206 protein-coding genes and 3 tRNA genes (2 of these 209 only partly in view) are annotated in these 230686 nt (G+C 50.2%); 119 read left to right on the top strand and 90 right to left on the bottom strand.

From position 1 onward, the window contains the following. From CRO74_RS07015 to CRO74_RS06960, 12 genes are all read right to left on the bottom strand, one after another. On the bottom strand, positions 1 to 2007 hold the 5' portion of the coding sequence (locus tag CRO74_RS07015) for a hypothetical protein (protein ID WP_097125266.1). It extends 345 nt beyond the left edge of the window; only the first 2007 of its 2352 coding nucleotides appear in the window; it begins with the start codon at positions 2005 to 2007; the stop codon falls past the left edge of the window. 68 nt (positions 2008 to 2075) lie between these two features. Next, positions 2076 to 5009: a hypothetical protein gene (locus CRO74_RS31245; RefSeq protein ID WP_097125265.1), complete on the bottom strand. Its 2934-nt coding sequence runs from the start codon at positions 5007 to 5009 to the stop codon at positions 2076 to 2078. Between the two features lie 88 nt (positions 5010 to 5097). After that, positions 5098 to 5325, bottom strand: coding sequence for a hypothetical protein (locus tag CRO74_RS07005; protein WP_097125264.1), 228 nt, complete (start codon positions 5323 to 5325; stop codon positions 5098 to 5100). Continuing rightward, positions 5307 to 6203 (bottom strand): hypothetical protein, encoded by an 897-nt coding sequence (locus CRO74_RS07000; RefSeq protein ID WP_097125263.1) that lies wholly within the window; start codon positions 6201 to 6203, stop codon positions 5307 to 5309. Before CRO74_RS07000 ends, CRO74_RS07005 begins: the two co-directional genes overlap by 19 nt. Beyond that, complete coding sequence (locus CRO74_RS06995; RefSeq protein WP_097125262.1) at positions 6203 to 8230, bottom strand: hypothetical protein; 2028 nt, start codon at positions 8228 to 8230, stop codon at positions 6203 to 6205. The genes CRO74_RS07000 and CRO74_RS06995 overlap by 1 nt, the downstream gene beginning before the upstream one ends. Positions 8231 to 8233: 3 nt before the next feature. Beyond that, positions 8234 to 8587, bottom strand: coding sequence for a DUF1573 domain-containing protein (locus CRO74_RS06990; protein ID WP_097125261.1), 354 nt, complete (start codon positions 8585 to 8587; stop codon positions 8234 to 8236). A gap of 2 nt (positions 8588 to 8589) precedes the next feature. After that, positions 8590 to 8934 carry a hypothetical protein gene (locus CRO74_RS06985; protein ID WP_097125260.1) on the bottom strand — a complete coding sequence of 115 codons (345 nt, stop codon included), beginning with the start codon at positions 8932 to 8934 and terminating at the stop codon, positions 8590 to 8592. A 9-nt stretch (positions 8935 to 8943) separates the two neighbouring features. Further along, positions 8944 to 10203, bottom strand: a complete 1260-nt coding sequence (locus tag CRO74_RS06980) for a hypothetical protein (RefSeq protein ID WP_097125259.1) — start codon at positions 10201 to 10203, stop codon at positions 8944 to 8946. Between the two features lie 12 nt (positions 10204 to 10215). Continuing rightward, a complete protein-coding gene (locus CRO74_RS06975; protein WP_097125258.1) occupies positions 10216 to 10830 on the bottom strand; it encodes a hypothetical protein in 615 nt (204 codons plus the stop codon). A gap of 5 nt (positions 10831 to 10835) precedes the next feature. Next, entirely contained in the window at positions 10836 to 11864 is a 1029-nt protein-coding gene (locus tag CRO74_RS06970; protein ID WP_097125257.1) for a hypothetical protein, read from the bottom strand. Positions 11865 to 11959: 95 nt separating this feature from the next. Further along, positions 11960 to 13516, bottom strand: a complete 1557-nt coding sequence (locus tag CRO74_RS06965) for a hypothetical protein (RefSeq protein WP_144035881.1) — start codon at positions 13514 to 13516, stop codon at positions 11960 to 11962. 21 nt (positions 13517 to 13537) lie between these two features. Continuing rightward, positions 13538 to 14464: a hypothetical protein gene (locus tag CRO74_RS06960; protein WP_097125255.1), complete on the bottom strand. Its 927-nt coding sequence runs from the start codon at positions 14462 to 14464 to the stop codon at positions 13538 to 13540. A gap of 123 nt (positions 14465 to 14587) precedes the next feature. On the opposite strand from CRO74_RS06960, the gene CRO74_RS06955 reads away from it, so the two are divergent. The 9 genes from CRO74_RS06955 to CRO74_RS06925 all read left to right on the top strand — a co-directional run bounded on the left by CRO74_RS06955 (position 14588) and on the right by CRO74_RS06925 (position 19390). Further along, complete coding sequence (locus tag CRO74_RS06955; RefSeq protein ID WP_097125254.1) at positions 14588 to 15133, top strand: hypothetical protein; 546 nt, start codon at positions 14588 to 14590, stop codon at positions 15131 to 15133. A gap of 67 nt (positions 15134 to 15200) precedes the next feature. Continuing rightward, the gene (locus tag CRO74_RS06950; RefSeq protein WP_097125253.1) at positions 15201 to 15383 is read left to right on the top strand and encodes a hypothetical protein; all 183 of its coding nucleotides are present in this window, start codon (positions 15201 to 15203) and stop codon (positions 15381 to 15383) included. Between the two features lie 9 nt (positions 15384 to 15392). Beyond that, positions 15393 to 15863, top strand: a complete 471-nt coding sequence (locus CRO74_RS06945) for a hypothetical protein (RefSeq protein ID WP_097125252.1) — start codon at positions 15393 to 15395, stop codon at positions 15861 to 15863. A gap of 131 nt (positions 15864 to 15994) precedes the next feature. Beyond that, positions 15995 to 16252 (top strand): hypothetical protein, encoded by a 258-nt coding sequence (locus tag CRO74_RS06940; protein WP_097125251.1) that lies wholly within the window; start codon positions 15995 to 15997, stop codon positions 16250 to 16252. Between the two features lie 13 nt (positions 16253 to 16265). Beyond that, positions 16266 to 16394 (top strand): hypothetical protein, encoded by a 129-nt coding sequence (locus CRO74_RS32200; RefSeq protein WP_262508206.1) that lies wholly within the window; start codon positions 16266 to 16268, stop codon positions 16392 to 16394. A gap of 31 nt (positions 16395 to 16425) precedes the next feature. After that, positions 16426 to 16499, top strand: a tRNA-Phe gene (locus tag CRO74_RS06935). Between the two features lie 190 nt (positions 16500 to 16689). Next, positions 16690 to 16777 (top strand) — tRNA-Ser (locus tag CRO74_RS31495). Between the two features lie 613 nt (positions 16778 to 17390). Further along, entirely contained in the window at positions 17391 to 18254 is an 864-nt protein-coding gene (locus CRO74_RS06930) for a hypothetical protein (RefSeq protein WP_097125250.1), read from the top strand. Between the two features lie 323 nt (positions 18255 to 18577). Next, on the top strand, positions 18578 to 19390 hold the full coding sequence (locus tag CRO74_RS06925) for a hypothetical protein (RefSeq protein WP_097125249.1): 813 nt from the start codon (positions 18578 to 18580) through the stop codon (positions 19388 to 19390). Between the two features lie 358 nt (positions 19391 to 19748). On the opposite strand, the gene CRO74_RS06920 is transcribed toward CRO74_RS06925, so the two are convergent. Beyond that, on the bottom strand, positions 19749 to 19928 hold the full coding sequence (locus CRO74_RS06920; protein ID WP_097125248.1) for a hypothetical protein: 180 nt from the start codon (positions 19926 to 19928) through the stop codon (positions 19749 to 19751). Positions 19929 to 20484: 556 nt separating this feature from the next. Here CRO74_RS06920 and CRO74_RS06915 point away from each other — a divergent pair. The 5 genes from CRO74_RS06915 to CRO74_RS06890 all read left to right on the top strand — a co-directional run bounded on the left by CRO74_RS06915 (position 20485) and on the right by CRO74_RS06890 (position 24170). Further along, entirely contained in the window at positions 20485 to 20961 is a 477-nt protein-coding gene (locus CRO74_RS06915; protein ID WP_097125247.1) for a hypothetical protein, read from the top strand. A 163-nt stretch (positions 20962 to 21124) separates the two neighbouring features. Further along, on the top strand, positions 21125 to 21568 hold the full coding sequence (locus tag CRO74_RS06910; protein ID WP_097125246.1) for a Panacea domain-containing protein: 444 nt from the start codon (positions 21125 to 21127) through the stop codon (positions 21566 to 21568). A gap of 8 nt (positions 21569 to 21576) precedes the next feature. Next, positions 21577 to 21981 carry a hypothetical protein gene (locus CRO74_RS06905; RefSeq protein ID WP_097125245.1) on the top strand — a complete coding sequence of 135 codons (405 nt, stop codon included), beginning with the start codon at positions 21577 to 21579 and terminating at the stop codon, positions 21979 to 21981. A 645-nt stretch (positions 21982 to 22626) separates the two neighbouring features. Beyond that, the gene (locus CRO74_RS06895; RefSeq protein WP_097125243.1) at positions 22627 to 23058 is read left to right on the top strand and encodes a hypothetical protein; all 432 of its coding nucleotides are present in this window, start codon (positions 22627 to 22629) and stop codon (positions 23056 to 23058) included. Further along, positions 23055 to 24170 (top strand): hypothetical protein, encoded by a 1116-nt coding sequence (locus tag CRO74_RS06890; protein ID WP_097125242.1) that lies wholly within the window; start codon positions 23055 to 23057, stop codon positions 24168 to 24170. Before CRO74_RS06895 ends, CRO74_RS06890 begins: the two co-directional genes overlap by 4 nt. Positions 24171 to 24603: 433 nt before the next feature. Here CRO74_RS06890 and CRO74_RS31490 read toward each other — a convergent pair whose 3' ends face one another. Next, positions 24604 to 24774, bottom strand: coding sequence for a hypothetical protein (locus CRO74_RS31490; RefSeq protein ID WP_179830137.1), 171 nt, complete (start codon positions 24772 to 24774; stop codon positions 24604 to 24606). Positions 24775 to 25301: 527 nt separating this feature from the next. On the opposite strand from CRO74_RS31490, the gene CRO74_RS06885 reads away from it, so the two are divergent. The 4 genes from CRO74_RS06885 (at position 25302) to CRO74_RS06870 (ending at position 29316) form a co-directional block, all read left to right on the top strand. Then, entirely contained in the window at positions 25302 to 26579 is a 1278-nt protein-coding gene (locus tag CRO74_RS06885; RefSeq protein WP_097125241.1) for a hypothetical protein, read from the top strand. A 137-nt stretch (positions 26580 to 26716) separates the two neighbouring features. Continuing rightward, on the top strand, positions 26717 to 27334 hold the full coding sequence (locus tag CRO74_RS06880; protein ID WP_097125240.1) for a hypothetical protein: 618 nt from the start codon (positions 26717 to 26719) through the stop codon (positions 27332 to 27334). 437 nt (positions 27335 to 27771) lie between these two features. Then, positions 27772 to 28347, top strand: coding sequence for a hypothetical protein (locus tag CRO74_RS06875; RefSeq protein WP_097125239.1), 576 nt, complete (start codon positions 27772 to 27774; stop codon positions 28345 to 28347). Positions 28348 to 28821: 474 nt separating this feature from the next. Further along, entirely contained in the window at positions 28822 to 29316 is a 495-nt protein-coding gene (locus tag CRO74_RS06870) for a hypothetical protein (RefSeq protein WP_097125238.1), read from the top strand. Between the two features lie 478 nt (positions 29317 to 29794). Here the strand turns inward: CRO74_RS06870 and CRO74_RS31485 are convergent, their stop codons facing one another. The 16 genes from CRO74_RS31485 to CRO74_RS06795 all read right to left on the bottom strand — a co-directional run bounded on the left by CRO74_RS31485 (position 29795) and on the right by CRO74_RS06795 (position 62695). Next, positions 29795 to 30097: a GIY-YIG nuclease family protein gene (locus CRO74_RS31485; protein ID WP_097125237.1), complete on the bottom strand. Its 303-nt coding sequence runs from the start codon at positions 30095 to 30097 to the stop codon at positions 29795 to 29797. Between the two features lie 203 nt (positions 30098 to 30300). Further along, on the bottom strand, positions 30301 to 30756 hold the full coding sequence (locus tag CRO74_RS31235; protein ID WP_144035880.1) for a DUF723 domain-containing protein: 456 nt from the start codon (positions 30754 to 30756) through the stop codon (positions 30301 to 30303). 47 nt (positions 30757 to 30803) lie between these two features. After that, positions 30804 to 46295 (bottom strand): helicase-like domain-containing protein, encoded by a 15492-nt coding sequence (locus CRO74_RS06860; protein WP_097125236.1) that lies wholly within the window; start codon positions 46293 to 46295, stop codon positions 30804 to 30806. Between the two features lie 71 nt (positions 46296 to 46366). Further along, complete coding sequence (locus tag CRO74_RS06855; RefSeq protein ID WP_097125235.1) at positions 46367 to 47014, bottom strand: hypothetical protein; 648 nt, start codon at positions 47012 to 47014, stop codon at positions 46367 to 46369. Positions 47015 to 47095: 81 nt separating this feature from the next. Continuing rightward, on the bottom strand, positions 47096 to 48685 hold the full coding sequence (locus CRO74_RS06850) for a hypothetical protein (RefSeq protein WP_097125234.1): 1590 nt from the start codon (positions 48683 to 48685) through the stop codon (positions 47096 to 47098). 140 nt (positions 48686 to 48825) lie between these two features. Continuing rightward, on the bottom strand, positions 48826 to 49290 hold the full coding sequence (locus tag CRO74_RS06845; protein ID WP_097125233.1) for an RES family NAD+ phosphorylase: 465 nt from the start codon (positions 49288 to 49290) through the stop codon (positions 48826 to 48828). Positions 49291 to 49311: 21 nt separating this feature from the next. Continuing rightward, on the bottom strand, positions 49312 to 50277 hold the full coding sequence (gene parS / locus CRO74_RS06840) for an Xre family toxin-antitoxin system antitoxin (RefSeq protein WP_097125232.1): 966 nt from the start codon (positions 50275 to 50277) through the stop codon (positions 49312 to 49314). Positions 50278 to 50340: 63 nt separating this feature from the next. Further along, positions 50341 to 52644 carry a hypothetical protein gene (locus CRO74_RS06835; protein WP_097125231.1) on the bottom strand — a complete coding sequence of 768 codons (2304 nt, stop codon included), beginning with the start codon at positions 52642 to 52644 and terminating at the stop codon, positions 50341 to 50343. A gap of 4 nt (positions 52645 to 52648) precedes the next feature. Next, positions 52649 to 56602, bottom strand: a complete 3954-nt coding sequence (locus CRO74_RS06830; protein ID WP_097125230.1) for a hypothetical protein — start codon at positions 56600 to 56602, stop codon at positions 52649 to 52651. Beyond that, positions 56602 to 57183 carry a hypothetical protein gene (locus CRO74_RS06825; protein ID WP_097125229.1) on the bottom strand — a complete coding sequence of 194 codons (582 nt, stop codon included), beginning with the start codon at positions 57181 to 57183 and terminating at the stop codon, positions 56602 to 56604. Before CRO74_RS06825 ends, CRO74_RS06830 begins: the two co-directional genes overlap by 1 nt. Beyond that, on the bottom strand, positions 57180 to 57827 hold the full coding sequence (locus tag CRO74_RS06820; RefSeq protein ID WP_097125228.1) for a hypothetical protein: 648 nt from the start codon (positions 57825 to 57827) through the stop codon (positions 57180 to 57182). The genes CRO74_RS06825 and CRO74_RS06820 overlap by 4 nt, the downstream gene beginning before the upstream one ends. Then, on the bottom strand, positions 57824 to 58156 hold the full coding sequence (locus tag CRO74_RS06815; RefSeq protein ID WP_097125227.1) for a hypothetical protein: 333 nt from the start codon (positions 58154 to 58156) through the stop codon (positions 57824 to 57826). Before CRO74_RS06815 ends, CRO74_RS06820 begins: the two co-directional genes overlap by 4 nt. Before the next feature lie 13 nt (positions 58157 to 58169). Further along, the gene (locus tag CRO74_RS06810) at positions 58170 to 58709 is read right to left on the bottom strand and encodes a hypothetical protein (protein WP_097125226.1); all 540 of its coding nucleotides are present in this window, start codon (positions 58707 to 58709) and stop codon (positions 58170 to 58172) included. 63 nt (positions 58710 to 58772) lie between these two features. After that, the gene (locus CRO74_RS06805) at positions 58773 to 59399 is read right to left on the bottom strand and encodes a hypothetical protein (RefSeq protein ID WP_144035879.1); all 627 of its coding nucleotides are present in this window, start codon (positions 59397 to 59399) and stop codon (positions 58773 to 58775) included. A gap of 15 nt (positions 59400 to 59414) precedes the next feature. Beyond that, the gene (locus tag CRO74_RS06800; RefSeq protein WP_097125224.1) at positions 59415 to 61925 is read right to left on the bottom strand and encodes a hypothetical protein; all 2511 of its coding nucleotides are present in this window, start codon (positions 61923 to 61925) and stop codon (positions 59415 to 59417) included. 488 nt (positions 61926 to 62413) lie between these two features. Further along, positions 62414 to 62695, bottom strand: coding sequence for a hypothetical protein (locus CRO74_RS06795; RefSeq protein WP_097125223.1), 282 nt, complete (start codon positions 62693 to 62695; stop codon positions 62414 to 62416). Positions 62696 to 63773: 1078 nt separating this feature from the next. Here CRO74_RS06795 and CRO74_RS31480 point away from each other — a divergent pair. From CRO74_RS31480 to CRO74_RS06660, 27 genes are all read left to right on the top strand, one after another. Then, positions 63774 to 63938: a hypothetical protein gene (locus tag CRO74_RS31480; protein WP_179830136.1), complete on the top strand. Its 165-nt coding sequence runs from the start codon at positions 63774 to 63776 to the stop codon at positions 63936 to 63938. Next, on the top strand, positions 63935 to 64126 hold the full coding sequence (locus CRO74_RS06785; protein WP_097125221.1) for a hypothetical protein: 192 nt from the start codon (positions 63935 to 63937) through the stop codon (positions 64124 to 64126). Before CRO74_RS31480 ends, CRO74_RS06785 begins: the two co-directional genes overlap by 4 nt. Positions 64127 to 64172: 46 nt before the next feature. Next, entirely contained in the window at positions 64173 to 64508 is a 336-nt protein-coding gene (locus CRO74_RS06780; RefSeq protein ID WP_097125220.1) for a hypothetical protein, read from the top strand. A 71-nt stretch (positions 64509 to 64579) separates the two neighbouring features. Further along, the gene (locus CRO74_RS06775; RefSeq protein ID WP_179830135.1) at positions 64580 to 65785 is read left to right on the top strand and encodes a hypothetical protein; all 1206 of its coding nucleotides are present in this window, start codon (positions 64580 to 64582) and stop codon (positions 65783 to 65785) included. A 70-nt stretch (positions 65786 to 65855) separates the two neighbouring features. After that, positions 65856 to 66410: a hypothetical protein gene (locus CRO74_RS06770; protein ID WP_097125218.1), complete on the top strand. Its 555-nt coding sequence runs from the start codon at positions 65856 to 65858 to the stop codon at positions 66408 to 66410. A 49-nt stretch (positions 66411 to 66459) separates the two neighbouring features. Next, a complete protein-coding gene (locus tag CRO74_RS06765) occupies positions 66460 to 66666 on the top strand; it encodes a hypothetical protein (RefSeq protein ID WP_097125217.1) in 207 nt (68 codons plus the stop codon). Positions 66667 to 66671: 5 nt separating this feature from the next. Further along, positions 66672 to 66935, top strand: coding sequence for a hypothetical protein (locus CRO74_RS06760; protein WP_097125216.1), 264 nt, complete (start codon positions 66672 to 66674; stop codon positions 66933 to 66935). An 11-nt stretch (positions 66936 to 66946) separates the two neighbouring features. Beyond that, positions 66947 to 67186, top strand: a complete 240-nt coding sequence (locus CRO74_RS06755) for a hypothetical protein (protein ID WP_097125215.1) — start codon at positions 66947 to 66949, stop codon at positions 67184 to 67186. 158 nt (positions 67187 to 67344) lie between these two features. Beyond that, complete coding sequence (locus CRO74_RS06750; protein ID WP_097125214.1) at positions 67345 to 67956, top strand: hypothetical protein; 612 nt, start codon at positions 67345 to 67347, stop codon at positions 67954 to 67956. 87 nt (positions 67957 to 68043) lie between these two features. Further along, complete coding sequence (locus CRO74_RS06745; RefSeq protein WP_097125213.1) at positions 68044 to 68250, top strand: hypothetical protein; 207 nt, start codon at positions 68044 to 68046, stop codon at positions 68248 to 68250. Position 68251: 1 nt separating this feature from the next. Further along, positions 68252 to 68461 carry a hypothetical protein gene (locus CRO74_RS06740; protein ID WP_097125212.1) on the top strand — a complete coding sequence of 70 codons (210 nt, stop codon included), beginning with the start codon at positions 68252 to 68254 and terminating at the stop codon, positions 68459 to 68461. Between the two features lies 1 nt (position 68462). Then, entirely contained in the window at positions 68463 to 68810 is a 348-nt protein-coding gene (locus tag CRO74_RS06735) for a hypothetical protein (RefSeq protein ID WP_097125211.1), read from the top strand. Next, on the top strand, positions 68810 to 69097 hold the full coding sequence (locus CRO74_RS06730; protein ID WP_097125210.1) for a hypothetical protein: 288 nt from the start codon (positions 68810 to 68812) through the stop codon (positions 69095 to 69097). Before CRO74_RS06735 ends, CRO74_RS06730 begins: the two co-directional genes overlap by 1 nt. An 81-nt stretch (positions 69098 to 69178) precedes the next feature. Then, positions 69179 to 69715, top strand: a complete 537-nt coding sequence (locus tag CRO74_RS06725; RefSeq protein ID WP_097125209.1) for a PRTRC system protein E — start codon at positions 69179 to 69181, stop codon at positions 69713 to 69715. Positions 69716 to 69759: 44 nt separating this feature from the next. Then, positions 69760 to 69978 carry a PRTRC system protein C gene (locus CRO74_RS06720; RefSeq protein ID WP_097125208.1) on the top strand — a complete coding sequence of 73 codons (219 nt, stop codon included), beginning with the start codon at positions 69760 to 69762 and terminating at the stop codon, positions 69976 to 69978. A 1-nt stretch (position 69979) separates the two neighbouring features. After that, positions 69980 to 70159: a hypothetical protein gene (locus tag CRO74_RS06715; protein ID WP_097125207.1), complete on the top strand. Its 180-nt coding sequence runs from the start codon at positions 69980 to 69982 to the stop codon at positions 70157 to 70159. Between the two features lie 86 nt (positions 70160 to 70245). Beyond that, positions 70246 to 71163: a hypothetical protein gene (locus CRO74_RS06710; RefSeq protein WP_144035878.1), complete on the top strand. Its 918-nt coding sequence runs from the start codon at positions 70246 to 70248 to the stop codon at positions 71161 to 71163. Then, the gene (locus CRO74_RS06705; RefSeq protein ID WP_097125205.1) at positions 71132 to 71899 is read left to right on the top strand and encodes a PRTRC system protein B; all 768 of its coding nucleotides are present in this window, start codon (positions 71132 to 71134) and stop codon (positions 71897 to 71899) included. The genes CRO74_RS06710 and CRO74_RS06705 overlap by 32 nt, the downstream gene beginning before the upstream one ends. Next, the gene (locus tag CRO74_RS06700) at positions 71896 to 72693 is read left to right on the top strand and encodes a PRTRC system ThiF family protein (protein ID WP_097125204.1); all 798 of its coding nucleotides are present in this window, start codon (positions 71896 to 71898) and stop codon (positions 72691 to 72693) included. Before CRO74_RS06705 ends, CRO74_RS06700 begins: the two co-directional genes overlap by 4 nt. Further along, the gene (locus tag CRO74_RS06695; RefSeq protein WP_097125203.1) at positions 72693 to 72908 is read left to right on the top strand and encodes a hypothetical protein; all 216 of its coding nucleotides are present in this window, start codon (positions 72693 to 72695) and stop codon (positions 72906 to 72908) included. Before CRO74_RS06700 ends, CRO74_RS06695 begins: the two co-directional genes overlap by 1 nt. 68 nt (positions 72909 to 72976) lie before the next feature. Further along, a complete protein-coding gene (locus CRO74_RS06690) occupies positions 72977 to 73159 on the top strand; it encodes a hypothetical protein (protein WP_097125202.1) in 183 nt (60 codons plus the stop codon). Next, entirely contained in the window at positions 73156 to 73497 is a 342-nt protein-coding gene (locus tag CRO74_RS06685; protein ID WP_097125201.1) for a hypothetical protein, read from the top strand. The genes CRO74_RS06690 and CRO74_RS06685 overlap by 4 nt, the downstream gene beginning before the upstream one ends. A 19-nt stretch (positions 73498 to 73516) precedes the next feature. Further along, positions 73517 to 73759, top strand: coding sequence for a hypothetical protein (locus CRO74_RS06680; protein WP_097125200.1), 243 nt, complete (start codon positions 73517 to 73519; stop codon positions 73757 to 73759). 59 nt (positions 73760 to 73818) lie between these two features. After that, complete coding sequence (locus CRO74_RS06675) at positions 73819 to 74286, top strand: hypothetical protein (protein WP_097125199.1); 468 nt, start codon at positions 73819 to 73821, stop codon at positions 74284 to 74286. Positions 74287 to 74337: 51 nt separating this feature from the next. Beyond that, positions 74338 to 74520 carry a hypothetical protein gene (locus CRO74_RS06670; protein WP_097125198.1) on the top strand — a complete coding sequence of 61 codons (183 nt, stop codon included), beginning with the start codon at positions 74338 to 74340 and terminating at the stop codon, positions 74518 to 74520. A 2-nt stretch (positions 74521 to 74522) separates the two neighbouring features. Next, positions 74523 to 75065 carry a hypothetical protein gene (locus CRO74_RS06665; protein WP_097125197.1) on the top strand — a complete coding sequence of 181 codons (543 nt, stop codon included), beginning with the start codon at positions 74523 to 74525 and terminating at the stop codon, positions 75063 to 75065. A gap of 11 nt (positions 75066 to 75076) precedes the next feature. Continuing rightward, on the top strand, positions 75077 to 75520 hold the full coding sequence (locus CRO74_RS06660) for a hypothetical protein (protein WP_144035877.1): 444 nt from the start codon (positions 75077 to 75079) through the stop codon (positions 75518 to 75520). A gap of 174 nt (positions 75521 to 75694) precedes the next feature. On the opposite strand, the gene CRO74_RS06655 is transcribed toward CRO74_RS06660, so the two are convergent. From CRO74_RS06655 to miaE, 3 genes are all read right to left on the bottom strand, one after another. Next, the gene (locus CRO74_RS06655; RefSeq protein WP_097125195.1) at positions 75695 to 77050 is read right to left on the bottom strand and encodes a tyrosine-type recombinase/integrase; all 1356 of its coding nucleotides are present in this window, start codon (positions 77048 to 77050) and stop codon (positions 75695 to 75697) included. 316 nt (positions 77051 to 77366) lie between these two features. Next, positions 77367 to 80480, bottom strand: coding sequence for a PD-(D/E)XK nuclease family protein (locus CRO74_RS06650; protein ID WP_097125194.1), 3114 nt, complete (start codon positions 80478 to 80480; stop codon positions 77367 to 77369). 88 nt (positions 80481 to 80568) lie between these two features. Then, the gene (miaE, locus tag CRO74_RS06645; protein ID WP_097125193.1) at positions 80569 to 81165 is read right to left on the bottom strand and encodes a MiaE family protein; all 597 of its coding nucleotides are present in this window, start codon (positions 81163 to 81165) and stop codon (positions 80569 to 80571) included. 71 nt (positions 81166 to 81236) lie between these two features. Between miaE and msrA the strand changes: the two genes are divergently transcribed. From msrA to CRO74_RS06610, 7 genes are all read left to right on the top strand, one after another. Further along, a complete protein-coding gene (gene msrA, locus CRO74_RS06640) occupies positions 81237 to 81914 on the top strand; it encodes a peptide-methionine (S)-S-oxide reductase MsrA (RefSeq protein ID WP_097125192.1) in 678 nt (225 codons plus the stop codon). Between the two features lie 247 nt (positions 81915 to 82161). Further along, positions 82162 to 82869, top strand: a complete 708-nt coding sequence (locus CRO74_RS06635) for a hypothetical protein (RefSeq protein ID WP_097125191.1) — start codon at positions 82162 to 82164, stop codon at positions 82867 to 82869. Positions 82870 to 82984: 115 nt separating this feature from the next. After that, entirely contained in the window at positions 82985 to 83998 is a 1014-nt protein-coding gene (locus tag CRO74_RS06630; RefSeq protein ID WP_097125190.1) for a hypothetical protein, read from the top strand. A 99-nt stretch (positions 83999 to 84097) separates the two neighbouring features. Then, positions 84098 to 85144 (top strand): acetate and sugar kinases/Hsc70/actin family protein, encoded by a 1047-nt coding sequence (locus CRO74_RS06625; protein ID WP_097125189.1) that lies wholly within the window; start codon positions 84098 to 84100, stop codon positions 85142 to 85144. Positions 85145 to 85294: 150 nt separating this feature from the next. Further along, a complete protein-coding gene (locus CRO74_RS06620) occupies positions 85295 to 85798 on the top strand; it encodes a hypothetical protein (RefSeq protein ID WP_097125188.1) in 504 nt (167 codons plus the stop codon). An 89-nt stretch (positions 85799 to 85887) separates the two neighbouring features. Beyond that, a complete protein-coding gene (locus tag CRO74_RS06615; protein ID WP_097125187.1) occupies positions 85888 to 86580 on the top strand; it encodes a hypothetical protein in 693 nt (230 codons plus the stop codon). Further along, on the top strand, positions 86567 to 88207 hold the full coding sequence (locus CRO74_RS06610; protein ID WP_245877773.1) for a S8 family serine peptidase: 1641 nt from the start codon (positions 86567 to 86569) through the stop codon (positions 88205 to 88207). The genes CRO74_RS06615 and CRO74_RS06610 overlap by 14 nt, the downstream gene beginning before the upstream one ends. Positions 88208 to 88231: 24 nt before the next feature. On the opposite strand, the gene CRO74_RS06605 is transcribed toward CRO74_RS06610, so the two are convergent. From CRO74_RS06605 to CRO74_RS06590, 4 genes are all read right to left on the bottom strand, one after another. Next, on the bottom strand, positions 88232 to 89137 hold the full coding sequence (locus CRO74_RS06605) for a carbon-nitrogen hydrolase family protein (RefSeq protein ID WP_097125185.1): 906 nt from the start codon (positions 89135 to 89137) through the stop codon (positions 88232 to 88234). Positions 89138 to 89222: 85 nt separating this feature from the next. Further along, the gene (locus tag CRO74_RS06600; protein WP_097125184.1) at positions 89223 to 89597 is read right to left on the bottom strand and encodes a DUF983 domain-containing protein; all 375 of its coding nucleotides are present in this window, start codon (positions 89595 to 89597) and stop codon (positions 89223 to 89225) included. A gap of 266 nt (positions 89598 to 89863) precedes the next feature. Beyond that, complete coding sequence (locus tag CRO74_RS06595; RefSeq protein ID WP_097125183.1) at positions 89864 to 90274, bottom strand: hypothetical protein; 411 nt, start codon at positions 90272 to 90274, stop codon at positions 89864 to 89866. An 83-nt stretch (positions 90275 to 90357) separates the two neighbouring features. Then, positions 90358 to 90894 (bottom strand): NUDIX hydrolase, encoded by a 537-nt coding sequence (locus CRO74_RS06590; RefSeq protein WP_097125182.1) that lies wholly within the window; start codon positions 90892 to 90894, stop codon positions 90358 to 90360. Between the two features lie 65 nt (positions 90895 to 90959). Here CRO74_RS06590 and CRO74_RS06585 point away from each other — a divergent pair, with 65 nt between their 5' ends. From CRO74_RS06585 to CRO74_RS06575, 3 genes are all read left to right on the top strand, one after another. Next, entirely contained in the window at positions 90960 to 91862 is a 903-nt protein-coding gene (locus CRO74_RS06585; protein ID WP_097125181.1) for a DUF2911 domain-containing protein, read from the top strand. Between the two features lie 189 nt (positions 91863 to 92051). Next, the gene (locus CRO74_RS06580; protein ID WP_245877772.1) at positions 92052 to 93014 is read left to right on the top strand and encodes a Brp/Blh family beta-carotene 15,15'-dioxygenase; all 963 of its coding nucleotides are present in this window, start codon (positions 92052 to 92054) and stop codon (positions 93012 to 93014) included. Positions 93015 to 93222: 208 nt separating this feature from the next. Next, positions 93223 to 93975: a bacteriorhodopsin-like gene (locus CRO74_RS06575; RefSeq protein ID WP_097125180.1), complete on the top strand. Its 753-nt coding sequence runs from the start codon at positions 93223 to 93225 to the stop codon at positions 93973 to 93975. A gap of 75 nt (positions 93976 to 94050) precedes the next feature. On the opposite strand, the gene CRO74_RS06570 is transcribed toward CRO74_RS06575, so the two are convergent. The 6 genes from CRO74_RS06570 to CRO74_RS06550 all read right to left on the bottom strand — a co-directional run bounded on the left by CRO74_RS06570 (position 94051) and on the right by CRO74_RS06550 (position 101262). After that, positions 94051 to 96027, bottom strand: coding sequence for a cellulose binding domain-containing protein (locus CRO74_RS06570; protein WP_097125179.1), 1977 nt, complete (start codon positions 96025 to 96027; stop codon positions 94051 to 94053). A gap of 320 nt (positions 96028 to 96347) precedes the next feature. Next, on the bottom strand, positions 96348 to 97211 hold the full coding sequence (locus CRO74_RS06565) for a M23 family metallopeptidase (protein ID WP_097125178.1): 864 nt from the start codon (positions 97209 to 97211) through the stop codon (positions 96348 to 96350). A gap of 73 nt (positions 97212 to 97284) precedes the next feature. Next, on the bottom strand, positions 97285 to 98991 hold the full coding sequence (locus tag CRO74_RS06560; protein WP_097125177.1) for a sodium:solute symporter family protein: 1707 nt from the start codon (positions 98989 to 98991) through the stop codon (positions 97285 to 97287). After that, positions 98988 to 99113 (bottom strand): hypothetical protein, encoded by a 126-nt coding sequence (locus tag CRO74_RS32195; protein WP_262508205.1) that lies wholly within the window; start codon positions 99111 to 99113, stop codon positions 98988 to 98990. Before CRO74_RS32195 ends, CRO74_RS06560 begins: the two co-directional genes overlap by 4 nt. Before the next feature lie 79 nt (positions 99114 to 99192). After that, complete coding sequence (locus CRO74_RS06555) at positions 99193 to 100098, bottom strand: hypothetical protein (RefSeq protein ID WP_097125176.1); 906 nt, start codon at positions 100096 to 100098, stop codon at positions 99193 to 99195. Between the two features lie 9 nt (positions 100099 to 100107). Then, positions 100108 to 101262: a hypothetical protein gene (locus tag CRO74_RS06550; RefSeq protein WP_097125175.1), complete on the bottom strand. Its 1155-nt coding sequence runs from the start codon at positions 101260 to 101262 to the stop codon at positions 100108 to 100110. Positions 101263 to 101306: 44 nt separating this feature from the next. Between CRO74_RS06550 and CRO74_RS06545 the strand changes: the two genes are divergently transcribed. Then, complete coding sequence (locus CRO74_RS06545; RefSeq protein WP_097125174.1) at positions 101307 to 102518, top strand: aspartate aminotransferase family protein; 1212 nt, start codon at positions 101307 to 101309, stop codon at positions 102516 to 102518. A 204-nt stretch (positions 102519 to 102722) separates the two neighbouring features. Here the strand turns inward: CRO74_RS06545 and CRO74_RS06540 are convergent, their stop codons facing one another. Beyond that, positions 102723 to 104309 (bottom strand): acyl-CoA carboxylase subunit beta, encoded by a 1587-nt coding sequence (locus CRO74_RS06540; RefSeq protein ID WP_097125173.1) that lies wholly within the window; start codon positions 104307 to 104309, stop codon positions 102723 to 102725. A gap of 91 nt (positions 104310 to 104400) precedes the next feature. On the opposite strand from CRO74_RS06540, the gene CRO74_RS06535 reads away from it, so the two are divergent. From CRO74_RS06535 to CRO74_RS06520, 4 genes are all read left to right on the top strand, one after another. After that, positions 104401 to 105114, top strand: coding sequence for a hypothetical protein (locus CRO74_RS06535; RefSeq protein ID WP_097125172.1), 714 nt, complete (start codon positions 104401 to 104403; stop codon positions 105112 to 105114). Positions 105115 to 105126: 12 nt separating this feature from the next. Beyond that, positions 105127 to 105834 (top strand): hypothetical protein, encoded by a 708-nt coding sequence (locus tag CRO74_RS06530; RefSeq protein WP_097125171.1) that lies wholly within the window; start codon positions 105127 to 105129, stop codon positions 105832 to 105834. Between the two features lie 55 nt (positions 105835 to 105889). Then, positions 105890 to 106954: a type IX secretion system protein PorQ gene (porQ, locus tag CRO74_RS06525; protein WP_097125170.1), complete on the top strand. Its 1065-nt coding sequence runs from the start codon at positions 105890 to 105892 to the stop codon at positions 106952 to 106954. Between the two features lie 242 nt (positions 106955 to 107196). Continuing rightward, complete coding sequence (locus CRO74_RS06520) at positions 107197 to 107712, top strand: hypothetical protein (RefSeq protein ID WP_097125169.1); 516 nt, start codon at positions 107197 to 107199, stop codon at positions 107710 to 107712. A 13-nt stretch (positions 107713 to 107725) separates the two neighbouring features. On the opposite strand, the gene gndA is transcribed toward CRO74_RS06520, so the two are convergent. Both gndA and CRO74_RS06510 read right to left on the bottom strand, forming a co-directional pair. Next, entirely contained in the window at positions 107726 to 109174 is a 1449-nt protein-coding gene (gndA, locus tag CRO74_RS06515) for an NADP-dependent phosphogluconate dehydrogenase (protein WP_097125168.1), read from the bottom strand. Between the two features lie 119 nt (positions 109175 to 109293). Next, entirely contained in the window at positions 109294 to 110559 is a 1266-nt protein-coding gene (locus CRO74_RS06510) for a cation:proton antiporter (RefSeq protein ID WP_097125167.1), read from the bottom strand. Positions 110560 to 111036: 477 nt separating this feature from the next. Here CRO74_RS06510 and hslU point away from each other — a divergent pair, with 477 nt between their 5' ends. Continuing rightward, entirely contained in the window at positions 111037 to 112422 is a 1386-nt protein-coding gene (hslU, locus tag CRO74_RS06505) for an ATP-dependent protease ATPase subunit HslU (RefSeq protein WP_097125166.1), read from the top strand. 118 nt (positions 112423 to 112540) lie between these two features. On the opposite strand, the gene CRO74_RS06500 is transcribed toward hslU, so the two are convergent. From CRO74_RS06500 to CRO74_RS06490, 3 genes are all read right to left on the bottom strand, one after another. After that, complete coding sequence (locus tag CRO74_RS06500) at positions 112541 to 112936, bottom strand: hypothetical protein (protein WP_097125165.1); 396 nt, start codon at positions 112934 to 112936, stop codon at positions 112541 to 112543. Continuing rightward, positions 112936 to 114195 carry an MFS transporter gene (locus CRO74_RS06495; protein WP_097126041.1) on the bottom strand — a complete coding sequence of 420 codons (1260 nt, stop codon included), beginning with the start codon at positions 114193 to 114195 and terminating at the stop codon, positions 112936 to 112938. Before CRO74_RS06495 ends, CRO74_RS06500 begins: the two co-directional genes overlap by 1 nt. Positions 114196 to 114281: 86 nt before the next feature. Continuing rightward, positions 114282 to 114779, bottom strand: a complete 498-nt coding sequence (locus CRO74_RS06490; protein ID WP_245877771.1) for a YybH family protein — start codon at positions 114777 to 114779, stop codon at positions 114282 to 114284. 152 nt (positions 114780 to 114931) lie between these two features. Here CRO74_RS06490 and mltG point away from each other — a divergent pair, with 152 nt between their 5' ends. The 6 genes from mltG (at position 114932) to CRO74_RS06460 (ending at position 120512) form a co-directional block, all read left to right on the top strand. Beyond that, positions 114932 to 115969 (top strand): endolytic transglycosylase MltG, encoded by a 1038-nt coding sequence (gene mltG / locus CRO74_RS06485; RefSeq protein WP_097126039.1) that lies wholly within the window; start codon positions 114932 to 114934, stop codon positions 115967 to 115969. 4 nt (positions 115970 to 115973) lie between these two features. After that, complete coding sequence (locus CRO74_RS06480; RefSeq protein ID WP_097125164.1) at positions 115974 to 116387, top strand: acyl-CoA thioesterase; 414 nt, start codon at positions 115974 to 115976, stop codon at positions 116385 to 116387. Between the two features lie 36 nt (positions 116388 to 116423). Further along, complete coding sequence (locus CRO74_RS06475) at positions 116424 to 117380, top strand: YihY/virulence factor BrkB family protein (RefSeq protein WP_097125163.1); 957 nt, start codon at positions 116424 to 116426, stop codon at positions 117378 to 117380. Between the two features lie 301 nt (positions 117381 to 117681). After that, positions 117682 to 118677: a glycosyltransferase family 2 protein gene (locus CRO74_RS06470; protein ID WP_097125162.1), complete on the top strand. Its 996-nt coding sequence runs from the start codon at positions 117682 to 117684 to the stop codon at positions 118675 to 118677. A 73-nt stretch (positions 118678 to 118750) separates the two neighbouring features. Then, positions 118751 to 119371: an L-threonylcarbamoyladenylate synthase gene (locus CRO74_RS06465; protein WP_097125161.1), complete on the top strand. Its 621-nt coding sequence runs from the start codon at positions 118751 to 118753 to the stop codon at positions 119369 to 119371. 103 nt (positions 119372 to 119474) lie between these two features. Next, positions 119475 to 120512 (top strand): hypothetical protein, encoded by a 1038-nt coding sequence (locus CRO74_RS06460; protein WP_097125160.1) that lies wholly within the window; start codon positions 119475 to 119477, stop codon positions 120510 to 120512. Between the two features lie 323 nt (positions 120513 to 120835). Here the strand turns inward: CRO74_RS06460 and tig are convergent, their stop codons facing one another. Together tig and CRO74_RS06450 are read right to left on the bottom strand one after the other, a co-directional pair. After that, entirely contained in the window at positions 120836 to 122182 is a 1347-nt protein-coding gene (tig, locus tag CRO74_RS06455; RefSeq protein ID WP_097125159.1) for a trigger factor, read from the bottom strand. Between the two features lie 111 nt (positions 122183 to 122293). Then, positions 122294 to 122375: transfer RNA gene (locus CRO74_RS06450), tRNA-Leu, on the bottom strand. 220 nt (positions 122376 to 122595) lie between these two features. Between CRO74_RS06450 and CRO74_RS06445 the strand changes: the two genes are divergently transcribed. From CRO74_RS06445 to CRO74_RS06405, 9 genes are all read left to right on the top strand, one after another. Beyond that, positions 122596 to 124872, top strand: coding sequence for a RelA/SpoT family protein (locus CRO74_RS06445; protein WP_097125158.1), 2277 nt, complete (start codon positions 122596 to 122598; stop codon positions 124870 to 124872). An 83-nt stretch (positions 124873 to 124955) separates the two neighbouring features. After that, complete coding sequence (locus tag CRO74_RS06440; protein WP_097126038.1) at positions 124956 to 125480, top strand: Fur family transcriptional regulator; 525 nt, start codon at positions 124956 to 124958, stop codon at positions 125478 to 125480. A 78-nt stretch (positions 125481 to 125558) separates the two neighbouring features. Further along, positions 125559 to 125789 (top strand): hypothetical protein, encoded by a 231-nt coding sequence (locus CRO74_RS06435; protein WP_097125157.1) that lies wholly within the window; start codon positions 125559 to 125561, stop codon positions 125787 to 125789. Further along, complete coding sequence (locus CRO74_RS06430; RefSeq protein ID WP_097125156.1) at positions 125776 to 126174, top strand: HNH endonuclease; 399 nt, start codon at positions 125776 to 125778, stop codon at positions 126172 to 126174. Before CRO74_RS06435 ends, CRO74_RS06430 begins: the two co-directional genes overlap by 14 nt. Positions 126175 to 126186: 12 nt before the next feature. Next, the gene (locus CRO74_RS06425) at positions 126187 to 127473 is read left to right on the top strand and encodes an adenylosuccinate synthase (protein WP_097125155.1); all 1287 of its coding nucleotides are present in this window, start codon (positions 126187 to 126189) and stop codon (positions 127471 to 127473) included. Positions 127474 to 127577: 104 nt separating this feature from the next. Next, positions 127578 to 128297 (top strand): hypothetical protein, encoded by a 720-nt coding sequence (locus tag CRO74_RS06420; protein WP_097125154.1) that lies wholly within the window; start codon positions 127578 to 127580, stop codon positions 128295 to 128297. A 63-nt stretch (positions 128298 to 128360) separates the two neighbouring features. Then, complete coding sequence (locus tag CRO74_RS06415) at positions 128361 to 129437, top strand: hypothetical protein (protein WP_097125153.1); 1077 nt, start codon at positions 128361 to 128363, stop codon at positions 129435 to 129437. Positions 129438 to 129469: 32 nt separating this feature from the next. Beyond that, entirely contained in the window at positions 129470 to 130825 is a 1356-nt protein-coding gene (locus CRO74_RS06410) for a hypothetical protein (RefSeq protein WP_097125152.1), read from the top strand. 109 nt (positions 130826 to 130934) lie between these two features. Beyond that, on the top strand, positions 130935 to 131852 hold the full coding sequence (locus CRO74_RS06405) for a PhzF family protein (protein ID WP_179830134.1): 918 nt from the start codon (positions 130935 to 130937) through the stop codon (positions 131850 to 131852). Between the two features lie 18 nt (positions 131853 to 131870). Here the strand turns inward: CRO74_RS06405 and chrA are convergent, their stop codons facing one another. From chrA to CRO74_RS06380, 5 genes are all read right to left on the bottom strand, one after another. Next, the gene (chrA, locus tag CRO74_RS06400; protein ID WP_097125150.1) at positions 131871 to 133073 is read right to left on the bottom strand and encodes a chromate efflux transporter; all 1203 of its coding nucleotides are present in this window, start codon (positions 133071 to 133073) and stop codon (positions 131871 to 131873) included. A 94-nt stretch (positions 133074 to 133167) separates the two neighbouring features. Further along, positions 133168 to 134124 (bottom strand): isopenicillin N synthase family dioxygenase, encoded by a 957-nt coding sequence (locus tag CRO74_RS06395; protein ID WP_097125149.1) that lies wholly within the window; start codon positions 134122 to 134124, stop codon positions 133168 to 133170. A gap of 151 nt (positions 134125 to 134275) precedes the next feature. After that, on the bottom strand, positions 134276 to 134971 hold the full coding sequence (locus CRO74_RS06390) for a superoxide dismutase (RefSeq protein ID WP_097125148.1): 696 nt from the start codon (positions 134969 to 134971) through the stop codon (positions 134276 to 134278). A gap of 189 nt (positions 134972 to 135160) precedes the next feature. After that, complete coding sequence (recR, locus tag CRO74_RS06385; RefSeq protein ID WP_097125147.1) at positions 135161 to 135772, bottom strand: recombination mediator RecR; 612 nt, start codon at positions 135770 to 135772, stop codon at positions 135161 to 135163. Positions 135773 to 135864: 92 nt separating this feature from the next. After that, positions 135865 to 136143, bottom strand: a complete 279-nt coding sequence (locus CRO74_RS06380) for an ATP-dependent Clp protease adaptor ClpS (protein WP_012926198.1) — start codon at positions 136141 to 136143, stop codon at positions 135865 to 135867. Between the two features lie 113 nt (positions 136144 to 136256). Here CRO74_RS06380 and CRO74_RS06375 point away from each other — a divergent pair, with 113 nt between their 5' ends. The 3 genes from CRO74_RS06375 to CRO74_RS06365 are packed head-to-tail and all read left to right on the top strand — an operon-like array spanning position 136257 to position 140270. Next, positions 136257 to 137720, top strand: coding sequence for a sodium:solute symporter (locus CRO74_RS06375; RefSeq protein ID WP_097125146.1), 1464 nt, complete (start codon positions 136257 to 136259; stop codon positions 137718 to 137720). A gap of 43 nt (positions 137721 to 137763) precedes the next feature. After that, entirely contained in the window at positions 137764 to 139722 is a 1959-nt protein-coding gene (locus CRO74_RS06370) for a TlpA disulfide reductase family protein (RefSeq protein ID WP_097125145.1), read from the top strand. A 47-nt stretch (positions 139723 to 139769) separates the two neighbouring features. Beyond that, positions 139770 to 140270, top strand: a complete 501-nt coding sequence (locus tag CRO74_RS06365) for a GNAT family N-acetyltransferase (RefSeq protein WP_097125144.1) — start codon at positions 139770 to 139772, stop codon at positions 140268 to 140270. Between the two features lie 10 nt (positions 140271 to 140280). On the opposite strand, the gene CRO74_RS06360 is transcribed toward CRO74_RS06365, so the two are convergent. The 5 genes from CRO74_RS06360 to CRO74_RS06340 all read right to left on the bottom strand — a co-directional run bounded on the left by CRO74_RS06360 (position 140281) and on the right by CRO74_RS06340 (position 144446). Beyond that, positions 140281 to 140949: an START domain-containing protein gene (locus CRO74_RS06360; RefSeq protein WP_097125143.1), complete on the bottom strand. Its 669-nt coding sequence runs from the start codon at positions 140947 to 140949 to the stop codon at positions 140281 to 140283. 89 nt (positions 140950 to 141038) lie between these two features. Next, on the bottom strand, positions 141039 to 142079 hold the full coding sequence (locus CRO74_RS06355) for an MBL fold metallo-hydrolase (RefSeq protein ID WP_179830133.1): 1041 nt from the start codon (positions 142077 to 142079) through the stop codon (positions 141039 to 141041). 34 nt (positions 142080 to 142113) lie between these two features. After that, positions 142114 to 142605: a methylated-DNA--[protein]-cysteine S-methyltransferase gene (locus CRO74_RS06350; protein ID WP_097125142.1), complete on the bottom strand. Its 492-nt coding sequence runs from the start codon at positions 142603 to 142605 to the stop codon at positions 142114 to 142116. Further along, positions 142606 to 143103, bottom strand: a complete 498-nt coding sequence (locus CRO74_RS06345; protein WP_097125141.1) for an RDD family protein — start codon at positions 143101 to 143103, stop codon at positions 142606 to 142608. Between the two features lie 113 nt (positions 143104 to 143216). Beyond that, positions 143217 to 144446 carry a PQQ-dependent sugar dehydrogenase gene (locus CRO74_RS06340; protein WP_394341880.1) on the bottom strand — a complete coding sequence of 410 codons (1230 nt, stop codon included), beginning with the start codon at positions 144444 to 144446 and terminating at the stop codon, positions 143217 to 143219. A gap of 208 nt (positions 144447 to 144654) precedes the next feature. On the opposite strand from CRO74_RS06340, the gene epsC reads away from it, so the two are divergent. From epsC to CRO74_RS06325, 3 genes are all read left to right on the top strand, one after another. Then, complete coding sequence (epsC, locus tag CRO74_RS06335; protein WP_097125139.1) at positions 144655 to 145500, top strand: serine O-acetyltransferase EpsC; 846 nt, start codon at positions 144655 to 144657, stop codon at positions 145498 to 145500. 9 nt (positions 145501 to 145509) lie between these two features. Next, positions 145510 to 146418, top strand: coding sequence for a cysteine synthase A (gene cysK, locus CRO74_RS06330; RefSeq protein ID WP_097125138.1), 909 nt, complete (start codon positions 145510 to 145512; stop codon positions 146416 to 146418). A gap of 120 nt (positions 146419 to 146538) precedes the next feature. Then, positions 146539 to 147408 carry a YitT family protein gene (locus tag CRO74_RS06325; protein WP_097125137.1) on the top strand — a complete coding sequence of 290 codons (870 nt, stop codon included), beginning with the start codon at positions 146539 to 146541 and terminating at the stop codon, positions 147406 to 147408. Positions 147409 to 147444: 36 nt separating this feature from the next. On the opposite strand, the gene CRO74_RS06320 is transcribed toward CRO74_RS06325, so the two are convergent. The 4 genes from CRO74_RS06320 to CRO74_RS06305 form a co-directional block, all read right to left on the bottom strand. Continuing rightward, positions 147445 to 148308: an SDR family oxidoreductase gene (locus CRO74_RS06320; protein WP_097125136.1), complete on the bottom strand. Its 864-nt coding sequence runs from the start codon at positions 148306 to 148308 to the stop codon at positions 147445 to 147447. A 95-nt stretch (positions 148309 to 148403) separates the two neighbouring features. After that, complete coding sequence (locus CRO74_RS06315) at positions 148404 to 148997, bottom strand: TetR/AcrR family transcriptional regulator (RefSeq protein WP_097125135.1); 594 nt, start codon at positions 148995 to 148997, stop codon at positions 148404 to 148406. A 203-nt stretch (positions 148998 to 149200) separates the two neighbouring features. After that, the gene (locus tag CRO74_RS06310) at positions 149201 to 149968 is read right to left on the bottom strand and encodes an SAM-dependent methyltransferase (RefSeq protein ID WP_097125134.1); all 768 of its coding nucleotides are present in this window, start codon (positions 149966 to 149968) and stop codon (positions 149201 to 149203) included. Between the two features lie 100 nt (positions 149969 to 150068). Further along, positions 150069 to 150533 (bottom strand): redoxin domain-containing protein, encoded by a 465-nt coding sequence (locus tag CRO74_RS06305; protein ID WP_097125133.1) that lies wholly within the window; start codon positions 150531 to 150533, stop codon positions 150069 to 150071. 276 nt (positions 150534 to 150809) lie between these two features. Between CRO74_RS06305 and CRO74_RS06300 the strand changes: the two genes are divergently transcribed. Further along, a complete protein-coding gene (locus CRO74_RS06300; protein WP_097125132.1) occupies positions 150810 to 151730 on the top strand; it encodes an ROK family protein in 921 nt (306 codons plus the stop codon). 130 nt (positions 151731 to 151860) lie between these two features. Here CRO74_RS06300 and CRO74_RS06295 read toward each other — a convergent pair whose 3' ends face one another. Beyond that, positions 151861 to 154512: a TonB-dependent receptor gene (locus tag CRO74_RS06295; protein WP_179830132.1), complete on the bottom strand. Its 2652-nt coding sequence runs from the start codon at positions 154510 to 154512 to the stop codon at positions 151861 to 151863. A 157-nt stretch (positions 154513 to 154669) separates the two neighbouring features. After that, positions 154670 to 155413: an SOS response-associated peptidase gene (locus CRO74_RS06290; protein WP_097125131.1), complete on the bottom strand. Its 744-nt coding sequence runs from the start codon at positions 155411 to 155413 to the stop codon at positions 154670 to 154672. Between the two features lie 171 nt (positions 155414 to 155584). On the opposite strand from CRO74_RS06290, the gene CRO74_RS06285 reads away from it, so the two are divergent. Next, on the top strand, positions 155585 to 156223 hold the full coding sequence (locus CRO74_RS06285) for a PNPOx family protein (RefSeq protein ID WP_097125130.1): 639 nt from the start codon (positions 155585 to 155587) through the stop codon (positions 156221 to 156223). Positions 156224 to 156231: 8 nt separating this feature from the next. On the opposite strand, the gene CRO74_RS06280 is transcribed toward CRO74_RS06285, so the two are convergent. Continuing rightward, positions 156232 to 156771, bottom strand: a complete 540-nt coding sequence (locus tag CRO74_RS06280; protein WP_097125129.1) for a DUF1349 domain-containing protein — start codon at positions 156769 to 156771, stop codon at positions 156232 to 156234. A 111-nt stretch (positions 156772 to 156882) separates the two neighbouring features. Here CRO74_RS06280 and CRO74_RS06275 point away from each other — a divergent pair, with 111 nt between their 5' ends. Both CRO74_RS06275 and CRO74_RS06270 read left to right on the top strand, forming a co-directional pair. Continuing rightward, positions 156883 to 157383, top strand: coding sequence for a DUF4385 domain-containing protein (locus CRO74_RS06275; RefSeq protein WP_097125128.1), 501 nt, complete (start codon positions 156883 to 156885; stop codon positions 157381 to 157383). A 56-nt stretch (positions 157384 to 157439) separates the two neighbouring features. Next, positions 157440 to 158318 (top strand): bifunctional 5,10-methylenetetrahydrofolate dehydrogenase/5,10-methenyltetrahydrofolate cyclohydrolase, encoded by an 879-nt coding sequence (locus CRO74_RS06270; RefSeq protein ID WP_097126035.1) that lies wholly within the window; start codon positions 157440 to 157442, stop codon positions 158316 to 158318. A 328-nt stretch (positions 158319 to 158646) separates the two neighbouring features. On the opposite strand, the gene CRO74_RS06265 is transcribed toward CRO74_RS06270, so the two are convergent. The 4 genes from CRO74_RS06265 to CRO74_RS06250 form a co-directional block, all read right to left on the bottom strand. After that, the gene (locus CRO74_RS06265) at positions 158647 to 159804 is read right to left on the bottom strand and encodes an acyltransferase family protein (RefSeq protein WP_097125127.1); all 1158 of its coding nucleotides are present in this window, start codon (positions 159802 to 159804) and stop codon (positions 158647 to 158649) included. A gap of 654 nt (positions 159805 to 160458) precedes the next feature. Continuing rightward, positions 160459 to 161514 (bottom strand): PepSY-associated TM helix domain-containing protein, encoded by a 1056-nt coding sequence (locus CRO74_RS06260; RefSeq protein WP_097125126.1) that lies wholly within the window; start codon positions 161512 to 161514, stop codon positions 160459 to 160461. 60 nt (positions 161515 to 161574) lie between these two features. Then, complete coding sequence (locus CRO74_RS06255) at positions 161575 to 164811, bottom strand: WD40/YVTN/BNR-like repeat-containing protein (RefSeq protein WP_097125125.1); 3237 nt, start codon at positions 164809 to 164811, stop codon at positions 161575 to 161577. A gap of 81 nt (positions 164812 to 164892) precedes the next feature. Next, positions 164893 to 167307 (bottom strand): TonB-dependent receptor plug domain-containing protein, encoded by a 2415-nt coding sequence (locus tag CRO74_RS06250; RefSeq protein ID WP_097125124.1) that lies wholly within the window; start codon positions 167305 to 167307, stop codon positions 164893 to 164895. A 334-nt stretch (positions 167308 to 167641) separates the two neighbouring features. Between CRO74_RS06250 and CRO74_RS06245 the strand changes: the two genes are divergently transcribed. The 15 genes from CRO74_RS06245 (at position 167642) to CRO74_RS06175 (ending at position 191781) form a co-directional block, all read left to right on the top strand. Next, a complete protein-coding gene (locus tag CRO74_RS06245) occupies positions 167642 to 170707 on the top strand; it encodes a VPS10 domain-containing protein (RefSeq protein WP_097125123.1) in 3066 nt (1021 codons plus the stop codon). A gap of 168 nt (positions 170708 to 170875) precedes the next feature. Next, positions 170876 to 174067 (top strand): WD40/YVTN/BNR-like repeat-containing protein, encoded by a 3192-nt coding sequence (locus tag CRO74_RS06240; protein WP_097125122.1) that lies wholly within the window; start codon positions 170876 to 170878, stop codon positions 174065 to 174067. A 119-nt stretch (positions 174068 to 174186) separates the two neighbouring features. Continuing rightward, on the top strand, positions 174187 to 174726 hold the full coding sequence (locus CRO74_RS06235; protein ID WP_097125121.1) for a hypothetical protein: 540 nt from the start codon (positions 174187 to 174189) through the stop codon (positions 174724 to 174726). 156 nt (positions 174727 to 174882) lie between these two features. After that, positions 174883 to 177225: a TonB-dependent receptor gene (locus CRO74_RS06230; protein ID WP_097125120.1), complete on the top strand. Its 2343-nt coding sequence runs from the start codon at positions 174883 to 174885 to the stop codon at positions 177223 to 177225. Between the two features lie 179 nt (positions 177226 to 177404). Further along, positions 177405 to 178274: a heme/hemin ABC transporter substrate-binding protein gene (locus CRO74_RS06225; protein WP_097125119.1), complete on the top strand. Its 870-nt coding sequence runs from the start codon at positions 177405 to 177407 to the stop codon at positions 178272 to 178274. Positions 178275 to 178363: 89 nt separating this feature from the next. Beyond that, positions 178364 to 179431 carry a FecCD family ABC transporter permease gene (locus CRO74_RS06220; protein WP_097125118.1) on the top strand — a complete coding sequence of 356 codons (1068 nt, stop codon included), beginning with the start codon at positions 178364 to 178366 and terminating at the stop codon, positions 179429 to 179431. Continuing rightward, positions 179424 to 180203: a heme ABC transporter ATP-binding protein gene (locus CRO74_RS06215; protein ID WP_097125117.1), complete on the top strand. Its 780-nt coding sequence runs from the start codon at positions 179424 to 179426 to the stop codon at positions 180201 to 180203. Before CRO74_RS06220 ends, CRO74_RS06215 begins: the two co-directional genes overlap by 8 nt. Positions 180204 to 180269: 66 nt before the next feature. Then, complete coding sequence (locus tag CRO74_RS06210; protein WP_097125116.1) at positions 180270 to 183518, top strand: WD40/YVTN/BNR-like repeat-containing protein; 3249 nt, start codon at positions 180270 to 180272, stop codon at positions 183516 to 183518. Positions 183519 to 183721: 203 nt separating this feature from the next. Continuing rightward, positions 183722 to 184264: a DUF3237 domain-containing protein gene (locus CRO74_RS06205; RefSeq protein WP_097125115.1), complete on the top strand. Its 543-nt coding sequence runs from the start codon at positions 183722 to 183724 to the stop codon at positions 184262 to 184264. Between the two features lie 24 nt (positions 184265 to 184288). Further along, complete coding sequence (locus tag CRO74_RS06200; protein WP_097125114.1) at positions 184289 to 185065, top strand: crotonase/enoyl-CoA hydratase family protein; 777 nt, start codon at positions 184289 to 184291, stop codon at positions 185063 to 185065. A gap of 94 nt (positions 185066 to 185159) precedes the next feature. Further along, the gene (locus CRO74_RS06195) at positions 185160 to 186965 is read left to right on the top strand and encodes a feruloyl-CoA synthase (protein WP_097125113.1); all 1806 of its coding nucleotides are present in this window, start codon (positions 185160 to 185162) and stop codon (positions 186963 to 186965) included. 112 nt (positions 186966 to 187077) lie between these two features. Then, positions 187078 to 188187 carry a 5-methyltetrahydropteroyltriglutamate--homocysteine S-methyltransferase gene (locus CRO74_RS06190; RefSeq protein WP_097125112.1) on the top strand — a complete coding sequence of 370 codons (1110 nt, stop codon included), beginning with the start codon at positions 187078 to 187080 and terminating at the stop codon, positions 188185 to 188187. A gap of 154 nt (positions 188188 to 188341) precedes the next feature. Beyond that, the gene (locus tag CRO74_RS06185; RefSeq protein WP_097125111.1) at positions 188342 to 189469 is read left to right on the top strand and encodes an alpha/beta hydrolase family protein; all 1128 of its coding nucleotides are present in this window, start codon (positions 188342 to 188344) and stop codon (positions 189467 to 189469) included. Between the two features lie 83 nt (positions 189470 to 189552). Beyond that, positions 189553 to 190422 (top strand): amidohydrolase family protein, encoded by an 870-nt coding sequence (locus CRO74_RS06180; protein WP_179830131.1) that lies wholly within the window; start codon positions 189553 to 189555, stop codon positions 190420 to 190422. 60 nt (positions 190423 to 190482) lie between these two features. Beyond that, entirely contained in the window at positions 190483 to 191781 is a 1299-nt protein-coding gene (locus tag CRO74_RS06175) for an MFS transporter (protein ID WP_097125110.1), read from the top strand. Between the two features lie 30 nt (positions 191782 to 191811). Here the strand turns inward: CRO74_RS06175 and CRO74_RS06170 are convergent, their stop codons facing one another. Continuing rightward, a complete protein-coding gene (locus tag CRO74_RS06170; RefSeq protein WP_097125109.1) occupies positions 191812 to 192183 on the bottom strand; it encodes a type II toxin-antitoxin system VapC family toxin in 372 nt (123 codons plus the stop codon). Next, positions 192170 to 192349, bottom strand: coding sequence for a hypothetical protein (locus CRO74_RS06165; RefSeq protein WP_097125108.1), 180 nt, complete (start codon positions 192347 to 192349; stop codon positions 192170 to 192172). Before CRO74_RS06165 ends, CRO74_RS06170 begins: the two co-directional genes overlap by 14 nt. Before the next feature lie 58 nt (positions 192350 to 192407). Here CRO74_RS06165 and CRO74_RS06160 point away from each other — a divergent pair, with 58 nt between their 5' ends. The 4 genes from CRO74_RS06160 to CRO74_RS31805 are packed head-to-tail and all read left to right on the top strand — an operon-like array spanning position 192408 to position 195246. Further along, complete coding sequence (locus tag CRO74_RS06160; protein ID WP_097125107.1) at positions 192408 to 193892, top strand: acyl-CoA synthetase; 1485 nt, start codon at positions 192408 to 192410, stop codon at positions 193890 to 193892. A gap of 11 nt (positions 193893 to 193903) precedes the next feature. Further along, on the top strand, positions 193904 to 194299 hold the full coding sequence (madL, locus tag CRO74_RS06155; RefSeq protein WP_097125106.1) for a malonate transporter subunit MadL: 396 nt from the start codon (positions 193904 to 193906) through the stop codon (positions 194297 to 194299). Next, positions 194274 to 195032, top strand: coding sequence for a malonate transporter subunit MadM (gene madM / locus CRO74_RS06150; RefSeq protein ID WP_097125105.1), 759 nt, complete (start codon positions 194274 to 194276; stop codon positions 195030 to 195032). The genes madL and madM overlap by 26 nt, the downstream gene beginning before the upstream one ends. Before the next feature lie 22 nt (positions 195033 to 195054). Further along, positions 195055 to 195246, top strand: a complete 192-nt coding sequence (locus CRO74_RS31805; RefSeq protein ID WP_218840204.1) for a hypothetical protein — start codon at positions 195055 to 195057, stop codon at positions 195244 to 195246. Between the two features lie 9 nt (positions 195247 to 195255). Here CRO74_RS31805 and CRO74_RS06145 read toward each other — a convergent pair whose 3' ends face one another. Next, positions 195256 to 196137 carry a helix-turn-helix domain-containing protein gene (locus CRO74_RS06145; RefSeq protein WP_097125104.1) on the bottom strand — a complete coding sequence of 294 codons (882 nt, stop codon included), beginning with the start codon at positions 196135 to 196137 and terminating at the stop codon, positions 195256 to 195258. A 143-nt stretch (positions 196138 to 196280) separates the two neighbouring features. On the opposite strand from CRO74_RS06145, the gene pcaH reads away from it, so the two are divergent. The 11 genes from pcaH (at position 196281) to CRO74_RS06090 (ending at position 210690) form a co-directional block, all read left to right on the top strand. Beyond that, a complete protein-coding gene (gene pcaH, locus CRO74_RS06140) occupies positions 196281 to 196988 on the top strand; it encodes a protocatechuate 3,4-dioxygenase subunit beta (protein WP_097125103.1) in 708 nt (235 codons plus the stop codon). Positions 196989 to 196999: 11 nt separating this feature from the next. Further along, positions 197000 to 197521 (top strand): protocatechuate 3,4-dioxygenase subunit alpha, encoded by a 522-nt coding sequence (pcaG, locus tag CRO74_RS06135; protein WP_097125102.1) that lies wholly within the window; start codon positions 197000 to 197002, stop codon positions 197519 to 197521. Between the two features lie 15 nt (positions 197522 to 197536). Continuing rightward, entirely contained in the window at positions 197537 to 198859 is a 1323-nt protein-coding gene (pcaB, locus tag CRO74_RS06130) for a 3-carboxy-cis,cis-muconate cycloisomerase (protein ID WP_097125101.1), read from the top strand. Positions 198860 to 199092: 233 nt separating this feature from the next. Further along, the gene (gene pcaDC / locus CRO74_RS06125; RefSeq protein ID WP_097125100.1) at positions 199093 to 200214 is read left to right on the top strand and encodes a bifunctional 3-oxoadipate enol-lactonase/4-carboxymuconolactone decarboxylase PcaDC; all 1122 of its coding nucleotides are present in this window, start codon (positions 199093 to 199095) and stop codon (positions 200212 to 200214) included. Continuing rightward, on the top strand, positions 200211 to 201428 hold the full coding sequence (locus tag CRO74_RS06120; protein ID WP_097125099.1) for a 4-hydroxybenzoate 3-monooxygenase: 1218 nt from the start codon (positions 200211 to 200213) through the stop codon (positions 201426 to 201428). Before pcaDC ends, CRO74_RS06120 begins: the two co-directional genes overlap by 4 nt. After that, entirely contained in the window at positions 201425 to 202768 is a 1344-nt protein-coding gene (locus CRO74_RS06115; protein WP_097125098.1) for a 3-oxoacid CoA-transferase, read from the top strand. Before CRO74_RS06120 ends, CRO74_RS06115 begins: the two co-directional genes overlap by 4 nt. Before the next feature lie 116 nt (positions 202769 to 202884). Next, positions 202885 to 204093, top strand: coding sequence for a 3-oxoadipyl-CoA thiolase (gene pcaF / locus CRO74_RS06110; RefSeq protein WP_097125097.1), 1209 nt, complete (start codon positions 202885 to 202887; stop codon positions 204091 to 204093). Positions 204094 to 204120: 27 nt separating this feature from the next. Further along, a complete protein-coding gene (locus tag CRO74_RS06105; protein WP_097125096.1) occupies positions 204121 to 205074 on the top strand; it encodes an alpha/beta hydrolase in 954 nt (317 codons plus the stop codon). A gap of 65 nt (positions 205075 to 205139) precedes the next feature. Further along, complete coding sequence (locus CRO74_RS06100) at positions 205140 to 206027, top strand: alpha/beta hydrolase (protein ID WP_097125095.1); 888 nt, start codon at positions 205140 to 205142, stop codon at positions 206025 to 206027. A gap of 8 nt (positions 206028 to 206035) precedes the next feature. Then, positions 206036 to 207592, top strand: a complete 1557-nt coding sequence (locus CRO74_RS06095) for a carboxylesterase/lipase family protein (RefSeq protein WP_097125094.1) — start codon at positions 206036 to 206038, stop codon at positions 207590 to 207592. A 143-nt stretch (positions 207593 to 207735) separates the two neighbouring features. Further along, the gene (locus tag CRO74_RS06090) at positions 207736 to 210690 is read left to right on the top strand and encodes a glycosyltransferase family 117 protein (protein ID WP_097125093.1); all 2955 of its coding nucleotides are present in this window, start codon (positions 207736 to 207738) and stop codon (positions 210688 to 210690) included. 357 nt (positions 210691 to 211047) lie between these two features. On the opposite strand, the gene CRO74_RS06085 is transcribed toward CRO74_RS06090, so the two are convergent. The 8 genes from CRO74_RS06085 to CRO74_RS06050 all read right to left on the bottom strand — a co-directional run bounded on the left by CRO74_RS06085 (position 211048) and on the right by CRO74_RS06050 (position 220434). Further along, positions 211048 to 211983 carry a phosphatase PAP2 family protein gene (locus tag CRO74_RS06085; protein WP_097125092.1) on the bottom strand — a complete coding sequence of 312 codons (936 nt, stop codon included), beginning with the start codon at positions 211981 to 211983 and terminating at the stop codon, positions 211048 to 211050. Positions 211984 to 212012: 29 nt separating this feature from the next. Beyond that, a complete protein-coding gene (locus CRO74_RS06080; protein ID WP_097125091.1) occupies positions 212013 to 213299 on the bottom strand; it encodes a DUF4833 domain-containing protein in 1287 nt (428 codons plus the stop codon). A gap of 12 nt (positions 213300 to 213311) precedes the next feature. Continuing rightward, complete coding sequence (locus CRO74_RS06075) at positions 213312 to 215879, bottom strand: DUF5686 and carboxypeptidase-like regulatory domain-containing protein (protein WP_097125090.1); 2568 nt, start codon at positions 215877 to 215879, stop codon at positions 213312 to 213314. Continuing rightward, positions 215876 to 216253 (bottom strand): GtrA family protein, encoded by a 378-nt coding sequence (locus tag CRO74_RS06070; protein WP_097125089.1) that lies wholly within the window; start codon positions 216251 to 216253, stop codon positions 215876 to 215878. Before CRO74_RS06070 ends, CRO74_RS06075 begins: the two co-directional genes overlap by 4 nt. 4 nt (positions 216254 to 216257) lie before the next feature. Continuing rightward, positions 216258 to 216764: a phosphatidylglycerophosphatase A family protein gene (locus CRO74_RS06065; RefSeq protein WP_097125088.1), complete on the bottom strand. Its 507-nt coding sequence runs from the start codon at positions 216762 to 216764 to the stop codon at positions 216258 to 216260. 3 nt (positions 216765 to 216767) lie between these two features. After that, the gene (locus CRO74_RS06060) at positions 216768 to 218093 is read right to left on the bottom strand and encodes an inositol-3-phosphate synthase (protein WP_097126033.1); all 1326 of its coding nucleotides are present in this window, start codon (positions 218091 to 218093) and stop codon (positions 216768 to 216770) included. A 459-nt stretch (positions 218094 to 218552) separates the two neighbouring features. Further along, positions 218553 to 219719: a molecular chaperone DnaJ gene (gene dnaJ / locus CRO74_RS06055; protein WP_097125087.1), complete on the bottom strand. Its 1167-nt coding sequence runs from the start codon at positions 219717 to 219719 to the stop codon at positions 218553 to 218555. Positions 219720 to 219813: 94 nt separating this feature from the next. Continuing rightward, complete coding sequence (locus tag CRO74_RS06050) at positions 219814 to 220434, bottom strand: nucleotide exchange factor GrpE (protein WP_097125086.1); 621 nt, start codon at positions 220432 to 220434, stop codon at positions 219814 to 219816. A gap of 228 nt (positions 220435 to 220662) precedes the next feature. On the opposite strand from CRO74_RS06050, the gene queG reads away from it, so the two are divergent. Beyond that, positions 220663 to 221589: a tRNA epoxyqueuosine(34) reductase QueG gene (gene queG, locus CRO74_RS06045; RefSeq protein WP_097125085.1), complete on the top strand. Its 927-nt coding sequence runs from the start codon at positions 220663 to 220665 to the stop codon at positions 221587 to 221589. 62 nt (positions 221590 to 221651) lie between these two features. Here the strand turns inward: queG and kynU are convergent, their stop codons facing one another. Beyond that, on the bottom strand, positions 221652 to 222914 hold the full coding sequence (gene kynU, locus CRO74_RS06040; protein WP_097125084.1) for a kynureninase: 1263 nt from the start codon (positions 222912 to 222914) through the stop codon (positions 221652 to 221654). Positions 222915 to 223079: 165 nt separating this feature from the next. On the opposite strand from kynU, the gene CRO74_RS06035 reads away from it, so the two are divergent. After that, entirely contained in the window at positions 223080 to 224216 is a 1137-nt protein-coding gene (locus tag CRO74_RS06035; RefSeq protein ID WP_097125083.1) for an alpha/beta hydrolase, read from the top strand. Between the two features lie 153 nt (positions 224217 to 224369). Then, positions 224370 to 224750 carry a hypothetical protein gene (locus CRO74_RS06030; protein WP_097125082.1) on the top strand — a complete coding sequence of 127 codons (381 nt, stop codon included), beginning with the start codon at positions 224370 to 224372 and terminating at the stop codon, positions 224748 to 224750. Between the two features lie 69 nt (positions 224751 to 224819). Here the strand turns inward: CRO74_RS06030 and CRO74_RS06025 are convergent, their stop codons facing one another. From CRO74_RS06025 to CRO74_RS06000, 6 genes are all read right to left on the bottom strand, one after another. Further along, positions 224820 to 225185: a heavy-metal-associated domain-containing protein gene (locus tag CRO74_RS06025; RefSeq protein ID WP_097125081.1), complete on the bottom strand. Its 366-nt coding sequence runs from the start codon at positions 225183 to 225185 to the stop codon at positions 224820 to 224822. Positions 225186 to 225250: 65 nt separating this feature from the next. Beyond that, complete coding sequence (locus tag CRO74_RS06020) at positions 225251 to 226714, bottom strand: hypothetical protein (protein ID WP_097125080.1); 1464 nt, start codon at positions 226712 to 226714, stop codon at positions 225251 to 225253. Positions 226715 to 226733: 19 nt separating this feature from the next. Beyond that, complete coding sequence (locus CRO74_RS06015) at positions 226734 to 227777, bottom strand: exo-alpha-sialidase (protein ID WP_245877770.1); 1044 nt, start codon at positions 227775 to 227777, stop codon at positions 226734 to 226736. A gap of 75 nt (positions 227778 to 227852) precedes the next feature. Beyond that, a complete protein-coding gene (locus CRO74_RS06010; protein ID WP_097125079.1) occupies positions 227853 to 228209 on the bottom strand; it encodes a four-helix bundle copper-binding protein in 357 nt (118 codons plus the stop codon). Positions 228210 to 228360: 151 nt separating this feature from the next. Then, on the bottom strand, positions 228361 to 228927 hold the full coding sequence (locus CRO74_RS06005) for an AraC family transcriptional regulator (protein ID WP_097125078.1): 567 nt from the start codon (positions 228925 to 228927) through the stop codon (positions 228361 to 228363). After that, positions 228927 to 230686, bottom strand: partial view of a TonB-dependent receptor gene (locus CRO74_RS06000; RefSeq protein ID WP_097125077.1) — the 3' portion only. 559 nt of this gene lie beyond the right edge of the window; only the last 1760 of its 2319 coding nucleotides appear in the window; its start codon lies off the right edge, out of view — the gene reads right to left on this strand; it ends in the stop codon at positions 228927 to 228929. The genes CRO74_RS06005 and CRO74_RS06000 overlap by 1 nt, the downstream gene beginning before the upstream one ends.

Raw genomic sequence — 230686 nt, 5'->3', positions numbered from 1 at the left:
CATCAAACCCGTACCCGGATCACGCTGCAACCGCGAATCTTCATTCCACCAGCTGTTATTCGACTGGGAGAAATCAAAATCGAACTCCTGACTGATGGCAGGCAGGGTTGCCAGTCGGTTTTGCGCGAAATTATAGCCCCCCAGAATGATATACCCGTAATCGATATACCTACCCGGAATATCAAAGTTTCTCTTGGGCCCAGCGTTAATGTAGCCAGAGGCCGTATCCATCCACTGACCTTGTTCAGCGTGTTTCTGCCACGAACGATGAATCGCATTCTGAGGTGTATAGAGGGTGACACCCTTCGAACGGTCCTGTGTATACGAACCCGACCAGCACCCATCGGTAAAGTAATCCCGGCCTTGTTGGCCCATCGGCGTACCCGCCCGAAGATCGAGTTCCTGCCCGTTGAGTTTGGACCGGTGCAAGTTCAGATCACCGATGTTATACAGGCAGGGAAGCTCCTGGGAGATCGCCTGCCAGGTACGCTGTTCAGGAACCCGGCTGCCGCGATCCTCCACGTTGCTTCGGCAGCGGAAACCAATGGTTTGATCGGGCATGAACCAGTATTCGAAATCGACCGGAATATGACCGGGTTCGTAGGGGAAATTCCAGATCAGACCGCGAACCCGGGCGCAGAAGACCACTCCGCGTTCCGGATCGTTGACGATGGCCGACTTTTCGACCGGCGAAACGCCATAGTAGGGAGCCGTCGAGCCGCCCTGTACCGGGTTGGCACCGGTTCCCATTTCGCCCCGGCCACCAATGACATACGGCGCGGCAAAGGCAACCGGCGAGCTATAGGCACTAAATTGCCACTGGCACCCTTTATCCGAAAAGCGCGCTCCGCTGGGTCCGGTCTGTTCATCATTACAGAGGTTGAGGCCATCGGATTTGAGCGACACCCACGTTGGGCAGGCTCCGACCGATCGCTTGAACTTCATCAGCATCTGGCCATTCTCAATCTGCTTCTCGTCAGCTCCCGACCAGCCCTGATCGGAATAGATCAGAAAGCCTTCTGCATCTTTCAGCGTAACGGTAGGAATCCCCGTAGTGGTTGCTGTTGGGCTAGCCGTCTGGGTTGGCGTTGGGTTCGACAAACCAGCACTGGTAAACGCCTGGTTGCTGGCATTACTGGGCGTGAACATAAACGTATCCGGCGAACCGCCATCCTTGCGAACCTTAACCCGCAGCGGAACCCCCGGCGTAACCCCATACAGTGACCAGTCATAGGAATAAGTCGGATTGCCCGAAGGGCCATTGGCCAAAAACGTGTTGGTCGGAATTGAACCGGGCGTGGGGCTATCGTTATTCGATAATACCAGGCTTTGGTCCACCCCTTCAAAACTCAGTTCGTAGGCACCGGAACCCGAACCCAGAATCTGTAATTGACCGCCGTTTTGTCCGGATTTGTAGGAATAAATCGAATTGAAACCGTTGGTACTGGTAAACAAGGCTGTCGTTTGCGTTGGTGTTGACGAAGCCGATTTTGTGAACAACTTTTTCCCCGTTACCGTCGAGGGCGTAAAGGCTACCGTAACGAGCTTGTTGCCGCTGCTGTCTTTAAGGGTAATGAACAACCGTTCACTGGGAACACCAGAGTTCGATACACCCTCCTTTGGCCCGAAAGCCCAGTTGGCATTCAGTTCCGAACCGGCCACACTATACGGGCCAAAGGGATAATCCACACCCATATTCAAAGTTGGGTTCTGGGCGTTGGCCAGTTGGTAGGTATTACCCGATACGGTTTCAATCCGTAAGGTGGTACCATCGGGTACATACCCCTTGAAGAGAATCGTTCGGGCACTTACATTACAGTCTACTTCCAGACTCATGTTTGCCGGTCCGGGAATACCGGACAGCTTCGTGGTTGAGGGGTTGGCCATCAGCCGGGAAGCGGCCTGTTCTTTGGTTTCGGAAACCGGCCCGTCAATGATCACATTCGAGGGGTCCGTTTCAGATACCCCACTTACCGTATTGAGTGTAAAATAACGTCTAGGCGCCATCTATGATTGAAATTATGATACTATGTTTTTTCAGAAATCGTACTCGCCTACGCCTTACGGGGTATTCCCTATGGATAATTGATTGGAACAAACTCAGCGATACCCGTTGTCAGATCGAGCGTCATCACTCCGATCTTTTTCTTGGCTCCCGCCGTGATGGTAAACTGACTGGCCAGCGATACCGAGCCGTTGCGCGAACCCGACTGATCCGATGAATAGTGCCAGTAGCCCCCCACCGATTGACCCATACTGGCGTAGCCATAATAGGACGGACGACAGGGATTCGAGGAATCCGGACATGTCGAGGACAGACCCGCCGACGCGTGGTGACTGTAGTTGACCCGGTTGACCGTATACGTACTGGTTTGAAGCGGATCGACCTGAACATCGAAGCTCAGACGACTCACCGAAGAGAAATCCGTACGGAGTTTCTTGACGTTGAAGCCGAAGCTGTAGTTGCCGATGACCGCCGGAGCGACCGGCGCGACATGTCCGAAGGTCGCCACCGCATACGCCGTCTCAACGCTGCTACCGCCCAGAAAACAACGGGCCGTATCGGCAACGGCAGCCCACTCAACGCCCGTAATCGACAGCCCCGGCGTGGTCAGTACTACCGAACATTCAGCTGCCCCCTGCGAGGTGCCCCCCACCGTACCGTTCAGGGTCACGATGTTAAGCGCAGCCGACCCCACCTGATCTGCCGGGATGACCGAACTGGTTGGACTCGTTGTTGGGCTAGTGGTTGGCGTGGGCTCCACGTAGAGCGTGTTATCGGTCATCGTTACGGTCTTGGTACCCCGCAGTCCGTCGAATTCTGCCACAAAATCAATCAGCGTTACCGGAATGGCATTCAGCGAACCGGCAGACACGCTCAGCTTACCCCCGGCCGTATCAATCACCCAGCCAGGCGTAGATCCCCCCCCCGGCAAGCGGGAATTGGTAACGCCCCAGCTTGACTGCGCCGTCGCATCCACGGTCGTACCGTCTAATTGATGCAGAATGGCCTGATATTGGGTCTGCGAAGGATCAGTTACCGATGAAGCCCCGATCACTTCCAGATACCGCTCAAAGGTAGGTGTCGGACTACTCGTAGGCGTTGTGGTTGGCGTGGGAACGGGGAAGGCTTCCAGGTCAACGGGTTCACCAACCGGAAAGTAGCCCGACGAACCCGGCGTCAAATCAACATCAATCGGCTCGCCAACCGGTTTGTAGCCCGTTGGTGTCGGTGTTGTGGTATCAGTCGGTGTTCCCGTCGTCGTTGGCGTTGAGGTTGATGTTTCAGTCGGTGTCGGCGTCGTGGTTTGGGTTGGCGTTGGCTCCGGACAGGGACACGTTAGGTTAGCGGTTCCCGGCTTGGGAACAACGATTTGCATTTCACTGAGCGAAGGCACCGAAACCGCTACACGGCCTGAGCCTTTCGCCGTCTGAACCGTCAGGTCATAAATGCCCGGTGGCACATCCTCGAAGAGCAATTCATTTTCTGGACCGCTCGTATCGCCCCGCCTGGCACCCGCCGTCGCACAATCCCCCTGAGGAGTCAGCGTTGCCGTGGTTGGTTCATCCGATTTCAGCTTTAGCATAAAGGCGGCAACCCCGGATATACCAGGTTTATGCTGGCTGATGGCAAGCTGAATTTTCGCTAAAACCGGATCAGCCAGCGCAAACAGTTTAAAGGAATAGAACGCTTCTCCCAGTGAGTTGTAGGCCCTCAGCTTGAGATTGAGCGTACCCACCGTAATTTCATTGAGAAACAGGGTCGCATAGAGTTCCGATGCGGGATCAGTCGCGACGGTATTATAGTTCTGCAAGCCCGGTTTATGCAGCCCCAGATAACCCGTATAATCCTCCCCTGTCGTTTCGTTATAGAGCGCATAGCGCAGCCCGCCACCCGAGAAGGTATTGGCCGGGATGACGAAGTTGCGGAACTGATTGGGTCCGCCGAAGATGGTAATATCACCAAAGCCGCAGACCAGCGCGGGTTTCTTCTCACTGGTCGGCGTAGCCGTGGGTGTTGCTGAACCGAAATCGTAACTAATCACGCAATTGGTTCGGAACAGCGACCGCACATCTAGCCGCACCGGCAAAGACATATCCGCATTTGTCCAGAACAATTGACCCGCCTGCCCGCCCGTAAAGGAAAGGGTGCGCTCTTCCGAAAAGACAACGGCATTGGTATCGGTACGCACCAGCTCAAAGATTACCGGACCAACGGCCGAAGAAGCAAACTCCCACAGCAGCCCCACACCCTCCGCGATAGGCTTCATAAACCCGGCACTCAGCCCATACATATGGCATCCCGTACCGCTATCACTACCCGTTCCAGTTCCAGTTCCAGTCCCGGTTCCGGTAGCTGTCGCTGTAGCCGTAGCCGTTCCGCCGTTGGGTTCGAGGGAACCGGAATTGAACAGCACGCAGCCCGCATCAAGAACAAAACCCTGGGCAAGCAGAGCATTTGTCTCAACAACTGAATCAACACGGCCTGACCATCCGGTGGGAGCCAGATAGCACGCCCCGCTGGAGAGTTTAATAATCGAAATCTGACCCTGATAGCGAATCGCAATGACGGTGACGCCACTAAGCTGGGTTCCACTACCCGGCACACTCACAAACGTCAGACAACCCGGCGTTCGCACGTAGATTATCGAGGAGACCGCGCGGGGAACCGTTAGGACCGGACTGGGTTGCCACAGCTTATTATCCAGGCTGTATTCAACGGCCTGCGTAGCTCCCAGTACCCCGACAGTCACTTGCCGGGATTCAGCACTAACAACAACCTGACTGATCAGATAGCCCGACAGCGAACAGCCGCCCGTCGGATTCTCGCTCTGCGTTGCCGTCGAATGGCCCGTAGTCCCGCTTCCGCAAAAGGGATTATTACCGGACTGCTCAACAATGTCTTTGATCATATCCAGCACGTTGCCGGTCGACAAACCCAGCGGATTTAGCGGGTCGTTGGCAAATTGGTTAGTACCACCAATACCGGCCGGGTGGGTCGTGTGCACACAGCAAGGGCCGCAAGGCTGAACCACGGGCGCAGGGCACGCCGGGACGGGTGCAGGTTCTGTAGCGATCGGGGGCGGACAGGAACAGTTACACATTGGCGAATAGTTTCAAGTAGATAGTTGCTTTCTGAATGCCTTCCGGCGACCAGTAGGCAGCCGCCTTCCGGATCAGATTCAGCCGTTGAAGCCGAAGCTCAATGGCATCCGTTGTTTTGCCCTGACGCATGGCCTGGCCGTAAGCCGTCAGTTGATCGCCTTCAATCCGACCGATCACCTCCTGGAAATCACCATACGCATTTAAGGCAGTCGTTTCCATGTCTTGAGTTCAGCTTGCACGCGTTTGAGAATAATCGTAGCCGTGGGTACGTCCAAGGGCACACCGCCCGCCAGAATCGGTTTACCCGCATCTTCCAGCCGGTCGAGCAACTGACCCAGCAGAGATAGTTTGCATTCGTTGTAGCTGCCCCACTTCCATTCTTTGGGATATTGATGCGGCTGACAGCCATCGACCTGTTCATTCAGCCATTGCAGCACCAGATCAGACCACTGCTGCCGTTCAGCACCTACCAAAAAGAGTTGCTGGATATATTCCCCCAGCACCACCATAATGGTTCGCTGAGTGGCTTCATCCGTCAGCTTCTCGACCAGTGCCGTTCCGCAAGTAATCTCTTTGCCGCTTATCAATAATTTCCAGTGCGTAAACAGGTCGACCGAATCCAGACAGGACCACTGCCAGGCACCATTTACCACTGAGCCGTAGGCCGTAATATCTTCCCAGACACCTTCCTTTTTGACCCACACCAGCGCACCGGCGGGTAGATCAGCGGGAAGCCGAACCAGGTAGTTACTCCGCAGCCGCAGTACGGTCTGAGTGGACACTGCCTGAATCCGCACTTCCAGCAAGCCAGACCGGAACGCCAGCTTGTTATTGATAAAATCAGCCGCACCCAGAGCCGCCATCAGCTCACCCGCCGTTTTGCGGTAGATGCCCGTAGCGATCGGTCCGGTCAAACTCGCATCGACTTCCCAGCTGTAGCCCGCCTGTTCGGGATAGCCCAGATACACCCGGTATTTGCTCACCGACGAACGCGCCGGATTGCTACCGCCCCAGGCCGAAGCCGGGGTTTTGTCCCAGATCCGCAGGGTTCCCGGCGTGAGTAATTCAAGCGCAATTTGTAAGTCGACAGTTGCCATCAGGCGTATTGAGTTCGTGGGTAGTTCAGCCGCGTACTTGTCGACGGTTGAGGTCCCAGTTTGATAATTTTCCGTTCAGCCCCGCGCAGATCAGCCCCCGGCCGGTTATCGCCCCCACTGGCTACCAGAGCCGGTTTCGGGGTCTCCACAGGCCGCACACCCAGCACCACGCGCTGAGAAGGCATCCCCTTATCGGCCATGTCAGTCTCACCGTTTTTCAGCGTTACCTCCCTCTCTTTTGTCGCATCGAGAAGATATAGAATCAGGTGGAAGGCCGAACCGATATCCGTGTTTTCCTTCGTACCCCAGACCGAAAGCGCGTGCAGGATTTCCAGACTGGTAATGTTCTGGAACCGCCCATCCCGGAAGAACATATTGCCCAGGTAGGTCAATTCGGTTTTTACCTTGCCCTTCACCGACAAACCCGGATTGCCGCCCACGTAATAGAGTCTCCGCAGTTCACCCGCCTGCCGCAGATATTTTACGAAACCGTCATGGTTGTATTCGTACAGACACTGGTTGACATCGTAGTATTTGAGGCCTTTTAAAAACTCTTCGTAGATATCATCCATTTCCGGCGTCTGATGCAGAAACACCGCCACCGGCATATCACTTTTGATGTTATGGGAGGTCGGCTGCCGGTAGATCACCATACAGTTGCGCGAATCCCGCGCCCGCAGTTTCTCTTCGTCAGCCCCTTTATAGGTATCATCGACGGCCGCGATATGCAGGTTCTTATACCGGGCATTGGGCAGGCCTTCGAGGTTAATGAGCCATTTGCCGTTGGGGTCTTCGTAAAACTTGATGCGTCCCGTCCGGCGGTTATTGGTATAATCCTTTTCGTAATCGAGCCGCCCCCGACGCCAGAGCGTATCAAAGCCGTTGGCTTTCAGAAAGGCGACCTGCTGGTTAATGCGGGCCGCATCATAGGCAAAGGATTCGTTCGGCGTAAAGCATTCCTGATCAGTCAGCGGATTTTCAATCAGGTATTGCTGGTACGACTGGGGGTCTCCTTCCCTGGATTTACGCGTGGCCAGAATATGCTGCATGGCCGCTGCCTGGTCGGAGATACCCGTTTTCAGATCATAGAAACCAGACAACACCATCGACTTGGACGTAAAGTGCCGCGTCGCGTTGTAAGCCTGGTAATTGAAATAGATGTCTTTGTAGTTGGTGGATTTGTTTATGATGACGTTGGAGGTACCGCCAATGAGGAACATTCCCCATTTGTAGCTACCCATTTCCAGACAGTCAAGGTTTTCGTTGTAAAAGTTCTTCAGACTGTCACCCTTCCACTTACCCGCTTCAATGGCAATAATCAGGTTTAACCGCTGCCCTTTGAATACCCCGGCCTTATCGGCGATGATCTTGAACTGAACGTTGTTGTGTTCTTTGATAATCTTGGGGTTCTTCTTGTCCTTGTAGCCGACCGTGAAGGTGTCTTTGTTGTTATACAACGGCTCCAGCAGCTGACCTTTCCAGGTCCGGAACATCGGATGCAGTTTGGCCCAGCTTTCCTGAAACCACAACCGCTCGATGCCAATTACCTCATCGTCCGAATAGCCCATGCCGATGGCGCGGTCAGGCCGGAAGATGAACGTCCACATGGCAACGCCCAGCAGAGTAATCTGCGTCCAGCCAATCGAACGGCATTTCGCTTCAATGTGATTTTTGGCCGGTATTGCCTTCCCGTTAGCCAGCGAGCGGGATGTATTTCGCCACAGATAGCCGAAAATCGTTTCGTCATTATCCCGGTACCACGGCTGCCGCCATTCCGCAATGTTCAGCTTTTCATCCTGAACCGGAATCTGCATGAAGTTGAGGTAGAAGTACTGATAGCCGTTGAGGTAATGACCATCGGGAGCCCACCAGCCGTAGCGGCAACGCTTAATTTGTTCCTTCCACCAGATCCACGCCTTATCGCCCCGCTGCAGCGGCATATCGGGCAGTCGCGACATAAGCGCAACAGGCCGGTACAAATCCTGTACCGACACGCTGGCTTGTGTCTCTAATGGAATATCGATCATAAATTAGGCCTCAGAATCGGGCACGACTTCGGCGGGTTGTGCAGGCTGGGGTTCGTAGACGCGGGCCGTGATAAAGAGGGTATCAAACGTATCATCGGCGTAGACCACCGTGACGTACTTATTGGCCAGGTATTCCGTTTTACCCGAAGCCTTGACCCCTTCGGGCAGATACCCCGCCGAGAATGTTATTTTGATGTCCGTTTGATCGGGCTTTACCCGGCCGTCAATGACCGCGCAGCCGCAGGATGAATCGACCCGCGAAATGGCTTTGCCACCTTCGGCACGTTTGAAGACGGCTTCGGCCGTTTCGGTGACGGCAACGTCACCCAGGGGGTAGGTTGTAGGGCTGAATTCCATAATCAGCGTTGGTTGAGTTTATACCGGTACCACTGGGTCCGGTTCATCATGTTGGGATAACAGGGCGATTGTCCCACACAGCGGGGGTATTGCTTCCTGCCCGCCCCGCAGGCTTTATCGGCCATAAACAGTTCGGGCGTTCGACACCCGCAGCACCGGCATTCACCGGCGTAATAGCAGTCCTGAGCCGCCACTTTTCTGAACTCGTACTGGCGACGGATGTGCCAGCGCAGGAGCCAGCGTAAAGCCGACCGTCTGTAAATCCAATACCGGAAGATGCCTTGCCAGTAATAGAAGGCATCTTCCGGCTGGGCGTAAAGATGGGCAATAGCCTGTCTAACGGTCATGACTAAACGTTAAATCGGAGCCCCCGGCGAGGGCGGACAGTCACCACAGGCCGTACCCGCCGGACAAGCCGACACGGTATAGGGTGCGGGCACCTGATTACCGCCTTTGGTCAGCACATCGTTTGGTTTGGCCGAGCTAGGCACTGGCAGGCCGTCTGAGCCGGTATAGATTTCGTAGTAGGATTTACCGCCGATGTAGCCCACCATGAACGCGGTCTTGATATCGGGGTAGTCGGCTTTAATGGCAGCAAAGGCCGCACCATCCCCCGAATCTGCCCGAACCAGCGTGTAGGGAAACAATACGTTATCAGCGCAGGTATCGTCGATCATCCTGGAGATGTAAGGAGCCGCCCCGTTGCCCGATCCGGGTCCTTTCAGAAGGGCTTTGAGCTTGGCAAAAGCCGCATCCCCGTTGCTGTTCTGCTCAAAGAGCACCGTCACCGTTACCGGTACCTTCGTCGTCGTGTTCGTATCGCTGGCCAGATCCGAGGTCGCAATACCGGACATCGTTGTATTGACGTCGATAGTGATAAACAACTCGATCACGTTCAGCGTAGCATCCACACCCGAGAAGATCAACGGCGCATTCGGTGCCGTGTTGAACCAGTCCTGAACCAACGAACGGGTATAAGTCCGTTTGTTGGACGGAATAATCACGCGCGGCCGGGAAAGTCCTTCGTGCTGTTCAACCTGGAAGTAATCGCCCGGATTTTTGATTTCGATATCAACGGCATAGCGGTTGGCACCCTCTACGCTTTCGATAACCTGATAAGCCGTACCCAGATGGGCGTAGTTGGCGTTGAACTGACGCGCCAGCGATTCGGTAACCTGACAGTCGGTTTCCAGCGTCGAACAGCGCTTGAAGAGATTCAGCGGTAATTCCTCATCGAACTCATACGCCTGGGCGCAGGTTTCGACCGGCTTTAGCTCCAGGGCGATCACGTTGGTCATGTACTCCCCACATGACGAGCTACGGGCCACGTTGAAGCGGATACGCTGTTTGAGCTCAGTCGTGGCACACCGCAACTTGACACCAGCGCCACCGGGCTTGATGCTGTCAAAATCAATTTTGTAGTCGCCTGCTCCGAAACCGTTGAAGGCAATACCCTGATTGGGCACATTGGCAATCCCGCCTTTGAAGACCAGGTTGCTGGCCTCAATCAGGGGTAGGTCAGCCGTCGTACCGGGGAAATACACGACGATATCAGCGTTGGGGCGGCAATCGCCGGGTTGACGATAGCCGATAAAGGAAGAACTCTGTTTGGACATCCTGAGAAAAAATTAAGTTGGTTGTTCGGCGGTCGGAATAACCCGGCTCGCCAGTAGCTGATAGCGGTTGTATCGCTCGTCAATCAGGTCTTTTTCCGCAATCACGCGCCGAAGGATGGCCAGTTGATCAACCTCCGTTTCCATCGGCTCGTTATTGGCCGTCATATCCAGTTCGCGCGGAAAGGTCAGATATACCACCCGCACGGAGAGGGGAACCGAGTCAGCCAGAATTTCCAGATACACATCGTTTTCTTCGGTGTATTTGGGCTCATCGTCGGTAGCCCGCCGAAAGGGGTCCTGTTGAGCCGTTCCCAGTTCATCCGAATCAATCGGACTCACCGGCATATCCGTCCGTTCATGGGGGAAATCAGCCCGTACCGCCCGGATAGCCAGACAGGGCGGACTGATATTTTTATAGAGAATGAGCTTTCCCGCCCCGGTATAGCTTCGCTTGAAAGGCTGCATAGCCCGGTTAACGCGCTCGCTTTTGGGTTCACGTGTGAGCTGAAGCAGCCAGTCGATGGCACAGACCCAATACAACCGAGCAAACCTCGCGGGCTTCAAGTGCGCCTGAGCCGCCGTATCGGCCAGCGTCTGGTACGTCCGGTATAGTTCCTGAGCTCTCACGCGATTTAATTCAGGGAAGCGTACTCTTTAAATTGCTTTTCCAGTTCGGGTTGTCCTTTCAGTAGCCCGATCAGTTCGGCGCGGCTGGCTACGTCGACGTTGAAATCATGACCCGTGATATGACCATCGGCGTGCTCATCCAAAAGACCGCCGTTGAGCAGGGTTTCTATCAGGGTTTCCAGTTCAACCTGCCGTTTGTCGGCATCCCCCGACTGATCGACCGAACCGTCCGCATTGACCGGAATCAGTTCGGATTTTTCGCCCACCTGATTAACCAGTTCAAGCAATTCGTCGGAGGCCTCTACGGTCCAGCTCAATTCCGGGGCTTTATCCTCAACCTTGACCGATACGGCATTCTGAATAAAGTTTTTGTAGGCCGCATCATTGTCGATGAAGTAGCGCGCTTTGGCCAGCGATTCGGCAAATACCGATCCGTCGGCGCGCTTGTAAAACTCCCCATCCTTGATGATCACACCCCGTTCGCAGGCCAGGGCGATAAGGGCTTCGGTTTCGAAGTATTCCCCCTCAAAAACCCATTTGGTTGTCCCGAATTTATCGGGTTCGGTTTTGGCCTTCTCCCAGAGTGCCCGGAAAAGTACCTGAGTCGTCAGGCCGCTTGCCGTCCCGATCACCAGACGATATACTTTAGCCAGCCAGTTGCCGTCTGCTTCGTGGTCCATCAGGATGTCCAACAGCTTTTTCAGGCGACGGGCCGCTTTCATTTCGTTTTCAGCGTCCTCCTGGGGATCAATCAGCTTGATTTGGCTAGCCAGATCAGGGTGCATCTTGATATCCGCTTTGAGCGTATTCCAGTTGCGCTTGTGAATCGGGTTGCTCAGATCAAACGTGCGTTGACCCTCAATCATGAACGACTCGGGAACCCCGGCGTCGTTGAGGTATTTAAAAAAGACGGGTTCCCCCGCAATGACTTCTTTCCAGCCATCCAGACCCAACACCGGACTGCCGGTTGTGTCGTAGCCAATCTTAAGGGGATTATCAGAAAGCAGGGTAGCGATTACTTCGGTTGATTGCATTTTGGTAACAGAGAAAATTCAGTATCAGAGTCAGCCAAAAAAGGGAGGGATAAAAAAAGGGTCAGGCATGGCTTGAGCCCTGACCCTTTTTTTGGTTAGAATAATTCCAGACGTGCTACGTTGCGCACATCCATGTAGGGTACCAGTTGCATCAATACGTGCATCTCCCGGCCATCGACCGGCGAATCGAGCCGGTAGCGATCATTGGATACGCTGTTTTTGATGAACTGATCCTGCATGTTCAGCAACTGATCGGCCGTAAAGCCTTTGTCGCCGGTGATGCCGTTCATATAGCCGAAGGTGAAGGCCCGTGAGAACCCGTTACCTTCCTTGAAGTAGATGTGCGCGGGTTTCTTCATCACCCCGTTCGCCCCCTTCACCGCACCAGGAATCAGGTAGATGTGGTTCGAGCGTTTACGGTACGATACCCCGCCGAAGCTGGTTTTGTCGAACGAACCCCAACGGTCCATTGCCCGGCCAATGTCGTAGATGATGATACGGCCGTGTGAGGTAATGTACTGGTCAGCTTCGAAGCCGATCTTCAGCACGTCACCGCCCGTCACCTGCTGCCAGATGTTGACGCCGTATTTTTTGAGACCCCCTTGCAGAATCACTTTACGCAACCATTCCAGACCCGCACCTTCCGCCATGGCGTAAACGGTGTTTTTCTTGCCCAGCTTGTTGTAAAGGAATTGGAGGATGTAATCGAGTTTCTGAACGCCTTCGTCCAACGACGCGTATTTCGAATGCCGCCACTTCCATGGACACTGATCGAGCATCCAGTACATACCCGCGAAGTAAGGGCGTTCGTGCCAGCGACCGTTGGCCGATTGGTTGGCAATCTTACGCGTCCGTGGGTCAAAGTTAGGCGTGTTGTACATCAGGGCATTATCCACTGACTTGAGGATACGACGCATTACTTTAACCGGCAGGTCGGTACGGACCGGATCGGTCGACGAACCGTCCATCGCTTTGGTTACGGCGAACTGATACACCTCGTCGGAGAGGTACCCTCCCGTTTCGGTATACCCGTAGCGGATGATGTTCGACATATTGTAGAACGTCGTCCGTTTGGTCAGATCATCGACAAGGGTGTTGGAGTTCATCGACCCCTGCCCTTTCGAGTTACCGTAGCCAACGTGCAGAATATCATTCACCCGCAGAAACGCACCTGATACGTAGGTACCGGGAATGCCGATGTACTGCAAGGTGAAGTCCGTACCGTTGGTACCCGGACGACGCGCTTCCACGCGGAACAGCGTTTCTTCATCGCGGCCCATCAGCGTTTCGTCACCGTCAGCGATAGCGCGGTCGAGCGATACATCAAAGTTCACACCGGCATACAGACGATCGGGAACCCGGCTGATGTCTAGAATACGGGCGTGTTCCTGGAAATCGCTTTCTTCCAGAATTTTAATAAACTCGGCTCCGATACCGTGGGTAACAGGCTCGAACATTTCGTCGAGAGCCCCACCCTGACCCCCTAACACCTTCGAGAAGAAGAAGTAGGGACTCATCGGGTTTTCGGCATGGACAATCTGCGTATAAATCTCTTTGTCGTAAAAGAGATCGTTACGCGCTTCCATATCACCGACTAAGCGACGTTGCTTACGGGTAACCTCAGTCACTTTCAGCGGATGTACTGGTGGCATGTGCTAAACTAGTTTTAAACGTTAGGAGAGTTGGGAAGCCAGCCGACGATTCGCCCCGTACTCCTGACCACGCAGATCCGCCAGCCGAATAAATTCAGCCAGTCGGGTTTGATCAGAAATCAGTGAGAGCAGGAACATCTTATGGGCAGCTTCTTGCGATGTTTTACTGCTATCGAGCCAGGCATCAACGCGGCCTGATCGAATGTCTTCCTTCATATCGGCTACCGTCGTTTCAGGCAGTTCAATACCGAAGGGCTTAAAATTGGTCGCCGTCGTATCGAGCACCTGGTAAAAGTTGCTCAGCCCGCTTACGGCATCATCGGCGTGCTGACTGGCAGCGGTTTCAATCTGGGTCAGCTGACGAGTCGCCTGTTGTTTTTCCTGACTGGCCCGTTCCTTGCCCGCCTGAGTCAGCTGGCCATTCTCATCGAGATACAGTTGCATCTCCTGATCGTAGACCGCCGTGGACCGAATGCCATTGCGTTGCAGTTCGCCTTTGACGGCCTGCTGAACCAGTTCTACTTCCGATAGGCTACCGCTGACAATTTCCCGCAAAACGGGTACTTCGGGCTTTGCCGCCAGAAATTCCTCGTAGCTGTCACGCTTGACAACGGCCGCTTCAAAACTGTCCCGGTTAATTTCCGTTTCCGCTTCGGGAGCCGCCCCGAAGGTTTCCTGCCAGCGTTGGCCCCAGTCGATGGATTCCCGCGACGCAGGAGCCGCATCAGGAGCGGGCATGTGGGTAGAGAGGTATTCCGGAACGGCAGGCAGCGCCGGGGGCGCGGGTGTCGAAATGCCGGTCGGTGTCTGGGCCGCAATCTTTTCCATAGCCGACTTATCATCGGGATTCATGGCAAACGAGCCGTCAGACGTCACGTCTAATTTGATCGAGGACTGGCTTAATCCTGCATCCTCATTCAATTGAGCTTCGTCAAAACCTGGAATCATTTTGGGAGAGGTTCATTTTTCCCCAAAAGTGAAGGACGCATGCTTAATTATTCATATGAAATAATAGCAATTACATATGGAAGATTATATATTTGAATTGCCAGAATCAAAATCAATTTCTGAATGACTCCTACTGAGCTTGCAATCGAGCAGCTACAAGGACAACTACGCCTAATCGAAGCCAATTTTGCCCGACTTGAACACAGTCATCAGCAGCTACAGGATGCTGTTGAGCAGTATCATTTACGTCAGCACTTTGCCCGAATCGGTGAGCACACCTTGTTCGAAGCCATCGCCAACGCCATCGTCAGCGAATACGGCATTACCCAAAACCAGTTGATCGGCCGGGGCGATAAGCGCCGGGCAGGCCGAAGGCCGCTGGAACAGATCAAACGGGAACACCTCATCGACGATGCCCGCATCTGGTTTGTTGCCCTTGTGCGCCAGCTAACGCCCCTGATTACCTACGCCCAGATGAACACCTCCTACACTTGGGTCCAAACCCGTCACTTCCGGGAAGCGGGAAACTTCATTGAAGAGATTTACGACAACCAAAACCACGCCTGTGCTGCGCAATGGCGTCATTTACTGAAAACTGTCATTCAGCAAGCCGCGCGGATGAATGTGAATTTCGACATCGTTTCTGAGGAACTTGACCTTGCCGCATGAGAATTATCAACTTCATTATTCGACAGTATCCCGATGGACAGGTTATTTTCTCTGAAAATGGGGCTATGTGAAACACGTAGAGGATGCCCGTGCGCTGGCTAACTATACCGGCTGGGGCGACTACTCCATTACCGTCGAGGAGGATGACGAACTCTACGATCCGATACTGCATGCGCCCAGCGAGTTAAACCCCAGCCCCGATAGACCCCACACGGTCTACATGATGGGTTACCCGATTCAATTAAATTAACGTATATAAATGAACGTACAGGAGAATAACCGGCTGAAAGCCGTCATGAAAATGCTGGATTTGGCCGACGAGCAGGGCGAATCCGCCGAGTTCAACGAGCAGCTTCAACTGGCTGCCAATCTGAGCGGGTTCCGGGATTCGCTCAATCACTTCGATACCGGCATACGCCCCGATCGGATTCAGGGCTATAAAGTCGCCCCAAAGGTGCCCTACCCCAACGACGGCTCGAACCTGAATTTGCCAGCCACCCCGCCTAAAACCTCCCTCAACGTGGGTCAGAAGGTTGTCTGTAATCAGGGAGACAAAGAAACCGGTACCGAAAAGATTCTCTTTGCCGAGTTCCTTGAACTTAAAAACAAGATTGTCACGGTAAAGGACCGGCGCGGCAAAAAACGATATCTGTTCAATTCTGACCGATATGAATGGGTTATCCGGCCTATCCCGGCGCTTCCAGACCTACCCGATAGTTTCGACGCCTGAGCCGCACCTTACAGGGCTCCTCAAGAAATAGCAAACTATACATATATACTATTTACTATTTATTCTTTTTCATTATCTTAGCGGTCTCTCTTGACAAGAGACTAACGATTCCGTATTTAACCGTAACTTTTATGTCCACCTCGCCAGTAGGTATTGTAACCCGTTTTGAAGTCGATAGCGTGCTGTCGACCAAAAGCGGTTCAGAAATTTTACAGTTCTCTGCCGTTACCCCCAGTGCGACCAAACCTGAAAACAGGGTGTTTTCCAATTTCACGCCCCAGGGACAGATCGCCCTGACCATTACCAACCCCGACGCGTTTGGCCTGTTTGAACCCGGCGACGAGTACAGGGTAACGTTTGAGAAAGTTTCATCCCGGGCTCAGGCCTGAATTTAGTACGCGTATGCTCGACTTACTTTTCCTTGTGACTATGCTGGCAGTAGACTGGCTTACCCTTCACCTCCGACCAGCAGCCGATAACTCCGTTTCCAGTGATGTATTCAACGAACTCAATACAAGGCTCAACGGATGACGTATAAAAGTGCCCGTAAACTACTAAAAAAGCGGAGGTAGCTCAGGTGGCAGAGTGACGGATTGAAAGGTTCGTAGGTCGGTGGTTCGAGTCCATCCCTCCGCTCTAAGTTGATTGTGGGAGAGTTTGCGTTGGTGGCGCTGTTAGTGTGGCCCCTACGTAAGAGAAATGAAATCGCCAAACTAACTGGTGTGCCAAATGCTATCCGGTCAGCTTAAAAAGTCAAATGCAGGGGCTCTACTACCCAGGCCCCAAAAGAGATACTCAGCGATAGTTTGACTTAAATAAACTATATAGAGTGGTTGGTAAGTGGCTGAAACCAACACCCTACTGAGGTGTCAGGCTTAATTGTCTCGCGAGTTAAAATCCCGCCCTCTCTGCCAGGTCGCTAAACGGGGACAACCCGTTGAGGGTGTGTGAACATTGGATTGTCTATTTAGTACTGGTTGGCCTCACAGAATACCTCCTGCTTAAAAAAGAAAGCTGATTCGATTTAAATTGCTTTCTCCAAACTGCATTCGCCCGGTCTATACGAGCCGCTCCCAGTTTGGCAAACTCTAGCAGGAAGCATAAGGGTAACCTATTATACATATATCTGAATCAATTATCCGGATCAATTTGGCATTAATTGGACAATAGCTAAAAAGACAATTATCCTTTAACCTATATTTAAGCTATGCCATCCACCCAGAATACGGGAAAAATACCCTACCAATCCTTTTCTGGCCGTATTAAATTTACAAGTTGAAAAGTGAGTGTCTTAGCGAGAAGATTCATGTTCCTGAACTAAGTTCAGGTTTTCCAATCCAGATTTCAGAACGATATCTCTATAACATAATATACTAATTTTTTGGGGGTTATTTTGAGACTTTAATCATAATGAAACTCTCCTTTAATCTAACACTAGATTATACAAATCAGTACACTTTAGATAAAGAGAACATTTTGGCAGTTAAACTTCATTAATTCAATATTTTCCCAAATAAATCTTTACTAATGGATAAATTTCTCTTATATATCTTGGCTTTATTAATAATAGCATTGGGTTGTTCTCCTTCCAAACTGCTCTCAAAAACAACTTCACTGGGGGACCCGCAAAACGCCCAAACATTTGGGTATCAGCCTTTAGATCCATTACCTGTTAATCCACGTTTTTTCGACCGAAAGTTAGACTCAGCATATTATTATGGTGGTGTTATTCAGATCCCAAATAATCGTTTGATGGGGTCACTACCCGACGAAACTATGAGATTAGCGATTGGGCAAGCAGATGGAAAAGGAAATGCTAGCTTCGGACCAGCAAAAATTGGGTATGCTGGAAATAGTTATGTGGTTGTAATAGACTACATCAAGTTTGACACCAAGTCTTTTCCGGTAATGATAAAGGTAGATTCTTTAAATAACATCAAAGATTTTATCCCTTACACTTTGATAAATAATCCTGATGGAAGTTCAAATGGCTTTAATCCCGATGGAGTGATACCTGTTTATGTAGGTGTTGGTCTAAGATTCTCGGCTACTATAAAAGTGAACGAAGGCAGTGTTGATTTGGGTAACCTATTTGCATTAGGTATTGCAGCAGAAGCTAAACAAATTACAGGGACATTAATAGTTCAAACACTTGGAATTAGTGGGAAAGATATCTCAAGTCTGATTCCAATACCAAGCCAGCTAAACACAACCACAATTCAAAATGCAATAATGGCTATTGCAACAATCAAAGCTAAAATTTACGATGATAGTACCCAACTAAATCCTAGAATTGTAGGATTTTACAATAATTTGGGAGGTGGACAGACTACCGTTAATAAGTTTATTTCAAGCGTATTATCTAAGAATGTAGACCATATCATTAGATAGTAGTCTTAAACTAATTGAATTTTTTCACTTCGCTTGGGTACGATACCAAAGGCAAGATGGACGTTTCAAAGGTGAATTTTCAGCACAACAATAGGACTGTATTGAGTTTGTAATTGGTTTAATATCCAAGCATCTAGCTTTTCCCTCCAACAACATTCAGGTTTGTTGGGCGAGAGTGTATGAATTGGCTTAATTTCTGGTTCATACGAATAAGTTGTGCTTCTTGACAGACAGGCCTTTGCCCGTGAGTATGTCTGGTGTGATCCAACTAGTAATTTAAAACTTAGATTTAATCAAGGCAATTGAATATAAACTCTATAAAAATGAATACTAAGCGAATAAGCCTGTTAGCTAAACTTAATTATTCAGAAACTCTAATTAACACTGTTGCAGGAGCAGGGTTTGCACTTATAGTTATTTCAATAGTTCCAAACATAGAAATTGCATCCGTAAAATTGGGTGGAAATTTCGAAAATAGCTGGATCTTATCATTATTAGGTATAGTTTTATCTCTTCTAGCTTTCCCTTTTTTTAAAGAAAAAACTGAAGAAACGCTTATTCAAGTTTTTTCTGAAAGTAGACTAATTCAACAAGAATTCAAGAACATCTATTCAAGTATAGACAGAGAGGCTATTTTTTGGGCTGGCAATTTTTACATTTCGGTCAAAGAGCACAAAAATATCCTTTTAGATAAGCTCAGGAACGGCGCTAACATAAAGTACTTAATTTTTAATCCGGACAGTTTCAGACGAGATATTGTTTTAGAAGATTTCAATGATACAACCAGAGAATTTCTGATTGATTGCGAAACAACAATAAAGGCGTTAAAAGAATTAAAAGAGGAATGGAACATGATTAAATCGTCAAAAAACGCGATTACAAGTGGAAGCTTAGAAATAAGGCTATACAATTATATACCTAGAGTCAGGGCCTATATTATCGACCCTAATGATGTTAAAAAATATAGTTATTTTGTTCATTTCCTTTACAAGCATAACAGTTCTGACCTACCAGCTTTTAAAATCAAGAACAGCAACAGTGAAGTCATTAAAAAATATATGCACTCATTCAGTTCAATTTGGGAATGCAATACAACAGTTCCAATTGATTCATATACGCTTAAATTAATTCGATAACACTTACTGACTAGTTATATTCTCTCCACTTGGGCGAGTTATCGAGGAATAGTTGTTCGTCCATGAATGCAGATTTGTAGTCAAACGAGGGTGAGATCACAAAGGCATGTTCGGTAAATTAAATTTCTCATTATTAGTCAGTCAACACGTACGTTAAGTAGAATTTGCAAATTGTCTGCTAACATGCGCATAAAATACATTGTTGTCAACTATTCAGTATCTCAGAGACAATAGAAGAGCCTATGTCCTTCTTTGGAAACCTAGTGAAAATAAAGTTTTACTCTACTGTTTACTATCTCACTTTATGAGTTTGGGCTGCAAGCCAAGTACGACCTTTAATGGACATACTCACCTATAATTAACCATTGTCCTCCAAATCTTTTTTATCGCCAGTAATCCATTCACGCATTAATTTAACCACGCTCACCGGGGTTCCCGTTGCTTTACTGGCAATATCCGTCACGTCGTAAATAACCGAGTCCAGCGCTTTGTCCCGTTTGGCATCATCTTCAGCCGTAAGGTATTTACCCTTCTTCAAGTAGATCCCTTCTGATTAAAAATTTACTCATAATCAACCGCTTATAACTACAATCTTGTGTCATTGACTATTGAAATTTATACTATATTTTGACCACCCAAGTAATCTTATAGAATATTAAAGCCTTTTCTACCGATAAATAAATTAGAATTTACTTAGAATGACTTTAACGATCAAGTGCATGTAAGTTTGGACAAAAATGGCTAGCGTTGCATGCATTCTCTTATAGATTAATGACAGATTAAACAGTACTATTTAAAACAACGCTAAATATAAATCAGCTTTTATACAGTAGTTGGACATTTTGCGTAATTGCATACAATATCTTGTTGGGTGAAGTCCCAACATGCTACGCGATGCAAGTCTATGACCCAGCTACGTTTTGCAGGGCACTACTCCATCTGCCACGTTGGCGTTAAGCGGTGTTGAGTCACTCTATGTGCTACGTGTCCGGTTGCTCTATGTCTCTTAGGGAATAGAGTTACTTATCAGGATTGGCACGGGCGAGTAGAGCTGTGTTACAACAAATGAGTATTTCCGCCAAAATTATACTTGCATGACCCTATCAGAGCAGATTGATGAAATCTTATTATATGTTTCCCAGGGAAACTATATAGGCATAAGTAATGATACGCCCGATTTGTACAGAAGGGCAGTCAGCAAGATGAAGGCCATTGGTCTTATAGTCCCACGCGGCAATACATATGATTTAACAGATAAGGGCTATGAAGCTATCGAATCTGGTAGTTTCGAAAAATGGAAAGATTTAATAGCCAAGCGAGAGTCTGAATCAAAAATCCCAATGGTGAAGATTGATAACTCTATTTTTGGCAACCATAATTCTGGAAACAACATAGGTCAAGACTTTGAGGTCTTACCCCAAATCCAACCCGAAACTAGTCCCAGCCAAAACGAGAAACCAATTGCTACGCACGAAGTGAAGATGTCCACGGCTCAATTTATTTTTTGGTTATTCAGTGCCCTAATTGGCGGCATTGGTATAGGCTTTACTATATCCAAGCTACTATCCTAGTAGTATTGCACATTTTTGAACAAAATCAAACAGAAATAATCATTAAGACATAATTGGCACTAATATTGTTTAAATATATTATACTCTACTTGTGTTATATATAGTAGAATATTTCGTATATTAACCTTACCTTTGCGTCCCTAATAATTAATCGACATTCAATATGGCAACTGCAAGAGATGTAGCTGAGTATATTTTAAGGCTGGCAGATACAGAGGTTGGCGATAACGATGTCACCAATCTTAAACTTCAAAAGTTAGTCTATTATGTTCAGGGATTCCACTTAGCATTACACGACGATGCTATTTTCCCGGATGGAATAGCACCTTGGACATATGGACCAGTAGTGCCTGAACTTTACCACACCTACAAAGAAAATGCTGGCTTACCTATATCGCCAACACCTGATTATGAATTTTCTGTTGCTTTTACTGAGGAGCAAGAGAGTTTAATTAAAGAAGTCTTTAATGTTTATGGTCAATTTTCTGCTTGGAAGCTTCGGGATATGACCCACCAAGAGTCACCTTGGCGAGATGCGAATGAAAATGGAAAAGCAGATATAAGCCAAGAGTCAATGAGGATATTCTTTAAACAACACATCAACTAGTAAAGCTGATGGGAATCAAACGACCTCCTGTTACTGAGGGTCCAAATGTAAAGATTACCATAGATTCGTTAAGCTCTGAGATAAAACACCCTATTTTCTGTTTTCGCTATTTAACGAAGGGGTATGATTTAGACGAATGTGACAAAGATGAAATAGTTGCATTTACTAAGCAGCTTCACAAGTTGAGTCAATTAACTTGGGATGATATTAGAGGGTCCGGCAGACATGCAATGGGCACCGAAAAAATTAACAGGGGATCGGTAAAAGGGAAAATACACCAAGTAGTAACAGATGATGTGAAATTTTTTTTGGCTTGGCGATTTTTAGGAAAAAAACCCTTTCTGGGCTATAAAAAGGGTATTGTGTTCCATATCCTTTGGATAGATAACAAATTCAGTCTTTACAATCATTAAAGCCCCTTCGCTCGGAGGGGCTTTTTTTATTCCCTAAACACATCCCCAATACCTTCTCATAAATATCCATGTTACGTTCGTACCCTTCTTTCGTCATAGGGGTAAATAGATAAGGGGGTAGCTGTTCAAGCTCACATGCCAGCTTGGTGCGGGCGGAAGGGTTTTGTGTATTAGTCATAGTCTTTGTCTTTTTTAGAGTAAATCCGATAGCCAGCGGGGCGAGTATGCGGAGTAATTGCACCCAACGCCTTGAAGTGTGAAAACTACGGAACAGCTTGTGTATGTTCAGTTGGTTTATGCCCCGTAGCATCAACACTTCAAGGCGTTGGGTGCATAGCAACAAGCAGTGCTTGCGGGGCGGATTATGGCGACAGGTTGCAGGCCGCATAGGCTAAGTCTTTGCCCGTTCGGCGGGTTGTGGCTGACAAGTTAAACCGCCCTAGTTGGGCAGGTTTTCATTTGCGGGGCAGCTCCATGCGACAGGGTAAACGCCCCATAGAATACGGGGAAAACACCCTATTCACGATTCGTATGTATCAATAACTTTGTATGATTTTAAAAACTACTCCCAAAGCATTACTAATTGCGAGTATCAGAAAAACTTCATATTAAAAATCTCTGTTTTTTCAATAAAAAAACATAATTATGAAAAGAGTATACGACACAGGTTTAGTCGACAACAACCAGTTATCGACGGCTGTAAACGTGATTACTGCTGGGGCGGCCTATTCCGCAGTTTATCTGCTTAGAAGCGGTGGCCAATTCAACTTAATTGACGAATCTACTAGCCAACGTAATAACCCTAATCCAGAAAAACCTGCTAATGGTGATATTCTCACTCTTCCTATTGGGTTGGCTTCCAAAGTGCGAAAAAGCTATATTGTTGTTAGAACATTGATTAATATGTCTCATTTAGACGATGACCTTCGAAAAAGAGAGGTCGAATTAATTCGTATAGATTATAGTTTCTCTGGTGGTTTTTCGGATAATCAGGTTTATAATTTTGATAATGATGATATAACTGTTTCTCCAGATTATAAAATGGTTTCTATTACTAAACCAGTAGAAATGATATGAAAAGCTTCATAACTCTGATTATCTTCTTTTGTGTTAATCTATGTTTTGCACAAGATAAGGACAGTTTGACCCTTAAAGATTTAGAAATTCCAAATTCTCCTGGCTTTATTTTACTCGACCAAGCTCCAACAAGTATAGAGCGACCTAACTCTGTCAAAGCATTTACAGTTGGTGCGTTTAACTCTTTTGGTGAAAGCAACGGTTTTCCCAAGAATTATGCCATTGAAATTACACCATTTTGGTTTTTTAAGCACGGTAAAAATATGAGCGCATTAAAATATATAGGTATTCAAAATGGAAAATTGACAACCGCTCTAAAAACGGTATCATTATCGGTAGCCTACGTGAACAAGGATGATACCCTTACAAATAAACCTATTAATAATATTGCGTTTGGCGCTAGAACTAATTTATTGAAATTATATACTTCAAAGCAACGTAAAGACATATACGACGCTTATTTTAGAACTGTCAATCACCTGAAATATGTAGACTCTACTTTAAATGCGGAAGGCGCTACAGTTGCACTTAAAGTAATTAAGCCTGATGAATACAAAGCAATAGAAACACGGGTTTTAAATCTAATAGCTAAGAAAGATTCCGTTTCATCAATAAAAAAAGCTGTTAATCTTAGGCCACTAATAGCTTTAGATTTTGCTATAGCCTATAATACAGTTTTTTTTAACAATGATTTTTCTACAAATCGTTTTGGTCGTTTCGGCACTTGGTTGACTTTAAACTACTCCCAGAGTTTAGATAAAGAAGATAATGAAAAAAATAATTATTTGAACTTGTATGTGGTTGGTCGTTATCTCTCAGATGGGACCAAAAAGAACAATCAGGATAAGTATGAAATTCAAAATTTCTTTGATATTGGCGGCAAGTTCGAATTTGAGTTTAAAAAATTATCATTTGGCTATGAGTATATTTCGAGAGCAAATAAAGAAATAAAAACTCATCGCTCAACAGGACTCATTAAGTATAAAGTACAAGACAACTTGTATATAACAGGAGCATTTGGTAAAAACTTTGGAAGTACAAATAACTTAGTATCACTGTTAGGAGTAAATTGGGGATTTAGTACTGGAAATGAAAAGCTTAGCAAGAAGTAAATTTTTGTGTGAGAAAAACCCACCGCTACATGTCCTAGCAAGGAGGCTGATGCTTCTCATTCAGTCAAGTTCAATACTTGCGAAAGAACTTCCAGTGAAAAGCCGCCTAATTCGACAAGTCAGAAGTTGGCAGGCTTGTCATAAATATGGAAGGTACATAGTTGTGCGCTCCGCGTGGGAAGGTTTCCGCTGACAAGAAGCCCGTCCCGCAAGAAGGTTGCAGCCCAACCACCACCGCGTTCTGGCGAACCAACCCCCGAAAGCTGTATGTTTTTTTCTATTGATTATCAGTCCATTAAAAACACACAACACATCCAAACAGGTGTGTAAGGGGTCCTATTAAGTTAGCCTATAATATAAAAGGTACATTGCTGGCTAACTTAATAGGACAAAGCTTCATCAAAGCACAAACTTTTTAGACGAATCACTAATCTTAGTCTTCCAGGTCATCTTTATCGGTTGTAATCCACTCTCGTACAAGTTTAACCACGCTCGCCGGAGTTCCCGTTGCTTTACTGGTAAAGTCTGTTACGTCGTAAATAACCGAGTCCAACGCTTTGTCCCGTTTGGCATCATCTTCAGCCGTAAGGTATTTACCCTTCATCAACTAGATCCCTTCTGATTGAAAATTTACTCATAATCAACCGCTTATAACTACAATCTTGTGTCATTGACTATTGAAATTTATACTATATTTTGACCATCCAAGTAATCTTATAGAATATTAAAGCCTTTTCTACCGATAAATAAATTAGAATTTACTTAGAATGACTTTAACGATCAAGTGCATGTAAGTTTGGACAAAAATGGTTAGCGTTGCATGCATTCTCTTATAGATTAATGACAGATTAAACAGTACTATTTAAAACAACGCTAAATGTTAACCAGCTTTTATACAGTAGTTTGATATTTAGCGTAATTGCATACAATAACTTGTTGGGTGGCCCGTCCATCAAGTGCTTGCAGGGTGGGTTTCGTGCGACAATTTGACCGCCCCACGTGGTCAGGTTTGGGTTTCCATTTCAGCGTTTCGGTCGACAGGTCGCAGCGGTCAGGTTTATTGCTCGTTGGGCGGGTTCCGGCTGATAGAGTAAACGCCCCGGTTAGGCAGGTATAAAAAGTTAGTTTTTTATGTTAGAGCAAGAAGTAATTTATCAAGAAATCCTAATACGGGATTTTATTTTAGCTCATCCTGACTATTACGTACCTCTGCTGTCAATTATAAGGAAAAACTGCCCAATAAGATTAGTATTCTTAATAAATGATGACGATTCAATCATCTCCATTTACAAACAATTGAAGCAAGGATACAATGGAAAAACTATACGTTATCACAATGAGGATATAGCCCAAGAAAAAGAACTATGCAGATATAAGGATGGGAAATATGTAGACTACTTCGATGTCAAAAATTTAGAAATCGCTAAACAGGTACTTGATTTAATTTCTTATCATAGTGATAAAATTACTTGCCTTTGTGAATGGACTTCATTATCGCAATTTTCTGCTTTTCAGATTATTTACCCAGATTTAGAGAGATTTGTATATTGGGATAATCAAAATTTACTATACTTAGTTGATCATATTATGCCACATTCGGTAAATGATTATTCTGGAGAATTTGATCATATATTTAAGGGGCCTTATGGTGGCCCCGAACCCTATAAGAAACCAATAGGAACTCAATATCCATTAAGAAACCACTTCAGAGGCCTATACGATAGCTTACGGCATATGTTTGAGGAATTGAGCAGTAATAGAGAAGCATATTTTGATTCTTATTATGCCTGCCACTCACTTCCTGTAACGTCTTGCAAATCAATAAGTTTGGAAGATTTAATAAGTTTTGAAGATAAACTTGAAGAGTTATGTTTATTTAATTATCGGCAAAGTGGCTCTAGAGGAAGAGATGGTGAGTTTTACACAGATATTCGTAATTTTTACAGTGACTTATATCATAACCGTAACTTCAGTATAACGGATGAAATACATGAATACTTGAAATTAAAAAAGGCTATTTGTTTTAGGATTTATGATTCAAATGCAAGTTATAGTGATTTTGATCTTGAACGCAAGAAGATTTATGATTTGGCCAATGCAGAGTTGAAAACACAGTACGGCTTAGATCGTGAAGATGATATAGTACCTTTTATATGCCCTCCTATCAGACTCCCTAAAGAGTTATTGTCAAAATATGAAACAAGAGTATCATTTCCAGATAATTTTCGTCTTTCATCTGAGTATACACTCAAAAATATTGACGAGTTCGTGAGTGTAAAGAAATCATCACTATTAAGGCCATTTATAAAACAAATATTAGATGAGAACTTTATCAAAAATTTGTTATTAAAATTAGATAGACGGGGATTTTCACACGAAAAATGGTTCGTTGAACTTGCAAACACATAAGAAAATGCATAAATCTACTAGTATAGATTTATTGTAAAATTAAAGGAGGATAATAGATTAACACGCTTGTATGATAAGGCATTGATTTATGTACTTGTGATACCTAATGATGTCAATAAGTTTGCTACATAGAAATAATGAATAAGAATTCAAAACAGTATAATTACTCTTATTGGCTAGTTGGTGCAGCTGTAATAGCTATACTGATACCAATAATTGCAGTAATAATCTATAGGTTTCAGTTTGGTACTCACAAATCCGAAAAAACTGAGGTTTGGGGACAATTTGGTGATTTCTTGAATGTATTTATTTCGATAGCTAATCTTGTAATTTTTGGCGTATTAACTTTTGTCATTCATAAATCAGAACGCCATAGAGATACCGAAAAAGATATTTTAGAGTCCGCTAAAACACGTCCAATACTGATATTCAAAGATATAGGAGGTAAATGGATTTGCAAAAACGTTGGAGAAGGAACTGCAATAAATGCAATGATTGCCTATAAAGGAGGCACTTCTGTTAATTGGGAAAACCCGGTTAAAGTGTATTCCCTTATGTCAGGTGAGCCATTTGAAATTGATTGGCGAATTAGTGTTTATCAATGGAGAGCAAAATATTATGATGTGCATGGAAACGTTTATACGTCCACTTGCACGAGTGATGAAACCCTATTTGAATTTGACATCAATGGGCTGTATGAAGTAGAGGGCGAAGCTTTACGATTAGAAGATGTCAAAGGGAAAAGCTACGATTAGTCGCTTTGCATAGGGCAGCTTTCCGCCGATAGGATGCACGTCCCGAGGGAAAGCGGGGCAGCCTAACCAAACGAGGGTGTAAAGGTATAAGTGGCTTTAGTTCAGTATATTTGCTTGCCCACCATCAGCCCTCGCGGGCGTTGAGTGTTCGTCTAAAATGTGCTTCCAAGGCATCGCTCCGGCGACAGGTTGCAGGCCGCAGAAGTCAGGTCTTATCTTACATTTTCGGGTTCCTGTCGACAAGTCGAACGCCTCGGTTAGGCAGGTTTACGTTTGCCGGGCAGCGTCCTTACGACAAAGCGAATGCCCCGATAGGCAGGCTTGAAAAATACAGCAATACAAAATACGAAGTGCATATTTTATATTGAAAATGCGTCAATCGGCGAGTTACCTGCCATACCAACAGACTACAACAATTAACAATTAAATAAAATAAAATGAGAACAAAAACAATCATCAAAAAAACGTTTGCGGTACTTGCTTTCATCTTGACAAGCACGATTTATGTTTCAGCACAAGACTACTCTGTAAAACCTTTATCGGACTTTTTACAGCCTTACAAGGACAAACATAGAATAATTTTAAAAGCAATAGAAGATAGGACTGACTTGACAATTTCTCAAAAATTAGTCCTTTATGAAAGTGAAATGAGTAAGTTGAAAGAAGAGTTTAGGTCAGGACGAAAAGCAGAATATCAATCTAAAACTGTTGAATTATCCGTTGAAAATAGCTGTACAAGCGGCAGTAGTGGTGGAGTAAAAAAGTGCGGTTATAAATACGTATACGCACCAAACGGTAATATGTATACACGAACTGATTGGATTAGAGTTGAAGGGACAGATAAAGGGACGACAGTTGCCGCAGACGGCTCATCAGCAGGACTTAATATGACAGTTGCAGGTAAAGGTAGAAACGCAGGAACGCTATACGCTGTATTTCGCTACAAACCTGAGATTATTTCAACATTGGTTGACAAAGAAACAGTTGATTTATTTAATGAAATAATTAAATAGAGAAACGCTGCGACAAAAGGAAGTACGGCAGGTAACAAGGTATTGGCAAAAGCACGGCAGACGGAAGTATTTGAACATTTGTACTTCTATCAACATTCGTGCTTAATTTCGGCTGACGGAGTTCTAATACTCTGCTTTCGCCAATACACAAACCGTTGAGGGTGCAAAAAAGTGCAAAGTGCGTCGTTAAGCTCCGTGCGGGCAGTTTGTCGGACGACAGGCAGCAGGCCACGAGGTTAGCGTTTCAGCCCAACGACTGCAGGTGTATAAAGGCTCCTACGTCGCCATTAACCCCTGCAGTCGTTGGGTGCAGTCTATGCCTTTCCGTGGCCAGCTTCCGTGTGACAAAGGGCACTTGAGCGTATTTCAAATCTGGTCGGTTGTCGGGTTGTGGGCGACAGATGGTACGCCTGAGTAAGTTAAGCTAAGTAAAAAAGGGCGGTCGCGTCTGACAAACCGTATTTGATAAAATTTATGAATAGCATCTTGTGGGATGAATTGTATGATGTTAAAAAACACACTGTTTATCTAATCAAATACCTCGCATTCCTCAAGTCAATCAAGAAGTACTTTGAAATTACTACTATCCTTTTGACCTCCTCTGGTTTTATCGTCTGGTTGTCAGACAAAGGGGCTGTTTGGACAGGCGTCAGTGCAGGATTAGCCACTTTTGTCAAATTGTTAGAATTGCTTCAGGACAAATTCATTGCCAACGACGAGTACATGGAAGACGTAGCAGAGCTACGAGATAAATGGTGTGATTACCTTGATTTACTTGAATCGCTTTGGATTGATTATCGGATAAGTATCACCCAAAAAGAAGCATCTGAGCGATTCAAGCAGATTAAAGAAAGGAAAAAGGAAATTGAAAAGAGCGACTCCAGAATCAAAATCTGGATTATCTTCTCGGTAAACCGAAAAGCTGACAAAGAAACCAGTGCTTATATGCAACGTTATCTCCAACAATAAACCAATTAATGCTATGCCAGACCAAGATAGACCAAGACCCATGCAAAGACCAGAAACTCGACCTGATCCGGGCACGAACAAAGAGAAAGCATCTGTTCCCCCTGTTAAGGACAAACTTCCACCACCACCTCCCCCAAATCGGGAGTAATGACGGGTGCTTTGGGAGGTGGTAGTTTGTTTTTAATGGGAGGTAAAAAGAACTCTCCGAACTCCACCTCCCGTGCGACAGGAAGCACGTCCTGCAGGAGGCTTTGCAGCCCAACCACCACCGTGTTCTGGCGAACAAACCCCCGACAAGCTGTATGTTTTTACTCGTTATCATTCCATTAAAAACTTACAGCACATCCTGATGAGTGTGTAAAGGCACAGGAAGCCAAATATGACAAGCGCGAACTTCGTTCATGTCTTGAACTCAAAGAATACGTTTGTAAGTGCAATTAAAACACGATACCCAAAACGATACAGAAATAGAAATCCCTTATTTGTTAGTAACCACTATTAATGCCTCCATAAATACACTAATACTGTCAAATTTATAGCATTCCGTTCTACCAGTAAAATCTTTTGTCGTCAAGTAAGCAAAGTCCTTTAATCGACGAGCTAATGCTTTTTCCAGATCATAAATATATTCGGCATTATATGATTCGATAAAATGCATAAGCTCAAACTCATAGCCTATTTTCTTTAACCGGAATCGACGTTTTATCGCAAGGTAAGTAATCCCAATTTTATAAAAATATTCCCCATTTGCAACACAATGGATTAGATAAAGTCTAGCCATTCTCTCATTTTGAATGCCTACCCATTCAGAACGGCTATATACTTTATTTTTAACTGAGCAGCTTCTTTAGCACACCTCTGACATCCCCTACCCTCATTTAAATGACGGGACAGCCGAATACTAAATTTCCCGTGATTTGGGCAAACAACCTCAATAGCATCTTTGGATTTATAAATAGCTGAAAGGTCTATTAAATATTTATATTAGGAGCCAAACTTAGCGGTAAGTCTTCTCATCCAGCCACTATCCGTTATCGAATTTTTATCATACAGGCATGCAGTGCAACCACTGCCTTTGAGCAAATGATAAATTGTTTTACTGGATTGTCCATGTTTAGAGCAACGAACGAGAACACTGGAATCATAGTCAGTAAATATGCTTTCCGAAAAATCTAAATCCGGATGCATTTTCCGACAACGCTCTTTAATAACTACTGCCGTCCTTACTTTCTTTTCAGCGCTATTTTTCTCAAATGCACAGATTGGGCATCCATGTTTACGCTGATGATTGTTGGGCGTCTGCTCAAACAGGCCATGAGTTGAACAGCCTATCTTAATCTTTGTTACCCAATCAACGTATTCTACCTGAGAGTAATCATACTTATTGCCATGAACAAGCCTTGATTTATCAATAAATTCTGCGCGGGTTAATCGTCTCATCCAATAACAAAAATACAAAAAACGGCCCTGAAATCAGGGCCGTTTAATCATTCATTATCTTCTAAATCATCGGCATCAGTCGTGATCCACTCCCTAACAAGTTTGGTTACACTAGCAGGTGTGCCACTCGCTTTGGTCATAAAGTCAGTTGTATCATAAATAACAGAGTCCAGTGCCTTATCGCGTCTTTGCTCATCTTCTTCCATTAAATATTTACCCATCCCGCTTAGTATATCTAAACCCGTCTGTAGATTTTCAGCGGCCGTAATTTGAAGTAGAGGGTCCGTACCTGGTCTGTCATCCATCTGGCTCAGGTAATATTCAACCGCTTGTTGACCAAGGCCCGGAACCGTTCCGGCAATGTTACGCACGAAGTCAAACCCAATCCGGCGTTTGGTTTCCTCCCATGATTTGGGTTCATCGCCCGACAAAATCGCCATCAGTGCCGCCGAACCCGCCGAGATACCCGCTACCCAGGCCGCGTTGAAGACCACCGCCCAGCCGAAGGTTTTTGCCATCTGCACCAGCGCGGCTTTAGCCTCCGACGACCCCTCACCCGTTTTGACGTAGCGGTTCAGCGACTGCAATACGGTGTTTAACAACTTCTGCTGCTGGCCCGAATACAGCCCCAGAATCTTGGCCACGAAATCCGTTGAGGTTTGCATCGGCGTTTGTTCGGCCAGATTCGACATCTGGTTGGTGGCATACAGCGTCCGTTCGGTCAGATCAGCAACCCGGTCCCAGTACTGGTCACTCCCTTCGGCCAGGCCTTCGCTATTCGCCTGTAATTTAGCCGCCGTATAGTAGGCCAGAATTACAGCCCGGTCAGCCCGCTTCATGGCCGCCAGCCCGTATTCGGTATTCCACTCGTCGAATTGCCGCAAGGCCTTTTGGCCGTTGGTCAGCGTCCGGCTGTTGAGTCCCAAATCACTCCACTCCACATCGCCGGTAAACAATGTCTGGGAGTGCGTCATCCGGTCGAGGATGGTAGCGAAACGCTGTATCTGCCGGGATTTGGTCAGCTCATCGGTCATGCCTACCCCAAATATTTCTTCCATCAACGGCCGCTCCTGCGTATCCATCCCAGAAAGACTGCCCCGGTAGCCATGCTCCATTCCGTTGATAACGGTAGAGGGAGCTTCCCAGTCCCGATAGGCACCGGCCGTCAGTTGCGTCAGTACGCCACACGCTTCACCCGAGTGCAAAAATTCGTCTGCAATGATACCCTGACCAAGAGCCGCAGCGTAGGTACCCGTTTGTTTCAGCGGCAAACCCACGTTGAGCGAGAAGACCGACTGCGTATACCGACGCATCGACGATTCAAGCCAGTGGACGAAGCCCCGTTGCTCATAAGCCTCAGCCCGTTTCTTGCGGTGATTCTGCAGAACGTCCCGCTGTTTCTCAATCGTGGTGATGAGGTACTGTTTCTTTGGGCCCGTATAATCCGATTCGATTCCGTTTTTAAGCGCGTTGAGGTTTTCCACCAACCGGCCATGTTCCAGAATATCCACAACCGAACCTTCGTAATCGTTCATCGTGGTAATGGGGTCACGCACGAGCACCGCATCAGCCGCATTTTGACGGGCAATGAGTTGGCGCGATTCATCCAGCGTCCGGGAGAAGCCCCGGCTTTGTGTCCGGGCATCCTGCTGGTTGTTGTAGGTACGAATCGGGTAGTAATCCTGAACCTCTTCAAACTCACGATCCGGATTTAGATACCCGTTTTCTTCCTTGAGCAGCTTCACCACTTCGGCCTGGTTGTAGTAGGTTTTCAAGGCCGTATACGCGTCGGCTTCCCCTTCGTAGGCTCCGTTGCCCGTTTCAAAGCGTTCACGCAGGGCGTTAAGCTGTTGGGTCGGCATCAACAGATAATGCGTCGTATCGTTGTCCTGATCATAATACACAGCGCCTTTTTTCCAGCGGGTACGCGACCCGTCCGGATTGGTACGGTACAACTGGGCAAGCGTGGGCATTCCGTCAACGATATGCGAGGCCTGCCCGTAGGTTTCGATTTGGGTTTCGGCCAGCAAGGCCAGCTCCATTCCCACCGCTACCGGTATTTCAACATCCCGGTCGACAACCGCGCCCGTTTCGTCGTAGTCATAGGTCGTCACGGTCATGGTCTTTACCGTTTCCAGACTGTTACCCGTCCGCAGCGAGAAATCGGCCAGTTTCTTTTCGGCATCCTGCCGCAGTGGTTCCAGAATAACCTGCGCATACGAAGCCCGCCGGGCCGACGTCCGTTTAAGGTCTTTCATCAGACCAGCGATACTACCGGCCGCGTCGTCGATCATATCCAGAAACGTTTCCAGGTTGGTCCATGACTTCATCCGGTCGACAACGGTACGGAACAAACGGCCACGGCCTGTATCACTTTCGTAAGCCGCCTGAAAGCCATCCCGCAGGATTTGCGTCAGCTGATAACCTTCCATCCGAACTGCCGAGCCATCGGCCAGGTAGAACAGATCACCCGGCCGCGTGTATTTCAGCGTTTCCGGCCCACTCAATTCCCAGCCCGTTAGCTGTTTGATATTTTTAACGTAGGCTTTGTCCTCTTTGGTCCACTCTCTAACAGGCGTATCCCACAGATCAGGATTCACACCCGCCCCAATGGCCAGTACCGGAATGGATTGGAACCGGCTTTCGGCATCGGTCTTCATTTCCGCGATCGTTTGCGGTACCACACCGGTAGGCAGCTGGAATTGCGGTACCGAATTTACGCTCGATTGTGACGCATCAGCCGCAGCCCCATCCAAACTAGTCCCAGCCACAGGCGTTCCCGGCGTCATTTGTCCCACGACCTGACCCACAAAATCACGCAGTGTCATCTTCGCCGGGTCAGTCCCCAGCCCAAAAGCCTGCTTCAACTGATTCCATAGGTTCATCAGCCATTCGCCAAAGCTCATCCGTCCCGCCGGTTGCAGAAAGCCTACGCCCTCATCCCCAATTGCCATGGCCAGCGCTTCATCTAACTGCTGTTCTTCGCTCAGGGTCGAATAATACGAGTCAGCTTTCACCCGCGCCATATACGGCGAATTGGCGACCAGGGCGATACCCTGTTGATAGAAGGCGGGATTTTGCGTTTTAACGATGTTGGTCCAGATGTGACCGAATTCATGCAGCACCGTATTTTCCGTTGCATCGGGCGATAAGAATACCCGGTTATTCCACACAAAACCCAGCGGCCGTTGATTACCCAGCAAATCCGACGCCCCTGACTCAATCAGCGCACTTTCGTAAGCCGCCGGATTGCTTACTACCTGCGTACTGGGGAAGGCTTGTGCAATCCGGTTTACCAGCGCATCCGTGGCCGGGTTGGCCGGTTGCGAAGGTTGCTGCAACTGGAAGCCCAAATCATTGTCCAGATCGAATTCACCCTCTTCGATACCGTTTTCGAGTTCAGCACTTTCCGCTTCGAACTCCGCCTGCATCTTTTCTTCCAGATCCGCTACTTCGGCTTCCAGAGCCGCCAGTTTCGCCGTATCCTTAAACGGACGTTTTAACTCCTGGGTAAAGGCTTCAATGGTTTCCTGACTCTTTTCCATGTTCGAGCGGGCGATGGAGGGAGCCGACTCAACGCGTTTGAGTGCTGCCCGCATCGACGTTAGCAAGCCGTCAACTTTAGTGGCCAGGCCTTTGAAGTTTTCCCCCTTCTCATAATAGATCGACACGCCATCCCTGCCCCGATCATGGTCAAAGGCAATCGTCCAACCCATCTTTACGCCGAACCCGTTGATTTTGACAAACCGGCTGGAAGGCAGTTTTTGCACCGCATCAGCCAGTAAGCCGCTCATCACTTCGGCCAGGGCATCTTTCGCCTTTTCGCCTTCGATGATATCCCCGTTTTCAACCTGTATCGTATTGACCTCAACCTTCCCGTCGGGAAACGCTTTTTGCACCGCACCGATCTGGAGTTCGAGTTGAGGTATCAGGGCCGTATACTTGGCTACCGAACGTTCCGCACTCTCAATCATCTGCCGCGCTTCAATCTGACCACGCTCCCAGTTGGAGAGCGCCATTTTGACCTTGTTGAGTTCGAACTTACGCTGCTGCTGGAGTTGTACGTACTGCGAACCCGACAGCGAAGCCATCATTTCCTGAAAGCCCATCGAGGACGCATCATCTTCGTCAGCTTCATCATTCTGACTCCGTTCGGTCGAATCTCCTTTTAGAATCTGGTTGATGAATTCCTGTTTAAAGGCTAATCGCTGATAAGCCGTTGCATCGAGGGTTTTCTTTACCCCGTAGGTAACGATCTCTACCGGCAAGCCCCATTCCGCATGAAGATTGCCCTGCCGCAGAATCCGGCCGTTCCGCTGTTCAAAGTCCATCGGTCGTACCGGCGCATCGACGTGGTGAACCGCCTGAATCCGGTCCTGAATATTGACCCCTACGCCGAGTCGTTCGGTCGAGCCCAGTACCACCCGAATTTCACCCGAGCGCACTTTAAGGAAAACAGCTTCCCGTTTCTTGGCATCTTCCGGAACAATCGCAATTTCCGCTCTGGGAATACCGCCACTTACCAGCTCATCGACAATGGCATCGTAGAGGTTGAACTGATCTTTTCCGTACAACGGATTGATCATCGTCATTTCTTCATCCAGGTACTTATCCTTTGCCTCAGCCGAAGCGATCGAGTTGGAGAAGATCAACTGTGTTCCTTTGTAGGATGCCGTTTGTTTGTAACGCTGCAGCACTTCTTTGGCGACGGCATGCACTTTGGAATTTTCCGTTTTCATCGCCGGATCGACCAGCCGTACATCAATAGCGGCCTGTTTGGCACGCGTGAACATAACCAGCGGAATATGTTTGAGCTTGCGTTTTTCGGCCCCTTCGAGTTTTTCCCAGGCCGTCAGTGTCCGCTTCACATAATCCATGTAGTTCTTCAGCTCCGGCGACATATCCAACTCAATGAAGGTGAATTTGCCGTCTTTCAATTCAGGCAGGGTATTGTCACCCTTTTTAAATACCTCATCGCCCAGCACCACATCGACGTTCTGTTTAAAGAGCGCATTCAGTTCCGGCATATTGATATAGCGCTTAAACCGATCGACAATCTTGAACTTACCCGCTGCCGTAAACTCCAGCGAAGGATCAACCGAACCGAAGTTGGCGGCAAACTCATCGAAGTTGTCAATGCCGAAGTCCTTCACCAGTTGAGGGGCCACGTATTTGAGCATGGTCCAGAGTTCGGCCATCGTATTGGAAATGGGCGTACCCGTTGCCAGTACGACGTTACGGCCTTTGTTACGCTCCTGAACCCACTTCACTTTCAGCATGGCCGAAAGAGCTTTTTGGGAGGATGCCGTATCAATACCTTTGACGTTGCCCATTTTGGTGTAAAAACCAAACTTCTTGTATTCGTGCGCTTCGTCGATGAACAGCGCATCGACGCCCAGTTCTTCAAACGTCATCGTCGCATCGGTACGTCGGGCAGCCTGCTTGCTTACCTTCTTGGTTACTTTCAGCGCTTCACGGGCTTTATCGGCAACGGTCTTCTGTTTCTTTTTGGCTTCTTTCTCAGCCGCCGAATCCCGCTGTTTTTCCAGCGCTTTCAGACGGGCCTTGAGGTTTTGAGCCGTTGCCCTCTCCTCTTTCTCGTCGGTATCATTCAGCGCGTTCTGAATCACATCGATCTGTTCTTGTACCAGCGCATCAACCCGGTCCTGATTGTCGGGGATCAGGGCCAGAAACGATTGAGGGATAATGACACCATCCCAGTTGTTATAGGCCATGCGTTGCAGAAACCGTTGGCGGTTCTCCGCATCGGTATCATTGCCCGTTGGTACCAGGATATTGGCACCCGGATACAGGAAGCGCCAGGCATTGGCAAAGTTCTCCAACGTGGAGTTTTGCACAACGATCATTGGCTTTTGGGCCAGACCGAGCCGCTTCATTTCCATTGCCGCCGTGATCATCGTAAACGTCTTACCCGTACCGACCCCGTGGGCAAACAACACACTATCGACCAATGCCCGTTGTGCCGCCTTGATTTGGTGCTGCCGCAGTTGAATGGCCGGGTTGGCACCGGGGAAGGAGGTAAACGGCGGTTGCATGTATTTTTTGGCAACCAGGCTGTTATACTTCTCGTTGTAGACCGATTCTGCCAGACGCGCCAGCGAGGGCATATCTTTGACGTAATCGACAAACCGGTTCATGACTTCCATCATTTTGTCCTGAGCCGCTGCTGTATCAGCAATATTCTTGACCTCCTTCTTATTGCCGTTCTCATCCTTGTAGCGGTCCATGATCACCGGCTGCTTTAGGTTGAGTGCCTTATCAATCAGTTCAACCACATTGATACGGGGCGTTCCCAGCGTTTCAGCCCGTGGCGTTGGCCAGCCCGAGATAGAAAACGACTGCGTAGCGGGCAGGTAAGCCACTTTCGGCTGATTGATGCCGATTGCGGCCATGAAGTCCTCATATATCTGGCTGGGTATCCACGATGAACCAATCCGGAAGTCGATAAGCGAAATCGGAATTGTCTTGGGAATGACCGCTTCCAAAGCCACCACGTTGGGTTCGTAGCTTTGGTCGGTCTGGGCCACTGCTTTCGCCTGAGCCAGCTTGTGCCGCACATTACCCGACAGATAGTTTTCCTTATCATCGAGCAGTCCCGTTTCCGGATCGACAAACGCCAGCCCATCAACCAGCAACGATTCCTGTATGGAGTTTTCCGGCTGGTTTAGCAGCTCCGCCATCCAGGGCAGATCAATCTTGGTTTTATAGGCCAAGCTTAGCGTTAAGGCATCCTGTACGTTTTCAGCCGTGGTTGGCAGTTTGGGCGGAGACTGTACCCGCTGGTTAAGAATCTGAGAGGGAGCAAACGAGTATTTATTGGTCACCGGGTCACGGCTCACCAGTTCCAGACCGGCAACCTGCGCGTATTCCACGTCGGCATCTTCCAGAAACCCGATGCGTTGGGCATTCCGGTTGAGCGTTCCGTATTTAGCCACAAACGTCGTATAGGCCAGCCGCAGTTTACGACGCATTTCCGTCATCGCTTTTCCTTCGGCTTCGGTGGTCGCTTTGGCTTCCAGTGCCCGCAGCTGCTGCACACCTTCTTTCAGATCGAGGTAATCCCCGTAAACGGTTTTTAGCGTGTATTTCTTACCGGCAATCTTTACCGTCGAGCTCAGATCCAGCGCCTGTTCAACACCATCGGCTGATTTGACAATCTTCCCGGCCGCATTCCGATACAGCGCACCAGCGCGTTTGGTCGAATAGCCGCCGGATGCGTCCCGGCTGTCGAGGCCTTTGGTTTCGGTGATGTTTTTGGGTAAGCTGTCCAGTTGCTCATCGAGCAACTTCATCGTATCCTGACCTTCGGGCGCTTCCAGCGTATTTTCATCGGGCCGGTAAAGTCCTCCTGATTTAGCGTCAAATGCGAACTTGGGTTCACCCAGCATCTTTTCCGGGTTACGCGCGAAGTATTCATTTACCCGGTAGCTTAACTGCCGAACGTCCGGTACGCTTTGTTCGACCCCATCTATTTTAACTTTGACAAGCTGACCGGTATCCCATTCCTGATCAAACAGCGGTTTAAGCGAACGCATGCTTTCGCCGGGTTCGGTTTCGCTGCCGTCGCGTTTACGGAAAAACAGAATATCGGTAACCACTTCAGTACCGGCATTTTCCAGGAATGCATTTGAGGGCAGACGAATGGCCCCAACCAGATCCGCGTTACCGTTATTGCTCACCCACTCCCGGAAGCTCGTATCGGTCGAGTCCATGGTATAGGCCGAGGTAACGACCGCTACCAGACCGCCGGGCTTGGCCAGCCGGATGGATTTAGCGATAAAGTAGTTGTGGAGGTTGAACTTCGATAAATCCTGATGGGCCGAATCAAACGGAGCCGTCTGACCAAACGGCACGTTGGAGATTACCAGGTCGTAGAAGTGCGATTTTTGCGGTACTGCTTCAAAGCCTTTTACCTGAATATCGGCATCGGGATACAGCAGCTTGGCAATGTTCCCTGTAACCGTATCCAGTTCGGTACCCCACCACTGTGATTTTTTAACCAGATCGACCGGCATGAGTCCCAGGAAGTGACCCGCCCCCGTTGCCGGTTCAAGCGTATGGCCGCCTTTGAAGCCCATCGCCTGTACGTACTTCCAGATGGCCTTGATAACCGGCCGGTCGGTATAGTGGGCGTTGATAACCGAATTGACCGCATCCTGAAACTCCTCTTTGGTCAGCAGATCGGAAATTTCTTCGGCAAACTTCCCGTTGGTATCGTACCAGCTTTGCAGTTCACCTTTCACTTTAAGCCAGTAAGTGCTGGAACTGTAGGAGATATTGCTAAGGTTCTCAACCGCCATTTTATAGCGGTTCAGCTTTTCCTGATCGAGAACGGCTTTCAAGCCGCCCCAGCCCGTATACTGAACGAGCACCGCTTTTTCTTCAGCCGTAGCCGGGCGTCCCGCTTCTACCAGCTCCTTCATGAGCTTGATAGCCGCCAGGTTTGCCCGAATCTTGCCAACCCGCCCCTGAGGAATCAAGACTGTATCATCGGTGATGACAAAGTGATTTGGGTTGAGGTTGATTTCGGGTGCCGGCACGAATACCGGAGCCGTTTCAACTACGGCTGGGGTGTTGCTGGATTCGGTTGCAGGTAGTTCGACTGGAGCTGTTTGACCAGTTCCAGAATCTTCCGAAATTCCGCTTCCTCCATCGGCTGGGCTTCCTGATCCAGCATCGAGGGTGCCGCCGAGGTTTCCAGCGCTATTTCCGTTGCTTCCGCCAGACTTCTTCCCTTTCCCAGTAGACCCTGTTCGATTCGGTGAAACCTTTCCTCCACGTCCAGCAGATCCTGTAACAGTTCCTGCGGATGCAGCGTTATTTCCCTCAAATAATCCGAATTGTAATCCCGTAGATGCCGTAGACGCGCTATCCAGGGTATTGGTAGATTCTCTTGTTCCATCGTCAGGTAAGGAAGAAAGGTAGTTATTGGCCGCAGTGGCAACCTTATCGCCGAACACGGCGGGCGATCCGCTGAGTTCATAGATTCGGTTTTCACCGACACTATTTTTTTCGACTGGTTCAATCAGTCGCCAGCGTACCCGATCGTCGATAGTTAGTGTATCGCCATAGTCACCACCACGGCCGCCGAGTTTATTGGCCACAAACTGAACTTCGATACCTATTTTCCACGACGGATGCCAAAGTTTAAAGCCGCCATAGCCGCCAGCCGGTGGCAGATTGACCCAGGAGTACTCCACACGTCCGTTGGCGTCGTATTCATGCTTCCAGCCCAGCCGGGCCGCCATCTGACGGGAGAGTTTTTTAAGCGCTTCCTTGAACTTACGACCGGGAGCCAGGGAACCCAGTTCATGCTGGTCTTTTTCGGTCTCGCCGGTCGTATCGTAAATTTTATCAATCAGCCGGTTGATGTTGTTTAGCTCCGCCTGAATCTGGTTAAGCTGCTCGCGAAACGCAGGCGGTAAACTTTTAGCATTGCCGGTAGCATTCGCCAGGGCCATATCCAGGTCCATCTTTGCCGCACCCAGTTCCCATTCGATCCGCATACTGGTGGGGTCTTTCGCCAACATTGCCTGCAACGCATCGACTTTGGCTTTTGCCTCCGTCAGCGCCTGCATACGGATTTCGGCCACATCTTCCGATACCGTCTTTTGAGTTGGGGTTTCCTGTGTCTGGTTGCTTTCTCCTACTGGGGTTTGCTCAACCGCCGGTTCTGCTTCGAGAGGTTCAACGTCCGGCTGCTCCGCGATAGCGGTACTCGTAGCAACGGGTGTAGCGGCAACATTCGCCCTTACACTACGTAAGACAGGCTCAACGTCTTCCAGAGCAACTTTGAGTTTGGCCTCAGCCCGGGCAACCCGATCCCGCATGATATCATTGCTGTTGGTAGCAAATGCAGTTTCCATGCGGAATAATTCATTTCGTTGCTTATTCAGAAAGTTGTACTCACGTAGGGTAGCGTCCTGATTCAACAAATCAAGGGCTTCGTTAACCTGACTAACTAACCGGTCACGCTCACCCTTAACGGCATTATCAGGGGTTTGCTCAACTGGTTCCGAACTGGTTTGAACCGGTTCCACTACTTCAGCAGCAGGACTCAAAACCTCATTGATGGATTCCAGCGTAATAGCACGTACCGCTTTGGTATCGTCCATCTGGTCAGAAACGGCATCATCGGCCGAGTCCCGGTAGTAGCCATACACACCCCGCAGTACTTTGAAGTCGTCCGGGTGCAAGGCTTCCTGATTGGCCCGAACGAAGTCACGCGCAATTTTGGCAAACCCGTAAATACCTTTCTTGATTTTTACGGCGAAATACTCCCCGACGATGCCCATTAATTCGGGATCGGCAAACGGGTTCGCGTTCAGACCCGACCGCATCGCTTTGAGTTTGGCACTTAAGCGTTTGGCCAGGGCGATTTCTTCTTCGTCGAGGTCGTCAAGTTTTTGTTGTAGGGTATCGACCGGAGCGGGCTGAGAAGCGACCTCCTGAGCCACATCGGCTTTTTTACGACGAACGGTCTTTTTCTTTTCCTGAACCGCTTCGATTTCCTTCCGGGTATCATCATCGCCTAGCTGGTCGGATAGCTGTTTTTCCTGTAAGTTCAGGTCAGCCAGTTCAATATCCAATGGCGCGACGGCCGCAGACGTAATCGGGTCCTGGGAGGCTTCCTGACTAATGGCTTCCTCAACGGCATCAAGGAGCTGCTCTACCTTTTCAGCTGTAGTAGGAGCTGGATTAGCGGTTTCCGCTTCTTTGGCATCCAGCCAGGCCATTAATTGGGGAACGTGGGTGTAATTGCCAATATCGAGCAAGGCCCGGTCAACGAGGCGGGCAATCAACTGGAAGTCTTCGGGCGCACCGCGAAGCAACGCTTTAGCCTCTTCCGGATTTTTACCCGCAATAAACCAAACCAAACGTTCCAGCCAGGGTTCGTTTAATTTGGCAACCTGAGCGCGCAGAGCATCCCGTTTTTTGGTAAAGCCTGCCAGTTCGTCACGTGGAATATCCTTGATCGAACGAGAGTCAGCCTGAAATTGGCCCATCGAGGAGTTACCCGACTCAACAACCTCCCCGTTTACAATACGCAGGGCCGTTGATGTGTTGGGAACCTTGTATATCCCATTTTCCAGATCATGCAGCATTTTTGCCGCTGTCTCCCGTAGTTTGGTGAGCCGGTCCGGATAGGTGGTATCGAGGGGTTTGGCTACTTCTTCATCTTCAAGAGCCGCGATCGCTGACTCAAAAGTTTCTGTAACCGGGTCGGCTGATTGGGGGCTGGTTTGGTCGGTGGCGTCGCCAACAGTTCCTGCTTTTTCGATAGCAGCTCGTCCTGCATCTTCAGCAGCCTTGACAGCTGATTCGAACTGTTCGGGCCGGAACTCGCTGGTTTCGGGCTGGAACTCTTCGCCAGCGGCAGCGAGTCCGCTTTGAATTGAAGGGCTTTCGACCCCTGATTCGAGGGCGCCATCTGACTCGAAATCATCGAGGCCAGGGCTAACCGCGTTTTCTGTTTGTCGGTTGGCGATAGCTGACTGAATGCCGCGCTGGGTGGTGGTGTACTCGCTGAGGACTCGTTGGTACTCGGGGTCTGCATCGTCTGCATTATCAAATATAATGGATTCATTGGCGTCCCGGTACTCCTGAACGATTGCATCGATACTATTGAGTACCGAATCGGCCACGGGTGGGAACGCATTTTCAAGGGCATCATTGAGGGCGACTAACCAGCTATCGGGGTTAATGCCTTCCATTTCGTCGATGACCGACAGAATGGCATCAATATCCTCTTCGCTGAGCGTCGATAGAATTTCATCGGCCGCCAGATACGCCAGTGGATGAATATCTTCCACACCATCGGGAATCATATCTTCCATGACAGCCGCCGTATCGGCTAGCTCATCCAGACTCAGATAGGCACGCTGGCCAGTGGTGCGGTCGTCAATCTCAACGCCCCCTTCCAGAAATACGGCTAGAAATTTACGCAGTACTTCGTTAGCCGCCGGTGAGGTTTGTTCTTTACGCTGACCCGCCAGTATCTCAGCTGCCGAATAGAAGTAATCCAGCGGCAAGCGCATCCGAATATCTTTTTTCGGACGACGTTTGGTTGACACCTTACCCGTTGCCGTAGTCGGTTCGGGGGGCAGGGCATAGAACAACATCGAATCCTGCAAGAATTTAGGGAACCGCAACAGCTTCATTAGCGCATTCTCGAACTGATCCGCTGCCGCCTGACCTCTGGCATCACGCAGGGCCGTTAAGGCGTCCTGTAGCGTTAATGGGCCTTCCGGTAGAACTACCTCAGCCGTGGACGCGGCTGGGCTGATGCCTGCATCCGGAGTGTCTGCCTGGTCAACGGATTCTTCATTAATATCCGTTCCTGTTGCGCCAGTTGCTTCTGCCGTTGCTGCAATAGTTCGTTCAAGCGCGTCGATAAGCTGTTCAATGGTTCCGACAACTGGGATTCCATCATCTGCGACAGATTGTTCGCTTGCGTCGAGAGCCTGTTCAAATTCTGCTTCTGCGTCAGCAGCAGATTTGATAGACCCATCGAGTTCGAATGCTGCCTCGTACTGAGCGTCGATTGTTTGTGGTTCCGGGGTAGACTGTTGAACACTTGGGGCGTTACCAGGCTGGGTTGTTTGGCCATCTGTAGTAGGTTGAGTTACGGTATCAGGTTGGACCGGAGCCGACTGATTTGCGTCCGGGGGTGTCGTTGGAACGACGGATAATTGGCTTGAATCAGCGGTCTGTCTGGTCGATGCCGGTTCAGCCGCGATCGGTTGACTTATTTTCAGGGTATCCCCCGATTGAGCCCCGTTCAAGACCTGACTTTGGGCTTTGGCCTTAATGGCATTACGCACAGCAACACCTTCCCGGTTAATTTCCGAGTTGGTATACCCCAGCCGGGTCAGGAAACGACGGTATTCGGCATCCCGTTTGGAGGGAACCGTTTGAGAGGTTACGTATAAAGCCCGGTCCACATCGGACGCAAACCGAACAAGGAAGTTAGTACCCTGATAGCCGTAACGTGGTTTGGCCCCAGCCAGGTCTTTAGGAAGCTGGGCCTGATGTACCGTAGCCACAGGAGCTGATGCCGTACTGGTTGCACTACCTGTTTGCGTTCCGGGAACCGTCGTTTGCGCTGAGGCACTACTAACCAATCCCTGTAGGGTAGCCGCCATCTGCGTATAGGCTTGCCCGTATTTTGCATCATTAGCCAGAAAGGCACTATCAGTCAGAAAAGCCGTTGCCAGTTGTTTTGCCTTACCAACGGCCGCTTTGGCCGATTTGCCAGCCGCCGAACCCACGGTAATGGTGTTGATCAGTTCTTCACCGTCCCGCAGCCAGTTTGCTTCCGGACTGTTATCAGCAGGCTCAAAGGGCGTAGCGGATTGGCTCAGCGGGTCAGCAGGATCGGCCAGCGTTTGGCTCAGGGCTATATGCCGGTTGATGTCATCAATCGGCCGCCCATAATCGTAGCCCAGGGGGCCACGAACCGAAGGCACAAACTTACCTTGCTCGTTTACGTGAGCCGGGGTTTTTACCTGACCTCCCACCGGCGAGACAATACGGAAAAACTTTTTGTCCGCATCGAAGCCGATTGATTCCTGCGTTGCCGGATCAACGACGACCTGTTGGGGCGTAAAGGGGTCTTCATACTGGCTGAGCTTGCCGTATTTCTTCTGCCAAGTCGAATAATTATTGTTAAAGAAATTCTTAACACCTGCCCGGTCCGTACCCTTGCCATACTCCGCCAGCGTCTGGGACGCAATGGTTTCAAAGTCCGATGCCCGGTCAGAGACAAACTTTTCGGCTTCAAATATCTGGGTTGGGTTGCCGTTGGGGTCAGCAACAAAACCACCGAGTTCTTTGGCGACCGCGCTTTTACGCAGTTCAGCTTTCAGCTGATCAGCCGTTGAGAGTTGACCCGACTGCAACTGGAAGGTTATCTGCCCGTATTCTTCTTTCAGCGCTTCGATATTGGCCGAATCCGCTATAGATGTATTACGGGACTCCGAGAGCTTAAACATCAGATAGCGGTCCGAATCGGTGAAGCCGTCCACGTCCGCAAACTCACGGGCCGTATCGGCCATCCGCACGATGGTTTGCTTTAGCTCCTGATGTTCTTCCGGTTTCAGACGTCCACCGGCAACCTCCGCATCGAGGGCTTTATTGATCTTGAGGTTATTTACCACATCGTCGAAGGCAACCCCTTTGGCAAGCTGCATCCGAACATCGGCGTTTATGTAGCCAAAAACCGTTGGGTCCAGCTTTTTAGACTGCACGATTGTACCCATTCCGGTACCGACGATCGTACCGAGCAAGGTACCATAGATGCCATCAAAGAGGTACTTACCCAGGGTTGGGTCTTTAAATTTTCCGTTTCCTTCGGTAGCGCTGGTTGCCGCGCCAAAATTATTATAGAGCTGTCTGGATGCATTTTCGACTAATGATTGAAAGAATTCCTCACCGCCTTCGGTAATACCCTGCTCACGGAAACCCGTACCCACCCGGCGCGATGCCGCCCCGAGCATACGCCCGACCATACTCATTTCCTTGGGCCGACTGATTCTGCCCAGAGCCGCTTTAGCCGCCCCTTCGGCCACATCCATAAAGGCCGTTGGGTTGAGTGCCTTTCCGGCCATACCCTGCAAGGCACTGCGAAGCTCCTGCGTTGTTACTTCCCGGATGGCCTGTTTGGCAATATCATCCGACATCCCCAGGGCTTTGGTCAATGCCCCCATGTTGGCCGTTTCAATCCAACCGTTGATACCGGCCATCGGTATAGCCAGCAGGGTAGCATCTTTCATGGACAGACCCGCTTCAATGGCTTCTTTCTGGTAGCCGGGAAACATCTGTAGAAACGAGGAAATACCCGTTACTTTCTCCACGATGCTACCGGCCTTGCCCAGTTTGGCCGAGGCCTGCGCTACCTTCATGGTATCCCCCGCCAGCTGAGCCGCCCTCAACGCACTTCGCGTTCCAATCGTAGCCAGCGAACCCATGCCTGCGGTCAGAAAGCCGGGCAGGATAAAGCCAGCCAGATTGCCCACCGTACCGATCAGGCTTTTGGCATCGAGGTTCAGATCGAGTCCCCGTTCGGAATCATACCAAGCCAGGCCTTTCTGGTAGTCGTCGGAAACGTAGGTACGCAGGGGTTGAAAAAAATTCTCAACACTCTTATTGGCCTTCTCCCATGACTTGTTGTCACCCTTCACACCCTGATAAGCCGCGACGGCCAGCTTGGGCAGTGATTCAGCCAGGTCAACAAATCCGTTTCCCGTCAGACCCACCAGCGCCTGGGTGCCACTGACGGAACCTTTTGAATTTTCATCTTCGACGTCGAGCAACCGACGACGGGAGGTAAGGAAACTGGTAGCCGCGCTATTGCCCCGTACGCGATCGGTCAGGGCTGCATAATGCTCCAGCAAGCCCGCTTTCTTGCGCATATCACCCGACGCAATAACGGTATCGAGTTCTTTTTGCAGAGCCGTTGGGTTTTTTCCCTGCTGCCGAAGAACCGACACCAACTTATCGTCAAGTTTGTGAGACATAATTTCAGGGTATAGGTCAGGTACTGTAGTCGGCGAAGGTTGCTTTGACATACCGTCAGAATAAAAGAAAATTAGTAGGAGTAATTAGGTAGATGATCGTCGTCAGCCTTCTTCGAGCCAGGCAGCGAAATACCCGGGTTGAATCCCTCAACAACGGACTCTAACGCGTCTGAGACGGAATACAATACTTCTTTAGCCGCTACCTCTTTAGGCTCATCCACCATCTGTTCAATCTGCTGCTGGGATTCGATTCGTTGGGTACGGATATATTTGGTTGCTTCCTCCACACCGGAAACCCCAACCACGAAGAGTTCGGGCATGGTATAAGGCAAACAGGCTTCTACCATTGCTAACCCCGTTGACGCAATCGGGTATGATAACCCTTGTGTATATACGCCACCGCAGACAACCCGCAATCGGTGCGTAGGTCGGCACAGTCGACGGCACGCGTCGGCATACTGTTTACTGACGATTAGCAGTTCGTCACCCTCCGGGATGGGATCAACCTCCGTGACAATTTCCTGAACAACGGGAATGCCGTGGTTCAGGCAGGTAATTTCGATCCGCACGTGAACGCGCAGGGCGTGACCGGCTACGGGGATAAAATCCCGGTGGACCAAATTAGTGGGGCTATCGACCTCAAAACGGCCGTTGCCGCGCGCAACCAGGTTATCCTGATGGACAAACAACAGGGCGCGATTGGTGTAATTAAGCAGCATGGTTTATCCCTTTGGCTCGTTAGCGGACTTTTTGGGGAAAGAAATCATTGTTGAAAAGGCAAATAGTACTCCTGTAGATTGTCATTCATCGTCATCAATCCCCAGCGCATAGGGATTCATGAAGTCATTTGTCACTTTGGTACCGGCGTCCTGATTCGACAGATAGCGGTTCAGGGCTGCATTCTTGTAGATGTTGCCAATAGGGGTGTAGATCTCCACTTCGCGCGAATCCTTATCATACGCCCCCGCCCCCATCCGGGTAGCCGAACTGAACATACCTTCCACCAAACCCGCTTTTTTGGCTTCCGAGTTATCGGCAAACTTGACCTTCACCTTGACAAAGCCCATTGGCCCGTTGGAAGAAATGGGAGCGCCGTTCTGGTTGAACTCACGCGGGTTGGTGTAGATGCGCGGATCGACATGAACAATCTCATGTTTAGTGCCGGCCAGATCAACCGCATTGAAGCCGTTTTTGGCAACGATACCTTCCAGTACTTTACCACCCCGCCAGCCGGTTGGATTGGTTTTCGATACCGGTACTTTTTCCGCCCCGAGCAAATTGCCCAGCGCATCGGCTGATTGCTTATCAAGGATATCCAGCGCATTGAAACTGACCTTGCCCGTGGCTTTACCGCCAAAGGCATTCAGATCATAACCCGCATGACGCAGTACCTTATTGCCCGATGGGTCATAGGTCGTACCAGGCTGAGTCTGGGACTGGGGAATCATCCGGCGCAGATACGCGCCTGAACCATCGGCACCATCCCCCGATTCGGATAACTTGGAAATTTTCGCGCGTTTCAGTTCATTGCCCAGCTGTGCCCCCTGAATCCGCAAACCGTCCAGTGTGCGTTTGGTGCGGTGATCCTCCACCTGCATACGCTGGTCCTGTTGCTTGTTTATATAGTCCTGGTATTCGTCGAGGGACTTGGTTTTGTAGTAGACCTTCGTATTCTGGTACTTCCGCAGGTACTTATCCATGGCAACCTCCGGTTTGTCGGTCGACATCAGATAGTTCAGCTTATCGTCTTCCGTTACAGCCACTTTCTCATAAGGCAGTACACCAGTCGGGTATTTTTCGCCAAAGTGTTTCAGAAGTGAATCATCATCTTTGTAGGAGCCGTTGAAATCAAATTTGGGCAAGCGACCCTTATAGTACTCCTGCAATTGATTCGTTGCCGGGATATACCGCTGTTTGCCGTTTTCGGTGACGACCTGACCGATCAGGTTTTCACCCTTCCGCATCGCTTCTTTAGCCAGCGTGATTTGCTCCAGGTTATGAACGCCGGTGGTGTACTCGTCGCTTTGCTCCAGGGCACCTAACGTTTGTTCCATCCACGCTGGCCCCTCAGCGGCCATAAACTGGGATAGATTGCCCTGATACTCTTTCGCCAGCCGTTCGGCATTGGCCGACTCCTGACCTTTGAGCCATTTGGAAACGCGTACTTTATCGGGCCGCTCAAGCGGAAGCGAGCGAATCTTTTGTTTGAAAGCCGCGATCTGTGCCGCAGCCTGTTGTTCCTCCAACAACTCCTGTTCACTCAGCTGAGTGGCGTAGGTTTGCTGTTGTAACTGCTGATCTTTTGCCGCCATTAACTGACCCCAATTGGTCGTAGGAGCCATTAAACCAGCGATAAGCGCATCGGAACCGATAGCGTATGGACGGGGCATATACACTTACATATGAAATGATATGCTAAAAATAGTAAATCTTTTATATATAAGCGAGCGATTAAGGTCTATACGGTTAATCGAGCGTGGCTTTAAAAGCCGAAAGCCAGCTCTCTTAGCTGGCTTTCGGAATGCTGGTATTACATGAACCGCTGATCGAATTTGAACGCTATGGGTGGGTATTCTATAACCTTGCCAATATCCGGATGCTCCGGATTAAGCAGGATGTTGTATTCATAAGGATTAACAGCCGAGGGTACCTTAAAGGCCAAACTACTATTAGTGGTCAGATAAGGCATCAAAAAGAATCGACTAACATCGGTAGGTGGTATGCTAGTCCAACCCGGCAGTAGTTCGTCGGGATGGAATTCTCGGATACACTCATCCGGAATTTCGAGTTTGATCAAACTGTGAGGGGGAAAATTAGGCAATAAGCTTTTGTCAGTATGTACCAGAATTTCCAGTACACACAGCGAAACCGTTGTTGAGGTGTAGACCATTGGGGTACCGACCGGGTTCCAGCGTCCGCCCGTTATCGAAGCGCCGATGCCTGAAAGCGTTCCTGAATTATGTTTACTCTTTTGAATGCGATAACAAATAGCCATCCGCAAAGGGGGTAGGCAAAACTAACTGTATACTCCGTAGTCAATCCGTCCCAAAACGGCTTTGACAAGATTAAAACCAGTGGCGGTATCCAGCGAGTTAAGCGGTGAAAGATTACTTAATTCTTGCAATGGAAGACGCAACCACTTATTGAAGGTATCTTGATTCTCAAAAACATCCAATCCATACGCTGCCAGCTCGTTGAGCAGTGTAAGGCGTTCAGATGCCACAGGATTCAATAAACCGTCGGGCTTTAAGCGGTGATACGTCCGAATGGAAATCGTGAGAATATGAGCCATTTCCCGATCTGTTAAATCGAGCATTTCGGCTAATTCTTCAGCAAACCTTATGGACAATCGCTGCCGCTTATTTTCTTCGTCGGAGGGAGCAGGTAGCTTATTGTTTTTTACAAATGGATTAAAATGACCAACTGGGGTATCTGCTTCTTTCTCAGCAATGCCAGCCAGTATCGTATGCACATCAGACAAATATCTGTCTAAAAGTGCTATCTGTTTATTCAGCTCTATTAGTATACGAATCTGCTCATCTTCTGATAGAGTCGGCTTATCAATAGAGTAGTGCTCCAACCATTTGAACTTTCGTAGAGCTTCTGTCAAGACAGAAAAATATTCAGCCGTAGGGCTTTCCTCTGAAAGCCAGTTTCTAGTAGCATTTTCCTCACTGACTTTATTATGCAGCGAGGAATCATACATTTTAGGAAAAGTCAGACAAAGATCCTCCTCAGGTTCCGCTCTCTCTTTCTTTCTCTTCGTACAATAATCAGAAGTTAAAAAATTAAGAGAACTGTGATGACTTGCAGACACCTGCACCCCCTGCTGTAGGAAGTATGAGATTACCTTGGTCTGAGCCGTCCAAACCTTTTTCTCCAGGTGAACAAATTGAGTATTTGCCTCAACGATTTGCTCAATCCAAGATAATGTGTGGTTATGTCTTCTTACGCCCATAATCGTATCAATTAACTTAAGCAAAGATAGGTGCCATTTGGCACTTTTGCAACCAAGTGACACCTATTTATGAAAATAATTCTTTCTTCAATTACTGCCTGTTCCGGCTTTCATCGCGTTTTCACGCATCTTTCTTAGCAGACTGGTAGCCTCCTGTTCCTCATCGGCCTGTGCGCCCATCAATCGCTGAAAGAGCGAGCCAGCGCCGTAGTTATCGGTATACAGTTTGCGCTGTTCGATATTCTGTAAACCGGCCTGTGCCAGTTGTACGCCTGCCTGCTGACCGGATACAACCTGATTCAGTTTCTGGTCGAACTGCTGCTGGTCAAGTTGCAGATCCTGATTGACCATCGCCCCGTACTGCGCGAAATTCTGTGCCCTCCGCGATACGTCCCCCATGACGGCCGCCTGCGTCTGCTGACCCCGTTGCTGATTGAGTCGGGTAAGTCCCGCCAGCACAACGCCAGGCGTAGCGCCCGACCCTAGCGAATTTGTCATAGCCGTCTGGCCAGCCGCATAGCTATCGGCGATCTGTCCGTTGACGGTGTTCCACTCCTGAGGGGTATAGCCCTGATTGGCTTTCGCTTCAACCTGAGACTGCCAGTTGGTAAAGCGGGCCGGTGGTGTCCAGGTCGGTGTTTTTTTGGATGCCATCACCGCCCCCGTAACCACACGCCCCAGATCGAGCAAATTCCCCACAGCATCCCCTTTAGCCGCCGGTGCTTTGGCGGTCGGTGCGCTGGCTTTAGGGTCGTAGTTGGTGGCTGCTGCCGGAGTATCCAGACCCAGGGCTCCCGCTATGCGGTCGGTGTTGGGTTTGACGACCGGCTTTTCTGCTTCGGGAGCCGGTGGCGGTGTACCGATAACACCCGGATCAGGTGTGGCAATGCCCCCAAGCGTACTGACAAGCTGCCCATGCGTCATTTTCTGAATGCGGCTTTGGGCTGTTACTACAGGTGGAGCCGTTGACGCTGGCTTTTTACCGGCACTGGCTCCGCGTTGCACCATCGAGGGAACGCGCGCAGGGGTCGTCGACGAAGTTCCCGATCTTCCCGTTTGGGAATTTGGGGAAGATCCGGCCGAAGGCTGAACCGCCGGAGCCGAGCTTGCCGGAGCGGGCTGGGCTGTCATCTTTTGGGTATTGACGGCCGAGGTGGCTTTGGTGAAATCCATTGCCCCCACGCCCCCGCTATCGGGCAATAGCGAAAGCCCCCCGGTCTGGGTATTGAATCCATCGCCATGGTAATTATACCCGGTTCGTGATTTGGGCAGCGCATAGCCCACGCCCGTACCCTTGTGGACAATCTTATTGGAATTGGCGTCAAAGGTCAACTGACCGCTATCCAGAGCCGAAATAGCCTGTTTCGCCATGCGTACCTGAGCAGCCGCATCGTCGATGTATTTCTGATCTTCGGCAAGCTGGTTGGCTTTGGGCTTGGCGGCAATGGATGACCAGCTGTCAATCAGGCGTTGGTTATGCGCCCTAAAGTCGTCCAGTACCTTTTTGGCATCATACTTTCGATTTGGGCCGGGACCGGCTTCACCACCTTCCCGAAATTCGTGCGAACCCGAGTCGTCTCGATGGGTTGACAATTCTTCGTACAGATGTTCGCCAAGCGCTTCTTTTTTCTTTTCGAGGGGAGCCGACGAACACATGATAGCTTTCATGGCCATGTTGCTGTGTTGGTCCATGACCCGTTCTCCAATACGCATACGGCCGTAGTGCATACCCGTAGTCTCATCGATAATACTCAGGTCTTCCGATTTATCGTCCTTGTCATAGATTTTATAATCTTTGGGTTGATCAATCGAAAAGGTCATACCGGCATATCGGTAGGTCAGGGGCTTTACTTCCCCCCCTGCGTTAAAATACTTCACGTTTCTTCGGACTGGATAAGTCGTTGTTGAATTCGCTCCGATGGCCCCGGCCATGCCCGATACGATACCGGGCAGATCCTTCTGCGCCGTTGGTGCCAGGTCTTTGAGGATTTTCCCCACACCGTTCCCGGCCTGAACACCATTTGCTACCCCCCCGGCCAGATTGCCCAGACTCATCCCCAGATTACCACGGGCAAGCGTATTGCTCATGTCCTCATCGACGTTGGTGGTTGAATCCTCCGCCCCGCCGACGATGCCCGCAGCCACTTTATTAGAAGCTGCATTCAGGCCTTGCCCCAAGGTTGCCCCGATGGCTGCACCGGCGGGACCACCCACCAGCGTACCGGCAATACCGCCGATAACGGGCAGGGCCACATCCTTGATTTTGCCGAACAGGCTCTTTTGCCCGTTCTTTTTGTAGCCCAGCATCCCCAGCACAAAGCCCGAGCCGGTATAATAGGACGGGTCTTTGGCATAGGCCGAGGTTTGATTCTCTGTTGTGAAAACAGCCATACGACTAAACGGTCAGAAAGGAACAGCCGAAACTCAGTAGTTCGACTGGTATGTTGTTTTTGTTGCTGATCGTAATCTCAACGATCGCGTAATGATCGCGCAGCGGGTCTTTTGTATCGTCCCAGTCTTCTTCATGCATGGGATAGATCAGCATATTATCCCGCCAGTCAATGCGCTCATCGGTGCCCAGAATCGTATGATCCTGTTTTGGTCCGCCATTGGGCGTATACTGACGAATAGAGACTATCTGTTCAATACCCGCCACGTTCAGGTTCAGATAGCCATTGTCAAAGCGTTTGGTCTTCGTCGGATTGGGGTTGACAATGAAGCGCAACACCGTATTGGCGGTTACGTCGAAGAACTCACCCCGCCGGGCGTTATGATACAGATAGATTTTGTTGGGATAAGCCGGATTCGTTGCAAACATATACCGCCCCCGCTTACCGTACAAGCGGGGATAGCCCGTATTACTGCCCACAAAAGCACCTACCGTTGGACTATATACGAGCGTCTTTTTGGGTTGTTTATTTTGCCAGAACGTTGTCAGCACATCGCCGTTACTGTTCACCCCGGAAACAGCATTCCATTGGCGCAGGGTGTTGAGGTCGGAAGCCCCCAGATTGGCCGTTAGTTTCTGAACCGTATCGTGAAGACTTTCCTGATTCGACAACTCATCCAGACCCGCCTGCGAATGCCGCAGTAACACGCCGTTACGGGCGTCCCATGCCCCGATTTGCCCTTTGGATACCCAGACCGACGACGGGTGCTGTGTACCCGCTTCCCGCGAAAGATACACCATGCCGTTAAAGACTTTGCCAGAGTTGATCACGATTACGCCGACCTCATTGCTGGCAAACTGGGAAGCATTCAGCGGAGCCGCCCCGAATCCTTTTGTCTGCCAGACGTACATATGGGAGAAGCTACCGGAGCTGAGCTTGGTAATTGGGCCCAGACTGGCATCGGCCAGTCCATAGTCACCTACGTAGCGCGTACGCCACGAATCCAGCCGTTGACCAGGTGCTTTCTCCGGTGTCCAGTGAAAGGCACTATCCCCGTTGGTGATAATATCCTGTTCGGGATCTTTTACGTTGTAAAACTGAATGGCCTCTTCCAGGTTCAGCACTATGTTGTACTTCCAATCTTCGGGCTGCTGGGAGGTGATGCCGTTGTTAAACTGCTTTTGGGTACCCTCACAGCTTGTCGCTTCGGGTTTGGTTGCGTTGGCCGCAAAGCTACGCCCCCACCGCAGAGCCAGGTTGTATTTTGACTCAATGGGCAGAATATGCGAAACGGCATAATCAGGGAGTACGCCACTGGTTTTCTCACAGCCATCCGACCAGAAGGGATAGATACGCGTAAAATCAAACAGACTTACGTAGCAATCCCCGCCCCAAACCTCTACCTCATCGAATACGAAGTGAGTCAGCTTACCCGATGCATCATAGCGTTCTTTGGCCAGTGTAAGAATATCCGCTGTCAGGGGCTGAAAGTGTCCGGTTGAGAAATACGGTTCTTTTTCCGGGCTTTTGGCCGGTGTTGCCTGCGTATAGTTGACCAGCCGGTAATTACTCTGTGCCCCGCGCTGGTAGTCCCCCGGTCCGTTGCCGACTGATCCGGGTTCAAGTGGTGCCAGGTCGACCGATTTCCAGTCTCTGCTTTTAAACAGTACGGCGTTGCGCTGCAGCAGTCCGTCGAGTTGAAGCGAACGATTGCTTTTGGCAATGTTTACGTGCGTCTGGGTTTCAAACGTCAGCTTTAAATAGTCCTTATCGAACTCCTTGTAGGTTTGATCGAAGCCCTGATTATGTTGAAGCGCCAGCGCAATTCGCGTTGTATCGCCCAGATTCGGTCGGCCATTCTTGACCAGATTGGCTACGCGCGGAAAATCCGTTCGGGTATTGTAGGATTTGGTGTAAATGTGCTCATTATTTCCCACCAGTTGGGTATACCCTTTGCCGCCGGTTGGTCCAACCATGCCGATGTGTTTCAGCTCGTCGGTTTGTTTGGGCGCTTCGAAGCTTTCTTCAATCAGCACATCCGGCGAGTGATAGTTGAGGAAATAGGCCTGGGTTGAGGTTTGACCGAAGTTGCCGGGTTTACACATCGTCCCGTAGGTACTGCCGTAGTTATCATCCCCCAGTGATTGCTGGTAGAATCCATTGTCAGCCGTTGGCAGCGGAAACAGCAGGAAATCCCGGTTTTCCTTGATGTAACAGCCTTGCGTACGGCAAACGGGAAAAACGACGCCCTGATGTTTGATGCGCGCATTTCGCTTTCGGCGCACGATCATAAAGCCCGAAACATTCAACCGGCCATCCTGATCGTAGAGCTTGTCGACAGGCAGAGCCAGCCCCGATATAGTCACCCCCATTATCTGTAAATCCCAAAGGCCGGTTTGCGGGTTTAGTTTGGTGAGGCTGTAATAATCCTTCTCCCCATTGGGCCCAGGCGCATACTGTTCGGGAAAGGTAAAGGCGGGCAGATCCTCCACAAACAACACTTGCCCCGACCGATCGAGCACCGCCACACCGTATTCGTAGGTTTCGCCCCGAAAATGACCTTTCAGCAGGTGGTCGTATAGCTGACCTTTGTAGTTGGCAAAATCCTGATCGACCGAATGGCGGACGGCCTGACCGGCAAAAGCCGAGATATCAATAAACTGATTTTCGACAGGGCTGTTGGTCAACGGGTCGTTATCATCCTTCCCCGATATGGGATTGGCGAGATTGGCAAAAGTTGGCGAAGCGGTACGGTCGGCACTCATGTTCCGCAGTTTGGGCGTAAACTTGACCGCCGACTTATCCATGGAAACCGGCGCAAGAAAACTTATCTGTCCTTCGATGAGCATGTTTTCCGATACTTCCAGCGTACCGACTTTGACCACGTTTGAATACCGCTGGTTAAGGGCTGAATCCGTTAACTCTTCACCGTCAAGCTGGGTGATTTCAACCACCATCGACCCACTGCTGCCCATCGTAATGGGTTTCATGGCTACCCGTTTGTAGGGTTTATCTGGTGACTCGAAATACACCACGGCCACGCGCAGGGAGTCCCAGCGTAAATCCAGATTCTGAAGCTCTAGCCGAATCGATTCACCCGACATAAGCCCCGAAGGCTGCATAACCCGGTTGTGGTGGTTGGAGCGCAGGCCCGTTTGGCGAACGGGCAGCTGATCATCGAGGGGATTGGTCGTAACAAATACCCGGCGGGTAAGCGTTGACCAGACCGATTCATGGCCGTTGGTATGCCGGTACTGAATCGCAAACTGATACACCCCACTCAGCAGACGACCTTTACCCCGCCCCAGCACATTGAGCCGGGGAAACACCAGATCAGACCGTTCCCGGAAGGCATGCACCGATAGATGTTTGGGATAAAACAGATTGGCACCACTTAACAGCGAATGGTAGGTGACACCCGATGCGTTCCAAGCCTGATTCAAATTGAACGTATGCATGGCATGACGCCGATCCGTCCAGTAGATACGCTCAATGAGTTCGGATTCAACCGTAACCTTGAGGTCCATACTATCGGTTGCCAGCCAGTTTAACCGATCCTGTTTAGCTTCACCGAACCGCCGTATCCGGTAGGGCTGATTCAGCAGGTTGGGGTCGTTGGCGTCATTGTAGAGGGTAATATACCGGCCGCCGAGGTTATTGGAATCCCAGTACCAAAGCCCGATTTCCGAGTTCTGATTATTGGTCGAGCACAACAGCGTTCCTTTGCTGCATTCCTCCTGGCCGATAATCCAGTAACCGGCGGGCACCTCCATGACATAGCGGTTTCCCGGTGCGTTCATGAAGGCCAAACCATGCCCCATTGAGGGTTCGGCATCGTCACCATTGTACATCAATTGCCCGTTTTCGGCATCCCGAAACGTGTTGGTCGGTTGCAGGTGGGCATCTACATCCTGCACCATACCCGCCTGAAAGGTTTGTTCAAATGTGGGTTGGGCCATTACAGATACTTACGGTTAACACGGTTTTGAGCAAGCCGCGCTTTTTTGTTGAGTGAACTACGCGCTTCGTCGATCTTTCCCAGCGCAGCGTTTTCCAGCGTTAACTGCATCGAGAAACGCGGATGCGCCGGAAAGCCCGTAATCAGCTTAGCATAACAGTAATCCAGACAGGCCTGGTAGACCTCCTCCACGATCGCTACTTTACCATCCGGACCAAGGGGCAGGCTATGGTAGTTGAGGAATACCGTTTCATTTTCCAGATTGGCAAACATGATGCCAAACGGAGTGAGCATAAACGCCAGTGGATTATCCGAACAGTAGCCGTTGTTGAACTTCTCGCCACTCATTTTATCTTTCGTAAAGCCCGCGTCCAGTACGTCCAGAATGTGTTCCGGAAGGGGATCGACACGCCCGGCCTGTAGCTCGAACGGCTCCGTATATACGTCAGCCGTTTTTTTATGACCAACCTTCCCCAGCACGTACTTGACGTAGCGGTTTACCGGTTGCCGGTAGCGTTCCCCATTACCCAGGGGAAGCAGTTGCCCGAGTTCGCTCAGGAGCATATCAATGGTATAGATCATCCTTCGGTCGCGTTATTTTTTTGGTCGACGCGTTGCTGCAACTGGATATGGGTACCCATGAACACGCGCAGGGTTTGCATTTTGATTTTCCCTTTTGCTTCTTCTCCCAAAAACCAGGCGCGTTTCCAGTACCATTCATCGGCGCGTCCTGCTTTGGGGAACGGGTCAGCCGGTATTCCCGTCAGGGTGATAGCCTCTACAGCGATCGTTTGGGCTGTCAGCAGTACATACATCTTATCGCCTTCCAAGGTGAAACAGGGTTGGCGGGTCAGTTGGCTCATGCCCAGCAGTTGCCATCGGTAATCGACTGGAACGAATCCAAGCTGGTAGGTATCGGTCTGGATGCCCACAAACGAGGTATAGGGCTTTCCGTTGAAGGTTAGCAAACCTACGACCTCTACCACCCGCATCAGATCATCCCCGGCAATGCTGAGACTCATCGTTTCAACGCGGTAGGCTTCGGGGTCCATCCCCTGCCGTTCGGTCTGCCGGTCAGTCTCCTTGAGGTAGATACCGAACTGATGCCGCAGTTCCTGTTCGATGATGGGCAGCGTTATCCGGCTGTCATCATTGGCGGAGTTATTGTTGAGGTGATTCAACACCTCATAGGCCAATGCCCGGAATGATTGCGGGTGAATGATCATTTTTTGTAATTAAAGCCGGGTGTCAGGATTTTGATGTAGGCATCGACTAAACCGATTTGTTCAACCAGCTCGACGAATCGCCTAAATGGATCTTCGCCCAAATTCATAACTACAGGATCAAATCCATACCGATTCATTTTGCTGTATTTATGTGGTGCCGCTTCTTTGAGCAGGGGCATAATGGTATCCTTCTGGTCGATTAAGCGACGTTTGAGTTGACTACGGAGAATATACGAGGGCACTTTCTCCACGTTTGGCGTGGCTTTACCTACGCCATGCTGCCGTTTCCATCGACCCAGCGTACCGGGTGAATCAAATAGGGGGTTCATCTTTGGGAGATAATTAATCAAATAGTTCTTCCAAGCTCAGCAATCCGGTTTGACTGATCATTTTGTTGATATGCACTTCTTCCAGCCTTTCTTCGGCTCTGTAAGCCGTAATGAGTTTAAAGGCGGCTGTATCGGCCGTGAGGTCTTTGGCACGTTTATCGGGGTCTTTGGAAAAGGCATCCGACGAGAGTTGTTTTTCGTAGCCCCGCTGCCGACGTTTTAATTCAAGTTTGTAGACCATGCTTGGCGTACAAATCATTTCGTTGGCCTGTTCGATGGCTTGCTGGCAGATGGAATCCTTATAGAAGCCAGGAGCGAATTTACCTTTGCTTTTTCCCTCTCCCAGCTTACGGACTTTTAGTTCGTCAATAACCAGCTGATCCCGTTTATCCTCTTCGAACTCGTAACTGTGAGGGGAAATAGCCAGCCCAAAAGCCAGCACGTAATAAACCCCGGCATCCCCGCGCTGATCGTGAACAGCCTTTATTTTGTCGCGGCCCAGCAAGGTTTGAAGCCAGGAGAAGCCATGCTCAGGCGTATAGAAAATGTGCATGTATTCGTGAAGTGACGCCCAAAAAACGCCAAGGCAGTATCGGCGTTTTTTGGGGCAGGGTAATTACTCGGTCATGGACTCATCGCCCCGGTACAAATCAGCCGGGTTCACCGGGCTGGGTGCCGGTTCGTATTCTTTCGGAGCAGCGCAACCCTTTCCCAACTTATTCTGTAATTCTCCGATCACCGCCTGAATCATCGCTACTGCCGCAGGTACGGGTCCCCGGTGTCCATCAAAGGGCTTAATGGGAGTTAGGAAACCTTTATTGTGAAAAGCCAACTCCGATAATGCCATGCGAATCACTTCCAGTTCGAGTTCGGAGAACTGGGGCTTTTCGGTTTTGAATACTTCCATCGGTATTCGGCGCGTATCAAACAAAGCGCGCGGCTTTGTCGCTACCTCGTCAATGCCCGAGTATTCGAAATTTCGCGTTCTGACCTGACCAACTGAATTATCTTTTGTCAGGCAGTCGCGAACGTGGTGGCTGAATTTATCTACATTCTCAGGGCTTAACACGTCGCCCAGCGTTGCCATATCAGCGAGCGTATCGGCACTAACCGTTAACTCAATCCGGTCAAGACGTTTCCCACGAAACGGGCTCATGATTTCCCGATCGAACCCGGGTCGAATGATTTTTACTTCTGCGTTACCATCACGGTAGCCTACGGCTTTTACAAGTATGGTATTCATATACATTGGTTTTGATTATGCGAGTTGAGGTTGCCCCTGTTGTTGAGGCTGGCTACTGGCTAGCTGGGCTTCCAGCGCGGCATCGAGCACCATTTGTTCACGCTGGTTTGTACGTTCGATATCGTCCTTCATGCCGTCAGCGTCGGTCTTATCGGCGGCTGCCTTGTTTTTCATGTCCTGGACGATGATCGTGCGTTTGGTGATCTCCTTCTCTTTTTCAAGTTCAAGCTGAATCTTCTGTAGCTGAATCTGTGCGTTCTGCTGAGCGATAGCCTGCTGCATTTCCTGAGATTCCTTCTGGGCTTTCTCAATCTGCTCGTTCAATCGGCGGTAGATTGCCATTGCTTCCGCCGGGGAGTTGGTCAGACTTGCTTCCAGAAGTGCCCCGCCCTCTTTGGCACCGCCGGAAGCGGCCATACTGGATAGAATACCCTGAATGAGTTTGAGCCGGTTTTCGATAATCTGACCGGATTCAAGTTTGATATCAAAATCTGCCAGTGCCAGTTTGCGGGTCAGGTAGAGTAAATGCCGTTCCCCATCGGTCAGCACCACGTTCATTTGCCCATCCCGCGCGTGAAGCTGTTTGAGAATATCAGCCGAGCCCTGCAAGAGCTGATTTATGAACAGGGTATGTTCGCGCAGGCACTTAGTCAGCAACAGTGCCTGATTGGCAATGTTAAGCTGGGTTTCCTTAAGCCCTTCATAGCGTTCTGATACGCCCTGTACCTGAGGAGAAAGACCCATCCGGGATTCATAACCCGTCGTGATAAGCCGAACCAACTCAAAGGCGACCCGAAGTTCTTCTGTGTGATTGGATAGCTTGATGGTCCGTAAATGCTGCTGCTGAGCCTGATTATTGGGCTGCATCAGCGTAGAGTCATAGCGGACTATCCCGGACTTCTTAACGTTGTAGAGGTATTCCAGCGGTTCGCCTTCCTGGGCATCATCGACAATGATGGCTTCCGAAATACCCATATTGATCAGGTATTCGTCAATGGCTTTGTAGAGGACGTTCACGCGGATCGCGTCATTTTCCCCCAGCTTGGCCATGCTCTTATCGTAGCTGATTTGCGCCTTGATGGGCATACCAACGTAGCCTTTGTTTTCCCCGTTGGGGTCAGGCTGGTACTGATAGGGCCCAACGTTGATAAATGTATCGTGACCGATACGGTCGAACTGCCACAGCTTTACCCGGTTGTAGACTTTGACGTTTGCCCGGCTTAGGTTTTCTTTCTTTTCCTCATCGACCGGCACAAACCGAAGATGTACGCTCCGGTCGAAATTGGTTTCCTGCCAGTACTTAAGTTCCCGATCAGTAGCGGGCCGCCAGCTTTCGCCCTCCGCTTTTTCGACCTTGAAGCGGTCCTGATGGATGACCTTAACGAAATTGCGCTGAACAAGGATGTTCATCAACAATCCCCCCGCACTCCGGATCACCGGATAAAAACAGCGGTTCATCCAGTTAATTTGCTTTTGGGTATAGCCCTGTATCTTCAGGTTATCCAACTCACTGCCCAGACCCCAGCCGCCGACACCCTGATCATTCCAGTAGTTTCCGTCGAGGTTATACCCAATGTTACGGCCCACTTTGGTAACCGAATCAATGTAGTTGATAATCCCCTGTATACCCGTTCCGGTCTGTAGACCCACTCCGAAATGGTTCATCAGTTCGGTAGGCTGCATATAGTCCATGACCGATGCCGCCAGTACGTTAGGATCTTCAAAGGTTTCGACCCGCTTTGTAGCCATGTAGCGTACCTGGTCAGGGTGATAGGCCTTTGGTATCAACTCCCCGTTTACTACGTCGAGGAATCCGAACTGTGCGTTAACCGCGAACTTATGGCCGAAAGCTGCTGCCCCCACATCCTGAAACGAGTGCTGATAATCCGTATGCATCAACAGCTTGTGCATCGTGGATTCGACCTGTTCCTGCAAGTTCATGTACTGCAAGAGGTCATTGGCATTCTTGGGCAGAGGTATCTTCTTGTTGCGGGCAAAGTCCAGATTCATTCCACGGTCGCCAGCCGCTTCAATTAATCCCTGCGTTAGCACCTTTGCCCCTGCCCTTGACTGTTCGGCAATCGCTTCCTGAGCGAATTTTGTGTTGAGGTTCTTGACCGCAAACTGAAACGCGTGAGACAGCACCTGGCCCATCAGCGCCGACTTGGCACCATGGAAGAAATTGTTATCCTTCGTCGGTACCGGTCCAACATCCCCGAAGAGATTATCGGCCAGGTAGTAATCATCCATCCTCAGCTTTCCGTCGACGATATCAAACAGATATTCCTGATTGGGATTGTCAAACGCCCAGAGCAGATGAGGATTGAACAGCTGAAAATCACTGACCCGGCGAAACAGGTCAATTAGCTTTTTCGGCTGTTTGTAATATTTATCGTCCCAAAGAATTACCGGTACTGAAACTTCCTTAGTCCTAGCCTGGCTGCGATTCAAACTGAACGCTTCCTGTTTGGCTAACTCCCAGTTATGCGCGTACTGCGCTGAGGCATCGCCACCCGATCCGTACATCGTAATTGCCTGACAAATGAATAATTGTTAATATACACTCAAATATGAACAATTATATATTTATCAACAAGCACTTATCCATAAACGTCAAAAGATATATAGGATTTTTCCACCTTTACCGACAGATGAAAACGCCCCCGGCAAAAAAATACCCCCCAGGTTTTGGAAAAAAATACGGTTACAAGCGATATGTGGGACTACCGGCGCGCGCGGGGCGGGGGTCGCGGCCATTTTTTTCCACCCCCCGGCTGTTTTCGGGAATGGTCTGGAATCGGGTGACGGGAATTGCCTGATGGGTTTGGCTATCCGGTTTTGACAATTTGCTTTTAGGAAACTGGTCTGGCACCGATGATTCTGGTATTAGTATGGGTTGTGAGTCGGGAACAGGCTGATGGGGTGCTGTTTGACAATCCTATAACGCCTGAGAATTGTCTGTACAAAATTTCCCGTACATCTGACCGTACAAACGATTCTGAGCGGGTTGAGAATTATCGCTGAGGAACTTGGAAGGTAATCGGTGATGCGATAGCCGGAGAGAGCCAGAACTCGAAGCGATTTTTACGCGCCAGCATTTTGTATTTTACCAGCTCACGAACAGCGCGACCGATGAACGATGCGTCAGTCTGGAATTGTCTGGTCATCGCCACTGGCCGCAACTCTACCGAGCCGTCAGGACTGACAGTAGCCAGCGCGAAGAACAACACCCGCAAAGCCATTGGTGTAACGGTCGTCAGGAGTTGATTGAGCTTGTATTCGTCTGGTCGGTACATCGTAGCTTGTAAGCAGCTTACAGACGTTTTGTAAGGATTTACACGGTTATAGTCCATCGGCAGAATATCTATTGCAGGTGTACGGAATGAGATTAGTGATTGACAGCCAGCAAAAAACGCGAAAAATCAGTTGATCGACCCAAAATGTTCTGTTATCAGCCAGTGGAGGCAGTGTTGACCGATATTCTCCCCGAAATCTATGCGAATCCAACAGGCTGTTTAAGACCCATCCAACAGGCTGTTTTGTGGTGCAATTCTATAGGCCCAGAAGCCACGAAATACACACGCGAATACATTCACAGGCAGACAGGCAAATAACGCCTTACAACGCATTTACGAGCCTTATTTAGCGCGATCATACGAACCTCAACGAAATAGATTGAAATTGTATTTTTCAAATATTAATCGCGCCTATCCATCAATATATAATCTTTAATATAAACTTTCAAAGAACTTTTAAATTGTATATATAATGTGTATACAATATTATATATATTTGTATCAACAAAGCGGGAGAGATAAGGCGGTAACAAAAGTTACCCTTCCCGCGCATGAGTAACACTTTAACCCCATTTCTCGAATCCTTTTAGAGTTTGCCACATACACCAGATTGCGGATACGCGCTCATAACCGCACGACTACCAAACCTCATCGGAGAGTGAGAAGGGTAAAACAAACAGGGGCTATTAATCGAGGGTAAGATTCCCATAGGAGCAAGTACATGAAAGACTCCTTTTATCGGCGACGCACGGAAGCGGATGAGTTAGGTTAGCATAAAACCCTCTACGAGTGAATCCCTAAGACGGAAACACAATTCGGGACATAGACAAACCTCATCAAGCAAATAGCTGGAAGGTACGACCCAGAACGGGACTATAGCGAACACCGAACTACGAGTTAGTTCACGAACGGCACGAGAACCCTATAGAAACCACTGTGACAATCCTACCGGGAAGGCTATTTGTGAAGCTATAATATGCAATCAGCATATCTGACGAGTTCCAGAATGAACGAAATAGCTTACGGTCTGTAAGCTATGAATTTGTTGGCAGTACCAATATATAATCTTTACTATTATATGAAACCACTACAGTTTGTTTGTCTTGTCAGTATCGCTCTAGTCCTCATCATGATTCTTTGTCTGGTCGATAGCGGTCACGACACACCGTTCAATGTTGGGTTTACCGCCAGCATGAGCCTACCGTTCATTTTCTCTCTGATTGTAAACCGCAATGAGAAATGAAGTCCTTATCCTGCTACACAATCGCCAAGAATTGCACAGATGCGACCGATTGTCAATATGGCATCGAAGAATTACAGGCTTATATGCGAAAGTTAGACGACACCGCAAAGCCAACGCCTAAGACGGTCAGGATACGGTATTTCCGACTAACCGAGAAGCTCAAGAAATACAAACCTCAACAAGCCTGATTCGATAGCGAGTCAGGCATTTTTTATACCATATAAAAACAAAGTCATGCGAACCAGCAACGAAGAAACCAGAGCCGAAATCAACTTCCTCATCGGCAATATCAAAGATTTACCATTTGTAGAAGGTATTCTGAAAACGGACGGGATCAGCCACGAAGAAGGGAGGATTGACAACATCGAATACACCGTCAACGACGACGAGAACGGTATCACAGGCAGGGGAACGTTTGCAACCCTGTTCATTATGTACGGCTGCATTGATGAATCAGACATCGAAGAAAAAGCTATCCTAGTTATCCGCGAAACCTTTGGATTCATCGGTAATGAACAGGACGTAGAGATAACGGAGATTCATTTAGAAGAAACCGGCGACGACTATTAATGAAGCCAGCCCGTACCAATGAATCGGTACGGGCTTTTGGCAGTACAAACCATATAAAAACAGACAAGACAATGAATCCAACAGCGTATTTTTTCACGAATCACCAATTAGTTAAGTCGTTCAACGAAGAATTAAACGCAGTTACTCAGCCCTTCATTGACCAGATGAAAGCGCACCTGACCCAACTCCTCAACCAAGACCATTCAGCTATGTTCTTGGGTAATTGGACAACCAATCTTGGCGGCACAAACACAGTAGCCCTAACATTTGTCAATTCATCTGACTACAAATGTGCGTTTACCTTCCTGATTGATGATGAAGATAAGCCGTTCAATTATCGGCAGGTATACGCCGACTTCCATAAATATGTGAGGGGTATCGACATAGCACCCGCCTTATTTATGGCCAACGAAGACATTATCGAATCAGCGACCGCACAGTATACCGCATTTGATAAGTTCGCTTATGCACTGGCTGATGCATTTCACAACATATCTATAGGCGATAACGAGAACACCATCATGTTTGATAGCTGGAAATACATTCCAAAGACAAACGAGCTTAAAATTTTCTTCGATGGAACAGGCAACAAGGACATAAAACAGTTTTCCGTTCATATCCCTAACAACAGTAAGCTATTCGACAGCGAAAAGGCATTTGCAGACTTCCATATCGCCTATTGGGTAGACGAGCCGACAGAACAACCCGTTAGCCTCAACGAATTGGCAGGAGAGATAATAGAAAGTTACCTTAACGATAGCGAACACTTCTATACATATGCAAAGCTAGTAGCCACGAACCTAACCACATTGGCAGGTTCAGTTTACACGCATTACAAGACGACAGAGAACACCCGTCATTGTATCACTATGCAATTCAATGGTGTTTACGGCCCCTTTGACATAGCCGTATCAAACGGGATGATAGTCGGGGAATATAATATCTACGAATGGTTCTCAAAGTTTGAGAACTGGGTAACCCAACAGCAGGAAGCACAGACCGACGAACCAACAACCATACTAGCCATTTTGGGCGGAGGGGGAGCAACAACTGTACTCAGCACCGATGCATACGAAGTAAGGTATGACGATACCATTTGGTCAGGTGATGCAAGGTATATTCTATCAGGAACAACAGCGGTTGTTCTTGATTACTACGCAGAAACACAGTACGACGACCGCGACTACAAAGAAGGTCGGAAGGTAGTGGAACGAGCTATCAAGCTGGATAAGCCCCAAGTTTCCGCTATTCTGTTTAACAACGCCATTGATGAATAGACAGCCAGCCCGTACCGATTCGTTGGTACGGGCTTTTGGCAGTACAAACCATATAGAAACATAGCACAATATGAATCGCACAGAATTGACCTCAGCAGTCATTGAGATTGGTAAGACACGGCCCGGCTACATCCGCATGAACGAGGACATTTGCGCGGCCAACACCACCGACTACATTCAGCAAATGTTGGGTATTTCAGAGTTCAAAGACCAACACCCGAAGCTTCAGGAATTAGCCAAACAAACGCAGCATTTGCGCTCCTACAGTAAGGAGATGGTAAAACGCTCCAATCAACTCTACGAAGACATTACCGAGCCGATAAACCGGAAGGTAATCTTCCCGATCCTGGAAAAATACATGGACAAAAGAGACATCCCCTTTCTGTTTACGCCAACCCATATGTTCCCCAAACCTTGGGTAAGCCATACCGAAGTGCTGTTTTTTGATACCATAGAGCAAATCACAGGAGCCATGCAGGAATTAGCCCCACACGTTAAGTTCGACCGCCAGCACGAAGATATATTAGACAGTGGACGCGGCTTTGCGGTAGGGTATGAACTCACTGCTTGGCTGACTGCCTATAAGGAGTTCCGGGAACAGTTTTGCAACGCGATCATTGACTAACCACCCATAGCCCCGGCATCGTCCGGGGCTTTTTCTTACCATATAAAACATGAAGAATCTACTCACGCTCGTATTGCTCATGGTTTCCTGTCAGACCCATAAAGTAAGCCAGAAACGCCCCAAACGGCAGGTTATCGTTCGCTATAACAACAACGTAATTGACACCCTCACCACCGACTTCCACTACAATGTCGGTAAGCTGGAATACATCGGAGAATGTAGCTGTGACGGTACCCTACTCGGATATATCCACTAGAAGCCATGCCAGAGCAGATATTGACAATGGCCGATGTTCTACAGTTCATCGGCCATTTATATGATGTAGAGCGGGTATGTTTTCACCCCGACGACCCATTCGAGGACTACATCGACAAAGAAAAGAATGCTACCTACACCCCAGAGGAAGCCAGTTTGCGCGATAGCCTGATGGAACAGGCTTTTGATGTATGCGACACACGGAAGATTGACCTATACGCTGTCTGCAACCTCATGTACCGGATTCGATTCTTAGAATCTTTCCAATAGCCTCAACTCGTATGACTCACGCGTTTTGCTTTCTGGCATCTTTTGCCACCGCCATTTACGGCTCCAATCAAATTCACGACCAGCACCGCAGTGCGGGTAACTACATCTTCGTAGGCGGTCTGCTCCTGCTTTGCCTGATTATTGTTCTTGACTACATCGCAGAACGGCTACTGGCCGAACGCCATCAACGGAGAGCCATCCGAAACGGACGCAGAACCAAGTTTTCCCACATCAATTCTTTCCGATCATAATCAACAAGATCAAATAAACCCACAAAGCCAGCACAGAAGATTTTTGTTTGGCGCATCCTGTTTGTAGCCATTCCCTTGCTGATTACGGCATTTACAAATGCCTGATGCGTCCTACTATAATGAGTTTATCCTTTTCTCCCCTCATAACCAAACAGATTATGTCAACTTTAGAAATCAAGTCACAGGAAGCCAAGTTACAGAACCTAGAAGCCTTACAGGCACGAATGAAGGCAACAAATACGACCTATAAAAAATGGATTAAGGCAGGGAAGGACAGCAGGGCTTTAATCCAAGCCGGACTTGACAGCGACCAAATCCGAAAGATTGAAACCTATAAGGAGGACTACAACAAACAACCTCATCCTAGTTGGGAAATCACTAACAACGGAGCCACGATTCGCAACACCAAAAAGCGAATCGAAGAACTCACCAAACGGGTGGCCGAAGCCCAAGCTGCAGACGGAGAAGATAAGGAAATCGACTTCGATGGAGGGAAGGTTATCTACAACTACACCGACGAACGATTACAAGTTGATTTTAACCAGAAGCCAGAGCCAAAGATGATTCGGCTACTAAAGGAAAACGGCTTCAAATGGGCACCCTCAGTAGGCTTATGGCAACGCCAACTTACCGACAACGCCAAACACGTGGCAGACTGGCTGTTCAAGATTGGCAGTTACGCACCCCAAGCCGTAGCCGAACGGGAAGCCACCCAAAAAGCACAACTCGAAGCCCAACTCGCCCAATGGGCCATTCCAGAGGAAGCCTAAGACCTTACCTATACCCATGCCCGTTAGCCCGTACTGATTCGTTGGTACGGGCTTTTGGCAGTACAAACCATATAAAAACAGAACAGAATGAAATCGTCTATTACCGAGGTAGTTACGCGTTACCCTAATCTAGTGGTGACAATTCAGCGCATCGCCAGCGCAAACCGTTCAGATGCCTGTTTGGCGGTCTGGGCCTACAAGAACGGTATCGCTACCGTCAACGCACCCCGTATTGCCGCATTTGGCACTGTTCAGCATTTGGTTTCTCAGGTTAGCCGCTATCGCAACATCTAACATGGACATCACGATTCAGCAACTCGAAAAAATTGTACGTCAGGCAAAAGCCCAACGCAAACACGATACTTCGCTATCCTCCACACTGGAGTTTCATATAATGGAGTATTCCCCCAATCATTTAGGGGGAGACAAGATATCAGTACGTATAAAAAGCAATTATAGTGACGCTATCGGCACCGCCATTTTTTATCAAAATCCAACTCGCTAACATGAACCAGTATAAGAAAGAAATAATTGTGGTATTCCATAAAGACCGCACTCCATTAGATACCCATGCCGAGATTCGGTTAGCGCAAAACGCTACTTCCGGATATTGGGCGTATGGGTACGACCTGACCACCCATCATTCCGGTAGTGGCTGCTCTGCCAACCCTAACGGCAGAAGCCTATACCCCTCCAAAGACGAAGCCATCCGTCAGGCATTAGCTCACATCGAGAAGCGAACGGCAAGCGAAGGCCAACGGCCCAACGATGAAAATTCAGCCGAATACCGGACGCTGAATCTGGCTATTCGAAACTACAGCGCATCCATCAACCAATTAAGCCTGTTCTGCTAATGCTACGCAACACGACCGACTACAACCCTATCTATGGAGGCCCCCTGCGCGTATTGGACGAGAACAAGCCCAAACGCGAAAGCCTGATTGTTGATGCCCTGAATATGTACGGCTTTTACGTACAGACATGGGAAGTATTCAGACTTGACTATCTCGGTGGACTGATTCGCCAGCACACCGACCAGAACGAACCCCGAAACAAGCTATTCGCCGATGTACTCATCCTCAACGGCGACAGCTACAGCCCCCTGCAAAAGCTACCCACCGGAGGATTCCGATTTATCTAACTAAGCCAGCCCGTACCGATTCGTTGGTATGGGCTTTTGGCAGTACAAACTAATTGATTTACCCTCAAATCAAATATACCAATGGATTTTTTCACTCAACTCGCAGACCTCAACTTAGTCGGAAACCTGAAAATGGTCATCACCAACGTCAAAGGAGAACTTAGCGTAAGTCTGTTACTGGATAATGCGGCCAATGGAGACAAAGCCGCTAGTGCTATTGCTCCGCTCCTACTTCGGGGAACGCCCACCGATTTGGACGAAGGTTTCTTTGACCACATTACTGCCCCCATGCAGAAGGTTTCGGGGCTACAGGTCAACATGGAAGCTCACCTGAAATCAGTTGAGAAAGCCAATGCCAATTCTGCGGCAGAGAAGGCCAAAGCTGAGAAAGTCAAGAAGGAAAGAGAGGAGGCCGAAAAAGGCAAGTCAGCCGAACAGAAGGCATACGAAGCCGCCATGACCAAAGTAGAAGACCTTGCCGGGAAGAAAAAGTACCGCGAAGCCATTGCCGCCCTGCCTGACGCAGAGAAGCACCCGGAGCAAGCCGAAACCATCCGCAATCGCCGGGATGAACTCGTAGAACAACTGAACGGAGGCACTATTTCCCTGTTCGCCTAATCTTCATTTAATCAATCTGTAAACCTGTAAAACGCACAATACCTATGTTAGTCGCCACCGAAGCCACCCGCACATTTACGCTCAAAGAAAACGGCCAGGATGTTGTACTTACCGACCCCAACCCATCCTTCAGCCCCGAAGCTGTTCTTAATTTTTACGCCAACACCTACCCCGCCCTGACAACGGCCAAAATTCAGGGACCGGACTGGAACAATGACAAGCTGGAATACAAATTTACCACGACATTGGGCACCAAAGGATAACATGAAGCCAGCGACCCGCACCCTCCGCCAAATAGACCCCAATTATTCTGACAAACAATGGAAGCTATCGTATCAGATCGCCGGGTTTCACGAGCAGTTGAACCGACTGCCCGACGCGGCCAACGTCAAGGCAAACCGCAAGCGAAGCGTACCGCTACAGGAGTTGCCGATGATTTTCTAAATCATCAGTTCGAACCGTTGGTAGGCCCAGAGGCTATGCGGAACCGGGAGAATCGGGAAAGGGACTTTTTTAAGTCCCTTTCCTATTTGTGCGATTACTACGACTTTCCGCACGTTGACACCGACCTCCCCTACCCGCTTAACATTCATTGGCAAATGGAACGCATTGCCGACGAGTTGGATAAAATCTCACTCGGTAACTATCAGGTTGATGTAGTGGAAACCGACGACACCAGCGCATCACTCTATCTGACCCATACCTACGACACCGCCCTACACTTGTGGTACATTCCGGTAAAGCCGATCCAAGACTTCCGACAGGCTGGAAAGTATGCACTGGCTGATTTGCTGACCTCAACGTATGCCTATCTGTATCGAATCGTCGGTATCGACTACTTCACCGAAAGCGGCTGGATGGCCCATCAATACGACTGGTCGATGGAACACTATCTGTACGAAATGGACGAGGAAGAAATGGAACCGAATGCCCCGCAGGAAATGGCCGATGAACTAAAAACAGCCATAGAGCAGGGCAACCGGATAAAAAGGCAGCTTGACTGGAATAAACAACTGAACGCATGGACGCGCCGACTTGACCGCTTTCAACCCGCGACCCCCAGAGAAGAAAAGCTAAAGGCTGAGATCAGAAAAATTCATGCCCTTTACCTTCGCTATCCCGACCGCAAAATTAATCAGGCACTCGGACACCAGTTTAGCGACGAGATAGACGAGGACGAGTATTTCGAGGGACTTATCACCATCGACCAGTATCTAACCTTTATCTGGGAGGACAACGAATTTATTCAGCAGACCATCCAGACGTTCAACCAATGCGAGTTCGCAAACGCATCGGCCATTGACGAACCCCGAAGTACGGCCCTGTTTGACAGCCCGACTCCACCGACGACCAAAGACATTAATTTCGACTGTACCCTGCTTTCTATCCTCAACGACTTTCTTTACTTTCTGACCAATGACGACGACAACCAAGAAGACGATCAATAAAATTACCGACGAACTGAACGATGTGTATGTACCAACTAATGCGCTCGTCACCTACCGTCATATGCGGGCAACTCAGACCCGCAACGATGCCTGGAGCCAAGCCCTGTATGTGGAATCTTTCGACATCGACCAAAAAAGCCGCAAGCTGATCAACGCACACCCCTTAAGCAACCGCGAAGCCATCGTCCTATCCAAAACACTCTATAACGCCCACTCGGAAAAGACCGCCTTTCTCAAACCAACGGGATTGCTTCCCGCCAACGTTCTCTACATCGACCCTACGCCCGATGCCGGGAAAGCCATCTGGTACACGCCAGCCACCACACGAAAGCTGCTGTTCGTTGAAAGTTTGACCATTCCATCAGGAGAGGCACATGTTCCCGCCCTTATCTGGAAGGCCAGCAAAACCGGACTAACCCTGTTCGCCCTGCCCACCGACGAGAAGCCCACCGCCGACACGCCCATGTTCCAGGCACCGTTTTTCAACGTGTACGGACACGGCCCCGTTTGTATGGGTAGCGTCAACGTTCGCATCAAGCGAAGCGCATCACTGGAGAACTTCATGAGCGCATGGGAAAGCTATTTCTTTAATAGCTATTTCTCCCATACCATCCGCGAATCACCCATCAACGGCAACATCGTTTTGTTCTGGCAAAACCAGATCGCCAGCCAGGAGCCGTTTCCTGCATCTGTACTCAAAGCCACTTCCTACAAAGTAAAAGACCTCATCCGATGAACCAGCGCATCCACTATACCGACAAATCGTTTTTGAATCCCCAAAATCCCCTGACGGTTTACCTCATCGGTGCCGGTGGAACGGGTTCACAGGTTATTACGGGCCTTGCCCGAATGAACCACGCCCTGATCGAGTTGGGCCATCCAGGATTGCACGTAACCCTTTGGGATGATGATGTTGTGTCCGAAGCCAATTTAGGCCGCCAGCTATTTGCGGAGGCAGAACTAGGCCACAACAAGGCCACCGTCCTGATCAACCGCGTGAATCGATTCTTTGGCACCAACTGGAAAGCCAAACCCATGCGCTACACCAAACAGACCGTGACCAAAGACAACCGGGAAGCCAGCCTGATGATTAGCTGTGTAGATTCGGTAGCCGCCCGTTTTGAGATCGCTGATATTTTGAAGGTGTGTCTGAAAGCCAGAGAGCGCAATTTTAGCCGTTCTCAGGCCAGCTACTGGATGGACTTCGGCAACGCCAAGAACTCAGGACAGCTTATACTGGCAACAGTTGGCCCCCTTAAACAGCCAACCTCCGAGCAGTTTGCCACCGTTACCGAACTGCCCTTCATCACCGACGAGTTCGGCGGAGTACTGGCCAGTAGTGAAGCTGACGACGACACGCCAAGCTGTTCGGTTGCGGAAGCATTACGAAAACAGGACTTGTTCATAAATTCGACCATTGCCCAGATGGGATGCAAACTGTTATGGACTCTGTTCCGTGAAGGCAGAACCCATAATCGGGGATTTTTTCTCAACCTCTCGGACTTCCGAGCCAACCCAATTAAAGTCTAATGGAAACCAAAGCAGAACCCAAAGTAGCCAAGAAATTAACGCCCTTCCGGCTTTCCCTGATTACCAAAAAGCAGATCAGCACCATTCGTAAAGCCAAAGGTTTCGCCAGCAACACGCAAGCACTGGAATTTGCGCTGGAAATCGTCGCGAAAGCCCTTGAAGGACAGGAGCCTCACAAACACGACCTTAAGGCCATCCAACGCGCGATGGCTTAACTATGCCCCACAGTAGCTAATCTTTACTTTTCTATACACTTCGGACAACATAATGTGAATCGACTAGCATGATACAGTTAGACCTGTTTGGCGGAAAACCCAGGATCATCCTGCCACCCGACAAACCAGCCAATACCAAGCCAGTAGTCGTCAAATGGTTCCGTATCTGCCATGACTGCGTTCAGACTGCCATTACCTATCTGGAAAAGCCGGTAACCATTCCCGCAGGGACTCAATTCAATTTGCTATGAATACCCCCTTTACCTTCAATCACAACGGCGTTTGTCAGAACCCCGAAGTCGTTGTTGTCTATCACCAGTCCCGGCGCATTTATGCTGTGATTCGACTGGCCCGAACCCCCACCGGACGATGGGCCGTTGGACACGATTATCAGGTAGAAGGCTGCTCCCAAATGTGCGGAGCCTCCCTGAACCACGCACCTCATAAAAACCGGGAACACGCGTTGGAATATGGCCTTGATTGCCTGTTGCGCGTATGCAACCGATTTGGCCATCGAGCCGAGTACAAAGCCATGCGCAAAGGCATTGAATCCTTTAAAAAAGCGACCCTCATTCAGTCTTTATTTTAACCTGTAAACACGATTCAAAATGGCTATCCTACTTACCAGAACGTTGGCAGACTTTCACAACATCAGCGAAAACTACCGCCGTTTAGAAACCAAATACTTCAAGATCGACCGGGAGGACAAGAAGAGTCGAATCCGAAAACCGACTGGTGATTGGGATCGCAAGTTCGCTAAACTCTATCTGGAAGCCATCGAAGCCGAACTGGCCCGACGACTAACACCAAAAAAGAAGAAGAAAACAATCCGCTTCTGTTCGCCTGACTAAACATCCAATAGGGCCCATACGTGTGCCCCACCATATCTAATCTTTCATATATAACTAATATGAAACAATTACCTATTGGGTCAGAAATCGAGTACCGATTCGACCCCAAAGTAAACGGCAGACGCTTGTACGTGGTCACGCCCCGATCAACTTATGGTACGCAGTGGTGCCTGACGACAGATGGTTCCTACGCCCAGGTCTGTTATCCCGATTCGATTTTCCCCAAAGGCAAATTTCGCGACATTGGCTACTACTACACCGGGGCCGACATGATTCTACCGCCCGATGAAGTCGAAACACTCAAGCGCCGACGGCTTCAGTACGGACGCACCCAGAACCCTATCCTGCTGATCGACCTCAACGGCCAGCCCATCGGTATCGACAAGCCTGACCACGCATCCATGCTTATTCCTGACTTCGCCCAATTCCCCAAACAGGGTGTGGATGTCCCTACCGCTGAATACTATGCCGAGCGCGAACGCTACTGGAATGACTTGCACGAAAAATTGATAAAGGCCACCCAATAACCTAAGAACGCCATAAAATCGCTGTATAACCTCTTTAACAGCCTGACTGCTGTGCGTGTCTGTGATGCCCACGGAACACGAACCGACCTGTTTTCTCCTTCCGGGAAGCTGTTCACCACCATTCCGGCAGGATCGCCCCAGCCGCTGTTCGTCAAACAGCGAATCATCGTTCTGGAGAACAAGACCTATGCTCTCTACTGGAGCCTTACCCCCAAGACACCAAATCATACCTAGTCATGCCATCCATTTTTGTCCAGTTCTCACGAATCACCTTTCAGGGCCAGTTCCGGGAACTCTATCAGATTATTGAGATCATCGAGCGGGAGTTGACCGTACACCACGCCCATGCGGCACTTAACCGCCCCGGCACTGCCGGAGCCATTGACCTGCTGAACACGGATATGGCTATGGCCAGAACCGTACTGGCCATGCATGAAGGCACACCCGCCCCACCCGATTCAATACCTGTTATTGTCAAACCCATAGATCAATCCAACTCGGCCCCAATCTGGGGCTTTTTTATGTTCGCAAAAGTCCCACCCCGCCCTCTCACGCCCCACCGCATCGCCTTTCTGGCATGGGTCGAAGAAGTCAACCAGATTCTGCGCGAGCACAACCGCACCGACCTTGAACTGGATGTGGATGAAGTTGACCACGAAATCGCTTACGCCTTCGGCTACAAGCCCCAGACCATCGCCAACGCCATTCTGGGCAAGCCAGAGCCGCCAAAGCCGAAGGAAGATGTCTGGTCGAAATTCCTTTCTCTAAACTGGTTTTAAACGCGCATTTTATGAATCGTAATGAATCAAACTGTTCCTGCGCGACCTGCAAGATGATGTGCAGAACCTCGCCCTGCTTTCCCACGCCAAAGGAGGCCATTAGCCTCATTCAGAGAGGGTATCAGGACCAATTGCAACTGACGATATACACCGACCAGAAAACCGAACGTCTTCACTCGGCCATCACCCCAAAATTCGACCAAAAATTGGGATGTACCTTCCAGAACAGGCAAGGACTCTGCGAGCTTCATTCCTTGGGATTGAAGCCCACAGAAGGCCGTTTAGCCCATCATAGCCTAGCCGATGATGGGTTGCGGGTGTCGGTCTGCGATACATGGGAAACGCAGGAGGGTATTGACGTTATCAAAAACTTTCCGGACTCCGATCAGGAATGGAAGAACCTTTTGCTACTCATGCTAACCAACCGTATGTATGTCAAACGAGCCAGAACCTAAGTTACACACTGAGCAGATCATCTGCTCATGTTGCCAGCAGCAAAAGTAAAACATACCGCCCCCTGGCACACCTACATTCACGACTATCCGAAGTGTGGCTATAAGATTATGGAATCAGAATGGCAAAAAGCCCCCCCATGAAGATTAGGTAAGGGGGTTACGTAACCCCCTTACCTAATCGTACACATCGGCCATATTCTGGTTCAGTTCCTCCGAGTCCAGATCAGCCAGATAATGTGCAGTAATGTCGTAGGTGCTGTGTCCCAACGTTTCCTTTATCCACTCAATCGACTTGCCTTTTTTCTTGGCCCGTTGGGCGAAGCTGTGACGAGCTGAATGGCTGGCCAGCGTTGGTACATCCAGCCCTATCCAGTCACAGGCCGCCTTCAGTCGAATGTTCACTAGACTGGTCGCATCGTGAACCGCCTTCTTCAGATTGTAGGCCCGTTCTTCCTCCGAAATGGTGAAGTCATGCTCATACCTGCCAGCCATCCACGGCAACAGGAAATCATTGGGCTTCTCAGGATTCCAGTACTCGGTCAGGATCGCCATTAACCTGGGATTGACATTAATACTCATCAGCTTCTTTCCTGCCTTCTTACGGCCTTTCTGCTGGTAGTATTCCACCCGCACCGGCCTTCCCTTCTGGGTGATAACCGAACTGTTGGTCAACAGCAACACATCCCCAATTCGCGCCCCGAATAAATAGTACTGCAGTAGAAAGGTCTGTACCGACCTCCGCAGACTGGCTATACCCTTTTGCTGATGTTTGGGCGGTATGTTAACCAAATCCCACTCGTAGTTCTCCAGTAACTCAATCTGATCTTTGGTCAGCTTGGGTTTGTTGGCCTTGAGAATGTTCAGGTCAATTTCCAGATTGGGAATACTGGAGATTACCCCTTTCTTCTCGTGAGCAAAACGCAGCACCGCGTCAATCTGAGCCAGTCGGCGCTTTAGGGTAGAATCTTTCTTGCAGGGTTTCTTTTTAGTCCGCAGATAGCTGAAATAACCCTCGATCAAAGCATTGTTGAAGTCGGCCATCGGTACATCCACGCGCATGGGTTTGAGCGTAGCCAAGTATTCCTCGAATACGTCCGCTTCCAGTTGGTATTTCTCCGCGTTGCTGAGGTTCTTCTTGGTTTGCCAGTACGGAATGACCACTTCTCGAATGAAGGCGATAAAGCCCCCCGGTACCGAGTCTTGAGCAATCTGTTTACTTTTCTCCTGACTTGATTTCCAGATCGGGTAATCAATGGCCAGTATGTCCTGAGAAGTATAGGGCCATCCCTTTTCATCATAGAACTCCACCAACTCGACCACTTCGGCATAACGCTTACGGATAAGCTTATTTAAGCGCAGATAGTCCGGCTCGTAGGAATAGAGTTGACTGGCCCCCTCGTTGAAGTGACCCTTTTTCACATAACATTGTGTCTCGTAAGAATATTTCCGGTTTTGACCGACCCGAATGCGAAGCGGATACTTGCCGTCACCGCGAGCCGCACCGTGAAGAACGATAGAAACAGTACCCATCAGGGAAATTAGCGAATTAATTTTCGTACAACATTTGGTACAACACCCCCCCCAAATCCGTCGTTTGGAGTCGATTGGCGGGTTGACAAAGTTAAACAAAAAGTGCGCTGGTTGCGTCAGAACCGAGATTTACTGAGACTGGAAGCGACAATGAAGCCATTAAACGGAGTTCAGGTTGTATTCAAAATACAGCAAAAAACGCCTTCTCCCTGAGGATTGAGGGCGTTTTTTCTTTTTACCTAAAACACGAACCAGTAGCTTTATCTCTTTTGAAGAATACCAGAAAAAGTAGCTTTGTGGACAAGAAACCGCCTATTTACCGTCCACAGATACCCTTATAATCACAAAACTGGCAGGTTTCAATCTGATCGGTCTTTTTGAACGGTTGACTGGGATCGAGCAGTTGTTGAATCAGTTGGCGCAGTAAATCCTCCGAGTCTTCGATGTATTGATTCGGGCTGTCGTTCTCACCAAAGCGAACAGGGTTCGTTTTAAAACCACCGTTTACATCCCGAAACGAGTAAAAACCCGCTTCAACGGGCATACCATCGGCATTAAAAATATCCTTTTTAGCCCGGTCGCGGGGTAAGCCTCCGTGTTCACTTATATTTTTTAGGGCGAGATACCGATATAGCCACAGTTGTCGCATCTTATCTTCCTTCCCGTCGTTCAGCAGTTTTTCAACCAGGTCTTTGGGCGTTTTTTCAGGCAAATCAACTTTGCCGGTTTTATAATCGACAATTCGGATTTGATCGCCGAATCGTTCAATACGGTCCACTTTACCCGCTATCCGCACTTTAATGGGACCACGGCCATCAATGGTTACGGTCAGATAGGTTTCGAGAGTTTGCTCCGTCCCGATAACGGTTAGTCCGGGAAGCGCATTCTGCTGCTTCTGAAAATCGAGCATGAGTTTCTGTGCCAGATCGTACAGCAGCAGGTTCATCCCCGACTCAATTACCCGGCCTTTGTTGGAGCTGGCAAACTCTTCTTCGAGCAGCGATTTAATGATCGACTCGTCAATAGGCAGGGCTTTCAAACGGTACTCCAGGTCCAGCCGCTCCATCACTTTGTGCAGCCAGCTCCCGAACTCAGCAGCTCCCATTTTCTCTTCGATGTCTTCTTCCTCACTGATGTTCACAATCCGGCTGAAATAGAACCGCATGGAACAGCTTACAAACTGATTCAGGTATGAAGGATATAACCCTTTTGTCGTGAGCAGGGTAATTAAATCATTCTGTACCGATTCGGTTTTTGGTACGCTCAGCTCCGCTAGATTTGTTTCCTTTGTCTCGCTTGTCCGGCCAAAGCGTACGCTTGGGTAACTCATCCTGACCAGCCCATTGGAGCGGGGCACCAACTCATGTTCCAGTTGGCGAATAAAGCGACTTGGCTCCCCTTTGCTGTTCCCATAGGCATCTGTCGAGGTCGTGTAAAGTAGCACAACTTCGCTGGCCCGTTGTAGCAGCCGGTAAAAGTGGTACGCCATAACAGCTTCCTGTTCGCTGTAGGTTGGCAGTTTTATGTTCTCGTCAGCGGCTATATCGAACGGAATAAGCGAGTTTAGTTTTCGGGACTGCGGCAGAATTCCTTCGTTCACCGACAGGATAATGACCCGTTCGAAATCCAGAGCCCGCGTTTCGAGCATCCCCATGATCTGCAACTGGCTCTTTCCTTCGCTGGTAAATGGAATGCTCGTTTGCCGAATCAGCTCATATAAAAACTGTTTCAGGCTGCGCACGGTAACGGCTGCCGACGGGTCGGGCGTATCGAGCATGGGTTGCGGGAAAGCCGCTTCTGTGGTAACAGCACTCCCCTGTCGGCTGTTTCGTGCCCTGAGTACCGGCTTTCCGCGACCAGCACCCTGCGCTCCTTCTCCCTGCCGGTCTAACGTTGCTTCGAGTTGTTTCAGCAGGGTGAAGAAAAGATAGAGGTACTCGATCTCGATGGCATCCTGACTGGTGCGGTACACGTCGCGCAGCAATTCGATCAGGTCGTAAAACGTGCGAATGGCTTTCATCGGCTCCTCATTGGGCCACCGTCTGAACAGCACGCGCACAAGGGGGTCATCCTGCCCTAACTCCAGCATCTCCCGCTCGGTCAGGTACACCCGCTGATTTTTCACAATCTCTTTGGCAATCCACTGGAAGAGCGGCTCGGGCGGTAAAACTTCGCCGGTTGGCAGGACATCGCCCGGCCACATCAGGGCCCGAATACGCTCGTACTGCTTCAGAAACGGGTGGTTGAGTAGCTTCACCACGTGGCGATGGTGAAATTTGGGAATTTTGAGGTCACGCCCGTCTTTGGTCCGAAACTCGTGGACGGTCCGCTGCATCTCAAACAATGTATCGACCAGCGTAAACAACAGCGACGAACGCAGGGACAGACCCATGGTAACGTTCAGATCGGTCACGTTTTCATCCAGCGCATATAAGACAGGTACCAGAAGCGTTTCGTCGGCCAGAACGATGGCGGTCTTTGGCTGGGGCGTTGCGGCATCCCGTTGCCCAAGGCTATCGGCCCGCTGCCATTCACTATAAATCTTACCGGCTACTTTGGTTTGCATGCTGGCATTAGGCACCCCAACGACGCGAATATTTTTTTCGGAACCAAGTAGGTTGTTGGATACCTGAGCCAGATCAGCGTGGTTTTGCTTTGAAAAAAGCCAGCCATTGTCTTTGTATCGTCGCAAAAACTCGCCCGCTTCCTGCCGCCTGTCGTTCATGTAATATTGGTCGGCATCCCAGATCAGTTCAGCTTTTCTGGCATCGACCAGCACCCGGATAATGTGCTCTTCTGCTTTACTGAGAGCATTGAACCCCACGAAATAAACCCGCTCATAGGCCAAATTGTCCCGAATCAACGGCTCAACCTGCTCCGCCAGTAATCGGTAGGCCATTCCCCGATACGCCAGTCGCTGCTCATTCAGTCGTTGGTGCAGGGCATGATAAGCCGTATGTATATTCTCGAACAGTTTGAAGTACCGGGTCGTACCGGCCGTTTCGACAATTGGCTTTGCGGATGAAGGCATGTCGACCTGCCAGCGTTCAAGGGCTTTGGCGGCTGTCAGGTAACTGAATAACTCGTGGGGATTGACGAGGTATTGATCGATACGGTCAAAGTCAGAAAGCAGGATCGACGCCCAGCCGATAAATTGCTCAAACTCGACCAGCGGGTCAATTTCCTTAAAAACGTCGTATAATTCAAAGAGTAAACTAACCGAATCGATCAACTGAACACCAGCCGCCTGGGTGATAAAATCATCGACAGCAAGCGCGTGGGGAGCCAGAAAGGGCCTGTCAGAAAGAGTTGCCAACTCATCCAGAAACGTCGATACAGCCCGGCGGGTAGGCAGGATCACCCAAACGTCGTTTAAGCTGGGACCGTGGGCGTCAAAAATGCGTTGGGCAGTTTGTTGAAGAAAAGTCATTATTGGTCGGCGAGTCGGATTCTTGTTTAGCCGAACAGTAAAGATACAACTTGTCATTCACTGACCAGCCCTTTCATTGGCCAACTCTTCAATGCATGCGATCTCCCCGAACAGCCATAGTGGCCATAATATCGGCTTCTACGGCCAGAAATTCTTTCCAGCGCTCCCGAACGCGGCTGGCGGGCAAGTAGGTTTCCGCCAGTTCGATAAAGGTGCGGTAATGTCCGGCTTCCGAAATCATCAGTTCCCGATAAAACGTTCGTAAGCTCTCGTCGGCGATGTGTTCCGAAAGGAGTTTGAAACGCTCACAGCTCCGGGCTTCGATCAGGGCGTTGATGAGCAGGTTATCCATCATCTGCTCGTGCTGGTCACCAATGGACCGGCGCACCCGCGACCGTAGTTCATTTACGTAGTCGTCTTTGCGCTGCCGTCCCAGCGGAATGTTTCGCTTGCGCAGTTCTTTCAATACCCGCTGAAAGTGTCCCCATTCTTCGGCAACAATGGGGGTAAGCACCTCCACCAACTCCACTTTATGGGTGTACATAACAATGAGCGATATGCAGGACGACGCGGCTTTTTGCTCACACCAGGCATGATCGACCAGAATTTCTCCGATATTCATGCTGGCAATGTCGACCCAGCGCGGGTCGGTAGGAAGTTCGAGACCTAAGGTCGTAAGCGACATAAGGCGTAATGATTAGTCAATAATGGATGGATACGGTCAATACACACAAAGATAAACACACGCTCACTACGATGACTCGAAAAACGTTTCTGCTGCTGGCCGGATGGCTGATTATCGGTACAATTGTCTTGCCGGCCTGTCGACAGAAGACGGATGAATCGAAAGCCAGCACGGTTATCGACATTAATCCCGCAAAGCTTCCGGCTTTGCAACCGGGTGAAGCCGTGGCCACATTTGCGGGCGGCTGTTTTTGGGCCGTTCAGGAGGAAATGCAATTATTGAAGGGCATTCGGGCCGTTGTTTCGGGCTACGCCGGTGGTGACCTTGCCTTCCCAACCTACGAGCAGGTGGGCACCGACCAAACCGGTCATGCCGAAGCCGTACAGGTTTACTATAACCCGGCGGTTATTTCGTACGACGTTCTGCTGGATGCGTTCTTTGCCGGTCATGATGCAACGCAGCTCAATCGGCAGGGGCCTGATATTGGCAAACACTATCGATCGGCCATTTTCTACCGAACCCTGGGCGAAAAAGCCCGTATCAGCGCGGCCATTCAGCTGGAAAACGCGTCAGGGCACCACCAGGGCCGGGTTGTTACACAAGTTGTGCCTTTCACGGTCTTCTACCCTGCCGAAGTGTACCATCAGGATTATTACCGCCATAACCCGTATAACATGTACATTCACCTCGTTTCGGAACCTAAAGTGGCTACATTTAAGGAACGGATGGAAAAATGGGTGGTGGAATAATCCATACCAGGCACCGACTTCCGGCTTTCTGTTCGATGACGGCATGACAAACCGGGAAAAGTGCCTTCAACAACACGTAACCTACAAGTGTGGCTAATAAACCGTCATTCCCTGTAGCATTTTGTCAAGTCCCGTAACCGTTCGGCCAAATCCGCTATTGTAGGAATGGGGGGAACCTCGTAACATTGCTCAGTCTTTCAACGAACGGGCATCCCACCATCGGGTGACCCCGAAACAACAGACAACTATGGCAGAACCTGATAAATCACTTGGTCGTAAAATTCTGGGATTCTTCGTTAAAGAAGAAGAGCCCGCTATTGCTACAGGAACACCACCGGCACCGGCCGCTCCCCGCCCTTCGCCACCCGTTACGGGTTCGCCAATTACTCCATCGGCACCAACAGTGGCTAGTGCCAATGTTGGTACGACCGGAGCGATAGACTCGAAATTTGCCGAGCATTTTGCCGATGTGCTGGCGCAGAATAATCCACCCGGTCCCGACTATTTTGAATTTCGCGAAACCCTCCGGAGTCTGAGCAATCTGGGATTACCCGAAGACAAACAGTTTCAGGCGGCCTGGGCGAGTTTCAAAGCCCTCGGGGGGGGCAGCGACCCAAACATACTGAATAACACCGCGAATGGGTATATTTCGGCGCTGAACAAAGACCGGGAGGGGTTCAGCAAGAGCGTAGAAAACGCGTTGGCTGAACGAGTGGGCGGTCTGCAAAACGAAGAAAAACGACTGCAAACGGAAAACAATGCGCTGGCAAAGCAGTTGGTTGAGATTCAGAAACAGATTGATGCCAACACAAACCGCCTGACGGCCATTACCGGTGAAATCTTGGAACAAAGTACCAAAATCACCCAAAACCGGCAGAATTACGAGAATACGTTTGCACACTTTGTGAACCAAATTAAAGACGACATTGCCAAAATGGCGCAATACCTGAAATGATTTACAAAATACGAAGGACGAGGACACTGTACACTGCTTTGTTCAGAGCCACCGTTAACCCATAATTACCCATTTTGTAAGTCCAACTTATATTTCCAAAATCGTAAATCCTTACATGGCAACTCCTGATTTTTCCCAACTTGGCGGCAGTGCAGACGCAGAAAAGCGTTCATTCTGGAGCCGCCCCGAAGGTGTTCTGGGCATGATTGTGCTGGCCGGTATGGCCGGTTTTGGCCTGGTCTACTTCAATCGAATCATTGAATTCCTGATTCGTGTTACGTCAAATATCCTCGAACTGTCGCTTCTGCTGGGTGCGCTAGGGGTGCTTATTTTCCTGTTCACGAGCAAAGATGTTCGGACGGCGGTGTTCTTCCTGTTCAAGTCGCTGATGCGGAGTATTACGGGTACAGTTATCCAGCTAAACCCCATCGCGATCATGAAAATCTACATTCAGGATTTGAAAGAAAAGCGGGAGAAAATGCAGGGCCAGATCAATATCCTGGCCGGGCAGCTGGTGAAACTGAACAAAAAGATTAACGAGAATAACGAAGCCATCAAGCAGAAGTTTGCCGAAGCCAACAAGGCCAACTCGCTGAGCGACAAGCCCGGTATGCGCGAAACGGCTCAACTGGCAACAATTGAAGGGGCTGGTCTACAGGAAATGAACGAAAAGCTACTGCCTCTCCAGCGGAACATGAAAAACGTGCTGGCGTTCATGGAAAAGGTTAACCAGAGTGCCGACTACATTATCAAGGAAACCGAAATCAAGGTCCGGCTCAAAGAAACCGAATACCAAATTGTTAAAGACAGTTCGAATGCGCTAAAAACAGCCGTGAGCATCTTTAAAGGCGATCCGGACAAGAAATTCTATTTCGACCAGTCGATGGAATACATTCAGGACGACATGAGCATGAAACTCGGCGAGATGAAACGGGCCATGGACCTTTCAATGGACTTTATCAACGGCGTGGACATCCAGAACGGCATCCTCTCCGACAAAGGCGAGGCCTTGCTGGAGGCTTACAACAAAGGCGAGTTCAGGATGGTACAGTTGGATGCTCCGGCCCAGCCCATCAACCTTGGCCCTGCTCCACAGAAAGACGCCGGGTATAAAAATTTGCTTGACTAATCGTAAATTTTCAATGAGCGAATGAGTGATTGAGCGAATAGCCACTCATCCGCTTTAATTCAAGCATTCGCTCAATCACTCATTCAAAATTAATTTCCTATGCAACGCTTAACCGTAGCCGGTCGGCTGCTTATTACGGCCCTGATCCTGGCCGCTGCTTTCTTCGCTTTCCGTTATTTTGGCGGCAATGAAGCCCTGCGAAAACTCTCGCCGAAGGATAAAGAATACGCTGAATCGGGAACGCTGCCCCGTGCCGACGACAAAACAGCCGAAGGCGTAGTTGAAGAGTCGAGTGCATCCTCTTCGACTTCGTCGGAGAGTGAAGCCAGCGATCAACCCCGCCAGTCGTTTAGCTACACGGCTCCTGAGCCGCAAAATGGGAAGCTTAAGGGCGTTGTTGAATTAGGGGCAAGTGGATTTAACTCCTTCGTTGTCCGGATTGACGACCAGAAGCGCTGGAAACTCGAAAAAGCCGAGTTCAACAACAGCCTTGTCATGGAAAATATGGCAACGGACGAAGACATCCGAACGGGCCTGAAAAGTTATATCGGCAAAATGCTGGATTTCGGGGTTGGCGGGCGCGATATTCAATTTGTAGTGAGTTCGGGGGCCGTGAAGGCCGAGGGAACACCCAAAATCATTAAAGTACTGAAGTCGCTGAATTACGTAGTGAACATTGTTACCCCCGAGCAGGAAGGTTCGCTGGCCTTAAAGGCTGTGCTCCCCGCCGAATTTGACGAGAATTCATTCGTGGTCGACATTGGGTCTGGCAATACGAAAATATCCTGGAAAGAAGGGGGCTCTACCAAGGCAGTAGAAACGTATGGAGCGAAATATTTCCAGAATAACACCAGCGATGAAACTGTTACCACAGAGGTAAAAGCCAAAGCCAAGCAAGTCCCTTCCGACCATCGTAAAACCTGCTTCATCATTGGCGGTGTTCCTTTCGAACTGGCCAAAGCCGTTCGGAAAGATAAAGAGCGTTATACGGTTCTGGATGCTCCCTCGGCCTATAAACTGGAGAACGCAAAGTCTAAAGCAGGGCTCAATATTTACCGATCCATTGCGGAGGCAACCGGCTGTAATCAGTTCATTTTCGACTGGGACGCCAACTTCACAATCGGCTATCTGTTGACGCTTAAGTAGCGTTACTGACCTGGGCGGTTGACTAAGATAACAGAAAGGTGTACGTAATCAAGTCAAAAAGTAGTGTGCATTATGCCTAACTTTGAGGTATGTGTGTGCTACACTTGATCACGTACACCTTTCTATTGCCTGCTTAGACCAACTATCGCCATGACACTTCGAGATGTATTTGAGACCTTATCCGGCCAGCCGATACTTCTGTTTTTGCTCCTGATGGCTATTCCTACAGGAGCATTTTTAATTAATCTCTGGTCGGGCGAAACGGCCGAAGAAATCTGGAAATGGCGGTATGTCTACGCCGTCCTGGCCTACATCGCCTGTATACCGGGCATGTTTGCCCTCACTCTGAATATCTATCTTTTTCTGTTCGAGCGCCAGAGCATCTGGGATATGAACCTGGCGTTGCAGGTGCTGCCCATTTTAACGATGGTAGCCACCCTTGTGCTCATTAAGCGGAAGCTGCCGTTCAACTACATTCCGGCCTTCGGTAAGTTATCCAACTTCCTGACGATGGTTACGGCGGTTATGGGGCTTCTCTGGCTCATCGATCGCACCCGCATTTACGCCATTTCCTACGTCCCTTTCACGTACATTCTTGTTGGTTTTGTCGCATTGCTGCTCATCGTCCGTTTTGCCTGGAACCGAATTTTCTAACCGTGAAAAACTATCCCACCGATGCCTAATCAGGCAGGTGCTTGGCATAAAGTCTCTAGATACCTATCTTGACTAATTCTTTCCCTAGTATGTCAATCCGGATATGCATTCTGCTCATTCTCCTCTGGACTGCCTTCGGCGGCTGTCGGTCGGGAAGGGACGCGTCTATTTTGCCCGAATATGATTTTATACCAGTAGAGACTGGGCGGTATACCATCTACGACGTGCAGGAAACACAGTACACCCGAAATACCCCTCCTGTTCAGCGAACGTATCGACTCAAGGAAACAATTGGTCCGGCTTACAACGATGTTACCGGTCAACCGGCTTACCGTCTCCTGCGCTACCGACGAATCAGCGATGATCAACCCTGGCAACCCGATTCGATCTGGTCGGTCCGATTGGTTAATAATGAAGTAATCCGAACAGAGAACGGTCAGGATTTTGTTAAACTCTTGTACCCGGCAAGTGATGGGTTGATCTGGAACGGGAACCGGTATAACGTGTTTAAACCCAACAGGTACGAGGCACGCAACGTTGGGCAGCCGTTCAGCGTATCAGGTAAAGAATTCAGGAGCACTATAACGGTGGTTGCTCAGGATGATTCAACACTGATTGGACAGACTAAACGTGTTGATGTCTACGCTCATCAAATCGGAATGATCTATAAAGAACGTACGTATCTTCAGTTCTGCACTGACCTACCGACCTGTTTAGGCAAAAACCAGATTGACTATGGTATTCGGCAAATCTATCGCATTCAGACGTATGGAAAGGAATAGGGTAAGTTATCTTTTAGTAGTTCTCTTACTTTGTCAGATAACGGGTTTCGGGCAGTCGACCCGGAAGTTTCTTGTTTTACTGCGCGACAAAACAAACTCACCCTACAGTATAAGCCGTCCGGAGCAGTTTCTGTCACCACGGTCTATCCTGCGTCGGCAGAAGCAGAACATCAGCATTCTGGAGCGCGACCTGCCCGTAAATCCGGCTTATGTGTCGCAACTTCAGCAGGCCGGGGCCAAAATTTGGTTTACCTCCCGCTGGCTCAACGCCGTACTGGTTGAAGCGACCGACGCCACGATCGCCACTGTTCAGCGACTCCCCATCGTGAAAGGGCTGGAATTTGGCCGGTCACTGGCCAACGCCCGCGCCAGTGCAGACAAGCAAACGTATAGCTCCAAAACAGTGAGCTCGGTCAGTAATACAAACGACAGTCCACTAGATTATGGCAATTCACAAATGCAGATAACCCAGTTAGGAGCCGACAAAATGCACCAGCAGGGATATCATGGCGAGGGAATGTTGATTGGTGTTCTGGATGCGGGCTTTCTGAACGGCAACAAAGTGGGCTTTCTGAAACCACTTTTCGACGAAAAGCGCGTTCTGGCAACCTATGACTTCGTCAAAAAGGAAACGAGTGTCTATGAGGATGATTCGCACGGTCTTTCCTGCTTATCGGCCATTGCCGCCACCGCCGACAAGCAACTGTACGGTACCGCCTACAAAGCGTCCTTTGTTCTGATTCGGACCGAAGATGCCGCCACTGAAAAGCAGATCGAAGAAGCGAACTGGGTTTTAGGGGCCGAATATGCCGATAGTATTGGCGTGGATGTTATCAGCTCGTCGCTGGGCTACACCCAGTTCGATGATGCAACAACCAGTTACACCTACCAGAATATGGATGGTAAAACCGCTCTCTCGACCCGTGGTGCTCAGATTGCGACAGAAACAGGCATGGTTGTCGTGGTGGCTGCTGGTAACGAAGGGAGCAGCGCCTGGCGATACCTGTCCGCTCCATCCGATGCGGCATCCGTACTGGCGATTGGTGCCGTCAATCAAACCGGTGTGCGGGCCTCATTCAGTTCGTTCGGCCCCTCGGCCGATGGGCGCGTCAAGCCCGATCTGGCTGCCCGTGGCCAGGGCACCATTGTGGGTAGTCCAGGCGGGCAGATCGTTTCCGGAAACGGCACCTCGTTTGCCACCCCACTTGTAGCGGGTCTGGCAGCGGGTTTCTGGCAGGCGCACCCTGCGCTCACAGCCGCTCAGGTAACCGATGCGCTTCGTCAGTCGGGCAGTCAGTTTGGTAGTCCCGATGACCAGCTGGGTTATGGCATCCCGAACTTTGAGCGCGCATCCGTACTCGCCGAATCATACGGGCAGTTGCTGGTTTACCCAAATCCATTCAGCGATGCGCAACCGCTGGGTGTTCAATGGGGCGAAATTACTCCTAATACCCCACTCGACGCGACGTTGACGAATACGGCAGGACGCGTCATCTGGCAGAACCGGTATACATCGGCCGGACTAACTGCCTTTACCTTACCGTACCTGAACTTATCCGCTGGCCTATACATCATGACCCTGGTTTCGGGTGATAAAAAACGGACCGTGAAGTTGGTGAAACAATAGCGGGTGCTTGTTGTGATTATTGACTTAGCTGGCTTTTGGTGGGAAAGGCAAGAGATCAGGCCGGTTGTAATGACCGATCACATCGAAATCGAGCTTACTTTTCAGCACCTCATCCAGATCAAGCTCAGCGGTTAAAACACCCTCTTCATCCCAGAGCGGACCGGCGATAAACTCGCCCTGTGGTGAAACAATGGCACTCCCGCCCCGGCTCAGTGTAGCATCTTCCTCCGTCAAAAACGGCTGGTACTCATCTGGATAATCAGATCGGGTGAAAAACTGATTGCAGCCCAGCACAAAGCAGCGCCCCTCGCAGGCGATGTGCTGAAGCGTAGCAGGCCAGGTAGGCCGCGCATCGGCGGTGGGGGCCAGATAGAGTTGGGGAGCCTGCTGATAAATGCGCATCCGGGCCAGGGGCATGTAGTTTTCCCAGCAGATCAACCCGCCCATTCGCCCGATCTCTGTACTAAACACGCCCATCGAATTTTCGCCGGTTCCTTCGGCCCAGACCAACCGCTCAACGCCCGTCGGTTTGATCTTCTGATGTTTTCCCAGATAGCCTTCCGTCGGGGATATGTAGACGAGTGTGCAGTACAAACTCCCGTTTAAGGTGTCCCGTTCAGTTACCCCGATGGCCAGATAAACACTATTGTCGCGGGCAATTTGCTCCAGGCGTTTTAGCTCAGGACTGGGTAGTTGCAGGCTGTTTTTCCAGTATGTCTTATAAAGTTCACGTCCGGCGTCGGTTCGTAAACCGATAGCCGCCCCAAATGTAAATTTTCGGGGATAGCCGGGAATAAACGACTCCGGAAAAAGCAGGAACTGGCACCCTTGCCGGGCACCGTTAACAACGAGCGCTTCGAGTTTGTCAATCGTTCTGGCAATGTCGAAAAACACGGGTGCTGCCTGAATTACCCCTACTTTAACCTTCATCGTTCGCGGTGGATCATGGTTTATCACGCAAATGTACAAGCGGTTTCAGGCAATTCTGCGAGAAACCGCTTCTGTTCACAACCCATTACAAACGGGATACTTGTTTAGGCGCGATGAAGATGGATAACCAGGTTCGGCGGGCGAGCCGAAAGAAGTAAGGCGTCAGGGCAATCAGCGTTGGCACCAGTCCGATCAAATAATAATCGAGGTCAACGCCCAGTCCCTGAACGACGATAAAGAATGTCAGGAGCGTATAAATGGTATAAAACGCATAACTCACAAACATCGACGCCCAGTAAAAGCCGGGTTCAGGCATGAAATTTTCCCCACAATGCGGGCAATGCTCATGCATTTCGTCAAAGTCCCGGGTGAAGGCACTGTTCTTAACAAAGAAATCTCCCTCCCCACAACGGGGGCATTTGTTATATAAAATGCTGTGTAAACGGCTATTGGCTGACATGGCGAGGTTGCTTTTGTTTACTGTACATACCTGGTTGGTTAAGTCCTAACATCAAGTATAAATCCACTGCAAAAATATATCACCTGCATTGGACATGGAAAGACAAACCAAGCCATCCATAGCACAAACCAACGATTGCATTTGACGGACCACAGTAACTTCCACTCATGGGCCTCAGCTGATCAACTATTTAGCAGGTATATCCCCCTAAAATAAAACGGGCCAGCTGGTATGCAGCTGGCCCGTTTTATTGTCGAATGAGATCTTTAGTTACCAACGTTGGTATCCGTTGTATCTGCATTTTTCCGTTTCTTAACATAGTACTCATTCGAGGGCATGGGTGCGTTCGGCTCACTCACCCTCTGGATTTTGTAGTTTCGGTCGGCCAGACTTGCAGCAGGCGTATGGTCAACGGTTATGCCACCCACCGGCTGTGCATTTGGCATTTGATTTTTGTAGTTCGCATACCGGGCATCGGTAGGCGTCGGCTGCTGTACAGCAACGCCCGTTTTGTTCTCCCAACTGCGGGCTTTTGCCGCCATGTTCGGATGCTTGTAATTGTGGGTGGAGTACATCGGGTTATTCAGTGGTTTTTTGTCTCCCCCATTCTGCGAATAGGCCTGACCTGACATCGCCAACAGGCTGATGCAAACAAGCAGTGAAAGTATGGTTTTCATGGCTATATCTATGGTTTTGTTGTGCAACAAATCTAATAATTCGTATAAACTATAAACAATAAAAAAGCCTACTATATTTATAGTTATTGCACTTTTTTCTCCAACATACGCGAAATGGAGCGTTCATTTGCTAGTTCTTTGGCATCTTTTAGAGAAAACCATTGAATATTTTTAATTTCTCCAGAATTACCAAACGGTTCGAGAGGGTCCGCTTCGAAGCAAAATCGAATGTCGTAATGCAGGTGTGCAGGGGCTTCTTTCCGGGTAGGAATTTCGTGAATATCTACGTCGAAGATGGAATCCGAGAGCAGCCGTAGCGAGGCAAGCCCGGTTTCTTCCTGTGCTTCCCGCAAGGCAACTGCCGCCACATTGGGATCACCGTCGGCATGACCACCGGGTTGCAGCCAACGGTCAAGTTTTCTGTGGTGGATAAGGAGTACCTGTTGCCGATCGGGGCTGCAGATCCAGGCGGAGCCTGTAATGTGCCCAACAAGTAATGACCGATCGAAGCAATCAGGATTTGCCCGAACGAAGGTAATGGTCTCCTCTGTCATAGCCTGTTCCTGTTTATCGGCTGGAGTATGTTGATGAAGCAACGAAAGCAGGGGTTTTCGGTACATACGCTGGTTTCTTGTGTAAAAAAGTGGCAATTTCGACCTGTTTTTTAAATAGTCTATAGAAAATCATGCGCAAACTTTCGTTAACAGCCGCTACACTGTGTTTAGCGGCTCAATTGACCACCGCTCAAATTAAACTGCCTTCACCCAGCCCCGGTGCCACTATCATGCAAACCGTCGGCACGACCGATCTGACTGTTTCTTACTCACGTCCCAGCCTTAGAGGCCGTGAGCCGTTTGTGGGCTCGTTTGTTCCGGCCGGTCAGGTATGGCGTACTGGTGCCAATAGTGCAACCCTGTTTACAACCTCAACAGACCTAATGGTGAACGGCAAAACATTACCCGCCGGTAGCTACGCCATTATGTCAATTCCTACGGCAGAAGCGTTCACATTGATCTTCAATAAAGATAAATCCGTGACGGAAGCGACCTATAAGCAGGATCAGGACGTTCTCCGGGTCGATTTGAAACCAATGGAAAACAGCGAGAAAATCGAAACGTTTACAATAGCCTTTGGTGACTTGACTGACAGTACAGCCAGATTGAATTTTATGTGGGCAAATTCCAAAGCATCGGCAGATCTGCGTGTTGACGTCAACGCCAATGCAGCGGCAAACGTAGACAAAGCGGTGGCCGAGAAGCCCGACGATGCCGCTGTGCTACAGGCGGCCGCCAGTTACAACGTGTCTAAAGGTCGTAATCTGGATCAGGCTTTAAGCTGGATCGATAAGTCGATTGCCAAACAGGAAAACTTCCGCAACCTGTATATCAAGGCGCAGGTTCTGGCTAAACAGGGTAAGTATACAGACGCGCTGCCAATTGCCGAAAAGGCACTTGCGCTGGGCCAGTCATCAAACGATCAGGTATTTCCATTTTTTAAGGAGGGCATCGAAAAGAGCGTAATGGAGTATAAATCCAAGATTCCCGCTCTACCTGCTATGAAAACTGGCAAAGGCAAAAAGAAAGCGTAAGCGGATGAACTGTCTGGTGAGTGAAAGATAGCACTCACCTTGCGTATAAAGAGCCCCGAAAGGCGGAGTGACATTGAATTGTCTTCGCCTTTCGGGGCTTTTGATTGAACAAATTCATCGTTTTTTATCACTATATGAACCAGCCGACCGACTGGTCGGTTAACAAAGCAACCCTTTTACCACCGTTACATGATGATTACTAGCCTGTTAACTAAACTAAGCAGTTATATCCAGCGTACGCCTACCGGGCTAACTATTCTGGCTGGCACCCTACTGGCGTGTTATCAGTACTGGGTGGGTCCTTTACCAATATGGCTTCAACTTGTCTTTTGTATTAGCCTACTTTTATTGGTTGGCATACCACACGGGGCACTCGATCACCTTATTGAACAGGAACGCACAATACGGCAGGCGCAACCGTTTTCACTGGCTCGTTTTTTAACGAAATATGTGCTCATGATCGCTATCTATGGACTGGCCTGGGTGTTCTTCCCCGTGTTTAGCCTAACTATCTTTTTATTGATTTCGGCCTGGCATTTTGGTGAAACGGATCTGGAAAACGCCCCGGACGATCGGTACTGGTCTTTGATCAGGCTGGTGGCCGGTGGTTTTGTGGTTGCGTTTATTTTACTTACCCATGCCCCCGAAGTCACGCCTATTCTTGGCAGAATAATTCAAAACAACCCCCAGGCACTGAATTTATGGGGTGAGGCAGCCGCTGGGGCCGGTTCGTTGCTCCGTGGGTGGGCTACTCTGGCGGTTGTACTGGCTATGCTAGCGCTAGGCCACCAGCCTATGCGGCTCAATGGCTGGCGACTGGCGCGGTTAGGCATGGTACTTCTTCTTACCTACATGCTTCCTTTACTTCCTGCCTTTATGCTATACTTTGGCGGGTGGCATTCGCTCAGTTCGTTCGGAATAATCCAGTCTTATCTACAGCGGCCGGGTAAACCTACCCAAACAATCTGGAAACTTTGGCGGCAGTCGATACCCCTCACGTTGCTTGCTTTTGGGTTTTTGATGGCTGGCGCAGGCATCTGGCAGAGTTACATACCCCTGTTTGACCCACTCCCCTACCTGTTCATTCTTCTTTCAACTATAACATTACCCCATATTCAGGTCATGCATCAACTGGACTTGCTCCGTAAATAGTTTATTTACAATAATTTACAAAGAGAAATTTTCCCTTCCCTAAACTAAAAAGGCCTTCTACACGCTCGTAGAAGGCTTTTTTAATTTCAATAAAAATATATTTTGTTTAATCCTTTTTTATAAACGTTAAACAAAATACATTTGAGCCGTTGTATAATTTATAGCATTAATTATACATTTCCCTTTCATCATTCATTTAACTACAATTATGCTTAACCAAATCTCTTCTATTTTACTGGAAATTCTCCAGCCAGGCGACGTAATTGGGTTTACATTTTTCACGGGCTATATGTCCATGTTTGCTGCTTCGGTTTTCTTTTTTATGGAACGAAGCGAGGTTGATGGTAAGTGGAGAACTTCGCTGCTTATCTCCGGGCTAATCACCATGATTGCTGCGGTGCACTACTTCTACATGCGGGGCGTATGGCTCGAAACCAAGACATCGCCAACTGAATTTCGCTACATCGACTGGACGCTCACCGTACCACTCATGTGTGTGGAATTTTACTTACTCATCAAGCCCTACGGAGGCAAAACCTCTACCTTATGGCGGTTAGTTGGTTACTCTGTATTCATGCTCGTAACTGGCTACATCGGTGAGTCAATCGACCCTGCCCGGACCATTATCTGGGGAGCTATCTCAACCCTTGGCTACATCGGTATCGTGTATGAAGCAACCATGGGTAGTGTGAAGCAAGTGGCCGACCAGTCACCCAATCCTGAGGTAGCGAAGGCAGTCCGGTTACTGCGTAACTTTGTCCTGATTGGCTGGGGTATCTACCCAATTGGCTACATGGCAATGCCCGGCGGTCTCTTAGGCAACATGGGCCTGAATCTGGACCTTATTTACAACATTGGCGACGCCGTCAACAAAATTGGCTTTGGCTTAGTGGTGTATGGCGCAGCGGTTGCATCGACTAAAAATGAGTCAGCGAAAGTGCTGAAAGCCGTCAACGCTTAAGCAATTATAATCGAAACGCCTGCCGGTCTGGTGAAGTACCAGACCGGCAGGCGTTTCTCATTGTCACGAATCAGATTATGGTTTGATAACCTTAAGCACCTGTTCCTGAGTCGGTGTACGTATTCGCAACAGGTATGTACCCGATGGTTGCCGACTCATTTCTACCTGCTGCCGCTCTATCTCAGCCGCTTCTTTTACCTCCTTCTCGAATAAGGAAACTCCCTGCCGGTCAACTAGCTGCATGACCAGAGGAAGACCTTCGGCACCCCGCGCTTCCAGTAGCAATTGTTCGTTTTCTACCGGATTTCCCAGCAGCTTGACCTGCAATGACGTGGTTTTTTCCGGAATACCCACACGACCCATTCCCCCCGAGGGTTCGGTACCATAAATCAACGTGCCTTGCCGATAGACCGTGATGCGGGGATTTTCGGCCAGACTGACAGAACCGTGAGAATAATCATTTGCCTGATTGAGCAACGAGAAGTCGGGCTTTACCAGCCGAAACAGAATCTGGCCCGTACTGCTTAATGGCTGCAGGTAAGCAGATCCCGGTGAAAATCCCAGTTCAACGTAGCTATCAGCGCCCGCCACCAGTTGAGCCAGCCGAACAACGTTGTGCCGAATCGTCTGAGTCCCCAGTTGTGCATAGTCAACATAGCTATTGAGAAGCTGGCTCGTTTCGGACGTAAACCAATAGCGGACGGTCAAATCCGCCAGGGGAATAGCCACATTACCCTCGTTTCGTATCTCAAGAACGGTACTGATACTGCTGGTTAAGTCGCTATTTTTTGCGGCAGAAAAGACCTTAACCTGCTGCACCGACGGTACAAGGGCGGGCTCTTCCCCCCAGATGAGTTGCCCATTCAAATAGGCCGTCACGTGCGAATTTCGGGTGAAAGTAGTCGCTGGTGCGTACGAATAATCATCCGACTCGTTGAAGTTTGACCGATCCCGCTTCAGAATACCATTTTCAATCGGACCCGACTGGCTTTTGGCCGCTAAACTTCCCGCCGATGCGTCGAAACTGTACTCAACATAACCGAATGCTCCCCGACGTGGCTCTGAAAGAGGCACATACTTCATCCTGACATTTTGCGTGCCCAACTGAGCGTAGTATACCTGCAAATCGGTTGGTGGCGAGGCTCCTTCCGCCGTAAACCAATACCGCAGGGTGATTTGGCTGTACGGTATAGCCGTATTTCCTTCGTTACTAAGCGCAAGGTAAGGCCGGATAAGTTGATCCGTTCGGTTGCCGTAGTCAGCGTCCCGGTGCAGAACACTGAGCGATGGGGATGCCGAAACCGGTGTGACAACACCACTCACGGCCACGGGATAGGTAAGGTGGGCTGAGTGATAATAAGTATCGTTGGACACCACCCCCGAAACGGGTCCGGCGGTTGAACCGATCAGCCGGACATCGACCTGCGTATCCTTATACGACAAACTGGAGCCAATTACCAGCGATGGGCCAAACGGATTACCACCCGTCCGAATCTCAAATCCCGCCGGGGCATTTACAATCACCGCCAAACCTCCCCGGCTTGTAACCGTGTAGGATTGGCTGGCGGAGGGTTGCCCGACTGTGGTTGTGAAAGGATTCAGAGCATTGGGGCTAACACTCACCGACTGCGTTATGGCCGTTCCACTCACCGCCACTGTCGCCGTAGCGGAGCCACTGACATTGGTAACAACGCCCGTAAACGTGCCGGGCGACGATGCGAGCAGTATGACCGAAACCTGTGTTGGCGGTACCTCCCCATCGACAAGCTGCAAAGCAACGCTCGGCCCTGTCTTTCCCTGTGCGCTGAGCAGGAAATAAGGCGGAGCGGTAATGACCAGATCATTCGTTAACCCCCTGGCCGACACGGTATAGGTGGCCGGGAACTGACCCTCATACTCACTGTAATTAAGAATAGTCAGCGAGGAGGGCGTAACAGTGATTGTCGGTGCGGGGCCATTCTGTTGAACGGGTTTCGCGGTAGCTCCGTACATCAGGAGGACGGCCGTACACCAGAGCCAGATGCGGCTCGTTGAGCGTAAAACTGATTGCATAACGTTTGTTTGGATTTGTGGAAATGATAGCTTTATCTACCGCCCGGATTCATTGACGCACACAGACGAGATCAATAAAAATGGCCGTAGAACATAGCAAAGCTAAATAGTCTACCAAACTAATAGTTATTCGAGAAATAGTGAGATTACGGCTTATATAGCTGATTATAAACAAAATAGGCACAAAACAGACAACCTGAGGGTCGAAGCTAAAATCGCTTCCATGTCCAAAAAAAAAGCTAGGCTACCCCACAGTTGTACATAAAAAAACTGCCTGTAGGTATCCATACAGGCAGTTATAGCATTTTGACCCGTGACGGCTATTGCACTTCCGGCATATCTGACGGATCAATCAGCAGGAAACCAGGGTTGATACAAGCACCATGCCAGCGAACGCCCAGATGCAGATGCGGTCCCGTTACCCGGCCTGTTTCGCCGGTCAACCCAATGGTTTGGCCTTTAGTTACAGTCTGGTTAGGCTTTACCGAGTAGCTTTTCAGGTGAAAATATTCGCTGATCAATCCATTGCCGTGATCGATATAGACGGCATTACCACTGAAAAACTGATTAGCGGCCAGCACTACCCGACCATTTCCAACGCTTAACACGGGTTTACCCACCGCAATTGGGTAATCCTGTCCGGTATGCCGATCGCGGGGTTGACCGTCAAATGTTCGGCAGGCCCCGAAGTTCCCCTCTCCTTTCGGTAACGGATTGGCCGGTTTGCCCACGGGCAAATCAAAAACCGCCGGACGAGCCTCTGCTTTGTAACTGATGATCGGATTGACAACAGCCGCTTCTTTAGCGGCTCTGGCCTGGTTCTGGGACGATACATTCACGTACTCCTTTTTAGGGAAGTTTTTAATGTCTTCCTCCTTGCAGGAGGTTTCGGTTACGGTAAGCGTTGCCGATTCCAGTTTGCCACCCGTTGTCCGACGGGAAATAGTATATCGACCGGGCTCCATATCCATGTCTACCGGATAATAGCACGTGCCATTCACCGCATCCCAGGCCCGTTTCTCGAAACTACACCGAAGACAGTTTCCAGCCCAGCGGGCCACTTCGCCCTGTCCGACGGTTACAGATTTTGCTGATTCGGTCGACGAGGTGCTTTTCGTTTGCCCCATGGCCGACGATAGTGTTAGTAAAACCCCACTAAAAACTGTTAGGCTAAAAATGTTCATTGAAAATATAGTTGAGTGCCTTTTCTACAACCAGACTTCTCCGAACACTGTTTTAAATCTTGCTCAAACGAGCCTAGGGCAAACGGTCTGTTTCTACCGGACGCGGACTAAACTTCTGTAGTATCCAGGCGATGCCCACCACCAGCAAACAGCCGATCACATTGAGCCACAAAAAAGCGGTCAAATCCAGATACCAGCTGATCACAACGAGGATTTCGGAGACGATCGCCGACCAGAAAGTAGCCCGGCCACCAATGGATTTCACGTAAAAGGCGACCACAAAAACGCCCAGAATGACGCCATAAAACAGCGAACCCAGAATATTGACGGCTTCAATCATGCTGCCCAGCCGATTGGCAAACTGGGCGACCACAATACAGAATATGCCCCAGCCTACCGTTGCCCAGCGGGATACACTCAGGTAATGCGCATCGTCTGAATCGGCCTTGATGAGTCGTTTATAAATATCGACTACCGTAGTCGACGCCAGCGAATTATAGGCCGAAGCGATGCTCCCCATCGACGCACTGAAGATTACCGCAATAAGCAACCCAATCAGTCCGTGGGGCAGGTAATCGAGTACAAAGCGTAGAAAAACGTAGTTAACATCATTGGTATCTGCCGACGGGTTGTTCTTTTTAATTAGATCGGTGACATCGGTTTTCACTTTTTTCAGGGCTTCATCCGTTTCACGCAGAACACTCCCAGCCGCATCCTGTCCGGCTTCGTTATCGGTTTTAAGCGCCACCTGCATATCCAATACTGCCTTCTGCCGCTGGGTTGTCAGGTTCTGGTGCTTGATCTCGGCGAGTTGGTAGGCCGATGCATACTGGCTTTGTTTCAGGCGGTCGGTTTCCTGCTTGTTAAAAAACGTGGGTGAGGGATTGTACTGGTAAAAAACAAACACCAGCACACCCACCAGCAGAATCAGAAACTGCATGGGCACTTTCAGCAGTCCGTTCATTAACAAACCCAACCGGCTTTGGCCAATCGACTCGCCCGTCAGGTAACGTCCCACCTGCGATTGGTCGGTGCCGAAGTACGAAAGCTGAAGAAAAAAGCCACCGATCAAACCCGACCAAAGGTTATAACGGCTGTTGGGATCAAACTTAAGGTCGATCAGGTTCATACGCCCCGCTTCGCCCGCTACGTGCAGCGCATCGACAAAGCCAACGCCTTCGGGCAGCATCTTAACAGTCAGGAACCCGGCCAGTGCCATCGCAAACGTCACAACGGCCATTTGTTGCAGGTGCGTATACGAGATGGCTTTCGTACCACCCGTTACGGTATATACGAGCACAATGCCGCCCATGAGCAGATTGGTCCAGTAGATGTTCCAGCCCAGAATAGTGGACAGGATAATAGCGGGCGCATAAATCGACAGGCCAGTAGATAGCCCGCGCTGGAGCAAAAATAACCCGGCAGTGAGCGTTCGTACCCTGGAGTCGAAGCGAGATTCGAGGTATTCGTAAGCCGTATAAATTTTGAGCTTATGAAAAATGGGAACAAACGTAATCGACAGCACAACCATGGCCAGGGGTAAGCCAAAGTAAAATTGCACAAAGCGCATCCCGTCCGTAAACCCCTGCCCGGGAGCCGATAAAAACGTGACGGCGCTCGCCTGGGTTGCCATCACCGACAACCCTACATGGTACCACGGAAGCGACTGCCCGGCCAGCAGGTAGTCGTCCATGCTCTGGCTGCCCCGGCTCCTGACCAGGCCATAGACAATAATGCCGGTTAACGCTAGAACCAATACACTCCAGTCAAGAACACTCATGACAGCCAGCGCATTAGCAGGTAAAACACAATAATCTCGGCAGTTAAACTGCCGACTACAATAGCGTATAGTTGCGCCCACGAGCGGGCAAACGGTGGTAAGTCGGTAGGATTTTCGGGCATACAGGAATGTCTTATCTGACAATAACGGCGAAAATAGCGTAAATCAGCATAACCCGTCAGATAATACCCGTAGAACAAATTATTTGCCAATTCTTACATGATAGCTAACATAGGGAATAAACAGTACCGACGTCGATACGCCCGAGCCTATGGCAAGGGGAACATAAGCCGCCAGATCGAACGCATGACGACGGCGATCAAAGCGAATCCCGGCCGACAGAACACCGGCAAAATCCAGACTACCCTGCCCAATCAGCACAAAATTTTCACTGATAAACGAGAGCTTTGGACTAACCTTCCGGACCAGCCCAAACGTGCCCACTACATTGCGAGATAGTTCGCCATTCGACACGCCCCAGCCCAACCCAAAAGTCGTATTATTCTGCCGGTCGCCGGTGGTCACGATTCCCTGAACGTAGCCAATCCCCAGCAGTGAGCTACTGTTTCCATTAAACAGTCCTCCGTCGCTTAAACCAGCATATTGCGCATTAATACCCAGTCGCACCCGTTTGCTGACGGGGATCGATACTTTTGTTGACAGGCTGAAGAGCGCCGTTGGCAAAAACGTAAAGAAGGTCGTCCCTACGCTCCAGTTCTCCGTAATTCCGTACTCAAACTGACTGAAATACAGAAAATAGTTTCGAAAATAAAGCCGGTTCTTCTCGGCCGAAAAAGCCGTCGGTGCTAACCGCATAGTTTGCGAAAACAGGTTGGGATAACTTTCACCTTCGGCCTGTGTGCCAATTTGCTCGATCCGGACGATCTGCTCGGACTTTAGTCGGATTTCACCCAGATTAGTTGTTCGAATAATGGCTTCGGTACTATCCTGACGGACTAACTCACCCCGCAGTTGCGTACCGTCTTTCAGAACAATCGAATAGGTACGTTTAGGAGGCTGCGGTTGTTTTTTGGGTTGGTAATAGTCATCCTGTGCGGAACCCAAATAGGGTAACAGCAGCAGGAAAAGCAGAGATAGGTGTTTCATTAAGTGCAATCAGTTACGGCCGATAATTAAATTATACCCAATATAGGGCGAAAAATAGACGCTGGTCCGATTTTGAGCCGGATAGCTTGCATAGTAGATGTAATTAGCCCTAACCGTTGCCAACGCGCCCAGGTCGAAGGCGTGGCGTTTGCGGTTGAGACGCAAAGCCGCTGAGAGTTCGGCACTGGAATTACCGTAATAAGCATTCAAATAGAAGGTGTTATCACTCAGGAAGGTCAGGTTATGGGAAATTTTGTGCATGACGCCCACCGTAATAACCGGAATTTTATTTGATGAAATATAATCTGGAAAAATGCGCAGTCCGTACCCCAGCGTGGCATTTCGCTGGCTATCGCCAAACGACATAAGTCCCTGAATCGTCAGCTGCTGAGCGAGTTGAAAGTAATAGCCTTTTTGACGGGGCTGGTAGATCGTGTTGATGCCAAACCGAAACTGTTCGCCAATGGGAAATGTGAGTTTGCCGGAGAACCGGACCGTGGCACCCAGCACTGTTTCTCTTGGGCTAAAATCGTTTGGCGAATAACTCCCGAAAAACGGATTGATACTAACACCAAGGCTCAGGTTACGCGTCAGGCCGTACTGAAATTCGTTGAGTAACAGAAAGGTGTTGCGATAATAAAACCGGCCTTTTTCGGCATTGAACGCCGTATTGCCCGTTAGCAGCCAGGGCGAAAAGCGGTTCGAAAAAGTACGACCCGGCTGGTTAGCGAGCAGTACGGCCTCCGTATCAGACCCGGACGAGTCGACCCGGGCGAGTAATTCCGGCTCGAAATAGGTCAGTTGGCCGTTGCTCTTTCGTACGGTGATCATCGTGCTATCCCGTCGGATAAACTTCCCGGAAAATCGGGTTCCATCCTTCAGTACAAATACCGTTGTGGGGGTCAGGCCCGAACCCGGCGGCCTATCGGGGCGGTTGGGCGAGATACTGACGACCTGATCGGCTTCAACGAACGACCGATCTCCGTTTCGTTTCTGAACGGTTATGACCGTACTATCCTGCCGGATAATGCGCCCCCGAAGCACGGTTCCATCCCGAAAAAGCAGGTACGATTGTTTCCGCTCAACATCTTGTGGTGTTACGTTTATCAGTTGGGCCAGCAAAATAGTTGGGCTGAGCAACAGGAAAAGAAGAACTGTTTTCATGGTCGTGGTTGTTAAAAATCAGGAAGCAATATTGATAATTTATCATGTATACGGTGACGAACCGGCAACTATTTTTTCAGCATATAGCCCAGACCTCCGATTTCCCCTTAGGGTTGGAAATTGAGCGGGCAGAAGGCGTATATCTTTTTGGGAAGCAGCCGGACGATGTCTATATGGACCTTATTTCGGGAATTGGCGTCAGTAATGTCGGGCATCGGCACCCGCACGTACTGCAGGCCATTCAGAACCAGTTGGACAAGTACCTGCACCTGATGGTGTATGGCGAATACGTCCAAACACCCCAGACGGAGCTGGCTCAGGCCCTGGCCCAAACGCTGCCGCCCAGTCTGAATACCGTTTACTTCACCAACTCGGGCACCGAAGCCGTTGAAGGAGCCATGAAACTGGCGAAACGATACACTGGGCGGACAGAGATTATCAGTTGCTTCAACGCCTATCACGGTTCTACTCAAGGAGCTTTGTCGCTCTCGGGCGACGAAAATTTTAAACGCAACTACCGACCGCTCCTACCCGACATCCGGCACATCCGGCACGGCAACTGGCCGGATATTAACCAGATCAGCGACCGTACCGCGGCCGTTGTGATGGAAGTCGTTTGCGGTGAAGCGGGTGTTCGAGTGCCTGATGCGGCTTATCTGCAAGCCATTCGGCAGCGCTGTACCGATACGGGTACGTTGTTAATCTTCGACGAAATTCAAACGGGATTTGGGCGGACGGGTACCTTCTGGGCGTTTGAGGACTTTGGACCCGTCGTACCCGATATTTTGCTATGTGCCAAAGGGATGGGGGGCGGAATGCCCATTGGCGCGTTCATCAGCTCGGCCGAGATTATGAGCGTGTTCAGAAATAACCCCATTCTGGGCCACATCACCACGTTTGGTGGCCACCCGGTTTCATGCGCGGCCTCGCTGGCGACGTTGCAGGTCATTCAGACCGAAAAACTTCACGAACAGGCCGAAGCTAAAGGGCAATTATTCCGGCAGTTGCTGACCCATCCGGCTATCCGGGAGGTTCGCGGAAAGGGCCTTATGCTGGCCGTTGAATTTGACTCGTTCGACGTACTAAAGCCCATTATTGACCGAGCTATTATGGGCGGTGTCATCACCGACTGGTTCCTGTTCTGCAACAACTCGATGCGGTTAGCCCCTCCACTTGTGATTACGGATGATGAAATCCGGAAAGCCTGCTCGGTAATTCTAGAAGCGATTGAGTACGTAACGATGCCCGTTCTTTAGGGAAACAGTACGGTAAGCGTACCTACCGCCAACGCGATCAAAAACAGGATTAAAAGACCTACAACCACGGTTCTTACTAAACTGCCGGGCTTTTTAGGCGAAGGAATGGCCATAGATTAAAACTCTTATTACTGTAAAAAATGATTTTGAATTGGTTCCGCATCCATTGACCAACTGATCAGTCAATAGATGCGGAACCCATTTTTACAACGGAATATTTCCGTGTTTTTTCTTCGGCAGCGTGGCTACTTTGTTTTCCAGCATCGTAAACGCCCGGATGAGTTTCTGACGGGTCTGGTCGGGCATGATGACCTCATCGATGTAGCCCCGGTTAGCAGCCCGATACGGATTCGCAAACTTTTCGGTGTATTCCAGCACTTTCTCCTGCAACTTGGCCTGTGGGTCCTCGGCTTCGGCAATTTCCCGCTTGAAGATAATCTCGGCGGCACCACTGGCGCCCATGACCGCAATCTCGGCCGATGGCCAGGCGTAATTCATATCGGCACCGATGTGCTTTGAGTTCATTACGTCATATGCCCCGCCATACGCTTTTCGCGTGATCACCGTAACGCGCGGTACGGTAGCCTCGCAGAACGCAAACAGTAGTTTAGCCCCGTTCGTGATGATTCCGTTCCATTCCTGATCGGTGCCGGGCAGGAAACCGGGAACGTCTTCGAGCACCAGAAGCGGTACGTTGAAACAGTCGCAGAAACGAACGAACCGGGCCGCTTTCGTACTGGCATTGATATCCAGAACGCCCGCCAGCACCGCCGGTTGATTGCCAACCACACCAATACTACGTCCGCCAATCCGGGCAAAACCAACCACGATATTCTCGGCAAAATTCTTGTGAACTTCCATGAAGCTTCCCGCATCGACCAGTTCATCAATCACCTCCCGCATATCGTACGGCTGGTTCGGATTTGCCGGAATGATCGCGTTGAGCCCCGGCCGCGACTCATCGCCCGACTCGTAAGCCAGCATGGGCGGCTCATCCTCGCAGTTCTGCGGAATATAACTGAGCAGTTGTTTAAGGCTTTGAATACAGGCCAGTTCGTTCTCGCACGCGAAATGCGTTACGCCCGATTTGGTGCTGTGCGTACTGGCTCCCCCCAGTTCTTCGGCGGTAACGGTTTCGTGCGTTACGGTTTTCACCACGTTAGGGCCGGTCACGAACATGTAGCTCGTATTCTCGACCATGAAAATAAAATCGGTGATCGCCGGGCTGTAGACGGCACCGCCGGCACAGGGACCCATAACGGCCGAGAGCTGTGGAATAACGCCCGAAGCGCGTGTGTTTCGGTAAAATATATCGGCATAACCTGCCAGGGAAAGTACCCCTTCCTGAATCCGGGCACCACCCGAATCGTTCAACCCAATGATCGGCGCACCGTTTTGCAGGGCCAGATCCATGAGCTTACAAATTTTTTCGGCGTGGGTTTCGGAAAGTGCGCCCCCAAAAACGGTAAAGTCCTGCGCAAAAACGTAGGTCAGACGCCCGTTCACAGTACCGTAGCCGGTAACGACGCCATCGCCTAAGTAATGCTCCTTGTCCAGCCCGAAGTCGCGGGTGCGGTGCATTACGAATTTGCCAATTTCTTCGAACGAGCCTTCGTCAACCAAAAGGGCAATTCGTTCGCGAGCGGTTAGTTTTCCTTTTTTGTGCTGGTTATCAATCCGTTTCTGACCGCCACCGAGTTCGGCTTCGGCATTTTTTTGATTAAGCACGTCGGCTTTAGTAAGCGTTGGTGTAGCTAGCTGATTAGTCTCCAGATGGTTTTCAGTAGGCATACTGTTGGTGGTAGAAAAACAAGGACGGACAAAGTTAATTTTTCTTACGGATTCCAACCGTTCCAAGTCGAATTGTATCCTCAATTCACGAATGAAAGCTAAATCATTTATGACGTTACGTCTCCTGTTTCTCCTGCTGACATTCTCCGTCAATTCGATCGCTCAGGACACGGAAAGGGCGTTTCGTCCCCGGCGTTTGCTACTCAAGTGGAATCCGCTGACCTTATTCGATACGGAAAGTATGATTCAACCGGGACTCGAGTATTTCCTGTCTTCCAGAACGGCGGTTCAGGTGGAGGCAGGTTATGGGCCGCTATCTCTCGACAGGCTATCGTTATTTAAACAGGGAAAACTCGATGAACGGCAAGCCTGGCGGGTGAGATCAGAATTCCGGTTTTACCGGCGGCCGGGAACAAAAATGGGCAGATATTGGGCATTGGAAGGTTTTTTTATGACCGTAAATGGGCTAAAATCGGTCTTTATATCTACGTTCGAGGGCGGGCGTGATGAACCCGTTGCCTTCCCGATTCATAAGTGTGTCGTTGGCGGGCATTTAAAAATGGGGATTCAACAGGCATTCGGCCGAAAGAACAATTCGCGTAGCCCGTCACGATTCCTGTACGATGTTTATGCCGGTCTGGGTCTTCGCCACGAGCATGTCTTTGCCGAAACCGTTTCAGGAATACGTTATCTACACCCGGTTGGCGGTCAGTTTTTTGACGTATATCGGCCGACAAATAGTCTTTCTCCGAGCGTAACCCTGGGCGTAAAGGTTGCGTACAGCTTTGGTAAATCTCAACGATAACTTCTTTTTTCGGTGCGCCAACGTTTACTCCTTATTCCCCTGTTCCTGCTGGCGTTATCCGCATCGGCTCAGGACTCGACTGTTCGGTATGACTACTCTCCGAGGATGATCCTGAAACTGGCTCCTCTTTCGCTTCTCCTCGATCCCGATGCTACCGTACAGGTAGGTCTGGAAGTGCGCATCAGTCAACGGAATGCCGTGCAGGGCGAAATTGGCTTTGGTCACAAAGGACTGGCCATTACATCCGATGACAAGAAAAACTTTACCGACTGGTCCATCTGGCGGGTTCGGTCGGAGTGGCGGCATTATACGGGTCGGTACCGCACCAGCAACCGAAAAAACATCCGCATTAAAAGCTCATTTCCACTGGGTAATTATCTGGCAATCGAGGGATTTGCCAAGCAGATCAACGCAACAAAAAATGTGGTTCTCTACGACCCGGACCCAAACTTCCCTAACAATCAGGAAATCATCAACCGGTTTGTCTGGGGCAGTCACGTCAAGTGGGGTCGCCAGATTGCTATACCCTCTGATGCCCCCCAACATTTAAGCCGCGTCCTGCTCGATCTTTATGTTGGCGTTGGCTTTCGGTATGGCAGTACCGAGACGAACTCGTCCACGTCAATTTGTGGCTGTGGGCCAATTCCCAGCCGATTCCAGGCCGGGAATTCTATCTTACCCAGCCTGACGGCTGGCGTGAAAATTGGGTTTGGCTTATGAGCACGGAATTCTCCTTTTTTTCTGACCTTTGCCATGTACAATCACGCTGGCTCCTTTGCGTTTTTTCATTTACATCACCTTTTTTCTGATTGCGGCTCAACCGGCCGTTTTCGCCCAGTCGCTCGGTGGGCAGCGTATCTTTTCGTTTCTGGATCTGCCAACGCATGCCCGCGTGGCGGCCCTGGGCGGTCAGGTCGCTACCGCCGTTAGTCCAGACGGAGCTTATCACCTCAACAACCCCGCCCTGGCCGATTCGGTCAAACCAAACCTTGCCTCCATTAGCCTGATGCCTTACTTGGCTGCGGCCAAATATTACACCATTCAGTACGGCTTGCCCATAAAACAATCCAGCCCAGACCGGCACGCGAACTGGGCGGTTGGGCTGCAATACCTCAGCTACGGGCAGTTTAACATGACCGACCCCATAGGAAACGCACTCGGCACCTTTTCGGCCAATGACTTTGCGCTGAGCGTGACCCACTCCCGAACAGAAGGCAATTTTACCCTCGGCGCTACCATCAAAGCCGTCGGTTCATCCATCGAGATGTACTCCGCATTTGGCGTACTGGCCGACCTTGGTGGGGTGTGGCGGCACCCAAAGCAGGATTTGACGTTTGGGCTGGTGGCAAAAAATGTCGGGTATCTGATCAAAAACTACGGTTCGACCGACGCCGATCTGCCTTTCGATTTACAAGCGGGGGTTACACTAAAGCCCCGCCACGCGCCCATTCGGCTGACTATTACGGCCCATCATCTGCAACGCTTCGATATTAGTTATAACGACCCGAACCTTAACGTCCGCTACGATCTGAGCGGTAATCCCATTTCGGAAACGACCAGCGTTACCGAAAAAATAGCCCGGCATCTGAGCGTGGGGGCCGAATTGTTCCTCAGCCGAAACGTGCATCTGCTGGTTGGCTACAATCATCAGAAACGGGCAGAAGGCAACGTAACAACAACCGGTATTGGCGGCTCTGCGTTTACCGGAACAGGTATTTCGTTCGGAGCCTCGGTGCAGGCACGGGCGTTTCAGCTGACTTACGCCCGGTTTACGTCTATTCCCACGGCCGGTACGAGTCAGTTGTCCATACGAATTGATTTAGACCGGTTGATGCGGTAAGCGTATAGCTACGATTCTAATATTCTTCTAATCGGGGGTGGCCCCCCATTCCAGCGTTCAGGTTGTTATAAGAAGGTAATGTAGAGAAGTCGAACTTTACAAAAGGCCATGGAAAAGCAACCCGAAGCACAAGAAAAGCAGAGCACATATAAGGTCGTCAGAGACGCGGTAATGTCTATTAAGTCTACCGACTCTCCATCGGTACGCCAGTTTAAAAAAGTCTCTTTTGCTGTTTTATTCACATGTACCACAATTCTGTCGGTGGGGGCCATCCTGTTAATGTTGTAGCCAGACGCTTATTCGATGCGTATTTTGTCAGCTATGCGTTGGCCTGGGTTACTATTCATTTATTCAGGCTGTGGAATTATCCATTGCCTTTTCTTAATGACTGGCTGACTGACTTCTGTTTTGTGCCCGTTATTTGTCATATAGCCTTAACAGTTACACGCTTTGCCATTGTACACGATGAAGCTTATTGTTATCCCTTCTCGTTTGTCCTGTTCGTAGCTATTTATGTAACCATTTTATTTGAAGTGATCGTACCCGGTTATTCAGATTATGCCACTGGCGATGCGTATGATGGAGTAGCTTATTTCGCCGGAGCTATGTTTTTCTATTTTGTCCATCAAAAAAAGTTTTCCTTTAGTTTAAAACACACAAGCCTTGTCCGAACACGAAAGAATCACCAATCAGCCGGACACGACGACTCAAAAAGAAAAGCCCCTGATACGACAGTAAGTGTATCAGGGACTTTGTAACGCAACTATTCGTTTATCCTAATGGCTTGACCGATGCCTCGCCCTGCCATTCGGTATGGAAAACTCCTTCTTTGTCAATCCGTTCGTAGGTATGCGCACCGAAGTAATCGCGCTGAGCCTGAATCAGATTCGAGGGCATACGCGCCGATCGGAACGCGTCGAAATAACTTAGCGTGGCGGCATAGGTTGGTAAGGCGATACCCGCCGATATGGCCGACGAGACGACCGTACGAATTCCCGGTTGCGTTTCCCTGATAAGATCAGTGACGTTAGGTGCCACCAGCAGGTGTTCCAGTGAAGGATTGGCCGTGTATGCCTGCAACATCGTTTCGAGGAACGCGGCCCGGATGATACAGCCCCCGCGCCAGATTTTGGTAATCTCACCCAGATTCAGATCGTACGTATTCTGGACCGAAGCCGACGAGAGCAGGTGCATACCCTGAGCGTAGGTCGTAATCATGGAAAAGAAGAAAGCCTGTTCCAGACTCTTCAGGAATGCATCCCGATCGACGGCTAACGGCTGGATGTCATCCCCGTAAATACTGGCGGCTTCAACCCGTAGTGACTTGTATTTGGAGAGGTCGCGCATGGCCACCGAACTGTCAATGGCCGGAATGGGCGTAACCATGTCCATGGCAATCTGTGAGGTCCATTTCCCGGTGCCTTTAGAGCGGGCTTCGTCCTTGATCATGTCCAGCAGGAGGTGATCGGTACCCGGCTCACGGAATGCGAAAATATCCCTCGTTACTTCCAGCAGGAACGATTGAAGTCGGCCCGCGTTCCAGTCGGCAAAAACAGCACCGATGGCCTCATTATCCATCTTCAACCCCTTACGCAGCACTTCGTAGGTCTCGGCGATGAGCTGCATAACAGCGTACTCGATTCCATTATGAACCATTTTAACAAAATGCCCGGCCGCACCGGGCCCGATGTAGGTAACGCAGGGATCACCGTTCACTCTGGCCGCTACCGCATCCAGAACCGGCTTCACATACTGATAGGCTGTTTTGTCGCCCCCTGGCATCATACTCGGCCCACGGCGTGCGCCTTCCTCTCCACCGGAAATACCCATCCCGAAGAAGTGAAGACCCATTGCCTCCAGTTCTGCATCCCGGCGGGTCGTATCGGTGAAATGGGAGTTACCGCCGTCAATGATAATATCGCCTTTGTCGAGCAGGGGTACGAGTTCGGCGATTACGCTATCCACAATCCTGCCAGCCGGTACCAGCATCATAATAACCCGGGGACTTTTGAGGCTGGCCACAAATGGCTCAATCTGGGTGAAGCCTTTGACCTTATTGCCAACCCCTTCTTTTTCCAGCAACACCGACTGGGCCGGATTTTGATCGTAACCAGCCACGGCAAATCCGTGGTCGGCCATATTGAGTAAGAGGTTGCGACCCATTGTGCCAAGGCCGATCATGCCAAATGTGAATTGATCAGCGGGAGAATCGGTGTTCATAGTCGGAGAAAAGACAGTTTATACGTAATTAATTTAATTTATTGACTCGACGGCTACACGGTCATCAGTCCAGTCCATGAGTGGGAAGGACGCTTGTTTGTGGTGGCTCGTGGGCAAAGTTAGACATTTTCGACGCCGTCTGTTTTAGTCCCGTAGAGCCTCCGGGCAAATCGTTCCAGCGTCAATCCCTGCACGACAATGGAGAAAAAGACGCAGGTGTACGTGATAAACACCAATAAATCCTTTTCGGCCACTGTTTCGGGAATCGACAGGGCCAGGGCAATGGAAATTCCGCCCCGTAATCCACCCCAGGTCAGGATCAGGGGGTCCTCTTTATCTGATGGTATCCAGCGCCGGGCCAGCATCAGCGGCAGACGGATGGCTACGTAGCGGGACACCAGCATAATCACAATGCCTATCAGCCCGGCCGGGACATAGGCCCACTCGAACGAAAGTGATACCAGGCGGGAGCCAATCAGCACAAACAGCAGGGCATTGAGCAGGATGTCGATGGTTTCCCAGAATTTTTCGACGTATTCCTGCGTGACCGCGCTCATGGCGGTGCTGCGCGTTTGGTCGCTGATGAACAACCCCGCCACCACGACGGCCAGTGGCCCCGACATGTGTAGCCAACTGGCCAGCCAGTAGCCGCCCATGACAGCCGTGAGCGTAATGATGATTTCTGTCTGGTAGTGATCGATGCTGCGCAGCACCCAGTACAACCCATACCCTGCCAGTAAGCCCAACAGCAGCCCGCCCCCCGCTTCTTTGACAAAGAGCCAGCTCACCGACCCCACGGTGATGGAATCCGTACCCAGCCGAACCACCTCCAGCAGCGTCAGGAAGATGACTACGCCCACGCCGTCGTTGAACAGCGACTCACCAACAATTTTAATTTCAGTGGCCTTCGGCACGTTTGCTTTGGCTAAAATACCCAGCACGGCAATGGGGTCGGTGGGCGAAATAAGTGCCCCGAACAGCAGGCAGTAAAGGAAACCAATGGGCAAGCCAATCAGGTGGAGGGAGCCATAGAGCAACCCCGCCACCAGTACCGTTGAAATAGCTACGCCCAGCAGGGCAAACAGAGTAATGCTTGCCCAGGCCGATTTGAGTTTCTGAGTGTCGGTGTGGAGCGCCCCGGCAAAGAGTAGAAAACTCAGCATCACGTCGAGCACCAGCGTTTTATAATCGAGCTGACTGACCAGTTCCCAGATGCCATCGAAACGCTGCGGGCTGACGATGTGCCCAATAATGATACCCAATGAAAACAGCATCGACACAATCATTAGACCAATTGTGTCGGGTAGTCGCAGGAAGCGCACGTTCAGATATGCGAAGGTAGCCGTCAGAGTAATCAGTAATGTAGCCGTGTCAAATATATTCATTGGTAAGCAGGAGATCGGTTTTTTCCACCCAAAACGGCTGGAAATTGCATTGTTGAGGTTAATACCGGTAATGGTGTTACGGATCGAGTGGACTAAAGGCAGACCAAATAGTAACCGGATAAATACGTTGTGTGTTTCCTATATAATTCCGGGTCGTTTTTCACGATGAATCATTCTGCTCCTCTTTTTACAACTCGCTGTCGGTTATACTGATTGGTGAGGCAGGTATTTCTAAGTTATTTCTAAGAATGATCGATTTGCTACCCGGTATTGTCGCATCAGTAAGCCTGTATACGCTCCAATTCACAAATTAGCCTTCTGGTATAATACCTTAAATTAGCCTAATTTTCAGAATGAATGTCAGTTCAGCCGCAGGCATTAGTAGTTACCAGTACCAAAAATACCCTGCCCATTGAGCCATTTTCTGATTTCCTGCGTTTCTTACCTGAGGAGCCCTCAACTTGCTCTTTTTTTTCAATGACCCAATTACTTAAAGACCTAACCCCCCGGCAAATTGTTGCCGAACTGGACCAGTACATTATCGGCCAGCACGATGCAAAACGCAACGTAGCCATTGCCCTTCGAAACCGCTGGCGTCGTATGAACAGCGCTGCCGATATGCAGCGCGAAATAACGCCTAACAATATTCTGATGATTGGTGCCACGGGCGTCGGGAAAACCGAAATTGCCCGTCGACTGGCCAAAATCGCCGATGCACCCTTTATAAAAGTCGAAGCTTCCAAGTTTACCGAAGTGGGCTACGTAGGCCGCGATGTGGAAAGCATGGTGCGTGACCTGGTCGAGCAGGCCGTCAACATGGTGCGGGCCGCGAAAAAAGAAGCTGTTCAGGTGAAAGCCCAGCAGATGGTTGAAGATGCCATTCTGGATATTCTGATTCCACCCGTCAAGCCCACTAACGGCCAGATGGGCTTCGAAAACGAGAAGAAGGATGCCGACGCCGAACTGAACGAACGCACCCGCGAACGGTTCCGCGAGAAAATCCGCTCCGGCGAGATGGACGATCGCAAAATCGACATCGACGTGCAGCAAAACCAAACGCCCAATATCGGTATTATGGGTGGCGCTATTGACGATATGTCGATGATGAACATTCAGGAAATGATTGGCGGTATGATGCCTAAAAAAGGCAAAAAACGAAAAGTAAGCATTGCCGAAGCCCGCAAAATCCTGCTGGAAGAAGAAGCCGCGAAGCTCATCGACATGGACGAAGTAAAGGAAGAAGCCATCCGAAAAGCCGAAGATGCGGGGATTATTTTCATCGACGAAATCGACAAGGTGGCCTCGGCCCGTTCGGGTAATGGCGGTGGCGGCCCGGATGTTAGTCGGGAAGGCGTTCAGCGCGATCTGCTGCCCATTGTAGAAGGCAGCGCCGTCAATACCAAGTACGGCGTTATTCATACCGACCACATCCTGTTCGTAGCCGCCGGGGCTTTCCACGTAGCCAAACCCAGCGATCTGATTCCGGAGTTGCAGGGCCGTTTCCCGATTCGGGTGGAGTTGCAGAGCCTGTCGGAAGATGATTTTTACCAGATTCTGAAAGAGCCTAAAAACGCCCTGACCAAGCAATATGTAGCCATGCTACAAGCCGAGGAGGTTAGCCTGACTTTCCAGGATGATGCCCTGCGCGAAATTGCCCGGATCGCCTTCGAAGTAAACGGGGAAGTCGAAAATATTGGTGCCCGCCGGTTGCAAACCGTTCTGAGCCACCTGATGAACGACTTCATGTTCGATATTCCCGACGTAATTGGTGCCAACGCCCATGTCGTGGTGACCAAAGAGCTGGTTGAAGAAAAGCTGAACGGCCTGGTCAAAAACCGCGATTTGAGCCAGTTCATTTTGTAATACCGAGCGTCAGCCCGGCGACCGTCCCGGTCGGCTGAAATGATATCGTCACTTCATAGTCGACCGGGACGGTTCGACGCATCGACGGTTCGACGCATCGACGGTTCGACGCTCAGCATTAAAGTATAAGTTGAATAACCTGTTCAATAGCCCGGTCCACATCAGCCCGCTTTCGATCAGGCGAATCGAACCGGTTGAATGGGCGCAACACGAGGACAAACGTTTGCTCAACGGTTTCTTCATCAATTGGGGTGAAAAGTTTGAACGCCGTTACATTTACGGGAATAAGACCATGCCGGGACTTGAACCGGGTCAGGATCGACCCCACTAATTTTACAACAGCCGCTTGAGTAACACCTTCGGCGGGCACAAACCGAACTTCGGCATGATTTCGGTCCACCAGCGTCTGTTCTTTGGGGCCAAAATGCCCTTCGCAGCTTGAAAAGGTGCGAACAAGACCCGTTTCGTTCAGGGCTTCGACCAGCGGACGGATGCGGGGTTCAATGTCTTCCATCAGGGCTCACCGTCCAATAAAGCGACTTCATCGGCATCATTCATTCGACGGTGGCGGGTTTTCCGGTGCTGATGCCAAAGCCAGCCCAAATACGTAACAGCCACCAGCGCGAGCACACCCGATACCGCAAACGACGCATCGATACCGGCTTCTCCGCTCATGTGGTTCAATAACCAGCCCGCAGCCACGGCCCCGAGTCCAATTCCGGCTTCTAGGGCGATGTACATGGTCGCCATTGCTCGGCCCCGCGTTTTTTCATCACTCAGATCGGCCGTCCAGGCCGTTACCGTCGGGGAGTTCATCCCCCACGACATACCGTAGAAAACGGCCGACACCCAAAACATAAACGGCGATTGGGTGATGATCAACAACACCATTGAGACGGCCAGTACAACCGTCGAAATAAACAGAACCGGCAACCGGCCATACCGATCCGACGATTTGCTGAATACCAGTCGGACAACCAGCGAAGCCACCGTATAAACCGTAAAGAACAACCCCTTATTGGCAATGCCCAGCGATGTGCTCAGGCCGGAAATAACCGTCAGGATAACGCCCGACGAGAACGACTGAAGCAACAAAACGAGGAAAGGCGGCAGGGCATTTTTATCGAAGATTTCATCTTTTTTCAACCGTAACAGCCGAAATCGAAACGGCTGTGGCGTGGGCAGCGTTTCCGTCATTTGCAGCAAAATACCAATCGATAGCAGGGCAAAGGCTGAAGAAGTCCAGAACATGACGTTCATGGAGTAATCATTGGCCAGCCAGCTACCAATGGCGGGTCCTAATGACATGCCCATCGCCGTAAACAACCCCAGTGTTCCCATAGCCTCGCCCCGACGCGTAGCCGGTACAATATCCGCTACATAAGCCGAAGTGGCCGTGGGTTTAGTGCCCGTTGAGAAGCCGTGAATGAGCCGGAGTGTTAGAAAACCACCCACTGTGAGCAGATAGGGGTACAGGAAGCCACACAGAAAACAAACCAGCGACCCGAACGCCATCACCGGCACCCGGCCAACGGTGTCCGTTATTTTGCCGCTGAACGGTCGGGAGACCCCAGCCGTAAGAGTGAATAAGGCGATAATCCAGCCGATGTATTCCTGTCCGCCCAGCTTTGTGAGATAACCGGGCAGTTCGGGAATCATCATCTGAAAACTGGCAGAGAACAGAAAGTTACTTACGCAGAGTAACCAGAACGAAAATGTGTAGAGGGAAGGCCCGTGTGCAGCACGACGCCTGAAAAGAGAGGAAACGACCAAAATAACCTGATTTTGTTCGCCCAAATTTACAATTCATTTTTGAGAGACCCGTAAGGTTTTGTCAAACCTTACGGGTCTGTTGGGCATTATTTAGGTTCCGGCGTAGAGTTTCCCCCGTCCAGTACAAACCGCCACTGCCCGTTTCGCTGGCGTTTCCAGACGGTTACGTAAACCCCGAACTGTGTTTTTCGCTTACCGGCATTGTCTTTACTGGTCAGCATCCACTGGCCAAATGTATAGCCCAGTTCTCCCGACTGTGCCGCATCGGCTTTAAGCACCTGCCAGGTCAGTACAGAACCATTAGCGGGCATTCGGCTCATCTGCACCCGTATGGAATCGAACCCGACGGTAGGAGCGGCTCCATCATTTAATTTAATGGCGTCGTCGGCCGCATAGGTTGTAAAGGCTTTGGCAAGTCCCTGCTTTTCGGAAAGCACACTAAAATTATAGTCGGCTTCCCGGATTTCGTCAATGGCTTTTTGCCGGGTGGCAGCCGCCGGATTCATGCTGCGGGGACTATCGACGCGGGTCTGACAGGAAGCAACCAGAACAATAGAAAGGAAAAGAAGGAATGCACGAGTCATGGGTAGTAGCTTAATTCAGATTTGGCGTAAATTTGCGCAATCTAAACTGAATAAAGCAAAATGAATAAATAACTACAGGCAATAGGTGACAACCGATAGTTAGGTTAATCACCGGCATTCCAGTGTTTTTATTCATCAATTATATTTTCGTTATGTCTCGTAATTTGCAAATCGGTCTATTCCTCACCGTATCCATCCTTTTAACAACTTTTACGTTTTACTTCTGGCAGGTATTCAGAAGCCCGAACCTGCTGGTTCAGGATAATGATAAAACCTTTGCGCTGCTTATTCCAAAGGGCGCTACATTTGAGTCGGTCATGGACACGCTCAAGACGCATAAAGTCATCAACGACGAAACGTCGTTCCGGTTCCTGGCCAAAATGATGAGCTACCCCGAGCGCGTCAAAGAGGGTCGCTACGAGATCAAACCGCGCATGGGTAACCGCGAGGCCCTCGTCAAACTGCGTAGCGGTAGCCAGGATGCAATGCCGGTAACGTTCAACAGCATGCGTCAGAAAAGCGACCTGATTCAGCGGCTGGGCAGCAAGTTCGAGTTTGGCCCCGACGCACTGGGCAAACTGCTCAACGACCCGGCCACCTGCCAGAAATTTGGCTTCGACACCACCACCATCGTTTGCCTGTTTTTACCAAACACCTACGAATTTTTCTGGACAATCAAGCCCGAAGCCCTTCTGGAACGGATGGGTACCGAATACAAAAAATTTTGGAACCCCGAGCGGCAGGCCAAAGCGAAAGAGTTGGGACTTAGCCAAACCCAAACTCAGATCCTGGCCTCCATCGTAGCCGCCGAAACCAACAAACGCGACGAGCAGCCCCGGGTAGCGGGTGTGTACCTCAACCGACTGAAGCGCGGCATCAAGCTCGAAGCGGACCCAACGGTTATTTTTGCCCTGCGTGATTTTACCATTCGACGGTTGTTAAACAAGCAACTAACTGTCGATTCGCCTTACAACACGTATCGGTATGCCGGTTTGCCTCCAGGGCCGATCAACCTACCGGCTCCTGGGACAATCGATGCCGTGCTGAATGCCGAGCAGCATGATTACCTATATTTTGTCGTGAACGCCAGTTTCAACGGGTATCACACCTTCTCCAAGACACTGGCCGAACACCTGGCCAACGCCCGCCTGTACCAGCAGGCCCTTACACGAATGCAGATCATGAAATAGTACAATGATTACTTACGACGTTACAGACATCCGGGTTCGTTACTATGATACAGACCAAATGGGCATTGTTTACTACGGTAACTATGCCCGTTTTTATGAAATAGGCCGGGTCGAAGCCCTGCGTAATCTGGGATTAAGCTACAAAGAGATTGAAGCGAGTGGCATTTCGATGCCCGTCTATGACCTGAACTCCCGATTTATCAGGCCAGCTAAATACGACGACCTGCTTACCATCCGGGTTACGATTCCGCAGATGCCTAAAACCCGGTTGATGTTTGCATACGAAATTTTTAACCAGGATGGCCAGTTGTTGAATACGGGCCAGACCACCCTCGTTTTTGTTCGTACCGAAACCGGCCGACCGTGTTCGGCCCCGGCAGAATTAGTAGAAGCAGCCAAACCTTTTTTTGAGCAGTAGGTTCAACCTGTAAGTAATGACTGCACACTAGAGCCTATGTTCGATAAGTTAGTGAATAGTAAGCCGTCGAGAAACATCCGCACCTGGCTGAATGAACATTACCCTTTCAACTCCAGAATTACCTGGTACTTTTTCCTGACCAAAATGTGGGCTCAGATTACGGATAACAACACCAGTGAGCGGGCAGCTTCTGTATCCTATAGTCTGATTCTGGCAGTTTTTCCAACGGTTATCTTTTTCTTTACGCTTATCCCGTTCATTACGTTCATCCCAGATCTGGAGGAGCAGATTATGGGTTTTTTCCGGGAAGTATTGCCCGGCAACACGTTCAATAGCGTTGATACAACCATCCGCGACATTGTAAGCCGCCCGCGTAGTGGGGTGCTTTCCTTCGGCTTTCTACTGGCCCTGTACTCGGCCACGAGTGGGCTGGTAGCGCTCATGCAGGCATTTAACTCTTCGTATCATTCAGACGAAAGGCGAGGCTTTTTCAAAGTCAGACTGGTGGCTATTGGCCTGACGTTTACCCTAGCGTTTGCTTTAATTTTAGCCGTCGTAGTACTAATCATTGGCGGCATTATCAGCGACTATTTACTCCATTTTGGGTTGCTCAACAATGCACTTTTCATCAATTTACTGGCCATTACGCGGTATCTTGTTGTGTTCGCCGTGTTCGTCGGGACGGTTTCCGTTATTTATAGATATGGTCCGGATGTGCGGATGAAGTGGGTTTTTATTACGCCCGGTGCCGTTACGTCTTCACTTTTGATTGTGCTTACCACCCTGGGCTTCTCTTATTATGTCTCCAATTTTGGCTCCTATAACAAAGTGTACGGCTCCATCGGCACCCTGATAGCCTTAATGATCTGGATAAACTTAATTTCGCTGTTACTGATTCTGGGCTTTGAAATGAATGTAGCCCTCTATGATCTTGAAGGCGACCAAAGCCCCGATGTAGCCGCTAAAACGACAAACGCCACCCCTGAAATTTGAGATGACGTTTGTGAAACCTAACCCATAAATGTTATTGTACAATATTGGACTAGCGCTCCAGTCAACTAATACCAAACTTGCTTAGTTGACAACAGGCCAAAAACGTGCCAATATTTAAGCTCTATACTTCGTGCCGTTTCTTTTTACCCGTTAACTAAAAACATTTACGAAGTCGGTCACAAGTAGACTTTACTTTGCACTGGTAAACAACCGGCCTTAAAAACAAGGCTAGTCAGTACGTCACAAAGCACCAGCTTTCCGTTTTATGGTTTCCGTTACCGGGCAATCCACTCCCCTACCAATGAGCCCATTTCTCAACCAGATCAAGCCCTGGGTGAGTGTTATTTGTACCTGCTATAATCACCACTCCTTCGTAAATCAGGCGCTGCAATCGGTTGTTGATCAGGACTACCCGAACGTCGAACTGATTGTCATCGACAATGGTAGTTTTGATCGGTCGGCCGAGCGTATTGCGGAGTTTACCCAACAGTATCCAGCCATTCAATTCATTCAGAACCCGGTCAACCTTGGCCTCAACCGGGCGTTTAATCAGGGATTGGCATTAGCCGAAGGCCGATATGTAATCGACCTATCGGCCGATGATGTATTGCTTCCCGGTCGCCTGTCGAAACAGGTTGCCCAGTTCGAAAACCTGGCTGGTCCTTATGCCGTCGTGTTCTCCAATGCTACTTACATTGACCGCAGTGGCCATGAACTGGCGCTACATTATGCCGTAGATGCTCAGGGTCATGCCTGTTCTCCGGTACCAACCGGCAATGTGTTCAGGCCGATTCTGGAATCCTATTTTATCTGTACGCCAACCATGATGATGCGTCGGGATGTGCTGAATGAACTGGGTGGCTACGATGAAACCCTGGCTTACGAAGATTTCGATTTCTGGGTACGTTCGGCCCGGTTGTATCATTACGCCTACCTGGACGAAGTACTGACCCAGAAGCGCCTTTTACCCAGTTCCTTCTCAGCCCAGATCATCAGTACGGATACGTCCCTGCTGCGCTCAACACTGGCCGTTTGCCATAAAGCGTTCGAGCGGTGCGTTACCCCCGACGAATTTCAGGCACTGGCCAGCCGCATCAGGCGATTTATCCGAAAGGCTTTTTATGTGGAACAATTCGATTTAGCGCTTCAGTTTGGCGACCTGTTACAACACATTGAACAACCCGACTGGCAAAGTAACCTAATTTTAGCATTGAGCAAACTTCACTTGCCTGTCAATAAATTATACCGGCATTACCTTAAATGGAGTCCGGTACTTCATTCGGCGAAACTGGATTAACCCGTTTATAGTTAAGGTAGTATGGTTTTCCTGACTGCGGAGAAATACAGTCAACGATAAATTACGCCTTACCATGTCTGCCGAATTCATTAAGCTTTACCCAAAAAATCCTGATCCACGCCGTATAGAGCATATTGTAAAGGCTCTGCGCGATGGAGCTGTTATCATTTACCCCACTGATACCATCTACGGGATGGGCTGTGATATTCATAATACGCGGGCCGTTGAGCGGGTGGCACGCATTAAAGGAATTAAGCCCGCCAAGAACGACTTTTCCTTTATCTGCTACGACCTGAGCCACATTGCCGATTATGCCCGTTTGAGTAATCAGGCCTTCAAACTGATGAAGAAAGTACTGCCCGGCCCTTTTACGTTTATTCTCGAAGCAACCGGCAGCGTCCCCAAAATCCTGAACTCCAATAAGAAAACGGTTGGTATCCGGGTGCCGGATAATGATATTCCCCGCCAGATTGTCCATGAGTTGGGTAACCCGATTATTACCACCTCTATTCGGGACGAAGACGAAATTATCGAATACTCGACCGACCCGGAATTAATTTTCGAGAAATTTCAAAATCAGGTCGATATGGTCATTGACGGTGGCTATGGCGGCAACGTTGCCTCAACAATTGTAGATGCGACAGACGATAACTTTTCCATCATTCGGCAGGGACTAGGTGAATTAATGCTTTGAAAAGTTACAATAAGACTCTATACTTGCACCGTAGGGTTAGCATTCCTCCTCTTAGGGATGTAACCCTTTTTTTGTGAATCACATCTTATTTATCGTATAAAGTATGCGCTTTTCTTTAGCTGCGCTTTCAGTATTGACTTTATGTCAACTTACCAGCTGCTCAACACAATCAAAGGACGAATCGTCAAAGACAGGTAACATTGCCCAGGAAGCATCCGCCAAGAGTCCGGCCAAAACTACACCAACCGATTCCTCTGAAGCACCGGCGGCCCGGCCAGTTGCGGCATCGCGTCCGTCCGGGGCCGTTTCTACCGGCGACTCTACCCTCGATTCGCTTACCTTCGCCCCTCCTGCCGGTGCGTTGCTTCCCAAATACCGCATCTTCGCGTACTATGGTAATCCGCACTCCAAAAAAATGGGTGTCTTGGGAAAATACCCGAAAGATGAAATGCTGAAACGGCTGGATGAGGAAATCAAAAACTGGCAGAAAGCTGACCCCGAAACGCCGATTTTACCTGCTCTTCATTTAGTCGCTACATCGGCCCAGGGCGCACCTGGTAAAGATGGTGGCTACCGAATGCGCATGTCCGATAAAACGATCAAGAAAGTACTTAAATGGGGTAATGATCATAAAGCGGTCGTTTTCCTGGACATTCAGCGGGGTCACGCACCCCTCGGCCCCGAAATGGAATACATGACCAAATACCTGAAACTTCCATTTGTCCATTTGGGCATCGACCCCGAGTTTTCGATGGTGACAGGCGCAAAACCAGGAACGAAAATTGGGTCGTACGATGCGGCAGACGTTAACCAGGCGGTCAAATTTTTGAGCAAGATCGTAAAGGAAAATAACCTTCCCCCTAAAATTCTGGTGGTACACCGCTTCACGCAGGGGATGATTAAAAACTATAAAAATATCAAGCTTGATCCAAATGTCCAGATTGTGATGGACATGGATGGCTGGGGTCCACCGGTACTCAAGAAGGACTCTTATCTGGCCTACATTCAGAAAGAACCCGTGCAATACACCGGTTTCAAGCTATTTTACGATAATGACTTCCGCAAACCCGGCTCCCGCATCATGACGCCCGCCGAAGTACTCGCGTTAACGCCCAAGCCTATGTACATTCAGTATCAGTAGCGCATTGTCTTATAAGAGCACAGTAGAAGGAGGCCCAGCGGGCCTCCTTCTCTGTTTAACGTGAATAACGGACCATATCCTTTGACTATCAGCAATTTAAGTGCCTTAGGTACGGAATGTTTGTAGTAAAAGTGGTCCTCTGCTTCACCGGGCGTACCGTAGGTACGCAACAATCGGTAGGAGTCGCGTACCTACGGCACGCCCATTGAAGCAGAGGGCCACTTTTACTACAAACATCAAGCCGCTACGCGGCCATTATTCACGTTAAAACAAGACGGCCCGATCAATGACCGGGCCGTCTAAAAAACTAAACATACACTTACTTAACGATTCTCAACCAGGGCTTTGAATTCGTCGACGGTGATCTCCTGTGAGACGACCGTTATTTGTGTTTTTGTATATTCGATTACTTTGTCGTCATACACCCGGTTGAACGTATTGGTGTAGTTCTGACCATTGTTTTTCTCATCCATCAGGTAATTGCGGGCAATGCGGTCGATGGTTTTGTTCATCTCCTCATCTTCGCCACCCATGAAACCAAACTGCTCCTGAACCATCAGACGCGTTACGGCGAGTACTTCGTCGAACTCAACGTTAATGTCGGCTTTCTCGGCAATTTTATTTTTGATAAGCTGTAGCTTAACCGACTTTGTAAACTCATCGTACTGCTCATCAATCTGCTCGGGGGTAAACTTACCTTCGTTTACCTCCAGCAGCCAGTTCTTCAGGAACTCATCAGGCAGCAGGATCGGCGTGTTGTCGATCAGCGTTTTCTCGATGTCCAACCGAAGCAACTGAGCCGACTCCCGGCCGTAATTCCCTTTAATGATTTCGGCTACTTTGGTCCGGAACTGCTCTTCGTCAGAAACAGTGCCAACACCCAAAACTTTATCGAAGAACTCCTGATTCAGTTCAGCGGGCTCATGGCGGGTAATGTCGTCAACCTCAAAGGTAAACTCACCCGTCAGGTCGGCGGCTTCTTCTTTCTTCACGCCCGTTGCGTTGGCCCGTGCTTTCTCGTCGGGGAAAGCCTGCTCCAGTACGAACGTTACAACATCACCTTTTTTCTTACCAACAAACTGACCTTTGGCGTCTTCGGCCATCTGGTTGGTTGGGAAAGCAGTTTTTGCCGAAAATGGGCCATCAACCTGCTTCAGTTCGCCGTATATGGTATCGCCGTCGTTCACTTCTTCGCCGTGGGCGTGGTTGTGAAAGCGCTGTTGCAGATCAGCAATGGTTGAGTTGATTTCGGTTTCGCCAGCCTGAATTTCGTACTGGGTAACACTTGGCAGGTCGCTGAAATCAATATCGAATTCAGACGCCAGACCTAAGGTATAGCTGAAGGCAAAATCAGATTGGTTATCCCAGTCGATCGCATCGGCTTTCTCCCGATCAGGGACGGGGTCACCAACAACCTGGAGTTTATTTTCGCGGATATACTGACTAACCGTTTTGCTGAGCATCGAGTTGATTTCGTCAACCAGAATGCTTTTACCGTACATTTTCTGCACGAGTGAAGCTGGTACATGACCAGGGCGGAACCCTTTCAGTTGAACCTTACGGCCGTAATCTTTCAGCTTCTTATCTACTTCAGGCTTATAATCGGCCGGTGTCAGCGTTATTTTCAGCGAGGCATTGGTATCGCTGGCTTTTTCTAAGGTAATATCCACGTTTGTATCGGTTTAAAATGGTGAATGAGCGAATGAGAGATTGAGCGAATGTTAGTCAATACGACAAAATTCAATTCACTCATTCACTCATTCACTCATTCTAAACTTCTGTACGGGCGGAGGGACTCGAACCCCCATGCCTTGCGGCACCAGATCCTAAGTCTGGCACGTCTACCAATTTCGCCACGCCCGCATATTGATGGCCTGAACAGGGAGAATCTGTTCGCTGAATGCCTGATGACCGTGGGTCATTACCGACATTTCAGGGTGCAAAAGTACGAAAAGAATTGACTATGTCAAGCTTTTTTTTGCAAGGTTTTATTTTTAGCAAGTTTCCCGCCCTTTTTCGATTAATAATTTGTTAACTTGTAGTACGAGTACAACCTAAAGGCTATTACGCAACAAAGCCCACTATGATGAATGCCATCGAGCATCAAGCCAATAATACAAGTGAACCCGTTATTGATCTGGAACTGGAGCGGCAGGAAATACTGAAGCGCTATCGCCGGTTATTACGGGCCGCCAAACCTATGCTAAAAGGGGATGACGCCAAACTGATCAAGAAAGCGTTCAATACCTCTGCCGAAGCGCACAAGAATATGCGACGGCGTTCGGGAGAGCCTTATATCTATCATCCGCTGGCCGTTGCCCAGATTGCCGTTGAAGAAATTGGCCTTGGTACGACAAGTATTGTAGCCGCTCTCCTGCATGATGTCGTTGAAGATACAGAAACGACCATCGCCGATATTGATCGGGCGTTTGGACCGAAAGTAGCCAAAATCATTGACGGACTAACCAAAATTTCCGGCTACTTTGAATACGGAACCTCGCAGCAGGCCGAGAATTTCCGCAAAATGCTCCTGACGCTGTCAGACGATGTGCGGGTGATCCTGATCAAACTCGCCGACCGGCTGCATAATATGCGAACGCTGGACTCTATGCCCCGCGATAAGCAGTTGAAGATTGCCTCCGAGACGATTTATATCTACGCTCCCCTGGCGCACCGGCTTGGATTATATACCATTAAATCGGAGCTGGAAGACCTGTATCTGAAGCACGTCGAGCCGGAAGCGTACAAGGACATCGCGAAAAAGCTGCGTGAAACGCGGCTGGCACGGGATCGGTTTATCGGTCGATTTATCGAACCTATCGAAAAAGATCTGGCCGAAACGGGCATCAAATACATCATCAAAGGTCGCCCGAAGTCGATTTATTCCATCTGGACCAAGCTGAATAAGTCGAAAAAACCGTTCGAGGAAATTTATGACCTGTTTGCCGTCCGAATTATTCTGGACGTGCCTCAGGAAGAGGAAAAAGCTGCCTGCTGGCGGGCCTATTCCATCGTAACGGATCATTATAAACCCAACCCCGACCGGCTGAAAGACTGGATCAGCACCCCGCGAACCAACGGCTACGAATCGCTGCATACCACCGTAATGAGTCGGTTAGGCCAGTGGGTTGAGGTTCAGATTCGGACTGAGCGGATGAATGAGATTGCCGAGAAAGGCTACGCGGCCCACTGGAAATACAAAGGCAACGACACCCAGACCGGCGCAGGCATCGAAGCCTGGATTAGTCAGGTTCGCGACATGATCGAGTCGGCGGGAAGTGGCGACAAGCGGGCCGCTATTGAGTTTGTCGATGATTTCAGAAGCAATCTGTACAGCGAAGAGGTCTTTGTATTTACCCCCAAAGGCGATCTACAGGTGCTGCAACGGGGCGCCACCGCCCTCGATTTTGCCTTCGACATCCATACCCAGATTGGGGCGCGTTGTATGGCCGCCAAGGTCAACAACACCCTTGTGCCGCTGAGCTATGTGCTGCAAAACGGCGATCAGGTGGAAGTGATCACCTCCAACCGGCAGAAACCCAGCGAAGACTGGCTCCGGTTTGTGGTTACGTCGAAAGCCCGGACCAAGATCAAGGATTTGATCAAGGAAGAAAACAAACGGTTCGTGACCGACGGCCGCGAGTTGGTGAATAAGAAACTTCGGGTACTGCGCATGGAAATGACCAACGAAGTCATCAACCAGCTACGCGCTTATTTCGGCTCCAAAACCACCGACGATTTCTTCTACCGGATTGGAAAAGGGCATATCGATGTTGGTGAGCTGAAAAAATTCAAATCGGATAAAGAAGCCAAAGAAAATCGGGCGAACAAACTAAACACCGACGCCCTACCCGATGCCAAGGCGTTTGTCAAAGAACTAAAGAAAATTCACGGCGAGCGGGCCGATGCCGACATGCTCCTCATTGGCGAGGACATGGACAAAATCGACTATACCCTCTCGAAATGCTGCAACCCGATTTCCGGCGACGACGTTTTTGGCTTTGTGACGATTAACGATGGGATAAAAATCCACCGGGTTACCTGCCCGAATGCCGTGGAACTGATGTCGAATCACGGCAACCGGATCATAAAGGCGAAATGGACCTCCCAGAAAGAGCTTGCTTTCCTGGCTGGCCTCCGGATTACCGGCACCGACCGGGTTGGATTGATCAATGACGTAACACGGGTTATCAGCAATGAGCTGCATATTAACATGCGCTCTGTGGCGATTGACTCGAAAGACGGTATCTTTGAGGGAAATATTCGGCTCTACGTTCACGATACCAGCCACCTCGAAATCCTGATGCAGAAATTAGAACGCGTTCAGGGGGTTTTTGAAGTGGTTCGGTTTGATTCTTAAAACTGATGAATCCTGAATGATGGATGCTGAAAGCTATTGTCCAAAGCTGTTCACCATTCATCATTCATCATTACTTTTGTCTTATGCCTGCTCCGACGCAAACAAATTTAGACGCTGCTCAAATGATTTTCCGGGCCTACCTTGAGCGGAAGGGTCTCCGGAAAACCCCCGAGCGGTTTGCCATTCTTGAAGAGATTTACAATCGACAGGACCACTTCGATGTAGACGAGTTGTACATCTCGATGAAAAATAAAAAATACCGGGTTAGCCGGGCCACGGTTTATAACACGCTGGACGTACTGGTTGACTGCGATCTGGTGACCAAACACCAGTTTGGCCGTAACCTGGCCCAGTACGAAAAATCGTACGGCTACCGGCAGCACGACCACCTCATCTGTACGGATTGCCACAAGGTGATGGAATTCTGCGACCCACGCGTTCAGAACATCCAGAACATGGTGGGCGACATGTTGAAGTTCAACGTCATGCACCATTCCCTGATTTTCTACGGCTCCTGCGCCCGCGACATCTGCGAAAACAGACAGATTACAGAGAAAGATCAGCAAGGGCGGTCCGTCGATACGGTTCAGGTGCCGGTAGAGGGATAAGTTTTTTATGTATGATGTAGGGTAAATGGATACTTGATTCTAAGAGAAATGAGTCAACCCAATAACTAACAAGGTAAAATGAATCCCTATTTAACACTGGTTGACTTTATTCTGACTCACGCAAAGCCCGAAGCAGTGCTTCAGTTCAGGGCATCAGAGGAAGTACATGACTATTTTTACATGTTGGTCGACAAAGAGAAAAATGGTATTGCTACCCAGGAAGAAATAGAGTTGATTAATGATTTTATGAATGTTGAGCATATTATGCGGCTAGCTAAAGCAAAGGCCAAACAGTATGCCCACCAATAATATACCTGTTTCGGCCATTGTTCGAAAACGAGTTGCTCATCGCGCTTCGTACATTTGTGAATACTGCCTTGCCCAAGACGAAGGATCGTTTATAGGATTTGAGGTGGATCACATTATAAGTCGTAAACACAACGGTTCAAATGAAGATAGCAATCTAGCCTACTCCTGTCCAGACTGTAATCGTAATAAAGGGACTGATCTGGCATCCATTGACTGGAACACCAGGGATATTGTTCGCTTTTTCAACCCAAGAACCGACATCTGGGCTGAGCACTTTAGACTATCGGAAGGATTCATTGAACCAATAACCGTAATAGGAAAAGTTACCGTCGATATTTTCCGGTTCAACGACAAGATAAGACTGCCTGACCGGGGCATATTTTAATTTTTTTCTGTAATGATCGATGTTTTATTAGGCCTCCAGTGGGGCGACGAAGGAAAAGGTAAAATTGTGGACGTACTGGCTCCACAGTATCAGGTAGTAGCCCGTTTTCAGGGTGGTCCCAATGCCGGACATACCCTCGAATTTAACGGACTAAAGCACGTGTTGCACCAGATTCCATCGGGTATTTTCCGAAACGATATTCTTAATATTATTGGAAATGGTGTGGTGCTTGACCCCATTGTCTTCAAAAAAGAAATCGATGGCCTGGCAAAATACAACCTTGCCCTTACCGAAAACCTGCAAATCTCCCGCAAGGCGTCTATTATCCTGCCAACTCACCGTCTGCTTGATGCCGCCTACGAACAGGCCAAGGGTGAGTCGAAAATTGGGTCGACACTCCGGGGCATTGGGCCGACTTATCAGGACAAAGTAGCACGTCTGGGTCTCCGGGTCGGTGATGTTGAATCGCCCAATTTCCGGGCCAAGTACGATAAGCTGGTGGCCGTTCACAAGGTCATTCTGGAGCAGAACAACTTCGATTACGCGTCTGTTTTGCCCCAGGCCGAAGCCGAATTCTTTGGTGCGGTGGAGTTCATGAAGCAGTTCCAACTGAACGATAGTGAGTACGCCGTAAATGAAGCCATCGCCAGTGGTAAGAAAGTACTGGCCGAAGGTGCTCAGGGTTCGCTTCTCGATATTGATTTCGGTTCCTATCCGTTCGTAACATCATCCAGCACCATGGCAGCCGGAGCCTGCACCGGTCTGGGCGTTGCCCCGCGAAAAATTGGTGAAGTATTCGGCATTTTTAAAGCGTACTGTACCCGCGTGGGCAGTGGCCCCTTCCCTACCGAACTCAATGATGAAACGGGCGAGCAAATTCGGAAGGAAGGCCGTGAATTTGGCGCAACAACCGGCCGTCCGCGCCGGTGTGGCTGGCTGGATTTACCCGCTCTGAAGTACGCCATCATGATCAACGGCGTTACGCAGTTGGTAATGATGAAAGTCGACGTTCTCAACATCTTCGATGAAATTCAGGTATGTACGCATTACAAGTTGTCAGATGGTACCATCACCGAACAGATGCCGTATGACCTTTGCGACACGGACGTGACCCCTATTTATCAATCGTTTAAGGGCTGGCAAACGGATTTGACCGACATCCGTTCGTTTGTCGACGTACCTGCGGAATTGGCAACGTATGTCTATTTCCTTGAAGATACTCTGGGTCTGCCGATCAACTTTATTTCGACCAGTCCCGACCGCGAAGCTATCATTCACCGTCAGGCCCTGATCGCTTAACTGGCATATTTGGTATTTAATAACCAACGGCCGCCCTCGTTTTCATAGCGAGGGCGGCTTTTTGCCTATTTTTGACAAAATGAATCGGGTTCGATTTAGCTGTTATGTCCTTAAAGAATTTCTATCAAACTGTCTATCAGACCGACACGCTTTTCCGGGTGCCCGGCGAATCGTGGTCGGCAATCCTCCCATCAGCACCATCAGACGGCACAGCTGAAGAACTTATTGCGGTAGACACCGAAAATCTGGACTTACTGGCAGAGCTGGATGCATTGTCCATAGGTAAATTTGAAGTTGCCGCAGATAGACTCCCGACTGATCGTGTATCAGACGTTTCTGCGCCGTTGGCCCCTGAACCACCCCTGGTCGTTGCAACGCCAACGCCCGAACCATTGCCCAAAGAAGTACCGCGCCCAACAACGCCTTCTGTAATTCCACCCGTTCAACAGCAATCCAGAATGCCACAACTGAATCATAAAGTTCTGTTGCTGGCCGATGAAGCACTGGACCCCAGTAACATCCTGTTTCTCGAACGAATCCTAAAAGCCGTTAACCTGAATATCGACGGTGTTGACTTACTCAACCTGCACGGTGTAGAAGGTATGAATTTTGCAGAGTTACTGCGGGGGAAGTACATCAACCATTTTATTACGTTTGGTGTGCCCTTCGAGCGAATCGACCTCGACATTATGATGGACCGCTATTCGCCGGTTCGCTTTGAGGGAATTACGTTTCTCATGGCCGATTCACTGCCAACCATTGAAGCTGATCAGAATTTAAAAAAACAGCTTTGGAGCGCATTAAAACGGGTATTCCAGCTTTAAACATGTATATTTTGGCTCAATAGCCGCTTTATCCGTTAACAACCATTTTTCACCCGTGTGCCAATGACATTATTCCAGCATATTCGCCAGCTTTTAACCAGAAAGTCAGCGTATCCCAGCCAAGGTGAGGTGTCATCCGTTCCGGTTTCTATTCCTGTAGTGCCTGAGTACAACCCCCATCGGTCTCTAACCTCGACCGATGCCAGTCCATTACCCGCCTACACACAGGAACCATTGCCCGGCTGGCTGGCCGATGCCGATGCCCTCCGGGACGAAGGCGTCTTGTTTGGCCTATCGAATGCCCGACCCGATGAAAAAATCGCCCAGATACGGGCTTATTTTACTCGGCAGATTGCTCCACTGGATGAATCTATTGATGAACAGTCCGAAAAAATAGGTGAGCTTAATCTCTTTATCGAACAGCGCGAAAACCGAATCCTGAGCCTCCGCGACCAGCTAACCGATCTGCGCGAAAGCCAGCCCAAACCTACCAACTTGATTCGGACATCGGTAAGCCTGCTGCTTTCTGTTGGTATTTGCATCAGTAATTTTTACCTGATCGACGAAACCCTGCGCCCCGTTTTTCCGAATCGCTGGATTGCAGTAGGCATATTTCTGGCCGGTATGTTCAATTTGTTCGGTCGTACATCGTTCTTTTATGAAGAAGGAGCGAAAATATCAGGTCGGCGAATTCTGACCGAAATTGGACTCCCGTTCGCTGCATCGGTATTTGTTCTTATCCAGGCTTATCAAACGCAGCCAGTTGGCCAGGCCATTGCCCTATTTGTTTTTATTCTGTTCTTATTTCTGTTGGCGGGTAGCTTGTTTCTCACGAACCTGACAAGCTTACAAACAGATCTTACCATCAGTAAGGCGAATCGGTTACTGGCACTCAACAAAACCCGGAACATACCCCGTTGGGAAACAGAAATTGACAGATTGACCCGTGAAGTTGACACCATTCGGACACAAAAATGGCCAATTGTAACAACTCTGGGCCATATACAAGCGCAAAGGTCTCGATTGAACACCCAGCGCGATGAGTTTGTTAACTTGTTTTTAAGCGAGTTTGAGCTCGCCCGCAGCCTCCGCGACCGACTCACGGAGCAACAGCGTAAATCAATGATGAATTATGAATGATTCATAACTCGTCATTCTTAATTCATTAAGCTATGGAACCAAGCAATCATCCGGATTTTCAGCATGGCTACACGAGTGGCGTTGAAGGCGTTAATCGGGAAACATACGAAGGGTACTTATCCAGTCAGATAAATACGGACTGGCTAACCGAACGAATTAGTGAAAAGCGGGCGGAAGTTTCGTCCATCAATCAACAACTAGCCGAAGCCACCGAAGCGAATAGGGCTGCGTTCACCACCTTGCAAACACACACGCTCCAGGTAGAACGGCTGGTCAAACAAGTCGAAAAGCTGGAAACCGCAAAGCAAGCCATTGAGGCTGATCGGGACCACCTACGGGCACGGCGCGCTAAAGCGTCTCCTGATTATTCACTGTTTGCCGGTTTGCTGTTTCTGGTGGCGGGTATTTCGTTTCTGGCGGGCGACCTGATTATATCACACGAAATCGTTGCGTACGCGCTCAATATCCGGAATACGAACGAAGCCTGGGCCTTTGCGGTAGGTCTGGCCATGGTTTCCATCCTGCTGAAACCGGCCTATGACCGACTCATTGAAAAGCCGTATCAGGAAAACCCTGTAGCAAACGGGCGTAAATATGAGCGTTTCAAGATCACGCTGGCCGTATTTGCCATCCTGACACTAGCGGTTTTGGGGTGGTTCCGTTACGAAGCCTACCGCACCGACCAACTGAAGGCCGCCATTAACAAATCGGTTCGGCAACTTCAGTTAACTACCGACCCTACAGCGACAACACAAACGCTCGATGCCGCTACGATGGGCAAAATCGAGAAACAGCTTAGCGAATCGAGCGAGTTGAATCTGGCGCTTGTAAACAGCCCATGGGCGTTACTGTCATTTGTTTTGAGCGGAATTCTGTTCGCCCTGGCCGGTGCTGTGTGCCTGGGCATTGCACTGCCAGTACTATCAGCGTTCTGGTTCCGGTGGTTGCAGGCGGATATAAAACTCTGGAAACTACGCCGTCGGTTGAAACGCATAGATAAAGAAGTGACTCCCCTTGAGATACAGCTAGCCGAGCAAAGCACCCAGCAAAACGTACTCCAGCACAATCTTGATCTGATTCCCGGTCTGGGCGATCTGAAACAACAACGACAGGCCGTAACGACTGAACTTAACGAACTGCTGGCCGAATTAAAACTGGCCCAAACGGATAGCCGGATCAGCAATTTCAATGATGGCTACGGACAGGGGGAAGCGACGCGCACGGTGCTAAGTGACGACGAACAGCGTCAGCTACGGAAAGAAATGTTAAACCTCCAGAATGGGAATCGCCCCCGCATGGCGGATAATCGACCATCCGGTTCGAATGGCAAGCCACAAGGCATGCGGCCTCATCAAACGATCCGGAAATTTTTGTCGGACGAGCTTTGATTTAAAAGCTACTCTCTATGTTAAAACGCTCCTCGTTATTTATCGCAACGAGGGGCGTTTTTTATATCTTCACTTTACGTACACAGTTTATCTTTTGTTGACCCGACCGATGCACGAGATCAAATTTTATATCGTTGATGTATTTGCGGCAAATCGCTACGAAGGCAACCAGCTCGCCGTGTTCCTCGACATGGACAATCAGCTATCCGACCAGCTAATGCAGCAGATTGCCAAAGAAATCAACTTTGCGGAGACAACGTTTATCAAAGCGATAAAGACTGATCTTCGCTTCGTTGTCCGGATATTCACCCCGGAACATGAGGTTCCCTTTGCGGGACATCCATCGCTGGGTACGAGCTATATCATCAATAAATTCATCCTGCCCGAAGCCAGTCGTGCGCTGACACTTGAACTGGCTCATAGCGATATAGCCATTACACTGGAAAATCCGGCGAACCTGGACGATAGTATTTTTTTCATGCGCCAGGCACAACCAACGTTTGGCTCGTTCTTCACCGCCGATGAGATTGCCAATGAACTGGGCATCCCCCGCCACGACATTGATGACTCATTACCAATACAGGAGGTCAGCACTGGGCTACCTTACATTATTATTCCTCTGAGGAGCCGTGCGGCAATTGATGCGCTGTCACTACGCCTGGAGTCCTTTAAAGCGTTTTTAACCGCCCGCAATAAGTACAGAACGAATAGTTCGACAGGCCACTCCACGTCGCTGTTTTTCTTCACCAGCGAGACCTATGAAGCAGACAACGATTATACTACCCGAATGCTGCTGATTGAAAACAACAAAGTTTCGGAAGATGCAGCCACGGGGAGCGCGAACGGCTGCTTTCTGGCGTACCTTTTAACGCACATAGATGGCAAGATTACGGCGACCGTAGAGCAGGGATTTCAAATGAATCGCAAATCGTACCTGTATCTAAATGGGCGTTTAGCTAATGAGCGTTACGAGATAAATGTTGGCGGACGCAACAAGCTAATCTCAGAAGGTATATGGTACGCCTGACAGGTTTTAACGCTTTCTTTACAGAATCACGCCAGTCAATAAACCAATCAGAATCAACACATAGGGTGGAATTTTTGTGTACAGCAGCACGACAATGGTGAGCACCACCACCACGACGGATGGCCAGTGGGCCGCCATGGGTTCGAAAAGCGCTAAAGCGGCTGCCGCTGTTAAACCCGTGCTGGCGGCATTGATACCTTCCAGAGACGCCCGTACAACCCGGTAGCGCTTCAACTGTTCCCAGAATCGATACACGAAAAAGATCAGAAACGTACCGGGCAGGAAAATTCCGGTAGTCGATACGACACTTCCCCAAAGCTGTCCATGTATACCTGAACTACGCATGGACAATACCCCGATGTACGAAGCAAGCGCGAAGACCGGTCCGGGAACGGCCTGCACCAAACCCAAACCCGACAAGAACTCCTCCCGTGATAAATAATGTTTAAAAGCTACAAACTCGTTATACAGCATCGGCGTTAGCACCTGCCCTCCACCAAAAACGAAACTGCCATTCCGGTAAAAGTTCTCAAACAGGCGTACCGGTAACGACTGGGTGAAAGCGCCCAGGGTAGCTGCCCCGATAAATACGCCCAGCCACAGAAAAAAGTTAGACCACTGCACACGCAGGGGCTGTTTTTCCATTCGCTTTTGCTTTTCGTAGGTCAGCGCCGTGGTAAGCCCACCCACCGCAATAACAATGGGTGTCATGAACGGTGACCGAAACAAATAGGCCACAACCACAGCAACCAGCGCCAACGCCAGACTGACCTGATTTTTTATGACTTTCTGCCCGATCCGATACCCGGCTACCACCATGAATCCTACAGCCATAGGCTGAATAAAGCGGGCAAACTGCAACGATAAATGATGCTTTTCCAGGTAATAAATCCCCATGCCGGCGGCTGTCATGATACATACCGCAGGTAAAATCCAAAGCAGCAACGTGATGTAAGCCAGATTCGGACCGCCAATCTTGAAACCGATTGCCGTAATTGTCTGAGTAGACGTTGGTCCCGGTAGTACCTGCCCCAACGCGTTTAACTCCAGTAGTTCATCCTCCGTCAGATAGCGCCGTTTCTGTACCAGACGCTCGTAAAACATGGCCAGATGTACCTGCGGCCCGCCAAAGGTCGTCAGCGCCAGAATCAGCACATCTTTTAAAAAGATGATGTACCGAATTCGGCGGACAGGCTGAACAGTAGACAGGTATGGAAGCATCTATAGGGAGGGTCAGAAGAAAATCGGGGATGAACAGAAAAGATCGGCTCGTAACGCAGGGCACTACTTACCGACCTTCTCCGACCGGAACTGACTATTTTTTCAGGCCAAGTTCCATTAAGCGTTCATCCAGAAATTCGCCCGCCGTCATGTCGACATAAATCTTCGGATGTTGCGCATCGATACAGCTTTCCAGACTAGTCAGGTCCATATCAGCGCGGGGATGCATAAAGAACGGGATTGAATAGCGCGACTGGTTCATTTTCTCGCGCGGGGGGTTGACAACCTGGTGAATGGTCGACTTAAGTTTATGATTCGTTAACCGGTCCAGCATATCGCCCACGTTCACAACAACCTGGTCGGGCAGAGCGGTGATACTGATCCATTTACCATCCCGACGCAACACTTCCAGCCCATCGGCCGATGCTCCCATCAGCAATGTAATCAGGTTAATATCGCCGTGGGGAGCGGCCCGTACCGCGCCATCGGGCGTCTTATCGGGGTCGAGCGGGAAGTAGTGCAACGCCCGCAAAATACTATCGCCATTCTGGACTTTATCATCGAAATAGTTTTCGGGAAGTTCAAGATAGAGCGCAATAGCCCGAAGCAACTGCTTACCCGCATCTTCGAGCGTTCGATAAGCCGTTTGGGTGGCTTCACTAAACTCGGGAAACTCGTCGGGCAGCACGTTGGCGGGCATATTACCAACGGGTTCTGGCTGACCGATATGATAAAACTCTTTTAAATCAGCTACTTTAAATCCTTTTGCGGTTTCTTTTCCCTTGCCAATATACCCCCGCTGGCCGTTCAGATCGGGGCGTTCGTACTTCTGCTTGAGTGAATCGGGCGATGAGAAAAACGACTGGGCTGAATCGTAGAGTTTTTTGGTCAACTCGTTCGTTAATCCATGGTTACGAATTGCGACAAAGCCAATCTGGTTAAAGGCCCGACCTAAATCCTCCACAAAGCGGGCTTTACGTTCGAAGTCCCCTGAGGTGAAATCCGACAAATCCAATGACGGTATTTCATTATATAATTCTTCTGCTGCCATTGACTAAACTATTTTCACAAAAATACGAAAGATTGCCTAATCTGCTGGCAGGTAAATGTAGAGACGCAATACCTTGCGTCTTCTGTGCCGGATACAACCACTGAGCCACAGAAGACGCAAGGTATTGCGTCCCAATATTTACCCGTTTTAGTTACGCGCCAAAGTTCTTACCGACTTTATTCCAGTCAACTACGTTCCAGAAGGCCGTTACGTATTCTGGCCGACGGTTCTGGTATTTCAGATAATAGGCGTGCTCCCACACGTCAAGTCCGAGAACGGGGGTGCCTTTTTTCTCTGCCAGACCCATCAATGGATTATCCTGGTTAGGCGTCGAAATGATTTCAACATCGTTGCCATTTTTAATCAGCCAAACCCAGCCCGAACCGAACCGTCCGGTTGCTGCTTTGGCCCACTCGGCTTTGAAATTATCGAACGAAGTGTATTTTTTGTTGATGGCATCGGCCAGGGCGCCTTTTGGTACACCACCCGCACTGGGACCCATGATGTTCCAGAAAAAGGTATGGTTCCAATGGCCTCCCGCGTTATTGCGAACGGCGGCCGGGGTGCTGCTGCTTACGCTTTTTACTAATGCATCAATGTCCATTTTCGCCATGTCGGTTCCGGCAACGGCCTTGTTCAGATTGTCGACATAAGCTTTGTGATGTTTGCCATGGTGAATTTCCATGGTCATTTTGTCGATGTGGGGTTCAAGTGCACCCGCATCATACGGTAAGGGAGCCAGTTTAAAGGGTCCCTCTGCCTGGGCAGGAGCAAGACCGAATGAACGGAAGGCAACTAAACCGGCCGATGCGCCGAAGGCCAATTTCAAAAACTCGGAGCGATTCATGCGAATGTTGGTTTAAAAACGAAAAAGCGTCTGTGACGGGTTAGGCTGTATTGACAACATTCAAATTGCTCGAATGTTCAACAGCTTAATTCGTCACAGACGCAAAGAAACGAGTTTTTTGTATCTGACAGCATCCTACCGTTAGTATGTTTCGCGAATAGCCCCAACAGCCAGAGACTGCTGGATTCGTTAATCGTAGGCAATCCGGCTCAGGATACTCCGACCCAGCGTCACCTCATCGGCGTATTCAAGATCGCCCCCAATGGGTATACCGCGTGCAATAGTCGATAGCTTCAGGTTAAATGGCTTGAGTTTTTTCTGAAGATAGAATGCGGTTGTATCGCCTTCCATCGTGGGGCTAATTGCCAGGATAATTTCGCGTACCTGTTCGCTTTCTTCGCCACGTAGCCGGGTCATAAGCGAATCAATCTGCAAATCGCTGGGACCAATTCCTTCAACGGGCGAGATAATGCCGCCCAATACGTGATACAAGCCCCTATACTGCGCTGTGTTTTCAATAGCCAGCACATCGCGCGTATCCTCTACGACGCAAATAATCGACTGATCACGTTTGTTACTGGCGCAGATAGTACACAATTCATGGTCGGACAAATTATGGCATTTACGGCAGTGCTTCACTTTTGTACGCATGGCCGTCAAACTCTGGGCCAGCGTTTCGGTTTGTTCTTCATCGCGTTTGAGTAGGTGAAGTACCAGACGGAGAGCGGTTTTCTTCCCGATTCCCGGCAGTTTCGACACCTCGTTCACCGCGTCTTCTATCAGTTTGGATGGGTATTCCAATTTTGGTCAAATTAAAGAGTGAAAGAGTGAGAGAGCGAAAGAATGGCTGGCGGGCTAACTCTCGCTCCTTCACTCTTTCGCTCTCTTGCTCTTTAATTTAATACTTCAGCGCTGATCCCGCGACGGCAGATTTCGTTGCGCATTGGTACGAGTTCTTCCCATGATCCGTTCTTTACGGAGCACTTCCCTTTATAGTGAATAAGCAATGTACACTGCTCGGCCTGCTCGGGTGTATGTCCGCAAACATCAATGAGCGTTTCGATGACATGATCGAACGTATTGACTTCGTCGTTGAAGACCACAAGGTTATGAACGTCGGTTTCAACGACTTGGTCGAGCACGTCCACAACGGTTTCTTCAAAAGGTTGCATAGAAGATAAAATGGTGTTTACTTAGCAAATTTACGGCAAAATGGGCACTAAAAAAAACCTCTGCCGTCCCATAAAATAACTCCATTCAGGCCTGAAAAGTTGCCAGATTTTATATGAATACCACCCTTGCTTTAGTCATTCTGATTGCTTACTTCGGAATGTTGATTGCTGTTTCCTTTTATACCGCCCGGGGTGCCGACACCAATGCCTTTTTTACAGCTAACCGGCAGTCGCCCTGGTGGTTAGTGGCGTTTGGCATGATTGGTACGTCGCTGTCGGGGGTTACGTTTATTTCGGTGCCGGGCGCGGTGGGTAAAATCGGGTTCTCCTATTTTCAGGTAGTACTAGGCTACATTGTTGGGTACTTTGTCATTGGCTCCGTATTAATGCCTCTTTATTATCGATTGAACCTGATTTCAATTTATGGCTATCTGGAAAAACGGTTTGGCTTCTGGTCGTACAAAACAGGCGCGGGCTTCTTCCTGCTGGCCCGAACAGTTGGATCAGCCGTTCGGCTGTATGTAGCCGCTGGCGTGTTACAAATCGCGTTGTTTAACGATCTGGGTATCCCTTTTGAAGTTGCGGTACTTATCACCATCGCGTTGATCTGGGTGTATACGTTTAAAGGTGGTGTTAAAACGATTATCGTTACCGACACGCTCCAAACCGTGTTTCTGGTTACCGCCGTTATCCTGACAATCGTCTTGATCTCGCAGGAATTGGGTTACTCCTTTGGCGACCTGGTTCGGACGGTGAGAGACAGTAGTATGTCGCAGGTATTCTATTGGGATGCAAATGACCCAAAGAACTTCTTCAAACAATTTATATCCGGCGCGTTCATTGCCATTGTTATGACCGGACTGGATCAGGATCTGATGCAGAAAAACCTGACCTGCAAAAACATCGGTGAAGCCCAGAAAAACATGTTCTGGTTTACCGTTACGCTTGTCTTCGTCAATTTCATGTTCCTGTCGCTGGGCGTTCTGTTATACGTATACGCCCAACGCGAAGGCATTGCCATTCCAACCCGTACCGACGATTTGTACCCGTTACTGGCGCTTAGTCATCTGGGGCTGGTTGTTGGTATTACATTCCTGCTGGGCATAACAGCCGCTACTTACGCCAGCGCCGACTCCGCTTTGACAGCTCTGACTACCTCGTTTTGCGTCGATTTCATGAATGTCGAAAAACGTCCCGAAACCGAACGGTCACGTATCAAACAGATTGTTCATATCGGTTTTTCACTGCTGTTCTACGTCGTGATTATTATCTTCCGTCAGGTCAACAGTAAAGAAGTTATTACCGCCGTTTTCGATATTGCGGGCTATACCTATGGGCCGCTGTTAGGGCTGTATGCGTTCGGCATTTTCAATAAGCGCCCCGTTATGGATCGCTTTGTACCCTGGATTTGCCTGGCTTCACCCATTTTCACCTACGTAGTCAATGAGAATTCGGCTGCCTGGTTTGGCGGTTATCAGTTTGGTTTTGAGCGGCTGTTGCTAAATGGTTTATTTACCTTTATTGGCTTGTGGGCGGTCTCGAAACCGGTTGTAAAAGAAGAAGTTATAGCAGTATAGACCCCGGCCAATTCACCCGATCGGACGGAAACTCCTCAACACAATGAAAACTAAAGATTTTTTATCCTTCATTGATCTATCGTTCGTCCGCATAAAAAGAGGCACAGCAGGTTGCATCGCTCCGGTTTTCCTGATCCTGCTTTTTACGGCAACTTATGTTCAGGCACAGTTCTGTTTTTCGCCGGAGAGACCGCAGGTCGGGCAAGTGGTGTCTTTTACCTATACCCCACAAACAACGCCTTTAGCGGCTGATAGTACGCTCGAAGGCCGATACGTACGGTATGGTGCTCCCAATGTGATCCAGCTTAGCCAGCCTACAACCGTTAAACTGGTGCGACAGGGCAACGACTTTGTGGGCGAGCTATTCATTCCGCGTAAAGATGTGGCGGGTATGATGCTCCTCTTCCGAAATAGCCTTCAGCCAAAACGTACCGATTTAAATAACGGTCAGCTTTACGTTATTCCGGTTTGCGATGCCAATGGACGCATTGTCCCCCATGCTACGGGTGGGCAGGCATCAGTATTTAGCCGCAGTCATTTTCTGTACGAATCCGGTGGACGCCCTGATCCGAACTGGGTGGTAACGCTCTATGCGCATGAACTGGCCCAGAATCCGGAACTACGCCCCTACTACTGGTCGGACTTGCTGGCGGCTCAGGTGAAACAAAAAAAGCCCGGTTATGGGCCTGTCGTAAAAGCAGGTATTGAATCGTATCTGGCCTCTCGACCCACCCCAACCGCAGCCGAACTAACCACGGCAGCACAGCTTTACGAGAGCCTCGGTGACTTTCCTAAAGCAACTGCCTTACGGGAACGGCAGAAGTTGGTGGAACCAACCGGCTCACTGGCGCAGAAAGACCGGTCGATGGCAATCCGAACGGAACCAAACTGGGAGCGCAAAAAGGCCGCTTATCAGGCATTCATGACCGAGTTTCCGAACTCCTCCTACCTCCCCGCGCTGACGGTTATGATGACCGATGGGTATTTCAAAAACAATGACATTCCGGGGTTGGTCACTTTTGTGGAAAAGCAGCCCACTTCACATACCGACGTGCTGATGTTGAACACGATCGCCTTTCAATTGGCCGATGAACGTCGTTCGTTACCGGAAGCGGAAAAGATAATAAAGCGGGCGATCGATGTGCTCACATTACAACCCAGGTCGGGCAACAAAGCCAGCAACTGGGAAGCTGAGAAGCAAACCCGGCAGCGTCAATTAATGAACACCTACGCCCGTGTACGGGAGCAGCAGGGTGATTATGCCGGTGCTTACGCAGCTTACCAGACAGTTATCGATCCTAACGAGATCGAAAGTACCGAGCCTCGCCTTACAGAACGCTATTTTCTATGTGCACTCCAAACGAACCACGTTGCCGAAGCACGCCCGATGGCCGAAGCTGCCGTTCAGGCGGGGAAAGCAACCTCCGGCTTAAAACGAGCCCTGCGCGACTGGTACGCCAGACAACCTGGCAACACGCCTGCTAAAGCCGATGCCTATTTGACCCAGTTGGAAGCCGATTTACGCGCCGACCAGCGGGACGAACTTCAACAATTGCTCATTAACGAACCGGCACCGGCGTTTACGCTCACCGATTTACTGGGGCGGACTATTTCGTCCTCTGCGTTTAAGGGAAAAGTGATTGTACTGGACTTCTGGGCAACCTGGTGCGGCCCCTGTATTGCTTCCTTTCCAGCCATGCAACAGGCACAAACGAGGTTTCAGAACGACCCCAATGTTAAGTTCCTATTCGTCAATACACGCGAGGGCGGGCCGGTACAGCGCGTTCATAATTTCATGAGCAAGCACCCCTATAACTTTGTGGTACCCCTCGACGGGCAGCAAAAAGTTGCCAATGCCTATAAAGTGCAGGGTATTCCTACCAAAGTAGTTATTGGTCCTGACGGGCGTGTACGGTACCGCACCATTGGGTACTCCGGCAATCCCGAATCAACGGTAAATGAACTGAGCCTCGTTGTCGAGATGCTGAAAGAAGGGAAATAATTTATCATGTCAGCAAGGCAAGATCAAAATTAATAATTGACAATAGTATGACCATTCGCCCGGCCACCCTGACCGATCTTCCGGCTCTTATGAACCTCATCCGGCACGTTGTTCCCCTCATGCGCAAAGCCGGAAATTTCCAGTGGGACGAACATTATCCTAATCAGGCCGTTTTTTCGGAGGATATTGCCAAAGGTCAGCTTTGGGTAGCATATGTAGATGGGCTTCTGGCAGGGGTTGCCGCCCTTACCGAAGATCAGGAGCCGGAGTACGCTCAGGTTGGCTTTAACGTAAACGAACGAGCCATTGTTACGCACCGGCTGGCGGTTGATCCGGCTTTTCGCGGACGGGGTGTGGCCGTTGCGCTACTGGCTCAGGCCGAACAACTTGCCCTTGAACGGAGCATTCGCTTCCTGCGTATCGACACGAACTCAGAAAATCAGGTTACCCAAGCGCTTTTCCCGAAGCTCGGCTATCGGTATGCCGGTGATATAGCACTCAGTTTCCGGCCGGGATTGCGGTTTTTGGCTTACGAAAAGCAGGTATAGATTAACGTGACTACTGGTTCAGAAAGGCAAAGGATTTGCCCTGATAGCGTGGCAGTGTAACACTATTTCGAATGAGCATAAAAGACTGATAGGCACTGTTGGCTGCGGCCATGTGATCAAGCCAGGCCGGAATATCCCCACCCGGATCGACCCGGCAGGTGTAGGTAACATGAATACGCTGTTTGGCAATCGGGCGAATTTTCCAGATAGCCAGCCAGTCGGCAATACGAACCGTATTGGGCCGGGTAGCTACCATATTAGGGACACCTACACCCTTTACCTGCACCACTTTAGTGTTTGGGTCCTGTTCAAACGTAAGCTGAACGCTCATGTCGCGGTCACTCACCGGCCAGGGCAAAGCCGTTACAACGTGGTACACCAATTCCGTTTCGCTAATACGCTTTACCAGCTGTGCAGATTTGGTTTTGTACATGACGTTCTTGTAGTTGGCGATATCCGACAGCAACGCCACCAGATGACTCTGTGTACCCGGCATCGTGCATTCGACCTTCAACTCAGTTGACCGGCTTCCCGGCACCTCTCGGGTGTACACCAGAATCTGGTCTTTATCTTTCGCCAGACGCCAGCCTTCTTTATCCTGCCCGTAAACTGCTTTTATACTTATTGTGAAGCTACTGAACACTAAAGTCAGGTAACAACTTAACTGTACTAACTTCATACCGTATATCCGCCTTTTCAACACCTTAAACTTGGCCTTCTTGTCTTTACTTAACGTTGCAACCCCGGCTTTTGTTGGCTACAGGTCAATTACCTGAAGACCATTGGGCGGCCTTCTTTTGGAACGATGAACTTGTTTTCAGGAATTTTAGCGGCCAGTAATGCTTTACGTAAATCGTCGGCGGGTTCATCCAGGCCGTCATCACCCTGCTGAAATGTGCCGAAGTGAATACCAACTGCCTGCGTCGGGTTCAGGTCGACAAACGCCTTTACGGCTCCAGCCGGAGATACGTGTACCGGAGCCATAAACCACTCTGGCCGATAGGATCCAATGGGCAGCAGAGCCAGCTTAACAGGACCTGTTGCCGAGTTCCGGGCCTGTTCAGCAATTTTCTTAAAATGGGCTCCATAGCCACTATCGCCACAAAAGTAGGTTGTGCCAAAGCTCGTGTGAAGCAGGTAGCCACACCAGAGGGTTTCCTCCCGGTCGCCCAGTCCGCGGTTGCTGAAGTGCTGCGCCTGTGTACACGTCAGCGCCAGCTTTTCATTGATCCGCAGGGTATCGTTCCAGTCGAGTTCGCGGGTTATGCGTCCGTTGACGGATTTTGGCAGGTAGGATACGCCCAGTGGGGTAACAAAAAGTGGGTTATGTACCTTCACGAGCTTCTCGATGGTCGGCAAATCAAGGTGGTCATAGTGGTTGTGGCTGAGTAATACAACGTCGATGGGCGGTAACTCCTCGAACCGCAACCCCGGTGGACGCTTCCGTTTGACACCCAACCAGGACGTTGGCCCAACGCGCTTCGACCAGACGGGGTCTGTCAATATGTTGAGTCCGGCGGTCTGAATCAGGAAGGTCGAATGGTTCACAAAAGTCAGGACCAGACTATCCCCTTCAATGCGCGTGGCAGGTCGGGCACCCACATAGGCATCGGGTTGTTCGGGCCAGGGGCCTTTGTCCCGATTAAAAAGCCATTTTAAAAGTCCGCCCGATGTCCGTTCGGGCATGTCGGGATTAAAGAACTTCTTCCCGTCGAAATGATCCGTAACAGGTCCTTTGTAACGCGGTGCACAGGCCGAGAAAGTGAGCAGGAAACCCATAAGCAGCAACCGGGGCGATAAAGTGAGCATAGTATAGTGAAGCGAGTGTATGGGTATGTTGTTTTTAAAACAGCGACATCTGCCCCGAACGGGCCAGCGCGCCTTCGTGTTCCAGTAGCCATTGTTTCCGCCAGAGCCCCCCGGCATACCCCGTCAGGGAGCCGTCGGAACCAATAATGCGGTGGCAGGGTATCACAATCCAGAGTGGATTTCGGCCGTTTGCTGCGGCTACGGCGCGAATTGCCTTCTCATCACCCATCCGCCGGGCCAATGTCAGGTAAGAAAGTGTCGTGCCAAAAGGCACGTCGAGTAAGGCTCGCCAAACCGACTGCTGAAAAGCCGTTCCGACCGGATTGATTGGAAAATCGAATGACATCAACTGCCCGGCAAAGTAGGCTTTGAGTTGCTCGGCGGCTAATCGAACAGGCTCAGCTACCGGCCCTTCCGGAGCATTTTCAAACGGAGAAACATTCATACAGGTAATGACCGAAACGCCAGTATCATTACCGGTAATAGCCACTAAACCCAGAGGGGAGTCAAAAACGGTAGTCGTCATTTAATAAGGTGTATTTCGAATCGACTGATCCAGTGACAGGCTCGGGCGGTCATCTACAACCATGGTACCCGACATCCGGTCATGCATACCAATTGGCTTCTCACGAAGAAACGTAAACGTATCGAACGGAATTAGTCTGGCAAGGTTGCGCCATAGACAGGTTAGAAGATCGGGTTTTTGGCCGTTTTTATCGACAACTTTCGTTTTTGTGAGAATCTTACCGGGTGTTTTACCCAGCCATGCTTCAAAGGCCAAGTAATAAGCGACATACAACAACATGCTGGTAACACGGTTGGTCAATACCTTTGAATCAAGAAGCTCCGGGCTGATCAGAAACATGATTACACCTACCGTTACCATGATTATGTAAAAAAACACAAAATCAATCAGCAGATTCAGAAACCGTTTACCTTGACTGGCGGGCAGGCAAGGTTCGGCAAGCAGTTCATCGGCATTCAACAGGTCGCGGGTGTGGGGTTCCATAGTTACGAAAGACATCAGGTATGACAGTGTAACTTAACGCCTGTTTCGATAAAACACAAGGCAGAAAAAGCCCGACTGATGAGAGTCGGGCTTTTTCTGCCTTAAACCATATTCAATTAGTTGACCACTCAGTTCGCGACCAGTTTCAAAATTTTCCCGGAGCCCAGATCGCACATGTACAACTCGTTTTTCTGGTCTTCGCCAAAGGCAGAAATAGCCCCAGCCTGAGCCATCAACTCCTGGTTGGTGGCCGTTTTGCCGTCTGTCGTTGTCAGTGCCCAAATGCGCCCACTAGCGTAATCGGCATAAATGTATTTACCCCGCAACGATGGGTTAGCCGATCCTCTATAGACGATTCCTCCTGTGATTGACACGTCGCCGTTACTGTGACTATATTGCCAGATTGGCCCCAACAGATCGGCCGCGTTGACGTTATTATCTTTTGCGTCATAATCTGCGTTGGCTTCTTTCACCCGCCAGCCGTAGTTGCCGCCTTTTTTAACGATATCGACCTCTTCCAGTTTATTCTGCCCTACATCGCCAACCCACAGCCGACCGTCTGCATCAAAACTCATTCGCCACGGATTTCGCAGCCCGTACGCGAAAATTTCTTCGCGGTATCCATTGGCATTACCCTTGAAAGGGTTATCAGCCGGAATGCCATAATTTCCCTTATCGGTACTGTTTACATCCACCCGAATTATTTTCCCTAGCCAACTCTTCCGGTTCTGTCCGTTGTTCTGAGGGTCTCCCCCACTTCCTCCATCGCCGGTAGACACGTACAAATAGCCATCGGGTCCGAAAAGAACTTTTCCGCCATTGTGGTTTGAATACGGTTGCTCGAACCGAAAAAGAATTACTTCGGAGGCCGGATCGACCTGCGAGGCTCCGGCTGATGGTGCTTTATAGCGACTTACGATCGTTTCGCGCGGGTTATTTTTCGTGTAGTTAACGTAGAAATAGCCATTCTTCTTGAAATCGGGGTGGAAAGCCAGGCCCAGTAATCCCATTTCGCCACCTGAAGCCACTTTGTTCCGGATATCCAGATAGGTGCCTGCGGATGCCGTATTGGCGTCATTCTCAAAGACCCGGATGCGCCCTTCCTGTTCGATGACAAACACGCGGTTGGTACCATCATTGGCGTGCGTATACTCGACAGGCGAGGAAAACGTAAGTTTGGGATAAGCATTGACAACTTTCGCCGAAAGAGCGCCGGTGCCGCCTACGGTGGTGCCCGTAGAGTCGAGCGTTACTGAATTCGACCGTGTAGACGACTGACAAGCCGCAGCAACCATCCAGGCCACGCCCGACGTTGCCGCCAGCGAAAGCGTAAGGGCGATGATTGTTTTACTAAGCATGATGATTAGATTCATTAGTTTACCTGTTTTACCTACAAATCAAGTTCCAAGAAAAGCCGCCGAACTTTGTGGCCCGCATTTTGTTTCAAAAACAAAGAATGTGCCCTCGTATACCCATGCGTTCACTGGATTAACGATCATTAACCAGTGTAGTGTTTCCACAAAACGGGGTATAAATTCTACCGGTCCGGTCAAGACGACGACTATTATGATTAGTGACACAAGTACCTTCCTCGAACACCTCCAGACCCAGCGGGCGCTATACCGGTATAAACTTCCTTCCCGTCCGGATGCCGGCCGATTCATTGACCAGTTGATGCGGCTCATGTTTCCGGTTACGCAGGATTGCCGGTCAATTTCTCAACATGTGGAAGAAACCTACCAGAACCTCAATCAACAACTGGTTTGCCTGCTCCAGCCGCTTGAGAAAAATTTAACAGAAAACCCGACGCTCATCACCGAACGTTTTTTTGAACGCCTTCCGGCTATTTACGACAATCTATTATTCGATGCACACGCCATTGCCGACAATGATCCGGCAGCGGTTGGTATTGAAGAAGTCGTTGCTGTTTATCCGGGCTTCTATGCTATTGCCGTTTATCGGATTGCGCACGAACTGTTAAAACAAAACGTGCCCCTTCTGCCCCGTATGCTTACCGAATACGCGCATGGGCAGACGGGCATTGACATTCATCCGGGTGCCCAGATTGGCAAAGCGTTTTTCATCGACCATGGCACGGGCGTCGTTATTGGCGAAACCACAGTCATTGGCGACAACGTAAAGATCTACCAGGGGGTTACATTGGGAGCTACACACGTGGCTAAATCAATGGCCCAGAAAAAACGCCATCCAACCATTGAAAACAACGTTGTCATCTACGCTAATGCTACCATTTTAGGTGGCTATACGGTAGTTGGCCACGACTCCGTCATTGGCGGTAACGTCTGGCTTACCAGCAGCGTTGAGCCTCACTCGCTCGTGTTCCATCAGCACCAGACCGACGTCCGGTTGAAGTCGCTGGAAGTCATTGAGCCCATCAATTTTGTTATTTAACCATTTACTATGAAAGCGACTACTATCCTCGACACCATTGGCAGGACGCCCCATGTTCGGATCAACCGGTTATTTCCGGGTTATGAAGTCTGGACCAAGCTGGAACGGGCTAATCCCGGTGCCAGCATCAAAGACCGCATCGCGCTGGCCATGATAGAAGATGCCGAGGCAAAAGGTATATTAACTTCGGATAGTACCATCATTGAACCAACTTCAGGAAATACCGGCATTGGCCTGGCCATGGTTGCTGCGGTGAAAGGCTACAAGATCATTCTGGTCATGCCGGAGTCGATGAGCATCGAACGGCGTAAGATTATGGCGGCTTACGGAGCCCAATTTGACCTGACGCCCCGCGAAAAAGGCATGAAAGGGGCTATTGAGCGCGCTCATGAACTGATTGCCCAAACGCCGGGCGCCTGGATGCCCCAGCAATTCGAGAATCAGGCAAACATTGATATCCATGTCAAAACAACAGCTCAGGAGATACTTGACGATTTTCCGGAGGGTTTTGATGTGCTGATCACCGGCGTTGGCACTGGCGGCCATATCACCGCCGTTGGTCAGGCCCTGAAGCAGAAGTTTCCTAATCTAAAAGTGTATGCCGTTGAGCCCGAACTTTCACCGGTAATTAGTGGGAGCGCACCGGGTCCGCACCCGATTCAGGGTATTGGCGCCGGTTTCATCCCCCAGAATCTGCATACCGATGTGTTGGATGGTGCTATTCAGGTCAGCAAAGACGAAGCGTACGAAATGGCCCGTCGGTCGGCGCGGGAAGAGGGTACATTTGTTGGCGTTTCATCGGGTGCATCCCTGGCCGCCATTGCAAAAAAACTTCCCGATCTGGCTCCTGGCAGCCGAATTCTAACCTTTTGTTACGACACCGGGGAACGATACTTATCCATTGAAGGCTTATATTAAGTAACAGGCGAGTGCTTAAAGGATCAGTAGAGTTGGTAATTAATCGACTCTACTGATTCTCCATTTTACGAATAGCCAGCTGGTTGCAGTACACGTTCAACTAAACCACCACTCAACTTAATGATAACCCAAACCTCTTCTTTCCGTACAATAAAAGATACTGTTTTTATTACTGCCGGTGTGCTAAGCGCCGGTATGGGCATTAAAGGTTTTTTGCTGTCGAGTCATTTTATTGATGGGGGTGTCACGGGTGTATCCATGTTGCTGGCATCGCTTATAGATATCCCCTTACCTATCTGGCTACTGGTTATCAATTTGCCATTTGTTGGCCTTGGATATCGTCAGTTTGGCCGTCAGTTCGCGTTCAAAAGTATACTAGCCATTACAGGTCTATCCATCAGTCTGGCTGTTATCCCCTACCCGGATGCTACCCCCGATTTGCTGCTCACTGCGGTTTTTGGCGGTTTTTTTATCGGTGCCGGTATTGGATTAGCCATGCGGGGGGGCGCCGTACTGGATGGCACGGAAATAGCCGCTTTACTTATCAGCCGAAGCAGCCCTATTCTGAAAGTGAGTGATGTTATCCTAGTCCTGAATGTACTTATTTTTGGGGCGGCCGCTTTCTTTCTGGGCCTGAATCCGGCTCTTTACTCGATGATTACGTATTTCGCTGCTTCCAAAACGGTCGACTTCCTTATTCACGGTATTGAAGAGTACACGGCGATCATCATTATTTCCAAGCAGAATGAAGAGATTCGGGAAAAAATCATCGAACGGGGATGGGGCATCACCATCCTGAAAGGTCAGGGAGGATACGGCAAACACGGCAGTCACCAGGAAATAGACACAGTGCTGTATACAGTTATTACCCGTCTCGAAATCAGCCGGTTAAGAACAATAGTCATCCAGATTGACCCAAAAGCGTTCATCATACAACACAGCGTTGACGACGTATCGGGGGGTAAAGTTAAGAGTCTGCCCATGCACTGAGGCACGTCGATAGCGCTCAAGTAGCAGAAAAGTGTTTTATAGACTGGCAGCAAATTGCTCCAGGGTGGTTTCTGGCTTACCGAGCTCAGCCCACGTTTGTCCGGCTTCAAATTTTTCCGGGTAGTTATTGAGTGCTTCGGTAATATGCCAACCGTAATCGGCTTGTGGGGAAAAGGGCCTCCCTAGTTTCATCAGGAAGGAAGGGGTTGTCACTACAGAAAGCTTTTCTTTCTGGTAAGCACCAACAAATCGTTCGGCCGCTTCGTGCTGGGTTACAGATTCCGGACCCTGAATAATGTACTCCTCATTAAGACCTTCTCCAGCAATCTGAAAAGCCTGAGCGACCTGCTTCCCGTAATCATGAGCCGCAATGTACCAGGGTTTGACCGGTGAGCGGCCCACTAAAAGTACAAACGGCCCCAGTCGTTGGGTACCGTTCAGGGATTCCATGAAACAGGATGGGTAAAAAATACTATAAGGTATGCCTGCGTTTTTTATAAGCCGAACCGCTTCGTTTTTTATGGAAAAGACCCACCAGTTAAAGCTATTCATCCCCTGATACCGCATAGCAATTGAGGATAAATAACCTATTCGGCGAACACCCGCAGCCTGAGCGGCCTGAATCAAATTTATCAACCCTGCCTGCTCGGCATGAAAATCAGTTTGTTTTTCGGTTTGTTTAATGGATAGGTTCAGATAGACTACGTCGATTTCCTTCAAGGCATAGATCAGACTATCAACATTGCGCAAATCACCGGAAACAATATCAGCCTGAGGAAAAAGCTGGCGTGCTTTTTCAACATCACGGACAATAATGCGCACTGGAAATCCTGCCCGAATCAGTTCACTTGCAATAGGTTGCCCAAGCATTCCCGTTGCACCAAGTATAGCTATGGTCATGCTCATAAGTGGTAAAACAAGCTTTCTAAATGGATAGCTTATTTTACCACGTTAACCACCGGATAGAAACAAATGACATTTCAGACATCGGAAAATTACCTCAGTTCGCGCACAAAACGACGCATGGTTTCCCGATAGATCTGCTCCGACTGATCCAGTGACTGCTCATCTTTAAGCAACATAGCCAGCATAATTGTGCCATGAGATACCGATAACCACTGAAAGTGCAGTCGTCTAATACTCTCGTCTGCTTTGGGAATAAATGAGAAGATGGCTTCACGAACCAGTCGGCTCACTTCCTGCATAGTCTCTGACTGATAAACCGGAATAGTGCAGAAAGCGCCATCCATATTGTACATTACCTGGTAGATTTCGGGCTGCTGGCGGGCAAACTCCCACTGAACCAGTGAGATTTCGTACAACCGCTTTTCTGGGTCACGGTACAGTTTCAGAATGCGTTCGTACTCCTGGTATAAGTGACGAAAACCCTCGTTTCGAATTTCATCCAGAAGAATATCTTTGCTATCAAAATATTCATAAACTATGGGGGCACTGTATTCTATTGCGTCAGCTATTTTACGAATTGACACGGCTTGCCACCCTTCCTGCCGGGCGATTGCCTTCGCCGTTTTGATAATACCGGAACGAGCCTGCTCTCGGCTCCGGGGCTTACGCTCGATAGTTTCCATACAAATTTAGTTATTAAGTGGTCAGTTAACGGTGTTAAATCACCCGAAAACTACGTATTTACATGGAAAGAATACAATTTTTCTAAGAAAAGTTAAACAAACACTACGATATATTATATAATATACTGAATATCAACCTTTTACCCGACAACTAACTATACCTGCCGACAAACAATAGTTACAGAAAATTAAAAGAGTAGTACTTATTGCTTGTAAGCATGTATCCATACCGCTTCATCTCCCAGGCTAAATGGCTCACCATCAACCGAGCCGTAACAGGCAACTACCTGCAAACCTGCCTTGTCAAACAACCGGCGAAGTTCAGCTAGTGTGTACACAAAATGTTCTGCTTTTCGGGTCTGGGTTTTACCGGCCTGCACGTAGGTTAAGTAAGAGTCGATACGGCTTTCGAGCGGATCATATTCATTCTCAGCCAGAAACAGGATAGGATTACCTTCATCATCGCCAATTGGTTGCCAGTTTCGGGCCTGATAATCGGGCAATACCGATTCGGCCAACATCTCTGAATGAGCCAGAAAGCGTCCTCCCGGTTTTAAAAAGTGGGCAATGCGCGTCAGAAAGGCCAGCATGTCTGAGTGCGCAAAAAAGCTAAAGCTATTTCCTAAACAATAAGCCGCATCAAACACACCAGGGTCCCCGATTTCTGTCTCAGAGACCGCCATAAAATCGGCTTCAAGCGCGACTAGAGAAAGCTTGTCAGCTTTTGCACTGGCTTGTAATTCAGCGATGTACTCAGCCGAAATATCAACTGCCGTTACGTGCGTACCCATTCGGGCCAGGGGTAACGCGTGTCGCCCATAGCCGCAAAAAATGTCCAGCAACCGATCACCCGGACCAAAATCAAGGGTCTCAACGAGTAGTTCGAGATCAAGATGCGTTTGTTCTTCCGTTTGTGCAGCCTTCCAGGCCGTTTGCGGCAATCCGTGAAAAAAATTGTGGTACCAAGCCATTGTTTAACTGATTGAATGAATAACAGAATGAGTGAACAGATACAGCTAATAAAAAATTACCCTTTTTCATTCACTCATTCTATTATTCACTCATTCACAATTAAAGTGCTGCCAGCGTTTCCTGTACGGCTTGAAAATCAGGCACATCACCGGCGCTTTCCAGAACTTCAGCGTACTGGATAGTGCCCTCCTGATCAACTACGAACGCTGAGCGTTTACTGACACCTTTCAAGTTCATCACGAATGTTTCGTAATAGGTATCATACGCCTGAGAAACGTCTTTGTTAAAATCTGACAGTAAGTTGAACGGCAGGTTCTGCTCTTCCTTGAACTTAGCCAGTGTAAACGGAGAATCGACCGAAATGCCTAGTATTTCCGCATTCAAACCTGAATAAACACTGACGTTGTCCCGCATTTCACACAGTTCTGCAGTGCAAACACTGGTAAATGCCATTGGAAAAAACAGGATGACAACATTCTTTCCTTTAAAATCAGCCAGCGATACTTCTTTTTTGTCGCTGCTGAAAAGGGTAAACTCGGGGGCTTTCTGACCGGGGGTTAGCATAGTAACGGGTTAATTTTTTGGCGCAAGGTATAAAGTTGGGCGGACACTTAGTCTTAAAATTCCCGACGACCAGCGAAATTCCGAAAAAGGGCAGGCAAAACCAGTTCTTTTTCACGCTAAACTTGCGGAGTTGTGCCAATCCAAACGAAGGTTTATAAATTGCACCCAGTATACTTCAGTAAAAGAGCTGTCAGAGAAGAGTATATATGCCCGGCTGACGACTATAACCCATATACAGTCCTGCTCCTGATTCAGACTTATAGACCGATTTTTTAGATGCAAAATTATTGGGGAATTGACCTCGGCGGCACCAAAATAGAGGGTGTAATTTTATCGGCACCCTCTCCAGATGCTGTCATTATTCGTAAACGTATTGATACAGAGGCTCATTTAGGGTATGACCATATTATGAGTCAGATTGTTCGACTCATCGATTTGCTCAAAGCAGAAACCGATCTTCAGCCAGATCGCATTGGCTTTGGAACACCCGGCACGTTTGACCCCGCCCGGCAAACGATGAAAAACTGCAACACGACCGTACTGAACGGCCGACCAATGAAACAAGATCTGGCCCGCTTGCTCAATGTACCCGTGGCCGTAGCCAATGATGCTAACTGCTTCGCCCTTGCCGAATCGACAATGGGCATTGTGCCCGATGTGGTTCCCAACTTTCAATCCGTTTTCGGGGTGATTATGGGTACCGGCGTTGGCGGTGGTGTGGTAGTACGCGGGCGCGACGGTGTTCCCTTCGTACTAAACGGTTTGCAGGGTATTGGGGGCGAATGGGGCCACAACATCCTGGAAGAAAACGGGTATGCCTGCTATTGTGGAAAACGCGGCTGTAACGAGCAGGTCATATCAGGCCCGGCGCTGCAACGGTATTATCAACAGATTAGCGGAGAAGAGCGGACCATGAAAGAAATCATGGAGCGGTACCAGGAGGGAAATGATCTGGTAGCGAGCCAGACGGTCAATCGAATGCTTGAGTATTTTGGCCGGGCCGTTTCGGTTATCATTAACATTCTTGACCCCGATGCCATTGTACTTGGCGGAGGAGTGGGTAATGTGGACCTACTCTACACCGAAGGCGTGGAACGGGCAAAAAAATACGTTTTCAACAGCCGCGAAATCAACACGCGTTTCCTGAAACCCAAACTGGGCGATAGCGCCGGTGTGTTCGGCGCTGCGTTATTGTGAAAAGGTCAAAGGGTCAAGGGGTCAAAAGGTCAAGAAGTAGCCGACGCAAAAGCAACACACGCGTTAGCTACTTCTTGACCTTTTGACCCCTTGACCCTTCTTGACTTCTTGACCCTTTTTGACCTTTTATCTACCGTGGTCGACGGGCACCACCACCACCGGCGGGAGCGGCTTGTGGCTGTTGTTCGCCACCTCCGCCTTCACCACTTTTTATGTCGTCGTTGTTGATTGACTTTTTCTGACGTTGTGGCGAATCGAAGCTGAGTTTACCAATTTTATAGCTGAAGTTGACCCGAACACCCGCATTGTACAAACTGGTGGTACTCGTCTGGGCAAAAATGGGCGATGACGATTCAGAGTTAACCGTGAACGGATGGTTAAGGAAGTTCTCTGCCGCAACACCGAAGCTGCCCCGTTTGTCTTTCAGGTCTTTTTTGAATCCGATGCTATAGAAAGCAAAGCCTCCCTGATACCCCTGCAACTGCACTTGCCGTCCCCGAATAAATCCGAAGCCCTGCATACCCCAGCCATTTTTAAGGGTCAGGCTGGTGAAAAAGCGCCCGGTTGTTACCCAGCCCGAATTTGTAGCGTTGTATACCGACCCGGCATTGTTGTTGGTCAGATTGGCGTAATATAGATCGAAGCCACCCCCGATTTGCCATTTTGAGAAGAGCGTCGCGTTACCGAACACGTTTGTTCCATAAGCTGCTTCACGGCCAATGTTGAAATAGCTTGTTTGAATAGCCTGCGCCAGCGTTGACGTGGTTCCCAAACTGGCATCTGCCCTAATGGTGTCCCGAACACTGGTAATGGAGTTGTTGGTTTGGCGCGCAAACAGCGACACGTTCAGGTAAACACTTTTAATGTAAGCACTGGTGCTCAACTCCAGGTTATCGGTCAGTTCGGGCGACAGCAACGGGTTACCTCGTGTAATGCTGGTTGGATTGGACGTGTTTACGTTCGGGTTCAGGAATTGAATACCCGGCCGCTGCAATCGACGATTATACGCCAGTTTAACCGTTTTTCCCCCTTTAAGCGATTTCGAAATGTTGATGCTCGGTACCAGATTGCTATAGCTCGGAATGCCCAGATCCTTACCGGCCGCTCCACCCTGTTCGCCCGGCTGATTCTGGCTGAAATTCGCATTGATGGTGGTGTGTTCGTAGCGTGTGCCAGCCTTGAAGGTGTACTTCTTTTTTGTCGTCAGCGTATAGGAAACATAACCAGCCCCAATACTCTGGTCGTAGTTCAGCGTGTTGGCAGCACGGGAAGGGTCTGTAACAAAACCTCCCGAACCAACGGCGTAATTATAACTGAAAGCACTCTCTACCTGCCGGAATATACCCTTACCACCAAATTCGAGCAGTTGGTTTTTCCCAATGGGAGTCTGGTAATCGCCCTGAATGGTCGACTCCTGGTTAAAGCTGTTATTCAGGTTCTGCTGGCGGGACAGCACGTCCGTAAAATTTGGCGCACTCATGATATCGGCCGTAAAGTCATTGTTACGGTTGTTGCGGCTAAACTGCGCCGATACGCTTAACTCCTGCTGTGGCTTAAATGTGCGGGTGTAATCGACGTTAGCATCGACCGTCCCGGACAAGTCTTTGGTCAATACATTCCGATCCGACACAATGGGGAAAAGGGAGCCTGGCGAGAGCGTACGCGTCAGGAAGTTATCCTGATTCTGGTAATTGTTCCGGGCACCGTAGCGCAGGCTGGCGGTAATGGAACTCGTCTTACTGATGTCGTAATCCCAGCCCAGCGTATACTGCCCAAACAGACCACGGTTACGGGTATTGGCGGTTTGTTCAGTCGTTGTGATTCCTTTACTGCCGAACGTTTGCTGCGTATTGGCAAATCTGCCGACAACATTGTAATTAGCCCGACCAAAACCACCCAGGCTGAAACCCATTTTACCCGTCCGCAAATTCCCGTTCAGGCCCAGGTTCGTACCCCGGTTACCCACGCCCGAATCGACGTTCAGCGTGAAGCCCTGCAAGGTTGTTTTCTTGGTGATGATATTGATAATACCCGCCGAGCCCTCCGCATCGTACTTGGCCGATGGGCTGGTAATTACTTCAACGGTCTTGATCATGTCGGCTGGAATCTGCTTCAGGGCATCGGCCACGCTGCTGGCCACAATCGTTGAGGGTTTGTTGTTGATCAACACCCGTACGTTGCTACTTCCCCGCAAGCTGACGTTACCATCCAGGTCAACGGATAGCAGCGGTACTTTCCGCATCACATCCGTAGCATCACCTCCTTTTGCCGTAAGGTCTTTATCGGCGTTGTAAACCAGCCGGTCAACTTTCTCTTCAACGAGCGAAGCCTGCCCAACCACTTCTACCTCTTTCAGGGTTCGGACATCGGCCCCCAGTTTGATCGCGCCCAGGTTGATATCGCCCTTACGGTCGAGCTTTACGCTGGAAATGGTTTTGTTGCGGTACCCAACGAACGAAATCAGGAGCTGAAAATCACCCTGCGGCAATTTATTCAGGGTAAACTTACCTTTCTCATCAGCCACCGTTCCATCAATCGGCTTTTTTGTTTGTGCATTGATCAGGGCAATGCTGGCAAACTCAACAGGTTTACCCGTTGTGGAATCCGTTACAATCCCTGTTAGTTTAGCATTACCACGGGGCGTATTGTCAGTCGACGTACCCGGAATGGCGGCTGCTGGCTGTTGCGCACCACCGGGCATTCCCGGAAACTGCGCCCAAATCAGCTTGGGGGTCGTTAACAAAGCAGAGCAAATACATAGAGACAGTACTGTTTTTTTCATATCAAGTTGTAGACAATATTTTGCGTGGCACATTAAACGTGCCAACTTGGGATATTCACACGTGAATAAGCCAGGTGGTCAAAATTCGCTACAAAAATCCTGATAAAATCTAATTCTACATAAGCGGGTTAACAGATGGACAAACGGGATCCATTACCTAGCTAAACAACTGAGGATTACTACTCAATTCCGGATAATCGGCCCGTGTCAGCACGTCAGGAACATCGCTGGGTTCGGTTCTTGATGTGATCCGTTTACTAATGCTGTAGCTATGCATTTTACCAGACGGATAAGGCTCTGCCAACAACGCTAAAGCCTCTTTTTCGGACAGGTCTCCGTGTAGCCAGGCGTGTTCAGCATCGGGAGTCAGCACACAGGGCATTCGTTTTTTTGTGTTATGAATAGCGGCCAGCAAGGGGTTAGCTTCTGTGGTGAGGAGCGTGTAGGTTGGCATCAACTCCCCCGTTTCAGGGTCGGGCCACTCGTCCCACAAACCGGCAATCGAGCTTATTTTCTGATCGCTGGTATAGATGTAGAATGGATACTTTTTACTGCCCTGTGTATACCACTCAAAAAAGCCGGTCACCGGAATCAGACAGCGTTTTCCAGCCTGTGCAGCCGATTTAAATGAGGGTTTTTCGTAAATAGTTTCGGAGCGGGCATTGATCGTTTTCGTCCGAATGTCGGCCGCATCCTTTTTACTTCGTGCCCAGCGCGGAATAAGTCCCCAGTTAATAAGTTGCAGTTTTCCCGGTTCCTGCCGTGTTACGATGGGCCAGGCCGGAAAATTATAGGCATTAGCATGATAAACAGGGTGAAACCCAGCCGTTGGCGGCAGCACGGCCTCATAACGAGCTTCGAGCTCCTCGGCCTTGACATTGAGCGATTTATGAAAACACATACGATTAGTAAGCCGGTTTAGAACGGTGATTGATGTATCTGTTAAACGGTTAAATACCCCAACCAGTTATCTGATTGCGGCATTTAACCAATACCTTTCGAAGACAAACAAATAAAGTCTACCACACGTTTACCAGCCTGTACACGGCTCTAAATGCCTACTTTCATTCGAATGACTTCACCTGAACCCTCCGTTTACCCCGGACCGACCCATTCACTTGCCGATATTGCAAAGGCTAGCTGGCAGCAACTGGCATCCGTTCTCGACGAACGCACCGATGCCTCCCCTGCTCCCGGATTTAAAACGATGATTGTTGCCTCTCGAACCGAAACCAGTGCCGATGCCCGCACCGTGGTACTTCGGAAAGTTGATACCGACCGCAAGTATATCTGGTTCCATACAGATGTCCGGGCCGCTAAGGTGATGCAATTCGAAGCATTCCCGGCCGCTACACTGCTCTTTTGGGACGAAACGCTCCGAACGCAGCTTCGGTTTACTGTCGAAACTCACTTACATTCCGATGATTATATTGCCGATGAGCATTGGAAAGAGGTTGGCGTGGGCAGCCGCAAGAACTACCTTTCTGAGCAGGAGCCGGGCAGTGAGCAACCCGCCCCCTATCCCGGCTTTCCGCCCGCTCTGGGTGCTAACCTGCCAACACCCGAAGCAAGTGAAGCGGGTCGGCCAAACTTTGCCGTAATCGAGTGCCGGGTGTTAGCGATGGACTATTTACGACTAAGCCGCGAAGGACAGGTCCGGGCGAAATTCCAGTACGAGCCTGAGTCAAAAATGACGTGGCTAGCCCCTTAAACGGCCATTCAGGATATATCAAGCACCGTAAACTGCTCGAAGACTACGTCAAACCCATTTCCATCTGGAGCGGCTGCCATCAGGCCAATTTGTACGGTAACATCGGGTGAAAAGTAAGCTAGCCGGAGTAATTGGTACGTAAAATCGTCAAAGGAATAATCGATTCGAACGGAATCGCCCTGACGGGTCAGACGCAGGTAGATCGACTCCGGGTGATGGGTCTGGGGACTCACCGACCAGTCCGAAAACTGACGCGTGACAACGGCACTAACATTCTGGAGTTCATCGACGTACTCGATACCGGTCTTTATCCAGTTCTGCTCATCGAGCCGGAGCATTAGTCCGGCCTGGTCGTACAGCGCTTTATACTGGCCCGTCACTTTAACGCTGGCGACAAAATCACCACTCTGCTCCCGGTAGTAAAAATGGCCGTTATCGCGGATGAAGTCGTAATGCGTCACTCGCCAGAAATCCGTGCCGCCATCCACCCGCATAAATACACTGTCCTTATCTTCCGACCAGATGGCGGGTTTGTTGTACCAAATCATAGACCTTTCATTTTAGTGGAAAATTAAGCAAATCAGGAAGATTGTACCAGCCGGTCACAACCCCTGGCTGCTCTTTTTTTGTTATACCTACACGACAAAAAATGACAGCCTATGCCAGAAAACAATCGCGCATTTAACTACGACCTTGACTACCGAACGCTGAACCTTCGCGAACAACCCGAACTCTACCGCGTTGGCAAGGGCGAAATGGGCGTACTGCTGGTACGGCCCTACAAAGACGAAATCTTGCCCTACTGGCGATTTAAAACCCCCGACATTGCCCGCGAATCGTCCGAAAAGATCTACCAGCTCTTTCTCGATTATAAGGAAAAAGGAGACTTCATTGGCATGGACATGGCCAGGAAGTTTCTGCAAATGGGATACACCCGGTCAAGGCGTTACGCGAACCACAAAACCGGTCAAAAATACAACGGTCCCGTCCCTGACGACAAAAAAGGGCAGTCCGGCGCACACGGCCGCGATCAGTTGCCCCGCGAAGAAGACCCGGTAAAAGCGGAGTCGGCCCGGATATTTTACGGGAAGTACCTCGAAGCACGGGAAGATGCCGACTACAAGAAACTAAAGAAGGAATGGCAGCAGAAATACGGGTAGTTCCCTAATCTTTGCGACCTTTGCGGCTGATTCGATCAATCATTGACGACTACCTTATGCAACTCCTTGACGGTAAGTTTCTTTCAGCACAAATAAAACAGGAAATCGCGGCAGAAGTCGCACAGATCAAAGAGCAGGGTGGCAAAATCCCGCATCTGGTCGCTATTCTGGTAGGCAATAAAGGAGCCTCGGAAACCTACGTGGCCTCTAAAATGAAAAACTGCGAAGAGGTTGGCATGCACTCTACCCTCATCCGATTCGACCCGTCGGTTACGGAAGATGAACTTCTCGACAAGGTTCGCGAGGTGAACGAAAATCCCGATATGGACGGCCTGATCGTCCAGCTCCCCCTCCCCGACCATATCAATCCCGACCGCGTAATGGAAACCATCAATCCCGCCAAAGATGTGGACGGTTTTCACCCGATAAACATTGGCCGAATGGCGAAAGGATTACCCGCCTACATTTCGGCGACGCCACAGGGCGTTCTGGAAATGATTAAACGATACGACATTAAAACCGCCGGGAAACACTGTGTGGTTGTCGGCCGGAGTCAGATTGTGGGCTTACCAATGTCGATTCTAATGCAGCGGAATACGTATCCCGGCAATTGCACCGTAACCATCACTCACAGCCGGACGCAAAACCTCGCCGAGATATGCCGCTCTGCCGATATTCTGGTAGCTGCCCTTGGCAAACCAGAGTTCGTTACGGCTGATATGGTAAAAGAGGGAGCCGTGGTTATCGACGTGGGTCTGGAGCGGGTGCCGGATGCCAGCAAGAAAAGCGGCTTTTCTCTCAAAGGCGACGTCAAATTCGACGAAGTAGCGCCGAAAACGAGCTTCATCACCCCGGTTCCGGGCGGAGTTGGTCTGATGACCATCTGCTCACTGATGCAGAATACCCTGAAAGCTGCGCGCGGAGAGATTTATTAGTCAAGCCATGTGTGTCTTAAGCTTTGTATCAGGATCATTGTTAAACCTTAAAGCTTTGGTAGCGACTTACTCGGTGGTTGCTCAACTAGTAACTACTCTCCTTGGTGAGTCTAGCACCTACCAAGGTCTGTGAACTTCGCTTGACCCGCATCTGGGTCTGGAATTTAGCGCTCCGCCAGTGAGGAGGCCAAAATGGCCTGGTTCTCGCTGGCGGTCTGACGTGTACTATACACTGGCAAATAAGAGGGGTAGTTGTGTCTGAAAATCGGCAGTGAACTGGACGAAGGCGTTCGGCTGAGAAGTTGAAACCGAGCTCTGGTAAACAGGATTAGCTATTGACGGTCACTTTCGCGATATCATAACTTTTATGTTTTTTTCCAGGAATAAACGGCTTTTCGGCCACTAGAAAGAAAATATAAGCTAGAAATACGACAAATATTGGACTTACAAAAAGAAAAACTATAAGTAGAGCATCTGTACTTAGGTTCAATGGATTTAGGAAGTACTGATGAATAACCTGAAGAAGAGGAGGATGAACTAGATATATACTATAAGCAAAAGTTCCAATAAACACCAACGGATTCCAGGAGAGTAGCCTCTTAACTTTGTTAAGTTTGTTTGTAGAAAGCCCTATTAACAAAGTAGATGCGGAACAGCCTATGAGAATATCGATCAATACCCAATGTGTATAATTTTTTAGAGCCATCGCTACCATGAAGATTAAGAATGGTAAGTACTGTAGATGCATACCCGATATATTCTGTCTGATTTTACCATAAAAAGGCTGCATAGAAAACGATATTTCTGCCGCTAACATACCCATTGCAAAAAGGCCTATATAGTGGATACACATACCATATTCAGTCATGTTTAAATTAGGTATAGTCATTACATCTAAAGAAAACCACAATAAACATGAAATGAAAATTGCCAAAAATGTTACTATAAATGGCCCTTTACTTCTCCAAAAAATAAGCATAGCTGGAAAGAGTAAATATATTCTCCATTCAACAGAAACAGACCAAAGAGAATGGCTAATCTTTGTACTTGAATCCAAAAATATATCTTGAATTAAAACGAGGTGAGTTAAAATATCGAAAATTGAAACTGGAATAGATGTATCCCAATGTGTATTCGTTTTCTCACCAATTAGCGTAGCGATAAGTATTAAGGCAAAGACTATTGATAAATAATAAGGCGGTAATATGCGTTTAGCCCGTCTCTTAATAAAATCGAATGTGCTTCTAGGTAAAATTCCTTTATTTTTTACCACTGGAAGCATTAAGCAAAACCCGGATATAACAATGAATACATCAACGGCATAATGCCCGAAGTCAAACATACGTCCCAATAGGTTTACTATTTGTATTTTGGGCTTGTCTATAACCTGCATTTTAGCATGATATAGAACAACGTATAAAGCAGCAATTGCTCTTAGTCCGTCTAAAAAGGACAAATGAGAAGATTCTTTTACTTTCATACTCATGGTAGTAAAGCTGTTTAAAATTCACACCATTCTGTAGGTTGAAAACAAAGCTACGACCAGAAAATGAAATCATTTTCATCTGACAATTAGACTACAAAGAATTGAACGATACTCTATTAACTTAGATCATCATTTTCATATATTATTGCTAAAAAAAATTCTTTTACTGATAATATAAATATGAATAAGTCTAATATATACACACTTTATTGTTAATATTTATTCTCTTTTATTAATTAACAATTAAAGCCTCATTCTATGAATAATCTTTTATATTCATAAATTAATTAATGTAAATTTAAAGTTTTATTTTTTAAATATATAAAAACAAAACTTTAAAAATTTTTCAAAAAACTTCTTCTTTTTTTTCAGTGCTTTGACTTATTTGATGAATAAATCTATTTCGAAGCTCCGGACATTGATGAAGAATATCGGCCTTTACCCACATAAACCAAGTACAAGATCGGTTATCAAGCGAATCCAATAACGCTGGCTATGGTTTACTTATGTTAAGTAAAATTGCTCATTAACAGGGTCGAAAAATATCCATGTTAACATACATCCTGATGACATAGAGCTACAAACTAATGGGTCCTGGTGATGTTGAGTCTTCAGACCCCACACCACCAGAACCCATCAGTTTGTAGCTCTATGTCACTTCTTCAAATACCACAAGAACAACCCACTAACGGTTACGATAGCGGTGGCCATTGCCAGAATAATGTAAAGCACTTGGGTAATGATGCCGCCGTAACGACCAAAGTGCAGTTCCTCGAAAATATGTTCGGCGATGTATTCCAGATCGGCATCGCGGGCGTCGAATCCGCTGATGTATTTTCCAGTCCGGGCATCGACCGTGGCCGACACGTTGTACTTCCCAAGTATCCGAAGGCTACCCGGCATATTGCCCCGAATGACCATTGTGGTATCGCCCGGTTTGGGAAAATCGATGAGCTGAGGCTGAAAATCAGCAATGGATGCCTTAGCAGAAGTCACTGCTGCATCAACCGGAATCGTTGACAACGATATTGGAGCAGCCGTTGTATTTTCTGATTTTCGCCCATCGCCAAACTTCCGCTCGATCTGTTCCCAGTGGAAGAAAATACCCGTGGCACTCATCATAAGCATGAACAGCAACGCCACAACGCCAAGCCACTTATGAATGTCGGCATACACAATCCGGGGGGCTTTGTTCCAGCGTACGCCAATCTTGAACACGCTCAGCAGCGACCGCCGGTAATACCAGGTTCCAGTCAGCACAGACCCCATCAGGCAAATACCCGCCAGTCCCATCACAAAGCCGCCTACAGGCTCCAGCAACAAATTTTCGTGCAGCTCACGTGCCCGCCGGATTAACGTTGCCTCGGCTTGTCGAGCCCCGATAATGGCTCCGGTATAGGGGTTGATGGATACCCAGACCCGTTCGCCCTTGTCCATCAGATCGGCCCGGATGGCTTCGGTGGGGCTATCCGACAACCGTATGTTTCGTAGGGTAGCCGCTGGATATTGCTGGTTAAGGGCGGCAATCAGTTTACTGTAGGGCTGGCGTTGACCAGCGGGTTCAACCTGAGTCAGGGTTGGATTCAGTAACGAATCAACCTGCTTTTCAACGACCAGAATGGAGCCGGTGACGGTCAGGAGTAGAATGAAAAGACCGCCAACCAAACCAAGAATTCGGTGGTATCGGTAAATATTTTTATCGGAGAACATAGGTATTGATTAGTAGTACCGACCGGGAGGTCGCCGGGACGCCGATGCGGTACTACACAGTTAATTCAAAATAATTGCGGGCACCTGCTGCTCGGTTACCATTTTATTGAAGCTCGGCACCTGCGTGTTGATAACTTCTTTCAGCTTCGTCAGCGCAGTATCAATCTGTTTCGAGAGGTCATCATACGCGGTGTACGATGATTTGGTTGGCTTGGTATCGGCCGAGGAAACAACCGAAGCTACACCGGCAATTTTGTCGTTCAGACGAATCGGATACGCCAGAGCGTCCTGCGGTGCTTTCGACTTCGGCTGCATCAGGGTCGATTCAATTTTATCCAACTCCTCAACGATGGGCTTGGCCGCGTTTTTGAACTTCTCGGCAATTTTCGGGTCTTTCACACCATTCGTATAGCCGTTGATCTGGGTTCTGATCAGGCGAAGCTGGTTGATGGCTTTATGCGTTTCGGACAGCTTTCCGTTGATCTTCTGCAAAAGGTCAAACTGCTCCTGGTATTCGGCAGCGGTGATCGCTAAACGGGGGTTTTTCCGGATTTCAATGGGCTGCTCTGAGATCAGCGAATCGCCCAGCAACATCCGAACTTTGTACATGCCGGGAATGACTTTCGCTCCCGTTCCACGCCCCGTCCACATTACGTTGATGCCGTCAACGGCGGTGGCATCGGGATAACGCATGTCCCAAACGAACACATTCATACCCGGACTGGCGGGTATTGAGCCGGGTCGTTGGACGGTTTCGTCCTGATAAAACTCCTTCGCTATCTTGAGCGGCTGTCCTTTTTTGTCCTTCGTGCTGGAGTACGAACTGATGGTATCGCCGTTCGTCGTCATGTAAATCAGCCGCAGTTCTTTCGTCGGCTTGCTTTTGAGATAATAACGCGTAATGACACCATTCTGGGCATTTTCGCCTTCGTCCGACGGAGCAGCCCGACCACGGCGAGAATTACCGGCACCGCCTTCCATGCGGTAGGCATGACGGGGCTTGAACAAATGCATCTGCGCCACCGATTTACCGCCCTGTTTCACATCCATCAGTTCATGCAGCGGGCTAATGTCGTCCATGATCCAGAATGCCAGACCGTGGGTCGCAATGACCAAATCTTTCTCGCGCTTCTGAATCTGCAAATCGCGAACGGGAGTAACCGGTAAATTCATACTTAACTTCTCCCACGAACCGCCATCGTTAAACGAAACATACACTCCGCGCTCGGTTCCGGCGTACAACAGTCCGGGTTTATTTGGGTCCTCGCGTACCACGTGGCAATGCTCATCCGAGGGGATACCCGCCGATATGCTCGTCCAGGTTTTGCCGTAATCCGTCGTTTTAAACAGGTAGGGCTTACGGTCGCCGGACATGTACCGCTTGGCCGCCAGATACGCTTTGCCCGCCGTGTGATCAGATGGGTGAACCATGCTCATAATGGCCATTTCGGGCAACATGGATGGGGACGGGGTGATGTTCTGCCAGTTTTTGCCGCCATCGCGGCTGATGTGCATCAGTCCATCGTCGGAACCAGCCCAGAAGATATTCTTTTCAACCGGCGATTCGGCGAAGGTGAAGATCGTGGGGAAAGTTTCGGCACCAGTATTGTCTTTGGTGATCGGGCCGCCCGTATCGCCCTGGGTTTTGGGGTCGTTGCGGGTCAGGTCGGGGCTGATGTCCTGCCAGGAGTGGCCATTGTCGGTACTGCGGTGCAGGTATTGCGAGGTGATGTACAGCGTTTTGCTGTCGTGGGGCGAGAAGACGATGGGATACGTCCACTGAAAACGGTATTTCCGCGCCGACGATGGCGCGCCCATGAAATATTCGGGATACACGTTGATGACCTGATTCTGGTCTGTCGCTTTATCGTAGCGGGTAATCAGGCCATCGTAGCTACCGCCGTAGGTCACGTTCGGATTGTTCGGGTCGGGAGTTATGTAACCCGACTCGCCACCCGATACCGGATACCAGGCCGACTTGCCAATGGAATACTCGGTCGTGCGGCTGGCGATTCGAATGGAGGAATTATCCTGCTGAGCGCCGTAGAGGTTATACGGAAAATCGTTGTCGACGGCTACGTGGTAAAACTGCGAGGTTGGAATGTCGACATCAGAAAAGGTTGCGCCCCCGTTATAGGTGATCTCGGCACCGCCATCATCGGCAATGATAAAGTTCTGTGGATTTTTGGGGTTCCACCAGATGTCGTGTGTATCGCCATGGTGTACGCCAATGGTCGAAAATGATTTACCGCCGTCGTAGGATTTCAGGGCGTTCACGTTCAGCACGATCAGGCCGTTCTCATCCTGCGGATCGGCGGCCAGCATCATGTAATACCACGGGCGTTGCCAGAGGTTTTTGTCTTCATTGATCAACTGCCACGACTCCCCGGCATCGTCCGAGCGGTATAAACCACCTTTTGCATTCTCGACCATGGCATAGAGCCGGTTCGAGTTGGCAGGCGAAACGGTTATCCCGATTTTTCCCAGCAAGCCTTTTGGCATACCGGGTTTGGTACTCAGGTTCGTCCAGGTATCGCCACCGTCGGTCGATTTGAACAACCCACAACCGGGACCGCCACTGCTCATCGTGTAGCTGTTCCGGTAGGCCTGCCACATCGACGCGTAGACGATAGACGGGTTGTTCGGGTCGAGTTTTACGACGATGGCTCCCGTGCTATCATTTTTTGTCAGAATGGGTTTCCAGGTTTTGCCGCCATCGGTGGTTCGAAACAGGCCCCGCTCCTTGTTGGGAGCAAAGGGGTTTCCTAAAGCGGCCACATACGCCACATCGGGATTGGTCGGGTGAATTTCAATGCTGGCGACCGCATCGGCCATTTTTAGGCCAATGTGTTTCCAGGTTTTTCCGGCGTCTGTCGATTTATAGACCCCGTCGCCATTGGCAATATTACTTCGAATATCGGCTTCGCCCATCCCTACATAAATCGTGTTCGGGTCGGAAGGAGCCACGGCAACCGCGCCGACTGAACTGGATTTGAAGGTGCTGTCCGAGATCATGAACCAGTTGGCACCGCCGTCGATCGTTTTCCAGACGCCACCACCCGTGGCCCCGAAATAATAGGTTAGCGGCTGGCTCGAATGCCCGGCAGCGGCCAGCGACCGCCCACCCCGAAAGGGGCCAATATTGCGCCAGCGCAGGCCATTGATCAGGCTATCGGTCGATTGGACGGCCGTTGACTTAGGGACTGGTTTACTTTTCCGCTGGGCAAAGGTGAGATTGCTTTGTAAGCCTATTACTACGAGGGCAATTATACAGTTAGTAAATTTCCTATTTACCATGAAAAATTTGGTTAGTTTGGGATGTTGCAAAATAATACAAGGAAACGGAGAAAAGGCATTAAATCGGTTGCACACTCTCATTTATAAGGTCCCTCGCAGGGTGAGAACCAGATTTCGGCCCGGCGCACTGATGCCCGACGCAAAAACCCGGTAGTTGCGATCCAGCAAATTTTCCAGAGACGCCTGCACCTGCACGAACCGATTAAGCTGATAGCTGGTCCGCAGGTTGATCGTTTGCCAGGCAGGCATACCCTGCGATGTGGCATAAACGATGTTGTCCTCTCCAACCAGATTGTATTCACTCAGGCGTTTCCAGCCATTGAACAACACATTGGCCTCAGCCCGAAACTGCTTGATCGTCAGGCGGAGGCCGCCTTTGCCGTAAAGCGGTGGAATGTGGTCGAGTGGGTAGGCTGTTGAATCGGTCCGGATACGGCCTTTGGTGTAGGTAACGGTACCAAACAAAGTAAGCGATTGTGTCAGATCGGCAGAAACCTGCGCATTGAATCCAAATAACCGCGCCCGTTGCGAGTTCACCTGTGTAACGATGCGGCTGGTGCGTCCGTTGTAGTCAATCTGCGATTGTCCGTTCAACGTGCCCGGCTGGGTGTTGATGGCATTGTTGTAGATTGTGTAAAAGCCTTCGAGTTCGAGCGACACCCGCTCGGCAATCTGCTTCCGAACGCCCGCATCGAAGGTGTACGTGCGTTCCGGTTTCAGATTCGGATTCGGGACGATGAGATTCCCAGCCACCGACTCAAACACTTTCGCGAGATCATCGACATTCGGCACCCGATACCCCGATGCAATCGACGTGGCCAGTTGCCAGTCGCCCGGCAGGCGCGTTACCCAGCCCAGGCTACCCGTAACGGCACCCGACTGCTGGGTGATGTCATTGAACGGAAAGGGAAAGAATGTCTTATCGTTGAATTTGGCGTATAGTCGATTGTACGCATAACGGGCTCCGTAGGTGAGCGTGGAGCGACTGCTTACATCCAGCGTTCCCGACACATAACCCGCCAATGACTGGGTATTGGCTCCTCCATCGGGGTAGCGGGTGTCCAGCGGGTCAATTTTCCCGGTTTGTACATGTTGCCGGTACGCCGTCGACTGAACGGTATTGTAGGTCCCTTCGAACCCGTAGCGCAGCATATGCGATTCAGCCACTTTCTTTTTCAAATCGGCATTCAGCGTCCAGACGTTCACATTTTCCGTTCGATGCTGCAAGCCATAATTTCCGAAGCGTCGGTTATGTCGGCTCTCTTCAATCGACTGGTAGGCTGCAATGAGTTTGAGTTCATCGGCCACACCTGAGCTAAACTGTTTGGTCAGGCCATAAGCCGTTAAAAGACGCTTTTGTGGGCCATAATACCATTGAGCGTGGCTTGGATTCCCCTTCGCATCGACTTCGGTAAGTCGGTCGTATCGTGGAATATCGCTGCTGGTCGAGAACTGAACATTGAGCAAGTGCTGCGTACGGTCGGTCGGCTGAAACAGCACTTTTTGCAACAGATCGACCTGTTTATAGCCCGATGCAACCTGAACCAACGGGTCAGGATTGGTGATCTTCACATCGGTATTGTTCTCAAAACCTGCGTAGAATGGGCGTAAACCCAGCTGCCCCATATCGGCGTTGCGTTGCTTCCCCTGCCGAAGATCGCCAAAGTCCGAACCGGTAACACTCGTTGTAAACGCCCATTTGCGAAACCCTATGTTCCAGTCGGCATGAGCTGTTTTTTCATTCATGGCACTGCCGTAGCGAACAAAGCCATTGGCATTGATAGCTGTATTTCCCGAAGCACCTACCTTCGGCGACAGTGTTTGTACGTAGATAACGCCCCCCAGCGCATCGCTGCCATACACCACCGAACCCGGCCCTAAGGCAACTTCCAGCCGTTCGACAGCGGCATTGTCGATGGTCAGAATGTTTTGCAGGTGCCCGCCCCGAAAGATGGCGTTGTTCATCCGAACCCCATCGACTACCATCAACACTTTATTGGCCTCAAAACCACGAAGAATGGGGCTTCCTCCCCCGAGCTGGCTCTTTTGAACCATCACCTGCCCACTTTGCTGCAACACCTCGGCCATGGTCGGCTGGTTCAGGAAACGCAGTTCGTTTCGGGTAAAGACGCGAATGGGCTGGGCCACCCGCGAGATCGGCTCGGCAGTACGATTAGCCGCAACGACAACTTCATTCAGATCCAGCTGCTTTTCGGCTAGCAGCACGTTGTAATTAATTGCCCGAAGCTGCTCCATTGAATACTGAACGGTCTGGTAACCCACCCGACGGAAGCTAACGTTGCCGCCACTGCCTAACCTCGACGCATCGACCTGGCCCGAACGGTTCGTAAAAACAGGCCGGGGTGACTCAGTAGCCCCCCCGCTGACTTCTACATTTTCGATGGCTTGAAGAGTCGTTTTATCCCGAACCAACAAGGTTTGAGCAAATGTCAAAATAGGCAATAAACAAAAGGGTAAATAAAGAAGCCGTTTCATACGCTTTACTACATTAATACTTTTTAATGCCGTAAAGCTAAAGAGACTATACCTAATCTCATCAGAAAACAACTCATTCAATTATTGATTATTTGGCTCTCAACGAAATAGCTAAGAAAAATAATTGGTTGAATTAAACTTACCCTGATTAAAATAACGCACTCTTCCAATAATTCAAAATATATTTCTTAGTACTGATTATGTGAATTAGGATTGGACTTTCCTAAGTTTGTCCGTGGTAAACCTACTGACAAATTCTTCGTCTATTCAGTGACAAGCGCTCTCTTCTCAATACACCAATGAATCCCCTTATCTTCCTATTTACCCTGCATCTATGAAACATCTTATCGTATATCGGATGGCAATTGCTTTCAGCCTCCTCCTGAACACAAGCAGTTGGGCCCAGCAAACCACACAGCCCGACACCGTCATCAACCCCGTATTTAAAGGTATGGCCTGGCGTAATATTGGCCCAACCCGTGGCGGCCGGTCACTGGGGTCGGCCGGGTCGCCGAGCCGTAAACAGGAATATTATTTCGGAGCCGTTGGCGGAGGCTTGTGGAAAACAACGGATGGCGGCCAAAGTTGGTCGCCCGTTACGGATGGTCAGTTGACCAGTTCATCCGTCGGTGCTGTGGCCGTAGCCGAATCAAATCCTGATGTTGTGTATATCGGAACGGGCGAGACCCAGCTCCGGGGCAATATCATGCAGGGCGATGGCGTCTATAAATCCATCAACGCCGGGAAGACCTGGACCAATATTGGGCTGAAAAATACCCAGGCCATTGCCCGCGTCCGTATTCACCCCACCAACCCCGATATAGTTTACGTAGCCGCGTTGGGACATCCCTACGGCCCCAACGAAGAACGAGGTATTTTCCGAACTACCGATGGCGGCAAAAGCTGGAAGAAAGTCCTCTACAAAAGCGACAAAGCCGGGGGTGTCGACCTGATCATCGACCGCACCAACCCGAACGTCCTCTATGCCTCGATCTGGCAAGTGTATCGCAAACCCTGGAAGATGTGGGGTGGCGGGGGCGACTCCGGCCTGTTCAAATCGACCGACGGGGGTGAAACCTGGACCGAACTGACCCGCAAACCGGGGATGCCAAAAGGGACGGTCGGCAAAATTGGCGTGACCGTTTCGCCCGTCGATCCAAATCGGGTGTGGGCCATAGTGGAGGCCGAAGACGGGGGCGTGTACCGCTCGGATGATGCCGGCATGACCTGGAAACACGTCAACGACGAACGGAAGCTTCGTCAGCGGGCCTTCTACTATTCCCGAATCTATGCCGATCCCCTCGACAAAAACGGCGTTTACTGCCTCAACGTCGATTTCTTCAAATCGTCGGATGGGGGCGTGAAGTTCAATAAGTCGTTGAAGGTACCCCACGGCGATAACCACGACTTATGGATTGACCCGGCCGATTCGACTCGCATGATTACGTCGAACGACGGCGGTGCAGCCGTGTCGGTCAACGGCGGAAAATCCTGGACGGATGAAAACTTCCCCACGGCTCAACTCTACCATATTACCGCCACCAACGATTTTCCCTATCACGTTGCCGGTGCCCAGCAGGACAACTCGACGGTAGCCGTAGCCAGCGAAGGCTGGACCAATCAGTTAGCCCGAGGTAATTCTCTTAAGAAGAGCGAATGGACTTACGAAGTTGGCGGTGGCGAGTCGGGCTACATTGCGCAGGACCCGAAGAACCCGAACATCTTTTACGCGGGCAGTCAGGGCGCGTTACTCACCCGCTACGACCGAACGACCGGCCAAACCCGCGATGTGCAGGTTTATCCGCGTTTCTTCTCCGGCGAACCCGCCAGCGCCCTGCCCGAACGCTGGCAGTGGACTTACCCGATTGTCTTCTCGCCCAAAGACCCGAACCGGCTTTATGTTTGTTCGCAGCACGTGTGGGTATCGACCAACGAAGGCCAGAGCTGGGATAAAATCAGCCCGGACCTGACCCTGGCCGACACGGCAACGCTGGGCAAAACCGGGGGCGTTATTACCATGGACATGAACGGCCCGGAGATTTACGCGACCGTTTTCGCACTGGCCCCCTCCTATCATAATGTCAACACGATCTGGGCGGGCTCGGACGATGGCCTGATTCACATTACCCGCGACCACGGCAAAAGCTGGCAGAAAATCACTCCCCCAGATATGCCCAAACACACCCGAGTGAGCATTATCGAAGCGTCGCGGCACAAACCGGGCACGGCTTATGTAGCCGCCAAACGCTACCAGATGGACGACCGCACACCCTATCTGTGGAAAACGGATGATTACGGAAAGACCTGGAAAAAGATCATCAGCGGTCTACGCACCGACGATTACGCTCATGCCATCCGGGAAGACATCACCCGCCCTGGCCTGCTCTACGCGGGTATGGAGCACGGCGTTTGGGTATCGTTCAACGACGGCGAAAACTGGCAGCCCCTGCAACTCAAACTACCCGACACCCAGATTTCGGACATTCAGGTGACGGAGAAAGATGTGGTGATCGGTACGCACGGCCGCTCAATGTATGTGCTGGACGATGTAGCGCCCGTTCGTGAGTTCACGTCCGATTTGGGCAAAAAAGCCGTTCACCTGTTCAAGCCCTACTACGCCGTTCGCCGGGTACAGCCAGCCGTTTTTCAGTACTATCTGGCGAAGAAAGCGGATAGCGTGAAAATCGAAATTCTTGATGCCGCCGGAACACTTATCCAGTCGTTTACGGGAAATAAACCAACCTATCCGAAAGTCGATGAGGACGACGAGGAAGCAGGCAAACCGCAGGTTAAGCTCCCAACCACAGCGGCCGGTCTGAATCGCTACGAATGGGATTTACGCTACCCCGGTGCTACGTATTTCAAAGGCATGATCATGTGGGGCGCTCGTCCGACCTCCGGTCCGTTGGCGTTGCCCGGCCAGTATCAGGTACGATTAACCGTGGGTGACCAAACGTTTACGCAGCCTTTCGAGATCAAACTCGATCCCCGGCTGAAAGGCGTGACCACGGCCGATGTACAGGAGCAATTCAAGATGGCGATGAAGATTCGGGATGAAACGAGCAAGGCCAATGACGCGGTCGTTCAGATTCGGGCGGTGAAGGAAAAACTGGCCAAACAGCCAGACAGTCCGGCCAATAAAAAGCTGAAAGAGCAGTTGAGCATCATTGAAGAGAACCTGTATCAGATTCGTAACCAAAGCGGACAAGACCCGCTGAACTTCCCGATCAAGCTCAACAACCGGCTGGCGGCTCTCTGGCGCAGCATCGAATCCGGCGATGCCAAACCTACCAACGGCTCCTACAAAGTCTACGAAGAACTCACCGGCGACCTGAACAAACAACTGGCCGAACTGGACACGCTGCTGAAAACGAAAACGGTTCAACGTATTGGGATGTAGCAAAGCTGGCGCGGGCATTTGCCCGTGCCTTTTTATAAAGTCAGTATTCACTGACGCAAGCGAATGCTTGCATTATTAAGAGGCACGGGCAAATGCCCGCGCCAGCCTTAGCCCTCGCCACCTCGCACCAAAACCCTCAACCCCTCATACAACCTCATCTCCCAAACTATGATAAAACAACTTACCTATCCCTTTATTAGCTTCTTCATTCTGCTAAGCAGCCTGGTCTCTCAGGCACAAACGACCTTACTGACGCAGGACGCTTCTCAGGCTTCCATTATGAAAGCCATGCAATGGCGAAACATTGGCCCCTTTCGGGGTGGGCGTTCGGTTTGCGTGGCGGGGCACCCTACCGAGCGACTCGTGTTTTACATGGGCACTACCGGCGGGGGTGTCTGGAAAACGGAGAATGGGGGCATTACCTGGCAAAACATTTCGGACGGCTTTTTTAAGACGGGAACCGTCGGTGCCGTGGCGGTGTCTAGATCAAACCCCAAGGTCCTGTATGTAGGGATGGGCGAACATACGCTGCGGGGTAACCTGTCGCACGGCGATGGGGTCTATAAATCGACCGATGCGGGCAAAACGTGGAAACACATTGGCCTGACAGACACCTACCACATTGGTCAGGTAATCATCGACCCCACCAATCCGGATGTCGTTTACGTAGCGGCCTTGGGCCATGCCTTTGGCCCAAATGAAGAACGGGGCATTTTCCGAACCACCGATGGCGGTAAATCCTGGAAGAAAGTCCTCTACAAAAACCCCAACGTCGGCGCGATTGACCTGACCATCGACCCGGCCAATCCCAAAACCATGTATGCCTCCACCTTCGAATTCCGGCGGTTTCCGTGGGGCGTTCGCAGTGCCGGGCCGGGGGCGGGTATCCACAAATCGACAGACGGCGGTGATACCTGGACCGATATTACCCGAAATACCGGCCTGCCAACGGGCACCAATCGGGGCCGCATTGGACTGGCGCTGTCACCATCCAGACCCGACCGTATCTGGGCCATTATTGAAGCCGAAAATGAACAGACGGGCGTTTATCGAACGGACGATGCCGGAAAGTCCTGGCAGCTCGTCAGCCAATTCGCCGATCTGTTCCAACGCCCCTGGTATTACCATCACCTCGCGGCCGACCCCAAAGACAGCGAGACCATCTGGGTGCTGAACATCGACATGTGGAAATCGAAAGATGGCGGCAAGACCTACAAAAAAGTCGACCCACCCCACGGCGATAACCACCAGCTCTGGATTGACCCCAACGACACCAACCGGATGGTACAGGCCAACGACGGGGGCGGTACGGTCACCTTCGACGGCGGCAAATCGTGGTCGAGCATTTATAACCAGCCCACCGCCCAGATGTACCACGTTATTACGGACAACAAGTTTCCGTATCGGGTGTATGGTGCCCAACAGGACAATTCGACCATTTCTGTCCCCAGCCGCTCAGATTACGGGGCCATCTACCCCGATCAGAACTTCGACGTGGGCGGGGGTGAATCGGGTTATATCGCCTTCGACAAAAACGACCCATCGCTCATCTTCGCGGCCAACCACCACTGGCTCACCCGGCTGAATCTGAAAACGAATCAGCTCAAAGACGTTTCAGTTATTCCGGACGATATGTACGGCTACGGCTCAGCAGATCTGGCCTACCGCTTCCAGTGGACGTATCCGGTCGTTACTTCGCCCCATAACCCGAAAGTCCTGTACGCGACCTCCCAGTATGTACACCGGTCGATGGATCAGGGGGCTAGCTGGCAGGTTATCAGCCCCAACCTGTCGCGCTCTGACCCGGCCACGCTGGAAAAAACCCCAACGATGGATGACCAGTCGATTGGCAAAGACTGGGGACCGATCAAGCGCGATAATACGGGTGTCGAGTGGTACGGGACAATCTTCGCCCTGGCCGAATCGCCGGTAAAAGCGGGTGTACTCTGGTCGGGTTCGGATGATGGCTACGTTCAGCTTTCGGTCGATAATGGCAAAACGTGGAAGAACGTAACGCCGAAAGCCATGCCCGACTTTGCCCGGATCAGCATCATAGAGCCCTCTCCCCACGACCCGGCAACGGCTTATGTAGCGGCTCTCAAATACAAGCAGGACGACTTCCACCCCTACCTGTACAAGACCAGCGATTACGGCAAAACCTGGACGAAGATCACCCAGGGAATTCCGGACGATGAGTTCACCCGAGTGATTCGCGAAGACCCCAAACGTCGCGGTTTATTGTACGCCGGTACCGAAAAAGGCATGTATGTGTCGTTTACCGATGGTGCCCGCTGGCAACCCCTTCAGTTGAATCTGCCCGTGGTACCGATTCATGATCTGGCCATTCAGGACAACGATCTGGTAGCGGCTACGCACGGACGCTCGTTCTGGATTCTGGACGATCTAACGGTTCTTCATCAGTTGACGGATGAGGTGCAGAAGTCGGCGGTTCACCTATTCAAGCCCCGGCCAACCGTCCGCTTCAAAGCGGGTCTGGACCCGGCCATCAAACCCGTTCCCAGCGGATCCGATGAACTGGGAAAGAACCCGCCCAATGGCGTGAAGGTCGTGTACTACCTGAAAGAGAAGCCCAAAGGACAAATCACACTGGCCTTCCTCGATGCCGGCGGTCAGTTGATCAAATCGTACAAAAGTGCCACCCCGGTTTCTACCTCGGTAACGACGTCGAAAGATTCATCTGCACGATCTGAGATGCGCCAACCGGCACCACCGGTCCGCCGGGAAACCATGCTGCCCGCCGACATTGGCGGCAACTCGTTCGTTTGGGAAGACATGCGTTACCCCGACCCCATCTCGTTGCCCAACTCCGTTACCCACGGCCGGGCGAAGGGACCGCTGGCCATGCCGGGCAACTACAAGGTGCAGCTCACGGTAGACGGCAAAACCTACACCCAGACATTTGACATCATTAAAGACCCGCGCATCGAAACGACGCCGGAAGAGTTCAAACAGCAGTTCGACATGCTCATCAACATCCGGGAGCGAATCAACGAGCTTCGGAATGGTGTCTTAACAATTCGTAAACTTCGCCAGCAGTTGGACAGCGCTAGCCACTCCCCCAATGACCCAACGGTTATTGAACTGAAGGACAAACTGTTGCGGATTGAAGACGCGCTGTACCAGTTTCGGGCCAAAGCCAATCAGGATTTAACGAACCATCCCGTTCGATTAAACACTAAATTTACAGCACTAGGCGGCTTCGTCGAGTCGGATGATTCGAAACCAACGCAGCAGCAAAAAGACCAGTACAACAGTCTGTCGAAGAGCCTGGACGAGCAGCTCAAAACGCTGGAAAACCTCAAACCAACGATTCAGAGTAAAATCAGACCGAATGGTTGAGATTAGAGTTTGTAGTGCCGACCGTCCCGGTCGGGCGTATGTTCCAGCAGTTCGCACCCGACCGGGACGGTCGGCACTACAAACTAAAACCCAGTCATAATTCACCTTAATTAAAACACATGCACATCACCCGTAAAAATATAGCCCGCTTCCTCTTCGCAGCTGCCAGTGTAGCTGTGCTGGGCGTGTGCGGCTATTTTTACGGGCTTGAACTACTGGCAAAATGGGCCTTTGCGCACAGAGACTATTTTGCCGCCGACGAGTTGATTCTGATATCCGTACCCAAATCCGCCCTGACAAGCGAAACGGCTCACCTACTTCACGATGGCGAATTTGAGTGGAAAGGCGAAATGGTCGATGTGCTGCATCGGGAAGTCCTTTCAGATACCCTCTTTGTGTATGGTTTCCGGGATAAGGCCGAAACGCAGTTACGCAAGGAAGCCGCCTGGCTGTACAAAGACGCGCATCACCCCTACCGACGCTCCAATACCCGTACCAAACGGGTAAAATGGGTAAGCCTGATCAATCCTATTCTTCGGAGTTATTTTGATTCCCAGGCGGCTCTGAAGCTTTTCAGCATTCAGTCATTCTTTTCATACTTGGCCGCTCCCGTTACAGCTCCCCTGCTGGAGGTTCCCTACCCTCCACCCAATTCATAAACTCCTGTTTCTTTTCCCACCTGGTTTTTCAACCAGTAGACCAGTTAATGGTATCAGGAAGGTATTTCAAACGCCATATCTTGGAGATATAGCGTTTGAAATACCTTCCTGATACCATTAACTGACAGGATTTTTATGCCTTAACTCAAAAACATCATGAAATTCACATATATAGTTTCTAGTATTTTACTCATCTTTTCTACGCTCTCAGGGACACACCTTTACGCCCAAACAACCATAACCGGCCGGGTAGTCGATCCCACAAATTCGCAACCCATCGCGGGCGCTTCACTGTTGATCACCGGCACATCGCGCGGTACGACAGCCAACGACAAAGGGCAATTTGAACTGAGTGCCAGCGAAGGCGATCAACTACAAGTGTCGGCCATTGGCTACCAGCCCCAAACGGTCAAAATCAAAGCCACAACCCGTTCGTTGACCATCGAACTGGAATCGTCGAACATCGACCTCAACGAAGTCATCGTATCCGGCTATTCAACACCCCAGACGATTCAGCGAACGGCCGGTGCGGTTGGGCTCGTCACCAGCCGCGACATTCAGCGGACCAGCGGCATCCACCTGCAAAACTTTGTGAACCTGATTCCGGGCGTCAAAGTAGAGATGCGCACGGTGGCAGCGGGCAACCGGATTGTGATTCGGGGATACGGCAACCAGACGAACTTCAATGGTGTCGGCTACAAGGCGTACCTGAACGACATTCCGCTAACAGACGGTGATGGCACGACTTTTCTGGACGATGTGGATTTCACGAACCTTAGCCGCGTTGAAATCATCAAAGGTCCGGCGTCCAGTTCGTACGGCAATTCGCTGGGTGGGGTTGTGAATTTCTATACCGAACGCGCGCCCATCGGCAAAACGAGCGTTAGTCAGCAGGTACTGGCGGGTTCGTATGGTCTCTTTCGCACGAACACGTCCATCAAAACCGGCTCCGACAATACCAGCCTGAACATCAACTACGGCCATCAGAAGTATGACGGATTCCGGCTGCACGGCACCTCGAAGAAAGATTTCCTGAATATTACCAGTGATACCTACCTGAGTCAGAAACGGTCGATGTCGGTCTTTGTCGGCTACACGAATTCGTATGATCTGCTGTCGGGGCAAGTCGACAGCCTGAACCTGATTGCCCACCCCGATACCGCCGAAGTGGCCTACCTGGCCAACAATGCCAGTATCAAAACGGAAAGTGCGCGGGCGGGTATCAGTCATAACTACCAGTTTACGGATCGCTTCTCGAACAAGACAACCGTGTTTGTGGGTGGGCAGATTATCGACCAGCCGTTTGCTGCCGGGGTTAATAAGACCAACAAATTCAAGTTTGGGGGCCGCACGATGTTCACGTATATGAACGATGCCAGCGCGCTGAAGCCAACGTTTAGCATCGGTGCCGAATTCCTAAAGAACTTCAACTACGCCAAAGGGTACGGCCTGTCGAACGGGATTCTGGGGGCACTTCGCTCTGACCTCGAAATACAGGCCATGCAATACAACGTGTTCGCCCAGGCCGCCCTGCAACTGGCTCCCCGACTGACGGTATCGGCAGGGGCGGGCCTGAACTACGTCGAGTACGGCATTACCGACATGCGCGCCAGTACAACCACGCCCGCCTATGTCAACGCGTCGGGCTACAAACGGTTTGAGCCGGTATTGACACCGCGTGCGGCAGTTTCCTATCAGGCGACGGACAATGTATCGTTCTACGCAAGTGTCAGCCAGGGCTATTCGGCACCGGCCACCAATCAGGTCGTCATCGCCCAGACGGGCGTGGTCAATTACAACCTCCGTCCGGAAACAGGCACCAGCTACGAGATCGGCAGCAAAGGGAGTCTGCTAACGAAAGCCCTGACCTATGAAATTGCGTATTTCAGCATGGCCGTAACGGACAAGCTTATCCCGCAGAACTTCCCGGCTACGCCCACCTCACCCGCCTACACCCTGACCTCCAACGCGGGCAACGTGCAGCATAACGGTCTGGAACTGGCAGTTCAGTATGCTTTTCGTCCAACGACCGGAGCCATCTCGCTGTTCCGTCCGTTCGTGTCGTACACTTACAGTGATTTCTATTACAAAGACTACAAGAGCGACAATAACGGCAACGCGAAAACGATCAACTATACCGGCAAGAAAGAATCCGGCATTGCACCCAACCTGCTGAACGCCGGTTTCGATCTGGAAGTACGTCCGGGCTTCTACCTAAATGGAACGTTGATGTACGTCGACAAAATGCCCATTACACTGGCCAACGATCATTTTGCCAAAGCGTATACGCTCGTTAATGGCAAAGTCGGATACCGGTCTGCGCTGGGGAGCCATTTCAGTCTGGATGTATATGTGGGCTCGGATAATATGCTGAGCAGCACCTACTCGTCGCTCATCTTCCTGAACCTGCCCAACCCGGCAAACAACCGCCCATTATTCTTCAACCCCGCCCCAAAAATCACGTTCTATTCGGGTGCTATGTTGAAATACACGTTTTAGGACGATGCGATGGCGCAAGGCTCTGCCTTGTGTCTATTATTCTCCGGCCTCTGGCCGGGTCTATTGCTACTATTATTTAAACCCGGCCAGAGGCCAGAGAATAGTAAACACAAGGCCAGAGCCTTGCGCCATTACGTCATCAGCCCATACAACACCAACTTATATTACCAGAAAAATCCATGAAATTTTCCCGAGTCCTTATCCTAATTACCCTGTTTAGTGCGGGCATTCTGGCCTGCACCTCCACCCAAAAAGATCAGACGCAAGCCCCCGGCAAACAGCGCATCGTTTGTGTCGCCAAGCAGTTAACCGAACTGATCTATGCCCTCGGCGCGGGCGATCAACTGGTGGGCGTTGACCTGTCGAGCACCTATCCGCCAGCGGCTCAGAAGCTGACTAAAGTGGGGTATCACCGGCTGCTTAATGCCGAAGGAATCATTGCCCTCAAGCCAACCGCTTTGTACCACGATGGCAACGTGGCCCCGGAAGCGGTCATGACACAACTCGAAAAAGTAGGGGTACCAATGAAGGTATTCAAAGACGCGCACACCATCGCCGAGACAAAAGCCCTGATCGACACCCTGGCTGCCCAGTTTGGTGCCCAAAAGCAGGCCGACAGTCTGAAAACGAAGCTGGATGCTGATCTGGCGAAAGCCGCCACCGATGTGAAACAGTACAAAACGGTGCCTAAAGTGGCAATTATTCACTTCGGCCGGGTCATCAACAACTACCTTGTAATCGGCAAAGCCGGAACAGCTTCGTATATGCTCGATCTGGCGGGGGGTAAGAACGTGATGGACACACTAAAGGGGATGAAACCCCTAAGCCCGGAAATCATCAGTCTGGCACAACCTGATATTATTCTGGTCACCGACTTCGGCTATGACCGGATGGGCAACGCCGACAAACTGGCCACCCTCCCCGGCATAGCGCTTACGCCAGCCGGGAAAAACAAGAAGATTTACCGGATTGAAGAGCACGACCTGATCTACCTCGGCCCCCGCACGGGCGAGAATGTGCAGTTGTTAATGAAGTTGATCCATCAGTAATCGTCTTACTACCCCCAACCCCCTCCTAAAACAGGAGGGGGTTGGGGGTAGTAGAGGCCTCTACACTCCTTCATCTCTTTCCTATCCCCATGAAACCACCCTCTCTTTCCCCCGGCCAATGGTACAGATTACTGGCGGGACTGCTCGTCATCTCCATTATTGCCGCCTTGCGAATCGGTGCCGTCGATTTAACCTTCGCCGACATCAACCAGATTCTGCTCAATGGTAGCGGCCTGTCAGATACAGCGGTTGACCCAATTTCGCAGGGGCTTTTTTTACAGATTCGGTTACCTCGGGTGCTGCTTTGCGCTACGGTTGGGGCGGGTCTGTCGGTGTCGGGGGTGTTGATGCAGGCGCTATTTCGAAACCCGATTGTGGAGCCGGGGCTGGTAGGCACTAGTTCGGGGGCGGCTCTGGGCGCGGCCCTGGTGTTTGTGCTGGGCAAGAACATCAACTGGGCCTTTACCGACGCGCTGGGTCTATTTTTACTGCCCTGCGTTGCCTTTGTCTTCGCCTTTGGAGCAACGTTGCTGGTCTATCGGATTGCGTCGATCAGTGGTAAAGTGAATGTGGCGACGATGGTTCTGGCGGGTATCGCTATCAACGCGCTGGCTACCGGCGGCACGGGTTTTCTATCATACATCGCCCGCGACCCGCAGGCTCGTTCCATCACTTTCTGGAATCTGGGTACGTTTTCGGGTGCCGACTGGACACAGTTCGCCATCGTTTTTCCCGTAACGTCGGTGGGTATTCTACTTTCGTTGCGGTTCACGAAGGCGTTGAATGTCCTGATTCTGGGCGAAGACGAAGTCCGCCATCTGGGTTATAACATCGACCGACTCAAAATACAGGTGCTCCTACTGAACACCCTGCTGGTGGCTATTGGGACGGCGATGGTTGGCGTTATTTCGTTCGTTGGACTGGTAGTGCCGCATTTACTTCGCCTGCTCAAAACATCCGACAACCGGTTTCTGGTCATCTCCTCGGCCCTGCTGGGCGGCTCGCTGCTTACGCTGGCCGACACCATTGCCCGGCGGCTGGTGGCTCCGGCCGAATTTCCGATTGGCGTAATCACCGCTTTTGTAGGGGCTCCGGTATTTATCTGGTTGCTCGTTCGCAACGCCCGCTCGTTTCAGAAAGGAGGTTTCTATGCTTAAAGCCGAAAACCTGTCGTTTCAGATTGGTCAAAAGACATTGATCGACGACGTTTCGTTAACGCTGTTACCCGGCGAGTTCACGATGGTGCTGGGGCCAAACGGAGCCGGGAAAAGTACCTTGCTCAAACTCCTGACTGGCACCGAAACCCCAAAAACGGGTCAAATCTATTACGGCGATCAGCCGCTGCCTTCCATTCCGCTCTCAACCCAGGCGCGCCAGAAAGCCGTGCTGTCTCAACTCCTGTCTCTCCCTTTCGACCTGAGCGTGAACGAGGTTGTCATGATGGGGCGCTACCCGTATTTCGACCTCAACCCGACGGCGCAGGATACACAGATTGCCGATCATTGTCTGGAATCCGTTGGTATGCTTTCGTTCAAAACCCGCGCGTTTGCGTCACTCTCCGGGGGAGAAAAGCAGAAGATCCATCTGGCGCGGGTGCTGGCGCAGTTATACCGGCAACCGGGTGACGAATCCGTCAAATATCTATTTTTAGATGAGCCTATTTCGGCACTGGATATCCAGTATCAACATCAGATTTTGGGTCTGGTGCGTGATCTGGCCGCAAAAAATAGGGTGGTGTTTGTGATTGTCCACGATATCAATCTGGCCTTACACTACGCCGACAATGTCATTCTGATGGATCAGGGGCGCATTTTTGCTATGGGTATTCCGGAGCAGGTACTCACCGTAGAAGCCATCGAAACAGTGTTCAAGATTCGACCGTACTTTACCACGCATCCCGAAACCGGGCGACGGGTTATGATTTGGTGATGATAGTACGGGGCTAACCTTGATTTCCGCTATCTTAGCCAGCGTTAATTCAACAAACGGCTTCCTATGCGAAACACCCTACTTGTTCTTTACGCTGTCCTATTAATCAGCCCATTACTGGCCCAAAAGCCGAAGCTTGCCAAACCCGTTTCCGCGTCTAGTGTGGATGGTGCGGAGAATATCGACCCCTATTTTAAGCCCGTCAAGTGGCGGAACATTGGCCCGTTTCGGGGAGGTCGTTCCGTGGCCGGGTCGGGCGTGACCAGCGATCCGCAACTGTACTACATGGGCACCGTTGGCGGGGGCATCTGGAAGACAGAAGACGCCGGTATGACCTGGAAAAACGTCTCCGATGGGCAACTCAAAACATCCTCCGTTGGGGCAATTGGCATTTGCGAATCCGACCCGGCCGTTGTGTATGTGGGCATGGGCGAGCACGCGCCCCGTGGCGTAATGACCTCCTACGGCGATGGCGTCTATAAATCGACCGACGCGGGTAAGACCTGGCAGCACCTCGGCCTCGATCTCACCCGGCACATTGCCGCCGTTCGCGTACACCCTCAAAATCCCGATGTGGCGTTCGTGGCCGCCCAGGGTGCGCTGCACGGTTCCTCGCCCGAGCGGGGTATCTACAAAACCACCGACGGCGGCAAGTCGTGGAAGAAAGTGCTGTTCGTGGATGAAAATACCGGCTGCAACGACCTGAGCATGGACATGACCAACCCGCGCATCCTCTACGCATCCATGTGGGATTACCGACGCCTGCCCTGGCAGGTGCAAAGCGGTGGCAAAGGCAGTGGCCTCTACAAATCGACCGACGCGGGCGAAACCTGGACCAAACTCGAAAAAGGTCTACCGAAAGAGTTGGGCAAAATGGGCATTTCGGTCTCCAAAGCCAACCCAAATCGGGTGTATGCGGTCATCGAATCGGATTCTAAGGCCGACAAAGGGGGCGTTTTTCTGTCCGAAGATGCCGGCAAAAGCTGGAACCGGGTGAGCAAAGATCACCGCACCATCCAGCGGGCCTGGTATTATATTGAAATTTACGCCGACCCGATCGATGAAAATACGGTATACATCCTCAACACATCCGTCCTGAAATCCATTGATGGCGGTAAGACATTTTCGACAATTTCCGGTTCGCACGGCGACCATCACCACCTATGGATTAGTCCAAAGAATAACAAAAACCTGTTTTTGAGTAACGACGGGGGCGGTGCCGTTTCGTTTAACGGCGGCAAATCGTGGTCGTCGGAGAACAACCAGCCTACCGCGCAATTCTACCGCGTGAACGCCGACAACCGCTTTCCGTATTATGTATATGGTGGTCAGCAGGATAACACCTCGGTCATGATCGCCAGTCGAACCACAAACGGCAGCGGCATTACGGATAAAGACTGGGAGGCATCCGCCGGGGGCGAAAGTGCGTTCCTCGCCTTCAACCCCGACGATCCACGTCATGTGATGGGCGGCAGTTATCAGGGCACGATTGAGGTGCTTGACCAGCAAACCAAAGAAGGGAAACCCATCATGGTATCGCCTATTCAGTATCAGGCATTGCAGGCCAAGACCATGAAATACCGGTTCAACTGGAATGCGCCCATTATCTGGTCGAAGCACGAACCGAAGGCGTTTTACCACGCCGGGAACCGGCTCTTCAAAACGACCGATCTGGGTAAAAGCTGGATGACCGTTTCGCCCGATCTGACCCGGCGCGATTCTACCAAACTGGGCTGGGGCGGTGCACCGTACACCAACGAAGGAGCCGGGGGCGAAAACTACGCGACCATCACCTACGTACTCGAATCGCCTTCCGAAAAAGGAGTTATCTGGACGGGCAGCGACGATGGGCTGGTTTACCTCACCCGCGACGGCGGCACCACCTGGACCAACGTCACGCCAACGGGTTTGCCCGAAACGCTCATCAACTCCATCGAGGTATCGCCCCACGATAAGTCAACTGCCTACATTGCCACCACCCGCTACAAATTCAATGATTTCGCCCCGGCTATTTACAAAACCACTGATTACGGCAAAACCTGGACAAAAATCGTGACAGGTATCCCCTACGGCGCTTTCACCCGCACCGTTCGCGAAGATCCCGAACGGAAAGGGCTGCTGTATGCTGGAACGGAAACCGGTGTTTACGTTTCCTACAATGGCGGCACCAGCTGGCGGCCCATGCAGCTGAACCTCCCCGTCAGTCCGGTTACCGACCTGAAAGTCCACCAGGGCGATTTGATTGCGGCAACTGCGGGTCGGTCTTTTTGGATTCTGGACGATCTCGGCCCTATTCGGCAGTTTGACGAGAAAGCCAGCAAAGACAGTTTGCTCGTCTACAAACCCGAAGATGCCTACCGCGTGTCGGGTGGAAGCTCACTGGACAAAGTGATTGAGGACGACGATGATGAAGACGCGGGTAGCAGCCCCGGCCGGAACGGATTTGCGGGTACCAACCCATCAACCGGTGTCGTGATCTACTACCAGCTTCCCGCCAAAGTCGATACCAGCGCTACGCTGACGATGGAAATCCTATCCGATCAGGGTACGTCCGTTCGGAAGTTGAGCAGCAAGAAAGACAAGAAGTTTGTGGCCTTTCCCGGTGGTCCCTCGCCGGAGCCAACGCTGACCGTGAAGCCGGGCCTGAATCGGTTTGTCTGGGATATGCGCGCCGAAACACTACCCGCCATCGAGAAGGTATTTATCGAGGGCAATTACAAAGGGCGAAAACTGCCCCCCGGCGGGTATAAAGCCACGATCAGATTTGGCAAGCAGGAGAAAACAGTGCCGTTCAAAATCCTGTCCGATCCACGCCTGAACACGACTCCGGCCGATTTTGAACAACAGCAGAAAACACTGATCGGCATTGAAGACGGTGTAAAAGAGATTCACCTTGGCGTGAACCGGATGCGTAAAGCCCAGAAGCAAATCAACGATCTGGTCGACCTCATCGACGACAAACCCAACCTGAAAGCCGTGGCCGATTCAGGTCGGGCACTGGCGAAGAAGATCAAGCTATGGGAAGAAAAAGTCATTCAACCAAAGTCGCAGTCGAACGACGACGTGATCAATTTCGAGAATAAACTGAGCGCCGATTACATCTTTCTGAAAGGCGAACTGGATGTCAATACACCCTACGTAACGGCCGGACAGAAAGAGCGTTTGTCGGAGCTGAACGCCATCTGGCAACCACTAAAAACGGATATGAACCTGCTGATTCAGAACGATATTGCCCGATTCAATAACCAATGCCGACAGGTGCAGTTAGAGAAAGTTACGGTACCGGACATAGCTATTTCCGCTCCGAAGCAATAGATCATCCCTTACTTATTTTAGTACTTCACTCGGAAAGCTGACAGTCACCTGTCAGCTTTCTTTTGTTTCACACTACTGTGTTGACCTTCTGATAAGTATTTCTTATTGACGAATCACAAAAAGTGATTAGACTTTAATCATATATTTTTAGATTATTGTAAGCTTTACTATTGACCTTGCTTCTGCTGATTTGATTTTCCATCATGAGTCGTCTGATAAAATCTGGCTATATCTTTATTCTGCTGGCAATTTGCAGCCAGCAGGCTTTTGCCCAAAAGGTTCAGACCCCAGCCGCTCCTGGTCTGTCGTTTGTCGGGCAGTTGAACGTAAAAATTGGACCGGCCTATGTTGTCGGTGAAACCCCACATGGCCTTCGCCGAATTATACCTATTCTTGGGGGTACGGTAGAAGGGCCCGGTCTGAAGGGTGAAATTCTACCCGGTGGCTCCGACTGGCAGGTTGTTCGAAAAGATGGCGTTGCCGAACTGGAAGCCCACTACCAGTTCAAAACCGACGATGGGGTTATCATTTATATAAAAAATGTGGGTCTACGCGTTGCTACGCCAGATATTGCCGCCCGCATTGGTCGGGGTGAGCAAGTAAGTCCAAACGAGTATTACTTCCGCGCCATACCCAAATTCGAAGCTCCCGCCGGGAAATACGACTGGATGAACAATGCCATTTTTATCTGTACAGCCTTCCGCAACCCCGAAAACGTAGTGATTCAGGTCTGGAAAGTCCTTTAACCAAACACCATAAACTCCTCTTTTATGCCCGACCCATCGGCATGGCTGAACGTCGAACAACAAGACGAATTACTGATCGTGACCATCAATCGTCCCGAAAAACGGAATGCGATCAATGACGCTTTATTACTACGTCTTGAAACCGTTTTCTCAGCCATCCCGGAAGGCGTGAAAGCTGCCGTTTTACACGCCGAAGGGCCACATTTCAGCGCGGGTCTCGATCTTTCGGAGTTGCAGGAACGAGATATAGTTGCCGGGCTACACCATTCGCGCATGTGGCATCGGGTACTGGATCGAATTCAGTTTGGTACGGTGCCCGTGGTGGCTGTACTAAAAGGGGCCTGCGTGGGTGGTGGACTCGAAATTGCCTCGGCCTGTCATATCCGCGTTGCCGAGCAAAGCACCTTTTACGCCTTGCCCGAAGGCCAGCGGGGCATTTTTGTGGGTGGTGGGGCATCGGTCAGGCTTCCCAAACTGATCGGCATGGCGCGCATGGCCGACATGATGTTTACGGGTCGGGTAATTTCGGCCGACGAAGGCGTCTGGATGGGACTTTCGCAGTATGTGGTCATGGACAATGACGGCCTGGCAAAAGGTATCGAACTAGCCAAACGCATTGCTCAAAATGCACCCATGACCAACTATGCGCTCATGCACGTGCTGCCCCGCATTGCGGATTCAGCCCAATCGGAGGGGCTATTGATGGAAAGCCTGATGGCGACCATCGCCCAGTCATCAGCTGAAGCAAAAGAAAGACTCCGTGATTTTCTGGAAGGACGAGCTAAGAAGGTCGGCGAGTAACAACGGCCCATAGCTTTAGCTGTGGGAAATCAGCGTACAAAATGCATTTTAGGTCACAAACCGATTTATCGGTTTTCTCATCCCACTAGTTACTATGTCGTTCAAGCAAATCGACTTCGGCCCAACGAAAACCCATAAGACGGTTCATGCCGACGGGTCCATCCGGCTGCGGCTTGAACAACCATTGGCGAACTACCCCGAAAAGTTGACCGAAAAGCTCGTCTACTGGGCACAGACCAAGCCCAACCAGACATTTCTGGCCAGGCGAAATGCGGCCGGTGTATGGGTCGAATACTCGTACGAAAAAACGCTGGCTTCGGTCAAATCCATCGCTCAATACCTGCTCAATCAGCAATTGGGGCCGGATGATACGCTGGTCATTTTATCCGAGAATAGCCTCGAACACGCGCTTTTAGCCTTGGCCGCAATGCATGTGGGCATTCCCTACTCGCCGATATCTCCCCCCTACTCCCTGATTTCGAAGGATTTGGGACGGTTGCAGCATTGTCTGGAATGTATGTCGCCCAAAGTCATTTTTGCGCAGGATAGTCAGGTGTACAGTCGCGCCCTTTCGCTGGCGAAGTCGCTGTTCCCCGATGCCGTCATCATGACCGCCAGTGAGGGTAGTAACAGCATCAACTTTGCTGATGTACTTACTACTGTACCAACAGACGCCGTAGAGCAGGCATTTGCCAGCGTCACGTCCGATTTGGTGGCTAAAGTGTTGTTCACGTCCGGCTCAACGGGTTTGCCCAAGGGCGTCATAAACACACACCGCATGTGGTGCGCCAATTTGCAGCAGATCACACAGGTCTTTCCGTTTATGACCACTGAGCCGCCCGTATTGATCGACTGGCTTCCGTGGAATCATACCTTCGGGGGTAATCACAATGTAGGGTTGGCGCTCTACAACGGCGGTACACTCTACATCGACGATGGTAAACCAACCCCGCCGGGTATCGAAACCACCGTGCAGAACCTCCGGGAAATTTCGCCGACGGTCTATTTCAATGTTCCTAAAGGCTTCGAAATGCTGATTTCCTATTTCGAGCGTGATCCTGAGCTATGCAAAACGTTTTTTGCCCGGCTGAACATGCTGTTCTATGCCGGGGCAAGTTTGGCACAACCCATCTGGAATCGGCTGGAGGAACTGGCCATGGAAACCATCGGTACCCGAATCCCAATAATAACCGGCCTGGGCTGTACCGAATCGGGGCCGTCGGCCATGTTTGCTAACTGGGGCGGTAGCTTTTCGGGCCTGCTCGGGGTGCCGGTAGCGGGTATGGATATAAAACTGGTGCCCGACGGCGATAAGCTCGAAGCGCGGTATAAAGCACCCAACGTAACCCCCGGTTACTGGCGCAATGCAGATGCTACGCAAAACGCATTCGACGAAGAAGGCTATTATAAAACCGGTGACGCTGTACGCTTTCACGTCGAAGACGACCCCGATAAGGGCCTGGTATTCGATGGTCGTATTGCCGAAGATTTCAAGCTTTCGACTGGCACCTGGGTCAATGTGGGCATTCTGAAAGCGAAAATCATTTCGGCGGGGGCACCCATCGTGCAGGATGTGGTCATTGCCGGACTCGACCGGGCTTATGTGGGTGTTCTCTTGTTCCTGAACGCCGACGCCTGCCGACGTTTAGCCAACTTGCCTACCGAATTACCCGATAAAGAGGTGTTGGTACATCCGTCAATTAATGATTTTGTCGATGCCCTGTTGATTGTCCTTAACAAAACCGCAAAAGGTAGTTCAGAACGAGTTGAACGTGCCCTTGTCGCCCTTGATCCGCCCTCCATTGACCTGGGTGAAATTACAGATAAAGGCTCCCTGAATCAGCGGGCGATCCTTAAACACAGAGCAGAATTAGTAAACCAACTATACAATTGTAAGTGAAGAACAATGAGTAAAGAGTGATGAATAAAGCGGAAATAAAGTTTACTTATTATTAGAATCTTAACACTCGTTTATTCTTCACTCCTCACTCCCAACTCCCAACTCCTATCACATGAAAACCCCTCCTTTTCGCGCCGACCACGTTGGCAGCCTGCTGAGAACCCCCGAAGTAAAAGAAAACCGCCTGAAATGGAAAAAAGGTGAGATTTCGGCCGATGAACTTCGCGCCATCGAAGACAACGCTATCGCCGAAACCGTCAAAAAGCTCGAAGCCACCGGTATGCGGTCCATTACGGATGGTGAGTTTCGGCGGGATTATTTCCACCTCGATTTCCTGAAAGAACTGTCGGGCGTAACGGTTACGGGCGGCATCGACGCGAACCCGAATGCCAAAGCCGCTTCCGACGGATTTACCCCGCCTGTTCTGAGCGTAACGGGTAAGCTCAAGCATGTGAAAGACATTCAGGTGGCCGATTTCAACTTTCTCAAATCGGTTACCACACAAACGCCCAAAGTATCGATTCCGTCGCCGACGATGATTCACTTTCGGGGTGGGCGCAAATCCATCGACATCAATTCGTACCCGGATATGGACGAGTTTTTCCACGATCTGTCAATGGCGTACCGGGAAGAAATCGACCATTTATATAACGCAGGTCTTCGGTACCTACAACTGGACGACACGAATCTGGCCTACCTCTGTGACCCTAAAATGCGGGCTGCCGCCGTTGAGCGGGGCGAAGATCCGAACGAGTTGCCGAGAACCTATGCCGCGCTGATCAACTCGGTCATCGACAACCGCCCCGACGACCTGACGGTGGGTATTCACCTCTGCCGGGGCAACTACCGCAGCACCTGGTTTGCCGAAGGTGGGTATGAGCCGGTAGCCGAAGTGCTTTTCAACGAGATCAACGTGGACGCCTATTTTCTGGAATACGACGACGAACGTTCCGGCGATTTCGCCCCATTGCGCTTTGTGCCGAAGGATAAAATGGTGGTGTTAGGCATCGTATCGTCTAAGGTTCGGGAACTGGAAGACATGGACGATTTATGCAAACGCATTGACGAAGCGGCTCAATACATGCCTCTCGACAACCTGTGCGTGAGCCCTCAATGCGGTTTTTCGTCAACCCACCACGGCAATGACCTGACCCATGATGACCAGTGGCGGAAGATTGAACTGGTTGTGAATACGGCGGTAAAGGTGTGGGGAACGGCATAGTTTTTTTGACAGGCTTAACAGGATAAAACATGATTTCTTAGGTCAACAAATCATGTTTTATCCTGTTAAGCCTGTCAAAAAACTTTCTCTGTTTCTGTTAACAACACACTTCACCATACGCCAGACTAAACGCTACTTATACCTAATAAAGAACATGAACTATTCCTTCAGCCTGTTGCTGGCGTTAAGCCTTGTCACCCAATCGATTGCCCAGAACCCCGTCGCCAAAATCGACTCGGGCAGCATCGGCGGAGCCAGATATGTCATTCTGTTCCCGCCAAACTGGAAAGGAAAGCTGGTCATGTACGCCCACGGTTACGAGTTTATGGGGGCCAAACCACGGCAGAGTCAGAATCCCGGCTTTAAAAATAACATGAAGCCGTTTCTGGAAAGAGGGTTTGCCGTGGCCGCATCGGACTACCAGTATCAGGGGTATTCATTGCCGCAGGGCGTTGACGATACGGAGTCATTGCGTCAGTTTTTTGTGAAAACGTACGGCAAACCGGATACCACGTACATGGTCGGGCATTCGCTGGGAGGTGGTGTCACGCTGGCAACGATCGAAAACTTCGGGGCGAATTATTACGGAGGTCTTCCCCTTTGCCCGCTGTCCAGTCGGCCCTACCTGCAATGCCGGAAAGAGTTCGATATGTACGCTACCTTCAATGGGCTGTTTCCGGGCGTTGTACCGTCGCTAACCACCATTTTCGACCTCTCAAAGCCCTATCAGGCGCAACCCCAGCAGGCAATGGTTGCCCAGGCAATGGCGATAAAAAAGGCTATTCTAGCCAAAGATTCGGTATTAGCAGTTGCCTTTGCCAAACGATTCGATTTAAAGCTGGACGACCTTCCTTTTTCTTTATTCTTCAACGAGAACGTCCTGCGCGATCTGGCTCAAAAGGCCAAAGGCAACCCCTTCGACAATACCAATACCGTATATAGCGGCTTCCCGAACAATCTGGCCGTCAACCAGAAAGCCGAGCGCCTGCCCGCAACCGTCGATCCTAATGTAGTTTTTGGGAAATATGACCGAACCGGCAAAATCAACAAGCCGGTCGTTCTGATGCATACCCTGTACGACCAGTTGATTCCACCTATCTACGGCGTTATAAACTTCGAGAACATGGTGCATCAACAGGCAAAAGATCAGTATTTTACGGTCAAGTACACCAACGGGCAGGGGCATTGCAACTTTACCCCGCAGCAAACGGCACAAGCGTTCGACTCGTTGCGAAACTGGGTCAAAACAGGTACTAAACCAACGGCTGGATTCATTAATTAAATGTGTAGTGCCGACCGTCGAACCGTCCCGGTCGGTAACGAACTGACTTGCTTTACAACCGACCGGGACGGTCGGCACTACGTATGATCGACCTCGATAAAATTATTGCTATTGATATGCACACGCATGCGGAAGCCTCCTGCTGGCATCCGCATGATGATTTTCGGCCGGAGCTGGACGAGGCCTTTACCAGGTACTTCAAATCGGACCACCGGCCAACCATCCAGGAAACAGCCGATTACTACCGCGAGCGGAACATGGCATTCGTCATGTTTACCGTCGATTCAGAGTTCAACGTGGGCAAGCGCCGGATTCCAAACGAGGAGGTGGCCGAAGGGGCGCAGAAAAATTCGGATGTAATGATTGCCTTTGCCAGCATCGACCCACACAAAGGCCGGATGGGTGCCCGCGAAGCCCGAAACCTGATCGAGAACTTCGGCGTGAAAGGCTTTAAGTTTCACCCGACTGTGCAGGGTTTCTACCCCAACGACCGCATGGCCTATCACCTCTACGAAGTCATTGCAGAGTATAAACTGCCCATGCTGTTCCATTCGGGCCATTCGGGTTTCGGCTCCGGTGTGCGAGGGGGCGGTGGTATGCGACTGGAATACTCCAACCCCATTCACCTGGATGATGTGGCGATTGATTTTCCGGACAACCCCATCATTATTGCGCATCCAAGCTGGCCATGGCAGGATGAAGCATTGTCGGTAGCGATGCACAAACCCAACATGTATATTGATCTCAGCGGCTGGTCGCCGAAGTATTTTCCGAAGCAACTGGTGCAGTACGCCAACACCATGCTCAAAGATCGGGTATTGTTCGGCACCGACTTCCCACTCATCACGCCTGACCGCTGGCTGAAGGATTTTGAGGACGCTGGCTTTAAGGAAGAAGTGAAACCGCTTATTTTAAAAGAAAATGCCATTAAGATGCTGGGGTTGAGAAAGTAAAAAGTAACTGGCTTTTGCTTCGTCTCTACGAGTAACACCCCTTAACTTGACTAAAAGTACATGGAAGTAAGTGCCAAAACCCTGATTGATCAGCGGCCGCTTTCGCAGCTGCAATACGCAACCATCATCATCTGCTTCCTGATGAACATGCTCGATGGCATGGATGTCCTGGTTATCTCCTATGCAGCCCCAGCCATTGCAAAAAGCTGGAGCATAGGCCCCGAAGCCATGGGCGTCGTGTTTAGTGCCGGCCTGTTCGGTATGACGTTCGGGGCACTTTTTCTGGCTCCATACGCCGACCTGATTGGCCGAAAAACGCTGATTCTCATAAGTGCGGCTATCATGGGCATCAGTATATACCTGACGTCCTTTTCTACCGGAATCCTGCCGTTAATTGTGTTTCGATTTATCAGCGGGCTGGGTATCGGGAGTATGCTGGCGAGTACGGCCGCGCTGGCCGCTGAATACACGCCCAACAAAACCCGCGACTTCTGGGTGAGTTTTGTAATCTCGGGCTACCCGGTCGGGGCTGTACTGTCGGGACTGGTAGCGGCTAAAGTCATTCCGGTGTCGGGCTGGCAAACGATGTTTCAGATCGCGGGTGTGACGACCATCGTAGCCATACCATTGATCCAGTTTTTTCTGGCGGAGTCGCTGGATTTCTACCTTAAATCGCAACCAGATCAGGCCCTTGGGAAAGCGAATAGTATTCTGGGTAAAATGGGACATTCACTCATTGACGCGCTACCGCACAAACCAGCCAAAGGAAACGGTATACCCATTAAATCGCTGCTCGATAACGAGTACAAGATTCCTACCATTCAATTGTGGACGGCTTTATTCCTTTCCTTCGCAACGCTCTATTTCCTCACCAGTTGGATTCCGAAACTAGCTACCAATGCCGGGCTTCCCATCGAACTGGCTATTTACGCCGGTACGATCTTCAATGTCGGGGCTTTCTTCGGCATTACAACACAGGGCTATTTCTCCAGTCGTTTCGGTCTTAAAAAGACGATTGGCCTATTCCTGATCATGACGGGCGTTGTCATGGCGGCTTTTCAGCTATTTATGGGGTCGTCGACCCTGCTGCTAGTGTTTGCACTGCTGGGCTTCGGTATTCAGGGAGGCTTTGTGGGTCTTTATGCCGTGGCGGCTCGTATGTATCCAACTGAGTTCAGAACCACGGGTGTCGGCTGGTCGATCGGTATTGGCCGATTGGGCGGCATCATCGGACCCGCCGTGGGAGGTATACTGATCGGGATGGGCTTGTCGATGGTGACGAACTTCCTGATCTACGCCGTCCCAACCATCTTCGCGGGCATCATGACGATGTATATTTCCTCGAAGAAGATTAGTTGACAATCATTAAACAAACGGATACGCAACAGGCTACAAGTCTAACAGAACGAGGTCCAGGCCGTCGATCTTCGCAAAACCGGAGTCGAATGTCAATAATGGGATTCCTAGAAATAGGGCTGTAGCAGCAATAATGGCATCGGGTAGTTTGATTTTGTGAATCTGTTTGAGACGAATTGCCTGATCTTTGATAGCAGGAATTAATTCGATAAGAGAGCAATCATTAAGAAGAGTCTCGAAAAAAATTTTTTCGTTCTCAGAAATTCTATGCCAGCCTAAAAGCTCGATTTCAGATATAACGGATACAAACACATCTTTCCCGATCAGATAGGGCTCAATATCACCTTTTCCTTCTGAAAGGTTAATAAAAATGTTAGTGTCAGCTAAAATGTTAGTTCCATTCATTGCGCACCTTCTTCTGGTATTCCATGCCGTCGAAACCTCGTTTCAGTTTCCCTGCATATTTCGCAGCATCAAAGCCTTTTCGAGCCGATTTTGGTTGGTTAGCAATGGCTTTCAGGGCATCATCGACAGCCGAGGCTGGTGCGTCTTTTGGAATTCGAATAACCATAGGTAGCGGGTTTTAACAAATATAACGAACTTAAGACAAATTTGATTCTGAGCTTTTCATGCAACTTGTCCATAATGCCACACAGAACGTTGACTTAACGGCCATCGTATCTGAAGGGAAATCCTATACCTATCAACAATTACTTGACGCGTCCAGCACGTTTGCCTCACTTTTGCTCAACGACACAACCGACCTTAACGAAGCACGTGTAGCCTTTATGGTAGCGCCGGGCTTTGACTATGTACGGGTGCAGTGGGGTATCTGGCGAGCCGGGGGCGTTGCTGTGCCATTGGCGTTGTCTTACCCGTTGCCGTCCCTTCGGTACGTTATCGAGGATACCGGTGCCCAACTTATTGTGGCCGACCAAACCTTCGCCCCGCTGCTGGCTCCCTTAGCGGAAGAGAAAGGTTGCCGGTTGATTGTTCTGGGCGAAGAGGGCACGGTCATTACCAAATCACTACCCGAACTGACTCCCAGTCGCCGGGCGATGATTCTGTATACAAGTGGTACCACCAACCTCCCCAAAGGCGTTGTTACGACGCACGCCAACCTCGAAGCCCAGATTTCGACGCTGGTAAACGTCTGGCAATGGTCGTCCAGCGATCATATTTTGTGTGTATTGCCGCTGCATCACGTTCATGGAATTATCAATGTAATCTGCTGTGCGCTCTGGTCCGGTGCCACCGTTGAGTTCATGCCCCACTTCTCCGCCGAAGGCATTTTCAATAACTTTCAGCGCGGGCAGATCAACGTTTTCATGGCCGTGCCGACCATTTATTTCAAGCTGATTGCCTATTGGGAAAGTCTACCGGACGAGCAGCGACAGCAAATCACCGAAACCCTGTCGAAGTTCCGGCTCATGGTGTCGGGATCGGCGGCTTTACCGGTGTCGGTGATGGAAAAGTGGAAGACCGTGAGCGGCCACACCCTGCTCGAACGCTACGGCATGACCGAAATCGGTATGGGCATCAGCAACCCCTACGACGATGAACGACGAGTGGGTTACATCGGCAAACCCCTGCCGGGTGTAAGTGTCCGGCTGGTGGATGAGAACAATGTCGAAGTGGCCGACGGGCTGCCGGGCGAGATTCAGATAAAAGGAGCTACCGTTTTTCTGGAATACTGGAACCGCTCCGAAGCGACTCAAAAAGCCTTCACTGACGATGGCTGGTTTCAAACCGGCGATATTGCCGTGGTCGAAGATGGGTATTACCGCATGTTGGGCCGCGACTCCATCGATATCATTAAATCAGGCGGCTACAAGATTTCAGCACTCGAAATCGAGGAAGTACTGCGGACCCACTCCGCCATCAGCGATTGCAGCGTGGTCGGTATTCCTAATGAAGAATGGGGAGAATTGGTGGCGGCTGTGCTTATCCTGACCGATAAAACCGTGTCGCCGGAGCAGATCAGTAGCTGGCTGCGCGAACGGATGCCCGCCTACAAAGTGCCCCGCCAATACCGGGTGACCGACGATCTGCCCCGTAACGCGATGGGGAAAGTCACCAAAAATGATCTAAAGCCTTTATTCGTAACCGCTTAACTTGTACCTATATGATAATTTATGGTGTGGCCATTCTGGCTTTTTGTTACGTAACCGGACAGTTGATCGGTGAACTCCTCGGTCGACTGATTGGCATTGATGCCAATGTGGGCGGGGTTGGTTTTGCCATGCTGCTGCTGATCTTCCTGAATGACTGGTTTACCCGAAAGGGATATACGCACAAGCTTACCGACCGGGGCATTGAGTTCTGGAGCCAGATGTACATCCCGATTGTGGTGGCTATGTCGGCCATTCAAAACGTTAAAGTGGCCGTTTCGAGCGGCTTTATGGCCCTTTTTGCTGGCATTATTCCGGCGCTGATTTGTCTGTCTTTGATTCCCGCTCTTGCCAAATTCTCCAAATCTCAACCCAACGACCAGCATGGACATTATAAGCCAGTTTCTTGAAAAAAATGGGTTGGTCGTCGCCTTTCTGACTGTCGGACTCATGATTTACGCATCAGCCATCATGTCCAACCGGTTAACCAATAAGAAAATCCCGGCATCGGCCATTGCTATCGTTATGGGGTTGGTGCTGGCCTACGTAGGAGGCATCTACTCGGGGGGCGGCAAAGGTATTGCCGATGTGAAGATCTTCTCCGGTTTTGGGCTGATGGGCGGGACAATGTTCCGCGACTTCGCCATAATCTCGACAGCGATGGGGGCCAGTTTTGTGGTGATGCGCCAAACCGGCTGGATTGGTGCCTTATCGCTCTTTTTAGGAACTATAATACCCTTTTTTGTGGGCGTAACCATTGCGATGGCATGGGGTTATACGGATGTTGTCAGCCTGACGACCATAGGTGCTGGCGCGGTCACATATATCGTTGGTCCAGTAACCGGCGCGGCTATTGGGGCCAGCTCCGACGTAATGGCGTTAAGCATTGCAACTGGCGTAGTCAAAGCGGTTTTTGTTACTATTATTACTCCGTTCGCAGCCCGTTACATTGGCCTGGACAATCCGCATACAGCCATGATTTATGGCGGCATTATGGGCACTACCAGCGGGGTGTCGGCAGGCCTGGCCGCTACCGACCCTAAATTAGTGCCCTATGGGGCCTTAACGGCTACCTTTCACACGGGCCTGGGTTGCCTGATGTGCCCGTCGGTGCTGTATTTGTTGATGCGGGTGCTTTTTTAAGTAGATAGCCCTACTGAATGGCGTGGCTATCGGACTGCTCTTTGCCCTGCCCGCACTTCTGCTCATCAAGGGGGTGGAGATCGTTGCTACCCATGAACCACTTCCGAAAGTGCCGATAATTCTGCTATCAGCCTTTATTGGTGCTTTAACTGGCTTTCTCTCCTCTTTTGTGGCCGTGAAACGAGCGATTAAGCTGGAATCAAGTCCTTCATAAGCTCCTTGCTTACATCTTTCCCAACCTACGAAACTGACCGGGTGAGAGCCCGGTTTGTTTTTTGAAAAGCCTCGAAAAATAAGCCGGGTCTTTGAAACTCAGTACATACGATATCTCGGATAAGGAATAGGTTGTGTTCAACAGGTACTTCTTCGCTTCGTTGGTCAGGTTATCGTGGACGATTTGCAGGGCCGACTTTTTTACCACCGACTGGCAAATCCGGTTGAGGTGAACGGCGGTAATGTTCAGCGCAGCGGCATACTCCTGAATAGTTTTTAACTCGTGAATCGACTGCCGGATGAGTTTCTGGAACGCATTGAAATACTGTAAAGTACGATTCGTTGACACCGCCCCCGCAATAGCCGACTCCTGCCGCATCCGGTACAGGCTGACCAGCAACAATTGAAGTAACGCATGAAGCTGGGCTTTTTTCTCGACCTTGTCTTCGTTCAACTCTTGGACCAGTTGATCCTTAATCCATCGCAGCTTGTCAAACTCCTCGACAAGGCCCTCAAACGGATACTGACTTAGTTGATTGATATCCAGAAAAAGCTGAGGCATCGCTTTTGAAAAAACATCCAGCGACTGCTCGGCAATGGTAAAAACCTCCCCAACCATATTCGACTGAAAAGCAAAGCCATGCAAGGTATTGGCCGGAATCAGCAACACGCAGGGGGGCGTTAGCGTAATTCGCCGTAGTTCCGACACAAGTACACCATTGCCCGAGGTAAAAAAGAATACCTGTATCAAATCGGTATGCAGGTGCTCGTCGATGTCCCAATCGTAAAGTTGACTACGGACTTCCAGTAATTCATGATGGATGAACCCGTTGGTAAACGGCTGGTTGTTATCGCCATACAGGCCCCCAAAATTTTGAAGACGAATCGACATCTATGTTTAAAATAGCTAAATAAACGTCTAAAGTTGACGTCAATGTTTGATTTGTGCAAGTCATATTTTTATTAATCCAAGATAATTTATGACCATGCCCATAGCTTTGCTGAACGAATTCCTTAACCAGCTATACGTTCGGCATGAGCGAACTTATCTACAATCACTTCGACCGGGAGGTGCACCCGCCCTACATTTCTCCCGAGTATAAATCGACGGTACTGCGGGGGCCGACAAAGCCGCTGGTCGTTATCAAACAGTCGCTTTCGGAGCTGACCGGCCCCGTTTTTGGCGAAACACACCTGGGTCCGCTCGACCATGATCTGACAAAAAATTCCGTTCGGAACGGCGAGCCGCTGGGCGAACGGATTGTGGTGCATGGCAAAGTCATGGACGAAAACGGTAGGCCAATTCCACACACATTAATCGAGATCTGGCAGGCCAATTCGGCGGGACGGTATGTGCATAAAGTAGATCAGCACGATGCCCCAATCGACCCTAATTTTCTGGGAACCGGCCGCGTACTGACCGATGCCGACGGCAACTACCGATTCTATACCATAAAGCCGGGGGCCTATCCGTGGGGCAACCATTACAACGCCTGGAGGCCCAACCATATTCACTTTTCGTTGTTCGGGCCGAATATCACGACGCGACTGGTAACCCAAATGTACTTCCCCGGCGACCCACTGTTGCAATACGACCCCATTTTTCTGGGCGTGCCCCCCAAAGGGCGGGAGCTGTTGATTTCGCAGTTTGATTTAAGCGTTACCGAGCCCCATTTTGCCCTGGGCTATCGGTTCGATTTTGTGTTGAGAGGAAATAAGTCAACGCCCTTTGAGACGGCTTAACCATCAATTCCATGCCACGACAAACCCCTTCACAAACCGTTGGACCTTACTTCGCCTACGGCCTGACACCCGAGCAATACGGGTACGATTTCAAAAGTCTGGTGGAAAATCAGTTGGTCAATCCACTCGATGAGCCGAATGCTATTACGATCACTGGAAACGTCTATGACGGGGAGGGCGTCATTATTCCCGATGCCATGATTGAAGTCTGGGACGCCCATAACAAGCTTTTTGGCCGATTCGGGACGGGGACGGACTCCCAAAATCGATTTGTTTTTCATGCTGTAAAGCCAGGCTCGGTGGAGGGGCAGGCTCCTCATCTTTCGGTCATTGTGTTCATGCGCGGACAACCGATTCACTCCTATACTCGGCTCTACTTTGCTGACGAAGCAGCCGCCAATGCAACGGACCCGGTGTTGACGCTGGTGCCCACCGAACGACGCCAAACGCTCATTGCCCGAAAGACTTCGGCCGGCTATCTGTTCGATATTTATATGCAGGGTGAGCAGGAAACCGTATTTTTCGAGGTCTAATCCGTTAACCCGACCATGAGCCTGTATTCCAGCCTGTTTTATAGTTCTGATGTGCAATCGTTATTATCTGAAGAAACGACCGTTGCGCACATGCTTCGGTTTGAAGCGGCATTGGCAACGGCTCAGGCAAAAAATGGTCTTATTCCAACCAATTCGGCTGAGTTGATTGCGGCTTATTGTACTGTTGATCTGCTGGATTTCGAACGGCTCAAAAAAGACATTTCCCTGAGTGGCAATGCCGCGATTCCGCTAGTCAAACAGCTCACCGGCATCGTTCGGAAGCAGAGTGAGGAAGCGGCCGGATCTGTGCATCTGGGCGCTACGAGTCAGGATGTGGTCGATACGGCTACCGTTTTGACGATCAAAAGCGTGCTCGCCTGGCTGGACGATAAACTCCCGGCGCTGACAGACAGACTGATTGTCCTGACCCAAAAGCACCGCGAAACCGTCATGATTGGTCGGACGTTGTTGCAACAGGCGAAACCGATCACCTTCGGGCTGAAAACGGCTTTGTGGCTGGATGGACTTAGCCGCAGTCAACAACGCCTGGCCGAATGCCGAAAACGAGTATTGGTTCTACAATTGGCGGGGGCGGTCGGTAGTCGTAATGCGTCGATTTCGGCTTCGGTGCATCAGGATGTAGCGGACCAATTGGGATTACAACCTTCGGTTTCCTGGCATACACAACGGGATAACCTGGCCGAGTTTGCCGCCGTGCTGGGTATTCTCACAGGCAGCCTGGCCAAGATGGCGAACGATGTCATGTTGCTTATGCAGACCGAAGTCGCCGAAGTGCTGGAAGGAAAAGCAGCAGGCAAGGGCGGCTCCAGTACGATGCCACACAAACGCAACCCGGTCACGACCACGGCCATTCTGGCTAACGCCAATCGGGTACCAAATCTGGTAGCGACGATACTATCGGCCATGCCGCAGGAACACGAACGCTCCGCCGGGCGCTGGCATTCGGAATGGGACGTACTGACCGACATTATGCAGTTGACAGCCGGGACCGTTGAACGCAGTCTTGAGTTGCTCGACAATCTGGAAGTAGATACCCAGCGAATGCGCCAGAACCTCGAACTGACCAACGGACTGATCTACGCCGAAACCGTTTCATTGGCATTAGCCCCCAGACTGGGCAAAGCCAACGCGCATGAACTGATTGAAAAAGCGTGTGCGTTGGCGGTTACACAAAACAAACACCTTAAAGAGGTACTTCGTGAACAAGCGATTGACTTACCCGATCTGGATGCGCTTTTCAAACCGGAAAACTCACTGGGGCAGGCAATGGAGATTATTGATATGATTTTACAAAAGCAGGCTACAGGACCTGTTTAAACTTTCCCAAAATAAGTTGAAAGGAAAGGGGGCTTCGCGGCTGTAGTACCGACCGTCCCGGTCGGGTGTTTATCTAATCGCTTCTCACCCGACCGGGACGGTCGGTACTACAGCCGCGAAGCCCCCTTTTTTAGTAAACTAAAAAGTTTACAACGGCTTCACCATCTAAAGAGCCTCAGATAACGAAAAACACTCTTGCGCTCTTTCGCTCATTCACTCTTTCGCTTTTCCTTATGCCCATCAACTATAAACTACAAGGTACGCCCAACAGCCCGGTCCTAATCTTCTCCAACTCCCTCGGAGCCGAGATGATGATGTGGGACGAACTGATTCCCTTTCTCTTACCCTACTTCCGAGTGCTTCGGTATGATACGCGCGGGCATGGGGGGAGTGATATCACACCCGGTCCCTACACTATTGATCTGTTGGGGCAGGACGTTATTGACCTGATGGACAGCCTGAACATCGAACAGGCCTATTTCTGTGGCCTGTCGATGGGTGGATTAATAGGCCAGTGGCTGGGCATCAATCATCGTGATCGATTTAAGAAGATCGTTCTGAGCAATACAGGGGCTAAAATCGGCAACGACGAACGCTGGAACGGGCGCATTGCCACCATTGCCGAACAGGGTATGCAGTCCATTGTCGACGATACTATGGAGCGCTGGTTCACGGAAGGCTTCCGAACGAATAAACCTGAACGAGTGGCCGCGACCAAAGACATGTTTCTACGCTCGCCGATTGATGGGTATTCCGCCTGTTGCGCGGCTATCCGGGATGCCGACTTCCGGGGATCATTAGACCAGCTTTCGGTAGAAACGCTGGTCATTACAGGCGACGAAGACCCGGTGACGAACCTGGAACAGGCTGAATTTCTCCGAAATAACATTCCCAATGCTCAACTGGCTGTTTTGCCCGCCCGGCACTTGTCCAGTACCGAACTACCAGAACGGTACGCACAAGTGCTCATCAATTTTCTGGTCGGCGAATCGACCTTTGATAAGGGCATGCACGTTCGGCGGACGGTGCTGGGCGACGCCCACGTCGATAAAGCCAATAACCAGATTACCGAGTTCAACGCTGACTTTCAGCAGTTCATCACCAACTACGCCTGGGGTGAAATCTGGACGCGGCCGGGCCTTTCCAAACACAACCGAAGCCTGATTACACTGGCCATGCTCATAGCCCTCAACCGCAAAGCCGAATTTCAGATGCACGTTCGGGCGGCTTTAAACAACGGCGTCAGTGCAGCCGAAATCAAGGAAGTTATCATGCAATCAGCCCTGTATTGTGGCTTGCCAGCCGCCAATGAAGCCTTTCACGCAGCCAGCGAAATTCTAAACCAACAGCCATGACCCATCACACACAAGTCGGCATTATTGGAGCCGGACCCGCCGGACTCTTGCTGGCGCAACTATTGCATCAGCAGGGCATTCGCTCTGTAGTACTCGAAAATCGACCCCGGGAACGCGTCGAAAGTCGGCAGCGGGCGGGTTTGCTCGAGCAAAACACCGTCGACCGGCTTCGGCAGGCCGGAGCCACCACCCGACTGGATGAGCAGGGGCTCGTACATGATGGGGTTATCCTCAGCTACAACGGCCAACGGCACCGCATTGATCTGGCCGAGTTGACCGGCGGTTCACGGGTAACCATTTACGCCCAAACCGAAGTCGTAAAAGACTTGATTCAACTGCGGTTGGATATGGGTGAACCTATTTTGTTTGAAGCTGAAGCCACCTCCATCGACGGGCTGGATACTAGTACGCCGATGATTCAGTATGTCCACAATGGCGAGACACACACCCTCGCCTGCGATTTCGTGGCGGGTTGCGATGGCTTTCACGGCATCTCCAGAAAGACCATACCAGAGTCTCTGACCACCGTTTACGATAAAATTTACCCGTATTGCTGGCTCGGTATTCTAGCCAAAGTGCCGCCTTCGACACACGAGCTGATCTATGCCTACCACGACCGTGGCTTTGCGCTACACAGCATGCGCTCACCCGAAATTTCCCGGCTGTATGTGCAGTGCGACGTAACCGATACGCTGGAAGACTGGCCCGACGAACGCATCTGGGCAGAACTGCAAATCCGGCTCGGTACAGCGGGCTGGACCCTGCACGAAGGCCCGATTCTGGAGAAAACCATTACGCCCATGCGTAGCTTCGTGAGTGAGCCCATGCAATATGGACGCCTGTTTCTGGCCGGAGACTCGGCGCATATCGTTCCCCCAACGGGTGCCAAAGGACTGAACATGGCCGTAGCCGATACCGGCCAGTTGTTCGATGCGTTGATGGCCTGGTACCAGAACGGCAGCACGGCCGAACTAGCCGATTATACCGCCTGTTGCATGCGTCGGGTGTGGCGGGTGCAGGAATTTTCTAATTTCATGACCGAACTTCTGCATCACGACCCGGACAAATCGTTGTTCGACGCTCATTTACAGGCTTCCCGATTTAATCAACTCATTACCAGTCCAACGGCCTCAACCGTTGTGGCTGAAAATTACGTAGGTCTGGCCGCTAAAAAAGCGAGCGAGACCCCCCAATCTGTACCCACTCACGCATGAAAACTGTACCCATTTTAGACGTTCATTCAGCAGCTCGTCTGGTAAAAGACGGCGACACGCTCTTGCAGGGCGGATTCGGCATGACCGGCAACCCTGTTCACCTGATGCACGCGCTGGCCGAGATCGGCACCAAAAACCTGACCTTCGTCGGCAACAACACCGGCGAAACGGGATTGGGCGGTGGGCGTCTATTACGCAATGGTCAACTTAAAAAATTGATCGGCTCCTTTTTTACGTCCAACCCCGATGCCGTCAAAGCCGCGCAGAACGGCACCGTCGATTACGAATTACTGCCGCAGGGAACCCTGGCCGAAGCCATCCGGGCGGGTGGCGCGGGCATTGGTGGCTTTTATACGCCAACTTCCGCCGGAACACCGCTGGCTATCGGTCGCGAGACCAAAGTCATCGACGGGGTCGAGCAGGTATTCGTCAAGAGTATTCGGGGCAATGTAGCGTTCATCCGGGCGTGGCGGGCCGATACGGCCGGGAATCTGCAATACCGGATGACAGAAAATAACTTCAACAAAGCGATGGCGACAGCCGCTGATCTGGTCATTGCCGAAGTGGAGCAAATTGTGCCGGTGGGCGAGATTGCCCCTGAATTTGTGCACACGCCCGGTTGCTTTGTCGATTATCTGGTGCAGGCCACGCTCACGCTGGAAGACCTTGGCAGTTCGGCCTCGGTTTCGTCCTCTAAGAAAGTGGATGAGTCCCGCATGAACATGGCCCGCCGGGCATTGGCCGAACTCAAAAAAGGCGATGTTGTGAATTTGGGCATCGGTATCCCCACGCTCGTCGCCGATCTGATCACCGACGAGCAGGGTATTATTCTGCATACCGAAAACGGCATGTTGGGCGTTGGCCCGGTTCCGGCCGATGGTGGTGGAGCGATGGATTACCCCGTTAATGCCGGTAAAATTCCGGTAACGGCCCTGAAAGGAAGCAGCTATTTCGACAGCGCCGATTCATTTGCCATGATTCGGGGTGGTCACATCGACGTGGCGATCATGGGCGGTCTCGAAGCCGACGAAGCGGCCAATCTGGCCAACTGGGCCGTTCCCGGCAAGCCGCTGCTCGGCGTAGGTGGTGCGATGGATCTGGCAAAAGGAGCTAAACGACTGATCATCACCATGACGCACACCAATCCCGATGGCTCGCCCAAGATCGTACCGCAATGCACCCTGCCTCTCACCGCTACCGGCGTAGTCGATATGGTCATCACCGATCTGGCCGTATTTGGCTACCCTAACGGAAAACTAACCCTGCTCGAACTCATGCCCGGCGCTACGCTGGAGGAGGTAAAAGCGAAAACAAGCGCGGAATTTTTAATGATTGAATGAGTGATTGACAGAATGATTGAATGAAAGAAGGGATTCCTTTTTTGAATTGAGCCTTACTTATTTGATCACTTTCTGCCATTCACTCATTCACTCATTCACTCATTCAAAATTAATTCATGTCCGACTCATTCATCATCGACGCGATCCGCACGCCCATTGGGAGTTTTGGGGGTAGTCTGTCGCCCATACGTGCCGACGATCTGGCGGCTTTACCGATCAAAGAACTTCTTTCGCGTAACCCGAATATTCCAGTCGATGCTATTGACGATGTGATTCTGGGTTGCCACAACCAGGCGGGGGAAGACAACCGCAATGTGGCCCGCATGGCCCTTTTGCTGGCTGGATTGCCTTATACGGTGCCCGGCGAAACCGTAAATCGGCTTTGTTCGTCGGGCATGTCGGCGGTTATTCATGCCAACCGGGCCATTAAAGCAGGAGATGGCGATGTGTTCATAGCGGGAGGTATGGAGCACATGACCCGTGGACCGTGGGTAATCTCCAAAACATCGAAGCCCTTTGGCAACGACGCACAAATGTTCGATTCCAGCTTTGGCTGGCGGTTCATAAACCCCAAAATGCACGCCCTCTACGGTACCGATGCGATGGGCGTAACGGCCGAAAATCTGGTCGAGATCTACGGCATCAGCCGGGAAGATCAGGATTTGTTTGCCTATAACTCCCAGCAGAAAGCCGCCCAGGCCCAGCAGTCGGGCCGACTGGCCGAAGAAATCATGGGCGTTGAAATTCCGGCAAAGAAAGGCCCTGCTACACTTTTCGACACTGACGAATTTGTAAAGCCACAAACCTCCCTCGATGTGCTGGCGAAATTAAAACCGGCTTTCAAAAAAGAAGGGGGTACCGTAACGGCAGGCAACGCAGCCGGATTGAACGACGGTGCCGCAGCCCTATTCATTGCCTCCGACGAAGCCGTTAAACGATATAACCTGACACCCAAAGCCAGAATCGTAACTTCGGCAGTGTTGGGTGTAGAGCCGCGTATCATGGGCATTGGCCCCGTTCCGGCGACCGAAAAAGCATTAAAAAAAGCGGGGCTTAGTCTGGATGACATCGACGTAATTGAGCTGAACGAAGCTTTTGCTGCTCAGTCACTGGCCTGTATCCGGGCGCTGGGACTGGCGGATAACGACCCACGCATCAACCCGAACGGGGGCGCTATTGCCTTAGGGCATCCGCTGGGCATGTCGGGTACCCGACTGGTGCAAACGGCCGCATTGGAGTTGGCCAGGCAGAACAAACGCTATGCGCTGGCCACCATGTGCGTCGGCGTAGGCATGGGCTATGCGGTTATTATTGAGCGTGTTTAATCGACCAACCACTTCTAACCAATCCGCATGAAACGAGCACTAACCGCAGTACTTATCTTCTTATCAATTAATACAATGGCGCAAAATCAGGAAATGGACGTTGAGAAACTGGCGATTGAATCGTCCAGATACTGGCTGGACCTCGACTATGTCGGCGATGGTCTTGTTGGGCACAAACTGGATATCCATTTACCAAAGACGGGCAACGCGCCGTTTCCGGTGGTCATTTGTATTTACGGCAGCGCCTGGCGGGCTAATTCCTGGAAAGCCAATACGTTCAGCGAAGCGGGGATAGGTCAAAAATTATTGGGAAAAGGATTTGCCGTTGTCAGTATCAATTACCGGTCGAGTGCCGATGCCCAGTTCCCGGCGCAGATTCAGGATGTAAAAGCCGCCCTTCGATACATCCGGGCCAACGCGCCGAAATTTGGGCTGGATAACTCATTCATTAGCGTTACGGGCTGGTCGTCGGGCGGGCATCTGGCAGCCATGGCGGGTACGACCAACGGCATCAAAAAGACAACCATAAATGGGCTGGACGTCGATATTGAGGGGGCGTTGGGTAAATTCACTCAGGCCGACAGCCATGTCGATGCCGTTGTCGACTGGTTCGGACCTACCGATTTCCTCATCATGGATGCCTGTGGCAGCACGATGCCGCACAATGATGCCAAATCCCCAGAGTCGATACTCGTTGGTGGGCCTATTCAGGAAAACAAAGACAAGGTTGCGCTCGCTAATCCCATCAGTTATGTTCGAAAGAGCAACCCGCCTTTTCTGCTTTTCCACGGCGACAAAGACCCGCTGGTTCCTCATTGCCAGAGCGAAAAGCTGTTCGAAAGATTACAGGCAACCGGTGTAGAAAGTAAACTTGTTATTGTGCCGGGTGGCGGGCACGGACCGGGCGTCATGATTGATACCTATTATAAGCAGGCACTGGCGTTTCTGGCTAATCAACTGGAAACAAGTAAAAGGAAGTAGCCCCGGACTTCATCGTACAAACAAATAGTCATTCATTAGACTACAGTTCTGTTTCCCTTAAAACCATGCAACTACCCAAAATACGCAGTAACGTCAAGTTTTTTGTATTGGCCTGTCTATTGTCGTTTCCTGCACTGGCAGCCCGCGTCGATACCCTCGACGTACCCAGCGCCAGCATGAACCGAACACTCCGGGCAGCCGTCGTTCTGCCAGAGCGATATCGCAAAGCAAAACAACCCTTTCCGGTACTTTACCTCCTCCACGGCGGCTCGGGCAACTTTCGGGACTGGCTCACCAAAACCCCGGATAAAACCCTGTTGCACCGACTGGCCGACCAGTACAACATCATCATAGTGACGCCCGATGGCGACCCAACCAGTTATTATTTCGACAGCCCACTCATTAAAACGAGTCAGTTCGAAACCTTTATTTCGAAAGAGTTGATCGACAGGATTGATAATTCCTACCGAACCGTCCGCGAGAAAAAAGGGCGCATCATTGCGGGATTGTCGATGGGTGGACACGGGGCCATGTATATCTCCAGCCGCCACCCGGAACTATACGCAGCCGCCGGAAGCATGAGCGGTGTAATGAACATCAATACCGCTACCTGGAAAGTCCCCGCCGACTTCGCCAAATCCCGCGCCGAGAATTTTGCCAAGTTGCTTGGCCCAGCCAAAGAGGGTGACTCCCCCTACCCCGGCTTTACGATGGTGACGCTGGCCGATCAGCTTAAAGCCAACAACCTGCCGTTGATTTTCGACATTGGCGTCGATGATTTTCTGATTGAAGGCAATCGGGAAATCCACCGCCTGTTGATGGCCAACAAAACACCGCACGATTATACCGAGCGGCCCGGTGCCCATACGTGGGAGTATTGGGAGAACGCCCTACCCTACCAGATGCTGTTTTTCAACAAGATTCTGACCGCCAATCAGGTGACCATCCATTAACTAACCTCATGAAAACAAAAGCATTAGCATTTGTCGCTTCCTGCTATTTCCTGTTCGGGTTTATATCCTTAATACCTGTCAGCCGCGAGTTTGACGCTGTAAACGTTACAGGGGGTCTGGTATCCGGAACGACGAACGCAGCCGGCGACATTCACATTTTCAGAGGGATTCCCTTTGCGGCACCGCCCGTTGGCAACCTGCGCTGGAAAGCACCCCAACCCGTTATTCCGTGGTCGGGCGTACGCAAATGTGATGCCTTCGGGCCAAGTCCGGTTCAGGGTAGCCCAAATCCGTTTGGTCCCTGGAGCGCCGAGTTCCTGATCCCCAAAGAACCGATCAGCGAGGATTGCCTCTATCTGAATGTCTGGACCGGCGCTAAATCAGCAACCGAAAAGAGACCCGTTTTGGTCTGGATTTACGGCGGGGGCTTTAACAGCGGTGGTACCGGAGTGCCCATATATGACGGGGAAGCAACGGCTAAAAAAGGCGTCATTTTCGTCAGTATGAATTACCGCGTGGGGCCGTTCGGCTTCTTCTCGCATCCGGAACTCACCAAGGAATCGGGTCGAAATGCGTCCGGAAACTATGGTTTGATGGATCAGATTGCGGCTTTGCAATGGGTGAAGCAGAATATTGCCCGGTTTGGTGGCGACCCGGCCAATGTGACCATCGCGGGCCAGTCGGCGGGGTCCATGAGCGTAAACGCACTGGTTGCGTCTCCGGTGGCGAAAAATCTGTTCACGAAAGCCATTGCCGAGAGTGGAGCTAATTTCTCCCGCCCGGCGGCAACGCTCAGTCAGGCCGAAGAAGCCGGTCTGAAGATGGCCCAGTCGATGGGAGCCTCCTCGCTGGCCGAGCTACGGGCGAAACCGGCGGACGAACTCCTCAAAAAAGCGCAGGGTCGCGGACTGGTTATAGATGGCTACGTATTGCCACAGCCCGTTGCCGATATTTTTGCGGCTGGTAAACAGAACGATGTTCGCTTGCTGACTGGCTGGAATGAAGACGAAGGGATGGTGTTTGGCCCCGCCAAAAAGGCAGATGACTACCGGAAGCAGATCAATGAGCAGTACGGAGCAAGCGCCGATACTTTTCTCAAGTTCTATCCGGCCGGAACCGATGTTGAAGCCGCATCCTCGCAGGTGAAGGTGTCCAGAGATATGGTTTTTGGCGCACAGAACTACCAATGGGCAACCATCCAAAGCCAAAAAGGGAAAACGGCCTATGTGTATCGCTTTGCCCGAAAAGTGCCCGCCACGGGTGAGTACGCCCGCTACGGTGCGTTTCATACCGGTGAACTGGCGTATGCCTATGATAATCTTAAGTTCATTGACCATGCCCTCCGCCCCCTGGAGCCGGTCGATACGCGATTGGCCAACGAGATGTCGGCCTATTGGGTAAATTTCATCAAAACCGGCAATCCAAATGGAAAAGGCCTCCCCGACTGGCCTGCTTATTCAACTACGGACAAGCCGATCATGATCTTTGATAAGAAGACAGGGGTTCAGTCTTTACCGGATGGCCCCGCGCTGGAATTTCTGCTGACGACGATGCGTAAACGGTAGAAACATCCTGTCGACCTCTGACGAAACTCTAACTACAGCCAGCCTTAACAAACTTTAACAGCCCGTCCAGTCCCGGTCGGGCTGCTTTTTTGCGTATTTTTGGCCACTACTTACACAAAAGCAGTTCGTTAATCTTCATTTGTATGCAATCATTTAAACGCCTGAACACCCTAACGGGCTGGCTCGTTTTCGCCGTCGCGCTCTTTACCTACGCGATGACCGTGGAACGCACCGCCAGTTTCTGGGACTGTGGCGAGTTCATTGCGTGTTCGTTTAAACTCCAGGTCCCCCACCCGCCCGGTGCTCCGTTTTTCCTATTGCTGGGACGACTTTTCTCTATGATGTCGTTCGGCGATTTGACCAGCGTGGCCTATTGGGTCAACATGGCATCGGTACTGGCCAGTGCCTTTACCATTGCGTTTCTGTTCTGGACCATCACCATGCTGTCCCAGAAACTCCTCGGTAAAGCGGAACGTGATTATACCACCGCCGACACCTTGCTGGTCATTGGTACGGGTGCCGTTGGTGCGCTGGCCTACACCTTCTCCGACACGTTCTGGTTTTCGGCGGTCGAAGCCGAGGTATACGGTATGTCGTCGTTTTTCACCGCCATCGTCGTTTGGGCTGCCTTCAAGTGGGAGCGCATCGAAGACGAAGCCGCTGCCAACCGCTGGCTTATCTTTATCGCTTACCTGACGGGGCTATCTATTGGGGTCCACTTATTGAACCTCGTAACGCTGCCCGCACTGGCACTCATCTATTACTTTAAGAAATACCCCAAACCAACGTTCTGGGGCGGTGCAACGGCGTTCGGTATCGGTCTGGTTATTCTGGGTATCATCAACTCCGGTATTATTCCGGGATTGCCCGGCATGGCCTTCGCCTTTGAGCGCTTTTTCGTAAATACCCTTGGCCTGCCGTTTACCTCGGGGGCTATCTTCTTCACGGTCGTCTTCCTGGGTGCTATCGTGTACGGCATCATCTGGTCGGCCCGGCAAAAGCGGGTTGTGCTGAATACTTCCCTGCTGGCGCTGGCGTTTGTCCTGATTGGTTATGCGTCGTACATGCAGGTGCTGGTCCGGGCCGATTTCAACCCACCGATCAACGAAAATGATCCCAGCGATGAGCTGAACTTCCTGTCGTATTTGCGTCGGGAGCAGTACGGAAGCCGCTCGCTGCTGTACGGGCCGGTCTTCACGGCCCGCCCCATCGACCAGAAGCAGGGTGCGCCCATGTGGAAAAAACAAGGCAACAAATACGTTGTGTTCGACCACCAGCCGGAGTACGTATATGCGCCCGGCGATGAGATGCTGTTTCCTCGCGTTTACAGTAGCCAGCAAAACCACCCGGCCCTGTACCGGCAGATGCTTGGCCTCGCAGAAGGTCAAAAACCGACCATGGGCGATAACCTGAAATTTATGTTCAACTACCAGTTAGGACACATGTGGTGGCGCTACCTGATGTGGAACTTTGCCGGTCGGGAGAGCGACGAAGAAGGCGCGGGTTACCTCCTCCCCTGGTCGACAGATCAGGGTGCGCCGGATCTGTTGAAGACCAATAAAGCCCGCGACAACTTCTACATGTTGCCGTTCGTTCTGGGTCTGTTTGGTATCACGTTCCAATACTTCCGCCGTCGGCGCGACTTCCTGATTGTCGGGCTCTTGTTTTTGTTCACCGGTATTGCCCTGCAAGTCTTCCTGAACTCGCCCCCATCGGAGCCCCGCGAGCGTGATTACATCTACGTTGGCTCGTTCTACTTCTTCGCCATGTGGCTCGGTCTGGGCGTTATGTCGATTGCGGAAGGATTACGCAGTGCCTTAAAATCGGATGTAGCCCGCAATGGCGTCGTGGCGGGTGTTTGTCTGCTGGTCCCCGTTATGATGGGCGCGAAAAGCTGGGACAACCACAACCGCGACAAGCGTTACCAGTCGGTCGATTTCGCTAAAAACCTCCTGAATTCCTGCGCCCCCAATGCGGTGCTCTTTACCGGTGGCGACAACGACACCTTCCCCCTTTGGTACGTACAGGAAGTAGAAGGTTTCCGGCGCGATGTGCGGGTATGTAACCTGAGTTTGCTGGGTACAGAATGGTACATCCAGCAGATGAAGCGGAAGACCTACGAGTCGGAAGCACTGCCCATTTCGCTTGAGTTCGACAATTTCAACAAAGGCAAAAACGACATTGTGCCGTTCTACGAAGTGCCGGGCGTTAAAAACGGAATCGACCTCAAGCAGTACATCAACCTGATCAAGACGAGCAGTCCGGCGGTTCAGGTGCCGCTCACCAATGGCGACATGACGAGCATTCTGCCTTCGTCGGTACTGTTCCTGCCCATCGACAAAGCTGCGGTTGACAAAGCGAATTTTGTACCGGCTGCGCTTCGTCCGCTGATGAAGGATACACTGCAATGGACCATCGGGAAGAAAGACCTGTACAAGCCCGACCTGATCATGCTCGATATGATTGCGACCAACAACTGGAAACGTCCGATCTACTTCTCCAGCACGCTGGCGAGCGATAACTACCTGAGCCTGAAGAATTACATGCAGTTGGAAGGTTACGCGTATCGGCTCATGCCGGTGGCCGTACCGGGCGCAACGGATGGCTATGTCAACTCCGACATCATGTACACCAACATGACAAAGAAGACCTTCTGGCGTGAGTTCAACAACCCGGATGTGTATTATGACGAAACCTACAAAGGCCCACCGGTAATTTCGGCCCGTATCGCGTTCTTCCGTCTGGCCGATCAGTTCATCCGCGAAGGCCGGAAAGACAAAGCCCTTGAGGTGCTGAATTATTCGCTGAAGGTTATTCCGGACAAAGCAATTCCGTACGACCAGATTTCGTCGAACTACGTACGCTTCCTGTTTGAAGTGGGCGACAGCAAAAAGGCGCTCGAAATTGCCGAAGTTATGGCCACCCGCGCCGATCAGGACCTGACTTATGCCAAGAGCGGCAATGGGCGATTTGGTAGCCCCGATTCAGACTTGTACATTCTGCAAACGATTGTCGAAGCCTGTAAGGAAGCCAAGCAAACGGCAGCCGCTAATAAATACGAAGCCATTTTCCAGAAGCACATCAACGCGTTTGGTTGATCGATTCGTACCAGACAAAAAGCCCGAACTACCTGGTGTGGTTCGGGCTTTTTGGGTAATGGCTTGACCTGCGCAGGCAATTCAAACACTCTGTTGTTTTGCGGTAAGCTACTCTCTGTAGATTTTGACTACTGTATCAGACAGCATCCTGCTGTCTGGCCGTCAGGCAAAAAAATGGGCAGCTCAAGTTCGTCTTCAGAAATGAAATAATGCAGGCAAGGACGTGAACGTTGTTGAGGGCAATGGGCCGCCGGGGAGACTATTTTGCCTCACGGCCAGACAGCAGGATGCTGTCTGATACAATAGCCCTACAAACTCAGACGGCAATAAGCAAGGTAGCTTGTACTAGTATTTCGTTTACGCGGTTAGTCGCACTAATCGCTGTATGAACGCGTTTAACCAGGCCGTCTTTTTTAACCGATTGAAGAGTACAATGCCCGTTAAGGCACAGGTAATTCCGGCCAGCACATCCAACACATAATGATGGCTGGTATAAACGGCGGAGAACCAGATACCCCCCATGATGACGGCAAAGAATCCGTTTACTGCGCCCAGTCGGTTCTTTAGTCCGTAATACAGGACAATGACCGGGTAGGATGAGTGCAGGGAAGGCATGGCCGCAAACACATTCGAGCTTTTGGCATAAATGGAGCTAAACACCGAAACACCCAGAAGCTGGTCGAAGTGGGACAGGCCAGCCGTATTGCCGGGAGTATACGGATGAAACGTAAACCCATACAGCTGCACATACCAGGGCGGTGCGGCCGGATAGACATAGTAGATAACAAATCCCAGCAGATTGACCAGCACGAAGGTCAGCGCAAAAGGGTAAAACTGAGGTCGGTTTGTAAAGAAAAGATACGTGGCAAACAACAGCGGAATCGGCACCCAGCTTAGGTAAAAAAGGCCGGTTACAATGTCGAGCGAATCCATTCGATGCGCCAGCCAGTATTCATTAGGCGTTAACAGCGACTGCCCGAAATGAATGCCGAACAGTTTTTTCTCCAGTGAATAAAGGGATTCGATGTGTACCGCATTGTACGTGTAATTCGGAAACGCTTTCATGTAATCGAAAACAATCCAGTACACAATGAAGATCGAGAAACCCATAACAAACTTTCGGCTCTGTTCGGACGCATAATAAAGTCCGTTCACCAGCCCGATGAGTACGAGTTGATCGGATTTAAAGCCAACGAGTTGGTATGAAAACAACAGATACCCAAGTGATGCCAGCGTCAGCGGCAGAATTCCTCGTACAGTCGTTGGGCTGCTAATTTGCGGGGGTTGATGCATGGTACAGATGAACCGTATACAGGGAACGCTTAAACCATAATGCGTTCTACGGTTGACTCGCCCGTCAACGCATTTGTTCCCTCCAGCTGAATGTACTTGACATTTGGCATCCACATGGTTCCCCCTTCTATCCGCAGATAGATCCGTTTCAAAATCACCTTTTTCTGATTTACGGTAGCATACACGTAATAATCGTTGGTGCCCGATTTCGCCAGATGAAGGGGTAGCTTCTTGTAGGAGACAAAGCTCAGTTCATACTCCTCATTCCGTAAAGGCCGCGCTTTAACGCCATAAGCAAATGTGCGCTGAATGTATGAGAGCTCCTTTTTTTGGCTCTGTTCAGTATACCGAATCCAGAAAACATGAACGGGGTCGTTCTTATCCAACTGACCATTTTTTAAATTCAGGGCGCAGATAATGGTATTCGGATTCGGGTCTCGCTGGATATAAAATAACTGATTCGGAATATTTCTGGGCGTTGGGAAGGCGACCGCTACTTTGTCCTGCGTATGACCGGTAGCAATATCGTTCGCCGGAATCGAATACCCAGCCACGCTGCCGAGCAGCAAAAACGCCAGCATGAGTACCTTCGGCGGACTGGTTGTCTTTTCCTTTTCCTCTAGCGCTTTCCTGGAATCGGTTAGCCGGTTAAAGGCAGTTATGTTGGTCATAATGGCCATAACCATGAGGGGCAGGGTAAAAATAGACATGGTTTCAAAGACGTGTACCGGAATACCGGGTATGTACAGCTTGAAATCAGGCCCCAGCAACGGAGCAAAACAGCCACACGCCAGCGCCGACACCCCAATGGTAATGACCCGCTCGGGCCGTTGCATCAGGCCACCTTTGCACTCTACGCCCAGACCTTCGGCGCGGGCGCGGGTATAACTCACCATCATCGAGCCAATCAACGCGATGAAGGCAAACAGCGAACTAAAGAAATAGTGATGCGAAATCAGATAATAGCAAATGCCCAGGAAAAGAATTAGTTCACTGTAGCGATCCAGCACCGAATCGAAGAGGGCACCATACAGCGAACTCATCTTACCCAACCGTGCCACCTGCCCATCCAGCATGTCGAAAAGTCCGGCAAACAGCACCAGCGCACCCGCCCAGCCAACGTAACTAAGATCGCCCCGGTTGCCTTGTTCCGCACCCATAATAAAGATCAGGGCCACGCCTATATTCAACACCAGCCCAATGGTGGTCACCATGTTAGGTGTTAATCCCAAACGGATCAACAGCCGGACAAACGGATTGATAAGGGTATAGATACCCAGTTGAAGTTTGGTTCGGAGAGGAAGTGCCTGCTGCATAGTTGGAATGGATTAAAAATCAAGCGTTGCCCGAGCCCGGATGCCCCAAGCCGACACGTTGGGGTTATCTAAATAATTTAGCCGTCTGACCAGGTCGATCCGGAAAAACTTCAACACATTCGCCACCCCCGCGCTGGCCTCCATATACGGTGTTCCAGCAAGCGTATAGGTATAGGGAATGCCCAGGGCATCAACGGGAAACTGGTAAAGCGACGGATTCTGTTTCGGGTCGTTCTCGCTTCGTAAGCCCCCATAGAGCGCTTTGAAGGAGACGGCCTCCCGCCATTTCAACCGTTTGAACAACGGAATCTTATTAAAGAAAAATCCATTGAACGAATGATCGATACTCACGCTGGCATAGTGATCACTAACAAATTCCAGAAAATTCATCAGGTTGTACGAGTTTAACTGATACGCGTACGTTTGGTTGGCCCGGTGAATTGTAAGCAGCGGGAACGGCACCTGTCCCAGAATGTAACCGCCCTGAAGCGTAACCATCGAATAGCCCAGTTGGGAGAGCCAAAAGCGTTTGCTGGCAACGCCCGTGACGTTCTGATAGTTATACCCGCCATTCAAAAGACCTTTGACACCCGCTGTATAACGCAACGTGAATACGGGATAGCGGCCAACGATCGGTACGCGGTAAATTTTCCCCTGAAAGAACTGTTCATTCGGAGCCCAGCGGGCTTCTACCGAAAACTCGGAGGTGGTCAGCGTTGGCGAGGGCGTATTTTCGGAGTCGCCGAGCCGTTTAAATTCCAGGCTTCCCGCTGGTGACTGCTGCCAGTTCCTAAAGCCAAGGCTGTAGGAAAAGTGGTTTTCAAACTCATGGACATAGTCGATACGCCAGGTGTCGTTGTACAGCCACCTGTCATTCACCCCCCGCTTAAAGGAAAGTAAGAAGTTGTCTTCCTGAACAAACTGAAGTTCCTGGCCCGGAATCTTCGTATCACGCTGAAAACTCGCCCGGATGTAGTTCTGCGGAAACTGGTAAATCGACTTGTTATTAATGGAGTAAGTACCACTCAGGAAGTACTTCCACCGCTCATCTTTAAATCCATAAGCCGCGTAGGTTTCCGCATAGTACCGTTTGCTCAACTCGGGGGTAGTCCGTCCGCCAACCCGTAACCGAAACCCTTCAATGGGATTGAAACTGTAGAACGTATTGGCCGGTCCCACTTCAAATGGGCCGAACGATTTGTACCCGGCAAACACAAAGGTAAAGGCCTCCATGGTGCGTCGGAAAGACGGCATTCGTTTCAGACTATCAATGTTGGTGTAAACCTTCGATTCGGCAATAGACAGGGAATCGTGTCGGTTCGCGCTCCAGAACGCTTCGGGCTGGCTGGCGGCTGCCGCTTCGACTACCTGCGGCTGACCACTGTAGAATGTAGCGGGTTGCGGCTCATCCGTTTTGTAATTTCGGTACGAGAGCGTTCGCTGGCCGAAAATACCGCCCCCCCTGGTTTTATTGGCACCAAAGTCGGCCAGTAAATCGCTTTTACTCAGAAAATAACGTCCATCTGTATGCTGTTCGAACTGTAGCCGGATCTGCAATTCCCGAACCCAGTTCAGGTTGATTCTGGGGTTGACGGATAGATTGATTTTCTGCACGGCAAAATTACTATCCAGGGTTACGTACATCTTCCCCTCAAACAACATATCCGTCGTATTGCGGGGCACAAAGTTCAACCCCACCAGTTTAGTCTTGCCAACCACCAGTGTATCGGCCAGATAATACTGGTAAAATGTCGGCGCACTGTTGGCAATGGGGCTGAGAAACTGATTGGTCATCAGAAAGATCGAATTAGAGTAAATATCCACTTTCGAATACATCCGATTCAGGTAAATACTCAATCCGTTACTGTCGAAATACTGGCCGAAGTCGACCCGCTTATTGCCCTTAACAATGACTTTGTCAGTTGAGGGGCTTTTGCGGAGGTAGTGTTCCGATAACTTTTCTTCCAGATAAACGGGCAGCAGTGATTTGCCGGGTAATGTTGTTGTATCTCGGTTATTGAGCAGAAAGCGGTACTTCTGAAAAATCTTCCGTTCAGAAACTTTCGTTGACAAACTGCTTAGGGAGAACTGTAATTTATCGTATTCCTCGTAGGACGCGTAAGCGTAACTGCCTAACTGATTCTGCTCTTTGTGGCTGATCACGTTTCGGATCAGCTCAACCGCCGGATTATTTTTATTTCGGTAGCGTTCCCGTTTTCCGCTCCTGATCACTACCTCATTCAGCAGTTGCGAATCCGGTTCCAGCTTAACCGTTACCGACTGGCTTGTACCTGGGGTAATGCTTTTAGTGATTGACTTATAGCCAATAAAGGATATGACAACTTTGGTGAAATTACCGGATGCCGTTAAGGTATAAACGCCCCGTTCATCGCTGGTTGTCCCAATGGTTGTACCCGGAAAAACAATGTTGGCGAAGGGGAGCGGCTTGTTGGTGGGTCCGTCGATGATGGTTCCCGTTACGGTTGTTGTCTGCCCAAGGGTTATCGAACTACTCAAAAACAACAATCCGCTCAGCAACATGAGGGATTGACGGAGTGCGTTGCGGAGTGATTGACTCATGACAGGCTAAAGACAAAGTCTTTCTGAAAGAAATAGTTATAACTTACGCCTATCAAAATGGCTACCAGCGTTTTAGCCACCAGATACCGGATATCGAGAAACTGGGTGACCATAAAAAGCCCGGCCGCATTAAGGCCCGTATTGCCAAGCCAGACAAGCACAAACCGTCTAAATTGCTGACCAACGGGTTGATTACTTTGCGAAAATGTCCATGATTTCGACATACCAAAATTAACCAGTCCCCCACCAACGGCTCCGATAACACTGGCGGTAACATACCAGCAATGCAACCAACTAACACAACCAACTGTCGTCAGGAAATCGAATCCCGAAGCAACAATTGAGGTTGCCTGAACTTTAAAGAACGTTTTCATAACTTTATAAAATACCCAATACCAGGGCAACCCGCAGCAAAATATTCGCGTAGAGCCCGGCCAATAGATCGTCCAGCATGACGCCCCAGCCGCCGGGCAGCTTCTCCAGCTTTCGGATGCCGAGGGGCTTACCTATATCGAACAGACGAAACAGCAGCAAACCCGCCAGCAGGCTTTTTACGGTTATTGGGATGAACAACAAGGTCAGGCACATTCCCGCTAGTTCGTCGACGACAACCCGGTAGCTGTCCTTACCCCACTCCTGCTCAACTACCGTGGCAGACCAAATGCCAACCGCCGTTATTACACTGGTGATCAACACAGGTACTAAAAACCAATAACCACCGGGCTGGGCCACTCCAGGCTGGGCCGCATTAGGCTGGGCCGCACCAGGCCAAACTCCGCTGAGCAGGACTAGGTACCAGACACCACAACAGGCAATGGATGCTACCGTGCCCCCACCTTTGCGGATATAGCCGATGCCCAGACCGGTGGCTATCAATTTATGCATTCTTTATACCGTAGAGGCTAAATCTTGGTAATCTTCCAGATCCAGATGGGCAATCAGGTCTTCACCCATCAGGTAACGAAGGGTGTTCTCCAGCTTGAACAACTGTCTGAAAATATCGTGTTCGGGAGCGAGTTCCGGAGCCGTCTGTGGCGATTTGAAATAGAAGGAAAGCCACTCCTGAATACCGCTCATATCGGCCCGTTTGGCCAGATCCATGAACAGCGCCAGGTCCAGCACCAACGGCGCAGCCAGGATAGAATCGCGGCAGAGGAAGTTGATCTTGATCTGCATCTGATACCCGAGCCAGCCGAAAATGTCGATGTTGTCCCAGCTTTCTTTGTTATCACCGTGAGGGGGGTAATAGTTGATCCGCACTTTGTGGTACAGTTCTTTATACAGCTCAGGATTCTGCTCAGGCTGGAAAATTTCGTCCAGTACGCTCAGCTTCGACACTTCTTTGGTCTTGAAGTTATCCGGATCGTCCAGCACTAGTCCATCGCGATTACCCAGAATATTGGTTGAGAACCAGCCGGTAACACCCAATGCCCGCGCTTGTAAGCCCGGTGCCAGGATGGTTTTCATCAGTGTTTGTCCGGTTTTGAAATCCTTACCGCAAATGGGTGTATTGGTCAGGTAAGACAATTCAATCAGGGCAGGTATATCGACCGTCAGGTTAGGTGCTCCATTAGCAAAAGGAACACCCGATTTAAGGGCAGCGTAGGCGTACAACATGCTGGGCGCAATGGCAGGGTCATTATTTCGCAGCCCTTCTTCAAAGCTGGCCAGACTGGAATGCACGGCACTTTCTTCCATGTAAATCTCGGTCGAACCGCACCAGATCATTACCAGCCGACTACAGTCGTTATTGGTCTTGAACTGTTCAATATCATCGATCAGAGCCTGCGCCATTTCGTAGCGGGTGGTGGCTTCTTTGATATGGGTACCATCGAGATTCTTGACATAATTTCGGTCGAAAGCGGCCTTCATCGGGACAATCGCTTCCAATTCAGCCCGTACTGCATTCAGCAAGCCCGGCTCCAGTACTTTGGCGTTTACCGCTGCCTGATATACGTTGTCTGAGTACACATCCCAGCCCCCAAAAACCAGATCGTTCAAATCGGCCAGCGGCACGAAATCCTTGATTCTTGGCCGGTTATTGTCCGCTTTTGATCCCAGCCGGATTGTGCCCATTTGAGTCAGTGATCCAACTGGCTGTGATAAGCCTTTCTTAATCGCTTCAACACCAGCGATCATTGTTGTTGCCACGGCTCCCAACCCTGGAAGCAGGACGCCCAATCTACCATCGGGTTCTGTAGTGTGTTGTTTCATTGAGTTTGTTTTAATGTTTTTACTGGTGTTGTAAGCCATTATGTCGGAAAAAGCCAGCAAGCAGGTGCCCGTTTTAGGAGCTTGCTCCAGAGATTAACACAGTTTGGTTAGTACATAAACCCGTTTCGCACCAATAAGTATGTTTAACGGTTAAAGATTTTAGGCTATGGTGTAACTTTTTTGCTCATATTGAAATAGTAAACTGTATCTATTTAACAGGACTTTAAAACGTTTGTTTAAATCAATTGAATAAATGACAATAAAGTTCACCCCTTAACCAGATTTATATAATATATGAATTGAACTTATCCAATGGGTGATTTAAGGCCTGTGCTTTGTAAACGATCGGTAAAAGCAAATAGTTTTGGCAAAAAAAACTGATCAAGAACCAGTTAGCTCTAAAACAGAAAGCCCCGGTCGTGGACGACCGGGGCTTTCTGTTTTAGCCTATTTTATCAATCAACCATGAAAGAAATCTTTCATTTTGTCAAAAAATCCCTTCTCGTTTTTGTTGGGCCTTGGTTGAAAGTTGGGTGAGTTTCGTAATTTTTCCAGAATGGAACGCTCCTCCGCCGACAGGATTTTAGGTGTCCAGACGTTTACATGAACGAGTTCATCGCCACGGCCGTAGCCATTCAGTTCTTTAATTCCTTTGCCTTTCAGGCGCAGTATTTTACCACTTTGCGTACCCGGCTCCAGCGTGATTCGAGCTTTGCCATCAATGGTTGGCACTTCAACGCTGGTACCAATGGCGGCATCCACGAAATTGATATATAGATCGAAAACGACATTGTTGCCATCCCGTTTGAGGTCGGCATCTTCTTCCTCTTCAATGACAATGAGCAGATCACCCGCTACACCGCCCCGTGGGGGAACGTTGCCTTTACCGCCTACCGATAGCTGAATACCTTCGGCAACGCCAGCCGGAATTTTGATCGGGATAACATCTTCCTGCAACACGCGGCCTTCGCCAAAGCAGGCATCGCAACGGTCGGTTACGATCTTTCCTTCGCCATTACAGGTTGGGCAGGTGCTGGTCGAGACCATTTGCCCAAGCATGGTGTTCACCACTTTACGCGTTTGCCCGGTTCCGCTACAGGTAGAGCAGGTCTGGACGGCGGTTCCGTTTTTGGACCCATTGCCTCCGCAGGTGGTACAGGTTACGTGCCGTTTTACTTTAATTTTCTTTTCAACACCGTTGGCAACTTCCTGCAAATTGAGCTTCAGTTTGATACGCAAATCGGAACCGCGCCGAACGCGCTGCCGACCACCGCCCCCACCCTGAGCGCCCCTGAAGAAACTGCCAAAGGGCGAATCGTCGCCGAAGACGTCGCCAAACTGACTGAAGATATCGTCCATCGTTGGCCCACCGGCACCATATCCGCCACCGGCCGCACCACTCATCCCTGCATGACCGAACTGGTCATACCGGGCTTTTTTCTGCGGGTCGTTCAGGACGTCGTATGCTTCGGCCGCTTCCTTGAACTTTTCTTCGGCGGTAGGGTCATCCGGATTTTTGTCGGGGTGGTATTTGATCGCCATCTTCCGGTAGGCTTTCTTGAGATCCTCCGCCGAGACGTTCTTATCAACGCCCAATATTTCGTAATAATCGCGCTTCGTTGCCATATCTTTCAATGCTGAATGATACAATGATTGAATGATAGAATAGGGTATACTAGTCTATTCTATCATTCAATCATTGTATCATTCAATCATTATGTTAGCTTCCTACAATCACTTTTGCAAACCGAATGACTTTATCATTCAGGTAATAACCCTTTTCTATTTCGTCAATCACTTTGCCTTTGAGGTCATCGCTCGGTGCCGGAAACTGAGTGACCGATTCGTGCAGATCGGCGTTGAAGGTCTCCCCTTTCGATACCATTGGCTTTAAACCTTTGCCTTCCAGTGTCTTGAACAATTTGGTGTAAATCAGCGAAACACCTTCTTTCAGAGCAGCCACGTCGTTTGTGCTTTCGATGGATTGCATCGCCCGCTCAAAATCGTCGACCACCGGAATCAGTACTTTCAATACACCTTCGTTGGCATTACTGATCAGCTCAAGTTTTTCCTTGGCTGTACGGCGACGGAAGTTTTCGAAATCAGCATATAAACGGAGGTATTTATCTTTCAGTTCGGCCAGCTCACTGCCGGTTTTACCCTGTTCTGCCGGTGCGGTTTCAGCTACGAAAGCTTCCGACGATGAGACTTCTTCTGTTTCGGCTGGCTCTCCGCCATTTACCGTTACGGCTTCTTCCTCTGTCACGTTTTCAGTTGTCAGGTTGTCAGGTTGTTGCGAATCGCCGGATGCCTGTTCATCCAAAATGTCTTTATTTTCCATTACTGAGCTTCTATTTCTCTTCCAGAAATTCATAGGCAAAGATGGGCAAAAGACCGACCAAAACCGCACCACATGACAAGTTGACACGTATTTCTGTGCCAGGATTTTCCGGATTTACAGGATTTATATTCGGCTCAGGTATGTTTTACGTTCATTGCGCAACTGGTTCACGGATAACCAAGACCGGACAACCGAAATTCCGTTCGCTGAATAATAAAACTAACTGTCATGCATGCACCCGCCCATCACTATTCGAAACTGATCAAAGCAAAGGCCCTTGACCTGGGCTTTGATTTTTGTGGTGTGGCCAAAGCCGACTTTCTGGAAGAGGAGGCTCCCCGACTGGAAACCTGGCTTAAGAATGGGATGCACGGCCAGATGAATTACATGGCCAATCACTTCGACAAACGGCTCGATCCGCGTTTGCTGGTCGACGATGCCAAATCGGTGATAACGGTGCTACTCAATTATTACCCGGAACAGAAATTGCCCGAAAGTGATGACGATTTAAAGCTCTCCAAATATGCGTATGGCACCGATTATCACTTCGTTATTAAAGACAAGCTGAAAGACTTGTTGACCTTTATTCACGACGAAATTGGCGAAGTAGGTGGCCGGGCGTTTGTCGACTCGGCACCGGTTATGGACAAGGCCTGGGCTAAACGCGCTGGATTGGGCTGGGTGGGGAAACACACCAACCTGATCAATCGGGAGATCGGTTCATTTTTCTTCATCGGCGAACTCATCCTCGACCTCGAACTGGAACCCGACGGCCCCATCACCGACTATTGTGGCACCTGCACCCGCTGTATCGACGCCTGCCCGACCGATGCCATTGTTGGCCCGTACGTTGTAGACGGCAGCAAGTGCATCTCATATTTTACCATTGAGTTAAAAGAAGCTATTCCCACCGAGGTAAAGGGACAGTTCAACAACTGGATTTTTGGCTGCGATATTTGCCAGGACGTATGTCCCTGGAACCGCTTCGCCCGTCCGCACCAAACCCCCGCTTTCGATCCACACCCGGATTTAACCGCGTTTACAAAAACCGATTGGGAAGAAATTACGGAAGATGTCTTCCGGGAAATTTTCCGGCGGTCGGCGGTTAAACGGACAAAGCTGGACGGGTTGAAACGGAATATTGGCTTTCTGTAGTACCGACCGTCCCGGTCGGGCGGTCTAGTCTAGTCTAGTCCACCCGACCGTCCCGGTCGGTACTACAGAAAGCCCTTCAACGCTTCTCCTACGCGCCAGACGTCCTCGAAGGTATTGTATAACGGAGTTGGGGCCAGCCGGATACAATCGGGTTCGCGCCAGTCGCCGATGATGCCCTGCTCCGTTAGGTAGTTGAACAATTCACGTCCCCTTTTCCGGACTAACAGCGACAGTTGACAGCCGCGCTGGTTGGGGTCTTCGGGCGTCAGGAGTTGAATATCCGTAAAGGGACTGAGGATGTACTCCAGATACCCCGTCAGTTGTTCGCTCTTTTGCCTGAGTGCAGCGATACCGGCCTCGGCGGTAATGGAAATGGCTGCCCGGTGCAGTGATAACGCCAGAATGTTGGGCGTGCTGATTTGCCAGCCATCAGCACCCGGTGCGGGAAGAAAGCCGGGTGTCATCTCAAACCGTTTATCTTCCCGATAACCCCACCAGCCCGCCAGTCTGGGCAGGTTTTGTTCATGATGCTTCTCGTGTACGAACACGCCCGAAATGGCTCCGGGTCCACCGTTCAAGTATTTGTACGAACACCAGGTAGCAAAATCGACGCCCCAGTCGTGCAGCCGCAGTGGCACGTTACCAATAGCATGGGCCAGGTCGAAACCAACCGGGATGCAATGCAGTTTGGCGGTTTCGGCAATGGCGGCCATGTTGTATACCTGACCGGTATAGTAATTCAGTCCGCTCATCCAGATCACGGCCAGCGAATCGGCATGTTCGGCGATAGCATTCTGGATATCCGTCGTATGAATCAGCTGATCGTCAGGATGCGGAGCAATTTCGATAATGACTTCCGACGGCTGTAAGCCATGCTGCTTCACGTGCGTTTCGAGCGCGTACTGGTCCGATGGAAAATCGCCTTTGATGGTTAGAATCTTAAACTTGGTAGCCGTAGGCCGATAAAACGATGCCAATAGCAAATGCAGGTTAACTGTCAGCGCATTCATCGGACAGACTTCGGCCGGTGTTGCACCCAGAATGTCGCTCAATGCCTTTTTGCAGGTAGTATGGTAGCTTAACCAGGGCTGTTCTGATCCGACCGGTACCTCAAACCAGCCTTCAACACCCAGATTTTGCCAGATGGCGAGTTCCTGCTCAACAGCGGCCCGAGCGGTTTTGGGCTGCAACCCCAGCGAGTTTCCACAGAGGTAGATTGCATCCCGGCCGTTATGCCGGGGAATATGGAAACGATCCCGAAACGACCTGAGTGGGTCGGCCTGATCGAGTTTTTGAGCGAAAGCGAGCGAGTTTTCGTAGGTCATATGGTGCAAATCTAACGGACAAACGCATTCACGAATCAATCCCCGATTTGGAGTCCTGTTTTTCTTATTCATGTATCGATCAAACTAATCGAAAATGGCCATTCAATAAGTCTACAATACATAATCGATGAATATGTGTTTATACATCGAAAACTCAACTAGTATATGAAAAATCTTCTTTTCGATTGGCTGTCAAATGCGGCCCCAACATCTATCCACTTTCGACCTGCCCTTGGGCTTGCACTTTTTTCGGCCTTTGCACTCGCTGCCTGTGAGGACCACCGCTTGCCATTACAAGGTCAGGGTATCCAGTCGAACAGTCCAAAACCTGATTGGGGGCCAACCATTTCGGCCCAAAATCTGGCGGTTATTGAGGAGCTTGGCAGACTGGCTCCCACACCTATCGAACAGTTAACTCCGCAGCAGGCACGTCAGCAACCCTCGTTCAAAGACGCAGTAAATTCTCTGCTCGATAAAAACAATATTCCTCGGCCAACAGCCAATGTTACCATTAGTGAACGCATGATTTCGGGTTCCGGCGGGGCGCAGATACGGACTAAAATATACACTCCCCGCACCACCGCATCCGGACCACTTCCGGTCATCGTATATTATCATGGCGGGGGCTGGGTCATTGCCAGCCCGGAGGTGTATGAGTATTCGACGCTGGCACTGGCCGAAGAAACCGGCGCGGTGGTCGTGTCGGTTGATTATCGACTCGCTCCCGAGTTCAAGTTTCCAACTGCTCACGAAGATGCCTATAGTGCCTATGAATGGGTAAAAAACAATGCTGACCAAATCAATGGTAATCCGGCGAAAGTAGCGGTAGCGGGCGAAAGTGCCGGTGGCAACATGGCAATCACCGTGAGTATGATGGCCCGAGATCGGGGACTGGGCTTACCCGTTCATATTCTGTCCGTTTTCCCGGTAGCGAACAATGATTTGAACACGCCTTCCTACAATCAGTACGCCAATGCCAAGCCGCTCAGCAAGGCAGGTGTGGAGTACTTTGTGGCAAATTACTTCAATTCCCCCGCCGATGGAGACAGTCCGCTCATATCGCTCGTCGACGTAGCAAATCTTAACGGACTACCGCCAACAACAATCATTGCGGCTGAAATTGACCCCCTGCAATCGGAAGGAATGCTCTTGCGGGATAAATTACAGTCATCCGGTGTTCAGGTAACCTATCAATTGTATCCGGGAGCTACTCACGAGTTTTTCGGGATGTATACGATTGTACCTCAGGCACAGGCAGCGCAAACATTAGCTGCAACCCAGCTTCGGAACGCCTTTAAGTAACGTCAAAACAACACGATTATACGCCCCGACATTACTGATGTCGGGGCGTTTTGTTTTACCAGAAAGGTGGAAACAAATTATTAGTTAAAGTAGCCGGAATGGTTTACAACGCCGAAAAGCATAATTGGGTCAATAGGAAAAACCACTTTCCCCATGCGACAGTCCGTTATTTTCTTACTGATAACCGGCGCGCTGACCTGCGCTGGTACTGTTCTTTTCGGGCAGTCGAAAAGCACTCCGGTTTCGTTTCCCACCTATAATCAGATCAAACCGGCAGGTGGAGAAATCATGGACTATGTCCCAAGCCCCGGAAGCGGCAAGATTGAATACATAAAGCAAAAGATGGTCTTCAACCTGTTTGATTATCCGGCGGGTACTGTTACCTATATCATCAACGGAAAACCGGCAACGAATGAGAAGGCAGCAAAAGAAGTGGTTAGCAAAAAAGGTAACTACGTGACTAAAGTAGCCATCAATGAGCCAACCGAAGATGGCATGATAACGATTTATATTGATTTCACAACTGACAAATAATCCGCTATCTACTCACAAAAAATGCCCGAATCCAGACAGATTCAGGCATTTTTGTTAATAAACTTAGTCTTATTGATGATCCATGCCACCACCTTTTTTGCAGCAGCTTGGCAGTTTATTGTATCCAGCCTGATCGGCGGCAACTTCTTCGGCATCGTATCCGGTCTTGCTGATGTTGGCTTTTAATTTAGCAACATCCGTTTTGGCCGGGTTATATTTGATGGTAACAATCTTCGACTTTACGTCCAGATCCGCTTCTTTAACGCCTTTCTCGTAGGCCAGATTCCGTTCGATACGGGCTTTGCACATGCCGCAAATGGCGGATGTCTTAATCTTGACTTCTTTGTCTTTGTCATCGCGGGTTGGTCCACCGGCGAACAAAGTGCCCATAAGCATCAGCGACGTCAGGGCGGTTAGAAACAGGTTACGCAACATGGTTTAGCTTGGTTTATAGTGAATTAAGAACGAAAATTTAATAGGAATGGTGCCTTTAGCAGCACTTAGATGCTCATTTTGTGATTCATTTGGTTCATCTGTCTATGTCCTGAATGGTTCATACTCCGCATCGTCATCAGGCTTGGCGACAGGCGCAGGTATATCTGCCCCGAAATGGGCATCTTACCGTAAAATGCCTGCAAAGACTTATCAGGCATACCAGCCGTTGCCTGTGCGCCCAGCACCAGATCGGAGTTGAGTTGCTGAGCGATACGGTAATTCATCCCCAGGGTCAGGTTATTTATTGTAAACGTTTGATTTCGCCCAATCTGCCCGGACTCTCCGCCTGCAATTGGATTGTAGAGACCCAACTCTTCAGCCGATTTACTCACATTTTCAAATCGGCCATAAAAAGCGGCTTTGGTCATTTGGAGGCTACTTTCGGCCAGATACGAGTTTTCGCCGGAACCATCGTGGCTGTTACGCCCCCACACGAAGGCCGAGGTTACGTAACTCGCTGGTCCCAGCCCTTTACTATGCAAAATAGATGCCGTAGTGCGGGTGGTGTTCTCTCCGGGATGTGCTTCTTCCGGATCGTGCAGAAATCCCTGCGAGAACTGGAGTGCCAGCGAGGGCGACGGATTCACCGAGAGCCGGTACGAATAGCTGTCAAATTTGGGGGTATCGAAGTTATACCGGTTCTCGTCCGGCTCACGCCCTTTGAAGGTCGAAGCCTCCAGTTTAGCCCATTTGTACCGAACGCCGGCCGTAGCGACGCCAAACAGAATATGGGTAGCGTCCTGCCAGTGGTGACTCAAGGGCGCATCGGGATTGTTAAACGACGAAATTCGGTGCATGAAAGCGGGGGGACCAAGTGCGGGTTCGCCGGGGTAGCCAACGTAGCCAAACAAGTCAACGTCTTTGCTGAAGGCATGGCTGTAACTCACCGATAGTTCCGAAACGAGATCGTGCGGGTGCTGTTTGTCGATCAACGGCTGGCCTTTGTAGGTTTCGCCAGTTTGGAACAGCAATGGGTATCCCCCATTGCCTACCGTCAGCGGATCGAGGGAGATCATGGCCCGCACCTGAAACAGGCCGCGCTGGCCAACCTTACGCTGGGCCATGCCCATAAACCAGTTTGGCGCACCCAACTGCTGCCCTCGCCCCCGTCTATCCGGATTAGTGCTATTCTGGCTGGTATAGCGCAGATAAATGGCATAATGCAGCATGTAACTCCAGCCTTTGGGCGTTGGCTGACTCATGTAAGCATACATGGGCGTATTGTCTGGATGCCAGGACGTACCAGACCCGTTTCGATTCATGGGCAGATTGCGGGAGAGCGAATGCGTCATGCCGGGCATGGATGCATCCATCGTCAACCCGTGGTTGAGCGTTTTCATATCACCCATGGTACTATCCTTGTTCATACCCTCGTGTTTCGACATATCCATGCCCTCATGGTGCTGGTGCTGCCCATAGGCCATTCCGGTCAGCATACTCAGAGAAAGACCAAAAAGAATCCGGTTCATAACGTTATTGCTGGTGTCATCAAATCATTGTTGCCCGGATTGTGCCTTCCTGCTCCCACAGGCACAGCACCCGGTCATTGGTAAATCGGGTCAGTTTGGCGTAAGCCCCCGGCCCAAGCGAAACGGGTTGCGTTTGGCCGGGTAGTATCGCCCAAAGCTGACCAGCCTGTTGAAAGACGATGTAATCACCTTTTCTGGTCGCTGCGATCTTCGGGTTTTTGCCGGTTGCGCGTTCGACTTCGGGTTGTCCGGGATGGGCGGTAAAAAGTTTGTCGGCTCGTCGCCAAACGGTCGAAATAATCCCATCCGGTCCGATGGCTAATCCGCCCCCATCCATTGGGCAGGCTTTTAACGGCCAGGTACCCTGACCCAGCTTCTCCGCCGTTCCGAACGACTGCCCGCCGTTGGTCGACTGTATCAGGTATATATCCCGCGCTCCATTCAGGAAGTTACGAAACATGAAAGCGACGTGCTTTCCCTGACTTACTGCCGACACCTGACAACACTCGCAAATAGTCCCGTCGGGCGACTGATACAGGATCGTATTGACTGACCAACTGCGCCCGCCATCCGTTGAGCGAGCCCCGGCCAGTTTATTTCGTTCGTTATTCCGCAGATCAAGCCAACCGGCATTATAGCTATTATCCGGTCCCGCAGTGAGGGCTACGAACCCCTCTTTGGCTATGTCGGGCACGTCATTGACCCGAATGCGCTTTTGCCATTTTCGCGTGTCCCGACGTTGGGAATACGCCCATACGTTGCCTGCTTTGTCAAGGGCAATAATCACCACCGACTGGTTAGAAACGGCTATCTGCGGCCCACGTGACGCCCCTAAATGCAAACCTGGCAAACTATCCAACCTGACCGTTGACTCAGCCTGGTTATCCATGCTTAACGTTGTGTAGTAAAGTACTTCACCCTGTCCATACACGATATGAGCCGTGCCATGTTCATCCATGCCAACAGACGGATGAATGCCCTTGCCAATCTCAGTACTGGCAATTGGCGCTGGCTTAATAAAACCAGTGACTAAGACGTAAAGAGTAATGAGAAGGTATATCATACAGATAGACAGGGTTAAGGAACTTCCTACGGGTAATAGGGCCGAAAAAGGAGGAGGCTTTTTCGGCCCTATTTGTCAGGCATTAGCCGACATTGACCGGCATTCTTCCGCACATTTGCGACAGGCTTCAGCGCAGGCTTTGCAATGGGCGTGGTGACTGGCGTGTTTTTCACATTCCTCCGCGCAGGCTTCGCATACTTCGGCACATAACGCCATAAAATCGCGGGCAAATTCAGAGCCACGAGCGTCTAACCGGCCGCATAAAGTACAGATGTCGGCGCAGTCGCGGCAAAGTTTAATGCAGTCCGTCATATCATGCCCTTTGCTGTCCTGATCGCCCATTTCCAGGCAGGCGGTCACGCAGCGTTCGCAGGCTTCGGCGCATTCAAAGCAGGTGTCGGTGTGGCCGTGATTGTGTTGCATCGTTTCCATAAGCGTTGAAGGTAGTTTAAGGGACCACCGTTGGTCTGACAAAGTAACCACCTATTTCCGATAGGGTTTTTACATAATTCGGGATGAGCTTTATAACGGCACCCCAGATTCAGGCATCTGCAACGACGTTTACACTTGCTTCACATCGCTGTCAGATCGTGTCCAAACTCTGCCTTGTTACCTGCGTTGTTTTTCTGAACTGCCCCGGCGTCTGGCCGGTCACCTGCCTGAATTGCGTTGACAGGTGCTGAACACTGCTGTAGCCTAACCGCCAGGCGATTTCACTGAGCGTCAGTTCATCGTACCGCAGCCATTCTTTCACTTTTTCCAGCTTTAGGGCAATGATGTACTTTTCCAGTGTGTGTCCTTCACTTGCCGAGAATAACCCACTCAGGTAGGAGTATTCATACCCTAGCTTTCGCTCCAGAAAAGTCGAAAAGTTCTCGGATGGTTGTCGTTCTGCTTTCAGGTGCTGGATTTCGTTGATGAGCAGCACTTTCATGTGTTCAACCAACGACTGTTTTTTGTCGTCGATCAAATCGAACCCGTTCGCCTGCAACGTTTGTCGAACCGTGTCGAGGGAAACGGCTTCCGGTAAGTCGTCAATGTCTACTTCACCAAGTTCAACCCCGTTTACCGTCAACCCCAGTTTTTCGAGTTCTTCGCGTACAACCCGCTTGCAGCGGTCGCACACCATATTTCGAATTGTCAGTGTCATTAGTTCACGGGTTTAAAACGGAATCCTACATAGATCATGCGTCCGGTAACGGGTCCCCACGCCCGACCGGCGGCATCGAAGTCCTGCCCGTACGGGTTATTGGCCGCAAAAATGGGGTCTGCCTGGCGGAAACCGGTCAGGTTTTCGCCCCCCAGGTAAATCTCCCACCCGCTTCTGAACCCCCGGCTCACCTGTGCATTCAGGTTATAAAAACCCGGCGAATAATCTTCCGGCGAATTCTGGTTGTTCTGGTGTACGTAACCCTCCCGCAGGTAATGAATCCGACGGGGGCCATTCCACTGGAGGGTCGCGTCAAATTTCCACTTATCAAATGGCAGCGCATACCCTACGTTGAGCAGTACCCGCTCGCGGGGGACCATCATTCTCGGCAACAGCACCGTATCACCGGCGGGCAAGGCGGTGCTTTGCTGTGTATCGAAGAGCCGGTAGGCTAGCTTCACCTCGACCCGCTTGGCAGGCTGCACGTTTAGTTCGGCCTGGAAGCTATTGGCGTACGATTTCCCATGATGGTAGTTATCCCGCAGATTGTAGAAATACAGCAGCGAGGACGTTTCTACGTTAACGACGAGCTGATTTTGAAAATCGGTTCGGTAGTAGTCCAGCACCAGGGTTGCTTTCATGCCGAGCAGCGAGAAATCGTTCGTCACGCTCAGGCCGTAGTTCCAGGACACTTCGGGCTTCAACGGCCCTAAATTCCAGTTCTTGAACGGACCGGCATTTCTGTTTTCGTACATGAACACCGACCGCGAACTCACCAGAAAACCCATGTTTTCGCTCAGCGGATTCGCTACCCGGAAGCCCCGCCCCGCCGAGGCCCGCACCGCGAGTTCCTCATTGATCGTGTACTTCAGGTGTGCCCGCGGAGTGAATTGAGATCCAAACAGATTGTGGTAATCAAAGCGGCCTCCCAGTACGAAAATCAGCTTTTCGGGATATGTATACGTATATTCCGCGAATACGCCCGGCACCGACTCCGTCCGTTTTGTATGTAAACTGCCCAACGATTCGTGATAATCATCCAGCAAATAACTGATACCCGCTTTGTAAGCGTGATTGGTATTCCCGATGATGTTCTGATAGATCAGATTGGCGTAGAACGTACGCTGCTGACCACTATAGGGCCGAAAGCCCAGGCGGGCGGTCTGGTCGTGGTGGAGGCCGTTCAAAATGAGACCCAGGCCCTGATACGGTTTATTCGGATAAAGGATGGCCGTTTTTGAGAAGAACTCAATCCGTTTGGTCGTGTTCCCGAATTGATAACGCCCTACGCCCTGGGGCGAGTCGAAGGAGGATAGTTGCCCACCATCCCGGTCTTCATAAAGCGCCTTCACGCCAAACTGGGCCATGAATCGCTCGCTGCTGTATTTGTAGCGATTGATGGCATTGACCTGGTTGTAAAGCGGCAAATCCCGAAAACCGTCGTTATTCTGGTCAATCTCATTCCGAAGGGTGCTGGCATGACCCAACACGCCCATGCTCCACTTTTTGCTCAGCGGTTTCGACCAGTTGACATTGCCTTCCAACCGACCGAAACTGTTGGCGTAGCCATTCACGAACAGCGTTTGTTTGTCGTCCGGTTTTTGCAGCTCAACGTTCATCTGGCCGCTCATGGACTCATAGCCATTCACCACCGAACCGGCCCCTTTACCAACGTCGATACTCGTGATCCAGGTACCCGGAATGTAGTTCAGCCCAAAGGTTGTGGCCAGTCCGCGAACGGTGGGGATATTCTCGACAT

The sequence above is a fragment of the Spirosoma fluviale genome, from assembly GCF_900230225.1.
Lineage (GTDB): Bacteria > Bacteroidota > Bacteroidia > Cytophagales > Spirosomataceae > Spirosoma > Spirosoma fluviale.
The sequence above is the reverse complement of the archived record's forward strand: the minus strand, read 5'-3'. Positions and strand labels throughout refer to the sequence as shown.

Bases quoted from the DNA above. Each gene is read 5' to 3' on its own strand.
- CRO74_RS07005 (WP_097125264.1), bottom strand. From the start codon at position 5,325: ATGGAAACGACTGCCTTAAATGCGTATGGTGATTTCCAGGAGGTGATC.
- CRO74_RS07000 (WP_097125263.1), bottom strand. From the start codon at position 6,203: ATGGCAACTGTCGACTTACAAATTGCGCTTGAATTACTCACGCCGGGA.
- CRO74_RS06995 (WP_097125262.1), bottom strand. From the start codon at position 8,230: ATGATCGATATTCCATTAGAGACACAAGCCAGCGTGTCGGTACAGGAT.
- CRO74_RS06990 (WP_097125261.1), bottom strand. From the start codon at position 8,587: ATGGAATTCAGCCCTACAACCTACCCCCTGGGTGACGTTGCCGTCACC.
- CRO74_RS06985 (WP_097125260.1), bottom strand. From the start codon at position 8,934: ATGACCGTTAGACAGGCTATTGCCCATCTTTACGCCCAGCCGGAAGAT.
- CRO74_RS06980 (WP_097125259.1), bottom strand. From the start codon at position 10,203: ATGTCCAAACAGAGTTCTTCCTTTATCGGCTATCGTCAACCCGGCGAT.
- CRO74_RS06970 (WP_097125257.1), bottom strand. From the start codon at position 11,864: ATGCAATCAACCGAAGTAATCGCTACCCTGCTTTCTGATAATCCCCTT.
- CRO74_RS06965 (WP_144035881.1), bottom strand. From the start codon at position 13,516: ATGCCACCAGTACATCCGCTGAAAGTGACTGAGGTTACCCGTAAGCAA.
- CRO74_RS06960 (WP_097125255.1), bottom strand. From the start codon at position 14,464: ATGATTCCAGGTTTTGACGAAGCTCAATTGAATGAGGATGCAGGATTA.
- CRO74_RS06955 (WP_097125254.1), top strand. From the start codon at position 14,588: ATGACTCCTACTGAGCTTGCAATCGAGCAGCTACAAGGACAACTACGC.
- CRO74_RS06945 (WP_097125252.1), top strand. From the start codon at position 15,393: ATGAACGTACAGGAGAATAACCGGCTGAAAGCCGTCATGAAAATGCTG.
- CRO74_RS06940 (WP_097125251.1), top strand. From the start codon at position 15,995: ATGTCCACCTCGCCAGTAGGTATTGTAACCCGTTTTGAAGTCGATAGC.
- CRO74_RS32200 (WP_262508206.1), top strand. From the start codon at position 16,266: ATGCTCGACTTACTTTTCCTTGTGACTATGCTGGCAGTAGACTGGCTT.
- CRO74_RS06930 (WP_097125250.1), top strand. From the start codon at position 17,391: ATGGATAAATTTCTCTTATATATCTTGGCTTTATTAATAATAGCATTG.
- CRO74_RS06925 (WP_097125249.1), top strand. From the start codon at position 18,578: ATGAATACTAAGCGAATAAGCCTGTTAGCTAAACTTAATTATTCAGAA.
- CRO74_RS06915 (WP_097125247.1), top strand. From the start codon at position 20,485: ATGACCCTATCAGAGCAGATTGATGAAATCTTATTATATGTTTCCCAG.
- CRO74_RS06910 (WP_097125246.1), top strand. From the start codon at position 21,125: ATGGCAACTGCAAGAGATGTAGCTGAGTATATTTTAAGGCTGGCAGAT.
- CRO74_RS06905 (WP_097125245.1), top strand. From the start codon at position 21,577: ATGGGAATCAAACGACCTCCTGTTACTGAGGGTCCAAATGTAAAGATT.
- CRO74_RS06895 (WP_097125243.1), top strand. From the start codon at position 22,627: ATGAAAAGAGTATACGACACAGGTTTAGTCGACAACAACCAGTTATCG.
- CRO74_RS06890 (WP_097125242.1), top strand. From the start codon at position 23,055: ATGAAAAGCTTCATAACTCTGATTATCTTCTTTTGTGTTAATCTATGT.
- CRO74_RS31490 (WP_179830137.1), bottom strand. From the start codon at position 24,774: ATGAAGGGTAAATACCTTACGGCTGAAGATGATGCCAAACGGGACAAA.
- CRO74_RS06885 (WP_097125241.1), top strand. From the start codon at position 25,302: ATGTTAGAGCAAGAAGTAATTTATCAAGAAATCCTAATACGGGATTTT.
- CRO74_RS06880 (WP_097125240.1), top strand. From the start codon at position 26,717: ATGAATAAGAATTCAAAACAGTATAATTACTCTTATTGGCTAGTTGGT.
- CRO74_RS06875 (WP_097125239.1), top strand. From the start codon at position 27,772: ATGAGAACAAAAACAATCATCAAAAAAACGTTTGCGGTACTTGCTTTC.
- CRO74_RS06870 (WP_097125238.1), top strand. From the start codon at position 28,822: ATGAATAGCATCTTGTGGGATGAATTGTATGATGTTAAAAAACACACT.
- CRO74_RS31485 (WP_097125237.1), bottom strand. From the start codon at position 30,097: ATGGCTAGACTTTATCTAATCCATTGTGTTGCAAATGGGGAATATTTT.
- CRO74_RS31235 (WP_144035880.1), bottom strand. From the start codon at position 30,756: ATGAGACGATTAACCCGCGCAGAATTTATTGATAAATCAAGGCTTGTT.
- CRO74_RS06860 (WP_097125236.1), bottom strand. From the start codon at position 46,295: ATGTCTCACAAACTTGACGATAAGTTGGTGTCGGTTCTTCGGCAGCAG.
- CRO74_RS06855 (WP_097125235.1), bottom strand. From the start codon at position 47,014: ATGCTGCTTAATTACACCAATCGCGCCCTGTTGTTTGTCCATCAGGAT.
- CRO74_RS06850 (WP_097125234.1), bottom strand. From the start codon at position 48,685: ATGCCCCGTCCATACGCTATCGGTTCCGATGCGCTTATCGCTGGTTTA.
- CRO74_RS06845 (WP_097125233.1), bottom strand. From the start codon at position 49,290: ATGGCTATTTGTTATCGCATTCAAAAGAGTAAACATAATTCAGGAACG.
- CRO74_RS06835 (WP_097125231.1), bottom strand. From the start codon at position 52,644: ATGGCTGTTTTCACAACAGAGAATCAAACCTCGGCCTATGCCAAAGAC.
- CRO74_RS06830 (WP_097125230.1), bottom strand. From the start codon at position 56,602: ATGGCCCAACCCACATTTGAACAAACCTTTCAGGCGGGTATGGTGCAG.
- CRO74_RS06825 (WP_097125229.1), bottom strand. From the start codon at position 57,183: ATGATCTATACCATTGATATGCTCCTGAGCGAACTCGGGCAACTGCTT.
- CRO74_RS06820 (WP_097125228.1), bottom strand. From the start codon at position 57,827: ATGATCATTCACCCGCAATCATTCCGGGCATTGGCCTATGAGGTGTTG.
- CRO74_RS06815 (WP_097125227.1), bottom strand. From the start codon at position 58,156: ATGAACCCCCTATTTGATTCACCCGGTACGCTGGGTCGATGGAAACGG.
- CRO74_RS06810 (WP_097125226.1), bottom strand. From the start codon at position 58,709: ATGCACATTTTCTATACGCCTGAGCATGGCTTCTCCTGGCTTCAAACC.
- CRO74_RS06805 (WP_144035879.1), bottom strand. From the start codon at position 59,399: ATGAATACCATACTTGTAAAAGCCGTAGGCTACCGTGATGGTAACGCA.
- CRO74_RS06800 (WP_097125224.1), bottom strand. From the start codon at position 61,925: ATGTACGGATCGGGTGGCGATGCCTCAGCGCAGTACGCGCATAACTGG.
- CRO74_RS06795 (WP_097125223.1), bottom strand. From the start codon at position 62,695: ATGTACCGACCAGACGAATACAAGCTCAATCAACTCCTGACGACCGTT.
- CRO74_RS31480 (WP_179830136.1), top strand. From the start codon at position 63,774: ATGAAACCACTACAGTTTGTTTGTCTTGTCAGTATCGCTCTAGTCCTC.
- CRO74_RS06785 (WP_097125221.1), top strand. From the start codon at position 63,935: ATGAAGTCCTTATCCTGCTACACAATCGCCAAGAATTGCACAGATGCG.
- CRO74_RS06780 (WP_097125220.1), top strand. From the start codon at position 64,173: ATGCGAACCAGCAACGAAGAAACCAGAGCCGAAATCAACTTCCTCATC.
- CRO74_RS06775 (WP_179830135.1), top strand. From the start codon at position 64,580: ATGAATCCAACAGCGTATTTTTTCACGAATCACCAATTAGTTAAGTCG.
- CRO74_RS06770 (WP_097125218.1), top strand. From the start codon at position 65,856: ATGAATCGCACAGAATTGACCTCAGCAGTCATTGAGATTGGTAAGACA.
- CRO74_RS06765 (WP_097125217.1), top strand. From the start codon at position 66,460: ATGAAGAATCTACTCACGCTCGTATTGCTCATGGTTTCCTGTCAGACC.
- CRO74_RS06760 (WP_097125216.1), top strand. From the start codon at position 66,672: ATGCCAGAGCAGATATTGACAATGGCCGATGTTCTACAGTTCATCGGC.
- CRO74_RS06755 (WP_097125215.1), top strand. From the start codon at position 66,947: ATGACTCACGCGTTTTGCTTTCTGGCATCTTTTGCCACCGCCATTTAC.
- CRO74_RS06750 (WP_097125214.1), top strand. From the start codon at position 67,345: ATGTCAACTTTAGAAATCAAGTCACAGGAAGCCAAGTTACAGAACCTA.
- CRO74_RS06745 (WP_097125213.1), top strand. From the start codon at position 68,044: ATGAAATCGTCTATTACCGAGGTAGTTACGCGTTACCCTAATCTAGTG.
- CRO74_RS06740 (WP_097125212.1), top strand. From the start codon at position 68,252: ATGGACATCACGATTCAGCAACTCGAAAAAATTGTACGTCAGGCAAAA.
- CRO74_RS06735 (WP_097125211.1), top strand. From the start codon at position 68,463: ATGAACCAGTATAAGAAAGAAATAATTGTGGTATTCCATAAAGACCGC.
- CRO74_RS06730 (WP_097125210.1), top strand. From the start codon at position 68,810: ATGCTACGCAACACGACCGACTACAACCCTATCTATGGAGGCCCCCTG.
- CRO74_RS06725 (WP_097125209.1), top strand. From the start codon at position 69,179: ATGGATTTTTTCACTCAACTCGCAGACCTCAACTTAGTCGGAAACCTG.
- CRO74_RS06720 (WP_097125208.1), top strand. From the start codon at position 69,760: ATGTTAGTCGCCACCGAAGCCACCCGCACATTTACGCTCAAAGAAAAC.
- CRO74_RS06715 (WP_097125207.1), top strand. From the start codon at position 69,980: ATGAAGCCAGCGACCCGCACCCTCCGCCAAATAGACCCCAATTATTCT.
- CRO74_RS06705 (WP_097125205.1), top strand. From the start codon at position 71,132: ATGACGACGACAACCAAGAAGACGATCAATAAAATTACCGACGAACTG.
- CRO74_RS06700 (WP_097125204.1), top strand. From the start codon at position 71,896: ATGAACCAGCGCATCCACTATACCGACAAATCGTTTTTGAATCCCCAA.
- CRO74_RS06695 (WP_097125203.1), top strand. From the start codon at position 72,693: ATGGAAACCAAAGCAGAACCCAAAGTAGCCAAGAAATTAACGCCCTTC.
- CRO74_RS06690 (WP_097125202.1), top strand. From the start codon at position 72,977: ATGATACAGTTAGACCTGTTTGGCGGAAAACCCAGGATCATCCTGCCA.
- CRO74_RS06685 (WP_097125201.1), top strand. From the start codon at position 73,156: ATGAATACCCCCTTTACCTTCAATCACAACGGCGTTTGTCAGAACCCC.
- CRO74_RS06680 (WP_097125200.1), top strand. From the start codon at position 73,517: ATGGCTATCCTACTTACCAGAACGTTGGCAGACTTTCACAACATCAGC.
- CRO74_RS06675 (WP_097125199.1), top strand. From the start codon at position 73,819: ATGAAACAATTACCTATTGGGTCAGAAATCGAGTACCGATTCGACCCC.
- CRO74_RS06665 (WP_097125197.1), top strand. From the start codon at position 74,523: ATGCCATCCATTTTTGTCCAGTTCTCACGAATCACCTTTCAGGGCCAG.
- CRO74_RS06660 (WP_144035877.1), top strand. From the start codon at position 75,077: ATGAATCGTAATGAATCAAACTGTTCCTGCGCGACCTGCAAGATGATG.
- CRO74_RS06655 (WP_097125195.1), bottom strand. From the start codon at position 77,050: ATGGGTACTGTTTCTATCGTTCTTCACGGTGCGGCTCGCGGTGACGGC.
- CRO74_RS06650 (WP_097125194.1), bottom strand. From the start codon at position 80,480: ATGACTTTTCTTCAACAAACTGCCCAACGCATTTTTGACGCCCACGGT.
- miaE (WP_097125193.1), bottom strand. From the start codon at position 81,165: ATGTCGCTTACGACCTTAGGTCTCGAACTTCCTACCGACCCGCGCTGG.
- msrA (WP_097125192.1), top strand. From the start codon at position 81,237: ATGACTCGAAAAACGTTTCTGCTGCTGGCCGGATGGCTGATTATCGGT.
- CRO74_RS06635 (WP_097125191.1), top strand. From the start codon at position 82,162: ATGGCAGAACCTGATAAATCACTTGGTCGTAAAATTCTGGGATTCTTC.
- CRO74_RS06630 (WP_097125190.1), top strand. From the start codon at position 82,985: ATGGCAACTCCTGATTTTTCCCAACTTGGCGGCAGTGCAGACGCAGAA.
- CRO74_RS06625 (WP_097125189.1), top strand. From the start codon at position 84,098: ATGCAACGCTTAACCGTAGCCGGTCGGCTGCTTATTACGGCCCTGATC.
- CRO74_RS06620 (WP_097125188.1), top strand. From the start codon at position 85,295: ATGACACTTCGAGATGTATTTGAGACCTTATCCGGCCAGCCGATACTT.
- CRO74_RS06615 (WP_097125187.1), top strand. From the start codon at position 85,888: ATGTCAATCCGGATATGCATTCTGCTCATTCTCCTCTGGACTGCCTTC.
- CRO74_RS06610 (WP_245877773.1), top strand. From the start codon at position 86,567: ATGGAAAGGAATAGGGTAAGTTATCTTTTAGTAGTTCTCTTACTTTGT.
- CRO74_RS06605 (WP_097125185.1), bottom strand. From the start codon at position 89,137: ATGAAGGTTAAAGTAGGGGTAATTCAGGCAGCACCCGTGTTTTTCGAC.
- CRO74_RS06600 (WP_097125184.1), bottom strand. From the start codon at position 89,597: ATGTCAGCCAATAGCCGTTTACACAGCATTTTATATAACAAATGCCCC.
- CRO74_RS06595 (WP_097125183.1), bottom strand. From the start codon at position 90,274: ATGAAAACCATACTTTCACTGCTTGTTTGCATCAGCCTGTTGGCGATG.
- CRO74_RS06590 (WP_097125182.1), bottom strand. From the start codon at position 90,894: ATGTACCGAAAACCCCTGCTTTCGTTGCTTCATCAACATACTCCAGCC.
- CRO74_RS06585 (WP_097125181.1), top strand. From the start codon at position 90,960: ATGCGCAAACTTTCGTTAACAGCCGCTACACTGTGTTTAGCGGCTCAA.
- CRO74_RS06580 (WP_245877772.1), top strand. From the start codon at position 92,052: ATGATGATTACTAGCCTGTTAACTAAACTAAGCAGTTATATCCAGCGT.
- CRO74_RS06575 (WP_097125180.1), top strand. From the start codon at position 93,223: ATGCTTAACCAAATCTCTTCTATTTTACTGGAAATTCTCCAGCCAGGC.
- CRO74_RS06570 (WP_097125179.1), bottom strand. From the start codon at position 96,027: ATGCAATCAGTTTTACGCTCAACGAGCCGCATCTGGCTCTGGTGTACG.
- CRO74_RS06565 (WP_097125178.1), bottom strand. From the start codon at position 97,211: ATGAACATTTTTAGCCTAACAGTTTTTAGTGGGGTTTTACTAACACTA.
- CRO74_RS06560 (WP_097125177.1), bottom strand. From the start codon at position 98,991: ATGAGTGTTCTTGACTGGAGTGTATTGGTTCTAGCGTTAACCGGCATT.
- CRO74_RS32195 (WP_262508205.1), bottom strand. From the start codon at position 99,113: ATGCCCGAAAATCCTACCGACTTACCACCGTTTGCCCGCTCGTGGGCG.
- CRO74_RS06555 (WP_097125176.1), bottom strand. From the start codon at position 100,098: ATGAAACACCTATCTCTGCTTTTCCTGCTGCTGTTACCCTATTTGGGT.
- CRO74_RS06550 (WP_097125175.1), bottom strand. From the start codon at position 101,262: ATGAAAACAGTTCTTCTTTTCCTGTTGCTCAGCCCAACTATTTTGCTG.
- CRO74_RS06545 (WP_097125174.1), top strand. From the start codon at position 101,307: ATGTATACGGTGACGAACCGGCAACTATTTTTTCAGCATATAGCCCAG.
- CRO74_RS06540 (WP_097125173.1), bottom strand. From the start codon at position 104,309: ATGCCTACTGAAAACCATCTGGAGACTAATCAGCTAGCTACACCAACG.
- CRO74_RS06535 (WP_097125172.1), top strand. From the start codon at position 104,401: ATGAAAGCTAAATCATTTATGACGTTACGTCTCCTGTTTCTCCTGCTG.
- CRO74_RS06520 (WP_097125169.1), top strand. From the start codon at position 107,197: ATGTACCACAATTCTGTCGGTGGGGGCCATCCTGTTAATGTTGTAGCC.
- gndA (WP_097125168.1), bottom strand. From the start codon at position 109,174: ATGAACACCGATTCTCCCGCTGATCAATTCACATTTGGCATGATCGGC.
- CRO74_RS06510 (WP_097125167.1), bottom strand. From the start codon at position 110,559: ATGAATATATTTGACACGGCTACATTACTGATTACTCTGACGGCTACC.
- hslU (WP_097125166.1), top strand. From the start codon at position 111,037: ATGACCCAATTACTTAAAGACCTAACCCCCCGGCAAATTGTTGCCGAA.
- CRO74_RS06500 (WP_097125165.1), bottom strand. From the start codon at position 112,936: ATGGAAGACATTGAACCCCGCATCCGTCCGCTGGTCGAAGCCCTGAAC.
- CRO74_RS06490 (WP_245877771.1), bottom strand. From the start codon at position 114,779: ATGACTCGTGCATTCCTTCTTTTCCTTTCTATTGTTCTGGTTGCTTCC.
- mltG (WP_097126039.1), top strand. From the start codon at position 114,932: ATGTCTCGTAATTTGCAAATCGGTCTATTCCTCACCGTATCCATCCTT.
- CRO74_RS06480 (WP_097125164.1), top strand. From the start codon at position 115,974: ATGATTACTTACGACGTTACAGACATCCGGGTTCGTTACTATGATACA.
- CRO74_RS06475 (WP_097125163.1), top strand. From the start codon at position 116,424: ATGTTCGATAAGTTAGTGAATAGTAAGCCGTCGAGAAACATCCGCACC.
- CRO74_RS06470 (WP_097125162.1), top strand. From the start codon at position 117,682: ATGAGCCCATTTCTCAACCAGATCAAGCCCTGGGTGAGTGTTATTTGT.
- CRO74_RS06465 (WP_097125161.1), top strand. From the start codon at position 118,751: ATGTCTGCCGAATTCATTAAGCTTTACCCAAAAAATCCTGATCCACGC.
- CRO74_RS06460 (WP_097125160.1), top strand. From the start codon at position 119,475: ATGCGCTTTTCTTTAGCTGCGCTTTCAGTATTGACTTTATGTCAACTT.
- CRO74_RS06445 (WP_097125158.1), top strand. From the start codon at position 122,596: ATGATGAATGCCATCGAGCATCAAGCCAATAATACAAGTGAACCCGTT.
- CRO74_RS06440 (WP_097126038.1), top strand. From the start codon at position 124,956: ATGCCTGCTCCGACGCAAACAAATTTAGACGCTGCTCAAATGATTTTC.
- CRO74_RS06435 (WP_097125157.1), top strand. From the start codon at position 125,559: ATGAATCCCTATTTAACACTGGTTGACTTTATTCTGACTCACGCAAAG.
- CRO74_RS06430 (WP_097125156.1), top strand. From the start codon at position 125,776: ATGCCCACCAATAATATACCTGTTTCGGCCATTGTTCGAAAACGAGTT.
- CRO74_RS06425 (WP_097125155.1), top strand. From the start codon at position 126,187: ATGATCGATGTTTTATTAGGCCTCCAGTGGGGCGACGAAGGAAAAGGT.
- CRO74_RS06420 (WP_097125154.1), top strand. From the start codon at position 127,578: ATGTCCTTAAAGAATTTCTATCAAACTGTCTATCAGACCGACACGCTT.
- CRO74_RS06415 (WP_097125153.1), top strand. From the start codon at position 128,361: ATGACATTATTCCAGCATATTCGCCAGCTTTTAACCAGAAAGTCAGCG.
- CRO74_RS06410 (WP_097125152.1), top strand. From the start codon at position 129,470: ATGGAACCAAGCAATCATCCGGATTTTCAGCATGGCTACACGAGTGGC.
- CRO74_RS06405 (WP_179830134.1), top strand. From the start codon at position 130,935: ATGCACGAGATCAAATTTTATATCGTTGATGTATTTGCGGCAAATCGC.
- chrA (WP_097125150.1), bottom strand. From the start codon at position 133,073: ATGCTTCCATACCTGTCTACTGTTCAGCCTGTCCGCCGAATTCGGTAC.
- CRO74_RS06395 (WP_097125149.1), bottom strand. From the start codon at position 134,124: ATGGCAGCAGAAGAATTATATAATGAAATACCGTCATTGGATTTGTCG.
- CRO74_RS06390 (WP_097125148.1), bottom strand. From the start codon at position 134,971: ATGAATCGCTCCGAGTTTTTGAAATTGGCCTTCGGCGCATCGGCCGGT.
- CRO74_RS06380 (WP_012926198.1), bottom strand. From the start codon at position 136,143: ATGCAACCTTTTGAAGAAACCGTTGTGGACGTGCTCGACCAAGTCGTT.
- CRO74_RS06375 (WP_097125146.1), top strand. From the start codon at position 136,257: ATGAATACCACCCTTGCTTTAGTCATTCTGATTGCTTACTTCGGAATG.
- CRO74_RS06370 (WP_097125145.1), top strand. From the start codon at position 137,764: ATGAAAACTAAAGATTTTTTATCCTTCATTGATCTATCGTTCGTCCGC.
- CRO74_RS06365 (WP_097125144.1), top strand. From the start codon at position 139,770: ATGACCATTCGCCCGGCCACCCTGACCGATCTTCCGGCTCTTATGAAC.
- CRO74_RS06360 (WP_097125143.1), bottom strand. From the start codon at position 140,949: ATGAAGTTAGTACAGTTAAGTTGTTACCTGACTTTAGTGTTCAGTAGC.
- CRO74_RS06355 (WP_179830133.1), bottom strand. From the start codon at position 142,079: ATGCTCACTTTATCGCCCCGGTTGCTGCTTATGGGTTTCCTGCTCACT.
- CRO74_RS06350 (WP_097125142.1), bottom strand. From the start codon at position 142,605: ATGACGACTACCGTTTTTGACTCCCCTCTGGGTTTAGTGGCTATTACC.
- CRO74_RS06345 (WP_097125141.1), bottom strand. From the start codon at position 143,103: ATGTCTTTCGTAACTATGGAACCCCACACCCGCGACCTGTTGAATGCC.
- CRO74_RS06340 (WP_394341880.1), bottom strand. From the start codon at position 144,446: ATGCTTAGTAAAACAATCATCGCCCTTACGCTTTCGCTGGCGGCAACG.
- epsC (WP_097125139.1), top strand. From the start codon at position 144,655: ATGATTAGTGACACAAGTACCTTCCTCGAACACCTCCAGACCCAGCGG.
- cysK (WP_097125138.1), top strand. From the start codon at position 145,510: ATGAAAGCGACTACTATCCTCGACACCATTGGCAGGACGCCCCATGTT.
- CRO74_RS06325 (WP_097125137.1), top strand. From the start codon at position 146,539: ATGATAACCCAAACCTCTTCTTTCCGTACAATAAAAGATACTGTTTTT.
- CRO74_RS06320 (WP_097125136.1), bottom strand. From the start codon at position 148,308: ATGACCATAGCTATACTTGGTGCAACGGGAATGCTTGGGCAACCTATT.
- CRO74_RS06315 (WP_097125135.1), bottom strand. From the start codon at position 148,997: ATGGAAACTATCGAGCGTAAGCCCCGGAGCCGAGAGCAGGCTCGTTCC.
- CRO74_RS06310 (WP_097125134.1), bottom strand. From the start codon at position 149,968: ATGGCTTGGTACCACAATTTTTTTCACGGATTGCCGCAAACGGCCTGG.
- CRO74_RS06305 (WP_097125133.1), bottom strand. From the start codon at position 150,533: ATGCTAACCCCCGGTCAGAAAGCCCCCGAGTTTACCCTTTTCAGCAGC.
- CRO74_RS06300 (WP_097125132.1), top strand. From the start codon at position 150,810: ATGCAAAATTATTGGGGAATTGACCTCGGCGGCACCAAAATAGAGGGT.
- CRO74_RS06295 (WP_179830132.1), bottom strand. From the start codon at position 154,512: ATGAAAAAAACAGTACTGTCTCTATGTATTTGCTCTGCTTTGTTAACG.
- CRO74_RS06290 (WP_097125131.1), bottom strand. From the start codon at position 155,413: ATGTGTTTTCATAAATCGCTCAATGTCAAGGCCGAGGAGCTCGAAGCT.
- CRO74_RS06285 (WP_097125130.1), top strand. From the start codon at position 155,585: ATGACTTCACCTGAACCCTCCGTTTACCCCGGACCGACCCATTCACTT.
- CRO74_RS06280 (WP_097125129.1), bottom strand. From the start codon at position 156,771: ATGATTTGGTACAACAAACCCGCCATCTGGTCGGAAGATAAGGACAGT.
- CRO74_RS06275 (WP_097125128.1), top strand. From the start codon at position 156,883: ATGCCAGAAAACAATCGCGCATTTAACTACGACCTTGACTACCGAACG.
- CRO74_RS06270 (WP_097126035.1), top strand. From the start codon at position 157,440: ATGCAACTCCTTGACGGTAAGTTTCTTTCAGCACAAATAAAACAGGAA.
- CRO74_RS06265 (WP_097125127.1), bottom strand. From the start codon at position 159,804: ATGAGTATGAAAGTAAAAGAATCTTCTCATTTGTCCTTTTTAGACGGA.
- CRO74_RS06260 (WP_097125126.1), bottom strand. From the start codon at position 161,514: ATGTTCTCCGATAAAAATATTTACCGATACCACCGAATTCTTGGTTTG.
- CRO74_RS06255 (WP_097125125.1), bottom strand. From the start codon at position 164,811: ATGGTAAATAGGAAATTTACTAACTGTATAATTGCCCTCGTAGTAATA.
- CRO74_RS06250 (WP_097125124.1), bottom strand. From the start codon at position 167,307: ATGAAACGGCTTCTTTATTTACCCTTTTGTTTATTGCCTATTTTGACA.
- CRO74_RS06245 (WP_097125123.1), top strand. From the start codon at position 167,642: ATGAAACATCTTATCGTATATCGGATGGCAATTGCTTTCAGCCTCCTC.
- CRO74_RS06240 (WP_097125122.1), top strand. From the start codon at position 170,876: ATGATAAAACAACTTACCTATCCCTTTATTAGCTTCTTCATTCTGCTA.
- CRO74_RS06235 (WP_097125121.1), top strand. From the start codon at position 174,187: ATGCACATCACCCGTAAAAATATAGCCCGCTTCCTCTTCGCAGCTGCC.
- CRO74_RS06230 (WP_097125120.1), top strand. From the start codon at position 174,883: ATGAAATTCACATATATAGTTTCTAGTATTTTACTCATCTTTTCTACG.
- CRO74_RS06225 (WP_097125119.1), top strand. From the start codon at position 177,405: ATGAAATTTTCCCGAGTCCTTATCCTAATTACCCTGTTTAGTGCGGGC.
- CRO74_RS06220 (WP_097125118.1), top strand. From the start codon at position 178,364: ATGAAACCACCCTCTCTTTCCCCCGGCCAATGGTACAGATTACTGGCG.
- CRO74_RS06215 (WP_097125117.1), top strand. From the start codon at position 179,424: ATGCTTAAAGCCGAAAACCTGTCGTTTCAGATTGGTCAAAAGACATTG.
- CRO74_RS06210 (WP_097125116.1), top strand. From the start codon at position 180,270: ATGCGAAACACCCTACTTGTTCTTTACGCTGTCCTATTAATCAGCCCA.
- CRO74_RS06205 (WP_097125115.1), top strand. From the start codon at position 183,722: ATGAGTCGTCTGATAAAATCTGGCTATATCTTTATTCTGCTGGCAATT.
- CRO74_RS06200 (WP_097125114.1), top strand. From the start codon at position 184,289: ATGCCCGACCCATCGGCATGGCTGAACGTCGAACAACAAGACGAATTA.
- CRO74_RS06195 (WP_097125113.1), top strand. From the start codon at position 185,160: ATGTCGTTCAAGCAAATCGACTTCGGCCCAACGAAAACCCATAAGACG.
- CRO74_RS06190 (WP_097125112.1), top strand. From the start codon at position 187,078: ATGAAAACCCCTCCTTTTCGCGCCGACCACGTTGGCAGCCTGCTGAGA.
- CRO74_RS06185 (WP_097125111.1), top strand. From the start codon at position 188,342: ATGAACTATTCCTTCAGCCTGTTGCTGGCGTTAAGCCTTGTCACCCAA.
- CRO74_RS06180 (WP_179830131.1), top strand. From the start codon at position 189,553: ATGATCGACCTCGATAAAATTATTGCTATTGATATGCACACGCATGCG.
- CRO74_RS06175 (WP_097125110.1), top strand. From the start codon at position 190,483: ATGGAAGTAAGTGCCAAAACCCTGATTGATCAGCGGCCGCTTTCGCAG.
- CRO74_RS06170 (WP_097125109.1), bottom strand. From the start codon at position 192,183: ATGAATGGAACTAACATTTTAGCTGACACTAACATTTTTATTAACCTT.
- CRO74_RS06165 (WP_097125108.1), bottom strand. From the start codon at position 192,349: ATGGTTATTCGAATTCCAAAAGACGCACCAGCCTCGGCTGTCGATGAT.
- CRO74_RS06160 (WP_097125107.1), top strand. From the start codon at position 192,408: ATGCAACTTGTCCATAATGCCACACAGAACGTTGACTTAACGGCCATC.
- madL (WP_097125106.1), top strand. From the start codon at position 193,904: ATGATAATTTATGGTGTGGCCATTCTGGCTTTTTGTTACGTAACCGGA.
- madM (WP_097125105.1), top strand. From the start codon at position 194,274: ATGGACATTATAAGCCAGTTTCTTGAAAAAAATGGGTTGGTCGTCGCC.
- CRO74_RS06145 (WP_097125104.1), bottom strand. From the start codon at position 196,137: ATGTCGATTCGTCTTCAAAATTTTGGGGGCCTGTATGGCGATAACAAC.
- pcaH (WP_097125103.1), top strand. From the start codon at position 196,281: ATGAGCGAACTTATCTACAATCACTTCGACCGGGAGGTGCACCCGCCC.
- pcaG (WP_097125102.1), top strand. From the start codon at position 197,000: ATGCCACGACAAACCCCTTCACAAACCGTTGGACCTTACTTCGCCTAC.
- pcaB (WP_097125101.1), top strand. From the start codon at position 197,537: ATGAGCCTGTATTCCAGCCTGTTTTATAGTTCTGATGTGCAATCGTTA.
- pcaDC (WP_097125100.1), top strand. From the start codon at position 199,093: ATGCCCATCAACTATAAACTACAAGGTACGCCCAACAGCCCGGTCCTA.
- CRO74_RS06120 (WP_097125099.1), top strand. From the start codon at position 200,211: ATGACCCATCACACACAAGTCGGCATTATTGGAGCCGGACCCGCCGGA.
- CRO74_RS06115 (WP_097125098.1), top strand. From the start codon at position 201,425: ATGAAAACTGTACCCATTTTAGACGTTCATTCAGCAGCTCGTCTGGTA.
- pcaF (WP_097125097.1), top strand. From the start codon at position 202,885: ATGTCCGACTCATTCATCATCGACGCGATCCGCACGCCCATTGGGAGT.
- CRO74_RS06105 (WP_097125096.1), top strand. From the start codon at position 204,121: ATGAAACGAGCACTAACCGCAGTACTTATCTTCTTATCAATTAATACA.
- CRO74_RS06100 (WP_097125095.1), top strand. From the start codon at position 205,140: ATGCAACTACCCAAAATACGCAGTAACGTCAAGTTTTTTGTATTGGCC.
- CRO74_RS06095 (WP_097125094.1), top strand. From the start codon at position 206,036: ATGAAAACAAAAGCATTAGCATTTGTCGCTTCCTGCTATTTCCTGTTC.
- CRO74_RS06090 (WP_097125093.1), top strand. From the start codon at position 207,736: ATGCAATCATTTAAACGCCTGAACACCCTAACGGGCTGGCTCGTTTTC.
- CRO74_RS06085 (WP_097125092.1), bottom strand. From the start codon at position 211,983: ATGCATCAACCCCCGCAAATTAGCAGCCCAACGACTGTACGAGGAATT.
- CRO74_RS06080 (WP_097125091.1), bottom strand. From the start codon at position 213,299: ATGCAGCAGGCACTTCCTCTCCGAACCAAACTTCAACTGGGTATCTAT.
- CRO74_RS06075 (WP_097125090.1), bottom strand. From the start codon at position 215,879: ATGAGTCAATCACTCCGCAACGCACTCCGTCAATCCCTCATGTTGCTG.
- CRO74_RS06070 (WP_097125089.1), bottom strand. From the start codon at position 216,253: ATGAAAACGTTCTTTAAAGTTCAGGCAACCTCAATTGTTGCTTCGGGA.
- CRO74_RS06065 (WP_097125088.1), bottom strand. From the start codon at position 216,764: ATGCATAAATTGATAGCCACCGGTCTGGGCATCGGCTATATCCGCAAA.
- CRO74_RS06060 (WP_097126033.1), bottom strand. From the start codon at position 218,093: ATGAAACAACACACTACAGAACCCGATGGTAGATTGGGCGTCCTGCTT.
- dnaJ (WP_097125087.1), bottom strand. From the start codon at position 219,719: ATGGCAACGAAGCGCGATTATTACGAAATATTGGGCGTTGATAAGAAC.
- CRO74_RS06050 (WP_097125086.1), bottom strand. From the start codon at position 220,434: ATGGAAAATAAAGACATTTTGGATGAACAGGCATCCGGCGATTCGCAA.
- queG (WP_097125085.1), top strand. From the start codon at position 220,663: ATGCATGCACCCGCCCATCACTATTCGAAACTGATCAAAGCAAAGGCC.
- kynU (WP_097125084.1), bottom strand. From the start codon at position 222,914: ATGACCTACGAAAACTCGCTCGCTTTCGCTCAAAAACTCGATCAGGCC.
- CRO74_RS06035 (WP_097125083.1), top strand. From the start codon at position 223,080: ATGAAAAATCTTCTTTTCGATTGGCTGTCAAATGCGGCCCCAACATCT.
- CRO74_RS06030 (WP_097125082.1), top strand. From the start codon at position 224,370: ATGCGACAGTCCGTTATTTTCTTACTGATAACCGGCGCGCTGACCTGC.
- CRO74_RS06025 (WP_097125081.1), bottom strand. From the start codon at position 225,185: ATGTTGCGTAACCTGTTTCTAACCGCCCTGACGTCGCTGATGCTTATG.
- CRO74_RS06020 (WP_097125080.1), bottom strand. From the start codon at position 226,714: ATGAACCGGATTCTTTTTGGTCTTTCTCTGAGTATGCTGACCGGAATG.
- CRO74_RS06015 (WP_245877770.1), bottom strand. From the start codon at position 227,777: ATGATATACCTTCTCATTACTCTTTACGTCTTAGTCACTGGTTTTATT.
- CRO74_RS06010 (WP_097125079.1), bottom strand. From the start codon at position 228,209: ATGGAAACGATGCAACACAATCACGGCCACACCGACACCTGCTTTGAA.
- CRO74_RS06005 (WP_097125078.1), bottom strand. From the start codon at position 228,927: ATGACACTGACAATTCGAAATATGGTGTGCGACCGCTGCAAGCGGGTT.